This window comes from Nakamurella sp. UYEF19 (assembly GCF_040546275.1).
In the GTDB taxonomy this organism is placed as follows: Bacteria; Actinomycetota; Actinomycetes; order Mycobacteriales; family Nakamurellaceae; genus Nakamurella.
This window is the reverse complement of record NZ_JBEPNO010000004.1, coordinates 57,672-285,944: the sequence shown is the minus strand read 5'-3', so window position 1 is coordinate 285,944 and position 228,273 is coordinate 57,672. Positions and strand designations below refer to the sequence as shown.

Genomic DNA, 228,273 nt, shown 5'->3' with positions numbered 1-228,273 from the left:
TGCAGGATGCCGGTCCGGAAGAACACATGGAAGTTGGTGATCACGAAATGCTCTGTGCGCCAACGGATGACTGGGACAACGGTGAAGAGGACCAGGCCGAGGACGGCCACCACCGCGATCACGATCCAGGCGATGGTGTGGTACTGCCAGTTGCGCAGGATCGCCGCCAGCGCGAATCCGCCACCGATGAACAGGATGAAGCAGACGATCGGAAGGACGAGCACCTTCCAGTGCGGGTGCTTGTGCAGCACCACGCGCTCGCCACGGGAGAGCAGGTTGTCGGGGTAGGCCACCGGATGCCCCTCACATATTTCTACTTTGACGGTCTTGGTCGGCACGGTCTTGGTCGGCACGGTCTTGGTCGGCGCTGTCTTGGTCGGCGCAGTTTTGGGCGGTACAGGTGATCGGTACTGCAGTTGGGCGTTTACGCTACCGCGCCGCTTCGGGCTGCGGTGGTCCGTTCGGTGCACGTCGGCCGAAGACGGCAGAACCCAGCCGCACCATGGTGGAGCCCTCGGCGATGGCTGCGGCGAAATCACCGCTCATGCCCATCGACAGCTCGGTCGCCTGTTCCGCCCCGGCAAGCCCCTTCGAGCGGGCGCCGTCCCGGAAGTCGGCGAGTGAGCGGTAGCCGGCCCGCACGGCCGCCAGGTCGGGCGAGTTCAGCCCGATCGTCATGTAGCCACGGACCCGCAGGCGGTCGAACCCGGCCAGGGTCGCCAGCAGTTCAGGGGCCTGCGCGAGAGCGATCCCGGACTTGGAGTCCTCCCCCGACACGTTCACCTGCACCATCACGTCCAGGGTGCGGTCGAGCAGCTCGGCGCGGCTGTGCAGCCGGCGCCCCAGCTCGGCCGAGTCCACCGTCTGGACGCAGCTGACGTGCGGCAGCACCTGGTTGATCTTGTTCGCCTGCAGGTGACCGATGAAGTGGCACTCGTGCTCGGACGGTGCGAGCGCGTCAGCCTTGGCCACCACCTCCTGCGCGCGGTTCTCGCCGATCAGCCGGTGCCCCGCCCCCAGCACGCGCAGGATCCGGTCGGGGTCGATCGTCTTCGTGGCCAGCAGCAACCGGACGTCCGCCGGTGACCGTCCAGCCGCCACCGCGGCCGCGGCCACCTGCTCGATGACGTCCGCGAGCCGTCGGAGGTCCGGGTCGCCCGGCGGGGCGGCGGCCGCCTCGCCGGCAACAGGCACAGGACTCGCATCACACACAGGGCAAAGGCTATCCGGCCGGTGCCTACGCGGCCGGTCGCAGGTGCACGACGTCACCGGCCGAGTAACGGGACCGGCTGCCGTCCAGGGCTTCCACGACGATCGCACCGTCCGCATCGACGTCGACCGCCGTGCCGGTGACCATCGTGTCGCCCGGGAGTTCGAGCCTGACAGCGGATCCCAGCGTCGAGCAGGCCCGCAGGTATGCGACCCGCAGGCCGCTGGCCCCGACATCACCGCCGGCCCGGCGCCAGTCGGCCAGCAGTTCACCGAAATGGTCGAGAACGGTTGCGAGCAGGAGATTCCGGTTGACTTCGACGACGCCGGCCAGCACCAGGGATGTCGCGTCGGCGCGCGGTAGTTCGTGCTCCTGGAGCGAGATGTTGAGGCCGGCACCGACCACCACCGATTCGCCGATCGCCTCGGCCAGGATCCCGCCGCACTTGCGCCCGCCGACGAGGACGTCGTTGGGCCACTTCAACGTCGCGGTGGGCCCGGCGACCTCGAGAATCCTCGAGAACCCGTGCAGGACGGCCAGACCGAGCGCCACACCGATCCAGGCTCGCCGCTGCGGTGGGATGCCGCCCATCGCGACCTTCGCCGAGAACATCAGGCCGGCCCCGGGCGGACAGCTCCAGTCCCGCCCCGATCGACCACGACCGGCGGTCTGCTCCTCGGTGACCAACACCATCCCGTCGACCGGTTGCGGTGACTCCGGCGTCCCCCGAGCCAGATCGTCGTTGGTCGAACGCGTCTGCTGGACGTGCCGGACCTGCCAGTCGTTCGGCGACCGCAGGGCCGCCTGCACCGCCGCGGCGCTCATCGGTTCCCGATTCACGAAAGGTGCCCGATTCACGACGGTGCCCGATTCACGACGGTGCCCGATTCACGACGGTGCCCGATTCACGACGGTGCCCGATTCACGACGGTGCCCGATTCACGACGGTGTCGCACTCACCGGGCGGACTCACGATCCTCCGCGGCCGGCCGGGCGCTGAGGTCCTCCGTCGGCATCCGATTGCGCCCCAGCAGCCCCGGCGCCGCGGCCGCGACACAGATCACGGCCGCGATCGCGCCGACGGTGAAGGCGGTGCCGGTGGATCTCGCGTCGATGAGCAGGCCGGCCACCGCGGAGGCCGCGGCGGCACCGGAGTTGACGGCGGTGTTGATCCAGCTGGACGCCTCGGTCCGGACGGCAGGCGAGGTCAGGTGATCCGCGAGCAGGTAGCCGGTGACCAGCGAAGGCGCCAGGAAGAACCCGACGACGGCAAGGCCGAACCCGAGGGCCGGGAGCCCGGGGGCGAGCACCAGGGTCCCGCTGAGCACGGCCATCATCGAACCGAATACCAGCAGCCGGGTCGACGGGGACGTCGTCCACTCCCGGTGGCCGAGCACCAGCCCGCCGAGGGCGCTCCCGGCAGCGAAGGCGGCCAGCAGCAGACCGGACATCGCCGGGGCGCCCTCGCGTTGCGCGAACGCCGGTGCGGCCACCTCCACGATGCCGATGACGATGCCGGCGCCCGCGATCGCGACGAGGACGGAGAGGAAACCGGGCTGACGGATCGGCCGATCCGCCCTGGTCGCGACCTGTGGATGGACCACCTGGGCCCGTGACTGGGATCCGCTGGTCAGTCCGAACGTCCCGATCAGGGCGATGACGCCGGTGACCACCAGCGCCGCCGACGGAGACCCGAGCGTGACGATCCCCGCGGCGATCAGCGGGCCGAGGGTGTACAGGATCTCCTCGGCGACCGCGTCCAGGCTGTAGGCGCGGGTGCGGAGCGCCGGGGTCGACAGCATCGATCCCCAGAGCACCCGCATCGCGGCACTCAGCGGAGGAGGGAACACACCGATGACGGTCGCGACCACCAGCAGCGACCACACCGGGGCGGCGAGGCCGGTCAGCAGCGCCATCAGACAGAGCGAGAGGGCATAGGCGGACGCCAGCAGGTTGAGGGTGAGGCGTTGCCCGCGGCGGTCGACCCAGCGGGCGCGGTAGGGCGAGGCCAGCACGTTCGCGATACCGAACAGCCCGGTCGCGATACCGGCGTAGGCATAGGACCCGGTGTCACGGGCGATGCCGAGCAGCACCACCAGCCCGACCATCCCGAAGGACAGCCGGCCAAGGAGTGCCGGAAGGAAGACCCGGAGGGCATGCGGCGTCCGCAGGACACCCCAGTACGCCGCCATCGCTGTCAAGAGCCGGCCCGCAGAGCGTCGCCGGATCGGCCTTCGATGATCATCACCCTCACGATGCGTGACCCCGCCCTCACTGTCAATTGCCCGGCCGGGGGAACCTGATGCTCCCGCCAGCGAATACCGATCCAAAGCGGACATCACGTGCATTGCTATGGTGCGAAGTGGTTTCACCACGCGCATCGACGAGCATCCCGAGGGGGAGTCACACCTGTGGACGACGCAGCCGCCGATCTGCACACCACCGCCGGCAAGCTCGCAGACCTCGAACGGCGACTCGTTGCCGCGCACGAACCCGGCGGTGCTGCTGCGGTCGATCGTCACCGGGGCAAGGGCAAGAACACCGCCCGGGAGCGGATCGAACTGCTCCTCGACGAGGGATCGTTCGTCGAGTTCGACGCGCTGGCCGTTCATCGGTCGACCAACTTCCAGATGGCCGACCGCCGGCCGCCGGGCGATGGGGTGGTCACCGGCTTCGGGACGGTGGACGGCCGTCAGGTCTGCGTCTTCTCGCAGGACGTGACCATCTTCGGCGGCTCGCTGGGTGAGGTCTACGGCGAGAAGATCGTCAAGATCATGGATTTCGCCCTCACCACCGGACGCCCGCTGGTCGGCATCAACGAGGGCGGTGGCGCGCGGATCCAGGAAGGCGTTGTCTCCCTCGGCCTCTACGCCGAGATCTTCAAGCGCAACGTGCACGCCTCGGGGGTGATCCCGCAGATCTCCGTGATCATGGGGGCGGCGGCCGGTGGCCACGTCTACTCCCCCGCCCTCACCGATTTCGTCGTGATGGTCGACAAGACGTCCCAGATGTTCATCACCGGCCCGGATGTCGTGAAGTCGGTGACCGGGGAGGACGTCACGCTCGAGGATCTCGGCGGGGCGCGGACCCACAACGAACGCTCGGGCAATGCCCACCACCTGGCCGCCGACGAGGCCGACGCCATCCTCTACGTCCGCGACCTGCTGTCGTTCCTGCCGTCCAACAACATGTCCACCGCCCCTTCTGCGCCGGACGATTGGGACGAGGAAGGACCCACCGCCGAGGATCTGGCGCTCGACGCGCTGATCCCGGACTCGCCCAACCAGCCCTACGACATGATGTCGGTGATCTCCGCCGTGCTGGACGACGAGCACTTCCTGCCCGTCCAGGACCTGTACGCGCCCAACATCATCACCGGGTTCGGCCGGGTCGGGGGCACCAGCGTCGGCATCGTCGCCAACCAACCGCAGCATCTGGCCGGCACCCTGGACATCAAGGCCTCCGAAAAGGCGGCCAGATTCGTCCGCACCTGCGATGCGTTCAACGTCCCCGTGCTGACCTTGGTGGACGTGCCCGGGTTCCTGCCCGGTACCGACCAGGAGTGGAACGGCATCATCCGGCGCGGCGCGAAGCTGATCTACGCCTACGCCGAGGCGACCGTCCCGTTGATCACGGTGATCACCCGCAAGGCCTACGGCGGCGCCTACGACGTGATGGGGTCCAAGCATCTCGGGGCCGACGTCAACCTGGCCTGGCCGACCGCGCAGATCGCGGTGGTCGGAGCAGCCGGCGCGGTGAACATCCTGTACCGCAAGGACCTTGCCGCTGCCGGCGAGCGCGGCGAGGACGTGGCGGCGCGGCGGGCGCAACTGCAGGAGGAGTACGAGAACGCGTTGGTCAATCCGTACATGGCGGCCGAGCGCGGCTACGTGGACGCCGTGATCGCGCCCCGCAACACCCGCTCCGCCATCACCAGCGCGCTGAAGATGTTGCGCGACAAGCGACGGGTCCTCCCGCCGCGCAAGCACGGGAACATTCCCCTGTGAGCGGCTCCGGGCCGGCGAACCGGGACGAGGATGTCGCGGCGGTGCTGGCCGTCGTGGTGGCCCTGGCTGCCTCGCACACCCGGTCGGTACCGTCGGCTCCCTCCCACCGTTCGGTGTGGGGGCAGGTCCAGACCGGCTGGCCGGTCGGCGAGAACGCCTGGTGGGCCTCGGGACTGGACAGATGAGCACGCCCGGCGCATCCGAGTCGACGTTCCTGACGACGGTGCTCGCCTCGGCATCGCCGGCCCGACTGTCCGTTCTCCGGGCGGCCGGCATCGACCCGGTCGTGCATGTCTCGGGCGTCGACGAGCCCGCGGTCGAGGCCGCGAATACCCATCTCGGACCGGCCGTCACCGTCACCGCACTCGCCGCCGCGAAGGCCGAGGCTGTCCTGCCCCTCGTCGCACGTGAGCACCCGAACGCCGTCGTCATCGGGTGCGACTCGATGCTGCTGATGAACGGAACGCTGCGGGGCAAGCCCGCGGATGCCGCCCAGGCCCGGCGCGAGTGGTCCGAGATGTCCGGTGCCACCGGCGATCTGCTGACCGGTCACGCGGTCGTGCTGTTGCGCGGTGGCGAGGTGGTCGCCCGATCGTCCGGCCACCAACGGACCGGCATCCGCTTCGGCCGCCCGTCCGAGGAGGAGATCACCGCATACCTCGCCACCGGCGAACCGCTCCAGGTGGCCGGCGGGCTGACCATCGACGGATACGGCGGGTGGTTCGTCGAAGGCGTCGACGGCGACCACTCGAGCGTCATCGGCATCTCGCTCCCGCTCACCCGCTCGCTGCTCGCCGACGTCAACATCTCGGTGGTCGACCTCTGGCGCCGGCAACCATGATCGAAGAAAGGTCCAGCTGACATGCACAAGGTCCTGATCGCCAACCGCGGCGAGATCGCGGTCCGCGTAGCGCGGGCCTGCAGCGACGCCGGCCTGACTTCGGTTGCGGTGTATGCGGACCCGGACGCCGACGCGCTGCACGTCCGACTGGCCGACGAGGCCTTCGCGCTGGACGGCGCCACCTCCGCCCAGACCTACCTCGACATCTCGAAGCTGATCGACGTCGCCAAGCGGTCCGGCGCGGACGCCGTGCACCCCGGCTATGGATTCCTCTCCGAGAACGCCGATTTCGCGCAGGCCGTCCTGGACGCCGGGCTGATCTGGATCGGTCCGAGCCCGAGAGCGATCCGGGAACTCGGCGACAAGGTGACGGCACGGCACATCGCCGTCGCGGCCGGGGCCCCGCTGGTGCCGGGCACCTCCGACCCGGTCGCCGGCCCGGACGAGGTGATCACCTTCGCGGAGGAGTTCGGCCTACCGGTGGCGATCAAGGCGGCCTTCGGCGGCGGCGGGCGAGGCCTCAAGGTGGCTCGCACCATGGCCGAGATCCCCGAACTGTTCGAATCCGCGGTGCGCGAGGCGATCTCCGCCTTCGGTCGCGGTGAGTGCTTCGTCGAGAAATACCTCGACAAACCGCGCCACGTCGAGGCGCAGGTGCTGGCCGACCAGCACGGCACCGTCATCGTGGTCGGTACCCGCGACTGCTCGTTGCAGCGCCGATTCCAGAAACTGGTGGAGGAGGCGCCCGCGCCGTTCCTGACGGACGACCAGCGGGCCACCATCCACCAGGCGGCCAAGGCCATCTGCCGCCAGGCGGACTACAGCGGCGCCGGCACGGTGGAGTTCCTGGTCGGCGCGGACGGCGACATCTCCTTCCTCGAGGTGAACACCAGGCTGCAGGTCGAACATCCCGTCTCGGAGGAGACCAGCGGATTGGACCTGGTACGGGAGCAGTTCCGCATCGCCGACGGCGAGAAACTGCGGTGGGACACCGATCCGGAGCCGAGAGGACACAGCTTCGAGTTCCGGATGAACGGCGAGGACCCGGGACGCGGATTCCTACCGGCCCCCGGCAGCATCACCAGATTTCTGGCGCCCACCGGGCCGGGGGTCCGGCTGGACTCGGGAGTGGAGTCGGGGTCGGTGGTCTCGGGCAACTTCGACTCGCTGCTGGCGAAGCTGATCGTCACGGGTGCCGATCGGACCGAGGCGCTGGAGCGGTCGCGGCGCGCCCTCGCCGAGATGCAGATCGACGGGATGGCGACCGCCCTGCCTTTCCACCGGGCCGTGGTGTCCGATCCGGCCTTCGTCGGGGCCGACGGCACCTTCACCGTGCACACCCGCTGGATCGAGACCGAGTTCGACAACACGATTCCGCCGTTCGCCGCCGCCGATCCCGACGCCGGGTCGCCCGACGAGGGCGGATCGGGTGAACGGCGCACCGTGGTGGCAGAGGTCAACGGCCGGCGGATCGAGGTCAAGTTGCCGGCCGACCTGTTCAGTGCAGCATCGGCCGGAGCGCCGGCCGGCCGTCAGCAACGTGTCCAGCGCACTCAGCGACGGACCCGCTCCGCCGCCGCGGAGGCCGGCTCCGGCAACGAGATCCGCGCGACCATGCAGGGCACCGTGGTGAAAGTCGCTGTGCAGGAAGGACAGTCGGTCGAAGCGGGTGAGGTGCTCGCCGTCATCGAGGCGATGAAGATGGAGAATCCGATCACCGCTGCGAGGGCCGGCGTCATCAAGTCGGTGCAGATCTCCGTCGGCGACGCCATCATCGCCGGCGCCGTCATCGCAGAACTGGAGCCAGAGGGCTGACGGTCGGACCCGATGACGTGCTGCGCGAGGACCACGCATTTCGTCCGAACCCTGGTCGATGTGGTGGGTTCGAAGATTGCCGCCACCCGGCACGGCTAAGGTCCTGAGATGACCATCAGCGAGCCACCGCGGCCGGTCGGGGATGAAAATGGCCCCGGCACCCCGGCCATCCGCATCGGCGACGCCGAGCGCAACGCCGCAGTCGAGGCTCTCGGTGAGCACATGACCACCGGGCGGCTGGATCTCGACGAGTACGGCACCCGGAGCGCGATCGCGAACACGGCGAAGACGGTGGGCGAACTGCAGGCCCTGTTCGCCGACCTGCCGGCCCCGCACCCGACGCTCCCGGGCGTCGCCGCCGGGCCGCTCGCACCGGTCGGTCAGCAGACCCCGGCGATGATCCGCGCGCAGAGCTCGGGCATGGCAGTCCAAGACGACCGCAACAAGGCGCAGAAGCTGGTCGGCGCGGCCGCTGCGGCGTCAAGCCTGATCGCGTTGGGCCTGTTCTTCGCCACCGGATTGTGGTGGTGGTTCCTGCTGATTCCGCTCATCTCCTCGATTGCCGGCAGCGTGTGGGGCGACAGCTGGAAACGCCCCGACCGCCGCTGATAGCGGCACAGCGTTTCCGGCCAGGCATCCTGGCAAGGTCCGCGTGAACCCGGCAAGGCCCGGGGACCGTGCCAGGACCCGGCAGGCCTTGCCAGGACGCCGATCCCGGTCGGATCCCGGTGCCGACGTGGCCGCCTCTCACCACCAGCCGAACAGCTGGCTCAGGATGAGCCCGAGCACCGTGGCCGACACGGCGCCGAAGTACCGGAGCCCCGTCGGCATCAGCGCCGCCCATTGCACATTGGAGCGCAGCGGAACGACCGCCGACAACGCTGCGAGCTGATGGACCAGCGGCAGCAGCACCACCAGAGCGATGAGCGAACCGTCCAGCTGGGGGTGTCCGAGGAAGACGCGCGCGGTCAGCGCGCCGACGAGCAGCACCGCGGACGCCGCTGATCCGGGCCGCATGAGCACCCATAGTCCCACGCCGACCATCAGGAACAACTGCATCCAGACCTGGGTCTCGATCTCCGGTTCCTTCCAGAGGACCACCATGGTGAGCGCGGTGGTCAGCGCGAGCATGATGCGCAGCCAGCTACCACCCCCGGGCAGGACAGCGCGGTTCACCGTTGGCGTCTCGAACTCTTCCAGGTGCGAGCCGGCCAGGTCGTAGGCACTGCGCTCACGGGGCTGCTGGTCCGCACTCATCGGCGGAGCCTCCGCATCTTCATCGAGGCGGACAGATCGGTGGCGAACTGACCGCCCTCCCACGTCAGCACGGCGATTCCCTTGGCCCGCAGCCGGTCCAGCCGGACGACGCGCTCGGCGAGCAGGAGCTGGACCTCCTTCTTCGCCTGCGGGTGTGGGTCCCTCACCGTCACATCCAGGAGCGCCCTGGCCGGCAACGTGTCCACCACGATCAACTGGTGCCCGCGGCCGGCGGCGTCCGTGGCCGCCTGCAGGGCGATGTCGTCGATCATCGGGGAGAGCATCACCACGACGGCGGAGGACGGCAGGCCCCAGAGCTCGGGCTTGGGCATCCAGCGCTGCCTCGACACCTGCACCTGCGCGAGCTGGTGCCGGATCCGTTGCAGGTGACGGGATCCGCTGCCCATCCGAATGTGCCGACGAATGGCCGACAGGTCGAGCACCCCCACCCGGTCCCCGGCCTTCAGCTGGGTGGCGGTGATCGCGGTGGCGGCGGCCACCGTCAGATCGATGCTGGAGCGGGGTACCTCCGGGTCCGGCCCGTCGGTCGGCGCAGCCACCCGGACGAGACCGGAGAAAAATCGTCGTAGGCGGCCGACCGTGCGGCTGGTGGTACTGCGATATCGCTGCCAGTCTGTGAGCGGATCCCTGGTCTTGGGCAGGATCTCGTAGCGGGTGTCCAGGCACAGCACGAACTCGGTGTCGGCGTCGCTCTGCGTCCGGCGCACGAACAGCTTCTGATGACGGGCGTAGGCACGCCAGTGGATGCTCCGCAGCCGGTCGCCGGGAGCGAACTCCCGCAGGTCGATCAGATCGCCGCCGGTGCCGGGGCGGCGACTGCGATGCTCTCCCGCCCAACCGCCGAGGATGGGCGGCAGATCGAAGCCGTTCACCTTCTCCACCGATGGCGGAACGATGACGCGGAGTTCCTCGCTGAGCAGCGGACCGGCCATGAAGAGCCCGTCGGAGCTTGCGGCCAGCAGATCCGGACGCGCCAGAAGCATCGACCCCCACGCAGCGGCCTTGGTGACGACGTCCACCGTGCCGTCGCGACCGCCGGTCATGGTGGTCCAGCCCTGGGCCGGATCACCACTGGCCTCGGGCGTCCGGAGCGACACCAGCTGGACGCCCTCGAGCCCGCTGACGTCGTTCGCGACGACGGCCGGCCGGTCACCGAAGACGGCGCCGTCCGGTCGGGCCGAGGCCACCGGGAGTTGCTCGCCGGGCTGGCGGACCGATAGGGCCAGGATCAGTCCCAGCGCGAATGGGATGCCCAGGACGGCGATATCCGCACGCCCGAAGGCGATCCCGAGTCCAAGCCCGAGGGTGGCGAACGCGACCCCGCGGTAGAGGGCGGCGGTCGGACGCCAGCCCCGTCCGGGGGTCCGGGCTCGCGGCACGGCGAAGACAGGCGGTGGCGGGATCATCGAACCGCCGTCATGACGGAAGTCAACGCGTGACTGCGCGCAGGGTCGGCGGTGTCGGGACGGTCGCCAACAACTGCCGCACCACGTCCTCCCCCGAGACCGATTCGGCATTGGCCTGCAACGTCAGGACCAGGCGGTGGCCCAACCCGGCGACGGCCACCGCCTTGACGTCCTCGGGCAACACGAATCCGCGACCGTCCAGCACGGCCCAGGCCCGGGCCAGCAGCAGCAGCGCCTGGGTCCCGCGCGGCGAGACGCCGGCCTCGACCGAACTGTGGCGGCGGCTGGCGGTCGCCAGATCCACGCAGTAGCCGATGATGTCGGCGTCGGCATCGACCCGCTCGACCCCCGCCTGCAGGCGGAGCAGGCTGGCCGGGTCGGTGACCTGGGCAACCGGCTGGTCACCCTTGGCCCTGGCAATCCGGCGCCGCAGCATCTCGGCCTCGGCCTGCGGCGGCGGGTATCCGAGGCGGGTGCGGATCAGGAAACGGTCCAACTGCGCCTCGGGCAGCGCGTAGGTCCCCTCGTACTCGATCTGGTTGGCGGTGGCGATCACGTGGAACGGACGCGGCAGCATGTGGGTGTTGCCCTCGACGCTGACCTGGCCCTCCTGCATTGCTTCCAGCAGCGCCGACTGCGTCTTGGGTGGAGTCCGGTTGATCTCGTCGGCGAGCAGCAGACCGGCGAACACCGGTCCTGCCTGGAACCGGAACTCCGCCTTGCCGGGGTGGTAGAGGTAGGACCCGGTGATGTCGGACGGGAGCAGATCAGGAGTGAACTGGAGGCGCCGGAATTCCAGGCCGAGCGCGCCGGCCAGGCTGCGGGCCAGCAGAGTCTTGCCGAGGCCCGGGTTGTCCTCGAACAGCACGTGCCCACCGGCCAGGATCGCGGCAAGTGCCAGCCGCAACGGATAGCCGTTGCCCACCACCGCCGTTCCGACGGACTCGGCGAGACGACCTGCGGTATGGGCGATCTCGGCGGGTGAGGCGACCGATTCGGTCCCTGCCTTGGTGGTGTCGACCGTGGTCGGGGGCGTCGTCATCTCTTTCCTTTCGTCGGTGCGCTGAGTTCCAGCAGCCGGTCCGTCATGGTGGCCAGTTCGTCGTAGGTGAATTCGTCGGCGGGTACCCGCCCGCTCTCGCGATCGGAGGCGGTGAGCAGTTCGGGATAGAGGATGTCGTGGGAGCGCATGCCCAGCAGCGCGATGGCGTCCGATGATCCCGGCACCAGTTCACGCCGGGTCAGGATGGCAGTGGCAAGGACCTGCAATCGCTGACGCAGGTGCGGGCTGAGCCCGGGGGTCTTGTCGACCATCGAGTCGAACCCGTTGAGGCGCCACCGTTGGGTGGCGGCGGTCCGCCGCGCGTATCCCGACGGCGGCGCCGGCCACTCGACCTGGCCCACCTCCATCGCCCGGAGCAGGACGAACGCGGCCGCGGCCAGGACCGCGCCGATGGCGGCATCCCGCAACACGGGGACGCGCCCCACGTAGAGAGCAAGGGCAACGATCCCGCCCATCGCCAGGGACAGCCACAGGTGGACCGAAGCGGGGGTCCGGGGTGGCGTGGGTGGCCCGTAGTCCAGGCCGCCGGGCCCGGTCATGGCGCAATCCCGATCTCGGCAACCCTGCTATCGGCAACCCCGCTGACGGCAACCCCGCTGACGGCAACCCAGCTCACGGCGCCACCCACGCGGGGACGAGCGCCGTCATCAGGACGTCGACGCAGGCCCTGGCCCGGATCGCGGTGTCAGAGAGGAGCCGCACGTGATCGAACCGGGCACGCTGGTAGAGCCCCAGAAGCTCGGCCGTGGCTCGATTCTCGAGCTGGTAGACAGCCTGCAAGGCCTCGATGAATTCGGTGGGAGTCTGTTCCGGGCGGCGGGGAGTGCCACGCGCCGCGGCACGTTGCTCCAGTTCCTCCCAGCAGGCGATGACGTAGTCGGCGGCCTCGCGGGCGTCGAACGGGCGGTCCGGATCGGGCAGGGGCGCGCTGGGCAGCACCGGGTCCGGCACTTCCTTGCGACGGCGACGGGTCGACCCGCCGTTACCGCGGTTGCGCAGCATCGCGGCGGCGATCAGCAGCAGGGCAGCGACCAGCACGGCCAGGAGCACCCACAACACCACCGTCGGGTCGAACGAGGACCCACCGGACTTCGGGGCCGAGATCGGCGGGATCGTCGGCAGCGTTGGCAGGGTCGGGAGGTCGGTGATCCGCGGCAACGTGGGTGGTGCGGATGTGTCCTCCGGGCGCTTCACCCACGGGCCCACCGAGCCGGCCCACAGCGCGGCGCCGGTCAGCAGGACGCCGGCTGCGACCAGCAGTCCGACCCGCACCGGCGGCGGTGGCGTCGGCCACTTCGTTCTCACACCCACAGCGTCAGCCCCCTCATGCCTGCTGGCTCTTCGCGCAAGCGCTCACCCATCGTCTCCAGTCGATCATGTCCCATCCGGCCCGATCTCGGGCTCCGTTCACACAGTTGCACGTGGCTCGGTCACACCGTTGCTCTGTCACAGTTGCCCGGTGGGGCGGTCACCCAGTTGCCCGGCGGGCCGGTCACACGGTGGCCCGGTGCCCCCAGGCATCGGCGAGCGAGACGGCATGACGCCAGGACGCGAGCTCCGCGTCGCGTCGAGCCGGGTCGATGGTGGGTCGCCACTCGGCCGCTCGCTGCCAGTTGCGACGAAGCACCTGCCGGTCCGGCCAGTAACCGACGGCCAGTCCGGCCGCGTAGGCGGCGCCCAACGCCACCGTCTCGGCCATCATCGGGCGGACCACCGGGATGTCAAGCACGTCGGCGATCATCTGCATGAGCAGATTGTCGGTCGTCATTCCGCCGTCGACGGCCAGGCTGACCGCCGGGATCCCGGCGTCGGCGTTCATCGCGTCCATCACATCCCTGGTCTGCCACGCGGACGCCTCCAGCACGGCCCTGGCAATGTGGGCCTTGGTGACGAACGCCGTCAGCCCGACCAGGATGCCCTGTGCCGAAGGGTTCCAGTACGGCGCGAACAGACCCGAGAAGGCAGGCACCACATAACATCCGCCGTTGTCCGGGACCGTTGCAGCGAGCGTCTCGATCTCGGCCGACGTACGGATCAGACCGAGGCTGTCCCGGCACCACTGCACCAGCCCGCCGGCCACGGCCACCGCCCCCTCCAGGGCGTAGACGGCGGGCTCGTCGCCGATCTTGTGGGCGAGGGTGGTGATCAGCCCGTGGCTCGAGCGGACGATCTCCGGGCCGGTGTTCAGCAGCAGGAAACTACCGGTACCGAACGTGCACTTCGCCTCGCCCGCGTCAAAAGCGGTCTGACCGAACAGCGAGGACTGTTGATCGCCGATGATCGCCCCGATCCGGATGCCGGCCACCGGGCCAACCGTCCGACCGACAACCCCAATGGTGGAGCGGATCTCCGGCAGCATCGAGGCCGGCACCCGAAATACCCTCAGCAGCAACGGATCCCAGTCGAGGGTCTCCAGATTCATCAGCATCGTGCGGCTCGCGTTGGTGACGTCGGTGACGTGGATGCCGCCGTCGACCCCGCCGGTCAGGTTCCAGGTGATCCAGGAGTCCATGGTGCCGAACAGGAGCTCTCCACGCTCGGCCCTGGCTCTGACATCCGGGTCACGGTCCAGGATCCAGCGCAGCTTCGGGCCCGAGAAGTAGCCAGTGAGCGGCAGTCCCGTCCGACGGCGAAGTTGCTCCGGGTCGATGTCCCCGGCCACCTCCACCAGCAGGTCGGTGGTCCGGGTGTCCTGCCAGACGATCGCGCGCCCGACCGGGCGACCAGTGGTGCGGTCCCACACCACCGTCGTCTCCCGCTGGTTGGTGATGCCGAGCGCAACGATCTGGGCAGGGTCGGCACCCGCGTCCGACAGGGCCTGCGGGAGTACCTGACGGACGATCGCCCAGATCTCGGCGGCGTCGTGTTCCACCCAGCCGGGCTTCGGGTAGTGCTGGTGGTGTTCGCGTTGGGACAGCGCGACCATGGTCCCCTGGTGGTCGAACACCATGCACCTGGTCGATGTCGTGCCCTGGTCGAGCGCTGCGACGTACTTCGCGGTCACGAATCGCGCCCGTGGCCGAGTTCACGGGAGATCGACCGTCCGGCCCGGATCACCTGCGAGATCAGGCCCGGCCGGGGGCGTGACCTCTCGTCGCACACCTGGTCGAGGTCACCTTCGATGCCGACCGTGGCCACCACGTAGCCGCCGCCGTCGCGAATGGGTGCCGCGATCGCGGCAACCCCGGCCGCCGACTCCTCGACCGAGGTGGCCCAGCCCTGATCGCGAATGGTGGCCAGATCACGTTGCAGCGCAACCCGGTCGGTGATCGTCCGGAAGGTGTAGCTGGGCAGTTGCTGGCCCACGATGCTCCGCGCCGCACCGGGATCGAAAGCCAGGAGGACCTTGCCGAGGGCGCTGGCGTGCAGAGGAACAGCGGTGCCGGTGAGCAGGACCTGGTCGGAGCGGCCCGCCCGGAAGACATGGTGTGCGACCACCGCCTGTCCGCCGAGGAACGAGGCCACCCTCGCCGACTCGCCGGTTCTCGCCGCGAGGGCGTCGGTCCAGTTCAGCGCCTTCGAGCGCAACTCGTTCGGGTCGAGTCGGGCCCATCCGAGCCGGAAGATCTCCGGGGTGACGCGGTAGGGGCCGGTGGGGTAGGTCTGTTCGATGAAGCCGACATCCTGCAGCGTGCGCAGCAGACCGTGCGCCGTCCCTTTGGCAAGCCCCAGCGCAGAGGCGATCTGAGCCAGCCCGACGGGCTCGTTCTCGTCGGCGAGGAGGCGCAGCATCGCCGCTGCCCGCTCCACCGACTGCACCGTTGCCGACACGGGTGACAGCGTACGCGCCCGACCTCACAGCGTTCGGCGATGCCGAACTGACCACCGTTCGGCATTGTCGAACGGCCGATGTTGTCGGTCCGGCGACAGCGGGTCTACCGTCCCGGGTAGGGCATTCTCCGGGCGGCCCGGATCGCTGCTGCAGCGATCGACTACACCAGCGAGGATCATCGATGACCCTGAACTGCAAGATGGCGATCGTCTCGACCCCGAGCGCGCCATCGGCAGAGCTCGCGGCCTCCTGGTGACCACCCTTTCCCTTCGCCATCGGTTTGTGCCTACCGAACGTCCGGGGTCCCCGAGGCGCGACACGTACGCAGCACCAACAGTTCTGCACAACGAGGAGTAGAAGATGAGTTTCCTGTCCACCGCGCTGAGCCCCGAGAACCGCCAGGACGCCTTGAACCAGATGGCGAACACCCAGTTCGACGTCCTGGTGATCGGCGGCGGCGTGGTGGGTGCGGGAGCTGCGCTCGATGCTGCCAGTCGTGGCCTCAAGGTCGCCCTGGTGGAGGCGCGCGATCTGGCCTCCGGTACGTCCAGCCGATCCTCCAAGTTGGTGCACGGCGGGCTGCGTTATCTCAAGCAGCTCAACTTCTCCCTGGTCTTCGAGGCCCTCCGGGAGCGCAAGCTCATCCTCGAGACGCTCTGCCCGCACCTGGCCCACCCGGTCAAGTTCATCTACCCGCTCGAGCGTTTTGCCTGGGACCGCGCCTATGTCGGAACCGGCGTCGGTGTCTACGACATCCTCGGCGCCGGCCGCGGGGTGCCCAGTCACCTCAAGCACCTGTCCAAGAAGAAGACGCTGCAGTCGTTCCGTGGGGGCAAGATCGGCGGGATCAAGGGCGGCATCATGTTCTACGAAGGTCAGCTCGACGACGCCCGCCACACCATGATGATCTCCCGCACCGCCGCGTCCTACGACGCCCTGGTGGCGACCAGCGCCCGGGTCACGTCTTTCCTGCGGGACGGGCAGCGGGTGATCGGCGCCATCGTCCGCGATCTGGAGTCCGGCCGCGAGATCGAGGTCAAGGCAACGACAACTGTCAACGCGGCCGGCGTCTGGACGGACGACATCCAGCAGATGGTCGGCGGCAAGGGCCAGTTCAAGGTAACCGCCTCCAAGGGCGTGCACGTGATCATCCCGAGAGACCGGATCGACTCCGACACCGGTCTCATCACCGAGACCGAGAAGAGCCTGCTGTTCATCATCCCGTGCCCGTGGAGCGATGACTTCTGGGTGATCGGGACCACCGACACGCCCTGGAACCTCGATCTCGCCCACCCGGCTGCGAGCCGCAGCGACATCGACTACATCCTGGCGCAGGCCAATCGACTGCTCGAGAAGCCGCTCACCCGTGACGATGTCGTCGGTGTCTACGCCGGGCTGCGTCCGCTGCTGGCCGGCGAGGAGGACCAGACCAGCAAGTTGTCCCGCGAGCACGCCGTGGTTTCTCCGGTGCCCGGCCTGGTGATCGTGGCCGGCGGCAAGTACACGACCTACCGGGTGATGGCCGAGGACGCCGTCGACGCCGCGGTCGAGCAGCTGCCCGGCAAGATCGGGAAGTCCATCACCGACAAGGTCCCGTTGATCGGCGCGGACGGATACCAGGCCTTGGCCAACAACCAGGACAAGCTGGCCGTCGAGGTCGGTCTCGACGAGCCGCGGGTCAAGCACCTGCTCGGCCGCTACGGCAGCCTGATCCGCGAGGTGGTGGCGCTGATCGCCGCCACACCCTCCCTCGGCGATCCGCTGGACAGCGCACCGAAGTACCTGAAAGTTGAAGCTGTGTACGCCGTCTCGCACGAGGGTGCGCTACACCTGGACGACATCCTGGCCCGCCGGACTCGCATCTCGGTTGACACCTGGGACCGGGGCGACGCCGCCGCGCAGGAGGTCGCCGAACTGGTGGCCCCACTCCTGGGCTGGGACGACGCGGCCGTGGCCAACGAGGTCGAGCACTACCGCGCCAGGGTCAAGGCCGAGATCGAGTCGCAGCGGATGCCGGACGACCAGACGGCCGACGCCGCCCGAATGGGGGCACCGGAGGTCCGTGTCGGAGCCGAAACTCCTGGCGAGCGCGGAGCAGTGCCGGCCGCGGGGGTGGGCGAGGGCAAGAAAGCCCAGGGCCTCTAGTGCTCATCAGTCGTGTGGTGAGCACCAAGCTCCTGGTCTCGAGCGTGCTCCGGGGGTCGAGCGTGCTCCTGACGTCGAGCGTGCTCCTGACGTCGACCGTGCTCCTCGCGGCCGGCGCCCGGGGCCGTGTCATCGAACCGGACGCCGATCGGGGGCAGCCGCTGGCGGGTCCCGTCTGACAGACCGACCCCATGGCTGAGTCGGCCCAATCGGCTTCACGGGCAACTGGGGCGCCAACTGCACGGTTCGTGGTGTCGGAGAGTATTTCTGCGCCCGAAGGTTCAGCGTCGAATTTTCATTCGGCCCTTGCACTCCGTCGATACCTCTATCGACGGAGAAATCAACCCTACCGGCAATGACGCCGGCACAAGTCCAATGGAGGACTCTCGTTGAGCACCGTCAGCCTGGGACACATCTTTCTGTACGAGACGCTCGGCACCGCCGTGCTTCTCCTTCTCGGTTGTGGCGTGGTCGCCACTGCCATCCTCAAAGGCAGCAAAGGCGAGAACGGAGGATGGCTTCTCATCTGCTTTGGTTGGGGACTCGGCGTTTTCGCCGGCGTGTATGTTGCTTTCCCGACCGGCGCCCATCTCAATCCCGCTGTCACGATCAGTTTGTGGATCACCGGCGGTATTTCCGCCCAACAGGCGTTCGTCTACTTCGCGGCCGAACTTCTCGGCGCTTTCCTGGGTGCTGTCCTCTGCTGGCTCGCCTTCAAGGAGCACTTCGATGCCGAGCCCGATCCCGGCAAGAAACTCGGGGTCTTCTCGACCGGGCCCGCCATGCGCAACTACGGGTGGAACCTCGTCACGGAGATCATCGCCACCTTCGTCCTCATCTTCTGGGTGTTGATTTCCGGCGGAACGCCCGCATCGATCGGTGCCCTCGGTGTGGCCCTGGTCGTCGTCGGGATCGGCGCCTCACTGGGCGGTCCGACCGGTTACGCCATCAACCCGGCGCGGGATCTCGGTCCGCGCATCGCTCATGCCATTCTCCCCATCAAGGGCAAGGGCTCCTCGGATTGGAGCTACGCCTGGGTTCCCATCGTCGGACCGATCGTCGGTGCGGTCCTGGCCGCCCTGATCTTCAAGGCCACCGACGCCGCTGATCTGATCAAGTCCGTCAAGGCCGGCTGATCCTCCGGCCGCACCTGCACCACCGTTCATTCCACTGTCGTAGTGACCGAAGCCATTCCTCGTAGTGACGAAAGGGACCACCTCCATGAGCGAGCAGTTCGTAGCAGCGATCGATCAGGGCACCACCTCCACCAGGTGCATGATCTTCAACCACGACGGCCGGGTCGTGGCCGTCGATCAGAAGGAGCACGAGCAGATCTTCCCGAAAGCCGGTTGGGTGGAGCACAATCCGATCGAGATCTGGGAGAACACCAGGGCCGTCACGGCCGGTGCATTGGCCAAGGCCGATCTGAAGGCCTCCGACATCGCCGCCGTCGGGATCACCAACCAGCGCGAGACCGCGATGGTCTGGGACAAGAACACCGGGGTGCCGGTCTACAACGCCATCGTCTGGCAGGACACCCGCACCGACGCCATCTGCCAGCAGCTGGGTGCACTCGGTGGCGGGGCGGAGCGCTACAAGGACAAGGTCGGACTGCCGCTGGCCACCTACTTCTCCGGGCCCAAGGTGCGCTGGATCCTCGACAACGTCGAAGGCGCAAGAGAAAAGGCGGAGGCCGGCGACCTGGTCTTCGGCAACATGGACACGTGGACGATCTGGAACATGACCGGCGGTGTGGACGGCGGCCTGCACATCACCGAGCCCACGAATGCATCGCGCACCCTGCTGATGGATCTGGACACGCTGACCTGGGATGCGTCCATCGCGGAGGACATGAAGATCCCGCTGTCGATGCTTCCGGAGATCAAGTCGTCATCCGAGGTCTACGGCGAGGTTAGGCCGCGCGGCGTGCTGGCCGGTGTGCCGATCGCCGGCATGCTGGGCGACCAGCAGGCGGCCACCTTCGGCCAGGCCTGCCTGTCGGTCGGTGAGGCCAAGAACACCTATGGCACCGGCAATTTCATGCTGATCAACACCGGTACCGAGAAGGTCCCGTCGAAGAACGGCCTGCTGACCACGGTCTGCTACAAGATCGGGGACCAGCCGACCATCTACGCCCTCGAAGGTTCCATTGCCGTCTCGGGTTCGCTGGTGCAGTGGGTCCGGGACAACCTCGGACTGATCACCAACGCGCCGGAGATCGAGGATCTGGCGAAGACGGTGGACGACAACGGCGGCTGCTACTTCGTTCCCGCCTTCTCGGGTCTGTTCGCGCCCTACTGGCGCAGCGACGCACGTGGGGCGATCGTCGGACTGACCCGCTACGTCAACAAGGGGCACATCGCCCGCGCCGTGCTGGAGGCCACCGCCTTCCAGTCGAAGGAGGTGCTGGACGCCATGAACGCCGACTCCGGCGTCGATCTCACCGCACTGAAGGTGGACGGCGGCATGGTCGTCAACGAAACACTGATGCAGTTCCAGGCCGACATCCTCGGCGTCCCGGTGATCCGTCCGGTGGTGGCCGAGACCACTGCCCTCGGCGCCGCCTACGCTGCCGGCCTCGCCGTCGGTTTCTGGGCCTCGGAGGAGGACATCCGCACCAACTGGGCCGAGGACAAGCGCTGGGAGCCGAACATGGAGGAAGGCGCCCGCGCCAAGGCCTATGCCTCCTGGAAGAAGGCCGTCACCAAGACCTTCGACTGGGTCGAGAACGAGGACTGACCCCTGCGCCGCCGGTCCGCTGACTCCTCGGCCCGGCCGCGTCTCGGACTCTGCGCACGCAGTTCGTCCCGGCGCACCTCGGGCTCTGCGCACGCAGTTCGTTCCGGCGCGTCTCGGGCTCTGCGCAGACCTTTCGTCCCGGAGCGTCTCGGGCTCTGCGCATACAGTTCTACCCGGCGCGTCTCGGGCTCTGCGCATACAGTTCTACCCGGCGCATAGGAAAATGCCCGTTCAGCGCGAAATCAGGCGCTGAACGGGCATTTCCATGTGTGCACGACGATTCGGTATGCGCCCCGACACGCTGGAGCGGTGATCCCAGGCAGTCCGTGACACGCGGGACTGAATTGGATCGCCGTTCCGACCGATCCGACGGGCAGATCAGAACGCGGCAGTACCGCGCGGTGTGCCGAGGCCGGTCGGTCCGTCCCATCCGGTGCGAGAGGTGCACCAGATCGTCGTCGGGCAGGAGCCGTTGGTCCCGGACGTGACGTCGTTGAGAGACGAGGTGTGGGCCCACGTGTAGGAGGCCGGGTAGCCGGAAGTGTTGCCGGACAGCGCATACACCGAGGCGATGATCGGCGATGACGCACTTGTCCCACCGAACACCAACCAGCCCTTCGAGCCCTGGTAGGCGGTGGAGTCGTAGACCGCGACGCCGGTGTTCGGGTCCGCGACGGCGGAGACATCAGCATTGGCCTTGCCCGAGCACTGCGTCACGGACGTCTGCCAGCTGGGCTTCGCGTTGAGCGTCGAGCAACCGCTGCCTGCACCACTCCAGGCGGCCTCGGTCCAGCCCCTGCTGTTGGAGGACTTCGTCAGGCTGGTACCACCGACGGCGATGACGGTCCCGTAGGAAGCGGGCGATTCGATGCCGTAGCCACCGTCACCGGTGGATGCGGTGATCGCGATCCCGGGGTGGTCATATGCCGAGCTGGCCGAGGAGTCGGACCCGCCGTAGGAGTTGCTGATTGCTGAAACACCTTGCGTCGCCGCGTAGTTCACCGCGGCAGCAAGATTTGCGAACGATGCACTCTTGGCCTCCACCAACAGGATCTTGCAGTCGGGGCAGGTTGCCGCCACCATGTCCAGGTCCAGTGAGATCTCCTGTGCCCAGCTGGCATTCGTCGTCGGAACGGCCCCACCGGTCTGCCCGACCTTGCGGAAACAGCCGTTCGCGGTGGTGCAGGCCGACAGTCCGTACTGCGACCGGTAGACCCCGAGGTCCGCTTCAGCGGTCGGATCGTTGTAGGCGTCGACGATCGCGACGGTCCGCCCGCCGCTGGAGGACGAGGCAAGCGCATAGGCGGACCGGATGTCCGCCGGACCGTAGCCGCCGGGAGTGGCGGTGGCCAGGGGCTTTCCGTTGGCATCCTCCTGCACGAGGGCCTCGCACGACGCGGTCCCGGCAGTGGCTCTGGTACAGACGCGACCCGCATGATGCCCGCGGGCAGCGGGCGCCGACGAGGCTGCGGCCAGACCTACCGGACCGATCAGCAGGGATGCGGCCACAGCGGCGACCACAACGAAGACACTTCTTCTCATCGATACTCCTGGGTGATTCGTGAGAACTCCGGACGCCGGTAGTTTGCACGAATAACGATCAGATGTGAAGACCCTGTGAACAACAAGACTTGTTGCGAAAGGGTGATCCTGGGTCACTCTCAGTGGGACAACGCTGTCTTCTGCAGCAAATCCTGCTGATTCCCATGATGCAGGGACCGGCCCCACACCGACTGCGGACACCGACCACCGCGGACACGGACACAGACCACGGCCACCGGCACCCGCGCATGCACACTTGGGCTGCGCATATAGAAATGCCGTTTTCCGGGCAAATCAGGTGAAAACAGATGCTTTTGTATGCGCCGGGCACTTCTGTATGCGCCGAGGGCGGTCACCCGAGGTCCGAGGCGTGCGTGCGGTGTGGCCGGCCGGCGTCAGCCGAGATCGCCGTCGTAGTGCATCAAACGGCGGCCGATCTCGGTGATCGAGCCGGACAGGGACGGGTAGACACTGAGCGTGTAGGCCAGATCTTTGGCGGTCAGGCCGTTCTGGACGGCCAGGGCGATCGGCAGGATGAGCTCGGAGGCTTCGGGGGCGACCACCACCCCGCCGATGACGATCCCGGTCGCCGGTCGGATCATGAGCTTGATGAAGCCGTTCTTCATCCCGGTCATCTTCGCGCGTGGGTTGGTGGACAGCGGCATCATCAGCGTCCGCGCCGGCACCGTACCGGCGTCGACCTCGGCCTGCGAGATGCCCACGGTCGCGATCTCCGGGTGCGTGAACACATTGGCCGCCACCGTCCGCAGCCGCAGCGGCGGCACACCTTCGCCGAGCGCGTGCCACATCGCGATCCGTCCCTGCATGGCAGCGACCGAGGCGAGCATCAGCACCCCCGTGCAGTCCCCCGCGGCGTAGATACCGGCCACCGAGGTCCGGGACACCCGATCAACGGGGATGAAACCACTTGCCGGCACCTCGATCCCGACCTTGTCGAGACCGATGTCGGAAGTGTGGGGCACCGAGCCTACGGTCATCAGGCAGTGCGAACCCCGCACCTCCCGGCCGTCGGTCAACGTGACGATCACCTCGTCGCCGTCCCGGACGACCAACTCCGCCCTGGCCTGCTTCGCCAATACCGACCCGCGCTCGGTGAAGACTTCCTCGATCACCGCGGCGGCGTCGGCGTCCTCGCTCGGCAGCACCCGGTCGCGACTCGACACAAGGGTGACCTTGCAACCCATCTCGGTGTAGGCCGAGGCGAATTCGGCGCCGGTCACTCCCGACCCGACCACGATGAGGTGCTCGGGCATCTCGTCGAGGTAGTAGACCTGACGCCAGGTGAGGATCCGCTCCCCGTCCGGTACCGCGCTGGTCAGGATGCGCGGACTGGCGCCGGTGGCGATCAGCACCACATCGGCCTCCAGATCGGTGACGGTCCCGTCCGGAGCGGTGACCTCGATGCGGTGTGCCGCAAGGCCGGGGGCGGCATCGGCCAGCCGGGCATGACCGAAGACCATCTGCACGCCCTCCGCGATCAGCTTGGATCCGATGTCCGCCGACTGCTTGAGCGCGAGCGAGAGGACCCGGCTGTTGACGGCCCGGAGGTCGACCTCGACCTTGTCGGAGGGGATCCTGATGCCCAACCCCCCGGCGTCCCGCACCGCGGTCCTGGCGCCGGCCGAGGCGATGAACGTCTTCGACGGCACGCAGTCGTACAGCACGCAGGCACCACCGGCCCCATCGGTTTCCACGAGGGTCACCTGGGCGCCGTACTGGGCAGCCACCAGCGCCGCCTCGTACCCGGCCGGGCCACCACCCATGATCACGATCCTGGTCATCGGTCTTCACCTCTCGTGCGCCCGCCGTCCACGCGACCACCGTATCGGTCGGGACCGGAATCACGGCTACCGACGGTAAGGTCCCTGCCCACGACGCTTCTCGCGGCTTACGAGGACGACGAATACAGCCCGGAATACGGGACGTTCCTGGTTCGGGACAGCTATGACAACTTCACCGGAGAGACGAACGACGACCTCCCTCTTCTCGACGAGTACGGGACCGACGCCCAACCCTGCGGGACCATCGGGCGTGGCGGGTCCGGATGGCTGGACGGTCCGGCATGCGGGTCCTACGAGCCCGTGCGTCTGGAGTCCCACGACAGCGCACCGGCCCGTGACGACGCGAGGTGGGACACCGTGGTCGAGACGCCCTTTCGGAGCGTGACCGGCGTCGTCGGCCTGAGCCAGGTCACCAGCGGATTCGCCGAGTCCGCTCAACTCGTGCTGGCCCGACCAGGCGACCTCCGGGCCCGGATCTGCTGCCGCCTGAACACGGACGAGGACGAACACGTCTGGCTGGTGCAGTTCTGGCCGGCGCCGGTCGTCCCGCCGAGCTGGTTGAAGCGACGCGAGTCACCGGTCGCTGCTGTCACCGGAACGCCGTGGACCGAGGTGGTTCCCGGGTTCGATGTCTTGCTGCACGGCATCGAGATGGCTGCGTCACCGGAGGTCTCACTCGACGAACTCGACCTTGCCGTGCCTCTCCTGGTGGCCGCCGGGGTGCTCGAGTCGGCCGGTCCCGATCGCATCCGATTGGCGAACGACCCGCCGCGCCCGCAGGACGTCGTCGAACTCGATCCTGACCTTGCGATGTCACTTGCCCGGTACGAGGAGGTCACCCGGTACTCCAGCTTTGCCTCCGATATCGCTTTTCTGGTGTTGTGGAGCGGGCCCGCCAGTTTTGCCGTCGAACAGTTGGCCGAACAGTTGTTGGCAACGACCGACGATGTTCGCGAGACAATAGAACAAGTCCAGCTGGTGCACTCGGCTGTATCGAGCAACTCGACCCGGTCACCGGCACCACCGTCCGCCGCGATCGGTCCGGTCGTTATCTGTTGCGTCAGGACGGAACACGACGGCCGCATTACGCGGAAGCAGCGACCTTGTTGAAGCCAGGAGGTGAACTGGTCTACACCTTCCTCTTCACCGGTGAAGGCGAGCGACCGCAGTTGGCGATCTTCGATCCGGAAATGGAGGCCAGCCGCCCCCGGATCTTGGTTCTGCCCCAGGATGCCGAGACGAGTGAACACGGACAAGGACCACCGGTCTGGGAGGACCACGACCATCTGTTGTTCAGCTGCTCAGGGCTCAACAGCCGCATGACCGGTCCCGACATGGTCCGGCTCGATGTCCGGACGGGCGATCTGGAGCAGGTCGGCTCGACCTCAGCCCGGCCCGGGCCCGCCCTTTTCGTCGAGCCACTCCTGGGGTGAGAGAGGCGACGGCGGAACAGCGCCCGATAAGCTGCGCGACATGGCTCTCTATGCGGCGTACGGGTCCAACATGGACCCCGCGCAGATGTTGCAGCGCTGTCCGTCCTCCCCGGTGGCCGGGACCGGTTGGATGCCCAACTGGCGCCTCACCTTCGGCGGCGAGGACCTCGGCTGGGAGGGCGCACTGGCCACCGTGGTCGAGGAGCCCGGCTCGAACGTCTTCGTCGTCCTCTACGACATGGCCGACTCCGACGAGCGCACCCTGGACTCCTGGGAGGGCGCCGATCTCGGCCTCTACTCGAAGATCCGCGTGATGGTCCAGACGCTCGAGGGAGCCAAGCTCGCCTGGCTCTACGCCCTCCAGGCCTTCGAGGGCGGCATTCCCTCGGCCCGCTACCTCGGCGTCATCGCCGACGGCGCCGAGGCGGCCGACGCGCCGACGGAGTACGTCCGCGACCTCCGCCATCGCCCCTGCCGCTCGACCGGGAGCTGACAGGCCCCCGGGAAAAGCCCGGCCGGCTCGATCAGCGCGGGACGTCGAAAGATTCCATCGCGGTGAGGGCCAGCAGCCGGACGGCAACCGGAAGAGCCCGCTCGTCGGCGCAGAAGCCGGGCGAGTGCAGGTCCACCTGGGGCCCGACACCGTCCCAGACGCCTACCCGGGCCAGTGCCCCCGGCACGTGGTCAAGATAGGTCGCAAAATCCTCGGCACCGGTCGACTGTTCGGCCAGCGCAATGCTTTCCGAGCCAATGGCCGTAGTGGCCGCCGCCCGCAGGATCTCGGTGCTCACGGCATCGTTCTCGACCGGAGGCACCCCGCGCTGGTAGTCGAGGGTGAATCCGCAACCCGTCGGCGCCAGAATCGCTCCAACGATTTCCCGCACGAGCGGTTCGGCGAGATCCCAGCCACCGCGGTCCATCAGCCGCAGGGTGCCGCGCAACGTCCCGGACTCCGGGATGGCGTTCGCGGCCACGCCCGACGCCACGTTGCCCCACACCATCACCGGGACGGACCTCGGATTCATCCGGCGGGTGAGCAGGCTGGGCAGGCCGGTGATCACCATCCCCATCGCATGGATCAGATCAGCCGTCAGGTGAGGGCGTGCGGTGTGTCCGCCGGGACCGGCAAGTCGTAGATCGATGACGTCGCTGGTGGAGGTGATGGGCCCGACCCGCAGCCCGACGCGGCCGACCTCCAGCCGCGGGTCGCAGTGGATGGTGAAGATGCGTTCGACACCTGCGAGAGCACCGGAGGCGATCACTTCCTCGGAACCGCCGGGCATCATCTCTTCGGCCGGCTGCCAGATCAGCCGGACGCTGCCGGGCAGGTCACCGGCGGACGCCAACGCCTGGGCCGCGCCGATCAGCGCGGTGGTGTGGATGTCGTGACCGCAGGCGTGGGCCACCCCGGGCACCGTCGAGGCGAACGGCAGTCCGGTGACCTCCCGCAGCGGCAGCGCGTCGATGTCCGCGCGCAGCGCGACAAGCCGCTCACCAGAACCGATCTCGGCCACCACACCGGTGCCGCTGGGCAACAGGGTGCCGGTGATCCCGACGTCACGCAACGAACGCAGGATCACCGCGGAGGTCGCCGACTCGGCGTGCCCGAGCTCCGGGTGCGCGTGGATGTCGCGGCGGGTCGCCACCAGTGCCGGCAGTCGATCGAGCAGGTACCGGTCGAGCCACTCCGGTCCGCGACCGGACCCGGGGTCTGCGCCGGGCACGGTCGGCACCGGTGCCTTCCGGGCAGAGTTCACGGCATCGGAGATGGGTTCGGATCTCATCTGTACTTCTCGTCTCCGTCTTTCGATCGTGGTCCGGCGCGGGCCACGTTACCCGTGTGATTGGCTATGTCCGCGCGAAGTCCACACGAACCCGCAGTGCCCGGCAGAGGAAGCACCCGCTTCATCGGCAGGCCCAGACCAGCACCCGCTGCGAGAGAGAAACGCTGAGGTACCACGATGGGCGACGACATCTCCGGTGGCTCCTTCACCCGCGAACAGCGACAGCGGTACCGGGAGAAGGTGCGACGCTGCCTCGACGTCTTCGAGAAGATGCTGGCCGAGCACATCTTCGACTTCGACAAGCCGCTGACCGGGCTGGAGATCGAGCTGAACCTGGTCGACCAGGACTGGCAGCCGGACATGGCCAACGCCCGCGTGCTCGCGGCCATCGCGGACCCCGCCTACCAGACCGAACTCGGCCAGTACAACATCGAACTGAACGTCCCACCGGGGCCGCTGGTCGGTGATTCGTTGCTGGATCTGGAGACCATGCTGCGGGGTTCGCTGGACCACGCGGAGTCGAAGGCGAACAAATCCGGTTCCGAGATCATCATGATCGGCATCCTGCCGACGTTGCGGCCGGAGCACTTCCACGACGACTGGATGAGCGCCAATCCGCGGTACGCGGCGCTGAGCGAGGCCATCTTCGCCCATCGTCGGGAGGATCTGGAACTGGACATCACCGGCCAGGAGAGCCTCAAGATGTTCGCCGACACCATCGCCCCGGAATCGGCGTGCACCTCGGTGCAGCTGCACCTGCAGGTCTCGCCGGCCGACTTCGCCCCCACCTGGAACGCGGCCCAGACACTGGCCGGCCCACAACTGGCTCTGGGAGCCAACTCTCCGTACCTGTTCGGCAAGCACCTGTGGGCCGAGACGCGGACCGAGCTCTTCCTGCAGGCCACCGACACCCGCTCGCCGGAGCTGAGGAACCAGGGCGTCCGGCCGCCGGTGTTCTTCGGCGAGCGGTGGATCACCTCGATCTTCGACCTGTTCGAGGAGAACGTCCGCTACTTCCCCGCTCTGCTGCCCGAAACCAGCGACGAGGAACCGGAAGTCGTGCTCGCCTCCGGGAAAGCTCCACGGCTGCAGGAACTCCGGCTCCACAACGGCACCGTCTACCGTTGGAACCGCCCCGTCTACGACGTCGTCGACGGTGTTCCGCACCTGCGGGTGGAGAACCGGGTGCTGCCGGCCGGCCCGACGGTCGTCGACGTGCTGGCCAACGCCGCCTTCTACTACGGTGCCCTGAAGATGCTCTCCAGCGACGATCGGCCGGTCTGGACGAAGATGTCCTTCGACGCCGCCGAGGCCAACTTCGACTCCGGCGCCCGGCACGGGGCAGACGCGATCTTCTACTGGCCCGGATTCGGAGAGGTCAGCTGGGACGAGCTCATCCTCCGGCACCTGCTGCCGCTCGCCCACGAGGGTCTGGCCCGCTGGGGTGTCTCGGCGGCGACCAGTGATCGGTATCTCTCGGTGGTGGAGGATCGCTGCAAGCTGCGACGCAACGGCGCCTGGTGGCAGATCGAGGCCGTCCGGCGACTCGAGGCCAAGGGCCTGGATCGCGACCGGGCGCTGACCGAGATGCTGCACCTGTATTCGCAGGGCATGCACTCCAACGAGCCTGTCCACACCTGGGAACTTCCGTAGCCCGACCAACAGGACCGGAGCCCAGCGGGACCCCACATCGACGCGCCTCCTACTATCGGTAGATGGTTCGACCCGATGACGAAGCGCGCCTGCTGCTGAGCGGTACGGCGCCGGTGGGCCGGCCCGACTGGCTGCGGGTCGCCGCGGCCGTCGTCCGCAGGTCCGGGCGCATGGATCAGCACGATCCCGACGACCGGGTCCTCGAGGTACTCGGCCGGACTGATTTCGAGGGCTTGCCGATCCCCGCGATCGGCGACACTGCCGCGACGTCCGGCCTGACGGAGGCGACCGCGCCAGGACAGGCACCGTTCCTGCGCGGAGGCGCGGCCTCCACCGGGGCCGGTTGGGACGTCCGCTCCTACATCGCGGATCCCGACCCGAAGGCGGCCGCGGCGACCGCGCTGGAGGATCTGGACGGCGGAGTCAGCTCGCTGTGGCTGCGTGTCGGTGGCAACGGCACCAAACCGGGCCATCTGGACAAGGTCCTGCGGAAGGTCTACCTCGATCTGGCACCGGTCATGTGCTATCCGGCGGGCGACACCACCGATATCGAGGTCACGTCCGCTCTGCGCGGGATCGTGACGCGCAGGGAACTGACTCTGCATCCGGACTCGAACATCGGCGCGGACCCGGCCGGTCGGCTGGTGCGGCTCTCGCAGCAGACCCCGCAGCCGGTGGATCTCGAGAAGCCGCTCTGGCGCATCTCGCACGCTGCAAGAGATCTTGGCATCAGGGGCTTCGTGGTCGACGGGACCGTGGCCCACGAGCGTGGCGCTGGCCCCGCGGCCGAGCTCGGTTGGTCACTGGCGGTCGGCGCCACCTACCTGCGTGTGCTCAGCGAGATCCCCGGGGGCATCGACTACGCACTGCGGCTGATCGAGTTCCGCTACGCCGCCACCGACGACCAGTTCGCCACCATTGCGAAGTTCCGTGCGGCGCGGCTGTTGTGGGATCGGGTTGCACATCTGTCCGGCGCCTCCGCCGATCGGACGGGCCAGATGCAGCAGGCCGTCACCTCCCGTCCGATGATGACGAAGTACGACCCCTGGACGAACCTGCTGCGCACCACCATCGCAGCGTTCGCTGCCGGGGTCGGCGGGGCCCGATCAATCACCGTCATGCCGTTCGACAGCACCCTCGGGGTTCCGGATCCTCTCGGAAGACGCCTGGCGCGCAACATCTCCCACCTGTTGATCGGCGAGTCCCACGTGACCGCGGCGGCCGATCCGGCCGGTGGGTCCTACGCCGTCGAAGCCCTCACCGCGCAACTCGCAGATGCCGCCTGGGCCGAGTTCCAGCGGATCGAGGCGTCCGGGTCGGTTCTTCAGGCCCTGTACGACGGTTCGCTGGTCCGTCGGTGGGCCGAGGGCGCCGCACACCGCGAGGACCTGGTCGCCACCCGCCGGCAGCCGATCACCGGCCTGAGCGAGTTCCCGCTGGCCCACGAGAGACTGCCGTCACGCAAGAAAGTCGAGCTCGACATCGACGGCGACCAGTTCTACTCACCCTGGGCCCAGGCCTTCGAATCGATGCGGGACCTGCCGGTGCCCGGCTCGGTCTTCCTCGCCACCGTCGGGCCGGTGGCAGCGCACAGCGGGCGAGCAGCGTTCGTCACCAACGCTTTTGCCGCCGGGGGTATCGACGCGGTCGGGGGCGATGTCACCGGTTCGGTGAAGGAGGTGCTGACCGGCTACCGCTCCGCCGGTACACCCGAGGTGGTCTGCCTGGCCGGCTCCGACCGTGGCTACGCCGAGTCCGGCAAGGATCTGATCTACGCCCTGCGTGCGGTCGGCGCCGAGCGGATCCTGTTGGCCGGGAAACCTTCCACCGAGTTGGCGGGCCTGGTCGACGACCACCTCGCCGTCGGTGAGGACGTGGTGGAGTTCCTGCTGCGGACCCGTCACGCCATGGGATTTCCCGACAAGCCCACCAATGACGGGGAGCCCTCATGACGGTCCCGAAATCGTTCGCCGATCTGCCACTGCGCGATCCGGGTTCGGATGCGGCCATTCCGGATCCCGACGCGCCAGGTAGCACACGGGGTGAGCCATGGTTGTCGCCGGAAGGCATTGCGGTGCAAAACTTCTACACGTCCGCGGACGTCGCCGGGCTGGACGCGCTCGACACCTATCCCGGCCTGCCTCCGTTCCTGCGCGGGCCCTACCCGACCATGTACACGACGCAGCCGTGGACGGTGCGGCAGTACGCCGGCTTCTCCACCGCCGCGCAGTCGAATGCCTTCTACCGCCGGAATCTCGCCGCCGGGCAGAAGGGGTTGTCGGTCGCCTTCGATCTGGCGACCCACCGCGGGTACGACTCCGACCACCCCCGCGTCACCGGTGACGTCGGGATGGCCGGTGTGGCCATCGATTCCATCCTGGACATGCGGCAGTTGTTCGACGGCATCCCCCTCGATCAGATCAGCGTGTCGATGACGATGAACGGGGCCGTCCTCCCGGTGCTGGCGCTCTACATCGTGGCGGCCGAGGAGCAGGGTGTTGCGCCGGAACAACTCTCGGGCACGATCCAGAACGACATCCTCAAAGAGTTCATGGTGCGCAACACCTACATCTATCCGCCCGAGCCGTCCATGCGCATCATCTCCGACATCTTCACCTACACCGCCGCAAAAATGCCCAAGTTCAACTCGATCTCGATTTCCGGATACCACATCCAGGAGGCCGGGGCGACCGCGGATCTCGAGTTGGCGTACACGCTGGCCGACGGTCTGGAGTACCTGCGGACCGGGAAGGCGGCCGGTCTCGACATCGACGCGTTCGCCCCGCGCCTGAGCTTCTTCTTCGGCATCGGCATGAACTTCTTCATGGAGGTCGCGAAACTCCGTGCGGCACGGGCGTTGTGGTGCAAGCTAGTCACCGAACTCGGGGCGAAGAATCCCAAATCGACCTCGCTGCGGACCCACTGCCAGACGTCCGGCTGGTCGCTGACCGCGCAGGATCCGTTCAACAACGTGGCGCGCACCTGCATCGAGGCGATGGCGGCCACGCAGGGTGGCACGCAGTCGTTGCACACCAACGCTCTCGACGAGGCCATCGCGCTGCCGACGGACTTCTCGGCGCGGATCGCGCGCAACACGCAGTTGCTGCTGCAGCAGGAATCAGGCACGACGGCCATCATCGATCCGTGGGGCGGTTCCTACTACGTCGAACGACTCACCCACGATCTGGCCGAACGGGCCTGGGCCCGGATCCAGGAGGTCGAGGCGGCCGGCGGGATGGCCAAGGCGATCGAGGCCGGACTGCCGAAGATGCGGATCGAGGAGGCCGCGGCCCGCACCCAGGCCCGGATCGACACCGGCGCGCAGGACGTCATCGGGGTCAACCTCTATACGCCCACCACCGACGAACCACTCAACGTGCTCAAGGTCGACAACAAGGCCGTCCGGGGCGAGCAGATCGCCCGGCTGGCCACCCTCCGCGCCGACCGTGACCCCGAGCAGGTTCGGGAAGCGTTGGCCGCCTTGACAGATGCCGCCGGCCGGCCATCCGGCAGCGGCGCCGACCTCACGGTCAACCTGCTCGAACTCTCGGTCCGGGCGGCCAGGGCGAAGGCCACGGTGGGCGAGATCTCGGACGCTCTCGAGCAGGTCTACGGCCGACACTCCGCCGTCATCCGTACCATTTCGGGGGTGTATCGAGCCGAAGCATCCTCGACCGGAGCCGGTCACGCCAGCATGGACGCGGTGATCGCGGCGAGCGCCCGGTTCGAGGCCGAGCAGGGCCGCCGTCCCCGCATCCTGGTGGCGAAGATGGGACAGGACGGCCACGACCGCGGGCAGAAGGTGATCGTCACCGCGTTTGCCGACATGGGCTTCGACGTCGATGTCGGGCCGTTGTTCTCCACCCCGGAAGAGGTTGCGGCGCAAGCGGTCGACGCCGACGTGCACGTCGTCGGGGTGTCGTCGCTGGCCGGCGGCCACCTGACCCTGGTCCCCGAACTCCGGTCCGCGCTGGCTGCGGCGGGCCGTCCCGACATCGTGGTGGTGGTCGGTGGTGTGGTGCCGCCGGCCGACATCCCCGATCTGCTGGCCGCCGGGGCCGTCGCCGTCTTCGGCCCCGGGACGGTGATCGCCGACTCCGCCATCGACCTGTTGGGGCGGATCAGCTCCGGCCTGCCCTCCGCACCGTGACGGTGGCTGCGGCAGGCGAGATCACCGCAGCGGCAAGGGTTGTGTGATCGTGGCGACCACCGCTCGCTGGTCCGATCCGGTCGCGTTGGCGGAGGCCATCGTCGAGAGCCGTGGCACCCAGATCGGCCGGACGGCGATGTCCCGGGCCATCACGCTGATGGAGTCGACCCGCACCGACCACCGGGCCGAGGCCCGTGAGCTCTACTCGCTGCTCGCGCCGCATGCCGGCGGGTCGACCCGGCTGGGCATCTCCGGAGCGCCGGGCGCCGGGAAATCGACCCTGATCGAGGCCTTGGGCAGCTCGATGACAGCAAGCGGACACCGGGTCGGCGTCCTGGCGGTCGACCCGTCGAGCGCCCGCACGGGCGGGTCCGTCCTTGGCGACAAGACGAGAATGCCGCAGCTGTCGGCGAATCCGGACGCCTACATCCGGCCCTCCCCCAACGCCGGGACGCTGGGCGGAGTGGCCAGAGCGACGGCGGCGGCCATCACCGTGCTGGAGGCAGCCGGTTTCGACGTGGTGATCGTGGAGACCGTCGGCGTCGGGCAGTCGGAGACCACCGTCGCCGCGATGGTCGACACCTTCCTGCTGCTCACCCTCAGCCGGACCGGAGATTCGTTGCAGGGCATCAAGAAGGGCGTCATCGAGCTGGCCGACGTGGTCGCCGTGAACAAGTCCGACGGTGATCACCTGACGGAAGCCAAGGCCACCGCGCTGGAGCTCACGGGCGCTGTTCGATTGGTGCGGGGCAAGGAGAGCTGGGTGCCTCCGGTGCTGACCTGCTCCGGCCAGACCGGCGCCGGCCTCGACCACCTGTGGGCAACGGTGCAGCGTCATCGCGAACACCTCGGTGCCGACGGGCTGGCCCGGAAGCGGTCGACCCAGCAGGTCGAACTCACCTGGGCGCTGGTGCGCGACGAACTGGACCAGCGGCTGCGTCATTCGCCGGGAATCGAAGACATCCGGAAGTCCGTCACGGAAGCGGTTGCCGCCGGCCAACTCTCGGCCGCAGCCGCCGCCGATCAACTGATTGCCGCCTACGACGGGACCTGATCAGTCCTGCTCGTCCTGACGCTTCTTCAGGTAGGAGGCCCGCTGCTGGTCGGCGCGTTCCCGGCACTGGCGCAGGAACTCCAGATCGGCTTCGCTGTCGCCGGCGGTCGATCGGCCCAGACGCTCGTACTCCGGGAATCCCTGCGGTTTGGCCCCTTCGTAGAAGCCGGTGGCAGCCACCTGACCGGCCCGCGGCCGGCCGCACAGGAACCAGAGCAGGCAGCCGACCCAGGACAGGAAGATGACCAGGACCAACCACAGCAGCTTGGGCAGGTTCCTGGTGGCGTCGGCGGGAGTGCCGATGACGTCGACCAGGCAGAACACCCAGAGGGCCAGCAGCGCAAGCCCGATGACTCCGTCCAGATACAGCATTGATTCGTCCCCGATTCCCCGAGCTCGCCCGGTGGATCCACCAGCCGTGACTTCCAGCGAGGCCATCATGGCAGATCAACCGCCCGTTGTCTGTGGGCTGTGTTGGCTGGATCTTTGACCTGTCAGTCACGCGGACTCTAACCTTCAGGCCACGGAGCCGGTCGGCTGCGGCGATCAGAGTTGGTGGACAGAGCGGGAGGCGGTGTGGTGATCGATCTGCTGCCCGTCTGGCCGACCGGTCGCGTTCGGGACCTCTCGCTGATCACCCTGCCGGACGGCTCGCGGCTGGTGATCGCCTGCGATTCGGTGGGTGGGATCGGCCCGCATCCCGGCGACTCGGTGGCCGCGACGGCGCACACCACCGGCCACTTCGCCGCCCGTGTGCCGCTGATCGAACTGGTGGCGGCCGGCGCCACCCCCCGCCTGATCGTGAACACCCTCTGTTTCGCCGGTGGCACCGAGGCCGACCAGATGGTCGCCGCGGTCAACGAACTGGCGGCCGAGGTCGGACTGGGGCCGGAAGCGGTGACGGGTAGCACCGAGGAGAACGCCGCGACGAGCACCACCGGTATCGGCGTCACGGTGATCGGATCCGCCGGACCGGACGGCCTGCGGGTCGGCCGGAGCCGCGCCGGAGATCTGGTCGTCTGCCTGGGACTCCCCCGGTCGGCACCCGCGCACGAGCTGCACCCGACCGACCCCGAGATGCCCTCGATCGCCGAAGTGGTTGCTGCGCTGGCCATCCCGGGGGTGCACGAGGCCCTTCCCGTCGGCTCACGCGGGGTCCGGCACGAGATCGCCCAGCTGGCCGCGACGGCGGGGCTGCGACATCAGTGGACGGATCGGATTGCCGGTCGCGGTCAGCGCCAGGGTGATCGACATCAGCGGCAGGACGCGGGGTTCGATGTCTCGGCATCGGGCGGCCCGGCGTCCTGCGTCCTGGTGTCACTCGATCCCGCGGCTCTGCCCGCCCTGCGATCGATCCGCGCTGATCTCCCCGTCGTCGTCGTCGGGGAGCTGTCCGATTTTCCTGCGCCGTCAGGCTGACTTGCCGCTCTGCTGGAGGGCCCCGACATGACCACCACTGCACCGCCCGATCGTCAACCCGACCACCCGGAGTCGGTTGTCGTCCCGACCGTCGAACAGAACGGCATCAACGTCATCGCACCGGTGGAGCGTCGCGGGCGGGCCTCGGACCTCTTCTGGCCGTGGTGCGGCGCGAACATCGGCGTGCTCGGCATGGGGTACGCCGTCTACCTGCTGTTTGCGAACGTCTCGTTCTGGCAGGCGCTGATCGCCGGCGTCATCGGCATCGTGCTGTCCTACCTCCTGGTCGGTTTCACCTCGCTGGCCGGCAAGCGAGGGTCTGCCCCGACGATGGTGTTGTCCCGCGCGGCTTTCGGATTCCGCGGCAACAAAGTCCCCACGCTGGTGAGCTACCTGCTGCTGGTGGGATTCGAGACGGTGACCGTGGTGCTGTGCATCTTCGCGGTCGACACCGTCTTCCTGCGATTGGGGTGGAGCGACGGCACCCTGACCAGGGTGATCGCATTCGTCGTCGTCGCAGCGGTGATCGCCGCCGCCGGCTTCCTCGGGTTCGACACCGTCATGAAATTCCAGAAATACATCACCATCGTGATGGTGGTGCTGACCGTCGGCTACATGGTGCTGACGGTCAAGCACATCAACCTGGCGCAACTGCAAACCCTGCCCTCCGGCAGCTTTTCGGCCTTCATCGGTGCATTGATCATCGGCTTCACCCTGTTCGGCCTGAGCTGGACCAACACCGGCGCCGACTACAGCCGCTACCTGCCCAAGAACGTCCGTGGTTCCAAGGTGGTCGGGTGGACGACTCTCGGCGGCGCCATCGGACCGGTCTTCCTCATCCTGTTCGGATTGCTGATCACCGGTTCGAGCCCCGCACTGGCCAGCGCCGTCGCCGACAGCCAGATCGGTGGCCTCGGCACCATTCTCCCGACCTGGTACCTGATCCCGTTCATCCTCGTCGCGCTGCTGGGCCAGATGGGCGGCGCAGTGCTGGACATCTACTCCTCCGGTCTCGCGCTGTTGAGCCTGGGCCTCAAGATCCCGCGCTACTCGGCCGTCCTGATCGACGCGGTGATCATGGTCCTCGGCACCATCTACCTGGTCTGGATCGCCCCCGGCGACTTCTTCGGCTCCCTTTTCGGCTTCCTGGTCACGCTCGGCGTACCCATCGCCTCCTGGACGGGCATCTTCCTCGCGGACATGTTGTTGCGCCGCAAGGACTACGTCGAACCAGATCTCTACACGAGTCAAGGCCGGTACGGAGTCGTCAACTACGCGGCGGTGGCACTGATGGCCGTGGGTTCGTTCATCGGCTTCGGCCTGGTGGTCAGCACGGTCAGCTGGCTCGAGTGGCAGGGATACCTCCTGGAGGTCTTCGGTCTCGGCGGCCGTACGGGCAGCTGGGCCGCCGCCAACCTCGGTGTGGTCGCCTCGTTGCTGATCGGTTTCGTCGGCTACCTGGTGCTCTGCCGCGGTCGGGTCGCCGCTCAGGAACGGTTGTAGAGCTTGCCCTGTTTTTAGTGCAGCATGGCGGGCATCAGCCTTCTACCCGACAAGTGGGATCCACCCCGACAGGAACGGACGAGAACATGACCAAGGCTCTGCTGATCGTCGACATCCAGAACGACTACTTCCCCGGCGGGGCCAACCCGCTGGTGGAACCGGAGACGGCTGCGGCAGCCGCACACCAGGTGCTGCAACACTTCCGCACGGCGGATCTGCCCGTCATCCACGTGCGGCACGAGTGGGACGACCCGGAGGCCACGTTCATGCGGCCCGGGACCGCCGGCATCGATATCCATCCCAGCGTGACGCCTGACGAGGGCGAGACGGTGATCGTCAAGGCCTACCCGAACTCCTTTCGCGAGACCGGCCTGGAGCAGGAACTACGCAGCCGCAGCATCGACGAGTTGGTCGTGGTGGGCATGATGACGAGCATGTGCATCGACGCGACCGTCAGGGCCGCAGCCGATCTCGGGTTCCAGGTCACCGTGGTGGCCGACGCCTGCGCGGCACCCGACCTGACGTTCGGCGACCGCCACATCGCCGGCGCCGACGTCCACGCCAGCTTCCTCGCGGCGCTGTCCGGAAACTACGCGGAAGTGACCACGGCGGCCGAACTCTCGGGGTGAGTTGGAACGGGTACGACACCGCGTTGCCGGCCGTGCTGACCCGATGGCGTCAGCCGGTGCGGTAGCCCTGCACACCGGCGTTGGTCGTCACCACGTGGACGTGACCGGTGACCGCCCCGGCCCAACTCGGCCACCTCCCCGTCAACGCCGAGGCGGTGCCGTTCGGCCGACACGAGAACACCGCGTTGCCAGTGATGTATGAGTTGGAGGACTTGCCCTCTATCCGATGGTTGCCGCCCACGATGGCTGTGATGATCTGGCGGGTGCAGGTGGCCTGGGTGCCGGCCTTCACCGTTGTGGTTGCCCCACTATCGGTGTCGATCAGCACGGGTCCGGAGGGTCCGTTCGCGACGAGCGAGTCCTCGCCGACGACTTCGAACGATTGCGTCCAGTCCTGGTAGGACGTGCCACTTGGATTCTTCAGCGCGACCGACCAGGTGGTCCGGCCCGTCGCGGGGTCGAAACCCTCGAGGGAGACGGTGGCGTTCTCGATCGTGGTCGTCGAGCCGTTCAGCACCACCTTCGATGACGCAGCCCATCGGCATCGCACTGCTTCGAGCGAACTCGGCCCGGTGAAGACGTCGGGCGCCAGGCAGAAGTAGTCGACGCCACCGGTTTGCAGCCAGAGTCGGGCTCCGGTGGTGACGTTGATCCCGGCCATCTCGGAGCCGACCCCGAGTGGCACTGCTCCCTTGGCGCGTTCCACCGACTGGTCGGCACCGACGGTGCCGACCAGCACCTTCTGCTGATCGAAAGCGTGGAACTCCCAACCGAAGTTCGTGGAGTAGCCGGCGCCGAAGATCGCCGAAAGCGGAGTGGTCCACGCGATCTTGGTCCCGACCTGCCGCGCGAGCTGTTCCGGTTTTCCGTCCTCCTGGATGGACAGCAGTCCTTCGGGGCCGATCGTCCGCGCGGCCAGGGCCAGCCTGGCCGGGTCGGGCGTCAGCTTGCCGGTGTGCACGTCCATCCTCACGCCATGGACACCGCTGACCCCCACGACGGTGAAACAGGCGAGATTTCCACAGTCCTCCGGCCGCTCCCCGACCTCGAGCACCACAGGGGTGACCGCGATGTCCTTGCCGGTCGCCGGATCGGCCGCCACCACCCGAACATCGTCAAGCGACGACGTCGAGGCCGGCCGGAGATAGACAACAGTGCCGCCGATGACGGTCGGATCGAGGTTGACCCCGGGGGCCGCGTCACCCGGCGAGGCGGGCCGGGACCAGACCACCCGTCCGGTGCCGGCATCCAGCACCTCGATCGAGAGAACCCCTGCCTTCAGCCCGTAGACCACCACCCGCGGGCCAACTGCGACGGGCTGCCCGAGCGGTGTGAAGTCGGCCTGGGTCCACATCAGCGCCTTGCCCTTGTCCGCCGGGCCGAGGGTCGGTGGGGCAGCTGTGGTGGCGCCGGGCGGTAGTGCCTGGACCGACGAGTCGTCGCCTTGACCGCTGGAAGTGCCGAGCGGGGGTGACGTCGTGGTGGGCGTGCCCGATGTAGGCGTTGTCGATCTGCTGGTTGTCGACGTACTGGCTGTCGAGGTCCTGGCTGTCGACGGGATGTTCGATGCCGATAGGTCGGTCTGCGCCGTGGTGGATTGGGCGGGGCCGGTCGGGCCCGGGAGCACGGGTCGACCACCCACCGACGTGCAGGCCGCGAGTACCAGCGCCAACCCAGCAAGAGACAGCCGCCGCACCATTCGATCCCCCATCGAGCCCTCTGATCGGGTGGTCCCACCCCAGATGCTGCGACAGTACGCGCGCACGGTCCAGTTGCCGTCCTGGCTGCAGGTTCGCATAGATGCGGCCTGATCGCAGGTCAACGTCGCGGCTGAAGTTGGAGCAGATCCGGGGGGTCTCAGAGGTGGGGAATCGTCTCGACTGGGAACTTCCCCTGCGGTCGCGCTGATCAACTTCCCCCGCTGTCGCGCTGATCAACTTCGTCCGCGCTGATCAACTCCGACGAAATAGATGAACTTGCCGATTTTGGGAATGATGGGACAGAAGTAAACGAGTTCATCCGCGCAGTCCGGTTTGATCAACCCCTTCCGGTGGCAATTCCGCCGCTGACTCTTCGTCGGCCGCCACCGGATTCCCGGCGAAAAGGGGGACTGTCGGTGCCCGGGTATAGCGTCGTATTCATGGAGGACAACGCATTCCCCGACACCCAGCAGACCCACGACCTGCTGGACATCGCGCTGCGCGTGGTCGGACAATTGCGGGAAACGCAGTGGTGGCGGATCCAACACGCCGACCTGCTCACCCTCGGGGCGCAGCTGCAACAACTGGCCAACGAGGTCTACACCGCCAACGTCAACCTCACCGGCGAACTGGACTCCGAAAACATCGCCGCCAAGTACGCATGCACCTCCACCGCGGCGTTACTGCGGCAAAAGTTCAACATCTCCCCCGCCGAAGCCTACGGCCGGGTCAACGCCGCCCGGCAGGTCCTGCCCCGCGAGAGCGACAGCGGCACCATCCTGCCGCCGGTGCTACCCGCGTTGGCGGCAGCGATGGCCGCCGGCACCGTCAACTCCGAACACATCAAACTGGTCATCGCCACCATGAGCAAACTCCCCGCCCTGCTGCCCGTCCAGGACCTGCAATTCTGGGAATCGTTCCTCGTCGACCACGCGACCGGTCTGGACCCCAACCCGTTCGAAAAGGTCTGCCGCAGCGTCCTGGACAAGGCCGACCCCGACGGCGACCTCGACGAGGAAACCGCCGCCGCCAAGATGGAGTTCAGCTTCGGACGCCGCAACCTGCGGACCGGGTTGACCCCGATCAAGGGGCAACTGGATGACTACAGCGTCGAAGTGGTCAAAAAGGCCATCGACGGCCTGTCCGCACCCCACCCCAGCACCCCGACCAGCAGCGGCAGCGGAAGCGGCAGTGGCGAGGGCCCCGGCGCCGGCTCCGATTCGGGCAGCGAGACCAGCTCTGCTACAGCTACTTCCACCGACGCAGCCGATGCCGATGCCGAAGCCGATGCCGATGCCGATGCCGACGTCGAGTCCGACGGGGACAGTGCCGATGGTTCCGACGACGACCTGGACAGCGACAGCGACCTCGTCGATGGTTCCGACAACGCCAACGACAACGACGTCGACGTCGACGGTGCCCTCAGCGATGCGGACACCAGCACCGAAAACATCAGCACCGAGGACACCAGCACCGACGAGGATTCACTCGCCGAGGCTTCCGGGTCCAGCGACGCCCAAGGGAGCAACACCGCCACCGGCGGCGGCACCCATTGCGGGACGAGGGTGCGGGATCCGCGGTCCCCGGCGAACCGCCGCGCCCACGCCCTCATCGCTGCGCTCCGCGGGTTCCTGGACGCCGGGACCGGACCGACCCAAGGCGGTGAACGGCCGCACATCACCATGGTGATGCACTGGGACGTCATCAAAGGCGCCCTGACCTCCGCCGGGTATGACTCCGGCGGGGCGATCACCGCCGCTCAGGCCCGAAAATTCCTGTGCGACGCGCAAATCATCCCGGCCATCCTGGACAGCAACAGTGAAGTGCTGGACATCGGGCGGGAACGCCGAACCTTCCCGCTCGCCATTCGCCGCGCCATCACCCTGCGGGACGGCGGATGCATTTGGCCTGGATGTGATAGACCCCCCGGTTGGTGCGACTGTCACCATGTCGAATGGTGGCACCGAGACGGCGGCGACACCTGTTACAAGGGTGGTGTCCTTTTCTGTCCCTGCCACCACACCGAAATTCATAAAGGTGAGTGGGTGGTGCAGATGGGCGCAGATGGAATACCGGAGTTGATCCCGCCGAAATGGATCGACTCCGAGCAGAAACCCCTACGGAACAACATGCACCGACCCATGGGGCTTGAGCGATGATCTGTCTGTGTCGATGTGGCTTATCGGCAGCGCTGAACGGCCAACGCCTTCGCGGGTGCCCCTCGTCGCGGCTACCGCAGCGGGCGAGCATCCCCGAAGTCGGCCAACGCTCGCTGGTAGCGGCCGCCGGACTGGAGATGGGTAATGTCAGCCAACCTCCAGACCCGAGGGCGGGGCCTCCACTGCCCGTTCAACCCGATGTCCAGAAGGCGGACCTTCTTGCGACCCACCCGCACCACGTGACCGATGTAGATCTCGTCGGGAGCGATTCCTTCGCGATGGATCCCCACCATTGGGCTTGCGACGTGGACCGACTCGAGGATGGAGCGGATCGTGTTCAGTGCAAGACCTGCCAACGCCACGGCCGTGTCCGGCGGGATGGGCCACTGCCCCACTGCCTGCAACCCGCGCGACAGGTATCGGAGCGGGCCGGTCGAGACCTCCCTGACCTGGGTCACGTCGGACAATCGCACGATCTCGAAGCCGTCGAGATGGGGCCCGTCATCCAGGACGGCCGACAGCAGCCAGTCGTACGACATGCGAATAGGCAGACCATCCAAGAAGTCAGCCTTCTTCAGGGCGCGACGGCAAAGCTCGCCCGGCCGGGTCTTCAGCTTTGGAAGCGGTAACCCACACCAGGTTCGGTGATGAGGTAGCGGGGCTTGGAGGGGTCGGGCTCGAGCTTGCGGCGGAGCTGCGCCATGTAGACGCGGAGGTAGTGGGTCTCCGTCTCGTAGGCCGGTCCCCAGACCTCGACCAGCAACTGCTTGCCGGACACCAGCTTTCCGGAATGACGGACCAGGATCTCGAGCATGGACCACTCGGTCGGGGTCAGCCGCACCGGCTCCCCCGCACGCAGCACCCGGTGCGCATCGAGGTCGACGGTGAAGTCCGCCGTCACGACGGGTTCGGCGACCTCGCCGGTGCCGGGGGCGCCGCGACGGACCGCCGCGCGCACCCGGGCGAGGAGCTCGGCCATGCCGAACGGCTTGGTGACGTAGTCGTCGGCACCGGCGTCAAGGGCCTCGACCTTCTCTGCGGAGGTGGACCTGGCCGACAGCACGATCACCGGGATGGTCGACCAGCCGCGGATGCCGGCGAGCACCTCGACCCCGTCGATGTCCGGGAGCCCCAGGTCCAGGATGACCACGTTGGGATGCACGTGGGCGACGCGGTCGAGGGCAGCCTTGCCGTCGTGCACGACCGTCACCTCGTAGCCGTGGGCCCGGAGGTTGATGCCGAGCGCACGGGCCAGGGCGAGGTCGTCGTCAACCACGAGGACGCGACTCATGCGGCACCGCCGGCGGATCCGGCCACGCCTCGGCGCGCCGACCCGATCGCGGAATCGGTGGAGCCCGCCGCGGCACGGCCGGCGGATTCGGTCGAAGCCGGATTGGAGTCGGTCGCGGCGCGTTCGGCGATGGGCACGGTGATGATCATCGTCAGGCCTCCGCCGGGGGTGTCATCGACCTCGATCGACGCGTCGACAGCCTGTGCGAGGCCGCGGGCGACCGCCAGCCCGAGCCCGATGCCGGACCCGGCCGGGGCATCGCCGAGCCGCTGGAACGGCGCGAACATCGCCTCCCGATCCGACTCCGCGACACCGGGACCGTGGTCCACCACCCGGATCTGCATCAACCGGGACTTCGCGCCCGGCACCTGGCCGGCGAAGATCCGGACCGGGGGGCCGGGCGGCGTGTGGCCGATCGCGTTCGACACGATGTTGGCGACGACCCGCTCCAGCAGCCCCCGGTCGGTGTCGATCAACGGCAGGTCGTCGGGGATATCGATCTCCACGCGGTCCCGCGGCAACCCGATCAGGGCGCGGTACACCACCTCGTCGAGCGACACCGCGCGGCGAACCGGCACCAGCACACCGGTCTGCAGGCGGCTCAGGTCGAGAAGGTTCGCGAGCAACCCGTCGAGTTGGTCGGCAGCCTCGTCGGTGGCGGTGAGCAGTTCCGTCCGGTCCTGGTCCGACCACGTCACGGTTTCGTCCCGCAGGCTCGACATGGAGGCCTTGATGGTCGCGAGCGGCGTCCGCAGATCATGCGAGACCGCCGCCAGAATCGCGGTTCTCACGACGTCGGACTGCCGGAGTCGGTCCGCCTGTGCGGCCTCCACCTCCAGCTCGTTGCGTTCCAGGGCGAGCACGGCCTGCGCCGCCACCACCTCGACCAGTTGCTGGTCGGCGGCATCGAGCGGATGGCCGAAGAGGGTGAGCATCAGCTCGTCCTCGTCCCCGGCGGTCACCACGACGTCTGCGCCGGAGACCGGATCCACACCATCGGCCAGCGGATCACCCACCGCGGCGACCACGTGCCGGTCCTCCGGTCTCGCTCCGGTCGTGCTGCCGGTACTCCCCGCAGTGGTCCGGATCAGCACCGCACTGTTCATCCCGAACCCGATCCTGGCCTGCTCGAGCACCGCGTTGAGCGGATCACCGGGCTGGGCAAGGGTATTGGCGACCGCCGCCAGTAGTTGCGCCTCGGCCTGACCACGGGCGGCCTGCCCGGCTGCCGTCCGACTGCGATCGACGATGGAGGCGACCGTCACGCCGACGACGATGAAAACCAGGAGGGCGAAGGCGTTCTGGGGTTCGGCGATGGTCAGCGAGCCGTACGGCGGGGTGAACAGGAGGTTGGCGATCACACTGGCGATCACCGCCGTGACCGCCGCCGGTAGCACGCCGCCGATCAACGCGGTGGCCTGCACGCCGAGCAGGAAGATGAGCAGCACGGTCGGGAGGTTGAGCCCACCGCGGACCAGGAGCATCAGCCCGGCCAGCACGATCGGCACCCCGACGGCAGCCGCCCAGGCCCACCGGTTCAACGACCGGATCGCGCGACGGCCGGCGAGACGTCGTCGGGAGACCGGCTTGTGGGTGACCACGTGGACGTCGATGTCGCCGGAGTCGCGCACGATGCCCATGGAGGTGCTGGGCCGCACCAGCTGGGTGAAGCGACCGTGCCGGGAGACGCCGACGATGATCTGCGTTCCGTTGATCCCCCGAGCGAAATCCAGGACCGCAGCGGCGATGTCGTCCCCGACGATCAGCTGGAAGCTGCCGCCCATGCTCTCGACCAGCAGCCGCTGGCTCTCGATCTCCGCCGATGGCGCACCCATCGAGCCGTCCGACCGGACGATGTGCACGGCGACCAGGTCACGACCGCTGACCCGGCCGGCAATCCGGGCACCACGTCGCAGCAGCAACGGACCTTCGGGACCGCCGGTCAGGGCCACCACGATTCGCTCGCGGGCGGCCCAGGTCCCGGTGATGCCATGTTCACGCCGATAGCGCTCCAGACCTTCGTCGACCCGGTCGGCCACCCAGAGCAGGGCGAGTTCGCGTAGCGCGGTGAGGTTGCCCTCGCGGAAGTAGTTGCCGAGGGCGGTATCGATGGCACCCGCCGGGTAGATGTGGCCGTGGGCCATCCGGCGCCGCAGCGCCTGCGGGCTCATGTCGACGAGCTCGATCTGGTCGGCGGCCCGCACCACGTCGTCGGGGACGGTCTCGGCCTGCACGACCCCGGTGATACCGGCCACCACGTCGTTCAACGATTCCAGGTGCTGGATGTTGACCGTGGTGACCACGTTGATGCCGGCGTCGAGGAGGACCTGGACGTCCTGCCAGCGCTTGGCGTTCCGGGAACCCGGCGCGTTGGTGTGGGCGAGTTCGTCGACCAGCACCACCGCGGGCTTCCGCGCCAGGATCGCGTCGACGTCCATCTCGGACAGGGTGATGCCGCGGTGCTCGGAGGTTCGCCGCGGGATCACCGGCAGCCCCTCGACGCACTCCTTGGTGTGAGCGCGCCCGTGGTCCTCCACGACACCGATCACCACGTCGGTACCTCGCTCGGCACGACGTCGGGCCTCGCCGAGCATGGCGACCGTCTTGCCGACGCCGGGTGCGGCTCCGAGATAGACCCGGAGCCGCCCGGTGGCCGGCTTCTTGCCGACGCCGGAGGAGGACACCTTGGCGGTGCTGCTCACGTCCGTCATCGTCCAATCCTGCCCTCTGGCTCCCGAAACTTCCTCAACGTCCTGCACATCGATCGCTATAGCGATCGATGTGCAGGACGCTGTCGGCAGTGCCCCCGACGTCACTGCAAATTCTGCACCGCGATGTTCAACTGCAGGACGTTGACCATCCGGTTCCCGATGAAACCGAGCGCCGGCTTCGATACGAACGATTCCACCAGATCGTGGACCTTCGTGGCATCAAGGCCACGCGCCTTGGCGACCCGATCGACCTGGATGAGCGCGTAGGCCTCACTGATGTTGGGGTCCAGCCCCGAGCCAGAGGCGGTCACCGCGTCCGGCGGGACCGCAGACTCGGGCACACCGTCGGCCTTGGCGATCGCGGCCTTCCGCTCGTTGACCGCCTTCAGCAGGACCTCGCTGTCGGCGGACAGGTTGGTTCCACCCGAGGAGGTCGGGTCGTAGCCGTCCGTGCCGGCGGCCGATGGGCGGCCCTGGAACCACTTGTCGCCGTCGAAGTTCTGACCGATCAGGCTGGAGCCCACCACCTTTCCGTCGACCGAGACCAGCGATCCATTTGCGTTCGACGGAGCGATCACCTTGCCGAGGCCCAGGACCAGCAGCGGATAGGCGATGCCGAGGATCACCGTCATGGCGATCAGGAACCGCAGGGCGACCCACAGCTGACGGCCGACGATCGACAGTACGGCGCCAGCCGACGGCGGCTGGAGATTGGCGGCCGAGGCAGCGGTGTCAGGTGAAGTTGTCGTATCAGTGGTCATGATCAGCCGATTCCGGGGATGAGCGAGATGAGGAGATCGATCAGTTTGATGCCGAGGAACGGGACGATCAGCCCGCCGAGGCCGTAGATCCAGAGGTTGCGGGACAACAGCTTCGCTGCCGATGACGGGGTGTACCGGACGCCGCGCATGGCCAGCGGGATCAATGCCACGATGATCAGGGCGTTGAAGATGACCGCGGACAGCACGGCCGACGACGGCGTCGCGAGCTTCATGATGTTGAGCGCGCTCAGGCCGGGGAATACCCCGACGAACATGGCCGGGAGGATGGCGAAGTACTTCGCCACGTCGTTGGCCAGCGAGAACGTGGTCAGCGCGCCGCGGGTGATCAGCAACTGCTTGCCGATCTCGACGATGTCGATCAGCTTGGTGGGGCTGGAGTCCAGGTCCACCATGTTGCCAGCCTCCTTGGCCGCGGTGGTGCCCGAGTTCATCGCCACACCGACGTCGGCCTGGGCCAGCGCCGGAGCGTCGTTGGTGCCGTCACCGGTCATCGCGACGATCCGGCCGCCGGTCTGCTCCTGGCGGATGTAGGCCAGCTTGTCCTCGGGGGTGGCCTCGGCGAGGTAGTCGTCGACGCCGGCCTCGGCCGCGATGGACTTGGCGGTGAGCTCGCTGTCGCCGGTGATCATCACCGTGCGGATGCCCATCTTGCGCAGCTCGGAGAAGCGTTCGGCGATACCGGGTTTGACGACGTCCTTGAGGTGGACGACACCCAATACCCGGGCTGCCGCAGCGGTTCTGCCCGAGGTCGACTCGAACACCTCGGCCACCAGCAGCGGAGTGCCGCCGGAGGAGGAGATCTCGCCGACCGCGGCGTTCACCTCGCCGCTGACCTGACCTCCGCGCTCGACGACCCAGGCGGACACGGCGCTGGCCGCACCCTTGCGGATCCGCTGGATCCCGGTGGGCATCGTCAGGTCGACGCCGCTCATCCTGGTTCGCGCGGAGAACTCGATGAACTCGGCCCGCGCATCGGCCGGAGCCTTTGCGCCGTAACGCTCCTCGCACAACTCGACGAGCGAGCGCCCTTCCGGGGTCTCGTCGGCCATGGAGGACCGCAGCGCGGCGGACGCCAGGTCGTCGATGTCGACGCCGGGGGCGGTGACCAGTGCCGAGGCCTGCCGGTTGCCGAAGGTGATCGTCCCGGTCTTGTCCAGCAGCAGGGTGGAGACATCGCCGGCCGCCTCGACGGCGCGGCCGCTCATGGCCAACACGTTGCGCTGCACCAGCCGGTCCATACCGGCCACGCCGATCGCCGAGACGAGCGCGCCGATGGTGGTCGGGATCAGGCAGACCAGCAGCGAGACGAGCACGACGATCGACTGGGTGGAACCGGAGAAGGTCGCCATCGGCTGCAGCACCATGATCACCAGCAGGAAGACGATGGTGAGGCTGGCCAGCAGGATGTTGAGTGCGATCTCGTTCGGCGTCTTGGACCGGACACTGCCCTCGACGAGGGCGATCATCCTGTCCACGAAAGACTTCCCGGGATCAGCGGTGATCTTGATGACGATCCGGTCCGACAGGACGCGGGTACCGCCGGTCACCGACGACCGGTCGCCGCCCGACTCGCGCACCACCGGAGCGGACTCGCCGGTGATGGCGGCCTCGTCGACACTTGCGACGCCCTCGACGATCTCGCCGTCACCCGGAATGGTATCGCCGGCCTCGCAGACGACGAGGTCGCCCTTGCGGAGCTCGGCGGCCGGGACCATGGTCTCCACGCCGGCGGGAGTGACCTTGCGGGCCACCGCGGTGTCGCGGCCGGCCCGCAGCGAGGCGGCCTGGGCCTTTCCGCGGCCCTCGGCGACCGAGTCGGCGAGGTTCGCGAAGATCACCGTCAGCCAGAGCCAAACCGCGATCAGCAGGCTGAAGAAGCTGTAGTCGGTGAAGACGAGAACGGTGGTCAGCAGGGCGCCGACCTCGACGACGAACATCACCGGGTTATGCCACATCACCCGCGGGTCAAGGGCTTTCAGGGCGTTCGGTAGTGCCGCGACCAGACTGGCCGGACGGAAGACGCCGGCACCGATGCGGTGCGGCTCCCCCGACTCGACCATCCCGGGCTTGTTCAGGGTTGGGGTGGTCATGACAATCCCTCAGCAATCGGACCCAGCGCGAGCGCCGGAAGGTAGGTCAGGGCGGCGACCAGCACGACGACCCCGAGCAGGATCGTGACGAACTGGGCCTTGTGGGTGGGCAGCGTTCCGGAGTCGTCGGGTCGGAAGCCCTGTCTCCCCAGCGATCCGGCCAGGGCCAGCACCAGGGCGATGGGAACGAACCTGCCCAGGAACATGACCACGCCGAGCGCGATGTTGTAGAAGTTGTTGTTGGCGCCCAGACCCGCGAAGGCGGACCCGTTGTTGTTGCCCGCCGAGGCGAAGGCGTAGGTGATCTCGGTGAGTGAATGGGGTCCGCTGTTGAGCACGGCGGCCTTGGCCGACGGCACCAGCAGCGCGACCCCGGTCCCGATCAGCACCAGTGCAGGTGTGGCCAGGATGTAGGCGGCCACGAACTTCATCTGCTCACCGCCGATTCGCTTGCCCAGGTAGGTCGGGGTGCGTCCGACCATCAGGCCGGCGATGAACACCGCGACCATGGCAAGGATCAACATGCCGTAGAGGCCCGAACCTGTTCCACCGGGGGCGATTTCGCCGAGCAAGATGTTGAGGAGCAGTGTTCCGCCACCGATTCCGGTGAACGAGGAGTGCGTCGAGTCGACGGCACCGGTGGACGTCAGCGTCGTGGAGATCTCGAACAGTGACGACATCGGTATGCCGAACCGGACCTCCTTGCCCTCCATTGCGGCGCCCGCGGCCTGCAGAGCCGCACCAGGGTGGGCGTTCTCGAAGCCGAGCGCGGTGGCCAGCGAGCCGGCCCACAGGATCACCATGGTGATCAGGATCGCGACGCCCTGCTTCAGGCTGCCGACCATCCGGCCGAACGTGCGCGGCAGGGAGAACGGGATGGCCAGCATGAGGACGATGGCCAGCATGTTGGTGGCCATCGTCGGGTTCTCGAACGGGTGCCCGGAGTTGGCGTTGAAGTAGCCACCGCCGTTGGTGCCCAGCTGCTTGATGACCTCCTGCGAGGCGACGAGACCACCGGGGAGGGTCTGCGACCCACCGGCCAGGGTGGTGACGTCGAGCGGGGCGTTCAGGTTCTGGATGACGCCGGCCGCGACCATCACCAGTGCGATGACGATGGAGATCGGCAGCATCAGCCGGATGGTGGTCCTCGTCAGGTCGACCCAGAAGTTGCCCAGCCGGTCGGTGTGACGGCGGACGAGACCACGGATCAGGGCGGCCACGACCACCATGCCCACAGCGCCGGACAGGAAGTTCTGAACGGTGAGCCCAACGGCCTGCACGGTGTAACCGAGCGCGGTCTCACCGGAGTAGGACTGCCAGTTCGTGTTGGTGACGAAGCTGACCGCGGTGTTGAAGCTCTGCGCCTTGGGCATGCCGGGCCGACCGAAATCGAAGGGCAGGTGCGCCTGGGCGGCGAGCAGACCCCAGAGCAGCGCGATGGAGATGACGCTGAACGTCATCACCGAGATCAGGTAGGTGTACCAGCGCTGGTCGGCCTTGGCGTCGATGCGAAGGACACGGTAGAAACCCTTCTCGAGCTTCCAATCCTTCTGGGAGGTGTAGATCTTGGCGATGTAATCGCCAAGGGGTACGTGGATCGCGGCCAGGACGGCGATCACCAGGGCGATCTCGAGGGCGGCGATGATGGCCGGGCTCATCAGAACTTCTCCGGTTTCACCACGGCCACGACCAGGTAGCCGAGCAGGAGCACCGCCAGGATGGCGGCGACGATGGTCACCACTGCTCCGCAGGGGCAATGGGAATCAACATGAACAAGCACCTGTCCTTCACAACTGCAGGCCCGATCTGGGTCCACCAGGACGAAATCTAGGTTTGCCGAAAGACGTTCGGTGCTTTCCTGACGCGGCGTTGACCACGACGGACGGATCTTGACGAAACCTTGATGCCCGGTGTTGTGCGCGGCACATCGGCGGCCATCTGCGAAGACGACACCACGGCCGGCCTCGCCGCCGGCACCGACCTCTCGGCCCCGCCACGCCATGACGAACTGCGGCGTGACGGCCGGGCTGGGACACTGACCGGGTGAGCATTCCGTCGGGCGGTCCGCAGCGGCGTGGGCCGCTGCCCGGAGCCGACGACGAGAGCACCCAGCGGGTGCTGGGCGGCCGTTACCGCCTGCAACGGGTCGTCGGCAAGGGGGCGATGGGCCGGGTCTGGGCCGCGCACGACGAGGTCCTCAACCGCCCGGTCGCGATCAAGGAGGTCGACTTCCCCCGCGGGATGCCGGCGTCGGAGGTCGACCAGATCGCCCAGCGGACGATGCGCGAGGCCAGAGCCGTCGCCTCGGTGTCGGACCCGCATGTGGTGACCATCTTCGACATGCTCAGCCTCCCGAACGGGCCGGCCATCGTGATGGAACTGCTCTCGGCGAGATCGCTCGCCGAGATCATCAACGCCGGTGGCCCCATGGACGACGCTCGCACGGCCGCGATCGGCCTCTCCGTCGCGTCCGGATTGCTGGCCGCCCACTCGGCCGGCATCACCCATCGCGACGTCAAACCCGGGAACGTGTTGATCTGCGACGACGGCCGCATCAAGCTGACCGACTTCGGCATCGCCCGCAGCGCCGGCGAGCAGACCATCACGGCGACCGGTCTGCTGCTCGGGTCACCCGCCTACATCTCGCCGGAGGTGGCTTCCGGACGGCCGGCGAACGCCCAGTCCGACGCCTGGGGCCTTGGCGCCATGCTGTTCGCGTGCGTCCAGGGTGTTCCGCCGTACGACCGGGGAACGCCGTTGGCAACCCTGACGGCGGTGGTGCAGGATCCGGTCCCGCCCCACCCGGATTCGGGACGGCTGGGCGGCGTCATCCGAGGACTGCTCGTGAAGGACCCCGCCACCCGGATGTCGGTGGGGACGGCCCACCAGGCGATGCTGCGGATCGCCACCGATTCCGGCCATCTCGTCACCCACGCCTGGCGGCCGCCGCCGTCCCAACACGCGCAGCCGCAGCACGCGCCGTACCAGCCCGCGCCGTCCCAGCAGTCGCCGTCCCAACAGTCGCCGCACCAGCAGTCGCCGCACCATGCGCCGCCGGGTGTGCAGCACATGGTCCCCACCGGGAAGCAGTCCGGGCCGCAGGGGATCTCGCCGACCGGCGCGCAGCTCGGGGGGCCGACGAGCGGGCCGTACCGGTCAGCCGCGGCGTCTCGGCCGGCTGCTCCGCCCTGGACCGGTCCGGCCGCGAATCTCCCACCGCCACCGTGGGCGCAGACCAGCGCAGCCTCGCTGCGCGCCCTACCGGTGATCGCGCCGGTTCGCAGCACCCGGAGTCGCGCCGCAGTCGCCGTCCTGACGCTGTTCGTGGCGCTGGCCGCGGCGGCTGCCGGGTACCTCGGGGTCCGGGCCATCGCCCACCTGGAGAACGGCACGCCGATCCTCAGCAGTGCAGCGAGCGCTGCCGGGCAGTCCGTTGATGACGGATCGACCGGCAGCAACGAAGGACAGAGCGGCCTGCAAGGGCAACGCCTATCGCTCTAGCTCATCCCAGACCTGTTGCGGCACAGTGGCATTGATGCGCTCGGCGGTCGAACGGACCTGTGCGGCGGTACGCATCCCGGTGACGACGCTCGTGGTGGCCGGGTGCTGCAGTGGAAACTGCATGGCCAGAGCCGGCAGTGTCCATCCGAGGGCCTGCGCCGTCCGGGCCAGATCCCTTGCCCGGCCGAGGATCTCCGGCGAAGCCGGACCGTAGTCGAAGTAGGCCCCATCTTCGGGCCAGTCCTGGGCCAGCAGCCCGGAGTTGTACGGTGCGGCCGCCAGCACTCCGACCGTCCGGCGGACGCATTCGTCCATCAGCTGTGATGCGGTCCGGTCGACCAGCGTCCAGCGGCCGGCCGGCATCACCACGTCGAGGTCGCTCTCGCGAACGATTCGCAGCGGCGCCTGCCACTGGTTCATCCCGACACCGACCGCGCCGATGACGCCCTCCTCGCGCAACCGCACGAGTGCGGGAATCGTCTCGCCGACGACCAGATCGACGACGTCGTCCGGATCGTGCACCAGCGCGATGTCGATCCGGTCCAACCCCAGGCGCACCAGGCTCGCCTCGATGCTGCGCAGGACACCATCGCGCGTGTAGTCGCGCCGGCGGGTGAGCAGGTCCGGGACGTCGAACAGGTTTGTCTGGAGGTCGGAGCCGGTCGGGTGGGGGTTGTCCACCAGTAGGCGGCCGACCTTGGTGGACAGCACGTACTCCGATCTGGGCCGGGCGGCCAACGCCGCCCCGAGGCGCCGCTCCGACAGACCGAGGCCGTAGTGCGGCGCGGTGTCGAAATAGCGGATGCCGACATCCCACGCGGCATCCACTGCGGCAGCGGCGCTCTCGTCCGAGATCTCGCGATAGAGATTACCGATCGGTGCCGCACCGAAGCCCAGCTCGGACAACTGCAGTTTCGTCCGGCCGAGCGCACGCATCTTCAGCATGGACGTCGATCCCGCACCGTCGGTTTCACCACCCGATCCAACACCCCGGACCTTCAGGCGCGAGGACCGACCGCCTTTTCGGCGTGAACGAGCCCGATGGCCGGCCCGTCGGCCGCGAGCCATTTCGCCGATACTTCGCGGTGCTCGATCCGCACCTCCGATGAGAACACCCGTGGCGCCTCCCGCAGTGGGCCCAGACCCCGCAGGAAGCTCCGATAACGCTCTGCCCGAGGAGCTCTCGGCCGACGGCAGATCACCGCGCAGCTGGCCGCACCGGCGCCCGACGCCCCGCACAGCCGACGATCTGCGCCACCGATCTGCGATCCACGACCCCGACCGTCCCTGAAATCGGGGTGGCGCCGCGCCGTTACGCTGCTGGGCATGTCCACCGACGCCACGACCGACAACCGACCCTCGGCGCAGGAAGCGGCGGCCGCTCTCGCGGACGCCACCGGCATCGCGCACCACGACGTCGCCCTGGTGATGGGGTCGGGTTGGGCGCCGGCGGCCGACGCCCTCGGCGTCGCCACCGCAGAGGTCGCCATGGCCGAACTGCCCGGGTTCCGGCCACCGGTCGTCGAGGGGCACGGCGGCACGATCCGATCGATGCAGATCGGCGACAAGCGAGCGCTGGTCTTCCTCGGTCGCACCCACCTCTACGAAGGCAAAGGGGTGGCGGCGCTCGCGCACGGCGTGCGGACCGCCGTAGCGGCCGGGGCAAAGCTCATCGTCCTGACCAATGCGGCCGGCGGGTTGCGGCAGGGCATGTATCCCGGGCAGCCGGTGCTGATCTCCGACCACCTCAACCTGACGGCCACGTCCCCCATCTCCGGCGCAACGTTCGTCGATCTCACCGACCTCTACTCGCCGCGGCTGCGCGCCCTTGCCACCGAGATCGACCCGAGCCTGGAGGAAGGCGTCTACGCCCAACTGCCGGGACCACACTTCGAGACCCCCGCCGAGATCCGCATGCTGCGGACCATGGGCGCCGATCTGGTCGGCATGTCAACGGTTCTGGAGGCGATTGCCGCCCGCGAGGCCGGAGCCGAGGTCTTCGGGCTCTCCCTCGTCACCAATCTCGCCGCCGGGATGACCGGCGAGCCGCTCGACCACCTCGAGGTGCTGGCCGAGGGCCGCGCCGCCGCCGGACGGATGGGAGCCCTGCTCGCCGACGTCGTCGCGCGGGCATGACGACCCCCGGGGTGCCAGCCGGCGGCCGCCTGCCCCCCGCACTCCGCGATGCAGCTGCGAGATGGATCGCCGACGATCCTTCCCCTGCCGACCGGGCCGAACTGCAGCAGGTGCTGGCGGGCGCGATGGCCGGCGCGCCGACCGACATCGCCGACCTGACGGAGCGGATGAGCGCCCCCCTGACCTTCGGGACCGCCGGCCTCCGCGGACCGCTGCGCGCCGGACCGGCCGGCATGAATCTCGCCGTCGTCCGGCGGGCCGCAGCAGGCATCGCCGCGTACCTGGGCGAGCGCGTCAGCGGCGGGCGGGTGATCGTCGGCCACGATGCGCGGCACCGGTCGGCCGAGTTTGCCCGGGACGCAGCGAACGTCCTGGCCGCAGCGGGATTCGAAGTGCTGCTGGCGCCGGCCGCCCTGCCCACTCCGATCACCGCCTACGCCGTCCGCCGACTCGACGCGATCGCCGGACTGCAGGTGACCGCCTCGCACAATCCGCCCCGGGACAACGGTCTCAAGGTCTACCTGGCGGGCGGCAGCCAGCTGGTGGGACCGTCGGACGTCCAGATCGAGGCGGCCATCGCGGCCGTCCGGCCGGCGGTGTCCATCGACGCATCGGGACATCCGTTGCCGTGGCCCGACGATCTGGTACCGGACTACACGGCGGCCGCAGCGGCCGTCGCAACCGGTGCAGCCCATGCCATTCGGGTCGCAGCGACACCCCTGCACGGAGTCGGCGGCGAGACCCTTGTGAAAGCAATGCATCTCGCTGGATTCACGGACGTCCACGTGGTCAGCTCACAGGCGGCACCGGATCCCGACTTCCCGACGGTGTCCTTCCCCAACCCGGAGGAGCCGGGCGCCTGTGATGCGCTGCTCGCACTTGCGGCCGAGGTCGGGGCGGACCTTGCCATTGCCAACGACCCGGATGCCGATCGGTGCAGCATCGGCGTGCCTGGTCCGGACGGGACCTGGCGGATGCTCACCGGGGACGAAACCGGTGCCTTGCTCGGCGATGCCGTGCTGGCACGGCTCGACCGGACGCAGCATCCGGATCCGCTGGTGGCCACCACCATCGTCTCCTCGCAGCTGCTCGGCCGGATCGCGGCCGCCCGCGGGTCCCGGTACGACGAAACCCTCACCGGCTTCAAGTGGATCGTCCGGGCCGGGGACGGACTCGGCACGGGACTGGTCTTCGGCTACGAGGAAGCACTCGGTCTTGCCGTCGATCCCGACGTGGTCCGCGACAAGGACGGGATCTCCGCCGCGGTGCTCGCCTGCGACGTGGTCGCGGGACTGCTCGCCGCCGGGCGTACGGTCGGCGACGCGCTCGATGACCTGGCCAGAGCACACGGCCTGCACACCACGGGGGCGATTTCGCTACGGGTGCAGGATGTCTCGCAGATCGCCGACTGGATGTCCAAGCTGCGCGCCGACCTCCCGGATCAGCTACTCGGCGAAACCGTCACCAGTGCCACCGATCTGCTCCCCCTGACCGACGGAGTGCGGATCACCACCGACAGCACCCGGGTGGTGATCCGGCCGTCCGGCACCGAGCCCAAGCTCAAGTGCTACCTGGAGATCGTCACGCCCGTTCCCTCTGCTTCTGCCGTCGGCACCGACCTCGTCGACCTCCGCGCGAGAGCGGGCGAACGGATGGTCGCCCTGCGCGTCGAGGTGGCCCGTTTGATCCAGCAGGACACGCCCTCCTGACGACGGTCGGCGACGAGCGCACCGACCGAATGGGGGACCGGGCCTGTGACGGAGCGAACAGCCCCACCCGGCGGGCATACCATCCCTTTCATGAACATCGGCGAGAACTGGGACGGCCCGCGGCCGGCGTCGGGACGCGCGGCATCCTGCCGGCCACATCCGGAGCCTCCCCCGACGATCATCTGACCACCGAGACCGCCCGCGCTGAAGAGTTTGCCCGGAGGAACCATGACGCTCAACGATGTCGTCACGCCGATCGAGATCGTGACCTACAGCGCCGAAGAAGGCACGGTCAACGGCCACACCGTGACGAGGGGGGCCTATGCCACCATCCATGACGCGTGCATCGCGCTGACCGTCCCGTATGCGCAGCAGGTCGGCGGTCCGATCCTGACCCACGCGGTCGACACCATCGGCGCTCCGGCCGAGTACTGGCTGCACGTGCATCCTGACGGGCAGGCGACGCCGGTCCCGCGCCACATCGGACCCGCGTCGGCGCCGCTGCAGGCCGTCCCTTCGCAGGTGGGCGGGGATTGGTTGCCGCAGCCGACCGTCAGCGGGCACCACACCGGTGGCCATCGGCCAGCCGGTGGCGAGCAGGCCGCCCACGGCCATCGGCCACCTGGCGACGACCAGGCTGCCACTCCGACTCCTTCCCTACCGCGGTTGACCCTGCCGGAGTTCTCGGTACCCGCCTTCCACGCTCCCGAGTACCCGTCGTTCGACGAAGAAGACCGTGTCCGACCGGACCACGGCACGCCGGATCGACCGCAGCCGGCCGGCGCCGAGATCCTGAGTCCCGAGTCCGACACCACCCAGCAGGTCACCGTGGCCGACATCGCCGCACTCGATCCCCGGGGTGCCGGTCCGATCGCGGCGCCGGAAGCCCGCCCGGAACCGGACAGCGCCGGCGACGTCCAACCCGACGCAGCGCCGGTCGCGGGCGACGTCCAGCCCGACGCAGCGCCGGTCGCGGGCGACGTCCAACCCGAGGCAGCGCCGGTCGCCGGCGACGTCCAACCCGAGGCAGCGCCGGATGCGGTCGAGGCAGCGCTGGTCGAGGCGGCCGTCGCAGCGCCGGTCGAGGCGATCGTCGAGGCAGCCCCGGCACCCCTGGCCGAGATCGACGTGGAACCCGAGCCGACTGCCTCTGCCAATCTGCCCGGGGGGCCGGCAACGGCCGAACCGTTCCGCTCGGACCCGGCGCTGCTCGAGGAGGCGTGGCCCCTGGCCCCGGAACCGACGATCGCCCTCGCACCGGTGCCCTCCCCTCGACCGGACATCTTCCGCGCACCGCCGGCCGCACAGAACGGGGTCGGACCTGGCCCGTCCAGGTCGGCGCGCCGCCATGCGGCCGGCGAACCCGGTCCGGCTCATTCGACGGATACGGCGGATTCGGCGGATCTGACGGATCTGACGGATTCGGCGAGTACGGCGAATAGGGCGAATTCAGCCGATACGGCCAAAACGGCGCTCCCGCCGCTGCCGACGTTCGACCACCGGCCGATCGTGGTGCCGGCACCACGATTCAGCGATGCCCCACTGAGCACTGCCCCACCATTCAGCGTTCCCCCAGCCGCGCCGGCACCGCCCGTCAGATCAGCGCCTCCGTCGGCGCTGATCGTGCCGGAAACACCGATCGTCGTCCCGACCCTGGACGACCTGCTGGCCACCCGACCGCCATTGCCGACCGGTCCGGCGCAACTGGGCTGGCGGGCCACCGTCCGTCATCTGACCGGCGGCCTGATCGCACTTCGCCCCAACCAGGCCGAGATCGCCCAGCGTCAGGCCGTCGCAGCCGTCCAGCGCAGCCTGGCCGGCCCCAAGACGGTGGTGGTGATCAACCCGAAGGGTGGGGCCAACAAGACCACCGCGACGCTGTTGATCGCGGCCACCTTCGGCATCCACCGTGGCGGATACACGTTGGCGTGGGACAACAATGAAACCCGCGGCACGATGGGCTGGCGGGCCCGGCAGGGCCGTCACACCAACACGGCCGTCGACCTCCTCCGCGAGCTGGACCGTTTCGACGACGCCCGCTCGGCCCGGGTCGGCGACCTCGACAACTTCGTCCGCAGCCAGGGGAACGCCCAGTTCGACGTGCTGGCCAGCGACGAGGACGCAACCTCGGCCGCGTCGATCGACGCCGACGCGTTCAATGCGCTGCACCACAGCCTGAGCCGGTTCTACCGGATCATCGTCGTGGACACCGGGAACAACATGCGGGCCAGCAACTGGGACGCCGCGCTCTCTGCTGCCGACCAGATCGTCATCGTCTCGACGATCCGCGAGGACACCGCGCAGTCGGCCGCCTGGGTGGCCGATGCGCTCAACGAGAAGGGTTACCGCGACAAGGTTGCGAGCGCCGTCACCGTGCTCGCCTCACCAGGGGTGAAGCCTGATCCGGCCCTGACCTCACGGCTGCGCGACCACTTCGGGCGGCTGACCAGGGCAGTCGTCCAGGTGCCGTTCGACCCGGCCCTGGTGGCCGGCGGTCCGATCGACATCGAGGGGCTGTCCTCGGCGTCGCGGGATGCGTGGCTGCAGGCGACCGCGCACGTCGCCGACGGTCTGTAGATCGCTGGGGCGATCCCTGCGCCCCGCGCACGACCATGGACGGGTGTCCCGGCGGGAGACTTCACCACGACTGCCGCGGGGAAGCTCGACCGCGCCTACGATGGGTTGATCGTCGTCGATCGGAAGGACACGTCGTGGGTGATATCGGAGCAGACCCGAAGCGGGTGGAGATCCTGCCGTCCCGTCCGGTCCTACCGGCCACTCCCGCACCGGCCCAGCCGGAACGCGCCCCCCGAGAAGAACCCGCTCCCTCGCGGTGACCGACCTGCAGTTCGACGTCCACGGCCTCCGGACCTTCCGGGTCAGCGACGACGGGCACCTCCTCCCGGTGACGGCCGTCGACGACTCCTGGCGTGACGGCATCTGCATCGCACGCTGTCGGCATCGGGCCTCGCACCGCGCTCCGGTGGAGAACTGCCGTTGCGGCATCTACACCTTCCGCACCCTGTCCGTCCTGCGCTCCCAGTACGCCCAGGCAGATCTGATCGTCGCGGTGGTGGCCCTCGAGGGTCAGACGCTGGCCGGCGTCAGGGGTTGGCGTTCGCAGGCCGGCCGGGTGGTGGCGCTCTGGGTCGCCGAGGGCGCGCTGGCCGACGATCTGCTCCTGTCCCTGGCCGACCACCTGCCCGACGTGAAGATCTTCCAGGACGTCGACGAGATGCTGGCGCAGTACCCGGATCTGACGGGAAAAACCGACCCGGTACCGACGCCCATCCACCGGTCCCGGCGGGCAGCGCGACTCCCTCTGCGCCGCAACGCCGTCCGGATCGAACGTCTCCCGATCTACCTGGTACTGACCGGGTTTCTGGTGTGGGCGATCGCCGGCGCCGAACGACAACGGAACCCGGGTGGCCTGTCCATCCTGCTGGCCGATGTCGGCCGCTTCGCTGCCGCCCACAACCAGACGCTGGGGATCGCCGCGCTACTCCTCGGCCTCAGCATCTACGTCCGCGCGACGGGATCCCTGCTGGCCGGCTGGCTCTCGGGTGTGGTGCGCCTCGGGATCCCACTGATCACAGCCTCGGTAATCGCCGCCGTCATCACCGACAACTACGTCGAGACGACCCCGCTGATCCTGACGATCCTGCTACTGCTCTGGAGCCATTCGCGCGTCCTGCTGGCCGACGTCTGCCACACCGACGGTGCCGGCTCGGTGCTGGCCCGCAGGATCCTGCAGGCCAGATCGGTACGCAACCAGTCACTCTCGCCAGGGCGACGTGGGCCGGGCGTGGCCTACCCGGCACACCCTGATCATTCGCCCCGGACCTACCCGCTGATCCTGCCGGTGCACTTCGAGCCCAAGACCACTTGAGTCGGCCGTCGCGTCGTCGTCGGGGCGCGGCCGTTCCGTTGCCTCGTACGAAGACGAGCGTTCAGACGGCGCCGAGCGTTCAGACGGCGCCGAACTGGCGGTCGCCGGCGTCACCGAGACCCGGGACGATGTAACCGGAGTCGTTCAGCCGCTCATCGACCGACGCGGTGACGACGCGCACGCCGAGCCCGGACTCGGCCAGCATCAGCAGGCCCTCGGGCGCAGCCAGCGCGCAGATGGCGGTGACGTCGGTTGCGCCCCTGGCCTTGAGCAGTTGGATGGTGTGGACCATCGAACCGCCAGTGGCCAGCATCGGGTCGAGGACGTAGACCGGGCGTCCGGCGAGCGACTCCGGGAGGGACTCCATGTAAGGCGTCGGCAGCAGCGTCTTCTCGTCGCGGGCCAACCCGACGAATCCCATCTGCGACTCGGGGATCAACGCGTGCGCCTGGTCGGCCATGCCGAGTCCGGCGCGGAGCACCGGTACCAGGAGGGGCGGATTCGCCAGCCGGACGGCGGAGGTGCGCGCCACCGGGGTGTGGATCGGCACCCGCTCGGTGGCCAGCGTGCGACTGGCCTCGTAGATCAGCATCAACGTCAGCTCCCGAAGGGCCGCCCGGAACGTCGCGTTGTCGGTGCGTGCATCACGCATGGTCGACAGTCGGGCCGCGGCCAGCGGGTGGTCGACCACCGTCACGTCGAGGCCGGCCGGGATCTCGTGCGGAGCTGGCATCGTGGATCTCCTCTCGATTCGCGTGCGGTCGTCCGGCCGGGGCTGGGCGGACCCGCTCGGGCTCGGGCGGGACCCGCTCGGGCTCGGGCGGACCGTCAGGCTGGTCGCGACCGTCAGGCTGGACGCGGGCGGATCCTCCGGCCGGGGGCTCGGGCGGATCCGGTGCCCGAACCGTAGCCGGTCGACCGGGCGCGGCCATCGCCGACTGGGCCGGGCGCCCGGCCCGCGCATAGGATCCCTGCAATGAGCGTCTCCCCGACCCTGCCCGCGCACCTGCGGCCGGCACTACTGGCCGATGCGGCGGCGGACGAGTCCTCCCTGCGCCGCTTCCTGCAGGGACTGCCCGGTGTCGACCCGGTCGGAGTCGAATCCCGGGCCGCCGCCCTGGCCACCCGGTCGATCAAGTCGACCGCGAAGCTCCGGGCCATCGACCTGGCCATCTCGATGGTCGACCTGACGACGCTCGAGGGCTCTGACACTCCGGGCAAGGTGCGGACGCTGGCCGCCAAGGCCCGCCGGCCCGACCCCGGGTTCCCGGACACCCCGACCGTGGCCGCGGTCTGCGTCTACCCGGACATGGTGGCGGTGGCCGCCGCGGAACTGGCCGGCACGGGCGTCGGCATCGCCTCGGTCGCCACCGCTTTCCCCTCCGGCCGGTCCTCGCTGGAGGTCAAACTGGCCGACACCGCGCTGGCCATCGAGGCCGGGGCGACCGAGATCGACATGGTCATCGACCGTGGCGCGTTCCTCGCCGGCAACTACGGCAAGGTGTTCGACGAGATCAGGGCGATCAAGGCCGCTTGCGGCTCGACCCGGCTGAAGGTCATCCTGGAAACCGGCGAACTGGCCACCTACGACAACGTCCGGCGCGCTTCGTTTCTCGCCATGCTGGCCGGCGGCGACTTCATCAAGACCTCCACGGGCAAGATCGCGCCGGCCGCCACGCTGCCCGTCATCCACGTGATGCTGCAGGCGGTCCACGACTGGTACGCGCTGACCGGCGACCGGGTCGCGGTGAAACCGGCGGGCGGCATCCGCAACACCAAGGACGCGCTGCGATACCTGGTCGCCGTGCGGGAGGTGGCCGGACCGGAGTGGTTGGACCCCTTTCTCTTCCGCTTCGGCGCCTCGTCCCTGCTCAATGATCTGCTGATGCAACGGCGCACCCAGACCGACGGCCACTACTCCGGCCCCAATTACGTGACGGTGGACTAAGTGACCCTCGATCCGCACTCGCCCGGCGTCCGCGCCGCGACCGATTGGGACTACGCCCCGGCGCCGGAATCGGCTGCCATCGGCCGCGTCCGCGACCGGTACCAGATGTTCGTGGGCGGGTCCTTCGTCGACGGAGGCGGTGACGATCTGGAAACCCTGAACCCGGCCACCGCGCAGCCCCTCTCGACGGTCTCCACCGCCTCCGTCGCGGACGTCGACGTTGCGGTCGGTCATGCGCGAAAAGCGTTCGAGGGCAGCTGGTCCCGGCTGTCCGGCGCCGAGCGCGGCAAGTACCTGTTCCGGATCGCCCGCAGCATCGCCGAGCGGGCAAGAGAGCTGGCCGTGGTCGAGACGCTCGATAACGGCAAGCCCATCAAGGAATCCCGCGACGTCGACATCCCCACGGCTGCAGCGCATTTCTTCTACCACGCCGGCTGGGCCGACAAGCTGCAGCACGCCGGGTTCGGCCCGTCACCGCAGCCGCTCGGTGTGGTCGGGCAGGTGATCCCGTGGAACTTCCCGCTGTTGATGGCCGCCTGGAAGATCGCTCCGGCGCTGGCCGCCGGCAATACGGTGGTGATCAAACCCGCTGAGACCACACCACTCTCGATCCTGGTGCTGGCCGAGATCCTCGCCGACGCCGACCTCCCGCCCGGTGTGGTGAACATCCTGCCCGGGGCCGGCGACATCGGAAAGGCCCTCGTCCAACACCCCGGCATCGACAAGGTGGCCTTCACCGGATCCACCCAGGTCGGCAAGCAAATCCAGCGCGCACTGGCCGGCACCGGACGGAGGTTGACCCTCGAACTGGGCGGCAAGGCCGCGAACATCGTCTTCGACGACGCGCCGATCGACCAGGCGGTCGAGGGCATCGTCAACGGGATCTTCTTCAACCAGGGTCACGTCTGCTGCGCGGGATCCCGCCTGCTGGTGCAGGAGTCGGTGGCCGACGAGGTGGTCGCCAAGCTGCAGGAGCGGATCTCGACCCTGCGCCTGGGTGACCCGATGGACAAGAACACCGACATCGGCGCGATCAACTCGGCCGAGCAGCTGTCCAGGGTCACTGCGCTGGCGGCCACCGGGGAGGACGAGGGCGCGGTGCGCTGGACCTCCCCGTGTCCCGTGCCGGACCGCGGATTCTTCTTCCCGCCAACGGTGTTCACAAACGTCTCGCAGTCCATGCGGATCGCACGCGAGGAAATCTTCGGGCCGGTGCTGTCGGTCCTGACGTTCCGCACCCCGGACGAGGCGGTCGCGAAGGCGAACAACACGCCCTACGGGTTGTCGGCCGGCGTCTGGACCGAGAAGGGTTCCCGCATCCTGGGAGTGGCCTCGGCGCTCCGGGCCGGCGTGGTCTGGGCCAACACCTTCAACCGGTTCGACCCGACCGCAGCCTTCGGCGGCTACAAGGAATCCGGGTTCGGCCGCGAAGGTGGCCGCTCCGGTCTCGCCGCGTACCTCAACACCGACGACGAGGGGATCTGATGTCCGACGACTCCGAGTTCGCGGAATCCGGCGACCGGCTAGCGGTCGCCAAGACCTACAAGCTGTTCATCGGCGGGGCGTTCCCGCGGTCGGAGTCCGGCCGGACCTATCAGGTGACGGACGCGGACGGACACTTCCTGGCCAACGTCGCCCGTGGTTCCCGCAAGGACGGACGGGACGCGGTGTCGGCCGCCCGCAAGGCTTTCGGCGGATGGTCCGGCGCGACCGCCTACAACCGCGGTCAGGTGATCTACCGGATCGCGGAGATGCTGGAGGGACGCCGGGCCCAGTTCGTCGACCTGCTCCGCGACGGCGGCGAGGGCCAGCCCGGCCCCGTGGTGGACGCGGCGATCGACCGCATCGTCCACTATGCAGGCTGGACGGACAAGCTGGCGGCGGTGTTCGGCGGAGCCAACCCGGTGGCCGGCCCATTCTTCTCCTTCTCCGCCCCGGAGCCGACCGGCGTCGTGGTAGCCGTTGCCCCGCAACAGGATTCGCTGCTCGGCCTGGTCAGTGTGATCGCACCGATCATCACGTCGGGCAACACCGTCGTGGTGCTGGCCTCGCAGACCCGCCCGCTGGCGGCCGTCGCGCTGGCCGAAGTGCTGGCCACATCGGACCTCCCGGGCGGCGTCGTCAACATCCTCACCGGAGATCCGGCCGAGATCGCACCACATCTGGCGGCCCACGGCGACGTCGACGCCCTCGATCTGACCGGCGCCGAGGGTGATCTCCGCACGTCCCTCGAGCGGTCGGCCGCGGGGACCGTCAAACGGGTCTACGCCCCCCCGATCAGCGACTTCGGCCGGGTACCGGGGACCGTTCGCCTGCGGGCGTTCCTTGAGACCAAAACCGTGTGGCACCCGACCGGGGCACTCTCCCTCGGCGGGGGCGGCGGCTACTGACCACCCGGGCGGCCGACCTGCGAGATTCCTCACCTTGGAGATCAGGGCACGGGAAGGGAGCCGTAACCTGGAGGGGTTGCCCGTCCTGAGGAGAACTGCTGTGAGCCTGCCCGTGTCGTTGCCGTTGCGTGTCGCCGTCGTCGGCGCCGGCCCTGCCGGAATCTACGCTGCCGACATCCTGACGAAGCAGGACCCGGACGTCACGGTGGACATCTTCGACCGCCTGCCGACACCGTACGGCCTCATCCGCTACGGCGTCGCACCGGACCACCCGCGCATCAAGCAGATCATCGTCGCGCTGCACCGGGTGATGGAGTCGGACCGCATCTCGTTCATCGGCAACGTGCACGTGGGCGTCGATCTGAAGGTAGACGAGCTGCGTGAGTTCTACGACGCGATCATCTTCGCCACCGGCGCCGAGCGCGACCGCCCGATGGCCCTGCCCGGCATCGACCTCGACCGCTCCTACGGCGCCGCCGACTTCGTCGCCTTCTACGACTCCCACCCGGACCGCGAGAAGACCTGGAACCTGACGGGTGCGCACTCGGTCGCCGTGCTCGGCGTCGGCAACGTCGGGCTGGACGTGGCCCGCATCCTCGCCCGTACCGGCGACGAACTGCTCTTCACCGACATCCCGGAGCACGTGCACGCGGCGTTGCGGAACTCGGCCGTCACCGATGTTCACATGTTCGCCCGCCGCGGGCCGGCGCAGGCCAAGTTCACTCCCGTGGAGTTGCGCGAGCTGGACCACTCCCCCAACCTTCAGGTGCTCGTCCAGCCCGAGGGCATGGAGTTCGACGCCGGCTCGCAGGAGGCGCTGAGCAAGTCCAAGTCGCTCCGCATGGTGGTCGACGTGTTGTCGGAGTGGGCCATTCGAGATGCCGATCCGAACTTCAACCGCCGCATCCACATCCACTTCCTGGAGAACCCGCTCGAGATCATCGGCGAGGACGGCAAGGTGGTCGGCCTGCGGACCGAGCACCAGGAGCTGACCGGCGACGGCAACGTACGCGGGACCGGTGAATTCACCACCTGGAACGTGCAGGCGGTCTACCGTGCCGTCGGCTACCGGTCGGAGGCCATCGAGGACCTGCCGTTCGACACCAACAACTTCGTCCTGCCGAACAAGGGCGGTCGGGTGCTCGATCTGGACGGCGGCCAGCTCCCTGGGATCTACGCGACCGGGTGGGTCAAGCGTGGCCCGGTCGGCCTGATCGGCCACACCAAGTCCGATGCGGCCGAGACCGTCGCCAACCTCCTGGCCGACCGTGAGGCCCTCACTCCTGCTCCGGTTCGCGATCGGCGGGCCGTTCACACCTTGCTCGCCTCGAAGTCCATCCCGGTCACCGATTTCGAGGGCTGGGACCGCCTGGACGCCCACGAGCGTTCGCTCGGCGAGCCGGTCGAGCGCGAGCGGATCAAGTTGCACGCCCGTGACGAGATGACGCGGGTCGCCGGAACCCGCTGATCGACCGCGCCCCCTCCTGCGCATACAGGAGTGTCCGGCGCATACGGAACGGCCTGTTTCGGGCTCGAAATGCCCGCATTCGGGCATTCCTGAATGCGCCGCGGCTGGTGCGCCGCAGCCCGTGCGCGCCGCAGCCCGTGCGCGCCGCAGCCGGCGTGCGCCGAAGCGGCTCGGCTTGGATACCCTGCCAACAGGCACCCCACGCACCAGCGGAGGCGGGCCGAACGCCACCGGCGCGCGCTCGACGCGGGCCCGAATCAGCAGGAGGAACTGGCAATGGTGCAGAAGGTCCAGGGCGTCATTTCGCGGGCGAAGGACGCTCCGGTCGAGTTGGTCACCGTTCTGGTACCCGACCCAGGACCCGGCGAGGCGATCGTCAAGATCCAGGCCTGCGGCGTGTGCCACACCGACCTGCACTACAAGAGCGGCGGCATCGGCGACGAGTACCCCTACCTGCTCGGACACGAGGCCGCCGGCATCGTCGAGGCCATCGGCGAGGGCGTGACCGAGGTCGTCCCCGGTGACTTCGTCATCCTCAATTGGCGTGCGGTCTGCGGCCAGTGCCGGGCCTGTCTGCGCGGCCGGCCCTGGTACTGCTTCAACACCCACAACGCCAAGCAGAAGATGACCCTCGAGGACGGAACAGAGCTGTCGCCGGCCCTGGGCATCGGTGCCTTCATCGAGAAGACGCTGGTCGCCGCCGGGCAGTGCACCAAGGTCGACCCGGCTGCGCCGGCCACCGTCGCCGGGCTGCTGGGCTGCGGCGTGATGGCCGGACTGGGTGCCGCCATCAACACCGGCGCCGTCACGCGCGGCGACAGCGTCGCGGTCATCGGGTGCGGCGGAGTCGGAGACGCGGCCATTGCGGGTGCACGGCTGGCGGGGGCGCGAAAGATCATCGCCATCGACATGGATCAGCGGAAGCTGGACTGGGCCAAGGAGTTCGGCGCCACCGACACCATTCTCGCCTCGGACGGCGACGTCGTAGAAGCGATCCAGGCCCTGACCGACGGCTTCGGCGCAGACGTCGTCATCGACGCGGTAGGACGTCCGGAAACCTGGAAGCAGGCGTTCTACGGACGCGATCTGGCGGGCACCGTCGTGTTGGTCGGTGTCCCGAACCCGACCTTGCAGCTGGAGATCCCGCTCATCGACATCTTTGGCCGGGGCGGGTCGCTCAAGTCGTCCTGGTACGGCGACTGCCTGCCGTCCCGCGACTTCCCGATGCTGACCGACCTGTACCTCCAGGGTCGCCTGCCGCTGGAGAAGTTCGTCTCCGAGGAGATCGCCCTGACCGACATCGAGTCGGCCTTCGAGAAGATGCACCACGGCGACGTGCTCCGCAGTGTGGTCGTGCTCTGAATCCCGTACTCAGGTGCTTGCGCTCACGATCGTGCCGCTTTTGGGACCGGTGGGACAGAAATCGACCCGATCATGAGCGCCGTCGAAGTTGATAAGCGCGGCGGCGGGGCGCGGCGGGGCGCGGCGCGGAGCGTGAACACGGCGGGGTCGGCGGCCGTAGACACTCGGTGATGAGCGAACTGGGAGGGTTGATGCGCCGACGCGGTACGCTGCGCCGCGCGGACGAGCGCCCGCGGTTGACGGAGGAATCCGACCTCCGCGCGGCCTACGACGCCCACGGCAGCGAGCTCTACCGGTTCGCACTCCGCCAGCTCGGGGACGAGGGCACCGCCCAGGACGTGGTCCAGGACGTGTTCCTGCGGGCCTGGCGATCCTCCGCCTCCTTCGATCCGGAGGTGGCCAGCCTGCGCGTGTGGCTGTTCGCGATCGCCCGCAACGTGGTGATCGACGAGGCCCGACGACGCAAGGTGCGGCCGTGGCAGGCCACATCGGCCGGCGACCCGGACCCGGACCTCGACCGGGCCTCCACCCTGCGGATCGACGACCAGGTACTCGACCGGTGGATCGTCGAGGAAGCCCTCCGGCGGATCAGCGTCGAGCACCGGATCGCGATCGTGGAGATCCACCTGCGAGGCCGGCCACCGGCCGAGGTGGCCGCCGAGCAGGGTGTGGCTCCGGGGACGATCCGGAGCCGGGTGTTCTACGGCCTCAAGGCCTTGAGACTGACGATGGAAGAGATGGGGGTCGAGCCGTGAACGATCTCTCGCACCGTGAACTACGCGAAATGCTCGGCTACTACGTGACCGGCAAACTGGACGAGCCGGAACGTCTGAGCCTGCAGGCCCACCTGGACGGTTGCGCCGCCTGCCGCGCCGAGGTGGCCGAGTTGCGCGGCACTGTCCGCAAACTCGACCTCGTCGACGTCGCCCGGATCGACTCCGAACCTTCCCCCCCGCCGGGACTCGGCGAGGATGTCATCCGCCATGTGCGTGCTGCCCAGTCGGTCCGTCGCCCCCGGCGCAGCACGCCGCTGTTGATCGCCGCGGCGATCGCAGCGTTGGCAATTGGGTTGGGTGCGGGCTGGTGGCTCAAGCCGACGCCCGCCACGGTAGCGCTCCCGCCCACCGAAACCGTTGCGGTCCAGGTGGACCGGGCTCCTGTTGACGCCAGCGCGAAGCTGATCAACCACACCTGGGGGGTGGAGATCCAGCTGACCGCAAGCGGTTTCGAGACCGGGCATGCGTATCAGGTGGAGATGATCAACACCAGGGGTGAGCGGTCGAGCGCCGGTGAGTTCGTCGGGACCGGCACCAGGCAGATGAGGTGCAACCTGAACTCCGCCGTCCTCAGAGCCGACGCGGCCGGCTTCGAGGTACTGGATCACGGTGCCGTGCTGGTCAGTTCCACCTTCTGACCGAAAAAGTCAACGAAACTTGCTCCTGCACTGAACATCCGCCGGGTGGCGCGCGTAGACACCTACGACAACCGTTGCTCACCAGGAGGATTCACATGCAGCTCAAGCGAACTTCGGCGACACTGGCCTCGGCCGCCATGCTGGCCATCGGAGCGATGATGTTCGGCCCGGCCGGCAGCGCGTCGGCCGAGAGCCAGATGGGCGAGCCGGCCTCGTTCACGTCGGCCTTCACCGCCATGGCCACACCGGACATGGTCGTCAACGCCCAGAACGTCCTGACGCCGGGCACCGCCGGCGCATCGGGCACGTTCAACTACCGGATCAACAGCGACCTCGAGGTCATCTGCTACGACATCAGCGTCACGGGCATCACTGCCCCGTTCATGAGCCCGGCCAAGACCGCCACCCACATCCACCAGGGCGCCCCGGCGAAGGCCGGTCCGCCGCGCATCGCGTTCCCGAACCCGGTGCAGCAGGCGGACGGCGTGTTCGTCAGCTCCGGCTGCCTCCAGGGGCCGTTCACCACCGGCATCAAGAACGCCGACACCGGGGTCGATACCGGCGAGGGTTTCACCCTCGACCAGATCGAGGCCGACCCGGCGGCGTTCTTCACCGACACCCACACCAAGGCCAACCCGGCCGGTGCGGTGCGCGGTCAGCTCACGGCCGTCCCGGTCGGCGGCATCAAGACCGGTGGCGGCGCAATGGCGGCTTCGCTGTCCGGCACCGGGAGCGACGACGGCCTGAACGTGCTGCCGTTCGCGGCCGCCGGCGTCGTGCTGCTGGCCGGCGCGGGCGTCGTCCTCCGTCGACGAGCCACGAACTGATCGTGTCCCTGATCCGCATCGGGCGGCGCGTCGGCTCCGGCCGGCGCGCCGCTGCGCCGATCGCCGTGTTGACGGTCGCGATGTTCGTCGCGACCGCATGCGGGGCGCGCTCCGGCCCGGTCGACGCCGCCGCCGTTCCCAGTGCCACCGTTCCCAGTGCCGCCGTTGCAAGTGCCACGTTGTCGTCCGACGACCGGACGACCGGCGTCCTGACGACGACGGCGCCCATCAGCACCCGCCCGACGAGTAGCCAAGGGCCGGCGCCCACCTCGCCGATCACAGCCCGGGCAAGCCCCACACCGACGACGACCAGCCCGCAGCCCACCATCCCGGCACCGACGGCATCGTCGACGACCGACCGGTCGGCCCCGGCCACACCACCACGAACCGGGCCGGCACCGGTCTCCATCAGGCTCCCGTCCATCGGCATCGACGAGCAGCTGATCGATCTCGGGATCGCGGCGGACGGGTCGGCAGAGGTGCCGCAGGACTACGACCGCGCGGGCTGGTTCTCCGCGGGCGGCCGCCCGGGAGCCGTCGGACCCACCGTGATCCTCGGGCACGTCGATTCGCTGGACGGACCGGCGGTGTTCTACCGCCTTCGCGATCTTGCGGTCGGCGATACCGCCGACATCGGGCTGGCCGACGGCACCGTCGCCACCTATCGCGTGACGAAGATCGACCAGTACGGAAAGAATGACTTCCCGACCTTCGCCGTCTACGGCGCGACCCTCCACGACGTGGTCCGGTTCGTCACCTGCGGCGGGCCGTTCGACCGGGAGGCGCTCAGCTACACGGAGAACGTCGTCGTCACCGCCCAGCGCACCTGACAGCTGGACGGTCGGCTCTCAGGCGATCGCGCTCATGATCGTGCCGCTTTGGGGACCGGTGGGACAGAAATCGACCCGATCATGAGCGCCGTCGAAGTTGATAAGCGCGGACGATCGGCTGCGATGCATACCCGGCGATGGCCCTACCCCTCGTCGGCGGTCGTGTTCGGACCCTGCCGGCAGCGTCATCACCGGTGTTCACACCCGGTCGCCACCCGCGTGCCGTTGCTGGTCCAGGCGCTGCAGCGGCACCAGATCGCGGCCAACTTCAGCCCGGACAGCACGCGGATCGCCGGCGCCAGCATCAACAACCGGGTCTCGCTCTGGGCTTCCACGACGGACAGTGCGACGCAGCAGATCTGCGGCGAGGTGGGTACACCGATCACGCCAGTCCAGTGGAAGATCTACCTGCCCGACCAGGCCTACGCGCCGCCCTGCGCGGCCGGTCCCTGACCCGCCAGGCCCACCCCGTGACCGGCATCATGCGCATTGGATCAGGGGCGTTAGATCAGGCACTGCCCGACTTGCGCCGGAACGTCCTGGTCGCCTTGTGACTGGAGGTGGCGCCACCCACGCCGCTGTGACCATCGAGGTGCGCACTGCGTGCCTGACCGGCCTGCTTCTTGCGTTCGAGGGCAGCCTGGAACGCGGACTTGATGTCGGCCGTGACCGGGACGTGCTCCTCGGCGGGCACCGCGGTCTCAGGGGTCCCAGTGGCCGATGCCACCTCGTCCGTGACCTCGACCTCGTCCGTGACCTCGACCTCCGGCTTGGCTGACGTCTTCCTGTCTTTCGCTGCCTCTGCCATGGCTGGCTCCTTGTCTGTCATACCCGGGGTCTGTCATACCCGGGCTGGTGATGTCCGGCGTCGATCACGCGGGTACTCACATCCTGACCCACATCATGACGGTATCGGCCGGTGGGCGGAAATCCCTTTTCCGGCGACCTCCCGCCGGCCCGTTCCCCCGCCCCCACTGGCACGCGGGTGGCCCGACAGGGAATGCTGGAGTGGTCATCGCCGCGCGGTCGTCCCGAACACCCCTCGCGTGGCCCGAGAGAGGGAGATCATGAGCTCTGACCTGCGCGTGCTGCGCAACTTCATCAACGGCGAGTTCACCGACGCCGCGGACGGCGCCACCAGCGACGTGATCAACCCGTCGACCGGTCAGGCCTACGCCACCGCGCCGGTGTCCGGCGACGCAGATCTGGACAAGGCGTACTCGGCGGCCTCGACGGCGTTCGAGACCTGGGGCCGCAGCACCCCGTCGGAGCGGCAGCTCGCACTGCTCAAGATCGCCGATGCGCTGGAAGCCCGCGCCGACGAGTTCGTCGGGGTGGAGAGCGAGAACACCGGAAAGCCGTTGAGCCTCACCGCTTCCGAGGAGCTTCCGCCGGCGGTCGACCAGCTCCGCTTCTTCGCCGGCGCCGCCCGGATCCTCGAAGGCCGCTCGGCCGGCGAGTACCTGGCCGGCCACACCTCGTTCATCCGGCGCGAGCCGATCGGCGTCGTCGGCCAGGTCACCCCGTGGAACTACCCGCTGATGATGGCCATCTGGAAGATCGGCCCAGCGCTGGCCGCCGGCAACACCATCGTCCTGAAACCGTCTGACACCACACCGGTCTCGACGCTGCTGCTCGCCGAGCTGGCCGCCGAGTTCCTGCCGCCCGGCGTGCTGAACGTAGTCACCGGCGACCGCAACACGGGGTCGGCTCTGGTCTCCCACCCGACCCCGGCAATGGTGGCCATCACCGGCAGCATCCGCGCCGGCATCCAGGTCGCCACCTCCGCGGCCGCCGACGTGAAGCGGGTCCACCTCGAACTCGGCGGCAAGGCCCCCGTCATCGTGTTCGACGACGCCGACATCTCGGCTGCCGCCGAGGCGATCGCGGTGGCCGGGTACTTCAACGGCGGTCAGGACTGCACTGCGGCCACCAGGGTGATGGTCGCTCCCGGCGCCTACGACGATTTCGTCGCGGCATTGGCCGAGCAGGCCCGCGGCACCGTCACCGGACCACCGTCGGACACCGACGCACTGTTCGGGCCGGTCAACAACGCCAACCAGCTGGCCCACGTGGGCGGTTTCATCGACCGACTGCCCGACCACGCCTCGCTGGACGTCGGCGGCGCGAAGCTGACCGGGGGCCAGTACGGCGAGGGCTTCTTCTACCAGCCGACCGTCGTCTCCGGACTGCAGCAGCAGGACGAGGCCGTCCAGAACGAGATCTTCGGACCCGTCATCACCGTGCAGAAGTTCACCGACGAACGGGAAGCCCTTGCCTACGCCAACGGCACGAAATATGGTCTGGCGTCATCGGTCTGGACGGCCGACCACGGCCGGGCGATGCGGATGTCGGCCGCCCTCAACTTCGGCTGCGTCTGGATCAACACCCACATCCCGCTGGTCGCCGAGATGCCGCACGGTGGTTTCGGCCACTCCGGATACGGCAAAGATCTCTCGATGTACGGGCTCGAGGACTACACCCGCATCAAGCACGTCATGTCCGCCATCGGTTCGGCAGAGTAGAAGGTTCCGCAGATGACCACAGTGAGCGCAGTACCAGGAGAAATGACTGCCTCGGCGTTCCGCACCGACATCGTCCAGGAACGCCGACTCCGAACGGCCATTCCCGGCCCGAAATCCGTTGCGATGCATCAGCGTCGGCAGGTGGCGGTGGCCGCGGGGGTCGCCTCGACGCTGCCGGTCTACACCGCCGATGCCGGCGGCGGGGTGATCGTCGACATCGACGGCAACTCGCTCATCGACCTGGGCTCCGGGATCGCCGTCACCACGGTCGGCAACGCCGCCCCCCGGGTGGTCGAGGCGGTCCGCAACGCCGTCGAACACTTCACCCACACCTGCTTCATGGTGACGCCCTACGAGGACTACGTCGCGGTGGCCGAGAAGCTCAACCAGCTGACGCCCGGTCGTCACGCGAAGCGCACCGCCTTGTTCAACTCCGGTTCCGAGGCGGTGGAGAACGCCGTCAAGATCGCCAGGGTGGCCACCAAGCGAACGGCCGTGGTGGCGTTCGACCACGCCTACCACGGCCGGACCAACCTGACCATGGCCCTGACCGCGAAGGCGATGCCCTACAAGAAGGGCTTCGGCCCCTTCGCCGGTGAGGTCTACCGGATGCCGATGTCCTACCCCTTCCGGGATGTCGAGGGTATGACCGGCAAAGATGCTGCAGCCCGCGCGATCTCGATGATCGAGAAGCAGATCGGCGCCGACGACGTGGCCGCCGTGCTGATTGAACCGGTGCAGGGCGAAGGCGGCTTCATCGTCCCGGCCGACGGGTTCCTGCCCGCCCTGTCGGAATGGTGCACGGCCAACGGCGTGGTGTTCATCGCCGACGAGATCCAGTCCGGGTTCTGCCGCACCGGATCCTGGTTCGCCTGCGACCACGAGGGTGTGGTGCCGGACCTGGTCACCACCGCCAAGGGCATCGCCGGCGGGCTGCCGCTGGCCGCCGTGACCGGCCGCGCCGAGATCATGGACGCCGTGCACCCCGGCGGCCTCGGCGGGACCTACGGCGGCAACCCGATCGCCTGCGCTGCCGCACTGGCGTCGATCGAGACGATGGAGGAGCTGGATCTCAACGCCGCCGCCCGCCGGATCGAGGCCCAGATCATGCCGCGGATGAAGGCACTGGCCGCCGCGACCGGCCGGATCGGCGAGGTGCGGGGACGCGGCGGGATGATCGCACTGGAGTTCACCGTGGCCGGCTCGCTGGAGCCGGACGCGGCCGCCGCCTCGGCCGTCGCCAAGGCCTGCCATGCACAGGGTGTCGTCATCCTGACCTGTGGCACCTACGGCAACGTCATCCGGCTGCTCCCGCCCCTGGTGATCGGGGAAGACCTGCTCTCCGAAGGCCTCGACGTCCTGGAAGCCGCCGTCCGCGCACTCTGAACGGCCGTCGTTGCGGACCGGGGGCCGACACCGCGGCACCGTGCCGACATTCGATCCACACCGGGGACGGATAGTCTCCTCCCGGCGGTTCGTCCCAGGTTCCGCGGCTCACCCCGTTTTGAGAGGACTTCACAGTGGCAGCGGAAATCATCCCCATCCAGCTCGGTCTGACGGCCGGCAACGGACTGACGCTGTGGGCTCCCCGCTGGCGCGAGGAGGGCGAGGAATGGGAGGCCTTCCTCGGCCACGGTGATGACCTCTACGTCTTCCCGACGCCCGCTCACCTGGCCGCATTCATCCGCAGCAGCGACGAGCACGACCTGATCGACCACCCGGAGTGGGAGGCCGCCTCCGAGGCGATGACCGACGAACTGATGCCCGACGACGATCACCGCTTCGACATCATCGGCGTCCCCGAGCTGGTCGCCGAGACGCCGGACATCTGGACGCTGGCCGAGCTGTCAGACACCGTCGCGATCCTCCACTCGCTCGCCGAGGTGTGCGACCTGCCGGCCATCGAAGAGGTGCTCGGAGCGGCCGACGGCTTCAGCCTGCTGTCCGCCGGCGAGCAGGCCTTCACCGGCCGTCAGGGCGAGAAGCTCTGGAACGGCATCGGAGCCGTGGTGTCCGAGCGCTGGGACGAGGTGATCGAAGCCCTCGACAAGTTGGTGAAGACCCCTGAGGTCGACGCCACCGTCCTGGAAGCGGCCGAGGCCGAGGCGATCGCCGTCAACGCGGTGGTCGTGGAGGACGAGGAGGAAGAGGTCGCCGTCGCCGAACTCGAGGAGGGCGAGCGCGACCCGGAACTGGAGTTCTGGGACGAGATCGGCATCGACTGCATCGAGATCACCGTCGGTGGACAGTCAGGCTGGACGCTGCGCTGCTACCTGGAGGACGAGCCGGTCTTCCTGTCCAAGGCCAACCGGATCCAGATCTTCTCCTCCGACGAGAAGCTCGAGAACTACCTCACCGACGCCGGCGCCGACCACAAGCTCGCGGCTCTCGCAGTCTGGCCGGAGGTGCGCGAGGCCATCGACGGCGGAGACGCAGTGGTCGTTGCCGGCCCCGAGAACACCTACGTGCTCGACGGTCTCGGCGACGATCTGCTGGCCGGACCGAAAGAGGTCGACCGCAGGCAGCTCGAGCTGGCGGTCGAGCTGCTCACCGACGCGGCGGCGGCCCGCAAGGACGACGAAGCGGCCGACGCCTTGTCCAGCGCCACCCCGCTGTCCAGCCTGATCAGCTCCATCACCAAGCCCGACGCCGAGCGCATGGCCCCCGCGCCGCCGTTCGACGACGAGGTCGCCGCCTGGTCGATCCTCGTCGACACCTTCGCCTCGACCCTCGAGTGGGACCCGAAGGCCGACTGACCAGGGGATCAGGTTTTCAGCTGGGCGATGGCCAGCTCCCAGGCCGGGTCCAGGAAGTAGCCGCTGTGCGCGAGAATCGGCTTGCGCACTTCGTTCTCGCCGTCGCTCGGGGCCGGATCGAGCAGTCGCCACTCGTTTCCGCACTTGCGCACACCGCTCGCGGTCACGACATCGGGGACCGCCTTGGTCATGATCGGGATCTTGCCGGTTGCAGTGAATCTCGACGATGTCGGGACCTCGCAGTCCCAGGTGCGGTGGGTGGTGAAGACCTGGCCGCCGATCGGGTCCGTCTCGCGGAGCAGGCTGATCCACCGTGACCGATCGGGATCTGCGATGTCGAAGATCCGGCCCAGGCTGCCGAGGAGATCCACGTTCACGTATCGCGGGAAGGCCCGGGCGTAGGCGAACTGCAACTGCGAACCGAAGGTGAGCACAGCGATCTCGTCCGGCCGGATGGCGCGGCGTCTGTCGTCCGACGGCACCGCGGGCGGAGTCGCATCGGGATCGAGACGCAGGCCGGCCAGGGCCGCGACGACCAGCAGACTGCCCTGGCTGTGCGCGGCCAGCACCACGCGGCGGATCGGCTCGGGCGCGACGGCGCAGGTGCAGGTGGCACTGGTGATGTGCAGATCCGGTGCTGCACACAGGCCGAGGAAGTAGTAGATGCGACGGCGAAGTTGGTCGACGGCCTTCGCCGTGTAGGGCGGCGGGACCAGCGGATGGGCCGCCCGCGGCCAGAAGGCGATGACGTCCCAGACCACGTTCACACTCCGCCGAAGGCTGCTGTCGGCCAGGGAGCGGCGGCCCAGATAGACCAACCCGGCGCCGAGACCCAGTAGCAGCAGCGACCCGGCGGCCACGAAAACCGGCCCGGCGTAGGAATTGCAGCTGACCAGCGCGCCGACGATCCGCCAGTGGTCCGGTCCGCGCGAACCCTCGCAGCGGTAGCCCTGCTGATCGATCTGATCGATCCACAGTGCGGCGACGGTGAACCCGGTGAGCACCGTTCCGAGCGCCGCGAAACCCAGGAAGATCCACTGGATGTGGAACTTGACCCTGGCCGTGAACCAGGCGTCCGCCACCCTTCCGATCATGCTCTCGGTGAGGTCGCGCCGACGCCGCAGGCCCTTGCTGGTCGGGGTGGAGGCGGAGGGGTTGGCCGGCGCCGGTTGGACGTTGTGCGCGATCCGGACCGCATCGACCAGGGTGGGCCTCCTGGCCATCCGCCAGACGGCCAGGACCGCCGCCACGATCAGCAGCCCCACCAGCGTGATCCCCCAGGCGTGGGCGATCCGGGTGTAGACGGACGGAAGATCGAGGTGGTGGCCGATCGCCACCTTGGCCGACACCAGTTGCCTTCCGCCGTAGGCAGCGGCCGCGCCGAACCCGACTCCGAGAAAGCCACCGATCGAGGCCAGGACCGGCCCGGTCAGGCCGGCCAGATACCGGCGGAACGGGTCGAACGTGTAGACGTCCCGGGTGACGAAGGCCAGGATCGCCGCCGCCGCGCTGATCAGCACCAGGACGATCGCCGCGGTCACCATCAACCAGACCGACACCCCGGCCGTCCCCGGTAGGAATCCCCGACCCACCGAACCTGCCGGCGTGGTGGGCGACGTCGCGTGAGCTCCCGGGTCCAGGTGCTCGGTGAGGGCCACCGCCACGGCGCCGCAGACCAGCAGGCCGAGTGAGATGCACAGCACCACCACCCCGATCACCCGGATGGTCTTCCGCCGGGTCACGCCGTCCTGCCGGTGCGGGTCACCGATGAAGGTCGTCAGCAGGAGGGCGGCGAAGCCGGCGGCCGCGCAGCAGACGATCCCGGCGCGGGACCAGCCGTGTGCTGTGCCCGTCGGGCCCGGGGTACTGCCGAGGACGGAGAATCCCAGCACCCCCAGCACGGCCCAACAGCCGGCCAGATGCAGGTTGCGAAGGGTCGGGATATCGGGATCGCCGACATCGAAAGCCCTGTCCGTCAGGTGCGTGTGCTCGCTGAAGTAGCTGCCGGGCAGGCCTTTCGACGGGTGGGCGGCGACCGGGGCCACGGGTTCACCGGCGGCCGGCGCGCGCCGCCCGGCGAACATCAGGATCGCCACCGGGATCAACGCCGTCACCGCCAGGCCGCCGATGAGCCATCCCCTCGGATCGGGAAAGCGTGCCTCGGTCCCCGAACCCGGCAGCCCGGTCCACTGCCAGGCCACCAGATCGATCAGCGCCTCCCCTGCCGTGACCGTCAAGGTGACCGTCATGATCAGCCCGAAACCGCGGAGCGCACCCTCCGCCACCGCGCGCCAGGCCGTCTCGGACCTGGTCGACTTGGGCCCGGGTGAGCCGGGGAGCATGAAGTGGGCGGCGTTGACCATCCCGAACGGCACCAGCAGCAGCCAGAGCGACTTGATCCAGGTTCCCGACGTCAGCTGGCCCCAGTTGTAGGCCTCCAGCACATCTCCGGGCTCGACGGTGGAAGCCGGCTCGGTCCGGCGGAAGAAGCCGGTCTGGCCGTCCCCTGCGACCTGGACGATGTCGGCGTCGGTGAGTGGTTCATCCAGCTCGGTCTGCAACATCTCCTTGGCCGGCGTCCCACTCACACCGTGGATTCTCAGCTCGACGATGCGCACTTCGTTGCCTCCCGGGTTCTCACCAGAACAGACGCAGTGTGCAGGGCTCCTGATACATGCGCGAGCGCCATTCGGTGCAGCAAACGGGCGGTTGCCCAGGAGGCAGGTCCTGGGGTCCTACCTCATGCTGTCAGCAGTGCGGCATAGCCGGGCTTGATGACGTTCTCGATGACCGCGAGGCGTTCGTCGAACGGCAGGAAGGCTGACTTCATGGCGTTGATGGTGAACCACCGCAGATCCGCCCAGTCGTAGCCGAAGGCCTCGACCAGGCCTGCCATCTCGCTGGTCATCGTGCAGCCGCTCATCAGCCGGTTGTCGGTGTTGACCGTCACCCGGAACCCGAGATCCTTGAGCAGACCAATCGGATGCTTGGCGATGGATTCGGCCGCCCCGGTCTGGACATTCGACGTCGGCGCCATTTCCAGCGGAATTCGCTTGTCACGCACGTACGCCGCCAGCAGACCTAATTCTGCGGTGCCGTCGAAAGCGAGCGAGATGTCGTCGATGATGCGTACTCCGTGCCCGAGACGGTCTGCGCCGCACCACTGCAGCGCCTCCCAGATGGAGGGCAGCCCGAATGCCTCGCCGGCGTGAATGGTGAAATGCGCATTCTCCCGACGCAGGTATTCGAAGGCGTCCAGATGACGGGTGGGCGGGAATCCGGCCTCGGCGCCGGCGATGTCGAATCCGGCCACCTCCTGATCCCGGTACTTGACCGCCAGATCCGCGATCTCACGGGACCGGGCGGCATGCCGCATCGCGGTCAGCAGGGCTCGGACGCGGATCCCGTGGCCGCCCTCCTTAGCCGCGACCATCCCGGCGGCGAACCCGTCGAGCACCGACTGCACGACCTCGTCCAGGTCCAGCCCCTTCTCGGTGTGCAACTCCGGCGCGAACCGGACTTCTGCGTACACGACGCCGTCCGCGGCCAGATCCTGCACGCACTCGGAGGCGACCCGGATCAGCGCCTCCCGCGTCTGCATCACGCCCACGGTGTGCGAAAAAGTCTCCAGGTAGCGCTCGAGCGAACCGGAGTAGGCGGACTCGGAGAACCAGCGGGCCAGATCGGCCGGATCGGTGCTGGGCAGGTCCTGGTAGCCGGTCTGCTCGGCCAGTTCGATCAGCGTGATCGGCCGGACACCGCCGTCCAGGTGGTCGTGCAGGAGGACCTTGGGTGCGGTGCGGATCGTCTCGACGTCGAGTGGTGCGGTTGTCTCGTTGGGCATCCGCAGACGTTACCCGGGCGCCAGGTCGTGGTGGCAAACGTCGGGCGAACGCTGCCCGCCCGGACCCGGAACACACACTCGCGGGGTCACTGTCGGTCTCTCCGTGCAGCCGCCGTCGTGCTTCGATTCGGAGCCACCCTCACCCAGCAACGCCCCCATCGACAGATCCAGCGAGCCTCCGGCCCGCATCACTGTCGGTCTCTCCGTGCAGCCGCCGTCGTGCTTCGATTCGCAGCCACCCTCACCCAGCACTGTCGGTGCTGTCCTTTAAGGTCCCTTGATATGGCGGATCTCATCGTTGTCGAAGGTTTGATCAAGCAGTTCGGCGAGACCACGGCTCTGGCCGGGGTCGACCTGACGGTGCCGGAAGGCACGGTCCTGGGGCTGCTGGGCCCCAACGGAGCGGGCAAGACGACGGTGGTGCGAATCCTCGCCACGCTGCTGCACCGGGACGCCGGCCGCGCAGAGGTGGCCGGTCTCGACGTCGAGAGACAGGCGGACGAGGTGCGGGCCATCATCGGCCTGACGGGCCAGTACGCCGCAGTCGACGAGTACCTCACCGGGCTCGAGAACCTGGAGATGGTGGGTCGGCTCTACCATCTCGGCAAGAAGGAATCCCGGATCAGGGCAGCGGATCTGCTCGAACGCTTCGACCTGACGGATGCCGCCAAGCGGCCCGCGAAGACCTATTCCGGCGGTATGAGGCGCAGGCTGGACATCGCGGCGTCCCTGATCGCCCGGCCGCGGGTGCTCTTCCTGGACGAGCCGACCACCGGTCTCGATCCACGCAGCCGCCAGGGCATGTGGGAGTTCATCGCGAACCTGGTGAGCGATGGCACCACCATCCTGCTGACCACCCAGTACCTGGAGGAGGCCGACCGTCTCGCCGATCAGCTGGTGGTGATCGATCACGGCCAGGTCATCGCCCGCGGCACCGGCGACGAACTGAAGGCCCAGGTCGGCGGGCAGCGGCTGGAGTTCACCGCGGCGAACTCCGCCGACCTGCCCGCTCTCGCCCGGTTGCTGACGCCGCTGGGGACCGACACCCCGCAGGTCGACGAACAGTCCCGCACGGTGAGCCTGCCGGTCGCGCGCGGCGCCGACGATCTGGCTGCCGCCCTCGAATCCTGGCGGGGCACCGGCATCGAACTGATGGACGTCGGCCTCCGGCGCCCCGATCTGGACGATGTCTTCCTGACCCTGACCGGACACAGTTCCGCACAGGACGACAGGCCGCAGGACGGTTCCGACAAGAGCAATTCCGGAAAGGGCAGTTCTGAACCGGCCGGCGCAGCGTCGGCCGACCTGCAGAAGGAGAAGACCAGATGACGACTCTCGCCCACGGTGTCTCGGATGCCGTCACCATCACCAAACGAAATCTGATCCGGCTCAAACGCGTGCCCGATCTCATCGTGTTCGCGACGCTGTCGCCGATCATGTTCGTGCTGCTCTTCCGCTACGTCTTCGGCAGCGCCATCTCCACCGGCGGAATCAGCTATGCCGAGTTCCTCCTACCGGGCATCTTCGCGCAGACGGTCTTCTTCGGCAGTACCACTACCGGATCCTCGCTGGCCGAGGATCTGAAGAAGGGGCTGATCGACCGCTTCCGGTCACTACCGATGGCCCGGTCCGCGGTGCTCGTCGGCCGCACGGTGGCCGACATCGGGTTGAACCTGGTGTCCGTCTTCGTCATGGCCGTCACGGGTCTGATCGTCGGCTGGCGGATCCACACCTCGTTCTTCCATGCGCTCGGGGCGTTCCTCCTGCTGCTGGTCTTCGCCTTCTCGATCTCGTGGTTGATGGCTTTGCTCGGCTTGCTCGTCCGTACCCCCGAGGTGTTCAACAACGCCAGCTTCATCGTCATCTTCCCGCTGACCTTCATCGCGAACACCTTTGTGCCGACCAACGGTTTTCCGGCCGTTCTGCGGGTGTTCGCCGAGTGGAACCCGGTATCGACCATCACCCAGGCCATCCGCAATCTGTTCGGCAATACGTCGCCGACGTTGAAGATATCCGACGCCTGGCCGATCCAGCACCCGATCACCTACACGTTGATCTGGATCGTCATCCTGCTGGGCACCTTCATCCCGCTCGCCGTGCGTCAGTACGGGCGCAGCGCTCTTCGGTAGGGCTGTCCGGTTGCACCTGGTGGGGCGCTCAGCGACGGATGACGTCGATGACGAGATCGCGCTGGGCGAATGCTGTTCCGGGTGGAGCAAGTTCCAGCGCGCCCGACAGGTCTTCCAGAGCGGGTGCGAAACGGTCCGGAGTGTCGGTGTGCAGTTCGAACAACGGTTGCCCGAAGACGACACTGTCACCGGGCTTGGCCAGGCAGAGGATGCCGGCCGCCGCCTGCACCGGATCCTCCTTGCGAGCCCGGCCGGCGCCGAGCCGCCAGGACGCCACGCCCACCGCAAAAGCGTCCAGATGAGTGACCACACCGGTGGTCTCGGCGGTGACGACGTGCCTCTCCTTCGGCTCCGGCAGGACGAAGTCGGGGTCACCACCCTGGATTGCCACCATCGCGCGCCAGGAGTCCATCGCGGCACCGGAGGCCAGGACGTCGGCCGGGTCGACGTCAAGACCAGCGAGGTCGACCATCTCCCGGGCCAGGGCGAGCGTCAGCCCGACGACATCGGCCGGGCCGCCACCGGCCAGCACCTCCACCGCCTCGGCCACCTCCATCGCATTGCCGACCGCAGTACCGAGCGGGACCGACATGTCGGTGAGCATCGCGGTGGTCCGGACACCATGCGCTGCACCAAGTTCGACCATCGCCCGGGCGAGTTCGGCAGCCCGGTCGGTGGATTTCATGAAGGCGCCGGATCCCACCTTGACGTCGAGCACCAGTGCATCGGTGCCCTCCGCAATCTTCTTGCTCATGATCGAGGCAGCGATCATCGGGATCGACTCGACCGTCGCGGTGACGTCCCGCAGTGCGTACAGCTTGCGGTCGGCCGGCGCCAGATCGTCCGACGCAGCGCAGATGACGGCGCCGACCTGCGACAGCGCGGTAATCATCCGGGCCGGCGACAACATCGCATTCCAGCCGGAAATCGACTCCATCTTGTCCAACGTGCCGCCGGTGTGCCCGAGGCCCCGTCCGGACAACTGCGGAACGGCAGCGCCGCAGGCCGCCACCAACGGCGCCAGCGGCAACGAGATCTTGTCCCCCACACCACCTGTCGAATGCTTGTCGACCGTCGGTCGACCGACACCGGACAGGTCGAGCCGGATGCCGGTGCCAATCATCGCCGCGGTCCACCGGGCGATCTCCGCCGAGGTCATCCCGTTGAGCAGAATGGCCATGAGCAGCGCCGACATCTGCTCCTCCGCGAGCTCGCCGGCGGTGTAGGCACCGATCGTCCAATCGATCTGGTCGTCGGTGAGCACGTGCCGATCCCTCTTGGCGGCGATCACATCGACAGCGGCAAACGTGGACATGCAGAGCTCCTCGGTCGTCGGCCCGACCGCGCGATCCGGATCGGGCTTCCAGTATCGGGCCGGCGGCTCAGCCGGGACCGGTCCGGGTGAAACCGAGGCTGCGGAGGAGCCGTTCGGACGGCTCGTTGCCGTCGGTGACCTCGGCCTGCACCTCCGTCGCACCGGCCGCGCGCACCAGGGCCAGTGCCTGCGCTGCCGCCGCCCTGCCGATTCCGCGCCCTTTCGCCACCGGGTCGGTGTAGACGTAGCCGACCCACCAGTTGCCACTCGGCGCACGCGCGATCAGGCAGGCGGACACGTAGCCACCGTCCTGCAGGGCCACGATGCTGCATTCCGGGACCGCGCCGCTCGAGCGCCAATCTTCGATCTCGACGAGGCCATCGTTGTTGTCGCCGAGATCCTCGTCGACCGTTCCGGCGTAGGCGCGCTCCATCAGGCCGCCGAGTTCGGCATCGTCGTCGTCCTCCACCGTCCGGAAGGCGACGCCGCCCGGACCTGGACGGAGTTCGGGCAGGTCGGCGACCACCAGCCGAAAGTTGCTGCGCGCCGGGTCGTCCATCTCGGTCCTTCCACGGTGCGGTGATCGATGCGGATCCTCAGACCTCGACGGCGTCGATGCCGCTCGGCATGATCCTCCCGCGCCCGGGCCCGACCCGCGAGCGATAGGAATCCACCGACGAGCCGCTGACCACAGCCGCACCCGCGCCGCATAGCCTGTCACCATGGCCACGCCGCACATCGACGCCGAACCGGGCGATTTTGCACCGGCTGTTCTGATGCCTGGAGATCCGCGCCGCGCGAAGTTGATCGCCGAGAAACTCTTCGACTCACCGAAACTGGTGAACGAGGTGCGCGGCATCCTGGGCTATACCGGAACGGTTGATGGACAACCGATCTCGGTGATGGCGTCAGGCATGGGATGCCCGTCCATCACCATCTACGCGACCGAGCTGTACCGGTTCTTCGGGGTACGCAGGATCATCCGGGTCGGCACTGCCGGCGGCATGCAGGAGTTTCTGCAGCTCGGTGATGTGGTCGCAGCGTCGGCGGCGCACACCGACTCGGCGATGGCGTCCGCGCGGATCCCCGGAGTCTCGATGAGCCACGCGCCGTCGTTCGATCTCCTGACGGCCGCCGTCGGTGCCGCCCGGGCGGTAGATCTCCCGATGCGGGTCGGGCCGATCTTCTCCTCCGACCATTTCTACGTCACCCGCGACGAGACGATGGCCGCGCTGGTCGCGCACGGGACATTGGCCGTGGAGATGGAGTCCGCCGCCCTCTACGCGGCGGCGGCCGCCGAACACACGGAGGCGCTGACCCTCTTGACCGTCACCGACCACCTCGGGCGGCTCGAGCACATGAGCGCCCGCGAGCGCGAGGAGTGCTTCGAGAACATGTCGCGGGTCGCCATCGCCGCCGCTCTCAGCTGACCGCCTCGACGCCGCAGGCGAGCACCGGATGTTGACTTGGACCTTGGTCCAGGTGCGAAGGTCGTGGCATGGATCTGACAACAACCTCTTCAACGACGCATCACGTGGGCGCCCTTGCCGTGTCGGCCTTGGCGGTGGGCACCATGCATTTCGGGACGGCGGTCGACGCGCAGACCGCCATGTCGTGTCTGGACGTCGCCGCCGAAGTGGGCGCGACATTCTGGGACACGGCCAACAACTACGCGTTCTGGTCCGGAGTAGGCGACGAATCAGAGACCGTCATCGGCGATTGGTTCACCTCTCGCGGTCCGGCCGCCCGCGACCGGATCACGGTGGCGTCCAAGGTCGGCGCCCGACCTCGGCCCGGCCATTCCGACCTCGACCACGTCCAAGGGCTGTCGGCGCGCGCAGTACGCGATCAGGTCACCGGCAGCCTGCAGCGACTGCGCACCGATCACCTCGACGTGCTCTACGCCCACATCGACGACCCGACCGTGGCGCTGGCGGAGACCCTCGGTGTGTTCGGTGAGCTCGTCGAGGAAGGACTGGTGCGTGAAATCGGCGCCAGCAACCTGACCGCCGCCCGCCTGCAGGAAGCTCTCCGCGTGCCGACGAACCATCGGTACCGGGTCCTGCAACAACGGTTTTCCTATCTTCCGATCAAGCCCGGTGCAGACACCGCACCGCAAGTAGTGCTGGACCTCGAGACCGAGAGAATTGCCTCCTCCGCCGGGGTCACCCTGGTCGGATACTCACCCCTGCTATCGGGCGCCTACACCCGCACCGACCGCCCGGTGCCGGCCGACTACAGCACCCAGCACTGCGGCCAGCGGCTGGATGCACTGCGATCAGTTGCCGACGAGGTCGGCCTTGATGCCGGTCAAGTCGTGCTGGCCTGGATGAATCAGCGCCCGACGCCGGTGCTGCCCATCGTCGGGGTCTCCGGCCCCGACCAGGTCCGCTCGGCGTGGCACGCCGTCACGCAGGTCCTCCCGGACCACCTCATCGCCCGCCTCGACGCAGCGCGAGCATGACCAACGCCGACGAGCAGGACCAGGCGGCCGGTATCAGCGAGGTCGCAGAACGGGTCGGCCTCAACCCCGACACCATCCGGTACTACGAACGCCACGGCGTACTCCCACCACCGCACAGGGACGCCGGGGGGCGCCGAAGCTATGACTCCGGCGCGGTGCACCTCATCGAGGTGCTGCTTCATCTGCGTGATACCGGCATGCCGCTGGCCCGCATCACCGAATTCACCCACCTCGTCGCACGCGACCCAGCCGGGGTGGACGAACGACTCGCATTGCTGAAGGACCACCGGGCCGAGGTCGCCAAGCGCATCCGCACCTGGACGAAATCACTGCACGTCATCGACCAGAAGATCACCGACTACCAGGCCCGAGCTGACAACGACGAGTAAGAGCGGCAGCCCGATCAATTCTGCCGCGAAGGGCTACGCGGGCGGGTCCATCGCCGTGATGATCAACTCCGGCAGGACATAGCGGCCGGCACGCCGCCCATTCTCGTCCAGCGTCGCGCGGATGTGATGCAGGTGCGCGACGGTCAGCTCGAGCGGGTGCTCGTCAGGGTGGAAGCTGAAACCCATCGGATAGTCCTGGCCGGCAGACGTCGACATCTCGATGTGGCAACCGATGACGTGGCTGATCGGGCGCTCGGCGCAGAAATCGATCAACCGATCGATCGTCCGGTCGAAGGCGTCCCAGTCGAACACGTACAGCCGGCCGGGGTAGACGGTGTCGCCCGTGAACAGGATGCCGGTCGCCGTGTCGTAGAACGTGATCGCGGCCTTGTGGTGCCCAGGATTCGCCAGGGCCTCCAGCACGCGGCCGCCGAGATCCAGTGGGATCACCGCGTCGGGTGCCTCGTCGAAGCCGAAGTAGGGGAACGCGTTCTCGAGAAGCGCGTTCACCACCCTGGTGTCGGCCCGATCGGCGAACTGCGCGTCACCGGCGGTGTGATCGCCATGGGAGTGCGTGTGCAGTACCAGCAACGGATACCGCTCGACGGAGGGGTGCTCGGCCAGCCATTCGTCGACCAGTCCGTCCACGGTGCGGCGCAGCGGGAAGTACTGCGCCGATTCGGTGGCGCCGGTGTCGAGGAGGACGGCCCGAGACTCCCCGAAGAGCAGGAACATGAACGGCGCCTCGAAACTGACCGCGACGTTCTGCCGGAGGATGACGGTATTTTCGTCGAAGAGGTAGACCTGGATGTCAGGATCGTCGTTGTACTTGGGTTCCGGCGAGCCGTGGATCCAGTTGACGTCCAGTGGGCGCGCGGCCGGGGTCGAGCGGTATGGATCCGGGTCGGACGGTGCGTACATGACGGCTCCCGCGTGCGTCGTCTTGATCGGTCGGGTATAGCGCACATCTTGTCCGAGGCCGGCCAGGTTCGGCCGTCCACGCGAAATTATCATCCGCTCGGAGGTCCCCTCCCGACCTTGCCCCCCATGTGAGGGCCCAGATCGGAGGGTGGACGGGACCGCAGCTACCGTGTGCCAGGTGACGGAATTCGACTCGCTACGACAGACCCGACAGGACTACGACGATGTAGCGCAGGCCTACAACGACCTCGTCCGGCACGACGACAGCTCCACCCACACGTTGTCGACGGCAATGATCACTGCTTTTGCGAGCTTGGTCCACGCCGGCGGATCTGGGTCGGAGGTCCTGGACGCGGGTTGTGGTCCCGGACAATGGACCGAACTGCTCGTCGAACTCGGGGTGCGCACCTATGGCATGGACCTCTCACCGGTGATGGTCACCATCGCGTCCAGCCACCGTCCGGACCTGCGGTACGAGGTCGGGTCGATGCTTGACCTGGACGTCCCGGACCAATCGATCGCTGGAATCCTCGCCCACTTCTCCCTCATCCACCTACCGCCGCATCTGTTGCCGACAGTCCTGGCCAAGTTCGCTCGGGCAGTGGAAATCAATGGCCCGCTGCTCATCGGCGTGCAGATCGCTGATGGCGCAGGCGATGAGGGGTGGGTGCGCTACGACCACAAGGCTTCACCGGCCTACCGCTGGACCCTCGATGCCTTCGCCGCACACCTTCGTGAGCACGGGTTCGCCGAACTTGCCCGCCTTCGTATCGAGCCACTTTCGCCGAGCAAGCCACCCGCGGGGTACCTACTGGCACGACGCACATCAGGTGGGCCGTGAGCGGATCCCGCTACGGCGAGTGCAGGCCATGCGCGATCGTCTCGCCGACCTCACGCGAACAGGGCTTGCCGTCATCCACGACTGACCCAGCGCCTCAACAGCAACCGGGACGCCAGTGGGCCGACTCGCTGGATTCCGTGCCCCATGGCGACGCGACAGCAGATATGTCGTCAACCAACCATTGGAGGATGGCCCCATGGCTCACGTACGACGTTTCGACCACATTGGCATCACCGTCGCAGATCTCGACTCGGTGACGGCGTTCTTCGTCGGACTGGGACTCGAGGTCGAGGGTACCGGATCGGTCGAGGGCGAGTTCGTGGAGACCGTCTGCGGCATTCCGGACGCACACTGCCGGATTGTGATGCTGAGGCCGCCGGACGGAGGGTCCCGGCTGGAGCTTTCGAGCTTCGTGGCTCCCGCCCACGTGCCCGGGTCACCCGGAGCGATGGCCAACGAGCTCGGCCTGCGTAACGTGTCCTTCGAAGTCGGCAACCTCGATGCGGCCCTCGACGCGGTGGCTGCCGACGGATACGGGCTCGTCGGAGGCATCGGTGAGTACGAGAACAGCGTGCGGATGGCCTACGTGCGTGGGCCCGAAGGGATCATCGTGTCCCTCTTCGAGCAGATCCGCTGATGCGACGACACACACGGTGCCGATCCACTGCCCGGTCGAACCCGACTCAAGAGGCCAGGCTGACGACAAGGTATCGGTCGTCGGTGATCGCCCGGCCCCAATAGATCGGGTCCGTCAGCCGGGTCAGCTCCGCCGCTCGCGATGTCGCCTGGATGAAGGCGACAACTTGTTCGGCAGACAGCCCAACGTCGTTGCTCCATCGCCCCTCCACCAGGAGAAGGACGCCGTCTGCAGTGAGGAGTTGCGTCCAGTTCCTGAGCGCGGTTCCGGGATCGGGCATGGCCCAGAGCAGGTGGCGGCAAAGTACGACGTCGTAGGCATCGTGTTCGACCGGCGGGTCAAAGGCATCGGCGACCAGCAGAGTGACCCCGACAAGGCCGGCCGTTTTGGTCTCGGCCAGCCGGATCATCTCGGGAGAGCAATCGACCCCGTCGACGCGGTATCCCTCATCGGCAAGAAGGGCGGTGAGTGTTCCGGTACCGCAGCCGAGGTCCAGGATCCGCCCGGGCGGAGCCGGTAGGTGATGCAGAAGAAGCGCACGCCAGGCGGCCCGTACCTCGGGGTCCAAGAGCCCGTGGTCTGCCGCTTCGTCGAAAGTTTCGGCCTCCGCATCCCAACGTGTGGCCGCTGACTCCGCGCTCATGAAGTCGTCGATTTCTGTCCCACCTGTCACATTTGTGCCACGTTCATGAGCGCGGGCGAAGTTGATAAGCGCGGGGTCAGAAGCCGTAGTCCTGGATGGACTTCCCGTGGCTGATGTCGGTGAGCTGGGCCAGGCGGGGCGCGAGCGCGGACATCGTCGACGGCAGGTCGACCGTCAGCAGCCGGCGGTCCTGCATCAGCACCCGGCCGGCGACGATGGTGGTCGAGATGTCCGCCGAGCGTGCGCTGTAGACGAGGGTGGCCGCGAGGTCGTGGATCGGCTGGGTGTGCGGACCGGAGAGATCCACCAGGATGATGTCCGCCTGGTGGCCGGGAGCAAGCGAGCCGACCACCCCGGCCAGCCCGACGGCCGCCGCACTGCCGGTGGTGGCAATGCCCAGCACCTGCCGGGCCGTCATCCACAGCTCGTCCTGCTCGACGAATTTCTGCACCAGCGACGTCATCGTCATGCTCTCCCAGACGTCCAGCGTGTTGTTGGACGCGGCACCGTCGGTGGCGAGCCCGACGGCCACTCCGGCCGACAGCAGCGCGCGGATCGGGGTCGTCTCCTCCCCCACCTTCAGGTAACCCTTCGGCGCGCTCCCGACGCCCACCCGGCCCTTGGCCGCCGCCAGCAGCGGGAGATCCTCTGGCACCACACCCTTGCCGTGCGCGATCAGCGTCCGGCCGGCCAGGATCCCGGTCGAGTCGAGCACCTGGATCGGGCTGATCCCCCGCAGTGCCCTCGTCTGCCGGGTCTGGATCCGACTTTCCGCCGCATGGATGTGAACCAGCAGGTCGTGCTCCAGTCCGGCGGCTGCGGTGCGCCGCAGGTCGTCGTCGTTGACGGTGTAGTCGCCGTGGGGCGCAAGCGAGGTGGTGATCCGACCAGAGGCAGAAGCATTGCGCTCCAATGCGAAGGACAACCCGCGATCGAACCCGGCGGCACCCTCCGACGAGAAGTAGGTCCACCCGAGGTTCGCGCGCATCCCTGTCTCGTCGACCACATCGGCGATGCGATCCATCATGAAATAGTGGTCGGCGAAGGTCGTGGTGCCGCCGGCGATCATCTCGGCGCAGGCGAGCCGGGTCGCCAGGGTGACATCGGATTCGGTGAGATTGACCTCCATCGGCCAGATCTTCTTGTTGAACCAGTCCGACGAACTGACGTTTTCGGCCGCGCCGCGGAACATCACCATCGGCGAGTGCGTGTGGCAGTTGATCAGGCCGGGCATCGCCACCTGGCCGCGGCCGTCGATGGTCACGGTCGCCAGCGCAACATCACGAGCGACATCACGGGCGGCAACACCATCGGACGGAGCAACATCAGGCCCGGCAGTGACGGAGAGGATCTTGCCGTCCTTGACGAGAATGGTGGCATCGTCGAGGAACTCGATCGATCCGCCGTCCCCGTGCACCAGCGCGGTCACGTTGGTGATGGCCAGATCCGCCGTCGGATCCAGATTCGGAGTCGGACAAGGTGGGGTGTCGGGCATCTGGCATCCTCGAGTTCGGGTCGCGACGTGGCTCGTCCGGCAGCAGCTGCTGCCGGTACCAGTTTCGCAGTCGGCCCGGCGCCCCCGGCACGACCCACGCCCGACACCCGACACCCGACACCCGACACCCGACACCCGACACCCGACCAGAGGATCTACATGGTGGTGCAGGACATTCCCGACCCGGACGCTCTCGACTGGGCCGAGAAGAGTCTGGTGGCTGCCTCGAAGGGCGATCATGATGAGGCGGGCGAGCTGGCCGACCGTGCCTCGGATGCGGGATCGCTGCTGGGCATTGCCTTGTCGACCTACCTGCGCACCTCCCACCACCAGGACGTCTACGACCAGCCCACCGCCTTCGAGGCGTTCATCGCCGGGGGCGGAAACGTCGATCTCTACCAGCGGACCAGCGCCACCCTGGCCACCGGTTACCCGGGAATCGGGTCGCTGCTCGACATCGGTTGCGGCAACGGACTTGCGCTCGTGCCTGCCCTGCAGCAGTCGGTGGCCGCACCGGGCGGCACCGCACCGAGCATGATCGATCTGGTCGAGCCCGGCGCCGACCTGCTGCAGCACGCGCTCGCCGCGATCGCCGGCACCGGATTGCCCGTCACGACCACCGCCTGGCAGGTCGGGCTCACCGATTTCCTGCGTTCGGCGCCGCCCGGTCAGCGGTGGCAGCTGGCCCAGTCGACCTTTGCACTGCAGTCCATCGAGCCGCAGGAGCGGCTGGCAGCGCTCACGGTGTTGAGCACGAGAGTGGACCGACTGCTCATCGTCGACTTCGACGTGGCCGACGAGAAGCCCAGGAGCCGCGCGCACATCAGCGGGCTCGCCACCCGCTACGAACGCGGGCTCGCCGAATACGACGACGACGTCCGGGTGCTGGTGGCCCAGGGCTTCCTGATGCCGGTGCTGCTGGGCCAACTGGACCCGGACGGGGTGCGCACCAATTGGGAGCACACCGCCGACCAGTGGCGGGAGCAGGCGCAGGAGGCCGGGTTCCGCGACGTCCAGGTGCTGCCGCTGGCCGACTACTGGTCGGCCCCGGCGTTCGTGCTCGGCGCCTCAGGCCGGTAGCGCTCCGGAGACCACCCGCCCGCGGCAGACAACCGCGACGATGTTGTCGGCGGACAGGAGCGAGACGTCCTCCCAGGGGCGGCCTTTCATGACGACGAAGTCAGCCCCGAACCCTTCCGCGATCCGACCGACCGACGAGCCGAGTCCGACTGCCGCGGCCGCGTCGGAGGTGGCCGCCTGCAAGGCCCGGCCGGGTGAGTAGCCGAGCACCTCGATCATCCGGCGCAGCTCCTGCCACTGGTCGCCGAACTCCAGGAAGTAGCCGTTGGCATCGGTCCCGAGCACGAACCGGACGCCGACGTCAGCCGCTGCCCGGAGCAACTCGTCGCGCGCCGAGACCAACTCTGCCGCAATGGATTGCGCCTCGGTACTGACCGGCACCTCGGCCCGTGCGATCATGTCGTTGATCAACAACGTCGGCGCCACCGTGATCCCGCGCTCGGCGATCACCACCGCCTGCTCCGGCGTCATGCCGGTGCCGTGCTCGATGGAATCCATACCCTCGTCCAGGGCGATCTGGATGCCCTCCGCGGAATGCGTGTGGCAGGACACCAACATGCCCAGTGCGTGCGCCTCGTCGACGGTCGCGGCGATCTCGGCACGAGTGTGATTACGCCAGGACACCTTGTCGCCCATCGAGAGCACACCACCGCTGGTGTACGTCTTGATGCCGGTCAGACCGGCCCGCGCCCAGCGCCGCACCAACGCACGGCATTCGTCCGGAGAGTCTGCGGTCGGCGGACGGTCGACCACCGCACGCGGCGTGAACAGATCGAGATGTCCCGCGGTCATGCCCACCGGACCCGAGGCCAGCAACCGCGGCCCGGGCAGGATGCCCGCGTCGAACACCCTGGCCATCGCCGCCTGGGACTCGTCGGCCCCGAGATCCCGCAGCGTCGTCACGCCCATCCGCATCGCCAGCTGGGCGTTGGCGGTCGCGTGGAGCGTCTGCTCCTCGCGCAGGGTCACCAGCGGCCAGGTGAACGTGTCGAAACCCCTGACGTTGGAACGGCCACCGGCGTACCCGAGCAGGTGCACATGGGTGTCGACCAGACCCGGGATGACGCTGTAGGCAGCGGTTCCCGTCGGTTCGCCAACACCTGAAATCGTGTCGCCGGACCAGGACAAGCATCGCGTCCCGAGGTCGGCAAGACCGTCCCACACCGCAACGCTGGTCAGCGAACGAGACGTCATGCCGGGAGGTGCTCTGGCCCGAACGCATCCGGGAGAACCCAGGTCATCGGCTGGATACCGGACGGCGTGTCGACGAGCAGGTCCGGACCGCCGAACTCGTAGATCACCTGACGGCACCGCCCGCAGGGCATGAGCAGGTCACCGGTTCCGGAGCGGCAGGCGAGCGCCACCAGGCGTCCGCCGCCGGACAGCCGCAGCTGCCCGACCAGTGCGCACTCGGCACACAGACCCAGCCCGTACGAGGCGTTCTCGACATTGCAGCCGGTGATGATCCGGCCGTCGTCGACCACGGCCGCCACTCCGACCTGCAGGCCCGAGTACGGGCAGTAGGCCAGGTGGGCCGCCTCGATCGCCAGGCCTCGCAACGCTTCCCAGTCGTACTCCGCCACGATCAGTGACCGCCCTTCCGATATGTCATGCCGGCCAACCAAATTCGGCGGATGCCCATCAGTGACCGCCCTTGCGGTAGGTCATTCCGGCCAACCAGATTCGGCGGATGCCCATCAGTGACCGCCCTTGCGGTAGGTCATTCCGTCCGCTTTCGGCGGCCGCAACCGCTGGGACGCAAGACCCATCACGAGCAGGGTGATGGCGTAGGGCGCGGCGGTGACGAGCTGACCCGGCAGCGAGGTGGTGAGGAGGAACCAGAGCAGGGCCAGCGCGGCGATCAGCAGGGCGACTGCACCGACGGCGAGCTGTCCACGCCGGATCTGCAGCACCGCAACGAGAACGAGAGCCACGGTGACGAGCAGCAGGAACGCGCGCATGGCCGTTCCGTCGGTGTCGAAGAGCCGCACCCCGTCGGTGTACCCGAACAGCAGCGCACCGGCCGCCATGCCGCCCGGCCGCCAGTTGCCGAAGATCAGCGAGGCCAGGCCGATGAAGCCACGTCCTGCCGTCTGGCCGTTGATGTAGTTCTGCCCGACGACGAGGAATGCACCGGCGAACCCGGACATCGCACCGGAGATGATGACGCCGTAGTACTTGTAGCGGACCACGTTGACGCCCAACGATTCCGCGGCGTACGGGGCCTCGCCGACCGACCGCAGCCGCAGGCCGAACCTGGTCCGCCACAGCACGTATCCGGAGGCCGCGATGAGGATGACCGCCAGCACGGTGAGGACGGAGAGCCCGGTGACGGACCCGCCGACCAGGCCGGCCAGGTCGGAGATCAGGAAGATCCCTCTGCCCTGCAACGTGGTCAGCCAGTCGGACAACCCTGGGATGGTGATCTGGTAGACGCCCTTGACCGGAGGCGACTGCTGGTCACCGCCACCGGGAGCGTTGGCGAACAACAGCTGGGACAGGAACAGCGTGAGACCTGGTGCCACGATGGAGATCGCAACACCGGCGATGATGTGATCGACGCCGAAGGTGATCGCGGCGAGGCCCAGCAGCAGACCGCCGAGCACCCCGCAGATCATGCCGAAGGCGACGCCGGCCCACGGCCCCCACTGATAACCGGCCCAGCCGGCCCCGAAGGTGCCGAGGATCATCATGCCCTCGAGCCCGATGTTCACCACGCCGGCCCGCTCCGACCAGAGGCCCGAAAGACCCGCCATGGCAATGGGAACCGCCGCGATGATGGCCGACTGGATCGCGCCGACCGAGTCGAGATTGGCCGCGCCAGTGATCACCCGCACCAGTGAGATCACCAGGAGGCCCGCGAAGACCAGGCCGACCCACACCGCCGGGGTCAGCTTCCGTCCTTTGGGCGCGGCCACCGGCCGCGTGATCGGAACCTCTTCCACAGTGCTCACGCCGCCACCGCCTGCTTCTGCGTCGCGGCCAGGGCCCTGGCCACTTCGCGTTGTTCCAGACCCACGCCGTACCGGCGGACGATCTCGTAGGCGATGACGACGGCCAGCAGGATGGTGCCCTGCATGATCGTCACCAACTGGTTGGGCACACCGACGCCCTGCAGCGAGTTGGACGAACTGTCCAGCGCCGACCACAGCAGCGCCGCGAAGATGATGCCGACCGGGTGGTTCCGGCCCAGCAGCGCGATGGCGATGCCGGTGAAACCGAGACCGGCCGGGAAGTTGATCGAGTACTGAGCCGCCGGCCCGTTGAGCAGCTCGGGCATGCCGACCAGCCCGGCGACCGCACCGGAGATCAGCATCGCCGAAACGGCCATCTTCTTCGCGCTGATGCCGCTCGCGACCGCGGCGGCCGGATTCATCCCGGTGGCCTTGATCGAGAAGCCGAAGATGGTGCGGTTCAACAGGAATGCGTAGATCACACCGACCACGACGGCCAGCAGGGCCAGGGTGTAGATCGGCGTGATCGAGCCCCCGACCGCGATGGTCGGCACCAGGCCGGCGTCGGGGATCACTGCGGTGCCGAGGTTGTTGCCCGACTGCACGGCCAGCCGACCGGGGCTGAGCAGGTAGGCCACCACGGCGGTGGCGATGGCGTTCAGCATGATCGTGCTGATCACCTCGCTGACCCCGCGACTCACCTTGAGCCACACCGCGATCCCGGCCCAGAACGCACCGACGACCATGGCGACCACCAGCGTCAGGCCGACCCGGACAAAGCTCGGGAGACCGTCCATCAGGCTCGAGCCGGCCAGCGACGCGGCGAGCATCGCGGCGAGGCGGTACTGGCCGTCGACGCCGATGTTGAGCAGGTTCATCTTGAACCCGATGGCCACCGCGACCGCGGCCAGATAGTACGACGCCGCCTGATTCAGCGTGCCGATGAGCACTCGCGACTTGGAGAAGGCACCGCCCATGGCGCCGAACGCCTCGAACGGATTGTGCTTGGTGACCAACAGGATCGCCGCCGAGATGATGGCGGCCACCACCAGCGCACCCAGCGGGCCGGCGGCGCCGAGCGCGACTTTGCGGCCGGACAGCGCCATCTCAGAGCCCCTTCGTGAGAGTGGCAGAGGGCCCGTTCACCGAGGCAATCGACCCGGCAGCACCGTCGGTGTCCGCGCCGGCGTCGTGTCCACCGGTCATCGCAACGCCGAGGATCTCCGGAGTGACGGCGCCCGGGTCGAAACGGCCCACCAGACGGCCGCGCAGGATCACGGTCAGGGTGTCCGACATACCGATGAGTTCCTCCAGGTCAGCGGAGATGAGAAGGACGGCCAGGCCAGCGGCCCTGGCCCTGCGCAGGTGGTCCCAGATGGCGGCCTGGGCGCCGACGTCGACCCCGCGGGTAGGGTGAGAAGCGATCAGCAGCACCGGGTTGCCGCTCATCTCCCGCCCGACGATGAGCTTCTGCTGGTTACCACCGGACAGTGCGGCCGCGAGCACATCGATGCCGGGGGTCCGCACGTCGAACTGTTCGACGAGGCGCCGGGTGTCGGCCTTCGTCGCGGCCCGGTCGAACAGGATGCCCTTCTTCACCGGGGCCCTGGTCTGGAAGCCGAGCGCACGGTTCTCCCAGAGCGAGGCCTCGAGCGTCAGCCCCTGGCGGTGCCGGTCCTCGGAGATGAACCCGATGCCGGCCTCGCGCCGCTTGAGCGTCGACAGCGAGCTGATGTCGGTGCCGTCCAGCCAGATCTTGCCGTCGGCGATCGGTCCGATGCCCATGACGGCGTCGACGAGTTCGGCCTGGCCGTTGCCCTCGACCCCGGCGATGCCGAGTACCTCGCCGGCGTGGATGGTCAGGTTGATGTCGCTGAGCACGTCGCGACCCTCGGCCCCGGTCACCCGGACGCCGGTGAGCGTCAGCATGTCCTGGTCGGTCACCGTCGAATCCCGCAGCTCGGGAACGGGCAGCGCCGACCCGACCATGAGCTCGGCCAGTTGCCGGTTGGTCACCGACTTCGGATCGGCCGTGCCGACGGTGGTGCCGCGACGGATCACGGTGATCTCGTCGGCGATGGCCCGCACCTCGTCCAGCTTGTGCGAGATGAAGATGATGGTGAGGCCCTCGGCCTTCAGATCGTTGAGGTTGCCGAACAGCTCGTCGACCTCCTGCGGGACCAGCACGGCGGTCGGCTCGTCCAGGATCAGGATCTTCGCGCCGCGGTAGAGGACCTTGATGATCTCGACCCGCTGGCGGGCACCGACTCCCAGCTCCTCGACCAGTGCCTTGGGATCGACCGTCAGGCCGTAACGGCGGCCGATCTCGACGATGTCGGCACGAGCCTTGGCGCCGTTCAACCGGCCACCGGAGACCGGTTCGGCACCGAGCACCACGTTCTCCCAGACCGTCAGGTTGTCGGCCAGCATGAAGTGCTGGTGGACCATCCCGATGCCCGCAGCGATCGCGTCGGCCGGTGAGTGGAAGGTCAAGGTGTTGCCGTCCACCTCGATCGTGCCCTCGTCCGGCTGGTGCAGACCGAAGAGCGTCTTCATCAAGGTGGACTTACCGGCCCCGTTCTCCCCGACCAGCGCATGCACGCTCGCGCGCCGCACCCTCAGATTGATGTCGGAATTGGCCACGACACCCGGGTACCGCTTGGTGATCCCGGTCAGCCGGACGGCCAGTGGGGACGCCGATTTCGCCTGGTCTGGGGCTGTGCTCACACGTACTCCTGCTCGTCCGCGGGAAGAAAATCAGGGCTCGGCGACGTCGCATCATCTCGCGACATCGCCGAACCCTGACGATGAACTACCGGTTTCTCAGATCAGCTGAGCGTCGTCGGCACCTTGATGGTGCCGGCGATGATCTTGGCCTGGTAGTCGTCGATCTTGGTCTTGAACTCGTCGATCGCCCCACCGGAGTAGGAGATCCCGACGCCACCGTTCTTCAGGTCGTAGGTCTGCACGCCCGTCAACGGCTTGCCCGCGGCGACGGACGCGATCATGTTGTAGACCGCGACGTCGACGTTCTTGACGGCCGAGGAGATGATGACGCTCTTCACGGAGGCCAGGGTCGGCAGCTTGTACTGGTCGGAGTCGACACCGATGGCGAACTTGCTTGCCGTCTGCGCCGCCTTGAAGACGCCGTTGCCCGAGCCGCCCGCGGCGGAGTAGACCACGTCGGCCCCGCCGTCGTACATGCCCTTGGCGATGGTCTGGCCCTTGTCAGGGGCGTTGAAGCCACTGAAGTCCGGCGGCTCGGTGATGTTCTTGTTGTCGATCTTGATCGACGCGTTCGCCGCCTTCGCTCCGGCGTCGAAACCGGCCTGGAAGGTGTTGATCAGCGGGGTGTTGACGCCACCGATGAAACCGACGTGAGCGGTCTTGGACTTCAGGGCGGCGGCGACACCGACGAGGTAGGAGCTCTGCTCGGCGGCGAACGTCAGGGACGCGACGTTCTTGAGCGCACCACCCTTGCGGGTCGGGTCGGACAGCGAGGCGTCGTCGACGATCGCGAAGTGGACGTTGGGGTTCGCGGCGGCGACGGTGCCCATGGCGGTCGCGTAGTCGAAGCCGACGGCGATGATGGTGTTGGCACCCTGGTCGACCAGCTGGCTCAGCCGATCCACCTTCTTCTGGTCGGGCTCGCCGACGGTGGCGGCCAGCTCGGCAACGAGCTTGACGCCCTTGCCGGTGGCTGCGGTGACGCCGCGGGCGGCTGAGTCGGTGAACGACTGATCGCCCTTCGGACCGTCGTAGGCCATGCCGAGCTTGACCGTCGACGGGTCACCCGTGATGGCGCCGAAAGGATCCGCCGCGCCGGAGGTGGCCGGGCTGGACGAGGCGGGCGCCGAGGCGGCGACCGATGCGCTGGAGCTGGTCGAGGACGAGGTGGGGGCGGTAGCGGTGGTGCTGCTGGATCCGCATGCGGTGAGCACCAGAGCAGCTGTGGCCACCCCGGCAATCAGTGACAGGTTACGAGCGCGAAGCACGTGTTCTCCTTTTCCTCTCCTGCACGCCTCGGTCGAGGACGCGCTGCATCGATGCGTCAGCTCCGACGGTGTATCCGGTCGGACGGTACCGGTGAGCCTGCTGACCCGCGAGCCCCCGAGGGGCTCCGTGATCGAATCGTGCTCCAAACGGGTTCGCAGCAGAAAATCCTGTTGCGCACCGGCGCCTGGGCCCGAGACTGTGCGGCAAGATCATCTTCAAGGTCGCCGAAAGGCCTGTTCGAACGGGTCTTGTCGGAATTCAAACCCCCCGAACCCGCCCAACGATGAACATCGTGTGTCAACAGGGTCACATCGCGACCAGTCGCTGGCCGCGTGAAGCCGGGGTTAGCATCGCTCTAGCCGCTATGTTCGAAATTCCACCCTGCTCGACCGATCCTCGACCCTGCTCGACCCAGCCTTGACCCGACACTGCCGTCGACGGCGAGACCCGGCGGCGGAGCGACACCCTTGGAGGTCACCCACCACATGTCCTCATCCACCGTCCTCCGGCCAGGGGGAGGCATTCCCAAGCCGCGCCGAGGCTCCGTCTACAAGGGCGCCGAAGGCATGTGGTCCTGGGTCGCGCACCGCATCACCGGCGTGCTCACCTTCTTCTTCCTCTTCGCGCACGTGCTGGACACCGCGCTGGTGCGGGTCAGCCCCGACTCGTACAACAAGGTCATCGCGACCTACAAGAACCCGCTCGTCAACCTCCTCGAGGTCGGCCTCGTCGGAGCGGTGCTCTACCACTCGCTCAATGGCATCCGCATCATGCTGGTCGACTTCTGGGCCAAGGGCCCCCGCCACCAGCGGAAGATGCTCTGGATCGTCGTGGCCACCTGGATCGTCATCATGGTCCCGGCCGTCTACTTCATGCTGGAGTTCACCATCCGCAAGACGTTCGGGAACGCCTCGTGACCGCCGCCTACGATCCGCCGGCCACCCGCGGCATCGAGGCGCCGCGCGCCCCGAAGAAGCGGGTCGCCGGCCGTCGCTCCAACTTCGAGATGTACTCCTGGCTGTTCATGCGGATGTCCGGCATCGTGCTGGTCGTCCTGGTGCTCGGTCACCTGCTGATCATGAATGTGCTCGACGGCGGGGTGCACAAGATCAACTGGGGCTTCGTCGCCGGCCGCTGGGCCTCACCGTTCTGGCAGATCTGGGACCTCACCATGCTGTGGCTGGCCGAGCTCCACGGCGCCAACGGACTTCGCACCATCATCAACGACTACTCCCGCAAGGAAGGCACCCGATTCTGGCTGACCGTCCTGTTGGCTGCGTCCGTCCTCCTGACGCTGGGCGTAGGAACGTTCGTCATCTTCACCTTCGACCCGACCATGACCGGCTGATAGGGAGCATTCCATGCAGTTCCATCGCTATGACGTGGTCATCGTCGGGGCCGGTGGCGCCGGGATGCGGGCCGCCATCGAGTCCACCCAGCACGCCAGGACCGCCGTCCTGACCAAGCTCTACCCCACCCGGTCGCACACCGGCGCCGCCCAGGGCGGCATGTGCGCCGCCCTGGCGAACGTCGAGGACGACAACTGGGAGTGGCACACCTTCGACACCGTCAAGGGCGGTGACTACCTGGTCGACCAGGACGCCGCCGAGATCATGTGCAAGGAAGCCATCGACGCGGTCCTCGACCTCGAGAAGATGGGCCTGCCGTTCAACCGCACCCCCGAGGGTCGCATCGACCAGCGGCGCTTCGGCGGTCACACCCGGAACCACGGCGAGGCCGCCGTCCGCCGCGCCTGCTATGCGGCCGACCGCACCGGGCACATGATCCTGCAGACGCTCTACCAGAACTGCGTCAAGCAGGGTGTCGAGTTCTTCAACGAGTTCTACGTGCTCGACGTGATGATGACCGAGACGGAGGACGGCCCGGTCTGCACCGGAGCGGTCGCGTACGAACTGGCCACCGGCGAGATCCACGTCTTCCACGCCAAAGCCGTCGTGTTCGCGACCGGCGGCGCCGGCAAGGTTTTCAAGACGACGTCCAACGCACACACCCTCACCGGTGACGGCATGGGTGTCGTGCTGCGCAAGGGCCTCCCGCTGGAGGACATGGAGTTCTACCAGTTCCACCCGACAGGCCTTGCGGGCCTTGGCATCCTGCTCACCGAGGGTGCCCGAGGCGAAGGCGCGATCCTGCGCAACGCGTCCGGCGAGCGGTTCATGGAGCGCTACGCGCCCACCATCAAGGATCTCGCTCCCCGCGACATCGTGGCCAGATCGATGGTGCTGGAGGTGCTCGAAGGTCGCGGCGCCGGGCCGGCCAAGGACTACGTGCTCCTGGACTGCACCCACCTCGGCGCCGAGGTGCTGGAGACCAAGCTGCCGGACATCACCGAGTTCGCGCGCACCTACCTGGGAGTCGATCCGGTGACCGAGCCGGTTCCGGTGTTTCCGACCGCGCACTATGCGATGGGCGGGATCCCGACCAACGTCCACGGAGAGGTGTTGCGCGACAACACCCACGTCGTGCCCGGTATGTACGCCGCGGGCGAGTGCGCCTGCGTCTCGGTGCACGGCTCGAACCGGCTGGGGACCAACTCCCTTCTGGACATCAACGTGTTCGGCAAGCGCGCCGGCATCGCCGCGGCCGCCTACGCGAACTCGACCGAATTCGTCCACGACATCACCGAGGAGGGCACCTCGCCCTCGCTCTACGTCGAGAACATGGTCTCCACCCTCATGAACTCGACCGGCTTCGAGCGGGTTGCCGACATCCGCACCGCTCTGCAGCTGACGATGGACGTCAACGCGGCGGTCTACCGCACCGAGGAGACCCTGAAGACGGCGCTCAACGACGTCCAGGGACTCAAGGAGCGCTACCAGCAGGTGTCGGTCCACGACAAGGGAAAGCGGTACAACACCGACCTCCTCGAAGCCGTCGAACTGGGCTTCCTGCTCGACCTCGCCGAGGTGATGGTGGTCGGTGCGCTGAACCGCAAGGAGTCTCGCGGCGGGCACGCACGCGAGGACTACCCGACCCGGGACGACACCAACTGGATGAAGCACACGATGGCGTACAAGACGTCGTCCTTGGACGAGGGTCTCTCAGGCACCGACATCCGGCTCGACTACAAGCCTGTCGTGCAGACCCGATACCAGCCCATGGAGCGCAAGTACTGATGACCGTCACTCTCGAGAACAACACCGCGGGCTCGGGGCAGGGTCCTGCCCCACTGCCTCCGGTGCCGGACGGCGCCATCATGGTGACGGTGCACATCCAGCGGTACAACCCCGAGGTCGACGACGTCCCGCACAAGGAGTCCTACCGGGTTCCGGCGTTGCCGACCGACCGAATTCTGAACCTGCTGCAGTACATCAAGGGCTACATCGACGGTTCGTTGTCGTTCCGCCGGTCGTGCGCGCACGGCGTCTGCGGATCCGATGCAGTCCGGATCAACGGTCGTAACCGCTTGGCGTGCAAGGTGTTGGTCAAGGACATCATGGACGCCAAGAACACCGAGGTCACCGTCGAGCCAATCAAGGGTCTTCCGCTCGAGAAGGACCTGATCGTCGACATGGAGCCGTTCTTCGAGGCGTTCCGTGCGGTCAAGCCCTACCTGATCACCTACGGCAACGAGCCGAGCCGCGAGTGGATCCAGTCGCAGGCCGACCGCGACCGATTCGACGACACCACCAAGTGCATCCTGTGCGCCTGCTGCACGACGTCCTGCCCGGTCTACTGGTCCGAGGACGCCTATGTTGGCCCGGCCGCCATCGTCGCGGCCCACCGGTTCATCTTCGATTCCCGTGACCAGGGGTCGCAGGAGCGACTGGAGATCCTGTCCGACTCCGAGGGGGTGTGGCGCTGCCGCACCACCTTCAACTGCACCGATGCCTGCCCCCGTGGTATCCAGGTGACCAAGGCGATCCAGGAAGTCAAGCGCGCCTTGATGTTCCGCCGGATCTGATGCTCGCTCCGAGTTCGGCCGGTGCGGTGCTGACGTCCGCTGCCGCATCGTCCGACTCGGGCAGCGCATCCGGTGCGATCTCGATCCTGGTCGGGGTGGCGATCATCATCGCTGCCTTCCGATGGGCCTACGTCTCCCGTCGGGCCAGCAGGTCGACGACCGAGGACACGCCTGCTCCCCCGGTCCGGCGCCTCGGCGCCGACGTCGACTGGTGGCGCGAGAACGCCGGTACCGGCGCACCTTCCGCTGCAGATGATGACGGACCTGGGACGGTGATCGCGCCGACGACGCCGGTGCCCGCCGATGCGAGGCCCGATCCCACGTCGCCCGGGGCCACGGTGCCCGAGCCGGGTCAGTCCAGCACCAACTGACCCCTCGGTGTCTCCAGTACGGCGCGCAGGCCGACGGCACCCTGACGCAGTGCGACCCTGACGTCCAGCGCGTCGAGAACTGCTTGCACCGCAGCCGTTTCCGGATGGGTAAGGGCGAATTCGAGCAGGCCGAGCTGTGGAATTCCCGCGTCCGACGCGGGGTGCCGGGTGGTGCCCCAGTCGATCAGGAACGGGACGACACCGTCGAGCGGGAGCGGCACCGTGCTGGCCAGCCGCCAGGTCAGGAGGTCGCCGGCGGGCGTCCTGCGGCTCATCGGGCGAGCTCGCCCGAAATCGGCCCCGGCTTTCTTCGAGGCCTCCGCCGCCACCTCGATGTCGTCCGGCCGCACGGCCCAGGTCACCAGAGCCGGGGCGACCAGCTGCCGGATTCCGAACGGGATCCCCACCTCGGGAGCGACGGGGTTCTCCAGGTCGGGACCGATGATCTCCAGGTATCGACGTGGACCCAGCCCGACGAGGTAGTTTCGCGTCCCTCGCCCCAGGTGCCGACCGCCGGCCGCCGGCGAGACGCCGGTGTCCTCCTGGAAAAGGGCCACCGTGGACGCGAGATCCGGTGTGGCGTAGACGAGATGATCCAACCTTGGTTCGATTTCAGGCATGGATGAAGACTATCGATCCTGCTCAGCCCTCGACCGGCCCGGTCCAACGCCAGTCGCCCTCGGCCCCGAGGAATTCGACCCGCTGGATGTCCTCGTCCAGTTCCTCGGTGTCCCTGGCCCACTCCAGCGCAGTGGCGTGGTCGGCGAAGTCGCGCTCGCCGACCACGTCGCCCATCGGGTCGAGAAACCGGTAGGACGTCATGTCTGGAAGCTAACTCCCAGTGCCGCGGCGGCGCCACCCGAGTCCATCCTGTATCGCACGAGGGTCAGCGGCGCCGGCTGGACCAGGGTCAGCGGCGCCGGCGGGACCAGCCGAAGCCGAGCAGCGCGCCGACCCCGAGCATCCCGGCCAGCTGGGGCTTGGACACCACCTCGCGAACCACGACGGCGGGTACCGGCACCTCTTCGGGCTCCGGCTCGGTTGCAGCGGCCATGCTGTCGCTGGTGGCGATCCAGGCGGCGATGAACAGCACCAGGGTTGCGGCCAGGTTGAAGAACGCGAGCAGGCCGATGATCGGGCCGAACACAGCGGCCGATGCGCCGCCGGACACCAGACTCGCCAAGACGTTCGTCAGCAGGAACTTCAGCACCTCGAACAGGACCGCAGCCGCGACCGCTCCCCTCAGCAGAGCGGATCGCGGGGCCTTCAGGTCCTTCGGCGGCAGGACCGAGTAGACCCAGAGGAAGATCAGGACGTCGGCAGCGATCGCCAGTACCAGGGACACCACGACGACCAGCGGGTGCAGCCATCCCACGTCGCTCAGACCCAGGGCATCCAGGATCACGCCGGCCAGGCTGTTGCCGATGGAGGACAGCGCGATCGACAGCACCAGGGCCAGGCCGAGACCGACCAGCATGCCGAGGTTGCGCAGCAGGTTCTTGATCAGACTCTCGCCGGCGATCTCCTGGTCGTCGTCGAAGTCCCGCCGCCACTGGGCCTGCACCGCAGCGCGGACATTGCCCATCCAGCTGATGCCCGAGTACAGCGCGATCACGAGTCCGATGATGCCGACGCTGAATCGCGCCTTGACCGCGGAGTCCAACGATGTCGAGATGCTGCTGGCTAGTCCGCCGGGAATCTGCTTCGTCACCTGCTCCTGCAACTGCTGGAGCAGATCAGGGTTGGAGTTGAGGACGAAGCCGGCCACCGAGAACGACACCATCAGGATCGGCACGAGGGCCAGGAAGGAGAAGTAGGTGATCGCTCCGGCGAACTGCGGACCGAGGCGCGCAAGGAAGCGCTGCCCGGCCCGCCCCAGATGCTTGACACCCTTCCGGCGCAGCAGGACCTTGACCCGCAGCACCACCTTCTGGACGGTCGAGAGGGTGCCCTTCGGCGCGTCCCTGGTTCCGGCTCCGTTCTTGGTCTGTTTGCCGGGGTCCCTTTTGTCCATGTCTACAGCGGTCGCCAAGAGTGCCTCCCAGATCGACGGTTACCTCGCTGCAGCAGTGCCCTCGGAACAGCCCGATCAACCAGCGTCAGGACAGGAACCCGACCTTCTCGTAGACGTCGGCCACCGTCGCGGCCGCCACTTCCGACGCCCGGCGCGCGCCGTCGGCCAGGATCTTGTCCAGGGCGGCTGGATCTTTCAGGTACTCCGCCACCGATACCTGGAGCGGCGTGACGAAGTCGGCCCAGACGTTCGCCAGATCGCCCTTCAGATCGCCGTAACCCTTGCCCTGGTAGGACAGTTCCAGAGCCGGGATGGGCGTCCCGGTGAACACCGACAGCAGGGAGAGCAGGTTGGAGACACCCGGCTTCGCCTCCTCGTCGTACCGGATCTCGCGTTCGGTGTCGGTGACCGCCGACTTGATCTTCTTGACGGACGCCTTGACGTCGGCGAGGAGGTCGAGCGAGCCGCCCGGCGACGACTTGCTCATCTTGGCGCTGGGATCCGTCAGGTCGTAGATCTTCGCTGTGGCCTCGAGGATGTAGGGCTCGGGCACGGTGAGCGTCTCGCCGAAGCGGGAGTTGAAGCGCTGGGCCAGGTTCCGGGTGAGCTCGAGGTGCTGACGCTGGTCCTCGCCGACCGGGACCGCGTCCGCGCGGTAGGCCAGGATGTCGGCGGCCTGCAGGATCGGGTAGGTGAACAGGCCGACGCTGGTCCGGTCGACCCCGCCCTTGCCCGACTTGTCCTTGAACTGCGTCATCCGGCCGGCCTCGCCGAACCCGGTCAGGCACTCGAGCACCCACGACAGCTGGGTGTGGGCCGGCACCTTCGACTGGACGAACAGGGTCGAGCGCTCTGGATCGATGCCGAGGGCCAGCAGCTGCGCGGCGGCGATCCTGGTGCGGGCCCGAAGCAGGGCGGGATCGTGCTCGACGGTGATGGCGTGCAGGTCGACGATCGAGTAGAAGGTCTCGTGCGTGGCCTGCAGGTCGACCCACTGCTTCAGCGCGCCGAGGTAGTTACCAACATGGAACGAGTCGGCGGTGGGCTGGATCCCGGACAGCACCCGCGGCCGCGGCCCGCCGGCGGGCTGGACGACCGAGGTGGGGAGCGACGCCGTCGGGTTCTCGGTCGGGCTGGCAGGAGCGGTAGGAATCTGTGCAACCATGCCCCTGATCCTTCCATCTCGCCTCGGCGTGGTCGCTCACACCGGCAGGTCGGCGCCCGACTCCTCGGCGGGCTGCGTCCGGGCGGCGGAGCCGACGACGATCCGGGCGATGCGCCGCGAATCCATCGAGGCCACCGTCAGGGTGCGCCCGTGCACCGTCACGGCGTCGGTCTCGACGGGCAGCCGCCCGAGCCTGGACATCATGAATCCGGCGGCCGTGTTGTAGGGACCGGCCGGGAGTTGCAGGCCGGTGGCGTCGAAGAAGTCGTCCAGGTTGAGCATTCCGTCGACCTCACCCGCCTTGGCCGCCGGGAGTGCGGGGCCGGAGGAACGGCGCTCGTTGGTCGTCATCTCGCCGACGATCTCCTCGACCAGGTCCTCGAGGGTGACGATGCCGTCCGTCCCGCCGTACTCGTCGACGACCACGGCGAGATGCTGTCCGGCGCTGCGCATTTCGTGGAGTGCATCCAACACGCCCTTGGTGCCTGGGACGACGGAGACCGGGGTCGCGATGTCGGCGACGGTGGCCGCCCGGCCGAGCGGATGGGACGGCACGAGCAGTTCGCGGATGTGCACCACCCCGATCACCTCGTCGGCGTCCCGGCCGATCACCGGGAACCGGGAATGCGGATGGGCCAGTGCGAGCCGGGCGGCCCTGGAGATGGTCAGCGAGGCAGACAGGAAGTCAACCTCGGGCCGCGGCACCATGACGGCCCGCACATGCGTGTCCTCGGCGTCGAACACGTCGGCGATCATCCTGCGTTCCACCGAGGTCAGCGATTCGTGGGCCGCCACCAGGGACTGGAGCTCCTCGGCGCTGATCTCGTCGCCGGACGCTCCCGGATCGCCGCCGAGCAGCCGGACCATCACGTCGGTCGAGCGACCGAGCAGCCACACGGCCGGCCGGAACAGCCTGGCCAGCACGGACAACGGCGCCGCCGCGAACAGGGCGATCGACTCCCGGCGTTGCAGAGCAAGGCGTTTCGGAGTCAGCTCGCCCAGGACCAGCGAGAAGAAGGAGATGATCAAAGTCACGCCGATGAGTGCGATCGGCCCGGCCGCGCCGTCCGAGGCACCGAGGCCGCGCAGCCAGTTCGCCACCCGCTCGGAGACGGTCGCGGCACCGAAGGCGGACGAGAGCATGGTCGCTACCGTGACACCGATCTGGACCGCGGCGAGGAACCGGTTGGGATCGGCGACCAGCCGTTCCAACCGGCGTCCGCGGGCCCCGTGGGTAGCGGCCAGCTGCCGGACCTGGCTCTCGCGCAGGGAGATCATGGAGATCTCGGCGGCGTTGAAGCAGCCGCCGATGAGGATGAAGACGGCCACCAGGCCTATCTCCTCGAGAAGTACACCCATTGCCCGCCGGCCTCGATCAGTCGGCTCGACCGGCTGAACCGGCAAGCGGCAGCCCGGACGCGCCGGGCGGAAGTAGTCCCACCTATCAGATTCTAGTCGCCCGAACCTGGTCGCTCACCGACTTGCGGGCGCCTTACCCCGCCAGCCGACGTGACGTACGGTTTCAGCAGGTCTCCTCCGGGCGGAAACCACGGCGTCGGGGGGCCGACCGGTGGCGATCAGATGAGCAGCCGCGAACAGACGCAGGCGTGCCAACGGGGAACGGGGCGACTTCTTTGACCGGCTGGCGCAGGTGGATCGCAGGGATCGGGCTGCTGACGTCCGTGGCGTTGTTCGCCACCGCCTGTCAGGTCGATGGCACGGCGCAACCCAATGCGGAGGCGGTGGCTTCGGTCCAGGCCTCCTCCCTGGCGGAGAACTCGAACACCTCGTCGACGGACGAATCGACCGGTTCGTCCGGACCGTCGACGACGAGCACCATCGAGGACCACTCGACGAGTCCTGGACGGCCGACCACGTCGCCGGAGACGTCCCTCACCCCGAGGTCCCCGACATCGCCGACCCCGTCACCCTCGCGGACGATTCCGACCACCGCGAACGGCCCGACCGTGACGATCGCCGACGACGGATTCGCGGTCAGCATCATGGTGACGACCCTCTGGGCACGGGCGCTGGTGAGCAAGGGGGTCAAGGTCGGGATCCGCACCATCGACGACACCGCCGGACAGGTCGCTGCGCTGAAGGCCGGACAGGTCGACATCGTCCAGGCGTACAACAGCGGCCTGCTCAACTATCTCGACGACAACGCCAATGCCGTCAGGCAATCGGACGTCGACGCGGCGATCGCCGCGAAGCTGCCCGCCGGACTGACCGTGCTGCAATCGACGCCCGCAAGGGACGACGTCCAGCTGGTCGTCAGCGCCGCCACCGCCGCGAAGTACAAGCTGCACTCCATCACCGACCTGGCCGGCCATCTGTCCGAGCTCACCTTGCTGCTGACGGACGACAAATCGGCCAAGGCCTTCACCAACGGGCTGTCGAACTACTACGGCCTCACGTTTCCCACCACGAAGACCACCGATTTCGCCGGGCCGAAGATGATTGCGGCGATCAAGGCGGGTCCATCGGTGGGTCTGATGGTGGCCAGTCAGTATCAGATCGACGACAACAGGTTCGTGGTGCTCACCGATCCGCAGCACCTGTTCCTGACGGAGAACTTCATCCCGTTGATCGGGGGCAAGAAGATCACCCCGGCGATGAGGGCCACCCTGAACGCGGTGTCCGCCAAGCTGACTGTCGCCGCGCTGCGCGGCCTGCGGAAGAAGGTGGCGAACGGCGAGGGGACCTTCACCGAGGTCGCCGACGCCTGGCTGGCCTCCGTCGGGCTGCGCTGAGGTCCGGGTCCACCGCGGTCCGTCCGGGTCCACCGCGGTCCGTCCAGGGCCGATGTAGGTCCGTCGAGGGCCGATGTGAGGTCCGTCGAGGGCCGACGTGGGTCCTGGAGCTGATCAGACCATGTCGTCGAGCGGGCGCAGTTCGTCCGCGTAGGACACGGACTTTCGTCGTAGCATGCCTCCGGACACCGAGTACTGACCCATCCGCACGGCCGACGGCTCGGACCTCGACAGGATCGCGACGCCGGCCCGGCCGGGTTGGTCACCCTCGTGGTAGGCGAGGTGATATCCGGCGAACGCCTCCGGCGGGATCTTCTCGAGCGGGGCCCGAACCTCCTGGAGGCACACCACATCGGCGTTGCTCGCCGCCAACCACGAGTCGAAGCCCCGGCGGACCGCGGCCCTGATGCCGTTGACGTTGAAAGCGGCCACTCGCAGCACTTCTGGATCCGATCCGGGTTGGTCGACAGCGCTCCGACGGTCGGTGGGCCGTGGCAGATCCTGCCATGCCGGAGGCGGGTGGCCCGGCGCCGCTGCCGCTCCACCGATCAAGATCGGTTCACGTATTGTGAGGGTGTGGAACGAGTCACAGCACCCGTTCGCAGCACCTGTTCACAGCACGCCCTGCACCACGCAGGACCCTCAGGTCAATGAAGCCCTTCGGAGGTCACCCATGAGTTTCGGCAGTCCCTACCCCGACGTCGACATCCCGGACGTCCTGCTCTTCGACTACCTCTTCGGTGACATCGACGACGCCGTGGCCGACGAGCCCGCGCTCATCGACGGTTCGACCGGAGCGATCACGACCTACCGCCAGCTGACCGGCCAGATCCTGGCGCTGGCCGGCGGATTGACCGCGAGAGGCCTTGGTGTCGGGGAGGTCTCCGGAATCCTCTGCCCCAACATCCCGGCGTTCGTCACCGTGTTCCACGGCATCATGCGGTCTGGCGGGACGGCCACCACGATCAACTCGCTGTACACAGCGCACGAGATCGAGGCCCAGCTCTCCGATTCCAGGGCCACCCACCTCTTCACCCTCTCGATGTTCCTGCCGCAGGCCGATGCCGCCGCCGCCGCGGTGGGGATGCCGGCCGAGAACGTCATCCTGATCGACGGTTCGGCCGAGGTGCTGCCCGACCGGACCAGCCTGCGCTCGTTGTTGATCACCGGCGCATCGCCCCCTGAGCTCGACCTCGACCCGGCCACCCACCTCGCGGTGCTGCCGTACTCGTCGGGCACCACCGGCAACGCGAAGGGCGTGATGCTGACGCACCGCAACCTGGTGGCCAACATCGCCCAGGGCGGTCCGGTGATCGGAGTGAGCCACCATGACCGCATTCTGGCCGTGCTGCCGTTCTTCCACATCTACGGGATGAACGTGCTGATGAACGGTGCGCTGCACCACAAAGCACCGATCATCACCATGCCGAAGTTCGATCTGCCCGAGTTCCTGCGGATCATCGCGGAGCTCAAGGCGACCTACCTGTACATCGCGCCGCCGATAGCGGTGGCCCTGGCCAAGCATCCGATCGTCGATCAGTACGACACCTCGTCGATCCGGATCATCTTCTCCGGTGCCGCGCCCCTGGACGAGTCACTCGGCAAGGCCGTCGCCGCTCGCCTCGGGTGCATCGTGCGGCAGGGCTACGGGATGAGCGAGATGTCGCCGGTCAGCCACACCATTCCCGAGGATCGGGACGACATCCCGCTGGGCACGGTCGGTGTGACGTTGCCGAACATGGAATGCAAGATCATGGACCCGGCCACCGGCGAGGAGATCGACGTCCCTGCCACCGGTGTGAGTGCGCCGGGCGAGCTGTGGTGCAAGGGCCCCAACGTCATGGTCGGGTACCTGGCCAACCCGGAGGCGACCGCGATCACGCTGGACTCGGACGGCTTCCTGCACACCGGTGACGTCGCGACGGTGACCTCCGAGGGCTTCGTCAGCATCGTCGACCGGGTCAAGGAACTGATCAAGTACAAGGGTTACCAGGTGCCGCCGGCCGAGCTGGAAGCCGTGCTGCTGACCCACCCGAAGATCGCCGACGCGGCCGTCATCGGGGTGAACGACGAGGACGGGGAGGAGATCCCCAAGGCGTTCATCGTCCTGCAGGCCGGTGCCGAGCTGTCCGCGGCCGACGTGATGGCCTACGTCGCCGAACACGTTGCGCCGCACAAGAAGGTGCGTCAGGTCGAATTCATCGCCGTCATCCCGAAGTCCTCGGCCGGCAAGATCCTGCGCCGCGAACTCCGCGCCCCTGCCGCCGTCAAGGCCTGACCCCCACCCCCGCGCTTATCAACTTCGCCGGCGCTCATGAAGTGGTCGATTTCTGTCCCACCAGCCCCAAATCCGCGACGTTGATAAGCGCCGACGAAGTTGATGAGCGCAACGCCCGGGCGCACACGATGCTCACGCGTCGCGCATACAGAACTGCCCGTCTCGGGGCCTTTTCGCCCCGAGACGGGCAGTTCCGTATGCGCCGGGCGATTCTGTATGCGCGGCCGGGGCGTCAGCAGATCAATCCGTCAGGAGGAGAGACGGGCCGAGAGGTTCTCGTCGAGGGCGGCGAGGAAGTCCTCGGTGGTCAGCCAGGGCTGCTCGCGGCTGATCAGGCCGGCGAGATCCTTGGTCATCTTGCCGCTCTCGACGGTTTTGATGATGACGTCCTCGAGGGTCTCGGCGAACTTCGTGACCTCGGGGGTGCCGTCCAGCTTGCCGCGGTGCTTGAGCCCGCCGGTCCAGGCGTAGATCGAGGCGATCGGGTTGGTCGACGTCGGCTTGCCGGCCTGGTGCTGGCGGTAGTGCCGGGTCACGGTGCCGTGGGCGGCCTCGGCCTCGACGACGTCGCCGTCCGGGGTGAACAGCACCGAGGTCATCAGACCGAGCGAGCCGAAGCCCTGCGCCACGGTGTCGGACTGCACGTCGCCGTCATAGTTCTTGCAGGCCCACACATATCCGCCTTCCCACTTCAGCGAGGCCGCGACCATGTCGTCGATCAGGCGGTGCTCGTAGGTGATACCGGCGGCCGCGAAGCGGTCGGAGAATTCGGCGTCGAACACCTCCTGGAAGATGTCCTTGAAGCGCCCGTCGTACACCTTCAGGATGGTGTTCTTCGTCGACAGGTAGACCGGGTAGTTGCGGGCCAGCCCGTAGTTCAGCGAGGCGCGGGCGAAGTCGCGGATCGAGTCGTCCAGGTTGTACATGGACAGCGAGATGCCGGCGCTGGGCGCCTGGAAGACCTCCCGCTCGATCACGGCGGACCCGTCGTCGGGGGTGAAGATGACCTTCAAGGTGCCGGCGCTGGGGAACCTGAAGTCGGTGGCGCGGTACTGGTCGCCGTAGGCGTGGCGGCCGACGATGATCGGCTTGGTCCAGCCCGGCACCAGCCGGGGGATGTTGGAGATGATGATCGGCTCGCGGAAGATGACACCGCCCAGGATGTTGCGGATGGTGCCGTTGGGCGAGCGCCACATCTGCTTCAGCCCGAACTCCTCGACCCGTGCCTCGTCCGGCGTGATGGTGGCGCACTTGACTCCGACGCCGTGCTCCTTGATCGCGTTCGCGGCGTCGACCGTGACCTGGTCGTCGGTGGCGTCACGGTTCTCGATCGAGAGGTCGTAGTACTCGAGGTCGACATCCAGGTACGGCAGGATCAGCTTGTCCTTGATGAACTGCCAGATGATCCGAGTCATCTCGTCGCCGTCCAGTTCGACGACCTTGCCGGTCACCTTGATCTTCGCCATTGAATTCTTCATCTCCTTGTGAAAATGCCAGGACGCCATCGCCCCGGCCTGTCGCTCTCGCTCCGCGCACCACGACCTCGGGTGCTGTGGTTTCTTCGCAGTACAAGCGTACTGCTATCGGCTCGCACCGCTGTCCATCTCGACAGCAGACGCTACCGGCACCACCAGTGAGGGGAAGCTGGCAGGGCCCCATGGACCAGCGACCGACCGACCGCAGTTGTCCACAGCCGCTCGTAGCAACCCGACACGATCCGTGACGCCAGTGGTACGAATGGCCACACAGCCAAGGAGGGCCGTTGACCGGACCACACAGGATCGACCCCGAGCGGATGGCGGCGTGGGTGGGATTTCTGCACGCCCACTCGCAGATCCTCAAGAAGCTCGGCGAGGATCTGGACGCCGCCGGCCAGGTGTCTCTCGACACCTACGACGTGCTCGTGCAGCTGTCCGAGGCCGGCGGCGCACTACGTCACCGGGACCTGCTCGACCGTCTCGTCATCTCGCAGCCTGGCCTGTCCCGCAAGGTGGAACGCCTGCAGGCCGCCGGACTCGTCGAACGGCGCCCCGATCCCCAGGACGGGCGCGGAGTGATCGTCAGGTTGACCAGGTCCGGGCGGGCCGCCCTGCGGTCGGCAGCGAAGGTACACATGGCCGGCATCGACCGCGAATTCGCCCAGCGACTCTCGGACGAGGAGGCAGCGATGCTTGCCAAGGCGATGCTCCGGCTCTCCGTACCGCCCTGTACTGACGACGGCGACAGGGTTTGAACAGCGAGAATACGAGATCTTCATGCACACGCATGGATTTCGAGGGGTAGCATCGATCTTGAACCCCAGGAGGATGCGATGCCCGCAACGACCGTGTTGGACCTGCTCACTCTGCCGCGGATCACCCCGCCGGACCCGTCGTCGTCCACCGCGCGTCCGGTGGTCTCGATCACCACCGCGCCGAAGGGGTTCGAGGGCGAGGGCTTCCCGGTCCGCCGAGCATTCGCCGGGGTCTCCGTCGAGCAACTGGACCCGTTCCTGCACATGGATCAGATGGGCGAGGTCGAGTACGCGCCGGGCGAGCCCAAGGGCACGCCGTGGCACCCGCACCGCGGTTTCGAGACGGTCACCTACATGATCGACGGCCAGATGCAGCACTCCGATTCCCTGGGCGGCGGCGGCCTGATCGGCGGCGGTGACACGCAGTGGATGACGGCCGGTGCCGGGATCCTGCACATCGAGACCCCACCGGCAGCGCTCGTCGCGTCCGGTGGGCTGTTCCACGGCTTCCAGCTCTGGGTCAACCTGCCGGCCGACTCCAAGTTCGCCAAGCCCAGCTACCAGGACATCTCCTCGAGCCGGGTCCGGCTGCTCACCAGCGCCGACGGCGGGGTGCTGGTCCGGTTGATCGCGGGCGCGATCGACGGTCACGAAGGACCGGGGTCCACCTACACGCCGATCGCCCTGATCCACGCCACCGTTCATCCCGGTGCCGCTGTGACGATGCCGTGGCCCGAGGACTACAACGCTCTCGTCTACAACCTCGGTGGTCACGCGACGGTCGGGCCGGACCACACCGCGCTTCGCGACGGCCAGCTGGCCGTACTCGGCGCAGGCGACAGCCTGACGTTCTCCGCCGACGCCCACCAGGACGCCCGTCATGCGAAAGGCGTCGAGCTGCTGATCCTGGGCGGCCGCCCGATCCGGGAACCGGTGGCGATGTACGGGCCGTTCGTCATGAACACCAGAGCCGAGCTACTCCAGGCCTTCGAGGACTACCAGTCAGGCCGGCTCGGCGTCATCCCGACCGCGCGACTGCCACACACCTCTCCCGGCGCCTGCGAGCGGAGATCCCTCAACTCTGAAAGAAGTCTCTTGCAATAGTTCTTTCGAGAGAGTACTTTCAGGTTATGGCCGAATCGAGTACATCCGGGACGAATCCGGATGACGCCACTGCGGATGACGCCACTGCGGATGACGCCACTGCGGATGACGCCACTGCGGGAGTCCCGAATGCCGGTGACTCTTCGACGGTCGCGCTGCCGCCCGGTACCCGGATCTGGGATCGCGCCGGCGTGCGCCTACGAGATGCGAAGGGGCTTCGGGCCTTCGCCCACCCCCTCCGCGTCGCGCTGATCACCGCCCTCCGGGTACACGGCCCCCTGACAGCCACCCGGGCAGCGGCCCTGGTGGACGACTCGCCGTCCAACTGCTCGTTCCACCTACGCACCCTGGCTTCGTTCGGACTCATCGAGGAAATTCCGGGAACCGATGCACGGCAACGTCTCTGGCAGGTGGTGCGCGGCGGGATCTCCTTCGACCCCGACGACAACGCCGAGTCCAGAGTGGCGGCCAAGTCCGCGGCCCAGGTCTTCCACGCCCACACCACGAAGAACCTGGAACAGTGGATCGACCGGGAGCCGGACGCGCCGAAAGCGTGGCAGGACGCCTGGTTCGACTCGACCTGGACCATCGCCGTGACCGCCCCGGAGCTGCTGGAGATGACCAGGGCCATCGACGAGATCATCCGTCCCTTCGTCGAACGCCGCCGGTCGCGCGCGGATCTCGACGACGAAGTTCCGGTCAGCGTCACGGCTTTCGCCTTCCCGCACGTCATGCCCGGTCATGCCGAGCCAACACCACCCACTCCGCCAACACCGTCCACCCCACCGGCACCGCCCACACGCTGACGCTCCGCGTCGGCCCCGAAGCATCGGAGACCACCATGTCCCAGCCTCTTGACCCCTGGACCCAACTGCGCCACCAGGCGGAGCAGACCGAACGCCTGCTGCGCCGCCGCGAAACCCGGCGCAGCTCCCGCATCACCGTACGGAACCGTGCGGCCGGTCCCCGCGACTGACCGCTGCCGTTCATCCATGATGGAGCTTCTACCCAACGCCGACGCCTCGTCGGAGTTCACCGCAGACGGCACCGGCGAGCACACGACGGAAGGACGACATGTCCGGTTCCGATCTGACGTACGCGGCCCAGTTCGAGGTGCTCCGCGTCTGGATCGGCACGCTGGACGACGACGACCTCCGGACCGCGAGCAACCTGCCCGGGTGGACGGTCGGTGACCTGATCGGGCATCTGGTCGGCACCGGGTCGAGCATCGCCGGCCTCACCACGGCTGAGTCGCCCGGCGGGTCGCCCGTCGGCGAGATCATCGATTCCGGGGAACCGGGACGCCAGGAACCGCCCCCCATGACGATCGCCGACTATGTGTCCGGGTACACCGGATCGGCGGATCAGATCGCGGAGATGGCAAAGGATCTGGCCCGGACGACGGTGTCGGATCTGCTCGATGCCCTCGACGCGTCCAACGCCGCTGCGCAGCTGAACCTGGATCGACTGGGCGGTTCCGACCTGGTGGTGACGAGCCGGCGCGGGCCGATCCTGCTCTCCCACTTCCTGGACACCCGGCTGATCGAGTTGGTCGTCCACTCGGGCGACCTGGCCGCCTCCCTGCCTGACCGCAGGGGACCGATGGTGCTGCCGATGGCCCAGCGCAGAGTGCTCTCAGTCCTCCGTGAACTGCTCACCCAGCGGAGCGAGCACCCGATCGACGCGTTGACGGCGGCCTCGGCGTTGCCGGCCGCAGACTTCATCCGCCTGGCCGCCGGCCGCGATGCCTCGACCCCGGCGCTCGATCCGGCCCTGATCGAGGCACTCCCCCTGCTCTGACACGTATCTCCATGAAGCCCCGCCCGGACCGGCGCGGTCAGAACCCGACGGTCGTGGCCACCGTCAGCAGGACCGTGAGGAGCGCCAGGAACACGACGTCGAACATCCGGCCGCGGACCCCGAGCGGCCCGATTGCGCGATCGGGCGTGACCAGCCGGATCGCGGCGGCGACACCCGCGGCTGCGGCCAGCACCGCCGCTCCCCGCCGCCAATGACCGGTGGCCACGAACACCAGGCCGACCGCAGCAACCACCAGCACCACCGTGATCGGCACCGCCCTGATCAGCCGAAGATCAGCCACCGCAACACCTGTCGCCGCAACACCTGTCGCCGCAGTACCTCGGACCGCGATGCCTGTCGCTGCGCTCCAGGATCACTCGCCGCCGGCCAGCCGTTCGGCGGCGGACACCACGTTCGCCAGCAGCATGGCCCTCGTCATCGGGCCCACCCCGCCGGGGTTTGGCGCCACGAACCCCGCCACCTGCGCGACGTCCGCAGCGACGTCGCCGGCGATCTTGCCGTCCACCCGGCTGACGCCGACGTCCAGCACTGCAGCCCCGGGCTTGACCATGTCGGCGGTGATCAGATTCGGCACGCCGGCCGCGGCCACCACGATGTCGGCCTGACGGACGTACTGAGCCAGATCACGGGTGCCGGTGTGGCAGAGGGTGACGGTCGCATTCTCGCTCCGCCTGGTCAGCAGCAGCCCCAGCGGACGGCCGACCGTCAGACCGCGGCCGACGACCACGGCGTGCGCGCCGGCAATCGGGACGTCGAACCGGCGCAGCAGTTCGATGGCGCCCATCGGCGTGCAGGGCAGCGGACCCGGCTGCCCGAGTACCAGCGAGCCGAGGTTGAAGGGGTGCAGACCGTCGACGTCCTTGCCGGGGTCGACCCGCGACAGGATGGCGAACTCGTCGAGGCCGGTCGGCTGCTGCACCAGGAAAGCGGTGCAGGCGGGATCCACGTTCAGCTCGTCGACGACGGCCAGGACGTCGGCCAGCGAACTGCCCGTCGGCAGCTCGCGGGCGATGCTGTTGATGCCGATCTCGGCGCAGTCCTTGTGCTTGGCGTTGACGTACCAGTGGCTGGCGGGATCGTCACCGACCAACACCGTTCCAAGACCCGGCACGACGCCCCTGGCCGCCAGTGCGGCAATGCGCACCTTGAGCTCGGCCTTCACTGCTGCGAGCGTGGCTTTGCCGTCGAGGATCGTCGCTGTCACGGTGATTGATACTGCCACGCGACCGACGGGGCCACGACCCAGCACCGGGGTCAGTCCCGGGCCGCATCAACCACGGTCTCGACGTCGTCCTGACGATGGGGAGATCAATCCTCGTCGCGACCCAACGTCAGGCCATGCGCCGCCGCGAAGAGCACCGCCTGGTCGACGTCGATCCGCGCGCCGGCGAGCTTGGCCGACACCCAGGTGCCGGCCTCGATGATCGCTCCGCGCAGGTCGGCCCCCTGCAGGTCGGCCCGGGCCGTGCGGGCGCCGGACAGATCCGCCCGCCGCAGGTCGCATCCGGAGAGATTGCTGCCGGTCAAGTTGATCTCGCGCATGCGGAGACCGGAAAGGTCGGCCCCGGCCAGCTTCTCGCCGGCGAACGTGGCCAGTGTGAGATCGCAGTCGACCAGGCGGATCCCCATCAGTCGACACGACGTGAAAGTGGTTCCGAACAGCCGGCAGTCGGTGAGCACTGCGTTCATCCACGACGTGTTCTCGAAGGTGCAGCCGATGAACGAGCTGCCCTGATGAGTGGTCGAGTACATCTCGGCCCCGACGAACCGGCAGCGGGTGAAACTCGTCCGCGCGGTCCTGCACCCGGACAGCACGGCTCCGGAGAAGTCGCAGTCGACGAACTCGATTCCGTCCAGCTCCTGGTCGGCGAGGTCGACCTCGACGAAATCCTCACCGATGTAGGAACTCTCGGTCAGCGTCAGGACCATCAGTGGAAGAAGTGCCGCGTACCGGTGAAGTACATCGTGACGCCGGCCTTCTCGGCCGCGGCGACGGTTTCGGGATCCCGCATGGAGCCGCCCGGCTGGACGATGGCCTTGACCCCGGCGTCGAAGAGGATCTGGGGTCCGTCCGCGAACGGGAAGTAGGCGTCGGAGGCGGCAACCGAACCGGCGGCGCGATCTCCGGCCCGTTCGACGGCGAGCCGACAGGAGTCGACCCGGTTGACCTGCCCCATCCCGATGCCGACGGACGCTCCGCCGGCGGCCAGCAGGATGGCGTTGGACTTGACCGCACGGCAGGAGCGCCAAGCGAAGTCGAGGTCCGCCAGAGTGGCGGCGTCCACCGCGGGCCCGGCCGCCAGCGTCCAGGTGCTCGGATCGTCGCCGGGCGCGTCGACCTCATCCCTGGTCTGGGCCAGGATGCCGCCGGAGATCCCGCGGAACTCGACGGGATCGATCTCGACCTCCGCCGGCATCACCAGCAGGCGGATGTTCTTCTTGCGGGTCAGCACCTCGAGCGCTGCCTCGTCGAACCCAGGCGCGAGCAGCACCTCGGTGAACACTTCGGCCACCTGCTCTGCCATCGTGAGGGTCACCCGACGGTTGACCGCGATGACGCCGCCGAACGCCGACACCGGATCACAGGCAAGGGCTTTGACGTGAGCCTCCGCGATCTGCTCGTCGGATCCACCGGACACCACGGCGATGCCACAGGGGTTGGCGTGCTTGATGATCGCCACCGCCGGGTCGGAGAAGTCTTTCGCCGCACGCCATGCCGCGTCCACGTCGACGTAGTTGTTGTAGCTCATCTCCTTACCGTGCAGCTGCTGCGCCCCGGCCAGGCCCTGCCGCCAGTGCCGGTAGAGAGCCGCCTTCTGGTGCGGGTTCTCGCCGTAGCGCAGCACCGACTGACGCTCCCAGGTCGAGCCGGTCCAGCGGGGCCAGCCGTCCTCGTCCGGCGCGACCACGGCATTCATCCAGGACGCGACCGCGACGTCGTAGGACGCGGTGTGGGCAAAAGCCTTGGCAGCAAAAGTCTGTCGATGCTTCAGGGTGAAGCCCCCATCCTGCAGCGCGGCGATCACGGCCGGGTAGTCGGCGGGTTCCACCACCGTGGTCACGCTGGGATGGTTCTTCGCGGACGCGCGGATCATCGCCGGTCCGCCGATGTCGATCTGCTCGATGCAGTCGTCGACGGGCGATCCTGCGGCGACAGTCCGCCTGAAGGGATAGAGATTCACGACGACCAGGTCGAAGGTCTCGATCCCGAGATCCTCCAACTGATCCAGATGGCTCTGCTTGCGGGTGTCGGCGAGCAGCCCGCCATGGATTTTCGGGTGCAGGGTCTTGACGCGCCCGTCCAGACACTCCGGGAAGCCGGTGACTTCCTCGACCCTGCTGACCGGGAGCCCGACATCGGCCAGCATCTTCGCCGATCCGCCCGTCGAGACCAGGGCGACACCGGCGTCTGCCAACGCGGTGGCCAGCTCGAGCAGGCCGTCCTTGTCCGACACGGACAGCAGTGCGCGGCCGATCCGGCGACGCCCGTCCGACGATGCGATTGCCTGCGGGGATGACTGACTCACTTCGTGGTGACCCTTCTGCCGGTGATGGTCCAGCCGTACTGGGCCATCAGTGCTACCTGTTCGACGAGCTGTGCCCGCTCGGCGTATTTGATGCGCTCGGTGAGCGAGTCCTCGGTGTCGTCGTCCAGCACCGGCACGGAGGTCTGGGCCAGGATCGGCCCGGTGTCCACACCGTCATCGACGACGAAGAGCGTGGCACCGGCGATCTTGACGCCGTACGCCAAGGCGTCGGCCGGCCCGTGCATACCGGGGAACGCGGGGAGCAGAGCGTTGTGGGTATTGATGTATCGACCGGGGAACCGGGCCAGGAAGCGCGGGCCCACCAGCTTGAGGAAACCCGCTGATACCACGAGATCCGGACGGAAGCCGGCGGTGGTGTCGGTCAGGACGCGGTCCCAGGAGTCACGATCGGGATGATCCGAGATCCGTTCGACGAACACCGGCACGTCCGCCTCACGCGCGTACTGCAGGCCGGCCGCACTGTGTCGATCGGCCCCGACCGCCACGATCTGCACGCCGTACCGGTCTGGCTGAGGTGCGGCCAGCAGAGCGGCCAGATTGGAGCCCCCGCCCGAGATGAGGACGACCACCCGGAGCCCCTCCGGATTCGCCTCGAATCGTTGGGACTTCTGCACTGCGGCGGTCTCGGATTGCACCTGAAATCTTTCTCGTCGTCGGCGGGGCGGCCACCGCAAGGGTAGATCTTACGGCGAAAGCCCTCGAGCGTCCTGCACAGCGATCGCTATAGCGATCGCTGTGCAGGACGCTACGGGCGGCGCGGCGTGGCGTCAGCCGATGCGGCGCGGTTGGGTCCGGCGGGTCAGCCCGGCCACCAGGGTGCCGTCGGGGTCGTCGCCAGCGGCCAACTCGTCGGCGAGGACGTCTTCATCGCGAGGACTGGGGATGGTCGACGCGACGCCAGCCTCCGCATTCTCGGTCGGTACCTCCTCCGGCGCGCTGTCCGGCGCTTCGTCCACGACCTCGTCGGCAGGTGTCACCACGTCGGCCCGGTCGGCCTCCACCAACCCGACAGCGGCGGATTCCTCCACGACTTCGTCGACCTCGGCCACGTCGTCGACCTCGACCACGTCGTCGACCTCGGCCACATCTTCGTCCGCAGCCTCTGATTCGTCACCAGCGGTCACCGCAACAGCATCGGCCTCTTCCGCCGCCACGTCCGCCACGTCCGTCTCGTCCGTCTCGTCCGTCTCGTCCGTCTCGTCCGTCTCGTCCGCCTCGTCCGTCTCGTCCGTCTCGCCCGTCACTCGGATGGGCTCGGCCTCAGCGACGGGCTCAACGTCGGCGACAGGCTCGGCTTCAGCGACGGCCTCAGCGACAGGCTCGGCCACCACAGCCGGTTCGGCAGTGTCGTCGCCGCCCTCCCGGTCGGACACAATCCCATGCTCGACCGGCCGGACCCGGGCCAAGCCGGCCACGCCGCCGCCGATGGCCCCCACCACCACGGCCACCACCGCCCCGAACAACAGCGGTGGCACGCCGGAGGACGACCATTCCCCGCCGACCACCCCACCGGAGGCCGCGGCGGCGATCATGGCCAGCACGAACCCGGCGAGCAGCGCGGCGCCGCCCACCGCCAAGAGCCGATCGATTCGGTTTTCGAGGCGCTGTACGGCGGCGCGGCCGACCAGCAGGGCGGCGAAGAGTGGGAAAAGTACGAGCAGCAGGGTCGGCTTGACGAATGCGTGACCGTCGGGCGCAGCGGTCAGCAGGGAGACCGCGGGTAGTTCCACCGGGGTCGAGCCGAACGGCGAGTAGCTCCCGTCGCCGATCGTGAACCCCACGCCGCTGGCGTACCCGGCACCGGCGACGACCGCGTTGGGGAGGTAGGCGATACCGAGCAGCGTCAGACCGAAGCCACCTGCAGCCCCGGGCGCGGCCAGCGACTGCACGGTCGACGCGTCGCTCATCGACCGGACGAGTCCGATGGTCAGCGTCACGGCGCCGCCGCCGAGCACTGCAGCCATGGCGACCGCTCCGAGGCGGACCGACACCGGCACCCAGCCCGGTAGGTGATCGAGCAGGTAGTCGCGCCAGCCTTCACCGCGCACCAGGACCGTGCAGCCGATGACCACGACGGCGAGGAGCGCCGGCCGCCACCACTGGTCGGCCCGCACCGCTCCCCTCGTTCCCAGAAGGACCGCCGTTCCGGTCACGACAAGACCGTAGACAGCAGCGGCCGCCAGGACGGAGACGATCTCCTGGGTGCGATCACGCGCAACGGAGCGGCCGCGGCCGCTCACCGCGGTCAACAGGGCGATGGCGACCAGCGTGAGCATCAGTGGCGGCAGGGTCAAGGATGCCCGCCCGATCGAAACCGTCATCCCGTTGGCGGCCGCGAAAGCCGAGACACCAGCCCGCAGCAATGGAAGTGGCCCGTCACCCGAGCTCGGTGTGACCGCCCAGATCAGGACGCCCAGCCCACAGGTCAGCAGCAATCCGGAGGCAGCGGCGAACAAGGCCTTCAGCCCAGCGCCGATCGCCACCGTCGGCGCGGAATCAGCCCGGCTGTCGTCCGAGTCCCGTTCCACACCGCTCCGGGGGGCGTCGGTGAGCACCATGGGTTCAACCCTCACACGTTAGGGAGGCCACCCGGGGTCTGCCACGCCGCTCCGATCACGGATCGTCCACGTCTTCCGTGATTGCGCGGACTTCCAGCACGGCATCCGGGTCGATCACTCTCATGACGGAGCGAATCCGAATACACCACAAGGCAGGGAGTACTGCTGCAAATGGCTCGCAGCCGTACTCCCTGCCCTGTCGAAACGGTGACCAGACCGTGACCGATGGACCAGACGATCTACTCGCGGGCCAGTGGACACATCAACCCAGCGTGTGGCCCCCGGAACGGTGACGGATCAGAAGCGGACCTGCTGGGTCACGTCCGGCGGCGGTCCGTCGTCGCGACCGTGCTGGCCGGTGCTCGGTCCCTGGCCGTAGGAACCGCCGTACAGAGGAGGATCCACCGCCGGGGTGGACCCGGTGGCGGGGGCGGCCGGCGACGGGTTCGGTTGACCGGACGTGGCCGGCTCCACCGATGACTGCCCGTACGGCTGGTAGCTGTCCGCCGGAGGCTGGTAGCCACCTGGCGGGTAGCCGCCGTAGGAACCCTGACCTGACGGGGCAGCCGGTGCCGATGGCACCGGAGCCGGCTGCGACGACTGACCCGGGTTGCCGTACGGGCTCGACGCCGGTCCGGACGAAGGCCGACCGGCGGACGGCGCCGCGGGCTTGAGGATGCCCGACTCGGTCAGCCAGCCGAAACCGGTGCTGGCGACCAGCAGTACGGCCACGATGAGCAGCAGGATCAGGCCGAAACCGGTGGACGTGGTTGCGCCGCTGCTGGCGAGGTCGTAGATGTTCGAGGTGGCCAGGGCGCCGATTGCACCCAACAGGCCGGCCACGGAGAGCAGCACGGTGACCAGCGTGAACTTCTTGCCGCCCGGGATCAGTGGCGCGACGGCCAGCAGTCCGACGACCAGCAGCAGGATCGGCAGGTATGACGGGCCGCCGCCGAAGACTGTCACCGAGACGGAGGTAGTGCCGTCACCGGCGGACAAGCTCGGCAGGAAACCTGCGATGAAGGCGATGACGCCCAGCACACCGGAGACCAGCGGAAGAATCCTGTTCAGGTCGGGTCCGGTGCCCGGGGGACGGGGCGCCTTGGGTGCCTTCGGCGTGGTAGCGGCCGGCGGCGGGCCGCCCCACTGGCCGGGACCGTCCGAACCCGCACCCATTCCGCCCTGTCCGGGTCCGCCCTGTCCGGGTCCGCCCTGCCCGGGTCCGCCCTGCCCGGGACCACCGCCACCGAACGCCGGGCCGGGCACGTAGCCCTGGCCGGCCGGTGTAGATCCTCCGGCGGGCTGGCCGTAGGACGGCGGGGCGCCGTAGGGACCGGCGCCCTGACCCGGTCCCCATGCGGGGCCCTGCCCCGGGTACGAACCCGACCCCTGCTGCCCACCGGCAGGAGGGCCATATGGATTGCTCATCGTCTCCACCTTCATTCGTCTCGATCGCCCGAGGCATCCTGCCGGGCGGATGCGTCCGCTTTTCGACCGCACCTTCTCGTTACTCGTCCGAACCTATCCCAGGACCGGAACCAATATCCCGGCGTTCCGCCAGACCCCGCCCCACCATTCGCCGAGCGAAGGATAAATGTCCGAATTGCTGTGATGAGCATTCCCAGACGTCGACAGGCCGGGAATCTCAGCTGAGTTCCCGGCCTGTCTGTGACCTACTCATGACCGAGCGGTCGAACTTTTCTTGTCCTGCGATCGCCGTTTACAACGGCTGCCCTTGCAGGTCAGGCGAGTACTTCGCGCAGCAGCCTGGCGGCCTCGGAGGGCGTCTTGCCGACCTTGACGCCGACGGCCTCGAGCGCTTCCTTCTTGGCCTGCGCCGTGCCCGCGGAACCGGAGACGATGGCGCCGGCATGACCCATGGTCTTGCCCTCCGGCGCGGTGAATCCAGCCACGTAACCGATGACCGGCTTGGTGACGTTGCCGGAGATGAAGGCCGCGGCACGCTCTTCGGCGTCGCCGCCGATCTCACCGATCATCACGATCGCCTTGGTCTCCGGGTCCGCCTCGAACGCCGCGAGGGCGTCGATGTGGGTGGTCCCGATGACCGGGTCGCCGCCGATGCCGATGGCGGTGGAGAACCCGAGATCCCTGAGCTCGTACATCATCTGGTAGGTCAGAGTGCCCGACTTCGACACCAGGCCGACCGGGCCCTTCTTGGTGATGTTGGCCGGCGTGATGCCGACCAGCGACTCACCGGGGGTGATGATGCCGGGGCAGTTCGGTCCGATGATGCGGGTCTTGCTGCCCTTGCTGATCGCGTAGGCCCAGAACTCGGCCGAATCCTGCACCGGGATGCCCTCGGTGATGACGACGAGCAGTTCGATCCCGGCGTCGATGGCCTCGATGACTGCGGTCTTCGCGTGGGGCGGCGGCACGAAGACAATCGACACCGTCGCGCCGGTCTTCTCGACGGCCTCGACGACGGTCCCGAAGACGGGGAGGGTGACATCGCCGTGGGTGACGGTGGTCCCGGCCTTGCGGGCATTGACGCCACCGACGACCTTGGTGCCGGCCCTCAGCATCAGAGCGGTGTGCTTGGTGCCCTCGCCACCGGTGATGCCCTGGACGATGACCTTGGAATCAGCATTCAGATAGATCGACATAGTATTTTCCTGCGTCCCTTACTTCTCGGTGCCGAGAGCCGCGAAAGCGAGTTCTGCTGCTTTGTCGGCCCCTTCGTCCATGGTGTCGGCCAAGGTGACCAACGGGTGGTTCCGCTCGGCCAGGATGCGACGGCCCTCTTCGACGTTGTTGCCGTCGAGACGGACGACAAGCGGCTTGTTGGCTTCTGCGCCAAGGATTTCCAATGCCTGGACGATCCCATTGGCCACGGCATCACAGGCGGTGATCCCACCGAAGACGTTGACGAACACAGCACGCACATCCGGGTCCCCCAGGATGATCTCGAGGCCGTTGGCCATCACCGAAGCGCTTGCCCCACCGCCGATGTCGAGGAAGTTGGCCGGCTTGACGCCGCCATGCTTCTCGCCTGCGTAGGCAACGACATCGAGCGTGGACATGACGAGCCCGGCACCGTTGCCGATGATGCCGACCTGCCCGTCCAGCTTGACGTAGTTGAGGTTCTTCTTCTTGGCCGCGACCTCGAGCGGGTTCTCCGCTGCGTTGTCGACGAAGGCCTCGTGATCCGGGTGACGGAAGGACGCGTTGTCATCGAGGGAGACCTTGCCGTCGAGCGCCAGCACCACGCCTTCCGGGGTCTTCACCAACGGATTGACCTCGACCAGCGTGGCGTCCTCCTTGACGAAGACGTCCCACAACTTGATCAGCACGCTCTCGACCTGGTCGATGACCTCGGCCGGAAAGCGCCCGGCCACAGCGATCTCGTGCGCCTTCGCGGCGTCGACGCCAACGATCGCGTCGACCGCGATGCGCGCCAACGCTTCCGGACGCTCGACCGCGAGTTCCTCGATCTCCATGCCGCCGTCCTTGCTGGCCATGGCCAGGTAGGTGCGGTTGGACCGATCGAGCAGGAAGGAGACGTAGTACTCCTCCGCGATGTCCGCGGCCTCGGTGACCAGGATGGTGCGGGTAATGTGACCCTTGATGTCCAGGCCCAGGATGGCCTCTGCGTTCTTCCGCGCCGCAGCGACGTCAGGCGAGAACTTGACACCGCCGGCCTTGCCTCGACCGCCCACCTTCACCTGCGATTTCACCATCACGGCCTTGCCGTACTTCTCGGCGATCGCCACGGCCTCTTCGACGGTGGTGGCGGTCTCTCCGAGCGTGCCCGGGACGCCGTGCTTCGCGAACAGTTCCTTCGCCTGGTACTCGTACAGATCCACGTGAGCTCCCGAAATCCTCGACTTGTCAAACCCACATCGTGCGGTCGTGGGCGATCGTTGCGCTGGGGGTCCGGGGCGTGGACCGGTGTCAACCCGGGCGCGCCATGGACCGTCACGTGACCCTACTGGCCTGGCCTTTGGCGGGTCACATCAACCCTGGTGAGCTTTCCCACGAGGTGATCTGGGCCGCACCCCGTGTCGGCGGTCGTTCGGGACGGGTCAGCGCTTCTTCGCGCCCGGCTTGGCCCGCGGCGCAGCACCGGACCGCTGGGCGACCGGTCGGGCAGGCTTCACCGCCGCCGTCCGGCCGACCTTCGGGTTCCCGGTGCGGGCCGCCGAGGTGAGCGCGGCCGCCGGGTCGGCCATCCGGATCCGGCCACTGGAGAGGCCGAGCAGGACGGCGCCGGCCAGATAGGCGACGAGCAGCACGTAGCCGGCGATCAGGCCGGGCTGGATGTCGAACCCGTCCTGGGCTCGTACGGACGCCGGGATCACCAGCCTGACGACGAGCACCGCGCCCGCGGCCAGCGGGAAGGCCACCGCCTGCGTGACCCATTTCGCCCTGGCTCCGGCCCAGGCCGCTCCGACCATGCCGCCGGCCAACGCCAGCACGCCCCAGGAGTCCACCTGGAAACCGACCAGCAGGGTCGCGGACGAGCCGGCCGTCGTGCGATAGACGGGCAGCGCCAGCACGATCACGGTCAGGACGGTCAGCGCCCAGGCAACGGCAGCACCCATCGACCGGGAGCCGTCCAGGCTGTCCTCCTCCGCGACCAGCGAGGAGGCGTCCGCAGCCCGACGACCCGACGCCATGGCCACCGCGAGGGAGGCGACACCGAGCAGCACCCCGGCCAGGCCCCACCACAGACCGGGCCCGGCCGACCAGGTCGGCGGCGCGAAGACTCCGTTGGGCACCGAGGCGCTGGCGACGACCTGCCCCAACACGTCCAGGGAACGGGTGAGTGCCACCAGCATCGCCAGCCAGGCCACCGACGCGATCGCCCGACCGGAGCGCGCCAACGGCGGGACCAGCCAGAGCACCCCGGCGACCAGGGGCACGAGCCCGGCGATCAGGAACGGCAGCGACAACGGCTCCGAGATCCGGTAGCCGTCGGCCAACCGCGGATCCGCGCCGCCGTTGTAGTGCAGCTGGGGCAGGCGCCACGCCGCGGCGCCCGCGGCCGCGACCAGCAGGGTCAGGACGGCGCCGACCAGGTTCAGGGTCCGCACGGAGGACGCCGAGGGCTCGTCGTCGTCCTCCTGCACCAGTCGGGCTCTGGCCAGCAGACCGGCAACGGCAATCACGACGGCGCCGGCCAGACCGACTCCGACCGTCGGATTGAGCGTGACCGGTGAGCCCACCGACCGCACCGCCACCGCCGTCAGGAAGGGCACTGCCGCGCCGATGCCCACTCCGCCGAGCACGGCGACGGCGATCTGTCGGGGCAGCACTGCGGCCGCCAGGACGCCGATCGTCGCGACGACCGCTCCGGCCAGCGCAGCGCCGATGCCCCACAGGTCCAGTTCGGGCGGAAGATAGCGCGCCGCAAGGTATCCGCCGCCGTACGGCAGGCCGAGCGACGCAGTCAGCACCGCGAGCACACCCAGGAATCCGACCAGGATCAAGGCGTTGTTGCGTTGCGACCGACCGGTCGGCGCGCTGTCGTCGCCGGGCGCGCCGTCCGGTCGGACGTCCGACAGGGAACCGGCCTCGGCAGACTCCAGTGCCTGCGCGAGCAGGCCGGGCCCGGATCCCAGGTCCGCCGACCGATCCGGCGCAGCGTCGAAGATCCGGTCCGGAGCAAACGACAGCCGACTGCTCAGCCGCCGCGCCGCGTACAGCCCGGCCAGCACCATCAACACGTCGCCGACGAGGACGACGGCCGCACCGCCCGCGACGGTGAACGGCTGTGCCCGGTCGGACACCTCGTAGAAGAACTCCGGACGGATCGCCGAGTTCGGCGCCGTCGTCAGGGAGAGGTCGGCGAAGATCCTGGTCACGGCGATCAGACCCGCACCGGCCGAGACGGCCAGCCCGAGCACCGGCCGCCAGGCGGACAGCACGAGAGCGACGATCGCGGGCAGCAGTATCGTCCACGCCGCGCCGGTGGCGACCCCGCGCGGCGAGCCGTCGTAGCTGTGCACCACCCCGACCAGGCCGCCGATCGCGACGATCACGCCGCCGACCACCAGCAGACCGGCCGATCCCAGTGCCGACCGGCTGGCCCGCGGCCGGACCACGACGGCGGCTGCGGACGTCACGCCGCCACCGCAGCGGAGCCCGGGGACGGATTGACCGGTTGTGGAACATTCACACCGACGACCGTAGCAACGGCCCGGGGTTCTGATCGGTTACCGTCGGTGGTTGCGCGTCGGGAACAGAACCCGCTGGACACATTGCTCGTGAGGGGGCCAGCCGTGATCGACGTTCTGGCCTACTGCCTGGTCGGCGCCGGACTGGCGTTGGGCGTCTGGTCCGGGATCCAGGCCTACCGCAGGCTGCCCACCAACGACGCCCTGATGATCGCGGCCATCGTGCTCGAGGTCGGACTGGTCGTGCAGTCGGGGATCGGCATCGCCAGGCTGCGGGCGGCGCACATCCTGGAACCGGTGACCTTCGTGGCCTACGCGGTCGGGATCCTGCTGCCTCTCGGTGTCGGCTTCTACCTCGCGCGCATCGAGCGGACCCGGTGGGGTTCGATCATCCTGGGTGCGATGGCGGTCGTCGTCGGCGTGATGACGCTGCGGTTGCTGCAGATCTGGCGGTCCGACGGTGTCTGAAGCCCCGTCGCCCGCCGCGGACCGATCCGACGAGCCGCCACCCACCGGTCCACGCCGCATCCTCATCGCGCTCTACCTGATCTTCGCCCTCGCTGCGACCGCGCGGGGGATCGTCCAGGTGGCGACGACCTTCCACACGGCGCCGCTGGCGTACGTCCTCTCCCTGTTCTCCGGCGTCGTCTACATCGGCGCAGCCGTCGGGCTGACGAGCGAACGCCCGTGGTCCCGACGTCTGGCCTGGGGCGCGTGCGGGACCGAACTGGTCGGCGTACTGGTGGTCGGTACCGCATCCCTGATCGATCGGGCGGCCTTCCCGCACGACACGGTCTGGTCGCGATTCGGCAGTGGCTACGGCTACTTCCCGCTGCTGCTACCGATTCTCGGCCTGATGTGGCTCTGGTACAGCCGGCCGGACGCCGACACATGAAGTCGCCCATAGGACGCACCGACCGCCGCACCGACTACCGGGTGACGTTCGTGGTGCTGTGCGCCGGTGTCGCCTCGTTCTCGTTGTTGCAATCCATGGTCAATCCGGTGCTGCCGACCATCGAGGCCGCGCTGCACACCGACCAGTCCACCGTCACCTGGGTGCTCACCGCCTACCTGCTGTCCGCCTCCGTCTTCACCCCGATCATCGGCCGGATCGGCGACAAGGTCGGCAAGGAGCGGATGTTGGTCGTGGCGCTGTTCGCGCTGGCGATCGGATCCCTGCTCGCCGCCGTCGCGCCGAGCATCGGCGTGCTCATCGCCGCGCGGGCGATCCAGGGCATCGGCGGCGGTGTCCTCCCGCTGACCTTCGGGATCATCCGTGACGAGTTCCCCCGGGACAAGGTCGCCGGCGCGGTCGGCGCGTCGGCCGCCCTGCTCGCCGTCGGCGGCGGCATCGGGCTGGTGCTGGCCGGCCCGACGTCACCGCCCTCGGCTACCACTGGCTGTTCTGGCTGCCGATGATCCTGACGCTGCTCGCCGCGTTGGCGGCCGCGCTGTTCGTCCCCGAGTCCCCAGAGCGATCGCCCGGGCGCATCAACATCACCAGTGCGCTGCTGCTGTCCACCTGGCTGGTCACGTTGCTGCTCGCCGTCAGCCAGGGGCACAGCTGGGGCTGGACCTCACCGATCACGATCGGTCTGTTCGTCGCCACCGCCGTGGCGCTGCCGGTGTGGATCGTGGCCGAGATGCGTAGCGACAGCCCGTTGATCGACATGAGGATGATGCGCATCCCCACCGTCTGGACCGTCAACCTGGTGGCCCTGCTCTTCGGCATGGGGATGTACGCGATGTTCGCCTTCGTGCCGCAATTCCTCCAGACTCCTGACGGCATCACGGGTTACGGCTTCGGGGCATCCGTCACCGAGTCGGGGTTGCTACTGCTTCCGCAGACCGTCGCCACCTTCCTCGCCGGGCTGTGCTCGGGTCGCCTCGCCGCGCGTTTCGGTTCCAAGGTCGTCCTCGTGGTGGGCGCCGGGTTCACCTCGCTGGGCACGCTGGGGATGGTGCTCGCGCACGAGCACGTGTGGCAGGTGCTCGTCGAGACCACCGTGCTGGGACTGGCTTTCGGTCTTGCCTTCGCGGCGCTGTCGAACCTCATCGTGGACGCCGTCCCGCAATCGCAGACCGGCGTGGCCAGCGGTATGAACGCCAACATCCGCACGGTCGGCGGCGCGCTGGGCAGCGCCGTCTTCGCGGGCGTCGTCACCCTGCACGCCCGCCCGGACGGTCTGCCCGTCGAGGCCGGCTACACCAACGGGTTCACCATCCTGGTCGTCACCTCCGCCCTCGCCGCTCTGGTCGCTGTGTTCGTACCGGTGATCAAGGCCGGGATCCACGTGGTGGCAGGGGAGCAGGCCGAGTACGAGACCGCCCACCCGGCACGGAAGCTCGACGGCGTCCAGGTCCCACCGGTGGTCGCCGACGTCGAGGTGGAGACCCCCGCGCGGTGACGTGATCCACCAGACACAGTTTCTCCCCCCGGCCCTCTGGACAACGTGCGGCGTCGGCGTACGTTCATCAACAGGCCAAGCGCCTTTTGTTCGACAGAGGAGAATCGCCGCAGGTGAGTGGGGGATCCGGCAATACGCCGTCCGGCGATCTCCACAGTCCCGTCGGGAAGATCGGCAGAGTGACAGTGCCGATACCCGTACGAGGACTGGGCGAAATCCTGGTGTCCGTGCGTGGAGGCTCCGAAGCCTTTGCCGCACTCTCCGATCGGCCGATCGAGAAGAACACCCAGGTTCTCGTCGTCGACATGGCCTCGGCCAGAACGGCGATAGTCGTCGCCGTCAACCCCTGAATCCCTCAAATCCTCGAAAGGATTTAGCCTCGATCAGTGGACCTGCTTGGATGATGATCTTGCTCCGGGGTGGGGCGGTGGTTTGAGTGCCGGGTTTTGTGTCGGGCGCGCTTGATGGGCTGGTCTGCTCCAGCATGTCCATTGCGGTTCCTGTGGCGGCGTTCTCGGCCGGGTGGGGTGGTTTCAGGCTGCGGTCAATTGTTGGTGCGGCGGGTTGAACACGTTGTCCCATAGCTGTTTCCACTGATGTTGGTGGGGGTGGTGGGTGGGTAGGTGGAGGATGCGGCGGCCTTGGGGTCGGGCGATCCGGGCGGGGACGTTGACCACCCGGCGGCGTAGGGTCGCGCCGCGGGCGACGGCGTGGGCGGGGTCGATGATGGTGCCGGCGGCGCGGAGCAGGTTGTGGGCGAGGGCGCCCAGGATGGTCCAGGCGCAGTTTGCTGGAAAGTGGCCGGAGGGCTGGTGGGCCCAGGGGCCGTCGATCAAATCGGCGAACACCGATTCGATGATGGCGTGTTGGCGGTGGGTGATGTCGGCGGCGGTCACCGTTTCGGTGCTGTTGGTGAAGAAGGGGTGGTAGCGCCAGACGGGGAACAGTTCGTCCAGGTGGTTGCGGTCTTTGACGCGGCGGACGATCAGTCGGGCGGTGATGGCCTTGCCGGTGCCGGCCAGCATGGTGTAGTTGATTTCGGCGACTTCGGCGTCTGAGATCCACTGCCCGGTGTCGGGGTCGATGACGGCGCCGGGATACCGGACCGGCGTCCACGCGTCGGCTGGGATGGCGCCGATGGCCCGGTTGACTGCTCGGTTTTTGGTGAGCACGAACGAGAATTTGGCGCCGGCCCGTAGGACGGCGGCGATGACATCGCTGTAGCCGTAGGCCGAATCACCGCGGATCAGCAGGTTGGCGGTGGTGGCGCCGGCGGCGACGGCCAGGTTGATCGCTTCGGTGACCATGGAGGCGGCGCCGCGCCCGGATCCGGCTTTCCCGGCCCGCAACCTGACTCCGGCGATCACCGGCGCGGCGATCGCGGTGGAGATGGTGGTGACCAGCGGTGAGAGTCCTTTGCGCAGCACCTGCCGGTTGGCGATCTTGGTGTGCCCGAAGCTGGCGCCCTGTTTGGCGTGTCCGTAGACCGGTCGTAGCAGCGAGTCGATGTCGATGAACGCCTGCACCTCGATGCCGGCCAGCACCCCGGTCCGCCGGGTCAGGGCCAGCAGGTGCCGGGCCAGGACCGCGGCGAGTTGCCGGGTGTGTCCGTGGGTGAATTCCCGCAGGAACATCCCCAAGGTCGAGGGTGCGTAGACCGCGCCGAACATTTTTTGCGAGCCGCCGGAGCGGATGATCTGCAGATCGGCGATGGAGTCGGCGCCGGTCAGCATCCCGGCAATGATCGACATGATCTTCCCGACGGGGTTCGCCGCGGCCGAGGCGATCCGTTCGGAGTCGAACCGGACCTGCGCATCAACCAGGTCCGGCAGCTGGGTCTGTTCGGCCAGCGCCAGCACCGGGACGAGTCCCGCGGCCGACACCAGATTCTCGTCGTCGAACGTCGCTGCATCTGGTTTCCAGGCGTGCAACAATCTCACTGAAAGTGTCCTTCCGATCCGCGCCAATCTGGTCCTCAGCAAACCGATTATCGCAGCTCAAGGGCACTTTCTTCAGTTTCCACGCCGGTCAGGAACCTGTCGGGTCCACTGATCGAGGTTTAGTCATGTTCTTCTGGCATGTTCCTGCCCCCAATGAGGCGCTGCTGATCTCCGGATCGAAACGTCAGACGCAGGACACGCAGTTTCGGATCGTCACCGGTCACGGTAGTTTCGTGATTCCCGTCAAGCAGAAGGCTCGCATTCTCTCGCTCGCGCTCCTGGAGGCGGAGATCGTCGAGGACTGCGTGACCAATCAGGGCATCCGCCTGAACATCCAGGCCGTCGCGGTCTTCAAGGTGGGTGACGATTTCGCCTCCATCGCCAATGCCGCCCGCCGATTCCTGTCCGAACAGAATCGCATGGAGGAATTGATCGGCCGCATTTTCGCCGGCCACCTGCGGTCGATCGTCGGCGCCCTGACGGTGGAGGAATTGATCCGTGAGCGCGATCGGGTCGCACAGGAGGTGAAGGACGGCAGTCACGCGGAAATGGAGAAACTCGGAATCGTCGTCGACGCAGTGCAGATCCAGGAAATCTCCGACGCCACCGGATACATCCAGAATCTGGCCGCGCCGCACGCCGCGGCCGTCGCCAGCCAGGCCCGGATCGCCGCGGCCCGCGCGGATCAGGAGGCCGCCGAGCGTGAGCAGCAGGCGTTCGCGCTGAAGGCGGAGTACGAACGCGACACCGAGATCAAACGCGCAGGTTTCATCGCCGAGACCGACCGGGCCAAGGCCCACGCAGCGCAGGCGGGTCCGCTCGCGCAGGCCCAGGCGGCGCAGCACGTCATCGAGCAGCAGACGGAGCTGGCGCAGCGACAGGCCAACCTGACCACCCGCCGGCTCGAGGCCGACGTACGCCGCCCGGCCGACGCCGAGGCCTACCGCCGTACCACCCTGGCCACTGCCGACGCCGCGGCTGTCCGCGCCCAGGCGGACGGGGCCGCCTACGCGGCAAAGGTTCTCGCACAGGCGCAGGCTGACGCCAATACGGCTCGGGCGGACTCGCTCCGCGGCGGCAACCAGGAACTCATCGCCGCGGACCACCTGGTCGAGGTGCTGCCCGCGATGGTCGAGGCGGCTGCGCGCGGCATCGCCGACTCCAACCTGACGATCATCAACGGCACCGAGGGGGTGTCCGAGATGGTGACAGGGCTTGTCGGACAGGGTCTTTCCATCCTCGACGCGCTCAGGCCGCGAGTGCACGCCGGCCCGGCCCTGACCGCCGTCCCGGTCGGCTGAGTCTCGTCGCCCGGGATGGCCTTTCCGGAGGCAGGATGAGTTCATGACGCGCACCGAGACCCTCGAGGTGGCACGGCGGTACCTGCGGGCCGTCGAACAGGGCGATGTCGCAGAACTGCGAGCGCACCTGACGACCGACTTCGTGCAGCGCGAGTGGCCAAACCCGATGTCGCCACAGGGCGCCAGCCGGAACCTGCCCGAGGTACTGCAGGCGGCAGCGAGGGGCCGGGAGGTGGTCGACGAGCAGGTCTTCCAGATCGCCACCGAGGCCGTCGACGGGGACCGGGTGATCCTGGAGGTCAACTGGAGCGCCGTGCTGCTGGTCGACTTCCCGACCCAGCCCGCCGGCACCCGGATCCGCGCGCGGATCGCGGTCTTCCTGCGGATCCGGGACGGCCGGGTCTGCGCCCAGGACAACTACGACGCCTACGTGCCGGACTGACCGGCCGTCACTGTTGACCGTCTCGGCAGGGTCAGCCGGGTCCTGGCATTGGCCGCGGACCTTGCCAGGTGTGGACAAGCCCTGCCAGGACGGCGCCGCCGCGGCTGCTGTCGGTGCGCGATGCGAGCATGGCGGGCATGACAGCAGAGTTCCAGATCACCATCGACTGCCTCGAGCCCGGCGTCCTCGTGCCGTTCTGGGTCGAAGCCCTCCAGTACGTCGTGGAGCCAACGCCCAGCGGGCTCCCGACGTGGAACGAGCACTGGCGCAGCATCGGCGTTCCGGAGGACGAACTGCCCACCGACCGGGATGCGGCGGATTCGATCGTCGATCCCACCGCCCGCGGACCCCGCATCTGGTTCCAGCAGGTGCCGGAGCCCAAGGACGTCAAGAACCGGATCCACCTGGACATCAAGGTGGGCGGCGGGCGAGCGGTGCCGCTGGCAGAGCGCCGGGACCGGGTGTTCAGAGAGGCCGATCGTCTCGTTGCGCTTGGAGCGACTCGCCTGCGGGTGATGGACGACGAGGGCATCGACCACGTCGGCGTCGTCCTGCAGGATCCCGCCGGCAACGAGTTCTGCATCGCCTGACGGATGCTCGAACTGATCAGCGCAGGCCGGCGGCGATGAGTTCGATGTCGCCGATGCTGTAGCCGTCGGGAATCGTCGGTTCGAATTCGTTCATCGCGCGGGTGGCGAGTACTCCGATGTACACGTCGGCGTTGGCGCTCGTCCAGATCAGCAGGGTGCGGTCGGCGTTCCAGCGCCAGGTGCGATCGCCCAGGTGCAGCCCCGCACCGGTCGGGATCGAGGATGGTCCCTGCCCGTCTATGGACTGATAGTTGAGCGATGGCGCCGTCACCATGACGAGATATCCGCCGTTGACCACCTTGGGGTCTTCGCTTGCCGCGGAAATATAGATGCTGAACCCGTTGGCGACACCGTTCACGGACGACACGTTGTCGGCGGGCGTGCGGACGACGAAGCCGGCTGGAACCTTGGTGTAGGCCGAGGCTTTGGCGTACGGCGCCAACGGGCCGGTGATCCCGGGGTCCCCGACCGGCGGGTAGGTGCTCGATTCCTGCGTTCTGGTCGTGCTAGCCGTCGATGCCGCCGGAGTCGATGTGGAGGATGGATCACGCGCCACCGGCCGGGGCGAAGTCGTGGTCGCCCGTGGCGACCAGGTCGTCAGCGGTGCGGAGGGCGCCGTCGGGGGCTTCATCGAACGTGATCCCGACGGCGGTGCGCTCGACGCGGCGGCGATCACCGGTCGACCGCCGGCAGAGACGGTGCCGACGGAACTCGATCCGCCGGCGGTGATGGCGACGGTGGTGACCGCGACGGCGGCAACGGCGGCGGCCACACCGGCCGGCAACAACCACCGCGTGCAGCGGACGAACGCATCCGGGACCGGTGGCAGCGTTCTGACGAACTCGCGCATGCGCTCGACAGCGTCGTCTTCGCTGGCGGCGAACGTCTGGCGGTAGGCGGGGCCGAACTCGGGATCGGTCATGGGTCGGGGCTCCTAGACGGTGAGGGCGGCGCCGAAGCCGGCGCGCAGGGTGGCGAGGGCGCGGGAGAGGTAGCCGCGAACGGTGCCGGCAGTACAACCCATGGCCTCGGCGATCTCGGGGTCGGACAGTTCTCCGTAGTACCTCAGGCCGATGGCAACTGCCTGCCGCGGCGGTAGGAGGGTGATGCGCTCGAGTAGGTCCGAACGGGTGTCGCGGGCGGCCATCGTGTCCGGTGCGGTCCGTTCGGTGCCCACCTCGGCAAGCGGGACCACGCGGCGGCGATGCCTGGTGTGGTCCAGGAACTCGTTGACCAACATTCGCCTGATGTAGGCGTCGCGACGCTCCATCGCACCGATCCGCGGCCACGCCCGGCACACTCTTTCCAGAACAGCTTGCAGGACATCATCGGCGAGTTCGGCATCGCCGGTCACTGCGCGGGCAGAGCGCACCAGAACTGGCATCTGCGCACTGGCGTAGCTGGCGAACTGTGGTGGTCCTGACACTGATGGCTTCTCCCTCGGCCGAGGTGCGCGTTGGTCTCACTCATCACAACGGAGCACCGTGGCCCGTTGTTGTGACGGGAGTTCAAGTAGACCCCGAGGCGGCCTCGAGGCACTCCATCAATCACCCTGTACGTCTGTTCGAAGGCGGCTACCATGGGCTGGTGTCCCGCGCCTACCAACCCTCGATGTTCGACGTCGACCAGCAGCCGGAACTGACCGCCCTGACGGGTCGGGTCGAACGGACCGTGCTGAGCGAGGGTGCGTGGGTCGATCGACTCCCGGGCTGGTTGCTCGGCTCGGACGGCGTCCTGGACACCCTCCTGACAGGAGTGCCCTGGCGGGCCGAACGACGCCGGATGTACGAGCGGGATGTCGCCGTCCCGCGCCTGCTCTGCTGGTACGGCGCGGACGAAGACCTTCCCCACCCGGTGCTGAAGACGGCCAGGCAGCAACTGTGCGACTACTACGCCCCCGAACTCGGCGAGCCGTTCCTGACGGCGGGCCTGTGCCTCTACCGGGACGGACGCGACAGCGTCGCCTGGCACGGCGACACCATCGGGCGCGGGTCGCACTCGGACACCATGGTGGCCATCCTGTCGGTCGGGTCTGACCGCCCGTTGCTGCTGCGACCACGCTCGGGTGGCGCGAGCGTCCGGGTGCCCGTGGGACACGGCGATCTCGTGGTGATGGGCGGTAGTTGCCAGCGCACCTGGGAACACTCGATCCCCAAGACGACCGCGCACGTCGGGCCGCGGGTCAGCATCCAGTTCCGTCCGGCGGGCGTGGCCTGACGGAACTGCGAAGGCACGGTCAGAGCTTCGTCATCGGCACGCCGCCGATGAGCATCAGCCGGATGGTGCCGGCCGTCCCGAAGTCGATGGTGGCGGTGGCCGTCGGCCCCGCCCCGGACATCACGGTGACCTTCCCGAGGCCGTACTTGTCATGGTTGACCCGGTCCCCGACGGCCAGCTGGAGCGGCGGTCTGGCCGTCCTCGATCCACCGACCTGTCCGAACCTCGACGCGGAGACCGGCGCCGACCGGCTGCTCCGGGAGTCGTAGCCGCTGTAGTTGCTGGATCCGCCGGAACCCCAGTTGGACGACCGGTAGTCGGCCGAGCCGGACACGTACGGTTCGCGTGCCGGCGCGAGGCGGCGCCAGTCGACGAGCTCCTCCGGGATGTCGTCGAGGAACCGCGAGGCCGGATACGAGTTCGCCTGCCCCCAGGCGGATCTCGTCACCGCCCGCGACAGGTACAGCCGTTCCCGGGCTCGGGTGATGCCGACGTAGGCCAGCCGGCGTTCCTCCGCCAGCTCCCGCTCGTCGGAGAAGGCCCGCTGGTGCGGGAAGATCCCGTCTTCCATGCCCGTCAGGAAGACGACCGGGAATTCCAGACCCTTGGCGGTGTGCAACGTCATCAGGGTGACGACGCCGTCCTCCGAATCGGGGATCGAGTCGGCGTCGGCAACCAGCGAGATCTGTTCCAGCACAGCGGCAAGCAACTCGTTGCCGGGTGCGGGCGGATCGACGGCCGGTGCATCAGGATCACCGGCGGTCACCGCGCCACCGCCGCCCAGCAACAGCTCGGCGTTCTCGCGAAGCACCGTGACCAGCTGGTCCAGGTTCTCCAGACGGGAGAAATCCTGCGGGTCGTCGGAGCCCTCGAGTTCGGCGCGGTACCCGGTCTGGTCCAGCACCGCCGTCAGTACCTCGGCCGGTTCGGCGCCGCCGGCGACCAGACCCCGGAAACCGGCGAGCATCTCGTTGAACGCGGTGACGGCCTTGGCCGATCTGGTGGCGATCATCGGCATGTCGTCCACCCGCACCAGCGCGTCGGCGAAGGCGATGCGCTCGCGCTCGGCAAACACCACCACCGCAGCCTCGGCGCGGTCGCCGATGCCACGCTTGGGGGTGTTCAGGATGCGCCGCAGGGACACCTCGTCATCGGGGTTGGCGATCGCCCGCAGGTACGCCAGCGCGTCACGGACCTCGCGCCGCTCGTAGAACCGGACACCGCCGACGATCCGGTACGGCATCCCGGTGCGGACGAACACGTCCTCGATCGCTCGTGACGCCGAGTTGGTCCGGTAGAAGATGGCGACATCGCCGAACCTGACCTGCGACTCGTCGACGAGGGCGTCGATCTCCTTGCCGATGAACTGCGCTTCCTCGTACTCGTTGTCGCCGACGTAACCGACGATCAGCTGGCCGTCACCCTGCGCCGTCCACAGGTTCTTGGCGCGCCGTTCGGTGTTCCGGGAGATCACCCGATTCGCGGCGGACAGGATCGTCTGGGTGGAGCGGTAGTTCTGCTCGAGCAGAATCGTGCGGGCATTGGGGTAGTCGCGCTCGAACTCGGTGATGTTGCGGATCGAGGCACCGCGGAAGGCATAGATGGACTGGTCCGCGTCGCCGACCACCACCAGCTCCGCCGGCGGGATGACAGACCGACCGTCGTGGACGAGAACGCCGTCGTCGGTCCACTTCTCGCCCTCGCCGTCCGACCCGCCGACCAGTTCGCGGACGAGCATGTACTGGGCGTGGTTGGTGTCCTGGTACTCGTCGACGAGGACGTGACGGAAGCGGCGACGGTAGTGCTCGGCCACCGCCGGGAACGCCTGCAGCAGCGAGACCGTTTCCATGATCAGGTCGTCGAAGTCGAAGGCGGACGCAGCACGCAACCGGGTCTGGTAGCCGGTGTAGACCTGCGCCACCATCTTGTCCAGATCGGACTCCGCCTTGTCGGTCGCCGATGCCGGGTCGACCAACTCGTTCTTCAGGTTGGAGATGGCGCCGGCCAACGAACGGGCCGAGACCTTCTTGGTGTCGATGTTCAGGTCCGAGGCGACCATCTGCACCAGCCGTTGCGAATCAGCCGAGTCGTAGATGGTGAAGCTCGAGCGGATCCCGAGATGGGTGGCCTCGGCCCGCAGGATCCGCACGCACATCGAGTGGAAGGTGGACACCCACATGGCGCGCGAGCGGGCGCCGATCATCTCCGCGACGCGGTTGCGCATCTCGGCCGCGGCCTTGTTGGTGAAGGTGATCGCCAGGATCTCGCCCGGGTGCGCACCGCCGGCGGCCAGCAGGTAGGCGATCCTTCTGGTCAGCACCCTGGTCTTGCCCGAACCCGCGCCGGCCACCACCAGCAGTGGGGCACCTCGGTGCTCGACGGCCGACCGCTGCGGCGGGTTCAGGCCTTCGAGCAGCTCCTCCGCAGCGTCCTGCCGGGCCTTTGCGGCCTTCGCCCTCGATTCGGCCGCCTGCCGCTGCGCCTGCGCGACCATGCGCTGCTGCGCGGTTTCCTTGGGCAGGGTCGGTGCAGCCTGACCGGTTTCCCCCGAGCCGGATTTCCCGGTGCTTTCCCCAGGGCCCGGCGAGGCGGGGGGCAGATCGAACAGACTCGTCATATCGTCTTGAAACTACCGGTTCGCACTGACAGTCGACACGCCCCGACCCACCTGGCAAGGCCTGTCGCTACCCGGCAGGGCCCATGGCCGGTGCCGGGACCATGCCGACCTTGCCAGGACTGCGAGGGGGGTCTTCTTCACGCTGTGTGAGCACACTACGCAAACGTGACCAAGCCGGTGGTTTCTGGCACTCCCCTCCCCTTGTGTGCCAGCGCCCTTTGCCTGCAACATGATCTTCACTACCTCGATCCGGATCGGAGGTTGGCCATGAACGAATCATCGTCACGCTCGGTGCAGGTGTCCGCCTTCGAATCGGCCGGTGCGCTCAGCGGCTTCGTGGTGTCGGGCCGTTGGCCGGTCAGCACGCTCGAATGGGTCAAGTTCCTGGTCATCGCTGTCCGGGTGGCGAGCGTCCCGGGCCTGCTGCCGGTCACCACCGTGTTCCGGGTGCGGGAGGAGTTGCCCGACGAGCCGCAGCCCGGCACGGTCGGACTGGTCCTGGCCGAAGGCACGCTGATCGGGGAGCACGCCCTGACGCCCGGGCAGTTCGCGGAGCCGCAACCCACCGGCCTGCTCGTCCTGCATCCTCCGTCGGAGACGAAACCGTCTTTGCCGGAGTACGACGGCGTCGCCTCCGGGTGCGTCCTCCTGCCGGGCCTGCCGCATCTGGGCCTCGATCACCGCGCCGGTTGGGCCGAGGCCGACCACACCGGAGCCGTCACGAGCATGCGCGGTCTGGCCGGGATCGACCCGATGGACGACGCCGACACTGCGGTGCTGGCCATGCTTCTCGCTGCCTGACCCTTTCCTTCTTGGCCAGGTGCTCAGTCGAGTACCAGCATCCCTGCACAGAACGCCGCGTAGAGCCCGAAGCCGATCAGCAGCGAGCCCGACGTCAGCTTCCGGTCGTGGCCGAGGACGATCATCACGACGATCGAGACCATCGTGACTACCGCGGCCAGCACCAGCGTCGGGCTGAAATGCCAAGGAGTGAAACCGATCCCGGCGGCGACCAGCACTGATGTTCTCAGGGCAGCCTTCGACCGGACGCACGTGTCCGCGCGCGATCGCTCGCCCGCGGTGTCCTGGTCGAAGGTGTCGTCCGACTCCCCCGACCTGCTGAAGTCATGCTGGCCGGTCGCGGGTTGGTGTGATGTACTTCCCCCATGACATGCCGCGAGTTTTTCTACGGGTACCGGATCCCGGTGCCCGTCAGCGGCTGACTCCACCCGCCACGACGCGCCCCGAGGTCCACCAGGACTCGGGGCTTTTTCGTTGCCGGGTCCGGGGCAGAATGAGGAAGATCATGACCAGTACCCCTGCGGCCGCCCCGGCCGGCGCCACTGTCGAGGCCGTCGCCACTGTCGAGGCCGTGGCCGCCCAGACCGAGGCCGAGGCTGTTCCGGTGCCCGCCGACCAGGCGGGGATCGATACGCTCCGGCTCGAGATCGACGCCATCGACGCCGAACTCGTGCGGCTGATCCAGCGCCGGACCGCCATCTCCCACGCGATCGGGACCGCCCGCAAGTCGCTCGGCGGCCCGCGGATCGTCTACAGCCGCGAGATGGCCATCCTCGAGCGCTTCCGCTCGCTCGGCCCGTCCGGCACCGACCTCGGCATGATGCTGCTGTCCATGGGCCGCGGGCGCCTCGGCCGGAAGTAGGGCCTCAGCGCCGTCGCGCTTATGATCGGGTCGATTCCCATCACTCTGGCCCCAAAACCGCGACGTTCATGAGCGCCGTCGAAGTTGATAAGCGCGGCGGGGCGGGCGGGCGTCAGACGAGGCGGCGGTCGGAGGCCCAGCGGCTGAGCTCGTAGCGGTTGGACTTCTGCGTCTTGCGCAGCACCGAGGAGACATGGGTCTCCACCGTCTTCACCGAGATGAAGAGCTGCGACGCGATCTCCTTGTAGGCGTAGCCGCGGGCCAGCAGCTTGAGCACTTCACGCTCGCGCGGCGACAGCATGTCCAGCTCGGGGTCGGAGACGGGCGCCGCGCCCGGACGGTCGGAGAACGCGTCCAGCACGAACCCGGCCAGGCGTGGCGAGAACACCGCATCGCCACCGGCCACCCGCACCACGGCGTCGGCCAGCTCGAGGCCGGAGATGGTCTTCGTGACGTAACCGCGGGCGCCCGCTCTGATGACGTTGATGACGTCCTCGGCCGCATCGGACACCGACAGCGCGAGGAATACCACCTGTGGGAGATCGCGGTGGATCTGCTCGAGCACGGCACGCCCACCTCCGTCGGGCATGTGGACGTCCAGCAGCACGACGTCCGGCGGGTCGGAGGTGATCCGGACGACCGCCTCTGCCACCGAACCGGCCTCCCCGACGACCTCGATCCGCTCGTCCTGCAGGCCGGCCAGCTCGGCCTTGACCCCGGTCCGGAACATGGCGTGGTCGTCGACGAGGAAGACGGTGACCGGCGTCATGCCGAGCCCTCCGCTGCGGCCGAAATCGTGATGGGGATCTGCAACTCCACCTCGGTGCCCTCCCCTGGTGTCGAGCGGACGACGGCCTTTCCGCCGTGCCGTTCCATCCTCCCCCGGATCGACTCCGCCAGCCCCCTCCGGTCGGGATCGACGGCCGACACATCGAATCCGGTCCCCCGGTCCCTGACGAACACCGAGGCCGTTCCGTCCTCGATCTCGGCGTAGACGCTGACCTCCAGCACCCCGGAATGCTTGGCCGCGTTGACCATCGCCTCCCGGGCGGCGGCCACGAGCGCGGCCAGGTGTGGATCCATCGCGGTGTCACCGACGACCACCGGAGCCACCTCGATCGCGTAGATGTCCTCGACGTCGCCGGCCGCCTCGGCCAGGGCGGCGGCGAAAGTGAGATCGGACGTTGCCGCACTCCCATCAGCGGCGGCGTAGCCGGCGGGTCCGTAGAGCCAGGTCCGCAACTCCCGCTCCTGACGACGGGCCAGCCGGAGCACCTCCCGCGGTTGGTCGGACTTGTTCTTGATCAGGGTGAGCGTCTGCAGCACGGAGTCGTGCAGATGGGCGGCGATCTCGGCGCGTTCACGCTCGCGCATCCGGCCCTGCCGCTCGTTACCGAGGTCGCGCACCAACCGGACCCACCAGGGCACGGTGATGACGGCGACGCCGACCAGGGTGAGCAGGACCGCGATCAGGGCCGACCGGACGGCCGTGAAGTCCAGTTGCCCGATGGCGAAGACCGAGAGGCCACCGACCACCAGGGCAACGCCGCCGCCGACCCGCCAGGCGGTGCCGCGACTCGGACCGACGATCCCGGCGGCGGTCTTGCGCCACCGCGCCCGGCGGACGTCATCCGCCTCCCGCCAGATGAAGGCCCCGCCCAGCGCGGCCAGCCCCAGTGGACCGAGCACCCAGCCGAGCACCTGGCCGACGCCGAGCGCGGTGGCGGCGATCATCACGGCCAGCCCGAGCGCGGCGATGCCGACCGCCTGACGCCGCTCCGCCGCGGTGCCGGACTTCGTCGGCCCATCGGCCGAGCCGGTGCGGCCCGTCGAGCCGGTGCGGTCTGTCAGTCCGGTACGGCCCGGCGGGACGAAGATCCAGAGCAGCGCGTAGGCCAGGACTCCGGCGCCGGCGATGACGGCCATCAGGGCAAAGGCGACCCGCACGGCCAGCACCGGTACCCGCAGGTGATCGGCGATCCCGGCGGCCACCCCGCCGACGATCGAGACGTCCCGACGACGCACGAGCCGCGGAACGCCGTCAGGCGTCAGGTCGTGGTCGTCGTAGCCGTTCAAGGGTCCGGTCGCCGTTTCGACCCGGGGGGCACCGTTCGGAACTTCCTGGCGCACGCCATCCGGGGACCAAGCGGGTCCGGTCGCTGCGGGTCGGGTCGGCGCGGGTCCGGTCGCCGCGGGTCCGGTTGCCGCGGGCGGGGTCGGCGCGGGTCCGGTCGCGGCGGGTCCGGTCGCCGCCGGTGGGGGCAGCGGGATGCGATCGGCGGGGTTCGGGGCTGCGGCCTCCGATCCAGTCTGGGCGGAGGAGGCAGGGCTGTCGAAACTCACTCGACCAGAGTCACATGTGACGAACCCGGCTGCATCGGGGATGACCCTGAGCCGCGGAAACCAGGGTGATCCCCGATGGATTCGGCCGCTGTTGCCGCGCACAGTTGTCCCATGACCGATCAGTGGAACAACTCCTCCGGAGTGCAGGATCACCCGACTCCGCACGAGGACTCGAACAGCAGATGGATTCGGCGTCCGCGCCGATCGACCGGCGACCGCAAGATCGCCGGAGTTGCCGGTGGCCTGGGCCGGGCCTTCGGGATCGACCCGGTCCTGATCAGGGTGGCGTTCGTCGTCCTCACCGTTTTCGGCGGCTTCGGTGGACTGCTCTACGTCCTGGGCTGGCTGCTTCTCCCGGCTGATGGCGACGAGGTGTCCGCCGCCGAGGCGCTGCTCGGCCGCGGTCGGTCCTCCGTCCCGCCGTCACTGGCGGTCGGCCTCGGCGTCGTCGCCGTCGTCGCCGCGTTCTCGATGTTCTCCTGGGGCTTGCCGTTCCTCCCGCTGGCGATCGGCGGCGTGATCGTGCTGTCGATCATGCACAAGCGCGGGCGGTTGGGGCACCGCGAGTGGAAACAGCCCCACCACTGGCATGGTGACTGGTCGACTCCGGGCGACGACCGCCGGCAGGACTGGATGACGCGGACCGACGAGCAGGTCACCCGCATCACCGAGCAGGCCCAGCAGTGGGCCGAGCGGGCCCGATACGCCGGCGAACAGGCCAGGAATGCCGGCCGCTCCGCGCGGTGCGGCTCCACGGCCTGGGGCTCGCACAGTCGGGGAGGTGATGGCGGTGGGGGACAACCGGGTGCGCCGGCCGGTGGCAGTTCGCCGTTCGAACAGCCGGCCTTCTGGGACCGGCCGGAATCAGCCATCAGGGTCGACCGCCCGGCTCCGCGGAATGCGGACGGCGTCGACCTGACGAAGACGACATCCCCGTCCAACGCCGGCCCGTCGAACGCGGGACCGTCGGACGAACTGCCGGCGGATCCGGCCCCGCGCACCACGCCGCCGGCCTGGGATCCGTTGGGGGTGGCCCCGTTCGCCTGGGACCTGCCCGAGCCGACGCCACTGGCTTCGCCCGTGGTGAGTGGCGACCGTGGCGGTCAGGTGATCGCCCGGGCAACCATGGGCGCCACCCTGCTCGTCGGTGGTCTGGTCGCAGCCGGGGTGTTCGCCGGCTGGTGGACGCTGGCCTGGTCGCAGGTGGCCGGGATCGCTCTCGGTGTCCTGGGTCTCGGGCTGCTGTTCTCCGCACTCCGCGGTCGTGGGTACTCCTTGATCGGACCGGGCGTGTTCCTGTCGCTGGTCACCCTGGCGCTGGCCGTCACCGGAATCAGCGGGACCAGCGGCTACGGCCAGACCGAGATCAAGCCGGCGAACTACTCGGCGGTGCTCGGCGAATACACGTCCAACGCCGGTGACCTCACGCTCGACCTCTCGTCCGTCACCATTCCGTCCGGTCAGGTGAAGAACGTGAACGTCGAACTGAAGGGGGGCTACGCCAAGGTCGTCATCCCCGCGAGCATGAAGGTCGATGCGACGTGCGACGCCCAACTCGGCCGGGCGGACTGTCTCGGTCAGATCGCCGACGGGATCGGCAGGCAGTCGACCGCCTCGACCACCGGGACGAGCGGTAGCGGGACCCTGAAGCTGACGGTCAAGGTCAACGCCGGCTACGCGGAGGTGAAAACCGTTGCCTGAGACCAGGAATGCGGATGTCGCCGGCACCGGGACCCGAGGACCAGCCCGTCGGATCAACGTCATCGGAGTGGTGATGTCGCTGGTCTTCCTGACGGTGGCCTCGGTCGGGTTGACCGGTAACCCGTGGTGGCTGGTCGACTCCGCAGCGAAGTGGATCATCGCCGGCGCGATCGCGATCGTCGGGCTCGGTTTGCTCGCCACCGCGCTACCGGGCCGACGGCGGACGTAAGTGGGGTCGGCGTCGGGCCGGACCGGCGGGACCTGACCAGGGAATTCCGAGGTCCTTCCGCCTGTTAAACTCATGTGCCGGCCCTGGATGCGTAGGTGGTCTCCATCGGCAGACGGCACCCTCGTGGTGCGGCAGTCGAGCACGGGCGATGCGAAGGGTTCGATTCCTTTCGACGGCACAACGAGCAAATGGTCCGGACACGACAGTGTCCGGACCATTGTGTTCTCCGCCAACGGATCTTCAGGGTCATACCAACCGTGCACCGTCATACCAACCGTGCACCGTCATACCAACCGTGCACCGTCATACCAACCGTGCAGCGTCAGACGACCGGGCACCGTCAGACGAGCCGCGCAGGGTCACGCGGAGGCGACGGACCGGACGGCCCCGGGACCTGTTGCACGACCGGCCATCCACAACCCGCCGACGGCGATCGTTGCGGCCCGAGAGCGGTGAAGGCGAGGGCGTGGCCGCCGGTCTTGTCGCCGAATCCCACCAGCCTGGCCGTGACGGCACCGCACGCATACTGGAACGCGCCGAGCAACGCCGAGGCCGAGCCAGCCACACTGCGGTGCAGATCCATGGCCAGCACAGAGGAATGGGGCAGCGCGAACCCGACCGAGGAGACCATCACGAACAGTGCGACCAACAGCATCGGCAGCCCGAACCGACCCAGCAGGGTCATCGCCAGCAGCGCAGCACCGACGGCGCACTGCCAGACCCCCCATCGCAGCAGCGGTACGGAGGTGGTGCGCGCCAGCAGATATCGACTCAGCGTGCTCATCAGAACGATGCCGAAAGCGTTGGCCGCGAAGCAGAACGAGAAGACCTGGGGCGACAGACCGAATCCGTCCTGCAGCAGGAACGGCGAGGCCGAGATGTACCCGAACAACGCCGCACTGACGGTTCCGCCGGCCAGCGCGTACCCGACGAAGACCCGGTCCTTCAGCAGCGTGCTGAACGCTTGGAGGCTGCCGAAAACTCCTGCTGTCGAACGTCTCCCGGCTGGCAGGGACTCCCCCACGAACACCACCGTGAGCACCAGCAGGGCGAGCCCGACACCGGTGAGCACCCAGAACACGGTCCGCCAGGTCCCGATCCGCAGGACCTGCGCGCCGAGGATGGGCGCGGGGATCGGAGCGAGTCCGTTGATCGCCGCTATCGTCGAGAAGTACGCCGCCGCAGCCTTTCCGGTGAAGCGATCCGCGACGATCGCGCGGCAGAGGACGATCCCGGCCGCGCCGGCGGTGCCCTGCAGCAGCCGCAGCACGATCAGCACCGTCATCGACGTGGTGACGGCGCACAACGCCGACGTCAGCACGAACAGGAGCAGTCCGACGAGCAACGGCCTGCGCCGGCCCAACCGATCCGAGAACGGCCCGACCACCAGCTGCCCGAGCCCGAGCCCGATGATGCAGGCGGACAACGACAGCTGCGCGGCGCTCGCGGTCGAGGACAGCGAGATCGCCAGCCCGGGCAGCGCCGGCAGATACATGTCCATGCACAGCGGACCGAACGCCGACAGCGCCCCGAGCGTCACCAGCAGCGCGGTGCTCCCCCGGCCGCCCGAGGCACCGACTCCCCCGACGAGATCAACCGGACCGACCGGACCGACGCGACCCACCGAATCGACGCGACCCACCGAATCGACCGGATCGGTGGGACCTACTCCCACTCGATGGTCCCCGGCGGCTTGCTCGTCACGTCGAGCACCACACGATTGACCTCCGGCACCTCACCGGTGATCCGACCGGAGATCCTGGCCAGCAGGTCGTAGGGCAGACGGGACCAGTCCGCCGTCATGGCGTCCTCGCTGGACACCGGTCGCAGCACGATCGGGTGGCCGTACGTGCGTCCGTCGCCCTGCACCCCGACGCTGCGGACATCCGCCAACAGCACCACCGGGCACTGCCAGATCTCGGCGTCGACGCCGGCCGCCGTCATCTCCTCACGGACGATCGCATCCGCGGCCCGCAGGATCTCCAGGCGCTCGAAGTTGACCTCCCCGATGATCCGGATCCCGAGGCCGGGGCCGGGGAACGGGTGCCGACCGACGATCGCGGCAGGCAGACCCAGTTCGTGGCCGAGCAGCCGCACCTCGTCCTTGAAGAGCGTGCGCAACGGTTCGACCAGCGAGAACGTCAGGTCGTCGGGCAGCCCGCCGACGTTGTGGTGGGACTTGATGGTGGCCGTCCCGGTGCCACCGCCGGATTCGACGACATCCGGGTAGAGCGTGCCCTGGACGAGGTACTTGACGCCGCCCTCCTCCTCCGAGACCTGCGCGGCGGCCTGCTCGAAGACCCGGATGAACTCGCGGCCGATGATCTTCCGCTTGGTCTCCGGATCGGTGACACCGGCCAGCGCACCGAGGAAGCGGTCGGCCGCGTCGATCGTGATCAGCTTGATGCCGGTGGCCGCGACGTAGTCCTTCTCGACCTGCTCGCGCTCGCCCTTGCGCAGCAGCCCGTGGTCGACGAAGACACAGGTCAGCTGGTCGCCGACCGCCTTGTGAACCAGTGCGGCGGCGACGGCGGAGTCGACCCCGCCCGACAGGCCGCAGATGACCTTGTCGCTGCCGACCTCGGCCCTGATCAGTTCGACCTGCTCGGTGAGGATCTCGGTGGCGGTCCATTCCGGTGAGATGCCGGCAACCTGATGCAGGAAACGGCGCAGCACCTCCTGGCCCTGCTCGGAGTGCAGCACCTCGGGGTGGTACTGGACCCCGGCCAGCCGACGGTCGATGTTCTCGAAGGCGGCGATCGGGGTGTCGGCGGTGGAGGCGGTGACGGCGAAGCCGGGCGGCGCCTCGGCGACCGAGTCACCGTGGCTCATCCAGACCCCGAGCGATTCCGGAAGTCCCTGCAGCAGTGAGGATCCCGGATCGGTGACCGTCAGCCGGGTGGCTCCGTACTCCCGGCGGCCGGTGCGGTCGACGCGACCGCCGAGGGCCGTTGCCATGACCTGGAAGCCGTAGCAGATGCCGAAGATCGGGACATCGGCTTCAAAAACGTCCGGGTCGAGTTGGGGGGCGTTCTCCGCGTAGACGCTGGACGGGCCGCCGGACAGGATGATCGCGGCCGGCGACTTGGCCAGCATGTCCTTCGCCGACATCGACGACGGGACGATCTCGGAGTAGACCGCCGCCTCGCGGACGCGGCGGGCGATCAGCTGGGCGTACTGCGCCCCGAAGTCCACCACCAGGACGGGGTGGGCCTCGAGGTCGTTGCGCTGGGTGCGAGCCTGATCGGAATCGGCCTTCGGTGAATCGGCCTTCGGGGAGTCAGCTCGCGGAAATTCGACCTGCGGATCGCTCGGTTCTGCTGGGTCCGGTGGTGTCACGGTGCTGCCTTTCGGGTGGGGCCGGTATCGGCACACGGATGGTGCAGGGCGTGTGCGAACCGGTCCCTCCCTGGGCTTTTGTCCCGGAGGTGTGACTCCTGCGGCAACTTCACCGCGGTGCTTGTGGCGCTCGGACCAGCCTCTGACCCTCCAGAGCGGAACCCTAGCCACCGTCGTCGGTCAGCTCTTGGAAACTCTATCGGATCGTCAGGGACGGGAGCGGGTGCGGTGCCAGCCGTCCATCGCGAGATCGAGTTGTTCCCCGGTCAGCGGCGGAACGGCGACCCTCTGCCGGGGGACACCCTCGGCCAGCACCCCGTCCAGGAAGAAGTCGAGGTAGCGACGCCACAGACCAGGCTCCAGGGACCCGGCGTAGTCGCTGACGCCGCCGATCGTCACGAGCATCATCGGGATGTCGGCGGCGGTGAACTCCGGTCGCAGCAGACCCGCGTCCTTCGCCCGCTCGACGATCCGGTTGGCGATCGGTTCCAGCCGCTCCCGGAAGGCCGCCGCCGCCGGTAGTCCGTGATTGGCGTGAACCACCTCCCGCATCCCCCGGTCGTTCGCCTGCATCTCGCAGGCCTGGGAGAGAAACGTCTCGAAGGCCTGACGGGGGTCCGGCAGCGACTCGGCTCGCAGCATGCGCTCCGTCACCTGGTCGATCCGGTTCTCGAACAGGGCCTGCAGCAGCACCTGCTTGCTGTCGAAGTGACGGTAGGCGGTCGCCACTCCGACACCGGCCTCCCTGGCCACCTCGTCCAACGTGATGTCGACACCGCGAGCGGCGAAGACTTCGTCAGCGGCGGCCAGCAGGAGCGCCCGGTTGCGCGCGACGTCCTTGCGCACCGGCCTGGCCGGCACCGCCTGATCGGCGGTGGCACTGCCGGCGCTGCTGCTGTTCATCTTTGCTTCTCCTGCATCTCAAACACTCTCGAGGCTTCCTTGCCTGCAACTACTCCCGTCCGATCCTGTTGATCGGACCGGCCACGACGGTCGGACCTGCCACACGTCCGACGGGCCGCCCCGTCAGACGTGCGCCCCGTCAGACGTGCGGACCCTCAGGCGTGCGGACCGTCAGACGTGCGGATCGTCAGAGGTGCGGACCGTCAGACGTGCACGATCTCGACGTCGGGGTCCATCACCGGGACCTCTGGTCGCAGGATGAGGCCGCAGAGAACGCCGCCGACCGCGAAGATACCCGCGGCCCACCAGAACGCGGTGGTGTAGCCGTTCACGGAGGCCATCGCGGCGGCTCCCTTGCCCTCGGCGGCGTGTCCGACGAGGTAGCTGGTGACGGCGCTCGCGGCCAGCGTGTTCAGCAGAGCCGTTCCGATGGAGCCGCCGATCTGCTGGCTGGTGTTCACCATCGCCGAGGCCACGCCGGCGTCCTCCGAGCTGACCCCCGCGGTGGCCAGGCTCATGGCGGAGGAGAAGACCAGCCCGATACCGATCCCCATCACGACGGTGCCCGGGAGCACGTGCAGGGCGAAGCTGGACGTCAGGCCGATGCCGGTGAGCAGGGCCATACCGACGGCGGCGATCAGCATGCCGGACCCGATGATCCACCGCGGCCCGACCCTGGTGGCCAGGAACGAACTGCCGATGGTCGAGGACAGCATGATGCCGGCCGTCATCGGCAGGAACGAGACCCCGGTCAGCACCGCGCTGTAGCCGAGCGTGGCCTGGAGGTAGTAGGTCAGGAAGAGGAAGATGCCGAACATCCCGATGCCGACCACGAAGATGGCCAGGTACGAGCCGCCGCGATTGCGGTCGGTCAGGATGCGTAGCGGGAGAAGCGGGTTGGCGCTGCGGGTCTGGACTACCAGGAAGGCACCGAGCAGGACAACACCGGCGATCAGGAAACCAACCGTGGTGGCGCTGGCCCAGCCGCCCGTCTCGGCGTGGGAGAAGCCGTAGACCAGGGCGAACAGGCCCGCCGAGACGGTGACGATACCGGGGATGTCGAGCTTCGGGCGGTGCTCGGCGCGCTGGTTCCGCAGCCAGGCCAGGCCGCCGACGAAGGCGGCCGCCGCGAAGATCAGGTTGATGTACATGCACCAGCGCCAGGACAGGTACTCGGTGAGCACTCCGCCGAGCAGCAGGCCGATGGCCGCACCACCACCGGCGATCGCGCCGTAGACGCCGAAGGCCTTGGCGCGTTCCTTGGGATGCGTGAAGGTGGTCGTCAGCAGCGACAGGGCGGCCGGTGCGAGCATCGCGCCGAAGGCGCCCTGGACGGCCCTGGCTGCGACGAGCATGCCGAATCCGTCGGCCGCACCGCCGACCGCTGATGCGATCGCGAAGCCGACGAGACCGATCAGGAACATGCGCTTGCGGCCGAGCAGATCGGCCAGCCGCCCGCCGAGGAGCAGGAGACTGCCGAAGGCCAGGGAGTAGGCGGTGACGATCCACTGGCGGTTGCCGTCGGAGAACGCGAGAGCGTGTTGGGCCGACGGCAGCGCGATGTTCACCACCGTTCCGTCCAGCACCACCATCAGCTGGGCGATGCCGAGGACGGTCAGGATCAGCCACCGTCGATCGTGGTGCGGGTTGTCGATCGCCTTCGTCGATTGCGGGCGATCGATCTCGGTACTGGTCATCAGGTTCTCCTCGCGACAAAAGGGAGTCTTACGCTCCGTTTCAGATCGAAGACTATCCGACGAAACGGAGGTTATTGATCCGTTTCTGTGTCTCGCTGGTCACACGCCACAATCGGGGAATGACGGTGCTGATCGATCCACCACGCTGGCCCGCGCACGGCCGGGTCTGGTCCCACCTCGTCAGCGATCTCTCCTATGCCGAACTGCACACGTTTGCGCTGGCCCAGGGCATTCCCGAGCGGGGATTCGACCACGACCACTACGACGTCCCCGGTGATCGCTACGAACTGCTCATCGAGGCCGGCGCCGTCCCGGTCGATTCACGCGAACTCGTGCGCCGCCTCTCCACCGCCGGTCTCCGCCGCCCCAAGCGTGACCGCCGCTGACCCCGCCTATCGCGCTGATCAACTTCGACGGCGCTCATGATCGTCGCGGTTCTGGGACGGATGGGACGGAAATCGACCCGATCATGAGCGCGGTGCCGGGTGCGGACGGCTGGAGCGGGGTCAGCGGTTCAACGGTCGGAACCAGTTTCCGTCCACCATGACGCCCCGGACGCCCAGGTCCGCATCGGTGACGACCAGGTCAGCGGCACGTCCGGCCCGGATCGAGCCGAACCGGTCGGCGACCCCCAGCAGCGTGGCGGGCACGAGCGACGCAGCATTCACCGCTTCGACCAGCGACATCCCGACGACCTGCACCGCACGTCGGACGGCGACCCCCATGGTCAGCGTCGACCCGGCGATGGTGCCGTCCGAGACGAGACGCGCCTCGCCGCCGGTGACCTGCACGTCGAACGCGCCGAGTCGGTAGAGCCCATCGGAGGCGCAGGTGGCCCCCATCGCATCGGTGATCAGCGCGACCCGCCCGGGCGCGACGGCCCGCAGCAGGCGCACGGTGGCCTCGTGCAGGTGCACGCCGTCGTTGATGACCTCGAGCACGACGCCCGCGTCCATGGCCGCGCCGATGATCGCCGGATCGCGGTGGTGCAGCGGCCGCATGCCGTTGAACGCATGGGTGACGAGGTCAGCACCGACCCGGAACGCCTGCAGCGCAACGTCATAGCCGGCATCGGAGTGCCCGACGGCAGCGTGGGCACCGGCGGCCACGATCTGCCGCACCAGGTCCAGCCCACCCGGCAGTTCCGGCGCGACCGTGACCACGGCGACGAGGCCGCGCCCAGCCGTCAGGAATCGTTGCAGCAGCACGGGATCCGGGTCGAGCAGCGAGGCCGGGTCGTGGACCCCGCGGCGGTGGACCGAGAGGAACGGGCCCTCCAGATGAAGCCCGAGCACACTCGGATCGGTGGCCGCGTAGTCGGCGGCCGCGGCGATGCTCGCCTCCATCTGCGTCGGTGGACCGGTGACCAGCGAGATCAGACTGCGGGTCGTCCCGTTAGCCCGATGGGTGGCCAGCCCGGTCCGGATCGAGTCGACACCCTCGTCGAAGGTCGCACCCCCGCCGCCGTGCACGTGCAGGTCGATGAACCCCGGGAGGACGAAACAGCCTGACAGATCGATGCTCTCGGACCCATCGCCCGCGGTCCCCACAGGTGCCACCTCGGCGATGACGCCGTCGACCACCCTGACGTTCCCGTCGACGACGCCGTCCGGCGTCACCACTTCGCCGCCGGTCAGCCAGATCGTCGTCATCGGGAGTCGTGCCGATCCGAGGTGAGCCGGTGATCGGACGCACGCCGCTCCGGGGAATCGAGGTGGTCCCACGCCCGCAAGGCTGCCCCCATCACCCCGGCCCGGTCGCCCAGCACCGTGAGCGAGACAGGCGGAGCAGGGCGGAACGTCAGTCGCGCGGCCAGGGCGATCTCGAGTGGATCGGTCAGAGTGTCGCCCGCCAGCGACAGACCACCTCCGATGACGAATCGGCCCGGGTCCATCAGGATGGTCGCGGCCGCGAGGGCGTCGGCGAGCGCATCCACCGCCTCACCCCAGATCGTCTGGGCTGCAAGCTCTCCGGCCCGCACGAGGGAAGCGATCTCTTCTGCGGACACGTCTGCGCGCCCGGTCAGCGCCGCGTAGCGGGTGGAGATCCGCGACGCGGAGGCGATGGCCTCGAGGCATCCGTGATTGCCGCAGAAGCAGGCCGGACCACCCGGACGCACGACGAGATGCCCGATCTCACCGGACAGTCCGGTGTCACCGTCGTCCACCACGCCGAGCCGGGCCAATCCACCCGCGATACCGGTCCCGATCGCGATGAAGAACATCGACCCCTCACCGGCGCCGGCGCCCCACCGGGCCTCGGCGAGCACAGCGGTCCGGACGTCGTGGCCGAGCGCAACCGGCACCTTCGTCCGCTCGGCGATCAATTCCACCAACGGGACATCCCGCCAGCCGAGATTGGCTGCGTAGCGGGCGATACCGGCCTCGGAGTCGACGGTGCCCGGTACCCCGATCCCGACGCCCACCACCGAAGCCCCAGTGGTCTCGACGAGTTCGGCCGCCAATTCAACGATGCCGTCGACGACGGCGGCCGGACCGTTCGCCACTCCCGTCGCCCGGCGCGTCTGGTGCACCAGCCCGCCGCGGCGGTCGACGAGCGCAGCCTTGATCGACGTACCACCGACATCCAGAGCTGCCACCACCTGATCCACGTGGAGATGGTAGCGATCCCGGCAGAGTGTGCTTCGACATCGGTCACCGGGCCGCACGGGCGGCAGACCGCGACCGGCAGGCGGCGCGCGGCAGACCGCGACCGGCAGGCCGGCGGCCGGCCCGCGGCGTGCGGCGATTCGTCCTTGATCGGGATCGGGCAGCGATCCACCCGAAAGGTGTCTTTCGCCCGCAGGCGACAGCGGCCCGGCATGCCGCGATCGGAGCAGCCGTCGGGGAGAGCCAGCAGCAACACGGCAAGCCGACAAAGGTTAGAAACGGCAAGTACCTGGTGCTGGCCGAGTAAGAATGTCTTCATGACGGGACGCATCTGGACAGAGGGCAAGGTCATCAATCGGGACGCCGAACCGTCAGAGGTCGGCGATGCCCTCAGTGCTGACCACAACACCAGGGCCTGGTTCTTCCTGCCCCGTCACGAAACTGCTGCGCTCGGCCGGGCCGCGAAGAACCTGGGTATCGACGAGTTGGCGATCGAAGATCTGCTGGGTGAAGGCGAGCCGATCAAGTTGGACTGGATCGGGAGCAGCATGGTGGCCGTGCTCGCCGCGGTCGCGTTCGATGAAGAATCGGACGAATTGACCTCCACTCCGGTTTCGCTCCTCGCCGGACCGCGGGCGCTGATCGTTCTCGCCGGCGAGTCGATGCGCGGCGAACTGTGCCACCAGCTGGACAAGGCCGAACCCGCCCTGATGGCCGATGGTGTTCCGGCTGCCCTGCACACGGTCGTCGACCACATCGTCGACGGCTATCTTGCGGTCCTCCAGCAGATGGAGGACGAGGTCGACAAACTGTCCGAATCGCTGTTCGACGACAAGCCACTCAAACGCGAGGAACAGCTCCGCGCCTTCCGGTTGCGACGATCACTCGCCCAGTTGCGCCGAGCCGTCAACCCGTTGCGGGACATCGCCTCCGGCCTGGCCAACGCGGCCGGGCGGGCCGCCGCCAAGCACAACAGCGATGAGGTCAAGCCGACCGACGCCGCCGAAGGGCTGCTGGGCACGCGGAGCGTCCGGGAGTTCTCCGACGTGGCCGATCACGCCGAGCACGCCGCCCAGATGGCGGACGGGCTGCGCGACGTCATCTCGTCGATGTACGAGACCAACCTGGCCTTGGCCGATGTCCACCTCAACACGGTCATGAAGAAGCTGACCGGCTGGGCGGCAATCATCGCGGTGCCGACGCTGATCACCGGGTTCATGGGGATGAATGTCCCCTACCCCGGATTCCAGAGCGAGACCGGATTCATCATCGCGTTCATCGTGATGATCCTGGCCGTCAGCACACTTTTCATCACGCTCAGGCGCAAGGACTGGATCTAGCCCGCCGGACTGCCCCGCGGCCAACGCGCTCATGAACGTCGCGGTTTTGTGGCAGGAGTGACTGAAATCGACCCGATCATGAGCGCCGGCGAAGTTGATAAGCGCGACGGGGCGGCGCGGGGCGTCAGCCGCGGACGGTGAGGCCGACCTTCTGGAATTCCTTGAGGTCGGAGTAGCCGGCCTTGGCCATGGCACGACGCAGGGCTCCGAAGAGGTTGCTGGTGCCGTCAGCGCTGACGGCCGGGCCCATCAGCAACTGCTCCAAGGGCACATCGGCGAACCCGCAAGGCCCGGCGAACCCGCGTGGCAGCACCGGGTGGGCCGCCGTCGTCGGCCAGAACCAGCCCGCGGCCGGGGCCTCCTGCGCCTCGGTGAGTGGCTCGCCGAGCATCACGGCGTCGGCACCGCAGGCGATCGCCTTCGCGATGTCCGCGCTCGTGTGGAGATCGCCCGCCGCGATGACATGCACGTAGCGGCCACCGGTCTCGTCGAGGTACGACCTTCGTGCGGCTGCGGCGTCAGCGATCGCCGTCGCCATCGGCACGGCGATGCCCAGCACCTCGGCGGTGGTGGTGTGCGCCCCGCTCCCCGTCCCGACGATGACGCCGGCCGCGCCGGTGCGCATCAGGTGGGTGGTGGTCTGGTAATTGGTGGCCCCGCCGACGATGACCGGCACGTCGAGGTCGGCGATGAACGATTTGAGGTTGAGCGCCTCTCCCCCGACCTGCACGTGCTCGGCGGAGACGATGGTGCCCTGGATGATCAACATCTCGACGCCGGCGGCGATGGCCTTCGGCGCGAGCGCGGCAGCGTTCTGCGGCGAGAGCCGCACGGCCACCGTCGAACCGGCGCCGCGCAACGAACCGATCGCCTCGGCCAGCAGATCCTCCGACACCGGCACCGAGTACGCGGCCTGGAGCTTCTGCATCACCTCGGTGGGGTCGGCATCCGGACCGAGCGCGACGATGGAGTCGATGATTTTCTGCGGGTTCGCGTGACGGGCCCACAGCCCCTCACCGTCGATGACGCCCAGCCCGCCCAGCCGCCCGACCTGCGAGGCCACGGCCGGTGAGACGACCGCGTCACACGCGGCCGTGATCAGCGGGATCTCGAACCGGTAGGCATCGATCTGCCACGCCGTCGACACCTTCGACGAGGAGCGGGTGCGCCGGGACGGCACGATGTCGATGTCCTCCAGGCCAAAGGTCCGGCGGGCGCTCCGGCCCATGCCGATCTCGACGGTCTCGTTCAAGGTGTTCTCCCCCAGTTGTAGGCGAAGATGATTCTGTCAGGAAAGTCGGGACGCTCGCCCCGCTCGGCTGGGCCGGGCAGGCGACCCGCCTGACCTGCCCGTCTGACGATGGAGCGACTCGTCCGACGATGGAGCCACTCGTCTGACGCTCGAGCGTCAGACCGCAGGGCGGCCGTCGTACCAGCGCACGCACGACAGGCCACCGCACGGACCGGAGCGAGGTCAGCGGTCGAAGTAGTTGGGCGCCTCGGTGGTGATGGTGATGTCGTGGGGGTGGGACTCCTTGAGCCCGGCCGCGGTGATCCGCACCAACTTCGCCTCCTGGAGGCGGGAGATGGTGCGGGAACCGGTGTAGCCCATCGCTGCACGGAGACCACCGATCAGCTGGTGCGTGACGTCGGACAGCTTGCCGCGGTAGGGCACCCGGCCCTCGATGCCCTCCGGCACCAGCTTGTCGTCGGACAGCACGTCGTCCTGGCCGTACCGGGACTTCGAGTACGCCTTGGACTCCCCACGCGACTGCATCGCGCCGAGCGAGCCCATCCCGCGATACGTCTTGTACTGCTTGCCGTTCACGAAGATCAGCTCACCGGGCGACTCCGAGACGCCGGCCAGCAGCGACCCCAGCATGACGGTGTCGGCGCCGACGGCGATCGCCTTGGCGATGTCGCCGGAGAACTGCAGACCGCCGTCCCCGATCAGCGGGATGCCGGCCGGGCGGCAGGCCTTCGCCGCCTCGTGGATGGCCGTCACCTGCGGGACGCCGATCCCGGTGACGATGCGGGTGGTGCAGATCGAACCCGGCCCGACGCCGACCTTCACGGCGTCGGCCCCGGCATCGATCAGCGACTGGGCGCCGGCCCTGGTCGCGACGTTGCCGCCCACTATGTCGACCCGCGCCCCGACATCCTTCTGCAGACGCGCCACCATGTCGGCGACCGCCCGGGAGTGACCGTGGGCCGTGTCGACGATCAGCACGTCCACGCCGGCGTCGACCAGACCCATCGCCCGACCGTAGGCAGCGTCGCCGACGCTCACGGCGGCCGCCACCAGCAGGCGACCGTCACGATCCTTGGTGGCGTTGGGGTACTGCTCGGTCTTGGTGAAGTCCTTGACGGTGATCAGGCCGCGGAGCTTGCCGTCGCCGTCGACGAGCGGCAGCTTCTCGATCTTGTGCTTGCGGAGCAGCCCCAGCGCGACGTCGGCGGTGCATCCGACCGGGGCGGTGACCAGCGGCATCGGCGTCATGACTTCCCTGACGGGACGCGACATGTCGACCTCGAAACGCATGTCGCGATTGGTGATGATGCCGACCAGACGGCCGGCGGCATCCGTCACCGGAACCCCCGAGATCCGGAACATCGCGCACATGCCGTCGGCCTCGCCGATGGTGGCGTCGGGCGAGCAGGTGATCGGATCGGTCACCATGCCGGCCTCGGACCGCTTGACGATCTCGACCTGGGTGGCCTGGTTCTCCGGCTGCATGTTGTAGTGCAGCACCCCGATCCCCCCCTGACGGGCCATGGCGATCGCCATCCGCGACTCGGTCACCGTGTCCATCGCGCTGGAGACCAGCGGGATCTTCAGAGAGACATTGCGGGTCAACCTGGTGCGCGTATCGGCCTCGCTGGGCACCAGATCGGACGCGTCCGGGAGGAGGAGCACATCGTCGTACGTCAGGCCGATCAAGGAGAATTTGTCATCGAACGATCCGCCGTCGCCGGCGTCGAAAACTGAACCACTGGGCATCGGCCCAGTCTAGTGGGGGCCTGTCACTGACTGGCGTCGGTCACCTGCGCCGGAGCGGCCCCGTTCGCTGCCAGCGGATCCGACGAGCTGTCGACCGATGTCGGCGCGGGCATCTCGGAGGTCGTCGATACCTCCGTGGCGGCCGGCACGGTGTCCGACGTCACGGGATCCGTCGACGGCGGCGGCGGCGGCGGCGAGGTCATGACGGGATCGGACGACGGCGGGGCGGACGCCGATGTGGTCGGGGTAGTCACCGGCGCCGACTGCGGCGGGGTGATCACCGGTGCGGTCGTCGGCGCCGGCGGCGCGGAGCTCTGCTGCGGCGGGGTGGTCACCGGCTGGGTCGGCTGCTTCACCGGCGCGGACGGAGCGCCCGAGGTCGTCGGCTTCACCGGCGGAGCCACGATCACCACCGGCGCCGTCGAACTGCCCGGCCGGCTCGGCGTGGTGCTCACCCCCGTCGTGGACAGGGATGTCGCCGCGGACGGACTGCCCGACGTGGCTGGAGCCGAGGTCGCAGAGCGCGGGGCCGTATGGGTGCCGGTAGCTGCTCCCGCTGCAGCGATGATCGCCGGGGCGCCGCGGCCGGGTGTCCCACTGGACGAGGTAGACGATGTAGCGGCCTCGGTCTCGTTGTGGGCCTTGATCCACAGCGTGTCGTACTTCGTCTGGAGACGCTGTCGATCGGCGCCCAACTCGACACGCTCGAGATCGCCGGACGCCGATGTCAGTGCGACCAGCGCCTTGGGGGCGTCGCCGTCCTTCAGCAGGCTTCTGGCGGTCTCCATCGAGTTGTCGGCCTTGATCCCGGCCTCGACGGACTTGGCATGACTGGAGTACAGCACCTGGGTCAGCGCCCACAACGGGTCGCCGGGTTCCGCCGAACGCGCACCGACGGCGGTGGAGCCGAGGAGCAGGGCACAGATCGCCGCGGCCGCGGCGACCATCGGCCTGATCGCCCGTCGGGACGGTTTGTCCGCCGGCGCCCGCATCACGCGGACGAGGACGGGAGGGCAGGGAGTCGCCGGCAGCGGCGCTTCGGCGAGCTCGCAGCGCCAGGTGATCAGGAGTGGTTCGAGAACCCCGGTCGGGTGGTGCACCGGACGCGGGTACCCGGAGGCCATCGGCAGGGTGGCGAACACGTCGCCGAAGTCGGACCGGCCGGAAGCGATCAAATCCAGCATCTGGTCGTCGGCGGCGATCATGGACAGGTCGTCGACGATCGGGAACAGCACGCCGGGCACCTGTTGCTCGGAGCCGGGAGAGGCGCGCATCAGCCGCTCGGGACCGGGCCGGGTGCGGACCGACGGCATCCGGAGGATCGGCACCGTGCGGTCCTGGTCGTCCCGATCAGTCTCGGGAGCGCTGTGGCGGCCCATCAGATGACCTGTTCCAACAGGCCGGCATCCCGTTCGAGGATGCTGCGCAATTTCGAGAGCGCGCGGTGCTGTGCCACGCGTACTGCGCCGGCCGTCATCCCCAAGGCCGCTGCCGTGTCCTCGGCCGACAGGCCGACGGCAACTCGGAGGCGAAGGATCTCCTGCTGGTTGGCCGGGAGGGTGGCCAACAGCCCGGCCATCGTGCCGGCCACGCTGGTATCGATCGCATTCTGCTCGGGACCCATTGCCGTGCTTGTCGTCTCGGGAATCTCGGCGACCGGGACCGACTTGGAACGGCCGGCGGCACGATGCGCGTCCACCACCTTGTGGGCGGCGATCCCGTAGACGAACGCCAGGAAGGGACGACCGTCCCGACGATAGGTGGGCAGAGCCGTCACCACCGCCATGCACACCTCCTGGGCAACGTCGTCGGCGGTGGACAATGATCGGTGGCCGGACAGTCTCGAGCGGCAGTACCGCACCACCAACGGATGAATCCGGGCAAGGAGGAAACCTAGAGCTTGCCGGTCGCCACCGACAGCACCGTCCAGGACGGAATCGAATCCGTCGCTGTCGGTAGCGTCCTCTACTTGATCCATCGTTGTAACAGGCCTGTCCGTTACATGGCCCCCCGGAAATGCCGGCAGGAGAGCACGATCCTAACCGGGCCCGCCCCCGTGCGATAGACGCCGCTCCCCCATGCGATCGGTACGGAGACCGGCTTCCAGGTGTGCCGAATGCAAGGCCGACGAGGAGGGCGATACCGCTTGGGCGGGTGGGTGGGCGTTTGTGATGGCGACGAGGAGAACGCCGCAGGCGGCCCGCCTGGGAGCCGGTCTAGGCGACGAGGCCGCGGCGGAAGCCGACGGCAACGGCCTGGGCCCGATCTCGCGCGCCGAGCTTGCGGAACAGCCGCCGGGCATGGGTCTTGATGGTGTCCTCGGACAGGAAGAGCTCCTTGCCGATCTCGCCGTTCGACTGACCCTGGCTCATGCCCCGCAGGACCTGCAGCTCCCGCTCGGTGAGCTGGGCCTGACCGTCCACGGCATCACGCGGTGACGGAATGCGTGGGCTGGTGAGGGTATCGGCCAAGGCCGCGACGATCTCCGGCTGGGTGGCGTCCCAACGCAGGAACCCTCTTGCCCCGCAGGCGATGGCCGCGGCGATCGACGCGGTGTCGTCAGGAGAGCCGAACACGATCACCACCGCTGACGGATGGATCGCCAGCAGTCGCCTGGTGGCTTCGATCCCGCTGGTCAGCGCGCGCTGGGTGCCGATCAGCACGACATCGGCAGCCTCCCGCCCGTAGCGACCGAGCAGTTCGTCCCCCCCTCCGACGCAGTCGATCGCGGTCACCGAGGGAACGGAGGCCATGACGCGGTTCAGACCGTCACGGGCACTTCGGCGCTCATCGCATATCAGCACGCTTGTCACGTCAACCTACTTTCGGGGTTTTCTCCAGTCACGGGTGAACTGGCAGATCTGGGCCGGGCAGCACCGCTCGGCAGAACGGGTGTGCGATCTCGCCCTGCGACAGCAGTTTCCCCGTGCGGGTGGCACCCGTTCGAGGAAGCATGACCCTGGTAAACGAGCAGGACCGTACGTTCGATAGCGCAAAAGGAAACATCCCTGACGGACTGTAGCGGCAGGGTCGCTCAGAGTATGACGCTCTCCCAGAGTGTTGCTCAATCGTGACCACGTTCCGGTCACCGGGTCCCCACTTCGTGGAGAATTCCCACCCGTTCATCACTGCCCGTGGTCGAGCAAAAGAGGAGATCCGCCGTTCGCGCCGATCACCGCGAGCAACCGGCGAGGCGTCAGAGGCGTTCGCAAGGGGCATGAGCGCGCGGAGATGTGGATCTTCGAAGATCCGGGATCGGCCCTTGATGCACTTGCCGATCGGGCCTAGGGTCATGATCACAGCAGCGTCGATATCAATGCGGATGCGACCGGCCCGGGTGAGCAGTCCCGCCCAGGTGCCTGCCCTTTTCGCATACCTCGACGAAGGCGAGCGACGGAGGTGGGCAACACCATGGCCGATACCAGGCGCCTTCCAGGGCCGAATGCCGACGTGTGGGACTGGCAGTTGGGCGCGGCCTGCCGAGGGATGGCCAGCTCCTACTTCTTCCACCCCGAGGGAGAGCGCGGCCCGGCACGGGCCAGACGCGAGGCAACTGCGAAGTCCGTGTGCCACGACTGCCCCGCCCTGGTCGCCTGTCGAGCTCACGCCCTGGAGGTCCATGAGCCCTACGGCATCTGGGGCGGGCTTTCCGAGGGCGAACGCCAGCAGATCCTCGCCACCTCGGTGCAGGCCGGCTGACCCGAGTCCGGTCGATCTGGGGTGTCGACCGTCTGGCGGAGGTGTGGATACGGAGCGCATGCGCACTGTCATCCCCCGGGGCGGTTCCACCATCCACGTCTGTGGCATGCGCATGAGATTAGACGACCGCGCGCGCGCTGTCACCCCATCGCGCAGCGAGTCCTCACTCCATCAGACGGCTTTCGGCTTGCCGGACCACTTTCGGGCCAGCCGAATATACGCCACGTACGGAGCGTTCATGGGTGTCGTCCCCCGATCGTCCCGATCCCGGGCATTGGAGTGACCAAACCTCGCGAATCGTGCATCGACTACCAAAAGTTACGTCTGATGACGAACGGGCGACACCGAAGAAGTTCGGTGCCGCCCGTTGGTGCCGCCGTCGCTGGGACGCTGCTGGTGGATCCGTACTGGTGAACCGGTGGTACTCGATCAGTGCTGCTGGATCAGTGCCGCTGGATCAGTGCCGCCGGATCAGTGCCGCCGGATCAGTGCCGCCGGATCAGTGCCGCCGGATCAGTGCTGCCGGATCAGTGCTGGTGTCCGTGCCCACCGTGACCGTGACCGCCGTGAGCAGCGGTCTGGCCCTCCGGGATGTCCGTCACGGTGCTGGCCGTGGTCAGCACCATGCCGGCGATCGAGGCAGCGTTGGCCACGGCCGACCTGGTCACCTTGACCGGATCGATGATGCCGGCCGCGATGAGGTCGGTGAAGACATCAGCAGCAGCGTCGTAACCCTGGCCGACCGGCAGCTCGGCGATCCGGTTGACGATCACCGAACCCTCCTGCCCGGCGTTCGCGGCGATCCAGAAGGCCGGAGCGCGAAGGGCGCGGCGAACGATGGCGACACCGGTCCCCTCGTCCCCACCCAGCTCGGCCTCGAGCTCGTCGAGCTCCAGCGAGGCGTGGACCAGCGCGGAACCGCCGCCGGCGATGATGCCCTCCTCGACAGCAGCCTTCGTCGCGGCAACGGCATCTTCGATGCGGTGCTTGCGCTCCTTGGCCTCGGTCTCGGTGGCAGCGCCGACCTTGATGACCGCGACACCGCCGGCCAGCTTGGCCAGGCGCTCCTGCAGCTTCTCGCGGTCCCAGTCCGAATCGGTGGCCTCGATCTCGGCCTTGATCTGCGCCGAGCGGTCGGCGATGGCTTCCTTCGATCCGCCACCGTCGACGATCGTGGTGTCGTCCTTGGTGACGGTGACACGACGAACGGTGCCGAGCACCTCGAGGCCGACGTCCTTGAGCTTCAGCCCGACCTCCGGGGAGACGACCTCCGCACCGGTGACGATGGCCAGGTCCTGCATGAAGTTCTTGCGACGGTCACCGAAGTACGGGGACTTCACCGCGACGACCTTGAAGGTCTTGCGGATCGCGTTGACGACGAGGGTCGAGAGAGCCTCGCCCTCGACGTCCTCGGCGACGATCAGCAGCGGCCGCGACTCGGCCAGCACCTTCTCCAGCAACGGGAGCAGGTCGGAGAGCGCCGAGATCTTGTCGCGTACCAGCAGCACGCCGGCGTTCTCGAGAACGGCTTCGGCCGCCTCGGGATCCGTCGCGAAATGCGGTGAGATGTAACCCTTGTCGAACTGCACACCGTCGGTGTACTCGAGCTCGATGGTCTGGCCGCCGTGCTCCTCGACCGTGACGACGCCGTCGGCGCCGACCTTGTCGATGGCCTCGCCGAGCAGGTCGCCGATGTGGCTGTCACGTGAGGCGATGGTGCCGACCTGGGCGATGGCCGCACGGTCGCCGGCCACCGAGGTGGCCCGGGACTCGAGGATCGAGATGACCTTGTCTGCGGCCTTGGAGATCCCCGACCGCAGGGCCAGCGGATCGGCTCCGGCGGCAACGTTGCGCAGACCCTCGCTGACCAGCGCCTGGGCCAGCACGGTGGCTGTGGTGGTGCCGTCACCGGCAACGTCATTGGTCTTGGTGGCCGCGGTCTTGGCCAGCTGGGCGCCAAGGTTCTCGCCTGCATCGTCCAGGTCGATCTCGCGCGCGATGGTGACGCCGTCGTTGGTGACCGTTGGGCCACCGAACTTCTTGTCCAGCACAACATATCGGCCACGCGGGCCGAGGGTGATCTTGACCGCGTCGGCCAGCTTGTCGACTCCGCGCTGCAGCGCCGACCGGGCCTCGGAGTCGAAGCTGATCTGCTTCGCCATGGTTTTGCCAGTCCTTCGTCAGATGTTGATGGATCAGAGCACTACGAATTCAGCAAGGTGCGAATTCAAATCGGTGAGACGCCGACGCCCCGACCCCGCGCTAGGTGCGGAAGATCGGGGCGACGGCACTGCTGGACTGCGAGTTACTTGGTGACCTTGGCGAGCACGTCACGTGCCGACAGGATCAGGTATTCCTGGCCCGAGTACTTGACCTCGGTCCCGCCGTACTTGGAGTAGATGACGACGTCGCCTTCGGCGACATCGACCGGAACCCGGTTGCCGTTGTCGTCGATACGGCCCGGTCCGACAGCGAGGACGGTGCCCTCCTGCGGCTTCTCCTTGGCGGTGTCGGGGATGACGATGCCGGAGGCGGTCGTCGTCTCGGCCTCGTTGGCCTGGACGAGGATCTTGTCCTCGAGCGGCTGGATCTTCACGCTCACGGTGTGATCTCCCTCTTCTGGGGTCTGAAAAGTATCTGCGGATGTTCGACAGTGGTGAGGACTGCAGACCGACACGAGTGTCGGCCGACGGAGCAACAGCGGGCCCGTCGTCGCGGGAGCCGGGCCGTCGTTGCACCGTTCAACTAGCACTCTAACCACGAGAGTGCCAGGTCTCAACCCGGGGGGTGCGATTGTTGCCAACGGCCCCGGCGAGCCGCGCGGATCAACGACGGCTGCGCGGATCAACTGTGCCCGAATGGGACTCGTGGGACTGGAGTCGCCGAGTTCATCCGCGCTGCGGGACGGCCGGCAGCCGCACCTATTCCGGCGAGGCCGAATCAGCGAGAAGGTCGCGCAGGGCCTTGACCGTCGAGCGGGCGCGTCGACCGTCTTCGGAGTCCGCCCAGAGATCGGCCCACCCATTGTCCTGGGCCAGCAGGATCCGGCTGGTGGTCGCGTCGGCGATCTGCCGACGGGACGGCGTCAACTCGACCTCCAGGTCGACGAACCAGGCCTGCACCGCGGTGGGATCCGTGGCGCCGGTGAGGACGTCGCCATCGAACTCGGCGAGCAACAGGGCCAGCGCAGCCAGCGCGGACTGCACGTCTGCGGCCGTCAGCGGCTTCTCGGCCTGGGCGACGGCGCGCAGCGCTGCCGAGACCAGATCACCGACAGCGGTCGGCGGGGCGGACTGCAGCTTCGTCAAGAAGTCCTGCGCCGCATCATTTTCGAAGATCCCAGGACCGGTTGTGGTCATGTTCGCGCCTCCACCTGTCGCCATCGGCAAGCAGTATGCGCGTCGGGGCTCGGCCGTTCCTCGACAGCCCCGACCACCCGCGCCCGGCTCAGGCCATCATCGAGCACTCCGATGCGCGGCGATCGGGCGAACGCCGGCCGGCGCGAGAAGGTTCAGCCGGCCAGGACCTCGGAGACGAGCATCGCCGGGTTGCCCGTCAGGAACGGGCTGGACGGCCTGGCCCCGGCTGCGACGACGTGGGCGCCGACGGCGGCGATCATCGCCCCGTTGTCGGTGCACAGTCCCGGGCGCGGGACGCGTAGCTGGATCCCGGCCGCGGCGCATCGCTCCTGCGCCAGCGAGCGCAGTCGGCCGTTGGCCGCGACACCTCCGGCGATCACCACCGTACCAACACCGAGATCCGTTGCAGCCCTGACCGTCTTGGCCGTCAGGACATCCGCGACCGCTTCCTGGAAGGAGGCGCAGACGTCCTCGACCGGCACCACGCCGCCGGACCGTTCGATGCCCTCGACGAACCGGGCGACCGCCGTCTTGAGACCGGAGAAGGAGAAGTCGTGACGGGAGTCCTGCGGCCCGGTGAGGCCACGGGGGAATCTGATCGCCGTCGGATCGCCTGCCGCAGCGAGCTCGTCGATGATGGGCCCGCCCGGGTAGCCGAGGCCGAGCAGCCTGGCCACCTTGTCGTACGCCTCGCCGGCGGCATCGTCGACGGTGGTGCCGATCTCGGTGATCCCCGGTCCGCCGGCGGCGGTCCGACCGGCCAGGTCGTCGATGCGCAGCAGCTGGGTATGACCGCCGGAGACCAGCAGGGCCAGGGTCGGCGACGGCAGCAGACCGTGCTCCAGGGTGTCGGCCGCGACGTGCCCGGCCAGGTGGTTGACGCCGAAGAGCGGTACCTCCCAGGCCGCGGCGTAGGCCTTGGCCGCGGCGACCCCGACCAGGAGCGCACCGGCCAGCCCGGGCCCGCTGGTCACCGCGATGGCGTCGATCTCGCCGCGGCGGACACCGGCTTTCGCGAATGCCGAGTGCACCGTCGCCGAAATGGATTCCAGATGGGCGCGCGAGGCGATCTCCGGGACGACACCGCCGAACCGGGCGTGCTGGTCCGAGCTGGATGCGATCTCGTGGCCGAGCAGTTCCGGGCCAGAGTCGGTCAGCCGGACCAGGCCGGCGCCGGTCTCGTCGCAGGACGACTCGATCCCCAGGATGACCGCGCCCGGACCGAGGGTGACCAGGTCGGCCGGGTCGTCCGGTACTGGCGCTGTCATTGCTGCCCTCCTCTCGCGGCATCCTCGTTCGGTGGTCGGTCCATCGTGTAGGCGTCGGCGCCGCTGGGCTGGTAGTACCGGCGACGCAGACCGATCCTGGTGAACCCGCAGGACTCGTAGAGTTTGATTGCAGGCAGGTTGTCGGTCCGGACGTCGAGCAGCACCCGGCGTGGTCCCGCGGCGGCCAGCAGATCCTCCAGCAACAACCGCCCGATGCCATGCCCCTGACGTTCGGGAGCGACGCCGATCGTCTGGACCTCCGCCTCGTCGTCCCCGGACGCGAGACCGGCGTAGCCGTGGACGACTCCGCCCGGTGCGCGCACCACGACGTAGTGGTGCCCGGCCGCGAGTTCGGACCAGAACATCGCCGACGTCCACGGCGAATCCGTCGGGAACAACCCGATCTCCAAGGCGGCCACCTGCTCGATGTCCCACCATTCCATCGGTTCGGTCTGCGGCGTCGGTCGGGTGGACAGCGGCTGAACGGGCATCGGCCGGGTGATCCCGGAGCCCATCGGCTCGGGGTGCCCGTGGCGCTGGGTCGCTTTCGTCATGGGCCGAGCACCGACTTGCGGGCGCCGGGTTCGGCGGCATCCGGACGTCGCAGGTAGAGCGGGGTCAGCGGTCCCGGCACCACGCCGGTGAGCAACGCCCGTGCGGCCGCCAGCACCAGACCGCTGCTGAGATCGCCCGTCAGGGATGGTCGTGCCATCGGCAGTTCGTCGGCCAGCAGACCGACGCCGGGCCCGATCATGCTGGTCGGCACGACACCGGCAGTACGCAGTTCCTCCGCGGCCGCGGCAGGCGCGACGGGTGCCGGACCGAACAGCCGGGCGCCGGCGGCAGAGTAGGCCGAGAGGTAGACCTCACGACGACGGGCGTCGGTGACGACGAGGAAGTCGCCGGTCGGCCTCTCCGACCTCAGATGGCTGCGGGCCAGTCCGTCATGCGAACCGACGCCGTGCACCGGTGCGCCGAGAGCATCCCCGAGCGCCTGCGCTGTCGCGACGCCGACCCGCAGACCGGTGAACGGACCCGGTCCCAGACCCACCACGACGGCCTCCAGATCCGGCAGTCCGTGCCCGGCGGCGGCCAGCGCCTCCCGGACCAACGGCATCAGCTTCTCTGCGTGGGCGAAGGCGTCGGTGACGGTCCGTTCGGCGAGCACGGTGATCGGCTCGGGGACGGTCGAGGTGTCGCCGACCGGTCTGCCGGTCATCAGTTCGTGGGGCCGGAGCAGGGACACCACACCGGCGGTGACGGTCGGTGTCGAGGTGTCGACGGTCAGCAGGAGCACAGATGGAATCCTAGGTCCCGCGGCGTCGGATTCCGTGCGTCCGCATTCCGGCCGTTGGGATCGATTCCCACGCTCTAAGGTCTGATCATGGCCGAACTGGTGACGCTCGCCGATGTCGCGCGAGCGGCAGGCGTCTCGCTGGCGACGGCCTCACGCGCACTGAGCGGGGCGGCCGGTCGGACCGTCGGCGCGGCCATGAAAGCAAAGGTGCTGGCCGCGGCAGCCGACCTGAACTACTCGCCCAACGCGAACGCCCAGGCCATGGTGCGTGGTACCACCACCACCGTCGGACTGATCGTGCACGACATCGCGGATCCGTTCGCCGCTGCCGTCGCCTCGGGAGTGATGGCGGTGGCCGCGGAACGCGACCTCATCGTCACCATCGCCTCCACGATGTGGGATCCGGAGACCGAGATCCGGCACGTCGAGGCGCTGCGTCGCCAGCGCGCGCGGGCGGTGATCCTAGCCGGCTCGCGATTCTCCACCGAGACGGTCCAGGACCGGCTGGAGGCCGAGATCGCCGGCATCACCGCGGCCGGTGGGCACGTCGCAGCGATCGGTCAGAAGGCTCTGCCGGTCAACACCCTTGTCCTCGAAAATGCTGGTGGTGCAAGGCGTCTCGCCCGTGTGCTGTGGAGTCTGGGCTACCGCTCCTTCGCCGTCCTGGCGGGCCCGGAGTACCTGCTGACCAGCGAGGAACGGCTGACCGGCTTTCGTGAGGGGCTGTCGGACTGCGGGCACGAACTGCCGGACGAGAACATCATCGCCACCCAGCTGACCCGCGACGGCGGCTACGTCGCGATGACGGAACTGCTCGACCGGGAGGTCGAGGTCCAGGCCGTGTTCGCGGTCAACGATGTGATGGCGGTCGGCGCGATGGCCGCGCTGCGCGAGCAGGGTTACCAGGTGCCGCAGGACATGGCGCTGGCCGGCTTCGACGACATCACCACCCTGCGCGATGTGCAGCCGCCGCTGACGACTGTGCGGCTCCCGCTCGTCGCGATCGGCCGGCGCGCTCTCGAGCTCGCCCTGGACCAGATGGATGGCCAGGAGCCCGTCGCGCTCACGGTGGCCGGCGAGGTCGTGGTGCGGGCCAGCACCCCGTCCCGCACCTGATCCTCGGTCGTCGTCCGCGAAATTTTCTTTCGTCGTTCGCGTGGCACGTCGGTGCGGTGAGCCCGGTCACCGTCAGACGGGCACGTTCACAGGAAGCGTCCAGGAACGGCAAAGCATCCACCTGGGTTCGGGCGACATGGTTGTCCCATGACCGCATACGAGGTAACCCAGGACCTGCTCGCAGCCTCCGCCATCGCCCCGCCGGCCGCGGCCGCCCGAAGCCGTCGCGTTGGGCGGCTCCGCGCCGTGCTGACGGCCGGTATGGCAGCGGGCGCGCTGGTGCTCGCCGTGCCGGCCGCGTCCGCCGCGCAGGCCGCCCCCGCACCGACGCACAGCGCCATCTCCGAGTCATCCATCAGCTCCACGCTGCCCTCGACCATCACCCTGACCACCCGCCGCACCGGCTCGGTGGTCCTGTAGCAACGCCGGCACGTCCGACGTCGCTGGATCATCGACGCGGTCGCCACGCAACACCTGACGTGGCGATGCAACCCCTCCCCGGTTCGTCACGAACAGGTGCTCGACCGCGACGGCAGATGCTCGGTGAGTCCGACAACTCCACCTCGCGGAATGCCGATCCGGCAGGGTTATCTTCGAAGGATGAGAAACCTGATGATCGGCGTCGGCGCAGTGGTCGCAGTGTTCGGGCTGCTGTTCCTGCTCCAGGGCAGCGGCGTCGTCGGCGGCAGCGCGATGAGCAACAACCACTTCTGGATCTACGCCGGCGCGGTGATCGCGATCGTCGGACTGGTCGTCCTGACGTTGGGTTTCCGCCGGGCCCGCACCTGAGGTCTCGGCCACCCGCCGATGTCCAGGCCGGCGTGTGGTATCCCGGCAGGGGTGTCGTATCCCTGCCGGCAAGCGGTATCCCGGCAGGGGTGTCGTCCCCTGGCGGCAAGCGGTATCCCGTCAGGGAAGAGCAGCCTCAGCCGGCGAGTAGCACCGGGAGCCGGCGCTCCCACTCGGATCCGGCTGCCTCGATCCTGGCCATTCGGCTGTCGTCGGGCAGGCGTTCCAATGCGATGGTCAGGCGCGTCTGCGACAACCGCTCGGCGACGCCCTCACCCCACTCGACGACGACGGCCGCCGCGGTCAGGTCGGTGTCCAGATCGAGGTCGTCCAGTTCCACCGATCCGGCGAGTCGGTAGGCGTCGACGTGGACGAGCGACACCCCACCGGCTCCGGCCGCATGCACCCTGGCCAGGACGAAGGTCGGCGAGGTGACCAATCCGGACACGCCCATGCCGACGGCGATTCCCTTGGTGAGTGCCGTCTTCCCGGCGCCGAGCGAACCCGACAGGATGACCAGATCCCCTGCAGTCAGCAGGCTTCCGAGTACCCGGCCGAAGCGGAGCGTGTCCGGCAGGGTCGACAGCGTCCGTGTGCTCGTCGCCACCGGCGTCATCCCGATTTCCGGGCAGGCGATCGGGAGAACATCAAAGCCCGATGAAACAGCCCACGCAGTGTCGAGTTCACGATCTCCGGGCTCTCCATGATGGCCATGTGACCGGCACCCTCGATGATCACGAGCTCTGCGTCCGGCAGGGCTGCCGCGATCGCGCGCGATCGGGAGAGCGGCGTCTGGCGATCGGCGTCGCCACAGATGATGACCACCGGTAACGAGCCGAGGACGGGCAGGGCCGCCACCTGGTCCAGGCCGACCAGCGCAGGAGCGAAGTCAGCGATGACGTCGACCGGGGTGGCCGAGATCATCTCGTCGAGATAGTCGACAAGTTCGCCGGGGACGTCCTTCTGGGCGAATCCCAGCGCCCTGGTCAGCAGCCAGATCGCGTCCCTGCCGCCCGCTCTCCCCCGCTCGAGGAGTGTCGGATACCGCGATGCGGTGGCACTCGCCAGCTTGATCAGCGCCCCGCCGCTCAGGATCAGACTCCGACTGAGCGACCGGGTCGAGGCCTCCCCGGCCGACGTCGACACCAGCGCGACGCCGACCACCCGGTCGGTGAACAGGTTGGGCCGGAGTCCGGCAAGCGTGATGAGGGCCATGCCGCCCATCGAGTGCCCGACGAGGACGACCGGACCGACGGGAGCAGCGGTGGCCATGACCGCAGCGAGGTCGCCGGCCAGGTCCTCCATCGTCACGTGATCGGAGCCGGCCCGGGACGACTTGCCGTGAGAACGCTGGTCGAAGAACACCAAGCGGGCCTCGTCGTTCGACTTGCCCAGCCCGAATCCCTTGCCGGCCACACCGATTCGCTGGTAGTGCCAGGACCCGGCCCGCAACGTCCAGCCGTGCCCGAAGATCACCGTCAGGGGTGCGTCATCCGGTCCGACCTCTTCGACGTGCAGGACGACGCCGTCGTCACCGAGGACGGAGTAGGTGCGATCAGCGGCCAGCATGTCGTAACCCTGGGGATCGGAACCCGAACTGGCCCGATAACGACGGACGGCCCGGCGCTGTGCAGTGACACCGCCCAGGGCGGCGGCGCCGAGGACGCCGGTGGTGATGCCGGCCGCGCCGATGATCCTGCCCCAGGTGCTCACGTCGAACCAACATACCGGCGCGGCACGCGTGAGGAGATCCTGGTGACGATCTCGTACCCGATGGTGCCGCACGCATCGGCCCAGTTCACCGCGGTCGGCTCGCCGTGTGCACCCGGTCCGAGGATCAGCACCTCGTCGCCGGGCGAGATGTCGTCGTCACCGCAGTCGACGACGAACTGGTCCATCGCGATCCGGCCGGCGATGGGCCGCAGACGCCCGGCGATCAGCACCCTGGCCTCAGGACCGGCCGTCCGTGGGATCCCGTCGGCGTAGCCGAGCGGGACGAGTGCCAGTGTCGTCTCCGTCGCGGTGCGATATCTCAAGCCGTAGGACACCCCGTGTCCAGCCGGTACCCGCTTGGTCAGAGCGACCCTGGCGCGCAGGGTCATCACCGGCCGGAGCCGGTCCGCCTTGTCGTGTGGAGCTTCGAACGGGCTGATGCCGTAGAGGCCGATACCGCACCTGACCAGGTCGAAGACCGAGCCCGGCCATTCGAGTACGCCGGGGGTGTTGGCCAGATGCCGCCACCGGACGGTCAGGCCGGCCTCGGCCGCGGTGCGGCACCCCGCTTCGAACACTGCGATCTGGACCGGGACCGACGCGGCGCCGGGTTCGTCGGCGCAGGCCAGATGACTCATGACGCCGACCACTTCGACCTGGCCGTTTCGGCTGTCGGGCTGCTGGGCCGCGGCGGCAGCCCGGGCGAGGACATCGAAGGCGGCCGGGACCGCGCCGCCGCGGCCGAGGCCGGTGTCGATCTTGAGGTGGATCAGCGCGACTCCACCGGGGGCCGACGCCGCCACAGCTGTCACGGCTTCCAGGTGGGCCGGCGAGTAGACCACGAGCTGCACGCCGGCGGCCACCGCCGGGGCGATGTCCTCGTCGGGTACCCACAGCCACGCGACGATCGGCCGGTCCGCGGTCGAGGAATGGCCGGCCGCGATCAGGGCCATGGCCTCGGTCGGGGTCGCCACGCCGAGAGCCGTCGCGCCGGCGCGGAGAGCCGCAGCGGCCACCTGTTCCGCCCCGTGCCCGTAACCGTCGGCCTTGACCACGGCCATCAACTCGGCCGCGGGGTTGACGGCTCTCGCCGCCGACAGCACCAGCCGCGTGTTGTGTTCGACCGCCCGGAGGTCGATGACCGCCTCAGCGCGAAGGTGGGCTGCGCTGTCCGCTGCGCCGTCCGCTGCGCCGTCCGATGCGCCGTCCGCTGCGCCGTCCGTTGCGTCCTGCAAAGTGCTCGCTATAGCGCGCACTTTGCAGGACGCAGACGCCGGCGGGGCGCTCGCAGGCGATGACGCCGGCGCAGGCGGGCCGCCGGGCGCGTCGGAGGTCACGGCTGGGGCTCCGGGTCGGGGGTTCGGATCCGGCTCAGCAGCGCATCGGCTCCCGGGACCCGGTCGCGCTGGGCCCGCTCACCGGCGCGGCCGTGCAGGTGCGCACCGGCGGCCGCCGCGTCCCACGGCGCCAGCCCGCCGGCCAGCAGTGAACCGATGATGCCGGAGAGCACGTCACCCGACCCGGCGGTGGCCAGCCAGGACGAGCCGGTGACGTTGACGGCCACCCGACCGGACGGGTCAGCGACGAGCGTCCGATGACCCTTGAGCAGAATGGTGGCACCGGTCCGGGCGGCGGCCGCGCGGACGGATCCGAGCCGGTCCGCAGGATCGAGATCGGGGAACAGGCGGGCAAACTCGCGGCCGTGCGGCGTCAGCAGGGTCTGCCGGCCACGTCGTTCCTCGAGCAGCGACATCCGGCCGGCCAGGATGGTGAGGCCGTCCGCATCGACCAGAACCGGGACGTCGGCGGCCATGACGGTCGCGAGAGCGGCGGCAGATGACGTATCGGTGCCCATGCCGGGTCCGGCCACCCACGCCTGCACCGTGCCGGCGGCTTCCGGCGATTCCGCGGCGACCACTTCTGGCCACCGGGTCACCACCGGCGCGGCCTGGGGTCCGGCGTAGCGCACCATGCCCGGTCGGGTGCGGACAGCGCCGCCGACCGAGAGGATGGCCGCGCCCGGGTATTTCGGCGATCCGGCCAGGATTCCCGGCACCCCGCCGGAGAACTTGTCCGCCGCCACGCCGGGATCCGGCAGCATCGATTGCACGTCCAGGTCCGTCAGGCAGAACATCTGTGCCCCTGCGGTTTCGAAATCCAGATCAGCGACGACCACCCGCCCGACGTGCGTACCGGCCACCAGCAGACCGGTTTTCAGACCGCCGAGGGTGACCGTGAGATCGGCGTCGAAGGCCGGGCCGTCGAGTCGGCCCGAATCCGGATCAACCCCGCTGGGCACGTCGATCGCCACCTTGAGACAGCTTGCAGAATTGGCCTTCTCGACGATATCGACCAGCGCCGGACGCAGCGGTGGCGTGACACCGATGCCGACCAGACCATCCAGGATGATGTCGGCCCGTTCGAACAGTACGGCGAGATCCGCCTGTGCTGCCGCGATGGTCCGACCACCCGCCCGCTCCAGGGCCGCCAGACCGCCCTGGTGGGCACGGGCGGGATCGAGCAGCACCGCAGTCACGGCCATCCCGCGGCGACGAAGCACCGTGCCGGCGAAAAGCGCGTCCCCACCGTTGTTTCCGGCACCGACCAGCAGGACGGCCTTGCTCCCGACCACCACATCCAGCTCGTCGAGCACGGCCGCCGCGACGGCGTGGGAGGCCCGGCGCATCAACGCGTCGTCGCGATCCCCACGCAGCGCCTGCCTCTCGGCAGCCCTGATCTGATCGACGGTGAAGGCCTCGATCATGACGAGACCCCCAGAGCGAGAACGACAGCCGCAGCGATACCGGCGTCATGCGAGAGCGAGAGGCGCCAATCGGTGACCCCGATCGACGACGCAGCACGCAGGACGGTCCCGGTCGTGACCAGCAACGGACGTCCGGATTCGTCCGAGATCACTGTGCAGTCATGCCATTCCATCCCTCGGGGGACGCCGAGCGCCTTGGCGACGGCCTCCTTCACTGCGAACCGGCCCGCCAGCGAGACCGCTCGCCGCAGCAAACCCGACGGGGTGACCAGCTCGGCGGGCGCGAAGAGTCGCGCAGCGAGACTTGGCGTGCGGGCGAGGGACTCGGAGAACCGTTCCACAGCAACCACATCGATACCGACCCCGAGAACGAGATGACCCTGCGGTATGGCGGGGAGCCCGGATAGCACCTCGACTCCTACTCGACCGTCACGGATTTGGCCAGGTTCCGTGGCTTGTCGATGTTGTAGCCTCTGGTCCGCGCGATCTCTGCGGCCAGGACCTGCAGCGGCACCGTCGCGACCAACGGCTGCAGCAGGGACGGCACCCTGGGGAGCTCGATCAAGACGTCCGCGAACGGCGCGATCGTGTCGTCGCCCTCCTCGCCGATCACGATGGTGCGCGCACCGCGGGCCTGGATCTCCCGGATGTTGGACAGCAGTTTCGAGTGCAGCAGCGGCATCGAACGCGGCGACGGGGTAACCACCACCACCGGCAGGCCCTCCTCGATCAATGCGATCGGCCCGTGTTTCAACTCGCCGGCGGCAAACCCCTCGGCGTGCATGTACGCGAGTTCCTTGAGTTTCAGCGCACCCTCGAGCGCCACCGGGAACCCGACGTGCCGGCCCAGGAAGAGCACCGCCTTGGACTGAGCGATCTCGCGACCGAGCTCCCGCACCGGATCCATCCGGGTGAGCGTGTCGGCGATCGCGGCCGGCATCTCCAGCAGGGTGGTGAACTCGCGGGCCACCTCGTCGGGGTACTTGGTCCCGCGGGCCTGCGCCAGCGCGAGCCCAACCAGGTAGTTTGCCGTCACCTGGGCCAGAAAGCATTTGGTGGAAGCAACTCCCACCTCCGGACCGGCGTGGGTGTACAGCACGGCGTCGGACTCCCGTGGGATCTGCGAGCCGTTGGTGTTGCAGACCGCGAGCACGCGGGCGCGCTGCCGCCGCGCGTGCCGGACCGCCTCCAGGGTGTCGGCGGTCTCGCCGGACTGACTGATCGCCACTACGAGGGTATCCCGGTCGAGAACCGGGTCACGGTAACGGAACTCGCTGGCCAGCTCGACCTCGACGGGGAGTCGGGTCCAGTGCTCGATCGCGTACTTGGCCACCAGACCGGAATGGAACGCGGTTCCGCAGGCCACCACGAAGACCTTGTCGATGGTCCGCAACTCGTCATCGCCGAGGCGTTGTTCGTCGAGAACGATGCGGGTGCCGTCGAAATGCCCGCGCAGGGTGTCCTCGACCGCCGCCGGCTGCTCCTGGATCTCCTTGTCCATGAAGAACTGGTGGCCGCCCTTCTCGGCGGCGGCGAGGTCCCAGTCGACGTGGAACGGACGGAAGTCGGTGGTGGCCGATGATCCGGCCAGGAAGGAGGTGACCTCGTAGGAATCAGGGGTGATCACCACCAGCTGGTCCTGACCCAGCTCGACGGCTTCCCGGGTGTGGGTGATGAAGGCGGCAACGTCGGAGGCCACGAACATCTCGCCCTCACCGACCCCGATGACGAGGGGCGAGTTGCGACGGGCGGCGACCAGCATGTCGGGCACATCCGCGTGGGTGGCCACGAGGGTGAAGGCGCCCTCCAGTCGGCGACAGGTGGCGGCCATCGACGCCGGCAGATCCCCGGCGGTCGGTCCGGTGGCGAAGGCGGCACCGAGAAGGTGTGCCACCACCTCGGTGTCGGTGTCACTGGCCAACTCGACGCCGGCCCGTTCGAGCTCGGCGCGGAGAACCGGGAAGTTCTCGATGATGCCGTTGTGGATGACGGCCGTGCGGCCGGTCGCGTCGGTGTGCGGATGGGCGTTGCGGTCGGTGGGGCCGCCGTGGGTAGCCCACCGCGTGTGCCCCATTCCAGTGGTGCCTTCCAGGGCCACCACCCCGGAATCGATGTACTTCTCCAGGTTGGCCAGCTCACCGGCCTTCTTGGCGGTGTGCAGCTCACCCGCACCGTCCAGCACGGCCACTCCTGACGAGTCGTAGCCGCGGTACTCCAGCCTGCGCAACCCCTCGAGGATCTGGGGAAGCGCCTGTCGAGGACCGGTGTAACCGACGATTCCGCACATAGCAGCCAGGCTAACCGCTGCACGGGGCACAACTGTCCGGTTGATCGATCGTTCGCCGTGTGTCGGGTGATGCGGGTCTGAGGTCGATAGCGAAGGCGGGGCGCTGGTATCAGAGCGTGATCGGAATCCGCCGGCGCAGGGCAGCGGGAGCGCTCGCGGCGTGCGCCCTGGCCACTGCCCGTAGGGCCTCGAGCACCGGGGCGATGTGCGGCTGGTCATGGGTGCCGGCCCGGAACTGTGCCGCGATGCGGCGCATGGGCGGCTCACCGCTGACCGGCAGGATGACGATCGGATCCGAGGTGAAAGGACCCTGGGCGAGCCGCGGCAGCAGGCACACACCCTGACCGGCCGCAACCAGCGCCACGGCTCCGGTGAAATCGTCGGCGTGGTGACGGGACCGGGGAACGAATCCGGCTCGGGCACAGGCCGCCCGCATGGCCGTCCAGCACGGAACCCCGGGCGCGTGGGTGATCCAGTCCTCGTCCACCATCTCGCGCAGGTCGATCTCTTCGAGGCCCGCCAGCCGATGATCCCGTGGAAGCGCCACATCCATGATGTCGTCGAGCAGGTACTCATCGGCCAGCCGGGGATCGTCGGCGCCGAGCAGTTCGGCCCCACCCGTCAGGGTGAGCGCGATGTCGACCTGACGTCCGAGCAGGGCATCGACCGCGTTCTCCGGTTGCACCTCGCTGATCCGCAGGTCGAGCCGGCTGTCGGCGAGCTGGGCGATGACCGGTACGGCGACGCCGCGGATCGCGGTGGGAAACGCCCCGAGCCGGACGGTGCCGGCGTCACCGCGGCGGAAGGCGGCGAGGTCGGACTCGGCGTGCTCGAGGTGGGTGAAGACCTCGTGGGCGTGGCGCAGGAGCAGTTCCGCGGCGGCCGTGAGCCGCACCCGCCGGCCGTCGGGTTCGAGCATGGGGGTGCCCGCCTCGCGGGACAGCGCAGCCAGTTGCTGCGAGACGGCGGACGGCGTCAGGTGCACGACGGCCGCGGTCGCGGCGATGGTGCCACACCGGTCGAGCTCACGCAGGATCTCGAGACGACGAAGATCAATCATGCAGCTGAGCTTACTCGAATCCGGTAGAAGTATTAGTTTGACTGTAGATACAGACGGGTCGACAGTGGAGGAATGGGAATCCTCGTACTTCTCGTCATCCTGGTTGCACTGGCGCTGGCCGCCCTGTCGTTCGCCGCGGATACCCGCGGCGGGCGGGAGTACTCGGTCGGGGCACTCCTGACCCCGGCCCGCGACGACAACACCCACTAGCCGACCCGGCCGTGCGCATGTAGAACGGCACTGCGCAGACAGAACGGCACTGCGCATACCGATTGGTCCGAATTCAGCAGATTTCGGGCCGAACTGGGCAGAACGGTATGCGCCGGGGTGTCCTGTATGCGCACTGGAGCGGCAGGGGACCGGGAGGCGCTCAGGCGTCGACGGGGCGACCGCCGCGGGACTTCACTGCGTCCGGATCCGGGGACAGCACAGCGGAGTCGGGGGTCGGGGTCGAGTAACCGGCACGGTCGGCAGGCGCCGAGGCGGCCACCGCCCGCACGTCGGCCCAGGCCCGCAGCGCATTGATCTGCTCGGCCTGGGTCACGGACAGCGGAACGGTGTTGACGATGGCCCGGGCCAGGTCCTCCGAGGTCAGCGCGCGGCGGCCGTCGAACGCGTCGAAGCAGGCCGAGATCACCGCCTGCTCGATCTCGGCGCCCGAGAACCCCTCGGTGATCTCGACGAGTGGGCCGAGCAGGTCGTCGTCGATCGGCATCTTCCCGAGCGCCGGGCCGGCCTTCAACCTGCCGGCGATGTGCAGCGAGAAGATCACCCGCCGTTCCACCCCGGTCGGCAGGTCGATGAAGAAGATCTCGTCGAAACGGCCCTTGCGGAGCAACTCCGGCGGCAACAGCGATATGTTGTTGGCGGTGGCCATGACGAAGACGGCCGAGGTCTTCTCCTGCATCCACGTCAGGAAGGTGCCGAACACCCGGGCCGACGTCCCCGAGTCCCCCGTGCCGGAAGCCCCTGCCGCGAAACCCTTCTCGATCTCGTCGATCCATAGCACGCACGGCGCGACCGCCTCGGCCGTCCGGAGCGCGGAGCGCATGTTCTGCTCGCTCTCCCCCACCAACCCGCCGAAGATCCGGCCGACGTCCATCCGGACCAGGGGCAGCGACCAGGCACTGGCCATCGCCTTGGCCGTCAACGACTTGCCGCAGCCCGGAACACCGGTCACCAGAACACCTTTGGGCGCCGGCAGTCCGTACAAGTGGGCCTCGTCGAGCCACGACCCGGCTCGTTTGGTCAGCCAGGTCTTCAGATTCCCCAGACCGCCAACGTCGCTGAGCTTCACGGTCGCGGTCACCACTTCCAGCACCCCGGACTTCCGGACGATCTGCCCCTTCTCCCGCTGGACGATGGTGACATCGCCGGCCGAGAGGTGTCCGTCGTCGACCATCGCGCGGGCGAAGGCGTTCTCGGCCTCGAAGGCCGTCAGGCCGAGGGCAGCCTTGGCCAGCCGTTCGAGCGCGTCGTCGGACGGGTCGACGGTCAGTGCCTTCGAATCGGTGTTGAGCTTGATCGCCTTGTCCAGGAGTTCGCGCATCTGCGGCTCGGTCGGCAGCGGGTAGTCAACCACCGTGACGAGCGCTTCGAGATCCGACGGGATCCGCGGCGTCGGCGACACCAGGATGAGGGTCCGAGGGACCGAGCCGACCCGGAACAGCTCGACCGTGTCCTTCAGCGCCCTGACCACCTGGGTATCGGGCAACTGGTTGTTGGTACCGAGCCACGGATGGAGGTCGAGCAGGATGACCACGCTCGGCATGGTCAGCGCGGCAGCGGCGGTCAGGGCGGCGAGCGGGGTCCTGGTCTCCGGATTGCCGGGCTGACCGAGAGCGGCGAACCCGCGCGAAGTGGACCAGAGGTGGACCTGACGCTGCGGCATCACCTGGCTGCGGTCACCCACCACGGACGCGATCTCGCCGAGCACCCGCGACTCCTCGGCCGTGCCGATCGACAGGAGCGGGAAACGCGCCTTGATCAACCGGCGCAGCGTGCCGGCGAAATCGGCCTCGTCGTCCTGTGGCATCGGCGCTCCCGGTCTCTGCGTCAGGTGTCCGGCGCTGTCGGTGTGTAGGTCGTGGTGTAGGTCGTGGTGTCACTGCCTGGTGCGATGGGCACTGCCCTGTGGTCCGACGATGTTGACCCGGTACTGCTCAGTCACACCCCGCGGCCAGCAATACTGTACGGATACGCCCCGGGCACCCCTGGTCGTGTGAGCGGTAGTCGCAATCCAAGGAAACCAAGCCGCGAAGTCCGCCTCGCGCGGAAGTCCAGGAGGACACCGATGCCCCTCTTCGGCAAGAAGACCCCGATCGGGATCGACCGACCGTCGATGGAGTACCTCGGCCACCGCGGCCCGCTTCGCGTGGCGGCCGGCAATCTCGCCGATGCGGGCATGCCCGGACTGATCTTCACGCCCGTCTCCGGACGTCGGCTCCCGGCCGTCGCCCTCTTGCACGGCTGGCTGCAGCCGGCGAGCCGATACGCGAACACCATGCGCTACCTGGCGTCCTGGGGCTTCGTGGTGGTGGCACCGGACACCGAGAAGGGCCCGATCCCCTCCCACGGCGCGATGGCCCGCGATCTGACGGCAGCCCTGCATCTGGTGGCGAATGGTCGTCTCGGCAACGGCCGGGTGCAGGTCGATCCGGACCGGCTCGGCGTCATCGGTCATTCGATCGGAGCCGGCGCCGCCGTCCTGGCCGCCGCCGCGGACTCCTCGATCGGAGCGGTCGTCACGGTCACCGCGGCCGCGACCCGCCCGTCCGCCGTCGAGGCCGCGACCCGCGTCCAGGTGCCGGGCCTTCATCTCGTCGGCGCCGACGACGACATGGCCGACGGCGACGGCGCGGCAATCGCGGCCGCCTGGGCCGGGCCCGCCTCGCTCCGCACCGTCAAGGGCGCCAGTCATCTCGGCCTGGCCGAAGGCTCGCACTGGACGTCGACCCTCAGCGGGTCCGGCAACGAGAAGCGGATCCAGCAGGTGGTCCGGCTGCTGTCCACCGCCTTCCTGCTACGCCACCTGACGGACGCCGACCAGCTCGCCGACGAGCTCGAAGGCAAGATCAAGGGCACTGTGCTCGAGGACCTGGACGAGGTCCGCGCCGAGTAGAGGCGCGCCCCGCGGAGCTGCATTCCACGCCTCATCCCGGATCGAGCGGGGATCAGAAATCCCGTATGTGTCTGATTTGCCGGAAATGAGCTCCCCGCAACTCTGGTGGGGGCGCAGGCAACTCTGGTGGGGCGCAGGCAACTCTGGTGGGGCGCAGGCAACTCTGGTGGGGGCGCAGGCAACGGCAGCGCGGGCGGAGTTGTCCACATACCCGTTCGCCATCCACATTCCGATCGCCGGGCTGGTCCGGTCCACCTGCAGCCACGATGCTGCAGGAGTGCCTCGACCACTCCCTCCCGTACTCGTCGCCCTGGCGATCGAGCAACGGGGCGCGCTGCTGGCGGTCCAGATCGCGGAAGTGTTGGGCGCCAAGCAGATCCGCCGACTGACCGGAGACGACACCGTCACGAAGCTGTGGCACAGCGCCTATGCGCTCCCCCACCATGCAGCCGCGGCGGCTTGTCGCGTGGAAGCGGCTGGACTGTCACTGGATCGGCCGGTGGTGGCGTGCCTGCAGACCGCAGCCGAGCTGTACGGGTTCGATCTGGAGACCGACCCGCGGACGCACATCCTCGCCGATCACGACTGGTCCAATGCCACTGCTGGGATCGTTCAGCACCGGTATCGCCCGGTCCGCGATCACCAACTGCTGGACGGGCAGAAGGTCGCCGACATCGCGGAGACGGCGGTGCGGATGGCCTGCCGCGAGTCGGATCCGGCCCGAGTCCTGGCGGTCCTGGACCGGTCACTGTTCCGGACCGTCCTCGACCAGGCAGATCTCGCCCGGGTCGCCGATGACCTACGGATCCGTGGGATCAGCCTGACTCGTGAACTGATCGGACTGGCGGACGGCCGCGCCGAGTCACCCGGCGAATCCTGGCTCCGGTGGGTCTGCCACGAGGCCGGCTTCCCGCCCGCCACGCCGCAGATCTGGATCACCGACGACTACGGCCGCCGCTGCCGGATCGATCTGGGCTGGGAGAAGTTGCGGGTCGGCTGCGAGTACGACGGCGTCGAGTTCCACACCGGCGGAGCTCTGACTCGGGATCGCTCGCGCTACAACACGCTCGGGCGACAGCAGTGGCTGATGCACGGCGTCACACATTCCATGATCTGGCACCAGCGCCGGTTCCTGGTCGCCGACATCCGCTCGCTGCTCGACCAACGCAGCGCCTGACGTCACCGCCTGACGGACGGGGCCCGTGACCACGCCGCACCTCACCCCGGCCGCACCTCACGATGCCGCACCTCACCGTGCCGCACCTCACCATGCCGCACCTCACCATGCCGCACCTCACCATGCCGGGAGCGATCGAGCAGCGGCCCGATGCGCCGGTCATCGGGCGTCGGCCGGCGATCGAGCGGAGAGCAGAAGTCCCACCAATGTCCGCTTTGCCGGACTTATGCTCCCCGCAACTCGGGGATCCAGGGCCGCAACTCGGGGATCCCGGGCCGCAACTCGGGGATCCCGGGCCGCAACTCGGGGATCCCGGGGGCGCAGCGCAACTCGGGGATCCCGGGGGGCAATTCGAGGGTCCCGGTCGGGCCGCGGGAAGCTCGGCCGAGCCAGGCGTCAGCCGGTGACGTGGGCGACGACGTCGGCCACGCGTTCGGCGACCGTGCGGGCCTTCTCGGCGGTGGCGGCCTCGACCATCACGCGGACGAGGGGTTCGGTGCCGGACGGGCGAAGCAGGATCCGACCGAGGGTGCCCAGCTCCTGCTCGGCCGCCAGGACGGACTCGGCGACCACATCGGAGCTCGCTACGGCGGACTTGTCGCGGACCTTGACGTTGATCAGGATCTGCGGGAATCTGAAGACGCGGGCTGCCAGCTCGGCGAGAGTCTTTCCGGTGAAGGCCATCTCGGCCATCAGATGCAGGGCAGTGAGCAGACCGTCACCGGTGGTGGCCTGCTCGGCGAGCACCAGGTGACCGGACTGCTCACCACCGAGGCTGAAGCCGCCGGACCGCATCTCCTCGAGGACGTAGCGATCGCCGACGCCCGTGGTGACCACCGTGATGCCGGCCTCCGCCATCGCCTGGTGGAACCCGATGTTCGCCATCACGGTGCTGACCACGGTGGAGTCGGCCAGCTTGCCGCGGCCGTTCAGCGCGACCGCCAGGATCGCCAGGATGGAATCGCCGTCCACCTCGTTGCCGGCGGCGTCGATGGCCAGGCAGCGGTCGGCATCACCGTCGTGGGCGATCCCGAGATCCGCACCGTGCTCGAGCACCGCAGCTCGTACGTGGTCGAGGTGGGTGGAACCGACACCGTCGTTGATGTTCAGGCCGTCCGGATGACCGGCGATGACGACCACCTCGGCACCGGCGCGGCGATAGGCCTGCGGGGCCGTATCGAAGGAGGCGCCGTTGGCGCAGTCGACGACGACCTTCAGGCCGGCCAGCGGGTGCGGAGTGCACGCCTGCAGATGATCGAGGTAGGCCTCGATCGACGCGGCGGCCGAGGTGATCCGACCGACGCCGGCACCGGTCGGCAGTTTCCACTCCGCTTCCATGTCGGACTCGATCGCGTCCTCGACGGCGTCATCGAGCTTGACCCCACCGGCGGCGAAGATCTTGATGCCGTTGTCCGGCATGGAGTTGTGCGACGCCGAGATGACGACGCCGAGGTCTGCGGACAGTTCCCCCGTCAGGTAGGCGACAGCTGGGGTCGGTACGACACCGAGCAGGAGGACGTCGACACCCGCCGAGGCCAGTCCGGCAGCCACCGCGGCTTCCAACATCTCGCCGCTCGCACGCGGGTCCCGCCCGACGACGGCGACCGGACGACGAACGAGGGCAGCAACCCCCGTCTCGCCGAACTTCTCTCCCGGAGACGACTCGGCCGCCCGGCCCCCTCCAGTGGCACTCTGCCGGAGCAGGGCCTGCTGGATGAGGACACGGGCGGCCGAGGTCGCCAGCGAGAGCGCAAGGGACGGTGTCAGGTCGGCATTCGCCAGACCTCGCACACCATCGGTTCCGAAGAGCCGGCCCATGCGCGGTGGATCAGCGCTTGGAGTACTGGGGGGCCTTGCGGGCCTTCTTGAGGCCGTACTTCTTGCGCTCGGTGGCGCGGGCGTCACGAGTCAGGAAGCCGGACTTCTTCATGGCCGGACGATCGGTCTCGTCGAGCTCGATCAGGGCGCGGGCGATGCCAAGACGCAGTGCGCCGGCCTGGCCGGACACCCCGCCGCCGTGCAGCTTCGCGTGGACGTCGTAGATGCCGTCCTTCTCGAGCTGGACCAACGGCTCCTTGATGAGCTGCTGGTGCACCTTGTTCGGGAAGTAGTTGTCCATCGTGCGACCGTTCAGGGTGAACACACCGGTACCCGGGGTCAGGCGGACGCGGACGACGGCTTCCTTGCGACGGCCGACGGTCTGCACCGGGCGATCGACGGCAACCTTGACGACGGCCGGGACGATGACGGGGGCGTCCTCGGACTCGGTCGTGTAGTCGCCCGACTCGTCGACGCCGGCTGCTTCGTCCAGCGCGACGTCGTCGTTCTCGACGATCTCAGGGGTTTCGCTCACTGACTCGCTCTTCTCACTGTCTTCGTACTGCAGGGGATGTCTGGAATAGAGGGTGCTGGATGACGCTGCGAGCCGGGGCCCGGACGACTCCGGACTACTGGGCGACCTGGACGATGTCGTACGGCGCCGGCTGCTGCGCGGTGTGCGGGTGGTTCGGACCCACGTACACCTTGAGCTTGCGGGCCATCGAGCGGCCCAGCGAGTTGTGCGGGAGCATGCCGATGATGGCCTTCTCGACCAGCAGGTCGGCGCGGGTGTCCAGCAGCTCGCCGACGCTCTGCTTGCGCAGGCCGCCCGGCTGACCGGAGTGGCGGTACAGGAACTTGCCGTCCCGCTTGTTGCCGGAGACGGCGACCTTCTCGGCATTGATGATGACGACGAAGTCGCCCGTGTCGACGTGCGGCGCGTAGATCGCCTTGTGCTTGCCGCGGAGCAGCTGCGCGGACTGGCTGGCCAGCCGGCCGAGCACGACGTCGGTCGCGTCGATCACGTGCCAGGCGTGGGTGACGTCGCCTGGCTTGGGGCTGTACGTGCGCACGGGTATGCCTCTGTCTCTCACATTGCGGAATCAAAAACCACGGACTCGAACTTGCGGACTCTCGGAAAATCTTGCCTAGGTGTCGCGGGCAGTGCACCCACGACAGGATGCCGCAGATGACGGCGACCTCGGCCTGCGCTGCGACGACCGTCGGGAACCCCCGCTGCGATGATCCGGCGGGTAGACCCGGGGATGTCCCCGGGGCGAACTCCGAAAGGTTCACGTTCGTGAGGCGACGCACAACACAACTGATGACCGCATGCGCAGGACACGATGCAGCGGCACACCGAAGATCGAGGTTACCGTGCCGTGGCGGTCAGGTCAAAATGCCCGGCGGGCCGCCTGACCTCCGGGCGTGTCCGGCGCTCAGAAGCCGGCCAGGAGCTGGTATTGGGCCGACATCGCCGCGTTCAGGTCGGACTCGCTCTTGGCGCTGATCTCGAAGGCGTAGCGACCCTGGGTGCCCACGCAGTAGTACACCGAATTCAGCGCCTGCTGAAGGCACTTCGCCGAAGGAACGGTCGCGGTCAAGGCGAAGGGCTGCATGCCGGTCTGCGTCTTCTGCACGTAGGCGACGAAGTCGTCGCGGACGAGGTCGGCACCCGTCGTGCTCGCTGCGCGGTAGACGGACGCACGCCCGTCCGCCACCAGGTCGACGCCGGCGGTGGCGAAGATCTGCTTCGTCCCGGCCGGATCGTTGTCGTAGTGCAACTGACCCGCCGCGCTGATGGAACCGTCGAAGACGGTGGCGTTGTCGCCGGTATTTGGCAGGGTGTGGGCGAGCAGACCGTCCGGGTCGACCGGGAGCGCCATGATGGCGGCCGGTGCCGTGGGAACGAATGTGCGCATCGACGCCGTCACGGCCGCAAACGCCTTCGCGGCCAGCGCCGCACCGATGGCCGCACCCGTGAACTTCTTGCCGCTCATGTAGGTGTAGATCACCATCCGGCCCTGGGCCAGGAAGCTCTGGAAGTACATGCCGCCGCCGGAGAGCGTGCCGTACCAGCCCGCCGAGGCCGGGTAGCCGGCCACGACGGCCTTGCCCTTGTCCGTGGTCTTGTCGGCCGAGGCCGCGGCGAACGCCGGGACAGCAGCCGTCGCCTGGGCGGCGGTGCCGAACTCGAACGCCGCGACCACCAGCCCGTTGTTCGCGGGGTCCGATCTCGCCGACGAGAAGCCGGTGATCATCCCGGACCGCTGGGCCACGGCCGGCATGGGCGCCGAGCCGAACAGCGTCGACATGGCCGACGGTCCGCCGTAGGGCAAGGTACTCAAGTCCCCGTTGCGGGTGTAGCTCGCGTCGATGAAGGTCGGCACCACCAGCGCACCGGCAATCCGGCGCGCCTCGAGCAGATTGGCGCCGCGCTGCGTGCTCGAGGTCTTGTTGTACTGGAGCGGAGTGGTCGGATACGTCGTCGGCGCCGACCCGCCGGAGCTCTGCGGGGCCGAGGATTCGGTGCTTGCGGTGCTCGCGGTGTCTTCCGTCGGGGTGGTGCCGGTGGTCTGGACCGGTGAGGACTCGCTGGTCGGCGACTCGCTCGGCGTGGTGATGCCTGGCGACGACGGGTCGGAGGTGCCCGGACCCGATGTCCCGGGCGACGAAGAATTCGCCGCGCTGACGGCGGCGGCATTGGGCTCTGCGGTTCCGCCGATGGTGCTCGCGCATCCGGCGATCAACACCGCGGCCACGGCGACGGCCATGATGGCCGACCTGCTCGATCTCATGACACTGTCCTTTCGTGGCGGTCCACCGCCGGCAGGCCGACGGCCTCTGCTGCCCCAAGGTAACCGGCCGGAAAGCCGCCCGGGGCGCGTCGCGTCCGACGCCACCCGGGTCCCTGCGGTTCCCGCGGCCCCTTCCGCAGGCGGACGGGGCCGTCTGCGCGTCCCGATCAGGCTCCCGGGAGAGCCCTGATCGAACGTGTTTCAACGGCTCGGGCGGCCAGTTCGGCATCAGCCGGGTAGTCGACTGCGACGAGAGTCAGACCGTGGGCGGGTGCGACGTGGACACCCGATGCCCGGGACGCGCCGGCCAGCAGCTCGGCGGGGCGGGTGATGGGCACCTGGTGCTCCCCGACCGCGATCAGCGCGCCGACCAATGACCTCACCATCGAGTGGCAGAAGGCGTCGGCCTGCACATCGATGAGGATCACCTGCTCGTCCGAGGTCACCGTCAACGCCTGCAGTTCCCGGATCGTCGTCGCCCCGTCGCGAGGCTTGCAGAACGCCGCGAAGTCGTGCAGGCCGATCAGGGCGTCGGCCGCGCGCTGCATGGCGCCGACGTCCAACGGCCGTCGTCTGGCGAAGACGTCCCGCCGCCGCACGGGTTCGACCCCCCACTCGGCAGCGCCGATCCGGTAGCGGTAGTGGCGGCGGAGCGCCGAGAACCGGGCGTCGAAACCAGGAGGTGCGGTAGTGACGGCCCGGACCCGGACATCGGTCGGCAGCAGACCGGCCAGCCGGCGCAGCAGCCCCCGCCTGCCCGCTGCGGTCGGGTCGTCGTCCTGTGCGGACAACGTCGAGGACACCGAACCCGACCGCGGCACTGATCCCGACGTGGACGCGGCGCGGGGAGCCATGGCGATCAGCGCCGGCTCCGGGACGTCGATGTGCGCCACCTGCCCCGAGGCGTGCACTCCGGCATCGGTCCGGCCGGCCACCACCAACGGGACGGATTGCCGGAAGAGCACCGCCAATGCGTCGGAGAGGCACCCGGCGACGGTCCGTCGGTCCGGCTGGGCCGCCCAGCCGGAGAAATTCGTGCCGTCGTAGGAGATGTCCAACCGGAGCCGGACGGTAGCCCCCTCCTGGGACCCTGCGGGGTTCGCCGCTTCGGTCATCTGGTGTCGTCCTCCTCGGCCGGTTCCGGCCATCGGGAGTCGATCCGGCCGCGCGCATTCCACCATGGGGGATGCGGTTCGATGCTGCCAGGTCCGCAGGACCAAACCCATGGGCACACCGAACAGGCAGTGCGAGAAGAAGGAGTTCGGTATGACGGGGCCGGAAGACGTTCCAGCCCAACGCGTCCGGGGTCGGTACTACCCCAGCCGGCCACGGTCCGCGGATGACGACTGGACGAATGCAACCACCAGTCGAAGGCGATCCACGACGAGGAGACCGGCGACTCCACCGACTGGTCCGGCGCGGTCGCCGGCCCGGTCACGAGCCGGGTCACGAGCCCGGTCACGAGCCCGGCGGCCGGCGTCCCCGTGCCGGCCGCCGTCGTCCCACCCGTCCCGAGATCCCGGTCGTCCACCCGCTGTTCGACGACGCCGGCCCTGGCGAGCTGCGCCGGGACCGCACGAATCATCTCCCCGGTGAGAGATGATCTGGTGGCTTCGATCTCGCGCCAGCGGGCCCAGCAGATCGAGTACGGCAGCGACCCGGCGTCTGCTCGTCCGATCGGACACGCCCAGCTGGCGCGCCGCCACCTCGTCCGTGACCCCTGATTTCAGGATGGCAAGAACGGGACCCGCATGATGTCCGGATGGACTGCCACCACCACGATCTGACGATCGACGATGATCGTCCGGTGGGTCACCCGTCGGGCCACCCTGACCTTCGCCCCGGCCGCCGCGACCTCCGTCAGGTAGCGCAGTACACCGGGTGCACGGGCGGCACCGGCCTCATAGATCACCGGGGTGGGCACCCCGGAACGCAGCAGTGCGATGTCCGACTGCCACGAGCTCATCAGCATGGACAGCGGGTAGGGACCTGCCAGGAGGGTGCTGCACACCTCGCGCCGGGTCCCGGCGATCAATTCCGTCAGGAGCGAGCGCATCGCCTGGCTGTCGTCGATCCGGTCGACACCGACCCCGACGCCGACACCGACGCCGGAGCGACTGGCCCGCTCGATGAGCTGGCGTTCGGACTCGGCGGGACCCCCGCCCGCAGGTGTCACCACAGCTGGGCCCTTTCCGAACTCGTCATCCTGTGCCGGACTCCGCGACACCCGGACGGATTCCCCCCGCAGCGACGCGAAGCGGAGCAGGGTGAATCCTGCGGGGGCGGGGACCGCCGAACTACGGTGAGACGCTCCCGACGGCGCGGAGGATCCTGTCCCCCATGGAGTTTCGAGTGAAGCCGATCCGGTGAAAATGACGAGAACCCGCCACCGGATGGTGGCGGGCTTCGACGTACTGCGGGGCAGGCTCAGGGCCTGCCGGTCCACTACTCGTTCTCGTCAGCGGCCTTCTGCTGCGACTTCGGGAGTTCGAAGCCGGCGGCTTCGGCAGCCCCGGCGGTGGCGAACCACACCTCGGCCACGGTGGCGTCGTAGAAGCGGGTGCCCGGCAGGTGGTACAGGTTCGAGTCGGCGTTGCCCTTGACCGGGAAACCCTCCGGCTCGGTGCCGTCCTCGAGCGGGGCGTGCGAGCCCTCACCGTAGGGGGCGTCGGAGACACCCTCGGCAGGAGCCTCGTCGACAGCCTGCTCGGCCTGCGTTGCCTCATCGGCCTCGTCGGTGTCGGCGACCAGCGGGGCTTCCACTGCAGCAGCAGCCGGCGCCTTGGTGGAGGCAGCACGACGGGCGACACGGTTGGCCGCGGACGACACGGTCTCCTCGGCCACCAGCTCGATGATCGCCATCGGAGCGTTGTCGCCCTTGCGCGGAGCGGTCTTGACGATGCGGGTGTACCCGCCCTCGCGGGTCGCGAACGACGGCCCGATCTCGGCGAACAGCTTGTGCACGACGTTCTTGTCGCGGATGACCTTGAGGGCCTCACGACGGGCCTGCAGATCGCCCTTCTTGGCGTGGGTGATCAGCTTTTCGGCGAAGGGACGAAGACGCTTGGCCTTGGCCTCGGTGGTGCTGATCCTGCCGTGCTCGAACAGCGACTGCGCGAGGTTGCGCAGGATCAGACGTTGGTGCTGCGGCGATCCGCCGAGGCGGGGTCCCTTGGTGGGCTTTGGCATGTCATGTCCTTGTGATCGTGTCCGTCATCCGGATGTGTCCGAATGAGCGGGTGAGGCGGTGGCCCGGGAGCGAACTCCCGGGCCCCGACGTTTTCCTATCCGTGTGTGGCGCTCCGCCCCTGTCCCCCTGAAGGGGTGTCCGGCCGGTGCACCGCCCGCCCGATTGCTCGGGTGGACCAAGTCGCTGCTGGTGGAGATCAGACCTGTTCGGTCTCGGCGTAATCCGTGTCGTCGTTGACCGTCTCGGCCGGGACACCGAAGTTGGTGCCCTCGTCGGGGATGACGGTCGCCGGCGCGAAGTCGTCGTCGGTGTCGCTCCAGTCGGCGTCGCCGTAGGCCTGGGCCGCGGCGGCGGGATCGAAGCCGGCCGGTGAGTCCTTGAGGGACAGGCCAAGGCCGTGCAGCTTGATCTTGACCTCGTCGATCGACTTCTGGCCGAAGTTGCGGATGTCGAGCAGGTCGGCCTCGGTCCGGGAGACGAGCTCGCCGACCGTGTGGATGCCTTCGCGCTTGAGGCAGTTGTAGGAGCGGACGGTGAGGTCCATCTCCTCGATCGGCAGAGCGAACGCCGCGATGTGATCGGCCTCGGCCGGCGACGGCCCGATCTCGATGCCCTCGGCGTCGACGTTCAGTTCGCGGGCCAGGCCGAACAGCTCCACCAGGGTCGTGCCGGCCGAGGCCAGCGCGTCACGCGGGGAGATGGAGGGCTTGGTCTCGACGTCCAGCACGAGACGGTCGAAGTCGGTGCGCTGCTCGACACGAGTCGCCTCGACGCGGTAGGTCACCTTGAGGACGGGCGAGTAGATCGAGTCGACCGGGATGCGGCCGATCTCGGCACCGACGACCTTGTTGGGCGAGGCCGGGACGTAGCCGCGGCCACGCTCGACGACGAGCTCGATCTCGAGCTTGCCCTTCTTGGTCAGGGTGGCCAGGTGCAGGTCCTGGTTGTGGACCTCCACGCCGGCCGGCGGTGCGATGTCGGCGGCGGTGACGTCACCGGGGCCCTGCTTGCGCAGGTACATGGTGACGGGCTCGTCGTCCTCGGAGGAGACGACCAGTTCCTTGAGGTTGAGGATCAGCTCGGTGATGTCTTCCTTCACACCGGGAACGGTGGTGAATTCGTGCAGCACACCGTCGACGCGGATGCTCGTGACGCTCGCGCCGGGGATGCTCGAGAGCAGGGTGCGACGCAGCGAGTTTCCGAGGGTGTAGCCGAAACCTGGTTCCAGGGGCTCGATCACGAACCGGCTGCGGTTGGCCGAGACCGGTTCTTCGGTGAGGGCCGGGCGCTGGGAAATCAGCATGGTGGGTCCTTTCGACTGCAAAAGGTGGCGACCGCTATTTGACGCCACACAGGGGTCCTGCTGGTGAAGCCGCCCGGTCGCGCCGGCCGAGCGTTGCTGCTGGTGAAGCTGCCCGGTCGCGCTTATCAACTTCCTCAGCGCTTGTGAAGTGATCGACTTCTGTCACTTGCGTCCCAAAACCGGAACGTTCGTAAGCGCCGTCGAAGTTGATAAGCGCGGCCGGGGGTGGGGCTGTGCGCGGGTGAGGCTACTTCGAGTAGTACTCGACGATCAGCTGTTCGGTGATCTGCGAGTCGATCTGCGCCCGGACCGGCAGCTGGTGGATGAGCACCTGGAGCGAGTTCGGGACGACCTGCAGCCAGGCCGGGGTCGGGCGGTCGCCGAAGGTCTGGCGGGCCAGCTCCATCGGGAACTTCTCCACGGACTGCTTGCGAACGGTGATGATGTCGTACTGCTCGACGCGGTAGGACGGGACGTCGACGCGCTTGCCGTTGACCAGGAAGTGACCGTGGGTCACCAGCTGGCGGGAGGCGCGACGGGTCCGGGCCAGGCCGGCACGGTAGACGACGTTGTCCAGGCGGGACTCGAGGATCTGCAGCAGGGTCTCACCGGTCTTGCCCGGACGGGACGATGCTTCCTTGTAGTAGCGCGAGAACTGCTTCTCCATGACGCCGTAGGTGAAGCGGGCCTTCTGCTTCTCCTGCAGCTGCGTCAGGTATTCCTTCTCCTTGGTGCGCGCACGACCGTGCTGCCCGGGAGGGAAGGGACGAGCCTCGAACGCCTTGTCCCCACCGACGAGGTCGGTCTTGAGACGGCGAGACTTCTTGGTCATAGGACCGGTATAGCGAGCCATGAGTTAGTTTCCTCTTCCCCGGGTCAGACCCGACGCCGCTTGGGCGGCCGGGTTCCGTTGTGGGCCTGGGGGGTGACGTCGGAGATCGCGCCGACCTCGAGGCCGGCTGCCTGCAGTGAACGGATGGCCGTCTCGCGACCCGAACCCGGGCCCTTGACGAACACATCGACCTTGCGCATGCCGTGCTCGATGGCCTTGCGGGCAGCGCTCTCGGCCGCCATCTGGGCGGCGAACGGGGTGGACTTGCGCGAGCCCTTGAAGCCGACGTGGCCGGCGGAGGCCCACGAGATCACAGCCCCGGTGGGATCGGTGATCGAGACGATCGTGTTGTTGAACGTGCTCTTGATGTGGGCGTGCCCATGCGAGACGTTCTTCTTCTCCTTGCGCCGGATCTTCTTGACGCCGGCGGCACCCTGACGGGTCTTCGGTGGCATGGCGTATTACCTGGCCTTCTTCTTGCCGGCGATGGTCTTCTTGGGGCCCTTGCGGGTCCGTGCGTTGGTCTTGGTGCGCTGACCACGCACCGGCAGGTGACGACGGTGACGAATGCCCTGGTACGAGCCGATCTCCATCTTGCGACGGATGTCGGCCTGGACCTCGCGGCGCAGGTCGCCTTCCACCTTGAAGCCGGCATCGATCTGCTCGCGCAGGGCAAGGACGTCTTCGTCGGTCAGGTCTTTCGAACGCAGGTCCGGGCTGATGCCGGTTGCGACCAACAGGGCGGCGGCACGGGTGCGGCCGATCCCGTAGATGTACGTCAGGGCGACTTCCATCCGCTTGTCGCGGGGAAGATCAACACCCATGAGTCGTGCCATACGGCGCGGTACTCCTTCGGTTGCTCCTTCAGGTGTCGGTCGCGTCCCGTCCCGGTTTCTTGCCGTGATCCCGTATCTCCCGATGGCGGGAGACCGATGGACCGCGACCCAGGCCCCGGCCTGAAGTCCGGGGGTGTACCGAACCGCCCTCGCGGGCGGTGCGGCTGGTGACGCGATGGTGGTGCCCGCGATCAGCGGGCGGTGGTACCTGCTCGTGAAACACAACAAGGCAACTGACAGCGCGCCGACATCAGCCCTGGCGCTGCTTGTGACGCACGTTGTCGCAGATGACCATGACGCGACCGTGCCGGCGGATCACCTTGCACTTGTCGCAGATCTTCTTGACGCTGGGCTGCACCTTCATCTGGCTCTACTTCTTTCTTGCGCCACCCTGGAGGTGGTGCTACTTCTCGCGGACCGGGCCCGAAGGCCCGGCTGCTCGCGGCGCCGACTGATTGCCGGGGCCACACACTGCTGATCGTGCTGTACCGCTGGGTATTGCTGACCTACCGCTTACTTGTAGCGGTAGACGATCCGACCGCGGGTGAGGTCATAGGGCGAGAGCTCCACGACCACGCGGTCCTCGGGAAGGATACGGATGTAGTGCTGCCGCATCTTCCCGCTGATGTGAGCGAGCACGCGGTGCCCGTTCTCCAACTCCACGCGGAACATGGCGTTGGGAAGCGGCTCGACCACGCGGCCCTCGACCTCGATGGCCCCGTCCTTCTTGCCCATATCCTCCGCAATCCACTGCTGTCGACTTGTCTGCTACCGACTGATCACTGCCGTTGGTGCCACGACCATCCCGAAGGACGGACCGATACCACTGCGGGCACAGCCTTGCCCCATCGACAGGATGTCGCTGGGGCGTGATGATCGATGTTGTCCCGGAACGACTCTCGGCACCCGGCGGACCCGGGCAACGCGGCAGTTCAGGACGAACGACACCATCAACGGGCGCAACCAACTAAGGTCCCGAGTGAATCGAGAAGTCGTAGACCAGTTCGCGGCCACAGCAAACCGACACGACACGTACGCCGAAACTCCACTGTACGCGCCCGGCCTGCACGAACCAATTCGCGCAGGCTCAGCGAAGTTCGCCGATCGAGGCCGGTCCGGTGGCAGGGCCACGGACCGGACGACTCAGTCCAGCGAGATCGGCTGGACGCCGAACGAGGCAAGGCCGGCGGCGCCGGCGTCAGGGGCGGTGAGCACGCTCAGACCGTCCTCGAGGATGGCCACCGAATGCTCGAAGTGCGCGGCCCTGGCGCCGTCCTTGGTGACGACGGTCCAGCCGTCGTCGAGTTCCTTGGTGGTCGGCTTGCCGAGGGTCAGCATCGGCTCGATGGCCAACGCCATGCCCGGTGCCAGGCGCATTCCCTTGCCCTTCTTGCCCTGATTCGGGATGAAGGGCTCCATGTGCATCGCCGTGCCGATCCCGTGCCCGCCGTAACCGGACACCGAACCGTAACGACGCCCGTCCTGCGCTCCGGACCGATCGCCGGAGGACTCGATGGCGGCGGAGACGTCGCCGAGGCGGCCGCTCGGGCTGACGGCCGCGATGCCGGCCCACATGGCCAACTCGGTGGCCAGGATCAGATCGACCTCGTCCATCGACGGCGGTTCGCCGACGTGCACCGTGACCGCGGAGTCCGAGTGCCAGCCGTCCAGGATGCACCCGGCATCGATGGACAGCAGGTCACCCTCCTGCAGGACTCTCTTGCCGGGGATGCCGTGCACGACCTCGTCGTTGACCGACGCGCAGATGGTGGCCGGGAAGCCCCCGACGCCGCCGTGCGAACCGTAGTTCAGGAAGTTGCTGACCGCGCCGGCCTCGGCGATGACGGCGGCCACGGCCGCGTCGACGTCACCTGTGGTGGCGCCGGGCACCACCGCTGCCCGGCCCGCGTCGATCGCCCGAGCCAGGATGAGCCCGGAGGCCCGCATCATCTGCAACTCGCCGCGCGACTTGTACTGGATCCCCCGCTGTGCCATCAGTGCGAGCGGACCGCATCCAGCACGCGCTGGTGCACTTCTTCGACGCCGCCGACCCCGTCGACGTGGACGACCCGGCCGTCGTAGTAGTCGATCAGCGGCGTGGTCTCGCGGTGGTAGATGTCCAGCCGACGCTGGATGGCCTCGACGGTGTCATCGGTGCGTCCGCGAGCCAGCATCCGGTCCAATAGGACCTGGTCGGGCGCCGTCAGCAACACGACGACCTGGACCGGCGCCGCCATCCCGTCCAGCAAACCCGTCAGCCAGTCGGCCTGCGGGATGTTGCGGGGGAAACCGTCGAGCAGGAAGCCGGGCGCCGCGTCGGGCTGCGAGACGCGGTCGGCAACCATCTCCTGGGTGACCTCGTCCGGCACGAGTTCTCCCGCGTCCATGTACTTCTTCGCCAGCTTGCCCAACTCGGTCTCCGCGGCCAGGTTGGCGCGGAACAGGTCTCCGGTGGAGACGTGAGGGATACCGAGCGACTCCGCGAGCAACGCTGCCTGGGTGCCTTTTCCGGCACCCTGCGGACCGACGATGAGCAGACGCATCAGCGGAGGAACCCTTCATAATTTCGCTGCATGAGCTGGGTCTCGATCTGCTTGACGGTGTCGAGTCCGACACCGACCATGATGAGCACCGAGGTGCCGCCGAACGGGAAGTTCTGGTTGTTGCCGTTGCCGGTGAGCGACAGGAACAGGTTGGGCAGGATCGCCACCACACCCAGGTACAGCGAGCCGGGCAGGGTGATCCGGGACAGCACGAACTGCAGGTACTCCGCGGTCGGTCGTCCCGGACGGATGCCGGGGATGAAGCCGCCGTACTTCTTGAGCTCGTCCGCACGTTCCGTCGGATTGAAGGTGATGCCCACGTAGAAGTATGTGAAGAAGATGATCAGCGCGAAGTAGAGGACGTTGTGGAACCAGTTGCCCTGGTCGACCACGTACACCGTCAGGAACTGCGCGAAGCCGGAGTACGAGACCACACCTGCGGCGTTGGTGCTACCGCCGACCAACTGCACGATCAGCGACGGGATGTACAGCAGCGAGGTCGCGAAGATGACCGGGATGACGCCGGCCTGGTTGACCTTGAGCGGCAGGTACGTCGAGGTACCGCCGTACATCTTGCGGCCGATCATGCGCTTGGCGTACTGCACCGGTAGGCGGCGCTGGCCCTGCTCGATGAAGACGACCGCGGCGATGATGGCCAGGCCGATCAGGATGACGACGCCGAAGATGAAACCGTTGCTCGAGGCCAGGATGTTCTGGCCCTCGGCCGGGATGCGCGCGGCGATCGAGGTGAAGATCAGGATGGACATGCCGTTGCCGATACCGCGATCGGTGATCAGTTCACCCATCCACATGATGGCGGCGGTGCCGGCCGTCATGGTCAGGACCAGCACGATGAGGGTGAACGCGCTCTTGTCCGGGATGACGTCCGTCGGGTTGGTACAGGTGGCCGACGCGGTCAGCAGACCGCCATTGATCGCCAGCGCCACGAACGCGGTGGCCTGCAGGATGCCGAGGCCGATCGTCAGGTACCGGGTGTACTGCGTCATCTTCGCCTGGCCGGGCTGGCCCTGCTTCTTCAACTGCTCGAACCGCGGGATGACGACGGTGAGCAGCTGGATGATGATCGACGCCGTGATGTACGGCATGATGCCCAGCGCGAAGATGCTCAGCTTGAGCAGCGCCCCACCGGAGAACAGGTTCAGCACGGTGTTCAGCGAACTGTCGCTGCCGGCGGCGCACTTGTTGACGACGGCGTAGTCGACGCCCGGCGAGGGCAAGGTAGCGCCGAGCCGGTACACCGCGACCATGGCGAGCGTGAAGAGAATCTTCTTCCGCAGGTCGGGTGTCTTCAGCGCCGAGACGAATGCGGCGAGCAATGGTCCTCCTGTCGACACCGGCCCAGCAGGGCAGGACGGCGGCGATATCTCAGCCCCAGCGACTGGTCGGCACTGGGTCTAGCCAGATAGAGCTGTGTCAGTTGCAGAACTACTTCGATTGCCGGGTGGATCGGTTGCTGGGTGGATCGCTGCCCGGACATTTGCACGGGGCAGGTAAGGCGGGCGTTCGTCGGCAACCGATCACGCCCGGCAGCAATGCCGCCGACCCGAACGGCCGCCAGGGCAGCACACTGCTCCCCGATGAAGAGACTGTAACGCACCGATCCCCCGGGCCCTGGCCTCGTCACGGACGAGGCACTTCCAGGAGCCCGGGGGATTCGGCAATACCGTTTGGTGCAGTACCGGCAGCAGGATCAGACGGCGACGATGGCGGTGCCGCCGGCGGCGCTGATCTTCTCCTTGGCCGCGCCGGAGAAGGCGTTGGCCGTGATGTCGAGCTTGACGCCGGCGATGTCGCCGTCGGCCAGCACCTTCACCAGCTGGTTGGCGCGGACTGCTCCGGCCTCGACCAGCTCGGTGATGCCGATCGCGCCGCCCTGCGGGAACAGGGTGACGATCTGACCGACGTTGACGACCTGGAACTCCACACGGAAGCGGTTCTTGAAGCCCTTGAGCTTCGGGAGACGCATGTGCAGGGGCAGGTTGCCACCTTCGAAGGCGGCCGGGACGTTCTTGCGAGCGCCGGTGCCCTTGGTACCGCGGCCGGCGGTCTTGCCCTTGGAGCCTTCACCACGGCCGACACGGGTCTTGGCCGTCTTCGCGCCGGGGGCCGGGCGGAGGTGGTGGACCTTGATAGTCATGCTTGCTCACCGTCTTTCACGAACTCGACCGTCAGCAGGTGACGGGCCGACTTGAGGTAGCCACGGTTCACCGGGTTGTCCGGAACCGTCACCACCTGGTGGATCTTCTTCAGACCCAGGGAACGCACCGACTCGCGAGCCTTCGGCTTGTTGCCGATGGTCGAGCGGACCTGGGTGATCTTCAGCTGCTGGGCCATGTCACACACCCTGTCCGGCGCGGGCGCGCAGCATCGCGGCCGGAGCCACGTCCTCGATGGGCAGACCGCGGCGGGCCGCGATCTCCTCGGGACGCATGAGTCCCTTGAGGGCTGCGATGGTCGCGTGGACGATGTTGATCGGGTTGTCCGAGCCGAGCGACTTGGACAGCACGTCGTGGATGCCGGCGCACTCGAGTACGGCACGCACCGGACCACCGGCGATGACGCCGGTACCCGGGCTGGCCGGACGCAGCAGGACGACGCCGGCAGCGGCCTCCCCCTGGATCGGGTGCGGGATGGTCGAGGCGATGCGCGGAACCTTGAACTGGTTCTTCTTCGCCTCTTCCACACCCTTGGCGATGGCGGCCGGGATCTCCTTGGCCTTGCCGTAGCCGACGCCGACGGTGCCGTCGCCGTCACCCACGACAACCAGTGCCGTGAAGGAGAACCGACGTCCACCCTTGACGACCTTGGCCACGCGGTTGGTGACGACGATCCGCTCCATCAGCGGGTTCTTCTCGACGGGCGCGTCGCGACGACCGCCGTCACGGCGATCACGGCCACCGCCGCGGCGGTCGCCGCCGCCCTGGCCGCCGTCGCGCTGGCCACCGGCCTGGCCGCCAAAACCGCCGCCGCCCTGCCTAGCTTGTCCGGGCATCAGATGTCCCTCTCGATAACAGATGTGCAGTTGGTCATGTCAGAACTCCAGCCCGGCGCCACGGGCGCCGTCGGCCAGAGCCGCGATGCGGCCGTGGTACTTGTCGCCGCCGCGATCGAACACGACGGACGACACGCCGGCAGCCTTGGCCCGCTCGGCGATCAGCTCGCCGACCTTCTTGGCCTTGGCGCTCTTGTCGCCCTCGACGGCACGCAGGTCCACCTCGAGGGTCGAGGCCGCCGCCACGGTCTGGCCGATGGTGTCGTCCACGACCTGCACGGCGATGTGCCGTGCGGACCTGGTGACCACCAGACGGGGCCGCGCGGCAGTACCGGTGACCTTCTTGCGCAGACGGAAGTGCCGCCTCGTACGCGCCTCGGCGCGCTTCTGTGAAACGTTGGCTGCCATCACTTACCCGTCTTTCCGACCTTGCGCCGCACGACCTCGCCGGCGTACCGCACGCCCTTGCCCTTGTACGGGTCAGGCTTGCGCAACTTGCGGATGTTGGCGGCGACCTCGCCGACCAACTGCTTGTCGATGCCCTCGACCTTGAACCTGATCGGGGATTCGACGGTGAAGGAGATTCCGTCCGGGGCCTTGACCGGCACCGGATGGGAGTATCCGAGTGCGAACACCAGGTCCCTGCCCTCCGCGGCGACGCGGTAGCCGACGCCGACGATCTCCATGGGCTTCGAGTAGCCGGCGGTCACGCCGACCACCATGTTGTTGACCAGGGTCCTGGTCAGGCCGTGGCGTGACTTGGAATCACGCAGGTCGTCCGGGCGGGTGACGGCGATGGTGCCGTCCTCCGCCTTGGCGACCAGGATTGGCTCGACGACCGAGTGGGACAGGGTGCCCTTGGGCCCCTTGACCGTCACGGTGCGACCGTCAATCGTCACGTCGACCCCAGCAGGAACTGGGATCGGCAGTCTTCCGATTCGCGACATGAGGTTTCGTCCCTTACCAGACGTAGGCGAGGACTTCCCCGCCCACCTTCTTCTTGGCGGCCTGACGATCGGTCAGCAGACCGGTCGAGGTCGAGATGATGGCGACGCCGAGGCCTCCGAGGACCTTTGGCAGCTCGGTGGAACGCGCGTAGATGCGCAGGCCGGGCTTGGAGATGCGGCGGACGCCGGCGATCGAACGCTCACGGTTCGGGCCGTACTTGAGCGTGACCACGAGCGACTTGCCGACGGTGGCGTCGGCGGTCGTCCAGGAGCCGATGTAGCCCTCCTTGACGAGGATGTCGGCGATGTTCCCCTTCAGCTTGGAGAAGGGCATCACCACCTCGTCGTGGTAGGCGGAGTTCGCGTTGCGGATCCGGGTCAGGAAATCCGCGACCGGGTCTGTCATGACCATGTCAGGTAGTGCCTCTCTCGACCGGTTCCACACCCGCTGCGAAAGCGGATCTGGCCTGTGACGATGTAGCGCGCCGCTGGGCGCGACCGGGGCGCGGACGGATGCGTCCGCGCCGTGGGTGCTGCCGGAGCCTTGTACGAACGGCTGCCGTGGTACGCACCAAAAGACCAGGAGCTTGCCGAGAGATCCTCGGTAGTTCTCCTGGTCTTGCTGGTGGTCATCTTAAGGCATCTCAGCTGGTGAGAACTACACCGGCTGCATGCCGACTACCAAGAAGACTTGGTGATGCCGGGCAGTTCGCCGGCGTGCGCCATCTCGCGGAGGCAGATACGGCACAGGCCGAACTTCTTGTAGACCGAATGCGGGCGACCGCAACGGTTGCAACGGGTGTAGCCGCGCACCGCGAACTTCGGCTTGCGCTTGGACTTCATGATCAGAGCGGTCTTCGCCATGGTCAGATCTCCTTGAACGGGAAGCCCAGGAGCTTCAGGAGCGCCCGGCCTTCGTCATCGGTGGTGGCCGTGGTGACGACAGTGATGTCCATACCGCGGGGGCGATCGATCCGGTCGATGTCGATCTCGTGGAACATCGACTGCTCGTTCAGACCGAAGGTGTAGTTGCCGTTGCCGTCGAACTGCTTCGGCGACAGACCGCGGAAGTCGCGGATACGGGGCAAAGCGATGGTCACCAGACGGTCCAGGAATTCCCACATGCGGTCGTTGCGGAGGGTGACCTTCGCGCCGATGGGCATGCCTTCGCGCAGCTTGAACTGGGCGATCGACTTGCGGGCCTTCTTGACCTCGGGCTTCTGCCCGGTGATCAGGGCCAGGTCGCGAACGGCACCTTCGATGAGCTTCGCGTCACGCGCGGCCTCACCGACACCCATGTTCACGACGACCTTGACGACGCCGGGGATCTGCATGACGTTCGGGTAGGCGAACTGCTCGTGCAGCGCCGACTTGATCTCGGCCGCGTAGCGGGTCTTCAGGCGCGGGTTGACCTTCGCGGTCGTTGCTGTCTCTTCTACGGTTGTCATCAGAGGTCCTTACCGCTTCGACGGCCGACGCGGACGTTGCGGCCCTCGTCGTCGACTCGCTTGCCGACCTTGGTCGGCTTGTTGTCGCCGTCCACGACCATCACGTTGGAGATGTGGATGGCAGCTTCCTGGGTCACGATGCCACCGGACTTCGCACCACGCTGGGTGGTGGAGACCTTGGTGTGCTTCTTGATCCGGTTGATGCCTTCGACCAGGACGCGGTCCCGCTCGGGGTAGGCCTGGATGACCTTGCCCTTGGCTCCCTTGTCCTTGCCCGCGATCACCAGCACGGTGTCGCCCTTCTTCACCTTCATGGCCATGACTACAGCACCTCCGGTGCCAGCGAGATGATCTTCATGTACTTCTTGTCGCGCAGCTCCCGGCCGACCGGCCCGAAGATGCGGGTGCCACGCGGATCGCCGTCGCCCTTGAGCAGCACGGCAGCGTTCTCGTCGAACTTGATGTAGGAACCGTCCGCACGACGGCGCTCCTTGACGGTGCGCACGATGACGGCTTTGACCACGTCACCCTTCTTCACACCGGCACCCGGAATAGCATCCTTGACCGTGGCGACGATGATGTCGCCGATCCCCGCGTACCGACGGCCGGAGCCACCGAGGACGCGGATGCACAGGATTTCCTTGGCGCCGGTGTTATCGGCGACGCGGAGCCTGGACTCCTGCTGAATCACGTCAATCCCAACCTTCGCACTGTGTGTCCTGCCGAACTTGTCGGCCGAACACTTCTAGGTCTTGCTGTTCGGAGCACCGATTTCCGACCGGGTCTCCTGGGAAAAGGGACGATGACGCCCCAGGTCCCATCTCCTGCTGGTGTTGCCTACTTGGCCTTCTCGACGACCGACACCAGACGCCAGCGCTTGGTGGCGGAGGTCGGCCGGGTCTCGGCCAGCAGGACGCGGTCGCCGATGCCGGCGACGCCGGTCTCGTCGTGCGCCTTGACCTTGGTGGTGCGACGGATGACCTTCGAGTATCGCGGGTGCTTCACCCGGTCCTCGAGCTCGACGACGATGGTCTTCTCCATCTTGTCCGAGACGACAAGGCCCTCCCGGGTCTTGCGGTCGCCGCGTGTGACGTCGGCAGCCTCGGTCGGTCCGGCTACTACGGTTTCCTGCTCGCTCATGCGGCACCCTCTTCTGTATCCGTCGAACCGTCAGGTCCGGTGGACAGACCCAGTTCGCGCTCGCGCATGACGGTGTAGATGCGAGCGATGTCGTGCCGAACGGTGCGCAGCCGACGGTTGTTGTCCATCTGGCCGGTGGCCATCTGGAACCGGAGGTTGAACAGCTCCTCCTTGGACTCGCGGAGACGGAGAATCAGTTCCTCCGCGCCGAGTTCACGCAGTTCGTTGGTGACAGACGTGGTCGTCGCCATCAGGAATCTCCTCCTTCACGGGTCACGATGCGGCACTTCATCGGCAATTTGTGGATCGCGCGGCGCAGGGCCTCGCGGGCGATGGCCTCGGTCGGGTAGCTCATCTCGAAGAGCACACGACCGGGCTTGACGTTGGCGACCCACCACTCGGGCGAACCCTTGCCGGAACCCATGCGAGTTTCGGCCGGCTTCTTGGTCAGCGGACGGTCGGGGTAGATGTTGATCCAGACCCGGCCACCACGCTTGATGTGGCGGTTGATGGCGATACGAGCGGACTCGATCTGCCGGTTGGTGACGTAGGCGGGCTCGAGAGCCTGGATGCCGTAGTCGCCGAAGGTGACGGCCGTGCCACCGGTAGCAAGCCCGGTCCGGTGCGGACGGTGCTGCTTGCGGTGCTTGACCCTGCGGGGGATGAGCATTGGTCAGCTCTCCTGAGTCGGCGCGGCCGAGGCCGCTTCGTCAGTGACCGCCGGCGCGTCGTCGGCAGCTGCGCGGCCGGCGTCCGTCGAGGTCGGGGTGGTGCCGCTGGCACCCGAGCGCCGGCGGGCCGGACGATCGGAGCGGTCGGCGGAGGCAGCCGGACGGCCACCGGCGCTGCGCTGGGCGTTGAGGGCTTCGGCCGCCTTCTGCTCGGCAAGGCTGCCGGTCTTGTCGCCCTTGTAGATCCAGACCTTCACGCCGATGCGACCGAACGTCGTCTTGGCCTCGAAGAAGCCGTAGTCGATGTCGGCGCGCAGGGTGTGCAGCGGAACGCGACCCTCGCGGTAGAACTCGGACCGGCTCATCTCGGCGCCGCCGAGGCGACCCGAGCACTGGATCCGGATCCCCTTGACCGCACCGGAACGCTGGGCCGACTGCATCGACTTGCGCATGGCGCGACGGAAGGACACGCGGTTCGAGAGCTGCTCGGCAACGCCCTGGGCGACGAGCTGCGCATCGGACTCGGGGTTGCGGACCTCGAGGATGTTCAGCTGCACCTGCTTGCCGGTCAGCTTCTCGAGCTGGCCGCGGATGCGATCGGCCTCGGCGCCACGGCGACCGATGACGATGCCCGGACGGGCGGTGTGGATGTCGACACGAACCCGATCACGGGTGCGCTCGATCTCGACCTTGGCGATACCTGCCCGCTCCATGCCCTTGGACATGAGCTTGCGGATGGCGACGTCCTCGGCCACGTACTCGGCGTATGCCTTGTCGGCGTACCAGCGCGAGGTCCAGTCGGTGGTGATACCGAGCCGGAATCCGTGCGGGTTGACTTTCTGTCCCACTAGCGGGTCCCTCCCTTCGCGCTCTGGCTGCCGCGAGCACCGCGACGAGCTTCGGTGGTGCCGGCCTTCGGGCTACCCGAGAGCGACACCAGTTCAATGGTGATGTGGCAGGTGCGCTTCCGGATGCGGAAGGCGCGGCCCTGGGCACGGGGCTGGAAACGCTTGAGCGTCGGGCCCTCGTCGACGTAGATGGTGTCGACGAAGAGCGAGTCGCGCTGCAGACCCTGGTTGTTCTCCGCGTTGGCGATGGCCGACGCCAGCAGCTTGGCGACCGGCTCGGCCGCTGCCTGCGGGGAGAACTGCAGGATCGACGCCGCGGCTGCGACATCGGTCCCACGGATCAGGTTGACGATGCGGCGAGCCTTCATCGGCGTCATCCGCAAGTGCTTGAGCTGTGCCCTCGTACGTGGGGCCGTAGCGGCTACGTCAGCTTTCTTGGCATTCATGAAATATCCCGCATCCCTATCTCAGCCGCGCCTGGCGCGACGGTCGTCCTTGATGTGGCCCTTGAAGGTCCGCGTCGGAGCGAACTCGCCGAGCTTGTGACCGACCATCGACTCGGTGACGAACACCGGGACGTGCTTGCGGCCGTCGTGCACGGCGATCGTGTGCCCGAGCATGTCGGGGATGATCGTCGAGCGGCGCGACCAGGTCTTGATGACGGCCTTGGAGCCCTTGTCGTTGGCGACGTCCACCTTCTTGAGCAGGTGGTCATCGATGAACGGGCCCTTTTTGAGACTGCGTGGCATCTCTTGTCCTCCTGCTCAGTTCTCGGTGTTCGTGGTCTGAATTTTGCTAGCGGTGCTCATCGCTTCTTGCCGCCCTTACGACGACGACGCACGATCAACTTGTCGCTGGCCTTGTTCGGGCGGCGGGTGCGGCCCTCGGGCTTGCCGCCCGGGTTGACCGGGTGACGTCCACCGGACGTCTTGCCCTCGCCACCACCGTGCGGGTGGTCGACCGGGTTCATGGCGACACCACGGACGGAGGGGCGCTTGCCCTTCCAACGCATGCGGCCGGCCTTGCCCCAGTTGATGTTCGCCTGCTCGGCGTTGCCCACCTCGCCGATGGACGCGCGGCAGCGCGCATCGACGTTGCGGATCTCGCCGGACGGCATGCGCAGCTGGGCGTAGGGACCGTCCTTCGCGACGAGCTGCACCTTCGTGCCGGCCGAGCGGGCGATCTTCGCGCCGCCACCGGGGCGGAGCTCGATGCCGTGGACAACGGTGCCGACCGGGATGTTGCGGAGCGGCAGGTTGTTGCCCGGCTTGATGTCGGCGCTGGGGCCGGTCTCGACGGTGTCGCCCTGCGCCAGCTTGTTCGGCGCCACGATGTAGCGCTTCTCGCCGTCGGCGTAGTGCAGCAGCGCGATGCGCGCGGTGCGGTTGGGGTCGTACTCGATGTGAGCGACCTTGGCCGGCACGCCGTCCTTGTCCTGCCGCTTGAAGTCGATCAGCCGGTAGGCACGCTTGTGCCCGCCGCCCTGGTGCCGGGTGGTGACCCGGCCGTGGACGTTCCGACCACCCTTGGAGTGGAGCGGAGCGATCAGCGACTTCTCCGGCGTCGTACGGGTGAGCTCGGCGAAATCGGCCACCGAGGCCCCACGACGACCGGGAGTGGTCGGCTTGTATTTACGGATACCCATTGTCCTCTAGTCCTCTTCGCCTCAGGCGCCGGTGAAGATCTCGATCGCCTTGCTGTCCGGAGACAACGTGACGATCGCGCGCTTGGTTGCTTTGCGCTGTCCGAAGCCGGCCCGGGTGCGCTTGCGCTTGCCCTGCCGGTTGAGCGTGTTCACCGAGGTCACCTTGACGTCGAAGATCTTCTCGATGGCAATCTTGACCTGGGTCTTGTTCGCATCCGGGTGCACCAGGAAGGTGTACCGGCCGGTCTCGAGCAAGCCGTAGCTCTTCTCGGAGACAACCGGCGCGAGGATGATGTCGCGCGGATCGGAGATCACTTGGACTCCTCCTCATCTACTTCGGTCTTGGCAGCCTTCGTTGCCGAGACCTTCTTCTTGGGCGCCTCTTCTTCTTCGACCACCGTTTCTACGACAGCGGCCTGCGCCCTGGCGAAGATCAGGAAGTCGTTCAGCGACTGCTCGGTGAAGACGACGTCGTCGCTCTTGAGCACGTCATAGGTGTTGAGCTGATCGCTGGCGATCAGGTGCACGTTGTCGGCGTTGCGAAGGCTCTTCCAGCCGGCCTCGTCCTCACGGGCGATGACGACCAGGATGTTCTTCGCGGTCGAGACCGCAGCAACGGCGCCGATGGCAACCTTTGTCGACGGCTTGACGCCTTCGACCAGTGCGGACAGCACGTGGATGTTCCCGCCGCGGGCCCGGTCGGAGAGGGCACCGCGCAGAGCGGCGGCCTTCATCTTCTTGGGGGTGCGCTGCAGGTACAGGTGCGGGACCGGTCCGTGGGAGGTACCGCCGCCGACGAACTGCGGCGAACGGGTCGAACCCTGACGGGCGCGGCCGGTGCCCTTCTGGCGGTACGGCTTCTTGCCACCACCGGAGACCTCGCCGCGGTTCTTCGACTTGTGCGTTCCCTGGCGTGCGGCAGCGAGCTGCGCGACGACGACCTGGTGCATCAGGGCGATGTTGGCCTGGACGTCGAAGATCGAGTCCGGAAGGACGATCGAGTCGCCCTTCTCGCCGGCCGGCGTGGTGATCTGAACTGTGGTCGTCACTTCGACGCCCCCTTCACAGCTGCGTTGCCGAGGTGCTTGACGGCGGACTTGACGAAGACGACGCCACCCTTGGGGCCGGGGACGGCACCCTTGATCAGGATGAGGCCCTTGTCCGCGTCGATCGCGTGGATGGTGAGGCTCTGGATGGTGACCTTCTCGTGGCCCATCCGACCCGCCATGCGCATGCCCTTGAAGACACGGCCGGGGGTGGAGCAGCCGCCGATGGAACCGGGTCCACGGTGCTTGCGGTGCACACCGTGCGAGCTGCTCAGGCCCTTGAAGCCGTGACGCTTCATGACGCCGGCGGTGCCCTTGCCCTTGGAGGTGGCCGTGACGTCGATCAGGTTGCCGGCCTCGAAGACCTGCTCGGCCGTCAGTTCCTGGCCCAGCTCGTAGCCGGAGACGTCCTCGGTGCGCAGCTCGGCGATGTGACGGCGAGGCGTGACACCTGCCTTGGCGAAGTGCCCGGTGACCGGCTTGGTCACCTTGCGGGGGTCGATCGCGCCGAAGGCCAGCTGCACACCCGAGTAGCCGTCGGCTTCGGGGGTACGGACCGCGGTCACGACGACCGGGCCGGCGGCGATGACGGTGACCGGGACAACCCGGTTCGTCTCGTCGAAGACCTGGGTCATCCCGAGCTTGTGGCCCAGAATTCCCTTGATCGTGTTAGCCATGATTTGAAATACCCATCTCCTCGAGATCTCTTCAGCCTCAAGGGGTCGGAGGAGATCCCTACTGGATGTTGACGTCGACCGACGCCGGGAGATCGATGCGCATGAGCGCGTCGACCGTCTTCGGGGTCGGATCGAGGATGTCGATCAGACGCTTGTGGGTGCGCATCTCGAAGTGCTCGCGCGAGTCCTTGTACTTGTGCGGCGAGCGGATGACGCAGTACACGTTCTTCTCCGTGGGGAGCGGCACCGGGCCGACGACGCGGGCTCCGGTACGGGTCACCGTCTCGACGATCTTGCGCGCTGAGGCGTCGATCGCTTCGTGGTCATAGGCCTTGAGCCTGATGCGGATCTTCTGTCCCGCCACGCTTGCCGTCCTTCTAGGTTGTCGCTGCATCGGGTCTGTCTTGTCTCGTACTGCTGCCGGCTCGTCCTGCTGGTGCCTCTGCCGGCCGGTACTGCTGGTCGTCACTCTCAACCGCTCGCACGGGCCCGAAGGCCGTGCTCGCGCCTCACCCCGGGGGGCGAGACTGGCGCATGGCTGCACCGGCACTCTCGTTGCGCGAGGGTTGAAGCTCGCCGCTGTTCATCTGTCCGGGACCACCGGTCCACGCGGTCGGGCGTGTCGCGCCGACTGCACATGCCTGTGGTGCTGACATGTCGGACCAGTTGCGCTCGTGAGGAGCACAGTCTGGAGTTCAAAGCTATTGGCCTTGCTGGTGGCTGCCTGTTTCGTAGTCCGGTGGACCTGCTGTCGGACCTGCGGTGCTCACCAGGAAAATCTGACCGCGAACAGCAGCCAACCCGGCGAGGGCAACCTGACGAGTATGCCTCACTTCACCGGTCGACTTCAAATCGAGTGGATCACAGGGCTGTGCCGGCACGCGTCCTGGCAAGGTCACGGAGCGATCAGCGGGTGTTGGTCGGATTGGCGTCACCGGCTGGTGAAGACGGGGCGGGTTCGACCCGGATGGGCCGACGCGCACGGAGCCGTCCGGAGGTCGCGCCTGCGTCACGCAAAGCCCTTCCCTGCAGGCGGGTCAGTTCGATTCGACGTTCCAGCATCAGGGGCCGGTTCAGCTCCGACCAGACGATCCGCATCACGCTGGTACCGACAGCCCGGATGGCATCCTCGCGTTCCTTCTCCCGTACGACGACGTCACTCGGGTCCTCGCCCGGCTGAAGCAGCCTGCCGTACTTCACCTTTCCATCGAACTCGATCAGGGCGGAATCTTCCACGTAGCCCAGATCTGTGCGGCCTACAGCATTCCCGAACCGGTCGGACACCTCTATCTGCAGCTGGGGTGCCGGCAGTCCGAGGCCGTGGATCAGGACCCTGGTCCGTGATTCGCCCGGGCTCTCCGACCGTCCGTCGGCAAAGGCGATGGCACGGCGGGCTGCAGCGTTGCCCGGACGGTGGCGGGCCCGGTCCAGGGCTGTCGCCAGGTCCAACGGACTGGCCAACCTGTGGTGCAGCACGTAGTCACATGCCATGACCGCCGGTTCGAAGGCGGACCCACGGCAGAGGTCGACCAGGGTCCGCGCCGGCGACGTCACGAGAATGCCGTTGACCATGACGATCTCGTCCGACTCGACCCTCGTGGCGTCGACCACCCGGCCCGGTGTCCTGGCGGACCCGCCGCCCGGTTCTCTCGTCAGGTGCACGACGGTCGGGTCCGCCAGCCACAGCGGCAGATCGTGGAGCACTGCTGCTGAGGTGTGGGACACCACCATGGAGGGAGAACGCGCAGCCACACCGATGATCCGCAGTACCTCGAGCGGGCGGCGGGCACCCGGAATCTGGAGGCCGAGGGCATAGACGCCGCGGTACAGACGGACGAGAGTGCCTGCCGCACGGGCGCTTCGGATCTCGTCCTCGGAGAAGCCCTCGGCCAGCAACTGCCGCCGGTCGAGCAGTCCGGTGGATGCGCCGGCGACGTGTTCGAAGATGCTCATCGGTCCAAGGTGACAACCTGACGGCCCTTCTTCCAGCCTCCCCGGCCGAATGTGGACAACCGGAGGCATGGGGACAACCGCGCAGTGCTCACCTGACGGGCCGGCTGGCTCATCTGACGAGTGCTGGTGGTCCACCTGGCAAGGTCTGCCCCTACCTGGCAAAGCCCGCGGGCGTTGCCGAGACCAGGCAAACCTTGCCAAGACGCCTGGACGCCTGGAGCAGACGACAGGCGCGCACCGTCAGGAAGGCTCGCGAGCGTAGAGGCTGAGCAGGCCGCATCCGCGGCAGCGGAACGCCTCGACGATCACGCGTTGCTTGCCCATGACCTTGGCCCCGCCGAAGATGCCGCGCTCGAGCGGGCCGGCGATCCAGCGGAGGTAGCCGGTGGAGCGTTCTCCCCTGTCTTCGAAGAATCCGGGCTCGAGGGCACTGGCACTCCCGCAGCTCGGACAGGTCGCAGTCGCTTCCGTCATGTCGATCACGGTATCGGCCTCGCCAGTACAGATCTCGCGAACGACGAAGATTATGCCGGCCGTGCACCGACCCGGCCGCGTTGGTCTCCGGAACCAGCACGACGCAGCTGGGCCCCGACGCGAATCGCGTCGGGGCCCAGCTGGTCAGAACAGGAACTGAATCACCGGCAAGCCGGAGCGGGAACTACTTGACGATCTTGACGACCGAGCCGGCACCAACGGTGCGGCCACCTTCGCGGATGGCGAAGCGGAGGCCTTCCTCGATGGCGATCGGCTGGATCAGCGAGACGGTCATCTCGGTGGTGTCGCCGGGCATGACCATTTCGGTGCCCTCGGGGAGGGTGACGACGCCGGTCACGTCGGTGGTGCGGAAGAAGAACTGCGGGCGGTAGTTGTTGAAGAACGGCGTGTGGCGGCCGCCTTCGTCCTTGCCCAGGATGTAGACCTGCGCCTCGAACTCCGTGTGAGGAGTGATCGAGCCCGGCTTGACGACGACCTGGCCGCGCTCGACATCTTCGCGCTTGGTGCCACGAAGCAGCAGACCGGCGTTGTCGCCGGCGGTCGCCGAGTCGAGCAGCTTGCGGAACATCTCGATGCCCGTGACGGTGGTCTGGAAGGACTTCGGCTTGATGCCGACGATTTCCACTGTGGCGTTGACGTTGATGACGCCACGCTCGACCTTGCCGGTGACGACGGTGCCACGACCGGTGATCGTGAAGACGTCCTCGATCGGCATCAGGAACGGCTTCTCGGTGTCGCGGACGGGCTCCGGGACGGACTCGTCGACCGCGTTCATCAGCTCGACGACGGTCTCGACCCACTTCGGGTCACCCTCGAGAGCCTTCAGACCGGAGGTCCGGATGACCGGGGCGTCCTCGTCGAAGTCCTGAGCGGCCAGCAGTTCACGGACCTCGAGCTCGACGAGCTCCAGGATCTCCTCGTCGTCGACCATGTCGGACTTGTTCAGCGCGACCAGGATGTAGGGAACGCCGACCTGGCGGGCCAGGAGCACGTGCTCCTTGGTCTGCGGCATCGGGCCGTCGGTGGCGGCGACGACCAGGATCGCGCCGTCCATCTGAGCCGCACCGGTGATCATGTTCTTGATGTAGTCGGCGTGACCGGGCGCATCGACGTGGGCGTAGTGACGCTTCTCGGTCTGGTACTCGACGTGCGCGATGTTGATGGTGATACCGCGCTGGCGCTCTTCCGGCGCCTTGTCGATCTGATCGAAGGCCGACGCCTGGTTCAGGGTCGGGTACTTGTCGGCCAGCACCTTGGTGATGGCCGCGGTCAGTGTGGTCTTGCCGTGGTCAACGTGGCCGATCGTGCCGATGTTGACGTGGGGCTTACTGCGGTCGAACTTCGCCTTCGCCACTGCAGGTCCTCCTCAGGACTGTTTGATGCGCCTCGCGGTCCTTTTCGAAGAACTGGCCGTCGAAGCGTTCGTTGGTGGATCTGGACCTGACCGATGTTCAATCAGGACCCTTGGTGGACCAGCGGACTCGCTGACCCACCGAGCTTGGGGATATCAGAGGTGATGAAACCTCTGGAAGGGTACGGACTGGCTCTCGCAAGAGCCAATCCGTACCTCAGCCGGTGGAAACTACTCGCCGTTCCGCTTCCGCAGACCTACTCGCCGTTCTGCTTCGCGATGATCGTTTTCGCCACGTTCGTCGGAACCTCGGCATACGTCGAGAACACCATCGAGTACGACGCGCGGCCTGCGGTCTTGGACCGGAGATCGCCGACGTAGCCGAACATCTCGGACAGCGGGACCAGAGCGGTCACGACGCGGGCGCCGGAGCGCTCGTCCATGCCCTGGATCTGGCCACGGCGGGAGTTCAGGTCGCCGATGACGTCGCCCATGTTCTCTTCCGGGGTGACGACCTCGACGCTCATCAGCGGCTCGAGCAACACCGGATTGGCCAGCCGGGCCGTCTCCTTCATCGCGATGGAGCCGGCGATCTTGAACGCCATTTCCGAGGAGTCGACGTCGTGGTAGGCACCGTCGACCAGGGTCAGCTTGACCCCGAGCATCGGGAAACCGGCCAGGATGCCGTACTGCAGAGCGTCCTGGGCACCGGCGTCGACGGACGGGATGTACTCGCGCGGGATGCGACCACCCGAGACGGCGTTGACGAACTCGTACGTCGCGCCTTCCGAAGCGGCCATGTCCAGGGGCTCGACCGTGATCTGGATCTTGGCGTACTGCCCGGATCCACCGGTCTGCTTCTTGTGGACGTACGTGTACTTCTCGACCGTGCCGCGGATGGTCTCGCGGTACGCGACCTGCGGCTTGCCGATGTTGGCCTCGACGTTGAACTCACGCCGCATCCGGTCGACCAGGATGTCGAGGTGGAGCTCGCCCATCCCGCCGATGACGGTCTGGCCGGTGTCGTCGTCCTGGTGGACCTTGAACGTCGGGTCCTCCTCGGCCAGCTTCTGGATGGCGACACCCAGCTTCTCCTGGTCGGCCTTGGTCTTCGGCTCGATGGCGACCTCGATGACCGGATCCGGGAACGTCATCGACTCGAGCACGATCGGGTGCGCGGGATCGGACAGCGTGTCGCCGGTGGTCGTCTGCTTCAGCCCCATGACGGCGACGATGTCGCCGGCCGCGGCCGAGGCCAGTTCCTCGCGCTTGTTGGCGTGCATCTGGTAGATCTTGCCGATCCGCTCCTTGCGATCCTTGGTCGCGTTGACGACCTGGGTGCCGGAGTTGAGCGTGCCGGAGTAGATCCGGACGAAGGTCAGCTTGCCGAGGTGCGGGTCGGTCGCGACCTTGAACGCCAGCCCGGAGAAGTCCGACTTGGGGTCGGGCTCGCGGGTGGCCTCGGTGACGCCGTCCTGCAGCAGGCCCATGGTGGCGCCGACGTCGAGCGGGGACGGCAGGTAGGCCACGACAGCGTCGAGCATGGGCTGGACGCCCTTGTTCTTGAACGCCGAGCCACAGGTGACCGGGTTGACCTTGCCGGCGATGGTCGCGCGCCGCAGCGCAGCGTTCAGCTGGTCGACGGACAGCTCCTCGCCGACGAGGAAGGCCTCCATGGCCTCGTCGTCGTTCTCGGAGATCATCTCGACGAGCTTCTCGCGGTACTCGATCGCCTGATCCATGAGGTCGGCCGGGATCTCCTCGACCGCATAGTCCTCACCCTTGACGGTCTCGCCGCGCCAGGTCAGGGCCCGCATGTTGAGCAGGTCGACGACACCGATGAAGTCGCCCTCGGCACCGATCGGCAACTGCAGCACGGCCGGCCTGGCGTTGAGGCGGGTCACCATCATGTCGACGCAGCGGAAGAAGTTCGCGCCGGTGCGATCGAGCTTGTTGACGAAGCACATCCGCGGCACGTGGTACTTCTCGGCCTGACGCCAGACCTGCTCGGTCTGGGGCTCGACACCGGCGACACCGTCGTACACCGCAACCGCGCCGTCAAGGACACGCAGCGACCGCTCGACCTCGACCGTGAAGTCGACGTGGCCGGGCGTGTCGATGATGTTGATCTTGTGACCCTTCCAGTGGGTCGTCGTCGCAGCGGAGGTGATGGTGATGCCACGCTCCTGCTCCTGCTCCATCCAGTCCATGACGGCACCGCCGTCGTGCACTTCACCGATCTTGTAGGTGATACCGGTGTAGAACAGGATGCGCTCGGTCGTGGTGGTCTTACCCGCGTCGATGTGCGCCATGATCCCGATGTTCCGGGTCTTGTCGAGGGCGTTGGGTGCCACGTGCGGTTCTTCCTCGTCTCTTTTCCTAAGCAGGCTGTGGGGCGGGACGTGATCCCGGTGCGCTCACAGCATGCTGGCGCGGCAGGGCGGGGTATCCGCCTCTGCCGCGCCGGGGGTGTAGTTCCACAGTACTCACTGCTGAATTCGATTACCTGCCGACTTCGTCGTCAGTCGCCCGGCCAGGAGCCAGGCGGCGATCCAGGCGGCGTCAACCGCCCGGTCACTACCAGCGGTAGTGCGCGAAGGCCTTGTTGGACTCGGCCATCTTGTGGGTGTCCTCGCGACGCTTGACAGCGGCACCGAGGCCATTGCTGGCGTCGAGCAGTTCGTTCATCAGGCGCTCGGTCATGGTCTTCTCACGACGGGCCTTGGAGTAGCCGACCAGCCAGCGCAGGGCCAGCGTGGTCTGGCGCGGGACGCGGACCTCGACCGGGACCTGATAGGTGGCGCCACCGACACGACGGCTGCGGACCTCGAGCGACGGGCGGACGTTGTCCAGCGCGCGCTTGAGAGTGACAACCGGGTCGGTGCCGCTCTTCTCGCGGCAACCTTCCAAGGCGCCGTACACGATGGCTTGCGCGATGGAGCGCTTGCCGTCCTGCAGGACCTTGTTGACGAGCTGGGTGACCAGCGGGGAGTTGTAGACCGGATCGGCAACGAGTGGCCGCTTCGGGGCGGGACCCTTGCGGGGCATTAGCTCTTCTCCTTCTTCGCGCCGTAACGGCTGCGAGCCTGCTTGCGACCCTTGACGCCCTGGGTGTCCAGCGAGCCACGGATGATCTTGTAACGGACACCGGGAAGATCCTTCACCCGGCCACCACGAACCAGCACGATGGAGTGCTCCTGCAGGTTGTGGCCCTCGCCCGGGATGTAGGCGGTGACCTCGACCTGGCTGGTCAGTCGGACGCGAGCGACCTTGCGAAGCGCCGAGTTCGGCTTCTTCGGGGTGGTCGTGTAGACGCGAGTGCAGACTCCGCGGCGCTGGGGGCTTCCCTTCAGCGCCGGCGTCTTCGTCTTGCTGCTCTTGTCCTGGCGGCCCTTCCGGACCAGCTGCTGGATAGTTGGCATGTGCAGGAGACTTCTTTCTGGGTCGATTGGTGCTGAACGCGAGTACTGCTGCGTGAACGGGTGCTGCACGAGGTCTGTAGGACGTGTCGAACCGCGGCGCTGGAACGTCGGGCACCTCGGGACACGACGATGACCCAGCTGGACCGGGCCAACCAAGAATGCTACCGCAGGAAATGCGGCGACAGAAATGGTCGAAGCCTGATCCGAAGCTGGGTGGATTCGCACGACCCCGGGGCGGGGGTTGTCGATGGCCACCGGCCCGGCTCCCTGGTCCGCTCCGACCGAGGTCGAGTTGGGGGCGAGCCGGACGTCAGCGCTGGGTTCGCTGTCGATGCTACCCCGCCGGCCGCGCTCTTCCGGACAGTGTGAACGGGCCGGACAGGCTGATCGGGACAGTGCGATCCGCACGGTGCGAGCGGGACGGTGCGAGCGGGACGGTGCGAGCGGGACGGTCCGAGCGGGACGGTCCGAGCGGGACGGTCCGAGCGGGACGGTCCGAGCGGGACGGTCCGAGCGGGACGGTGCGAGCGGGACGGTGCGAGCGACCACCCGAGGTGGTCCCGACTGACCGTTATCGGACCGTGATCGGGCCGTGATGTGCCCGCACGGGCGCCGTCGGGGCGCACCCGCCCACCGGGGCCGCCGCGATCGACACCCACCGAAGGACATTCACCCCGACCGACCCACCCTCGAATCAGGTCCGATGTGGAAAACAACAGGACCCGGGCATATCTGTTTCACACTTCAGGCACACTCGTTTCCCCGCTTACGGGGGATTCAGCGTGAGATCAGCCACCCAGCTGTCCGATCTTCCACACCAATCGGGCACGGAATGTGGTCGTTGTGACTGGACGCACAGCGAAGCGGCGGAGTACTCATAAGGGGCAGTCGATGTGGTCGAACCCACAAATCGACGAAGCGACCAATTGACCCGCAGATGAGCTCGATCCAGCAGTCGAGTAGCCGCAGAGCCGCCCGAACCCAAGTAACCGCAAGCGCCCCAATGACGAGGAGGTCGGGACCATGAACGCCAAGCAGGGCGAGGAACGTCGCCGGCTGATCCTGGCGCAGGCACGGGGTGCCGGGCACATAGCGGTCACCGAGATCGCCGACGAACTCGAGGTTGCCGCCGAGACCGTCCGCCGCGACCTGAAGGTGCTGGAGGACCACGGCCTGCTCCGGCGGACCCACGGCGGTGCGTATCCGGTCGAGGGCGCCGGCTTCGAATCCAACATGGCCCACCGGTCCGAATCCTGGGTCCCGGAGAAGCGGCGCATCGCCGCAGCGGCCGCGGATCAGCTCGGCCCGGCCGAGACCGTCTACCTGGACGAGGGTTTCACCCCGCAGCTGGTCGCCGAGGAACTGGTCAACATCGGCCGTCCGCTCACCGTCGTGACCTCGTCGCTGGCCACCGCGAGCATTCTCGCAGCCAGCGCCACCATCAACGTCATCCTGCTCGGCGGCCGGGTCCGCGGGCGCACGCTCGCCACCGTCGACCACTGGGCCACCGCGATGCTCTCCGACCTGGTCATCGACCTGGCCGTGATGGGCGCCAACGGCCTGACCCGTGACCGCGGCCTGACCGTCCCGGACAGCGCGGTCGCCGCAGTGAAGGCGAAAGCCATGGCGGTCTCGCGCCGCAAGGTCTTCGTCGGCATCCACACCAAGTTCGGGGTGACCAGCTTCTGCCGGTTCTCCGACGTGGGGGATTTCGAAACCCTCATCACCGACTCCACCCTCTCGGCGCACGAAGCGCACCGCTACAGCGCACTCGGACCCCAAGTGATCCGGGTCTGACCGCCGGGGCCGGCACCCCGGGGCCCGCCGGGTCCAGCAGTAGCCCACCAACCCCACACCCGTCGACACCGGTGAACACCCTCACCGGTGCTCGAGCTGCCCCCGTGATCAGCCCGATCACAGCAAACCCGCAGTACACAACCCCGAAAGGAACCACTCCAGATGCGTTGGACACACAAGGCGGCAGTTGCCGCCGGCTGCGCCGCGATGCTCGTCACCGCCTCCTGCAGCAGCAGTTCGACCGGAACGGCCGCGCCCACGACGTCGTCGTCCTCGGCCTCGGCTCCCGGCTCCGCTTCGGCTCCGTCGTCGGCCTCGGCGCCGTCGTCGGCCTCGGCGCCGTCGTCAGGCCCGAGCTCGTCGGCGGGCATTCCGTCGTCGGTCCCCGTCGCGAGCGGATCGGCACCGGTCGGCACCGCCGCGCCGCTGACCAAGGACCCGGCCACCGCCGGCAAGACCATCAACGTCCTGATGGTCAACAACCCGCAGATGATCGACCTGCAGAAGCTGACCGCCGCCAACTTCACCGCCCAGACCGGCATCAACGTCAACTACACCGTCCTGCCGGAGAACGACATGCGGGCCAAGGCCTCGCTGGAGTTCAAGAACCAGGCCGGTCAGTACGACGTGGCCACCCTGTCCAACTTCGAGATCCCGATCTACGCGGGCAACAACTGGATGGCGGACCTCACGCCGTACACGACCAAGGACACCGGCTTCAACCAGTCGGACATCTTCCCGGCCTTCACCAAGTCCCTCTCGGTCGACGGGAAGATCTACGGCGAGCCGTTCTACGGTGAGTCGTCGTTCCTGATGTACCGCAAGGACGTCTTCGCCGCCAAGGGCGTCACCCTGGCGGACAAGCCGACGTGGGACGAGGTGTCCGCGGCGGCGGCCAAGGTCGACGGCGCGCAGCCCGGCATGAAGGGCATCTGCCTCCGTGGCCTCCCCGGCTGGGGCCAGCTCGGCGCCCCGCTGACCACCGTCGTCAACACCTTCGGCGGCACCTGGTGGGACAAGGACTGGAACGCCAAGGTCACCGACCCGGCCTTCAAGGACGCGGTCAACTTCTACGTCAACCTGGTCAAGTCCCACGGCGAGGTCAGCCCGGACCAGGCCGGCTTCACCGAGTGCCTGAACAACATGCAGCAGAGCAAGGTGGCCATGTGGTACGACGCCACCTCCGCCGCGGGCTCGCTCGAGGCCAGTGACTCACCGGTCAAGGGCAAGGTCGGCTACGTCCAGGCCCCGGTCAAGAACACCAAGTCCTCCGGCTGGCTGTACGCCTGGTCCTGGGCCATGGAGAACGCGTCCAAGAACAAGGACGCCGCCTGGCAGTTCATCTCGTGGGCTTCGTCCTCGGCCTACGAGAACACCGTCGGCAAGCAGCTCGGCTGGGCCCGTGTCCCGGCCGGCAAGCGCACCTCGCTGTACGCGAACGCCGAGTACAACGCGGCCGCTTCGGCCTTCGCTCCGGCCACCCTGGCCGCGCTGAGTGCCGCTGACCCGACCAACCCGGGCACCCAGCCCCGGCCGACGGTCGGCATCCAGTTCGTCGACATCCCCGAGTTCACGTCATTCGGCGACAAGGTCACCGCGAGCCTGTCCCAGGTGCTCGCGGGCAACGGCACCGTCGACAGCTGGGCGACCGACGCCCAGGCGCAGGCCACCGACGTGGGCAACGCCCAGAAGTAGTTCCGCAGGCGGCGGGTCCGCGTGAACCTCGCGCGGGCCCGCCGCCCCCTTCGGGCCGACCAGTCTTGTTCGGACCGCTCGGACCCGATGGTCCGCCGAGGCCCGTTCGGGCCGCCCAGGTCATCCCTCACACGACACGTTTGCGAAGGAACCGTTCGAATGACCGCTCTCCAAGAAAAAAGCTCGGCGTCGGCCGGCCCATCCGCAGCTGTCGCCAACGAGGTCAACCGCAAGGCCAAGCGCGAGGCGTGGCTGCGTCGCGGCCCGCTGCTCCCCGCCCTGATCTTCACCGTCCTGGTGACCCAGCTGCCGTTCCTGGTCACCATCTACTTCTCGTTCCGTCGATACGACGCGGACCGGCCCAAGATCAGCGGCTGGACCCTCCGCAACTTCCAGCAGGTGTTCACCAACCAAACGATCCTCAAGGACATGTGGCACACGGTGCAGTTGGTCGTGGTCGTCGTCCTGGTCTCGCTCGCCTTCGGGCTGGGGATCGCGCTCCTGCTCAACCGCAGGTTCCCCGGCCGCGGAGCCGTCCGCACCATGATGATCACGCCGTTCCTCATCGTCCCGGTGGCCGCCGCGCTGTTCTTCCGCTACGGCATCTTCGACGCGCAGAACGGCCTGCTCAGCGGGATCGTGACGACGGTGAACCACTGGTTCAACCCGGGCGCACCCGCCTCGACCGTGACGCTCGTCAGCCAGCACCCGCTCCTGGCCGTCCAGATCGAGCTGATCTGGCAGTGGACCCCGTTCATGACGCTCATCCTGCTGGCCGGCCTGCAGTCCCGCCCCGGCGACGTCATCGAGGCGGCCTCGGTCGACGGTGCGAGCCCTTGGCAGATGTTCCGGTTCCTGACGATGCCGCACATGCGGCAGTACCTGGAGTTGGCCGGCCTGCTCGGCAGCATCTACATCATCCAGAACTTCGATGCCGTCTACCAGCTGACGCCGCTCAACCCGCAGACCGAGAACCTGCCCTACCTGATCTTCAACACGATCAACTCGGACAACGACTACGGTCTGGCCTCCGCCCAGGGTGTGATCATCGTGATCGCCACCATCGTCATCGCGACGTTCGCGCTTCGCACCGTGTCCAGCCTGTTCAAAGAGGAGAACTCGCGATGACGACCATTGCCCACGTCGAACCGGTCAGCAAGGGAACCACCGGTGCCTCCTTCAAGAAGAAGGGTGTCGGGTCCGCGCTGACCACCATCGCGACCTGGATCATCGGGCTGATCTTCATCGCGCCGGTCTTCTTCATGATCCTGACGAGCTTCCACCCCGAGGTGAAGGCCAGCCTGAACACGCCGCAGCTCTTCGCGCCGTTGACCCTGGACGGGTACAAGCAGTTCTTCGGCTCCAGTTCGGGCCAGAGCCCGTGGCCGTTCGTGCTGAACTCGGTGCTGTGCTCGGTGATCTCGACGCTGCTGGTGCTCTGCTTCGCGATCCCCGCGGCCTACGCGCTCTCGGTGAAGCCGGTCCGCAAGTGGACCGACGTGATGTTCTTCTTCCTGTCGACCAAGTTCCTGCCGGCCGCAGCCGGCCTGGTGCCGCTGTTCCTCATCGCCAAGGCCGTCGGTGGACTGAACCAGATCTGGTTCATGATCATCCTGTACACCGCCATGAACCTCCCGATCGCCGTCTGGATGATGCGGTCGTTCCTGGCCGACATCCCACCGGCCCTGTTCGAGGCGGCCTCGCTGGACGGCGCCGGCCTGATCAAGACCCTGCTCAAGGTCATCGCGCCGATCGCCGGACCTGGCATCGCCTCCACGTCGCTGATCTGCTTCATCTTCTCCTGGAACGAGTTGTTCCTGGTCAACGTGCTCACCAGCACCTCGGCAGCCCAGACGCTGCCCGCCTTCCTACCCAGCCTGGTCACCTCCCAGGCGCTGTTCCTCGGCAAGCTCTGCGCAGCTGCGACGGCCGTCTCCCTGCCGGTGCTCATCGCCGGTTTCGCGGCCCAGGACAAGCTCGTCCAGGGCCTCTCGTTGGGCGCCGTCAAGTAGTCGCCCGAGCTTCCGGCCGATCCGGTCAGGTGTGGCCCCGCCCACCTGACCGGGTCGGCGATACTACGAATTCCACTTCGGTGGGCAGCGTCTCCGCGACCCACCTCAGGCAGGCAAGACAAGGACACTTCGATGGCCCAGCTCAGTACGGCCACCCTTTCGAGCATCGGCGGGACGGTTCCCATTCCGACGTACGACCGGAGCAAGGTGACGACCGGGGTCGTCCATTTCGGCGTCGGCGGATTTCACCGGGCTCATCAGGCGATGTACCTCGACCGGCTGATGAACGAGGGCAAGGCGCTGGACTGGGGCATCTGCGGGGTCGGCGTGATGCCCTTCGACGCGAAGATGCAGCAGATCATGAATGCCCAGAACTGCCTCTACACCCTGGTCCTCAAAGATCCCGACGGCTCCTGGGAGCCCCGCGTCATCGGGTCGATCGTCGAGTATCTGTTCGCTCCTGACGATCCGGAGGCCGTCATCGAGAAGATGGCCGACCCGGCCACCCGCATCGTGTCGATGACGGTGACCGAAGGTGGCTACAACTTCCACCACGTCACCGGGAAGTTCGACGACACGAACCCTGCCGTCGTCGCCGATCTCGTCCCCGGTGCCATTCCCGGCACCACTTTCGGGCTGATCACCGAGGCGTTGGTCCGCCGGCGTTCGCGCGGTCTGGCGCCCTTCACGATCATGAGTTGCGACAACATCCAGGGCAACGGCCACGTCGCCCACGAGGTGTTCACCGCCTACGCCCGCCTGCGCGAGACTGCCTCGGGCGATGTCGGTCTCGGTGATTGGGTCGACACCCAGGTGCACTTCCCGAACTCGATGGTCGACCGGATCACACCCGTCACCACCGATGACGACCGCGCCGCGATCAGCAAGCGCTTCGGCATCGAGGACGGCTGGCCCGTCGTCTGCGAACCGTTCACCCAGTGGGTGCTCGAGGACAACTTCACCCTCGGCCGGCCGCCGCTGCACCAGGTCGGCGTCCAGGTGGTCGCCGATGTCGAACCCTACGAGCTGATGAAGCTCCGGCTCCTCAACGCGAGCCACCAGGCCCTGTGCTACTTCGGCTACCTGGCCGGCTACCGGTTGGTGCACGAGGTCGCCCAGGACCCACTGTTCGACCGATTCCTGTTGGGCTACATGGACTTCGAGGCCACTCCCACCCTGGAGCCGGTGCCGGGCATCGACCTCGACGACTACAAGCACCAGCTGATCGCCCGGTTCTCCAACAGCGGCGTCCGCGACACGGTGGCGCGGCTCTGCGCCGAGAGTTCCGACCGGATCCCGAAGTGGCTGCTCGCGGTGATCCGCTCGCAGCTGGCGTCGGGTGGTCCGGTTGCGCTGTCCACCGCGGTGGTCGCCAGCTGGGCGCGCTACGCCGAGGGCGTCGACGAGCAGGGCGAGCCGATCGAGGTGGTCGACCGGCTGGCAGACCGGCTCAAGGCCGCGGCCCTTCGGCAGCGGGACGAACCGCTGGCCTTCGTCTCCGACCGCGAGCTCTTCGGGGATCTCGTCGACAACCCGGTCTTCACCGAGGCCTACCTGGAAGCGCTGCAGTCGCTGCACGCCGTCGGCGCCCGCGCCACCCTCGAACGCCTCGTCAGCCTCATCCCCGCCTGACCCGCCCCCTCGTTTTCCGCGCATACAGGAGTGCCCGGCGCATACGGAAGTGCCTGAATTACGGTCATTTCGGTCGAATTCAGGCACTTCTATATGCGCAGCCCGCTCCTGCTTCGGGTCCCCCTTCCGCCGCCGGTCCCGCCTCCGCCGCCGGTCCTGCTTCCGCCGCCACAGGGTCCCCATGTCTGGACAGCCGGCGCAGTCCGAGCAGTCGCGTGCGGTCAGCTGTGGCGCGGGACGGCGCTGAGCACGGTCTTCCCGTTGGGCCACTGCACCTCGACGCGCGCGATCTGATCGAGGTTCAGCGAACTGGAGGCCCACACCGTGGTTCCGCCGCCGGCCACCGACTTCCAATCGCCGACCAGATGCGGCTTGCCCGACGCGTCGTAGACGACGACCTGGTACTTCTCTCCCGCACCGTGTTCGCCCCGGTACTCGCAGTTGACGACAATGCTTGTCCCCCACTGCTTGTCGACCAACTGCATCGACGCATTCATGGGTCCCTTGACGACCTGTTGCATCTCGATGGGGGGCGGCAGTGCGACCGCGGTCGTCGGGGTGGACGGCCGGACGATCAGGGTGATGACCAACGCCACCACGCAGGCCGCGGCGGCGGCCACCGTCCCGGTCCAGATCACGCGTCGTCGCTTGCGTTCGCAGGCCGCAGCGGTGAGCAGACGCGGGAGCAGCGTGTCGGGCACCGGAAGCGGCTCCCGCTCGAGTTCGATTGCTGACGTCAGGGCCAGCAGACCGGGCAGACCGGCCAGTTGGGAGATCGACGCCTGGCACCGCGGACAGGTCGCCAGGTGCAGTTCGAAGGCCTGCCGCTCCGCGGGCGAAAGGCTACCGATGACGTACGACGCGTCGTCCAGGCAGTGGGTCGAGGACACCGAGGCCGGGTTCTGCGGCTCGCGGCTGCTCATGTGACGACCCCCATCTCCTGTAGTGCCAGTCTCAGTGCATGCAACGCGTAATGCGTTCGTGATTTCACGGTACCCAGCGGAATGCCCAGATGGGAGGCAGCCTGACCTGCGGTGCAGCCCCGGAAGTAGCACTCGAGCAGGACCGCCCGGTGTTCCGGCGTCAGCCGCCCCAGTGCCTCGGACACCAGCATCGACTGGAGCGCGGCATCCGTGCGGTCCGGCTCCGATTGCTCCGGCACCGCGTCCATCAGCGCCTCAGGCCGCCGACCTCTGGCCCGCCACTGATCGACGACGATGTTGCGGGCCACGGTGAACAGCCAGCTGCGGGCCGACGAGTGTCCGCGTTCGTCCTGGCCGTGCTGCTCCAGGAGCTCCGGGCGGCGCCAGGCCCGCAGCAGGGTTTCCTGGACCACGTCTTCGGCGCGGCCGCGATCTCCGCTGGTCAGGCCGAGGACGAACGACCAGAGCGCGGCGGCATGCTCGTCATGCAGGGTGCGCATGAGGTCTGCACCGGACTCCACCGCCACCTCCGCTTCGCCATCCAACTGTCATGACCTGATTGCCACTACCCACGTCGGCCCGACCTACCGGACGAGAACCGACCGGGCCCGTCGAAGAGTCTCACGTCATCGGCGGTCAAAAGGTTCATCCGCGTTGATCCGGTGAACTGGTGGTGAACCATTCCACGACCCTCGTCGTGACGAAGGGCATGACGACTCAACTGAACCCCACCGCAGCAGCCGCCACCGACCTCGAGTCCCTGACCGAACCACGTCCTGACTCCTCACCGACCCGACGTCAGGTCCTGGTCGCCGCCGGACTGGGAGCCGGCGCTCTCACCCTCACTGCGTGTGGCAGCACCAGCACACCCGCAGCCGCTGCCCCGACGACATCGGCCAGCACCGCCGCTGCACCGGTCGTCAGTGCCCCGCCGGCGGCGGCGCCGTCCGCGGCTGCAGCACCGTCCGCAGCCGCGCCATCCGCGGCTGCACCGTCCGCCGCGGCGCCATCCGCGGCTGCACCGTCGGCCGCTGCGTCCGGTAACACGCTGGTCGCCTTGAGCAAGGTGCCGGTGGGCGGAGCGGTCGCGGCCAGCGACGCCAACGGCAAGCCGATCATCGTGGCGCAGCCGACCGCCGGGAAGGTGGTGGCCTTCAGCGCCATCTGCACCCACATGGGCTGCCAGGTCAAGGTAGCCGGCGCGGAACTGGACTGCCCGTGCCACGGGTCCAAGTACAACGCGCTCACCGGGGCCGTCCTCGGCGGCCCAGCGCCTGCGCCATTGCCACCCGTCACCGTTGCCGTCTCCGGCGGGAACGTCGTCGCCGGCTGACCAGACGGAGAGGCACGCCAGGGGGACCGCGTTCTGACGCGCCACCGAGGGCGTCGTCCTACCATCGGCGCGTAGACCCAGAAGATTCTGCAACCCGCTCCGCAACCCGGCCGGGGCTCCGGCGTCCACTGCAGCACAAGGGTTTGACCAGCGACAACGAGGCGTTTCGCACCCGATCGGGCCGATCGTCACACGGTCGAGATCGTTGTCAAGCGGGGGTATTTCTCCGGTACTTGCCGGTCTCCTTCAGCTCGATGACGCGAATGTCGTCACCAGAGTTCGACGAATCATCCCTTGTCGCAACCTGCAGCCCGACACCTCACGTCCCCGAACCCATGTCACGGAGCCCGCCATGAACCGCACCCTTCGCGCCGCCGCCGGAATCGCCGCCACTGCCCTGACCGTCCTCACTCTTGCCGCCTGCCAGTCCGGGATCGCCGGGCAGCAACTCGTGGCTGCGACGGCGAACTCGGCGGCTCAGAGCGCGGCGGTCAGCAGCGGCCCGGCGGCGATCGGAACTACAGCCGGTGCCCCACTTTCCAGTGCTCCGCAGTCCAGCGCTCCCGAGCAGAGCATCGCCGCGTCCGCCGACGCGGGAACCGCAGCGGATGGTCCAGCATCTGCACCTGCATCCTCGGCCGTCGTCAGCGACACCTCGGTGACCGACCCCGACACCACCACGGGAACCGGTTCCGGGTCCGGTAGCGGGAGCGGATCCAATGGTGGGAGCGGATCCAGCAGCGGGGGCGGATCGAACTCCGGCACTCAGAACAGCTCCGGCGGCGGTGCGAATTCCAACAGCGGATCCGGTGGAACGAACGCCAAGAGCGCACGCTTCGTCTCCGCGTCCGCCGAATGCGTGCTGGACAGCGGAGACGGCACGTACCACCTGATCGTCTCATGGGAATTGGCCAACGCCACCGGCCTGGCGCTGTCAGTGGACAACCCGGGCCTCGTCGGTTCCTACGGGACCTACAGCTGGCACGGTTCGCAGGATCTGTCCACGCTCGGCTGCTACGCCGACGACCGGGTCCAGGACATCGACCTGTACTCCGTCGGCGGCACCGGCCACCAGGCGAAGAAGAGCTTCCACGTCCACGAGAACCACACCCGGATCACCCCACCCCCGTTCGCCAGCGGCGGCATCTCGGCTGCGACGACAACGCCTTCGACAACGAGCGAAACGGATGCGGCCACCACCGAGCAGGCTCCCGCGACGACCTCCGCGCCCCCGACCACCGAAGCGCCGGTCACGACGACGAACTGACGCCTCACTCCGACACCGGGCCGGGCTGGAAGCTGGGCTGGGGTGATCGACAGAGGCGGTCGCGGATTGGCAACACGGGCGACTTGGCAAGGCTCGACTGGACCTGGCAACGTCCGCGGGCCTTGCCGAGTCCGGGCAGCCCTTGCCAAGACGCCGAAAACGCCGAGGGCCCGGTCACGCCGAACGGGCTGGCTCCCCAGTGGGGAGCCGGCCCGTTCGGCCGTGCAGGGCGGTGCTACCTAGGAGCTCAGCGGTAGTCGCGTCCCATGTCGTAGTCGTCCAGCGGCACCGAGGTACCGGCGGAGACACCGAAGGTGTCGGCGCCGTAGTAGGTGTCGTCGAACGAGGACATCGAGTACGCGGCGGACCGCGCCTCTTCGGTCGGCTGCACCGCGATGTCGCGGTAGCGGGCGATGCCCGTACCGGCCGGGATGAGCTTGCCGATGATGACGTTCTCCTTGAGACCCACCAGCTTGTCGGACTTGGCGTTGATCGCCGCGTCCGTCAGGACCCTGGTCGTCTCCTGGAAGGAGGCGGCCGAGAGCCATGAGTCGGTGGCCAGCGACGCCTTGGTGATGCCCATCAGGGCAGGACGACCGGCAGCAGCCTCGCCACCTTCGGCCAGGATCCGACGGTTCTGCAGCTCGAACTCCTTGCGCTCGATCACCGCACCCGGCAGGAACTCGGTCGAACCGGAGTCGATGATCGTCACGCGGCGCAGCATCTGCCGAACGATGACCTCGATGTGCTTGTCGTGGATCGACACACCCTGGCTGCGGTAGACCTCCTGGACCTCGCGGACCAGGTGCAGCTGCACCCGGCGCGGGCCCATCACGCGGAGCACCTCGTGCGGGTCGACGTTGCCCTCGAGCAGGTGCTGCCCGACCGCCACCGTGTCGCCGTCGATCAGCAGACGCTCGGAACCATCGACCATGATGGTGGCCAGGCGCTGCGTCTTCGGCAGCTTGTCGTACAGGACCTCTTCGCTGCCGTCGTCCGGAGTGATGATGATCTTGAAGAACTTGTCCGAGTCCTCGATCCGGATCCGTCCGGCGGCGTCCGCGATCGGCGCCTTGCCCTTGGGGATACGGGCTTCGAAGAGCTCCTGGACACGCGGCAGACCCTGGGTGATGTCCGAGGACCCCGAGGCGGCACCGGTGTGGAAGGTACGCATGGTCAGCTGGGTACCCGGCTCGCCGATGGACTGGGCGGCGACCACACCGACAGCCTCACCGACGTCGACGAGCAGCCCGGTGGCAAGCGACCGCCCGTAGCAGACGGCACAGGTGCCGATTGCTGCTTCACAGGTCAGCACCGACCGCATTTTCAGCGTCGTGATGCCGGCGGCAACCGCCGACGCCACGTGCCACTCGCGCATGTCGGTGCCGGCCGGCACCGCGACGGTCCCGTCCGTTCCGACTGCGTCCACCGCGAGAACCCGCGCCTGGATCGAGGTCTCGACGAACTCGTCCTGACGCAGCACGCCGTCCGGACCCATCGCGGCGATCGGCAGATCGACACCGCGCTCGGTCCCGCAGTCGGACTCACGCACGATGACGTCCTGCGACACGTCCACCAGACGACGGGTCAGGTAACCCGACTCGGCGGTACGCAGCGCGGTGTCGGCAAGACCCTTACGGGCCGAGTGCGTGTTGATAAAATATTCCAGCACCGACAGACCCTCGCGGAACGAGTTCCGGATCGGCCGCGGGATCTGGACGCCCTTGGAGTTGGCGACGACACCCTTCATCCCGGCGAGCGAGCGGACCTGGATCCAGTTACCGGCGGCACCGGCGGCAACCAGGGTGTAGACCGGGTTGTCCTTCGGGTAGGCCGGCGGGATGGCCGCCTCGATCTCCTTGGTGGCCGCCTCCCAGATCTTGACCAGGTCTTCGCGACGCTCTTCCGGCGAGAGGTTTCCTCGCTGGTAGGCCTTCTCCACGGTCTCGGCCTGGCCGTCGTACTTGGCCAGGATCGCGGGCTTGGACGCCGGGATGATGACGTCACCGATGGCGACCGTCATGCCCGAGCGGGTGGCCCAGTGGAAACCGGCTTCCTTGAGCTTGTCCAGGGTCTGTGCGACCAGGGACATCGGGTAGTGCTCGGCCAGATCGTTGACGATCGCGGCCTGCACCTTCTTCGGCAGCTCCTGGTTGACGAACGGGTAGCCCGCCGGCAGCAGCTCGTTGAAGAGCACGCGGCCCAGGGTGCTGCTGACCGTCCAGGCGTCGCCGGACTTCCAGTCCTCCGGCAGCTCGACCCCGGGGGTGGGGACGACGCCGTGCAGCCGGATGTTGATCGGCGTGCGGACCGAGATCTCGTGACGGTCCAGCGCCATCAGCGCCTCGGCCGACGAGGAGTAGGACCGCAGTTTGCCCTTCGCCTCTTCGAGCGTGCCGTCGTCGAGCACGTGGTGCGAACCGATCGCCTTGTCGTCGAGCCCGCACAGGTAGTACAGACCGGTGACGAGGTCGAGCGAGGGCATGGCCAACGGCTTGCCGGACGCCGGGGAGAGGATGTTGTTGCTCGAGAGCATCAACACGCGCGCCTCGGCCTGGGCCTCGGCGGACAGCGGCAGGTGGACTGCCATCTGGTCACCGTCGAAGTCGGCGTTGAACGCGGCGCAGACCAGCGGGTGCAGCTGGATGGCCTTGCCCTCGACGAGCATCGGCTCGAAGGCCTGGATGCCCAACCGGTGCAGGGTCGGTGCACGGTTCAGCAGCACGGGGTGCGAGTCGATGACCTCTTCGAGGACGTCCCACACCTGCGGGCGCTGACGCTCGACCATGCGCTTGGCGGACTTGATGTTCTGCGCGTGGTTCAGGTCGACCAGACGCTTCATCACGAACGGCTTGAACAGCTCGAGGGCCATCAACTTCGGCAGACCGCACTGGTGGAGCTGCAGCTGCGGGCCGACGACGATGACCGAACGGCCGGAGTAGTCGACGCGCTTGCCGAGCAGGTTCTGGCGGAACCGGCCCTGCTTGCCCTTGAGCAGATCCGACAGCGACTTGAGCGGGCGGTTGCCCGGTCCGGTCACCGGACGTCCACGACGACCGTTGTCGAACAGCGCGTCGACGGCCTCCTGGAGCATCCGCTTCTCGTTGTTGACGATGATCTCGGGAGCACCGAGGTCGATCAGTCGCTTCAACCGGTTGTTGCGGTTGATGACGCGGCGGTACAGGTCGTTGAGGTCGGAGGTCGCGAAACGGCCACCGTCCAGCTGCACCATCGGGCGGAGCTCCGGCGGGATGACCGGGACGCAGTCGAGGACCATGCCCAGTGGCGAGTTGTTCGTCGACTGGAACGCGGCGACGACCTTGAGACGCTTGATCGCGCGGATCTTGCGCTGGCCCTTTCCATTCTTGATCGTGTCGCGAAGCGAGGTCGCCTCGTTGTCGATGTCGAAGTCGGCGATGATCTTCTTGAGCGCCTCGGCGCCCATGCCGCCCTGGAAGTAGTCGCCGAAGCGATCCTGCAGTTCGCGGTAGAGGATCTCGTCGATGATCAGGTCGCGGACCTTGAGCTTCTTGAAGAGGTCGAGGACCTCGTCCAGCTTGTCGATCTCGCGCTGCGCGCGGTCGCGGATCTGGCGCTGCTCGCGCTCGCCACCCTCTCTGACTTTCCGCCGAACGTCCGATTTCGCACCCTCGGCCTCGAGCTCGGCCAGGTCGGCCTCGAGCTTCTTGGCGCGGGCGTCGATCGCGGCGTCGCGCTCGTTCTCCAGGTTCTTGCGCTCGACCGACATCTCGGCCTCGATGGTGGGCAGGTCGTTGTGACGCTGCTCGTCATCGACGGACGTGATCAGGTAGGCCGCGAAGTAGATGATCTTCTCGAGATCCTTCGGGGCCAGGTCGAGCAGGTAGCCCAGCCGGCTGGGGACACCCTTGAAGTACCAGATGTGGGTGACCGGAGCGGCCAGCTCGATGTGGCCCATCCGCTCGCGACGCACCTTGGCGCGGGTGACCTCGACGCCACAGCGCTCGCAGATGATGCCCTTGAAGCGGACACGCTTGTACTTGCCACAGGCACATTCCCAGTCCCGGGTCGGGCCGAAGATCTTCTCGCAGAAGAGTCCGTCCTTCTCGGGCTTGAGGGTGCGGTAGTTGATGGTCTCCGGCTTCTTGACCTCGCCGTGGGACCAGGTACGGATGTCGTCAGCGGCCGCCAGGCCGATACGGATCTCGTCGAAGAAATTGACGTCGAGCACTGATTGCACGTCCCTGTCTTGTCAAAAATGGTGGAGCGCCGCAGTCCCGCCCGCTCTGCGAGCGGGACTGCGATGCACCGGGGTGGAAGT

Annotated in this window: 222 protein-coding genes and 1 pseudogene (1 of these 223 cut by a window edge); 88 read left to right on the top strand and 135 right to left on the bottom strand. The window is 68.0% G+C overall.

What is annotated here, in order from left to right; all coding sequences use genetic code 11:
• The 4 genes from ABIB25_RS09740 to ABIB25_RS09725 all read right to left on the bottom strand — a co-directional run.
• Positions 1-353, bottom strand: the 5' portion of a protein-coding gene (locus ABIB25_RS09740) for a PH domain-containing protein (protein WP_354528230.1). The gene continues 319 nt to the left of window position 1, outside the view; the window shows 353 of its 672 coding nt (coding positions 1-353); its start codon is at positions 351-353; its stop codon lies off the left edge, out of view.
• A gap of 76 nt (positions 354-429) precedes the next feature.
• Positions 430-1,194 (bottom strand): YggS family pyridoxal phosphate-dependent enzyme, encoded by a 765-nt coding sequence (locus tag ABIB25_RS09735; RefSeq protein WP_354528229.1) that lies wholly within the window; start codon positions 1,192-1,194, stop codon positions 430-432.
• A 43-nt stretch (positions 1,195-1,237) separates the two neighbouring features.
• Positions 1,238-2,050, bottom strand: coding sequence for a biotin--[acetyl-CoA-carboxylase] ligase (locus ABIB25_RS09730; RefSeq protein WP_354528228.1), 813 nt, complete (start codon positions 2,048-2,050; stop codon positions 1,238-1,240).
• A 116-nt stretch (positions 2,051-2,166) separates the two neighbouring features.
• Positions 2,167-3,402: an MFS transporter gene (locus tag ABIB25_RS09725; protein ID WP_354528227.1), complete on the bottom strand. Its 1,236-nt coding sequence runs from the start codon at positions 3,400-3,402 to the stop codon at positions 2,167-2,169.
• Positions 3,403-3,621: 219 nt separating this feature from the next.
• Here ABIB25_RS09725 and ABIB25_RS09720 point away from each other — a divergent pair, with 219 nt between their 5' ends.
• From ABIB25_RS09720 to ABIB25_RS09700, 5 genes are all read left to right on the top strand, one after another.
• Positions 3,622-5,217 (top strand): acyl-CoA carboxylase subunit beta, encoded by a 1,596-nt coding sequence (locus ABIB25_RS09720; RefSeq protein ID WP_354528226.1) that lies wholly within the window; start codon positions 3,622-3,624, stop codon positions 5,215-5,217.
• Complete coding sequence (locus ABIB25_RS09715; protein WP_354528225.1) at positions 5,214-5,402, top strand: hypothetical protein; 189 nt, start codon at positions 5,214-5,216, stop codon at positions 5,400-5,402. The genes ABIB25_RS09720 and ABIB25_RS09715 overlap by 4 nt, the downstream gene beginning before the upstream one ends.
• A 29-nt stretch (positions 5,403-5,431) precedes the next feature.
• On the top strand, positions 5,432-6,058 hold the full coding sequence (locus ABIB25_RS09710) for a Maf family protein (RefSeq protein ID WP_354528260.1): 627 nt from the start codon (positions 5,432-5,434) through the stop codon (positions 6,056-6,058).
• A gap of 21 nt (positions 6,059-6,079) precedes the next feature.
• Complete coding sequence (locus ABIB25_RS09705) at positions 6,080-7,873, top strand: acetyl/propionyl/methylcrotonyl-CoA carboxylase subunit alpha (RefSeq protein WP_354528224.1); 1,794 nt, start codon at positions 6,080-6,082, stop codon at positions 7,871-7,873.
• Positions 7,874-7,981: 108 nt separating this feature from the next.
• Positions 7,982-8,482, top strand: a complete 501-nt coding sequence (locus ABIB25_RS09700; RefSeq protein ID WP_354528223.1) for a DUF1707 SHOCT-like domain-containing protein — start codon at positions 7,982-7,984, stop codon at positions 8,480-8,482.
• A 138-nt stretch (positions 8,483-8,620) separates the two neighbouring features.
• On the opposite strand, the gene ABIB25_RS09695 is transcribed toward ABIB25_RS09700, so the two are convergent.
• The 7 genes from ABIB25_RS09695 to ABIB25_RS09665 all read right to left on the bottom strand — a co-directional run bounded on the left by ABIB25_RS09695 (position 8,621) and on the right by ABIB25_RS09665 (position 15,391).
• Positions 8,621-9,130 carry a hypothetical protein gene (locus ABIB25_RS09695; protein ID WP_354528222.1) on the bottom strand — a complete coding sequence of 170 codons (510 nt, stop codon included), beginning with the start codon at positions 9,128-9,130 and terminating at the stop codon, positions 8,621-8,623.
• The gene (locus tag ABIB25_RS09690) at positions 9,127-10,557 is read right to left on the bottom strand and encodes a DUF58 domain-containing protein (RefSeq protein ID WP_354528221.1); all 1,431 of its coding nucleotides are present in this window, start codon (positions 10,555-10,557) and stop codon (positions 9,127-9,129) included. Before ABIB25_RS09690 ends, ABIB25_RS09695 begins: the two co-directional genes overlap by 4 nt.
• A 22-nt stretch (positions 10,558-10,579) precedes the next feature.
• A complete protein-coding gene (locus ABIB25_RS09685) occupies positions 10,580-11,599 on the bottom strand; it encodes an AAA family ATPase (RefSeq protein ID WP_354528220.1) in 1,020 nt (339 codons plus the stop codon).
• Positions 11,596-12,159 (bottom strand): hypothetical protein, encoded by a 564-nt coding sequence (locus ABIB25_RS09680; RefSeq protein WP_354528219.1) that lies wholly within the window; start codon positions 12,157-12,159, stop codon positions 11,596-11,598. Before ABIB25_RS09680 ends, ABIB25_RS09685 begins: the two co-directional genes overlap by 4 nt.
• 73 nt (positions 12,160-12,232) lie before the next feature.
• Positions 12,233-12,925, bottom strand: a complete 693-nt coding sequence (locus tag ABIB25_RS09675) for a DUF4129 domain-containing protein (RefSeq protein WP_354528218.1) — start codon at positions 12,923-12,925, stop codon at positions 12,233-12,235.
• Between the two features lie 187 nt (positions 12,926-13,112).
• A complete protein-coding gene (glpK, locus tag ABIB25_RS09670; protein WP_354528217.1) occupies positions 13,113-14,624 on the bottom strand; it encodes a glycerol kinase GlpK in 1,512 nt (503 codons plus the stop codon).
• Positions 14,621-15,391, bottom strand: a complete 771-nt coding sequence (locus ABIB25_RS09665) for an IclR family transcriptional regulator (protein WP_354528216.1) — start codon at positions 15,389-15,391, stop codon at positions 14,621-14,623. Before ABIB25_RS09665 ends, glpK (ABIB25_RS09670) begins: the two co-directional genes overlap by 4 nt.
• Positions 15,392-15,752: 361 nt before the next feature.
• On the opposite strand from ABIB25_RS09665, the gene ABIB25_RS09660 reads away from it, so the two are divergent.
• From ABIB25_RS09660 to glpK (ABIB25_RS09645), 4 genes are all read left to right on the top strand, one after another.
• Entirely contained in the window at positions 15,753-17,537 is a 1,785-nt protein-coding gene (locus tag ABIB25_RS09660; protein WP_354528215.1) for a glycerol-3-phosphate dehydrogenase/oxidase, read from the top strand.
• A gap of 17 nt (positions 17,538-17,554) precedes the next feature.
• Entirely contained in the window at positions 17,555-17,716 is a 162-nt protein-coding gene (locus ABIB25_RS09655) for a hypothetical protein (RefSeq protein WP_354528214.1), read from the top strand.
• Positions 17,717-17,926: 210 nt separating this feature from the next.
• Positions 17,927-18,673: an MIP/aquaporin family protein gene (locus ABIB25_RS09650; RefSeq protein WP_354528213.1), complete on the top strand. Its 747-nt coding sequence runs from the start codon at positions 17,927-17,929 to the stop codon at positions 18,671-18,673.
• Positions 18,674-18,758: 85 nt separating this feature from the next.
• Entirely contained in the window at positions 18,759-20,276 is a 1,518-nt protein-coding gene (glpK, locus tag ABIB25_RS09645) for a glycerol kinase GlpK (protein WP_354528212.1), read from the top strand.
• A gap of 378 nt (positions 20,277-20,654) precedes the next feature.
• On the opposite strand, the gene ABIB25_RS09640 is transcribed toward glpK (ABIB25_RS09645), so the two are convergent.
• Positions 20,655-21,818: a S53 family peptidase gene (locus ABIB25_RS09640; protein WP_354528211.1), complete on the bottom strand. Its 1,164-nt coding sequence runs from the start codon at positions 21,816-21,818 to the stop codon at positions 20,655-20,657.
• 395 nt (positions 21,819-22,213) lie between these two features.
• Positions 22,214-23,620, bottom strand: a complete 1,407-nt coding sequence (locus ABIB25_RS09635) for an NAD(P)H-quinone dehydrogenase (protein ID WP_354528210.1) — start codon at positions 23,618-23,620, stop codon at positions 22,214-22,216.
• Positions 23,621-23,635: 15 nt separating this feature from the next.
• Here ABIB25_RS09635 and ABIB25_RS09630 point away from each other — a divergent pair, with 15 nt between their 5' ends.
• Genes ABIB25_RS09630 through ABIB25_RS09620 form a run of 3 tightly spaced genes read left to right on the top strand, consistent with a single transcriptional unit; the run spans position 23,636 to position 25,546 of the window.
• On the top strand, positions 23,636-24,730 hold the full coding sequence (locus ABIB25_RS09630) for a hypothetical protein (RefSeq protein WP_354528209.1): 1,095 nt from the start codon (positions 23,636-23,638) through the stop codon (positions 24,728-24,730).
• Entirely contained in the window at positions 24,724-25,053 is a 330-nt protein-coding gene (locus tag ABIB25_RS09625; protein WP_354528208.1) for a hypothetical protein, read from the top strand. The genes ABIB25_RS09630 and ABIB25_RS09625 overlap by 7 nt, the downstream gene beginning before the upstream one ends.
• A gap of 40 nt (positions 25,054-25,093) precedes the next feature.
• On the top strand, positions 25,094-25,546 hold the full coding sequence (locus ABIB25_RS09620) for a gamma-glutamylcyclotransferase family protein (protein ID WP_354528207.1): 453 nt from the start codon (positions 25,094-25,096) through the stop codon (positions 25,544-25,546).
• Between the two features lie 31 nt (positions 25,547-25,577).
• Here ABIB25_RS09620 and ABIB25_RS09615 read toward each other — a convergent pair whose 3' ends face one another.
• Complete coding sequence (locus tag ABIB25_RS09615) at positions 25,578-26,837, bottom strand: amidohydrolase (protein WP_354528206.1); 1,260 nt, start codon at positions 26,835-26,837, stop codon at positions 25,578-25,580.
• A gap of 177 nt (positions 26,838-27,014) precedes the next feature.
• Between ABIB25_RS09615 and ABIB25_RS09610 the strand changes: the two genes are divergently transcribed.
• From ABIB25_RS09610 to meaB, 4 genes are all read left to right on the top strand, one after another.
• A complete protein-coding gene (locus ABIB25_RS09610; RefSeq protein ID WP_354528205.1) occupies positions 27,015-28,490 on the top strand; it encodes a glutamate-cysteine ligase family protein in 1,476 nt (491 codons plus the stop codon).
• 62 nt (positions 28,491-28,552) lie between these two features.
• Positions 28,553-30,442, top strand: a complete 1,890-nt coding sequence (locus ABIB25_RS09605; RefSeq protein ID WP_354528204.1) for a methylmalonyl-CoA mutase family protein — start codon at positions 28,553-28,555, stop codon at positions 30,440-30,442.
• Complete coding sequence (gene scpA, locus ABIB25_RS09600) at positions 30,439-32,640, top strand: methylmalonyl-CoA mutase (protein WP_354528203.1); 2,202 nt, start codon at positions 30,439-30,441, stop codon at positions 32,638-32,640. The genes ABIB25_RS09605 and scpA overlap by 4 nt, the downstream gene beginning before the upstream one ends.
• 49 nt (positions 32,641-32,689) lie before the next feature.
• The gene (meaB, locus tag ABIB25_RS09595) at positions 32,690-33,694 is read left to right on the top strand and encodes a methylmalonyl Co-A mutase-associated GTPase MeaB (RefSeq protein WP_502919776.1); all 1,005 of its coding nucleotides are present in this window, start codon (positions 32,690-32,692) and stop codon (positions 33,692-33,694) included.
• Here the strand turns inward: meaB and ABIB25_RS09590 are convergent, their stop codons facing one another.
• Complete coding sequence (locus tag ABIB25_RS09590) at positions 33,695-34,066, bottom strand: PLD nuclease N-terminal domain-containing protein (protein ID WP_354528202.1); 372 nt, start codon at positions 34,064-34,066, stop codon at positions 33,695-33,697.
• A gap of 207 nt (positions 34,067-34,273) precedes the next feature.
• Here ABIB25_RS09590 and ABIB25_RS09585 point away from each other — a divergent pair, with 207 nt between their 5' ends.
• The 3 genes from ABIB25_RS09585 (at position 34,274) to ABIB25_RS09575 (ending at position 37,245) form a co-directional block, all read left to right on the top strand.
• Complete coding sequence (locus tag ABIB25_RS09585) at positions 34,274-35,113, top strand: AIR synthase related protein (RefSeq protein WP_354528201.1); 840 nt, start codon at positions 34,274-34,276, stop codon at positions 35,111-35,113.
• Between the two features lie 27 nt (positions 35,114-35,140).
• Positions 35,141-36,616, top strand: coding sequence for a purine-cytosine permease family protein (locus ABIB25_RS09580; protein ID WP_354528200.1), 1,476 nt, complete (start codon positions 35,141-35,143; stop codon positions 36,614-36,616).
• Positions 36,617-36,702: 86 nt separating this feature from the next.
• On the top strand, positions 36,703-37,245 hold the full coding sequence (locus tag ABIB25_RS09575; protein WP_354528199.1) for a cysteine hydrolase family protein: 543 nt from the start codon (positions 36,703-36,705) through the stop codon (positions 37,243-37,245).
• Positions 37,246-37,294: 49 nt separating this feature from the next.
• Here ABIB25_RS09575 and ABIB25_RS09570 read toward each other — a convergent pair whose 3' ends face one another.
• Positions 37,295-38,917, bottom strand: a complete 1,623-nt coding sequence (locus ABIB25_RS09570; RefSeq protein ID WP_354528198.1) for an outer membrane protein assembly factor BamB family protein — start codon at positions 38,915-38,917, stop codon at positions 37,295-37,297.
• A 468-nt stretch (positions 38,918-39,385) separates the two neighbouring features.
• On the opposite strand from ABIB25_RS09570, the gene ABIB25_RS09565 reads away from it, so the two are divergent.
• Positions 39,386-41,104: an HNH endonuclease signature motif containing protein gene (locus ABIB25_RS09565; protein ID WP_354528197.1), complete on the top strand. Its 1,719-nt coding sequence runs from the start codon at positions 39,386-39,388 to the stop codon at positions 41,102-41,104.
• Between the two features lie 71 nt (positions 41,105-41,175).
• Here the strand turns inward: ABIB25_RS09565 and ABIB25_RS09560 are convergent, their stop codons facing one another.
• The 7 genes from ABIB25_RS09560 to kdpF form a co-directional block, all read right to left on the bottom strand.
• Positions 41,176-41,643: a hypothetical protein gene (locus tag ABIB25_RS09560; RefSeq protein ID WP_354528196.1), complete on the bottom strand. Its 468-nt coding sequence runs from the start codon at positions 41,641-41,643 to the stop codon at positions 41,176-41,178.
• Between the two features lie 71 nt (positions 41,644-41,714).
• Entirely contained in the window at positions 41,715-42,395 is a 681-nt protein-coding gene (locus ABIB25_RS09555; RefSeq protein ID WP_354528195.1) for a response regulator, read from the bottom strand.
• Positions 42,392-45,106 carry a DUF4118 domain-containing protein gene (locus ABIB25_RS09550; RefSeq protein ID WP_354528194.1) on the bottom strand — a complete coding sequence of 905 codons (2,715 nt, stop codon included), beginning with the start codon at positions 45,104-45,106 and terminating at the stop codon, positions 42,392-42,394. The genes ABIB25_RS09555 and ABIB25_RS09550 overlap by 4 nt, the downstream gene beginning before the upstream one ends.
• Positions 45,107-45,207: 101 nt before the next feature.
• A complete protein-coding gene (kdpC, locus tag ABIB25_RS09545) occupies positions 45,208-45,867 on the bottom strand; it encodes a potassium-transporting ATPase subunit KdpC (RefSeq protein ID WP_354528193.1) in 660 nt (219 codons plus the stop codon).
• Between the two features lie 2 nt (positions 45,868-45,869).
• The gene (gene kdpB, locus ABIB25_RS09540) at positions 45,870-47,978 is read right to left on the bottom strand and encodes a potassium-transporting ATPase subunit KdpB (protein WP_354528192.1); all 2,109 of its coding nucleotides are present in this window, start codon (positions 47,976-47,978) and stop codon (positions 45,870-45,872) included.
• A complete protein-coding gene (kdpA, locus tag ABIB25_RS09535; RefSeq protein WP_354528191.1) occupies positions 47,975-49,636 on the bottom strand; it encodes a potassium-transporting ATPase subunit KdpA in 1,662 nt (553 codons plus the stop codon). Before kdpA ends, kdpB begins: the two co-directional genes overlap by 4 nt.
• Positions 49,636-49,758, bottom strand: coding sequence for a K(+)-transporting ATPase subunit F (gene kdpF, locus ABIB25_RS09530; protein ID WP_354528190.1), 123 nt, complete (start codon positions 49,756-49,758; stop codon positions 49,636-49,638). The genes kdpA and kdpF overlap by 1 nt, the downstream gene beginning before the upstream one ends.
• A 123-nt stretch (positions 49,759-49,881) precedes the next feature.
• Here kdpF and ABIB25_RS09525 point away from each other — a divergent pair, with 123 nt between their 5' ends.
• Both ABIB25_RS09525 and ABIB25_RS09520 read left to right on the top strand, forming a co-directional pair.
• Positions 49,882-50,025: a hypothetical protein gene (locus tag ABIB25_RS09525; protein ID WP_354528189.1), complete on the top strand. Its 144-nt coding sequence runs from the start codon at positions 49,882-49,884 to the stop codon at positions 50,023-50,025.
• Complete coding sequence (locus tag ABIB25_RS09520; RefSeq protein ID WP_354528188.1) at positions 50,022-51,479, top strand: serine/threonine-protein kinase; 1,458 nt, start codon at positions 50,022-50,024, stop codon at positions 51,477-51,479. Before ABIB25_RS09525 ends, ABIB25_RS09520 begins: the two co-directional genes overlap by 4 nt.
• On the opposite strand, the gene ABIB25_RS09515 is transcribed toward ABIB25_RS09520, so the two are convergent.
• The gene (locus ABIB25_RS09515) at positions 51,468-52,424 is read right to left on the bottom strand and encodes an aldo/keto reductase (RefSeq protein ID WP_354528187.1); all 957 of its coding nucleotides are present in this window, start codon (positions 52,422-52,424) and stop codon (positions 51,468-51,470) included. The two genes, ABIB25_RS09520 and ABIB25_RS09515, sit on opposite strands and share 12 nt — an antisense overlap.
• A gap of 381 nt (positions 52,425-52,805) precedes the next feature.
• Between ABIB25_RS09515 and ABIB25_RS09510 the strand changes: the two genes are divergently transcribed.
• The 4 genes from ABIB25_RS09510 (at position 52,806) to ABIB25_RS09495 (ending at position 59,213) form a co-directional block, all read left to right on the top strand.
• Positions 52,806-53,615: a purine-nucleoside phosphorylase gene (locus tag ABIB25_RS09510; protein ID WP_354528186.1), complete on the top strand. Its 810-nt coding sequence runs from the start codon at positions 52,806-52,808 to the stop codon at positions 53,613-53,615.
• Positions 53,612-55,324 carry a phospho-sugar mutase gene (locus tag ABIB25_RS09505; RefSeq protein WP_354528185.1) on the top strand — a complete coding sequence of 571 codons (1,713 nt, stop codon included), beginning with the start codon at positions 53,612-53,614 and terminating at the stop codon, positions 55,322-55,324. The genes ABIB25_RS09510 and ABIB25_RS09505 overlap by 4 nt, the downstream gene beginning before the upstream one ends.
• A 228-nt stretch (positions 55,325-55,552) precedes the next feature.
• Entirely contained in the window at positions 55,553-57,901 is a 2,349-nt protein-coding gene (locus ABIB25_RS09500; RefSeq protein ID WP_354528184.1) for a hypothetical protein, read from the top strand.
• 256 nt (positions 57,902-58,157) lie between these two features.
• On the top strand, positions 58,158-59,213 hold the full coding sequence (locus ABIB25_RS09495) for a hypothetical protein (protein ID WP_354528183.1): 1,056 nt from the start codon (positions 58,158-58,160) through the stop codon (positions 59,211-59,213).
• Between the two features lie 79 nt (positions 59,214-59,292).
• Here ABIB25_RS09495 and upp read toward each other — a convergent pair whose 3' ends face one another.
• Entirely contained in the window at positions 59,293-59,946 is a 654-nt protein-coding gene (gene upp, locus ABIB25_RS09490) for a uracil phosphoribosyltransferase (RefSeq protein WP_354528182.1), read from the bottom strand.
• A 243-nt stretch (positions 59,947-60,189) separates the two neighbouring features.
• Between upp and deoC the strand changes: the two genes are divergently transcribed.
• The 10 genes from deoC (at position 60,190) to ABIB25_RS09440 (ending at position 69,905) form a co-directional block, all read left to right on the top strand.
• Positions 60,190-61,161, top strand: a complete 972-nt coding sequence (gene deoC / locus ABIB25_RS09485) for a deoxyribose-phosphate aldolase (protein WP_354528181.1) — start codon at positions 60,190-60,192, stop codon at positions 61,159-61,161.
• Entirely contained in the window at positions 61,162-62,646 is a 1,485-nt protein-coding gene (locus ABIB25_RS09480) for an aldehyde dehydrogenase family protein (protein WP_354528180.1), read from the top strand.
• On the top strand, positions 62,646-63,551 hold the full coding sequence (locus tag ABIB25_RS09475; RefSeq protein WP_354528179.1) for an aldehyde dehydrogenase family protein: 906 nt from the start codon (positions 62,646-62,648) through the stop codon (positions 63,549-63,551). The genes ABIB25_RS09480 and ABIB25_RS09475 overlap by 1 nt, the downstream gene beginning before the upstream one ends.
• A gap of 112 nt (positions 63,552-63,663) precedes the next feature.
• Positions 63,664-65,019: an FAD-dependent oxidoreductase gene (locus tag ABIB25_RS09470; RefSeq protein WP_354528258.1), complete on the top strand. Its 1,356-nt coding sequence runs from the start codon at positions 63,664-63,666 to the stop codon at positions 65,017-65,019.
• A 276-nt stretch (positions 65,020-65,295) separates the two neighbouring features.
• A complete protein-coding gene (locus tag ABIB25_RS09465; RefSeq protein ID WP_354528178.1) occupies positions 65,296-66,381 on the top strand; it encodes an S-(hydroxymethyl)mycothiol dehydrogenase in 1,086 nt (361 codons plus the stop codon).
• A 170-nt stretch (positions 66,382-66,551) separates the two neighbouring features.
• Entirely contained in the window at positions 66,552-67,136 is a 585-nt protein-coding gene (locus ABIB25_RS09460; RefSeq protein WP_502919775.1) for a sigma-70 family RNA polymerase sigma factor, read from the top strand.
• Positions 67,133-67,795 (top strand): anti-sigma factor family protein, encoded by a 663-nt coding sequence (locus tag ABIB25_RS09455; protein ID WP_354528177.1) that lies wholly within the window; start codon positions 67,133-67,135, stop codon positions 67,793-67,795. Before ABIB25_RS09460 ends, ABIB25_RS09455 begins: the two co-directional genes overlap by 4 nt.
• 95 nt (positions 67,796-67,890) lie before the next feature.
• Positions 67,891-68,622: a CHRD domain-containing protein gene (locus tag ABIB25_RS09450; protein ID WP_354528176.1), complete on the top strand. Its 732-nt coding sequence runs from the start codon at positions 67,891-67,893 to the stop codon at positions 68,620-68,622.
• Between the two features lie 2 nt (positions 68,623-68,624).
• The gene (locus tag ABIB25_RS09445; RefSeq protein WP_354528175.1) at positions 68,625-69,452 is read left to right on the top strand and encodes a class F sortase; all 828 of its coding nucleotides are present in this window, start codon (positions 68,625-68,627) and stop codon (positions 69,450-69,452) included.
• Between the two features lie 219 nt (positions 69,453-69,671).
• Complete coding sequence (locus tag ABIB25_RS09440; protein WP_354528174.1) at positions 69,672-69,905, top strand: hypothetical protein; 234 nt, start codon at positions 69,672-69,674, stop codon at positions 69,903-69,905.
• 55 nt (positions 69,906-69,960) lie between these two features.
• Here ABIB25_RS09440 and ABIB25_RS09435 read toward each other — a convergent pair whose 3' ends face one another.
• Positions 69,961-70,260 carry a DUF5302 domain-containing protein gene (locus ABIB25_RS09435; protein ID WP_354528173.1) on the bottom strand — a complete coding sequence of 100 codons (300 nt, stop codon included), beginning with the start codon at positions 70,258-70,260 and terminating at the stop codon, positions 69,961-69,963.
• 259 nt (positions 70,261-70,519) lie between these two features.
• Between ABIB25_RS09435 and ABIB25_RS09430 the strand changes: the two genes are divergently transcribed.
• The 3 genes from ABIB25_RS09430 to ABIB25_RS09420 all read left to right on the top strand — a co-directional run bounded on the left by ABIB25_RS09430 (position 70,520) and on the right by ABIB25_RS09420 (position 74,733).
• A complete protein-coding gene (locus ABIB25_RS09430; protein WP_354528172.1) occupies positions 70,520-71,977 on the top strand; it encodes a gamma-aminobutyraldehyde dehydrogenase in 1,458 nt (485 codons plus the stop codon).
• A 12-nt stretch (positions 71,978-71,989) separates the two neighbouring features.
• Positions 71,990-73,363: a 4-aminobutyrate--2-oxoglutarate transaminase gene (gene gabT, locus ABIB25_RS09425; protein ID WP_502919774.1), complete on the top strand. Its 1,374-nt coding sequence runs from the start codon at positions 71,990-71,992 to the stop codon at positions 73,361-73,363.
• A gap of 134 nt (positions 73,364-73,497) precedes the next feature.
• On the top strand, positions 73,498-74,733 hold the full coding sequence (locus ABIB25_RS09420; protein ID WP_354528171.1) for a SatS C-terminal domain-containing protein: 1,236 nt from the start codon (positions 73,498-73,500) through the stop codon (positions 74,731-74,733).
• A gap of 8 nt (positions 74,734-74,741) precedes the next feature.
• On the opposite strand, the gene ABIB25_RS09415 is transcribed toward ABIB25_RS09420, so the two are convergent.
• Entirely contained in the window at positions 74,742-77,321 is a 2,580-nt protein-coding gene (locus ABIB25_RS09415; RefSeq protein ID WP_354528170.1) for a hypothetical protein, read from the bottom strand.
• Between the two features lie 152 nt (positions 77,322-77,473).
• Positions 77,474-78,577 carry an adenosine deaminase gene (locus tag ABIB25_RS09410; RefSeq protein WP_354528169.1) on the bottom strand — a complete coding sequence of 368 codons (1,104 nt, stop codon included), beginning with the start codon at positions 78,575-78,577 and terminating at the stop codon, positions 77,474-77,476.
• 282 nt (positions 78,578-78,859) lie between these two features.
• On the opposite strand from ABIB25_RS09410, the gene ABIB25_RS09405 reads away from it, so the two are divergent.
• Together ABIB25_RS09405 and ABIB25_RS09400 are read left to right on the top strand one after the other, a co-directional pair.
• A complete protein-coding gene (locus ABIB25_RS09405; protein ID WP_354528168.1) occupies positions 78,860-79,906 on the top strand; it encodes an ATP-binding cassette domain-containing protein in 1,047 nt (348 codons plus the stop codon).
• Complete coding sequence (locus ABIB25_RS09400) at positions 79,903-80,706, top strand: ABC transporter permease (protein ID WP_354528167.1); 804 nt, start codon at positions 79,903-79,905, stop codon at positions 80,704-80,706. Before ABIB25_RS09405 ends, ABIB25_RS09400 begins: the two co-directional genes overlap by 4 nt.
• Before the next feature lie 28 nt (positions 80,707-80,734).
• On the opposite strand, the gene ABIB25_RS09395 is transcribed toward ABIB25_RS09400, so the two are convergent.
• Positions 80,735-82,021 (bottom strand): thymidine phosphorylase, encoded by a 1,287-nt coding sequence (locus tag ABIB25_RS09395; protein WP_354528166.1) that lies wholly within the window; start codon positions 82,019-82,021, stop codon positions 80,735-80,737.
• Positions 82,022-82,088: 67 nt separating this feature from the next.
• Complete coding sequence (locus tag ABIB25_RS09390) at positions 82,089-82,580, bottom strand: GNAT family N-acetyltransferase (RefSeq protein ID WP_354528165.1); 492 nt, start codon at positions 82,578-82,580, stop codon at positions 82,089-82,091.
• 163 nt (positions 82,581-82,743) lie between these two features.
• On the opposite strand from ABIB25_RS09390, the gene deoD reads away from it, so the two are divergent.
• The 3 genes from deoD to ABIB25_RS09375 all read left to right on the top strand — a co-directional run bounded on the left by deoD (position 82,744) and on the right by ABIB25_RS09375 (position 84,874).
• Positions 82,744-83,451, top strand: coding sequence for a purine-nucleoside phosphorylase (gene deoD, locus ABIB25_RS09385; RefSeq protein WP_354528164.1), 708 nt, complete (start codon positions 82,744-82,746; stop codon positions 83,449-83,451).
• Positions 83,452-83,519: 68 nt separating this feature from the next.
• Entirely contained in the window at positions 83,520-84,485 is a 966-nt protein-coding gene (locus ABIB25_RS09380) for an aldo/keto reductase (RefSeq protein WP_354528163.1), read from the top strand.
• A complete protein-coding gene (locus ABIB25_RS09375) occupies positions 84,482-84,874 on the top strand; it encodes a MerR family transcriptional regulator (protein WP_354528162.1) in 393 nt (130 codons plus the stop codon). Before ABIB25_RS09380 ends, ABIB25_RS09375 begins: the two co-directional genes overlap by 4 nt.
• Before the next feature lie 33 nt (positions 84,875-84,907).
• On the opposite strand, the gene ABIB25_RS09370 is transcribed toward ABIB25_RS09375, so the two are convergent.
• Positions 84,908-85,795 carry an MBL fold metallo-hydrolase gene (locus tag ABIB25_RS09370; RefSeq protein ID WP_354528161.1) on the bottom strand — a complete coding sequence of 296 codons (888 nt, stop codon included), beginning with the start codon at positions 85,793-85,795 and terminating at the stop codon, positions 84,908-84,910.
• A 178-nt stretch (positions 85,796-85,973) separates the two neighbouring features.
• Here ABIB25_RS09370 and ABIB25_RS09365 point away from each other — a divergent pair, with 178 nt between their 5' ends.
• Complete coding sequence (locus tag ABIB25_RS09365) at positions 85,974-86,636, top strand: class I SAM-dependent DNA methyltransferase (protein WP_354528160.1); 663 nt, start codon at positions 85,974-85,976, stop codon at positions 86,634-86,636.
• Positions 86,637-86,832: 196 nt separating this feature from the next.
• Entirely contained in the window at positions 86,833-87,273 is a 441-nt protein-coding gene (locus ABIB25_RS09360) for a VOC family protein (RefSeq protein WP_354528159.1), read from the top strand.
• A gap of 46 nt (positions 87,274-87,319) precedes the next feature.
• On the opposite strand, the gene ABIB25_RS09355 is transcribed toward ABIB25_RS09360, so the two are convergent.
• Complete coding sequence (locus ABIB25_RS09355) at positions 87,320-87,916, bottom strand: class I SAM-dependent methyltransferase (RefSeq protein WP_354528158.1); 597 nt, start codon at positions 87,914-87,916, stop codon at positions 87,320-87,322.
• 76 nt (positions 87,917-87,992) lie between these two features.
• Positions 87,993-89,411 carry an amidohydrolase gene (locus tag ABIB25_RS09350; protein ID WP_354528157.1) on the bottom strand — a complete coding sequence of 473 codons (1,419 nt, stop codon included), beginning with the start codon at positions 89,409-89,411 and terminating at the stop codon, positions 87,993-87,995.
• A gap of 159 nt (positions 89,412-89,570) precedes the next feature.
• Between ABIB25_RS09350 and ABIB25_RS09345 the strand changes: the two genes are divergently transcribed.
• Positions 89,571-90,491: a class I SAM-dependent methyltransferase gene (locus ABIB25_RS09345; protein ID WP_354528156.1), complete on the top strand. Its 921-nt coding sequence runs from the start codon at positions 89,571-89,573 to the stop codon at positions 90,489-90,491.
• On the opposite strand, the gene ABIB25_RS09340 is transcribed toward ABIB25_RS09345, so the two are convergent.
• From ABIB25_RS09340 to ABIB25_RS09315, 6 genes are all read right to left on the bottom strand, one after another.
• Positions 90,480-91,685, bottom strand: coding sequence for an amidohydrolase family protein (locus ABIB25_RS09340; RefSeq protein WP_354528155.1), 1,206 nt, complete (start codon positions 91,683-91,685; stop codon positions 90,480-90,482). The two genes, ABIB25_RS09345 and ABIB25_RS09340, sit on opposite strands and share 12 nt — an antisense overlap.
• A complete protein-coding gene (locus ABIB25_RS09335) occupies positions 91,682-92,074 on the bottom strand; it encodes a cytidine deaminase (RefSeq protein WP_354528154.1) in 393 nt (130 codons plus the stop codon). Before ABIB25_RS09335 ends, ABIB25_RS09340 begins: the two co-directional genes overlap by 4 nt.
• Before the next feature lie 114 nt (positions 92,075-92,188).
• Positions 92,189-93,445, bottom strand: coding sequence for an ABC transporter permease (locus ABIB25_RS09330; RefSeq protein ID WP_354528153.1), 1,257 nt, complete (start codon positions 93,443-93,445; stop codon positions 92,189-92,191).
• Positions 93,442-94,551, bottom strand: coding sequence for an ABC transporter permease (locus ABIB25_RS09325; protein WP_354528152.1), 1,110 nt, complete (start codon positions 94,549-94,551; stop codon positions 93,442-93,444). Before ABIB25_RS09325 ends, ABIB25_RS09330 begins: the two co-directional genes overlap by 4 nt.
• A gap of 1 nt (position 94,552) precedes the next feature.
• Positions 94,553-96,172, bottom strand: coding sequence for an ABC transporter ATP-binding protein (locus tag ABIB25_RS09320; protein ID WP_354528151.1), 1,620 nt, complete (start codon positions 96,170-96,172; stop codon positions 94,553-94,555).
• Positions 96,173-96,273: 101 nt separating this feature from the next.
• A complete protein-coding gene (locus tag ABIB25_RS09315; RefSeq protein WP_354528150.1) occupies positions 96,274-97,440 on the bottom strand; it encodes a BMP family lipoprotein in 1,167 nt (388 codons plus the stop codon).
• Between the two features lie 486 nt (positions 97,441-97,926).
• Between ABIB25_RS09315 and sdhC the strand changes: the two genes are divergently transcribed.
• The 5 genes from sdhC to ABIB25_RS09290 are packed head-to-tail and all read left to right on the top strand — an operon-like array spanning position 97,927 to position 101,737.
• A complete protein-coding gene (sdhC, locus tag ABIB25_RS09310) occupies positions 97,927-98,358 on the top strand; it encodes a succinate dehydrogenase, cytochrome b556 subunit (RefSeq protein WP_354528149.1) in 432 nt (143 codons plus the stop codon).
• Positions 98,355-98,789, top strand: coding sequence for a succinate dehydrogenase hydrophobic membrane anchor subunit (locus tag ABIB25_RS09305; RefSeq protein ID WP_502919773.1), 435 nt, complete (start codon positions 98,355-98,357; stop codon positions 98,787-98,789). The genes sdhC and ABIB25_RS09305 overlap by 4 nt, the downstream gene beginning before the upstream one ends.
• A 13-nt stretch (positions 98,790-98,802) precedes the next feature.
• The gene (gene sdhA, locus ABIB25_RS09300) at positions 98,803-100,578 is read left to right on the top strand and encodes a succinate dehydrogenase flavoprotein subunit (protein WP_354528148.1); all 1,776 of its coding nucleotides are present in this window, start codon (positions 98,803-98,805) and stop codon (positions 100,576-100,578) included.
• Positions 100,578-101,366 (top strand): succinate dehydrogenase iron-sulfur subunit, encoded by a 789-nt coding sequence (locus ABIB25_RS09295; protein WP_354528147.1) that lies wholly within the window; start codon positions 100,578-100,580, stop codon positions 101,364-101,366. Before sdhA ends, ABIB25_RS09295 begins: the two co-directional genes overlap by 1 nt.
• A complete protein-coding gene (locus tag ABIB25_RS09290) occupies positions 101,366-101,737 on the top strand; it encodes a hypothetical protein (RefSeq protein WP_354528146.1) in 372 nt (123 codons plus the stop codon). Before ABIB25_RS09295 ends, ABIB25_RS09290 begins: the two co-directional genes overlap by 1 nt.
• On the opposite strand, the gene ABIB25_RS09285 is transcribed toward ABIB25_RS09290, so the two are convergent.
• The 6 genes from ABIB25_RS09285 to ABIB25_RS09260 all read right to left on the bottom strand — a co-directional run bounded on the left by ABIB25_RS09285 (position 101,719) and on the right by ABIB25_RS09260 (position 106,921).
• A complete protein-coding gene (locus tag ABIB25_RS09285) occupies positions 101,719-102,357 on the bottom strand; it encodes a VOC family protein (RefSeq protein ID WP_354528145.1) in 639 nt (212 codons plus the stop codon). The genes ABIB25_RS09290 and ABIB25_RS09285 overlap by 19 nt on opposite strands.
• 22 nt (positions 102,358-102,379) lie before the next feature.
• Positions 102,380-102,559: a hypothetical protein gene (locus ABIB25_RS09280; RefSeq protein WP_354528144.1), complete on the bottom strand. Its 180-nt coding sequence runs from the start codon at positions 102,557-102,559 to the stop codon at positions 102,380-102,382.
• An 88-nt stretch (positions 102,560-102,647) separates the two neighbouring features.
• The gene (gene yhjD, locus ABIB25_RS09275) at positions 102,648-103,751 is read right to left on the bottom strand and encodes an inner membrane protein YhjD (RefSeq protein ID WP_354528143.1); all 1,104 of its coding nucleotides are present in this window, start codon (positions 103,749-103,751) and stop codon (positions 102,648-102,650) included.
• 85 nt (positions 103,752-103,836) lie between these two features.
• Positions 103,837-104,916, bottom strand: coding sequence for a tryptophan--tRNA ligase (trpS, locus tag ABIB25_RS09270; RefSeq protein WP_502919772.1), 1,080 nt, complete (start codon positions 104,914-104,916; stop codon positions 103,837-103,839).
• Positions 104,917-104,952: 36 nt separating this feature from the next.
• Positions 104,953-106,245 carry a hemolysin family protein gene (locus tag ABIB25_RS09265; RefSeq protein WP_354528142.1) on the bottom strand — a complete coding sequence of 431 codons (1,293 nt, stop codon included), beginning with the start codon at positions 106,243-106,245 and terminating at the stop codon, positions 104,953-104,955.
• Positions 106,246-106,621: 376 nt separating this feature from the next.
• Positions 106,622-106,921, bottom strand: a complete 300-nt coding sequence (locus ABIB25_RS09260; RefSeq protein ID WP_354528141.1) for a hypothetical protein — start codon at positions 106,919-106,921, stop codon at positions 106,622-106,624.
• On the opposite strand from ABIB25_RS09260, the gene ABIB25_RS09255 reads away from it, so the two are divergent.
• Positions 106,920-107,669, top strand: a complete 750-nt coding sequence (locus ABIB25_RS09255; protein ID WP_354528140.1) for a glycine betaine ABC transporter substrate-binding protein — start codon at positions 106,920-106,922, stop codon at positions 107,667-107,669. The two genes, ABIB25_RS09260 and ABIB25_RS09255, sit on opposite strands and share 2 nt — an antisense overlap.
• 114 nt (positions 107,670-107,783) lie before the next feature.
• On the opposite strand, the gene ABIB25_RS09250 is transcribed toward ABIB25_RS09255, so the two are convergent.
• Positions 107,784-108,101, bottom strand: coding sequence for an endonuclease/exonuclease/phosphatase family protein (locus ABIB25_RS09250; protein ID WP_354528139.1), 318 nt, complete (start codon positions 108,099-108,101; stop codon positions 107,784-107,786).
• 241 nt (positions 108,102-108,342) lie between these two features.
• On the opposite strand from ABIB25_RS09250, the gene ABIB25_RS09245 reads away from it, so the two are divergent.
• Entirely contained in the window at positions 108,343-109,947 is a 1,605-nt protein-coding gene (locus ABIB25_RS09245; protein ID WP_354528138.1) for an AMP-binding protein, read from the top strand.
• Between the two features lie 248 nt (positions 109,948-110,195).
• Here the strand turns inward: ABIB25_RS09245 and ABIB25_RS09240 are convergent, their stop codons facing one another.
• Entirely contained in the window at positions 110,196-111,413 is a 1,218-nt protein-coding gene (locus ABIB25_RS09240; RefSeq protein WP_354528253.1) for an NADP-dependent isocitrate dehydrogenase, read from the bottom strand.
• 296 nt (positions 111,414-111,709) lie between these two features.
• Between ABIB25_RS09240 and ABIB25_RS09235 the strand changes: the two genes are divergently transcribed.
• The 5 genes from ABIB25_RS09235 (at position 111,710) to ABIB25_RS09215 (ending at position 115,084) form a co-directional block, all read left to right on the top strand.
• Entirely contained in the window at positions 111,710-112,180 is a 471-nt protein-coding gene (locus tag ABIB25_RS09235) for a MarR family winged helix-turn-helix transcriptional regulator (protein WP_354528137.1), read from the top strand.
• A 78-nt stretch (positions 112,181-112,258) separates the two neighbouring features.
• Complete coding sequence (locus tag ABIB25_RS09230; RefSeq protein ID WP_354528136.1) at positions 112,259-113,284, top strand: pirin family protein; 1,026 nt, start codon at positions 112,259-112,261, stop codon at positions 113,282-113,284.
• Positions 113,285-113,310: 26 nt separating this feature from the next.
• Positions 113,311-114,090: a winged helix-turn-helix domain-containing protein gene (locus ABIB25_RS09225; RefSeq protein ID WP_354528135.1), complete on the top strand. Its 780-nt coding sequence runs from the start codon at positions 113,311-113,313 to the stop codon at positions 114,088-114,090.
• Between the two features lie 35 nt (positions 114,091-114,125).
• Positions 114,126-114,260: a hypothetical protein gene (locus ABIB25_RS09220; protein ID WP_354528134.1), complete on the top strand. Its 135-nt coding sequence runs from the start codon at positions 114,126-114,128 to the stop codon at positions 114,258-114,260.
• A gap of 98 nt (positions 114,261-114,358) precedes the next feature.
• The gene (locus tag ABIB25_RS09215; protein ID WP_354528133.1) at positions 114,359-115,084 is read left to right on the top strand and encodes a maleylpyruvate isomerase N-terminal domain-containing protein; all 726 of its coding nucleotides are present in this window, start codon (positions 114,359-114,361) and stop codon (positions 115,082-115,084) included.
• A 37-nt stretch (positions 115,085-115,121) separates the two neighbouring features.
• Here the strand turns inward: ABIB25_RS09215 and ABIB25_RS09210 are convergent, their stop codons facing one another.
• From ABIB25_RS09210 to ABIB25_RS09165, 10 genes are all read right to left on the bottom strand, one after another.
• A complete protein-coding gene (locus ABIB25_RS09210; RefSeq protein WP_354528132.1) occupies positions 115,122-115,385 on the bottom strand; it encodes a DUF3017 domain-containing protein in 264 nt (87 codons plus the stop codon).
• 72 nt (positions 115,386-115,457) lie between these two features.
• On the bottom strand, positions 115,458-116,309 hold the full coding sequence (locus ABIB25_RS09205; protein ID WP_354528131.1) for a bifunctional methylenetetrahydrofolate dehydrogenase/methenyltetrahydrofolate cyclohydrolase: 852 nt from the start codon (positions 116,307-116,309) through the stop codon (positions 115,458-115,460).
• Between the two features lie 104 nt (positions 116,310-116,413).
• The gene (locus tag ABIB25_RS09200) at positions 116,414-117,034 is read right to left on the bottom strand and encodes a pentapeptide repeat-containing protein (protein ID WP_354528130.1); all 621 of its coding nucleotides are present in this window, start codon (positions 117,032-117,034) and stop codon (positions 116,414-116,416) included.
• Positions 117,034-118,632 carry a bifunctional phosphoribosylaminoimidazolecarboxamide formyltransferase/IMP cyclohydrolase gene (purH, locus tag ABIB25_RS09195; protein ID WP_354528129.1) on the bottom strand — a complete coding sequence of 533 codons (1,599 nt, stop codon included), beginning with the start codon at positions 118,630-118,632 and terminating at the stop codon, positions 117,034-117,036. The genes ABIB25_RS09200 and purH overlap by 1 nt, the downstream gene beginning before the upstream one ends.
• The gene (purN, locus tag ABIB25_RS09190) at positions 118,629-119,267 is read right to left on the bottom strand and encodes a phosphoribosylglycinamide formyltransferase (protein ID WP_354528252.1); all 639 of its coding nucleotides are present in this window, start codon (positions 119,265-119,267) and stop codon (positions 118,629-118,631) included. Before purN ends, purH begins: the two co-directional genes overlap by 4 nt.
• A gap of 153 nt (positions 119,268-119,420) precedes the next feature.
• Positions 119,421-121,211 (bottom strand): cell division protein PerM, encoded by a 1,791-nt coding sequence (locus ABIB25_RS09185; RefSeq protein ID WP_354528128.1) that lies wholly within the window; start codon positions 121,209-121,211, stop codon positions 119,421-119,423.
• A gap of 297 nt (positions 121,212-121,508) precedes the next feature.
• Positions 121,509-122,639: a DUF5336 domain-containing protein gene (locus ABIB25_RS09180; RefSeq protein WP_354528127.1), complete on the bottom strand. Its 1,131-nt coding sequence runs from the start codon at positions 122,637-122,639 to the stop codon at positions 121,509-121,511.
• Between the two features lie 314 nt (positions 122,640-122,953).
• Positions 122,954-123,835 carry a succinate--CoA ligase subunit alpha gene (sucD, locus tag ABIB25_RS09175; protein ID WP_354528126.1) on the bottom strand — a complete coding sequence of 294 codons (882 nt, stop codon included), beginning with the start codon at positions 123,833-123,835 and terminating at the stop codon, positions 122,954-122,956.
• An 18-nt stretch (positions 123,836-123,853) separates the two neighbouring features.
• The gene (sucC, locus tag ABIB25_RS09170) at positions 123,854-125,035 is read right to left on the bottom strand and encodes an ADP-forming succinate--CoA ligase subunit beta (protein WP_354528125.1); all 1,182 of its coding nucleotides are present in this window, start codon (positions 125,033-125,035) and stop codon (positions 123,854-123,856) included.
• A 219-nt stretch (positions 125,036-125,254) separates the two neighbouring features.
• The gene (locus ABIB25_RS09165) at positions 125,255-127,297 is read right to left on the bottom strand and encodes a hypothetical protein (protein ID WP_354528124.1); all 2,043 of its coding nucleotides are present in this window, start codon (positions 127,295-127,297) and stop codon (positions 125,255-125,257) included.
• 156 nt (positions 127,298-127,453) lie between these two features.
• Between ABIB25_RS09165 and ABIB25_RS09160 the strand changes: the two genes are divergently transcribed.
• The 4 genes and pseudogenes from ABIB25_RS09160 to ABIB25_RS09145 all read left to right on the top strand — a co-directional run bounded on the left by ABIB25_RS09160 (position 127,454) and on the right by ABIB25_RS09145 (position 130,106).
• On the top strand, positions 127,454-127,816 hold the full coding sequence (locus ABIB25_RS09160) for a hypothetical protein (RefSeq protein ID WP_354528123.1): 363 nt from the start codon (positions 127,454-127,456) through the stop codon (positions 127,814-127,816).
• Complete coding sequence (locus ABIB25_RS09155) at positions 127,809-128,243, top strand: hypothetical protein (protein ID WP_354528122.1); 435 nt, start codon at positions 127,809-127,811, stop codon at positions 128,241-128,243. The genes ABIB25_RS09160 and ABIB25_RS09155 overlap by 8 nt, the downstream gene beginning before the upstream one ends.
• Positions 128,240-129,756, top strand: a pseudogene (locus ABIB25_RS09150) (MFS transporter). Before ABIB25_RS09155 ends, ABIB25_RS09150 begins: the two are co-directional and overlap by 4 nt.
• 179 nt (positions 129,757-129,935) lie before the next feature.
• A complete protein-coding gene (locus ABIB25_RS09145; protein WP_354528121.1) occupies positions 129,936-130,106 on the top strand; it encodes an NfeD C-terminal domain-containing protein in 171 nt (56 codons plus the stop codon).
• Positions 130,107-130,289: 183 nt separating this feature from the next.
• On the opposite strand, the gene ABIB25_RS09140 is transcribed toward ABIB25_RS09145, so the two are convergent.
• The gene (locus ABIB25_RS09140; protein ID WP_354528120.1) at positions 130,290-131,696 is read right to left on the bottom strand and encodes an IS1380 family transposase; all 1,407 of its coding nucleotides are present in this window, start codon (positions 131,694-131,696) and stop codon (positions 130,290-130,292) included.
• A gap of 125 nt (positions 131,697-131,821) precedes the next feature.
• Here ABIB25_RS09140 and ABIB25_RS09135 point away from each other — a divergent pair, with 125 nt between their 5' ends.
• From ABIB25_RS09135 to ABIB25_RS09125, 3 genes are all read left to right on the top strand, one after another.
• Positions 131,822-132,997 (top strand): SPFH domain-containing protein, encoded by a 1,176-nt coding sequence (locus ABIB25_RS09135; protein ID WP_354528119.1) that lies wholly within the window; start codon positions 131,822-131,824, stop codon positions 132,995-132,997.
• A 43-nt stretch (positions 132,998-133,040) separates the two neighbouring features.
• Positions 133,041-133,439, top strand: coding sequence for a nuclear transport factor 2 family protein (locus tag ABIB25_RS09130; RefSeq protein ID WP_354528118.1), 399 nt, complete (start codon positions 133,041-133,043; stop codon positions 133,437-133,439).
• Positions 133,440-133,576: 137 nt separating this feature from the next.
• Complete coding sequence (locus tag ABIB25_RS09125; RefSeq protein WP_354528117.1) at positions 133,577-134,029, top strand: VOC family protein; 453 nt, start codon at positions 133,577-133,579, stop codon at positions 134,027-134,029.
• Between the two features lie 16 nt (positions 134,030-134,045).
• Here ABIB25_RS09125 and ABIB25_RS09120 read toward each other — a convergent pair whose 3' ends face one another.
• Both ABIB25_RS09120 and ABIB25_RS09115 read right to left on the bottom strand, forming a co-directional pair.
• Positions 134,046-134,951, bottom strand: a complete 906-nt coding sequence (locus tag ABIB25_RS09120) for a hypothetical protein (RefSeq protein ID WP_354528116.1) — start codon at positions 134,949-134,951, stop codon at positions 134,046-134,048.
• A gap of 12 nt (positions 134,952-134,963) precedes the next feature.
• Positions 134,964-135,413, bottom strand: a complete 450-nt coding sequence (locus ABIB25_RS09115) for a sigma-70 family RNA polymerase sigma factor (protein WP_354528115.1) — start codon at positions 135,411-135,413, stop codon at positions 134,964-134,966.
• Between the two features lie 203 nt (positions 135,414-135,616).
• On the opposite strand from ABIB25_RS09115, the gene ABIB25_RS09110 reads away from it, so the two are divergent.
• A complete protein-coding gene (locus tag ABIB25_RS09110; RefSeq protein ID WP_354528114.1) occupies positions 135,617-136,246 on the top strand; it encodes an alpha-ketoglutarate-dependent dioxygenase AlkB in 630 nt (209 codons plus the stop codon).
• A gap of 19 nt (positions 136,247-136,265) precedes the next feature.
• On the opposite strand, the gene pcrA is transcribed toward ABIB25_RS09110, so the two are convergent.
• Positions 136,266-138,863: a DNA helicase PcrA gene (gene pcrA / locus ABIB25_RS09105; protein WP_354528113.1), complete on the bottom strand. Its 2,598-nt coding sequence runs from the start codon at positions 138,861-138,863 to the stop codon at positions 136,266-136,268.
• A 267-nt stretch (positions 138,864-139,130) separates the two neighbouring features.
• On the opposite strand from pcrA, the gene ABIB25_RS09100 reads away from it, so the two are divergent.
• Positions 139,131-139,664, top strand: coding sequence for a peptidase (locus tag ABIB25_RS09100; RefSeq protein ID WP_354528112.1), 534 nt, complete (start codon positions 139,131-139,133; stop codon positions 139,662-139,664).
• Positions 139,665-139,687: 23 nt separating this feature from the next.
• Here ABIB25_RS09100 and ABIB25_RS09095 read toward each other — a convergent pair whose 3' ends face one another.
• Complete coding sequence (locus tag ABIB25_RS09095; RefSeq protein WP_354528111.1) at positions 139,688-139,882, bottom strand: hypothetical protein; 195 nt, start codon at positions 139,880-139,882, stop codon at positions 139,688-139,690.
• Between the two features lie 287 nt (positions 139,883-140,169).
• Between ABIB25_RS09095 and ABIB25_RS09090 the strand changes: the two genes are divergently transcribed.
• Positions 140,170-140,526 (top strand): chorismate mutase, encoded by a 357-nt coding sequence (locus ABIB25_RS09090; protein ID WP_354528110.1) that lies wholly within the window; start codon positions 140,170-140,172, stop codon positions 140,524-140,526.
• A 112-nt stretch (positions 140,527-140,638) separates the two neighbouring features.
• Here ABIB25_RS09090 and ABIB25_RS09085 read toward each other — a convergent pair whose 3' ends face one another.
• Entirely contained in the window at positions 140,639-141,295 is a 657-nt protein-coding gene (locus ABIB25_RS09085; protein WP_354528109.1) for a response regulator, read from the bottom strand.
• Positions 141,292-142,869, bottom strand: coding sequence for an ATP-binding protein (locus ABIB25_RS09080; RefSeq protein WP_354528108.1), 1,578 nt, complete (start codon positions 142,867-142,869; stop codon positions 141,292-141,294). Before ABIB25_RS09080 ends, ABIB25_RS09085 begins: the two co-directional genes overlap by 4 nt.
• 111 nt (positions 142,870-142,980) lie before the next feature.
• Here ABIB25_RS09080 and ABIB25_RS09075 point away from each other — a divergent pair, with 111 nt between their 5' ends.
• A complete protein-coding gene (locus ABIB25_RS09075; RefSeq protein WP_354528107.1) occupies positions 142,981-144,570 on the top strand; it encodes a PspC domain-containing protein in 1,590 nt (529 codons plus the stop codon).
• The gene (locus ABIB25_RS09070) at positions 144,563-144,799 is read left to right on the top strand and encodes a hypothetical protein (protein WP_354528106.1); all 237 of its coding nucleotides are present in this window, start codon (positions 144,563-144,565) and stop codon (positions 144,797-144,799) included. The genes ABIB25_RS09075 and ABIB25_RS09070 overlap by 8 nt, the downstream gene beginning before the upstream one ends.
• 340 nt (positions 144,800-145,139) lie before the next feature.
• On the opposite strand, the gene ABIB25_RS09065 is transcribed toward ABIB25_RS09070, so the two are convergent.
• The 4 genes from ABIB25_RS09065 to ABIB25_RS09050 all read right to left on the bottom strand — a co-directional run bounded on the left by ABIB25_RS09065 (position 145,140) and on the right by ABIB25_RS09050 (position 150,738).
• Positions 145,140-146,441 carry a multidrug effflux MFS transporter gene (locus ABIB25_RS09065; protein ID WP_354528105.1) on the bottom strand — a complete coding sequence of 434 codons (1,302 nt, stop codon included), beginning with the start codon at positions 146,439-146,441 and terminating at the stop codon, positions 145,140-145,142.
• 23 nt (positions 146,442-146,464) lie between these two features.
• Positions 146,465-147,997, bottom strand: a complete 1,533-nt coding sequence (gene guaA / locus ABIB25_RS09060) for a glutamine-hydrolyzing GMP synthase (RefSeq protein ID WP_502919779.1) — start codon at positions 147,995-147,997, stop codon at positions 146,465-146,467.
• 348 nt (positions 147,998-148,345) lie between these two features.
• On the bottom strand, positions 148,346-149,041 hold the full coding sequence (locus tag ABIB25_RS09055; RefSeq protein ID WP_354528104.1) for a TetR/AcrR family transcriptional regulator: 696 nt from the start codon (positions 149,039-149,041) through the stop codon (positions 148,346-148,348).
• A gap of 203 nt (positions 149,042-149,244) precedes the next feature.
• Entirely contained in the window at positions 149,245-150,738 is a 1,494-nt protein-coding gene (locus ABIB25_RS09050; RefSeq protein WP_354528103.1) for an MFS transporter, read from the bottom strand.
• Positions 150,739-150,857: 119 nt separating this feature from the next.
• Between ABIB25_RS09050 and ABIB25_RS09045 the strand changes: the two genes are divergently transcribed.
• Entirely contained in the window at positions 150,858-151,124 is a 267-nt protein-coding gene (locus ABIB25_RS09045; RefSeq protein WP_354528102.1) for a DUF4031 domain-containing protein, read from the top strand.
• Positions 151,125-151,244: 120 nt separating this feature from the next.
• On the opposite strand, the gene nagA is transcribed toward ABIB25_RS09045, so the two are convergent.
• Both nagA and ABIB25_RS09035 read right to left on the bottom strand, forming a co-directional pair.
• Positions 151,245-152,390 (bottom strand): N-acetylglucosamine-6-phosphate deacetylase, encoded by a 1,146-nt coding sequence (gene nagA, locus ABIB25_RS09040; protein ID WP_354528101.1) that lies wholly within the window; start codon positions 152,388-152,390, stop codon positions 151,245-151,247.
• Complete coding sequence (locus ABIB25_RS09035) at positions 152,387-153,349, bottom strand: ROK family protein (RefSeq protein ID WP_354528100.1); 963 nt, start codon at positions 153,347-153,349, stop codon at positions 152,387-152,389. The genes nagA and ABIB25_RS09035 overlap by 4 nt, the downstream gene beginning before the upstream one ends.
• 315 nt (positions 153,350-153,664) lie before the next feature.
• On the opposite strand from ABIB25_RS09035, the gene ABIB25_RS09030 reads away from it, so the two are divergent.
• Positions 153,665-154,687, top strand: coding sequence for a magnesium transporter CorA family protein (locus tag ABIB25_RS09030; protein ID WP_354528099.1), 1,023 nt, complete (start codon positions 153,665-153,667; stop codon positions 154,685-154,687).
• A gap of 124 nt (positions 154,688-154,811) precedes the next feature.
• On the opposite strand, the gene ABIB25_RS09025 is transcribed toward ABIB25_RS09030, so the two are convergent.
• From ABIB25_RS09025 to ABIB25_RS09005, 5 genes are all read right to left on the bottom strand, one after another.
• Complete coding sequence (locus ABIB25_RS09025; RefSeq protein WP_354528098.1) at positions 154,812-155,939, bottom strand: GuaB3 family IMP dehydrogenase-related protein; 1,128 nt, start codon at positions 155,937-155,939, stop codon at positions 154,812-154,814.
• Positions 155,940-156,161: 222 nt separating this feature from the next.
• Entirely contained in the window at positions 156,162-157,688 is a 1,527-nt protein-coding gene (gene guaB, locus ABIB25_RS09020) for an IMP dehydrogenase (RefSeq protein WP_354528097.1), read from the bottom strand.
• Between the two features lie 23 nt (positions 157,689-157,711).
• A complete protein-coding gene (locus tag ABIB25_RS09015) occupies positions 157,712-159,067 on the bottom strand; it encodes a hypothetical protein (protein WP_354528096.1) in 1,356 nt (451 codons plus the stop codon).
• Positions 159,067-159,666 carry an RNA polymerase sigma factor ShbA gene (gene shbA, locus ABIB25_RS09010; protein ID WP_354528095.1) on the bottom strand — a complete coding sequence of 200 codons (600 nt, stop codon included), beginning with the start codon at positions 159,664-159,666 and terminating at the stop codon, positions 159,067-159,069. Before shbA ends, ABIB25_RS09015 begins: the two co-directional genes overlap by 1 nt.
• 238 nt (positions 159,667-159,904) lie before the next feature.
• Entirely contained in the window at positions 159,905-160,501 is a 597-nt protein-coding gene (locus tag ABIB25_RS09005; protein ID WP_354528094.1) for a LuxR C-terminal-related transcriptional regulator, read from the bottom strand.
• A gap of 598 nt (positions 160,502-161,099) precedes the next feature.
• Here ABIB25_RS09005 and ABIB25_RS09000 point away from each other — a divergent pair.
• Complete coding sequence (locus ABIB25_RS09000) at positions 161,100-161,387, top strand: WhiB family transcriptional regulator (protein WP_354528093.1); 288 nt, start codon at positions 161,100-161,102, stop codon at positions 161,385-161,387.
• Between the two features lie 527 nt (positions 161,388-161,914).
• Here ABIB25_RS09000 and groL read toward each other — a convergent pair.
• From groL to tsaB, 6 genes are all read right to left on the bottom strand, one after another.
• Entirely contained in the window at positions 161,915-163,549 is a 1,635-nt protein-coding gene (gene groL / locus ABIB25_RS08995; protein ID WP_354528092.1) for a chaperonin GroEL, read from the bottom strand.
• Positions 163,550-163,692: 143 nt separating this feature from the next.
• The gene (gene groES / locus ABIB25_RS08990; protein ID WP_187093993.1) at positions 163,693-163,989 is read right to left on the bottom strand and encodes a co-chaperone GroES; all 297 of its coding nucleotides are present in this window, start codon (positions 163,987-163,989) and stop codon (positions 163,693-163,695) included.
• 319 nt (positions 163,990-164,308) lie between these two features.
• The gene (locus ABIB25_RS08985) at positions 164,309-164,746 is read right to left on the bottom strand and encodes a DUF4259 domain-containing protein (RefSeq protein WP_354528091.1); all 438 of its coding nucleotides are present in this window, start codon (positions 164,744-164,746) and stop codon (positions 164,309-164,311) included.
• A gap of 152 nt (positions 164,747-164,898) precedes the next feature.
• Positions 164,899-166,014 carry a tRNA (adenosine(37)-N6)-threonylcarbamoyltransferase complex transferase subunit TsaD gene (gene tsaD / locus ABIB25_RS08980; RefSeq protein ID WP_354528090.1) on the bottom strand — a complete coding sequence of 372 codons (1,116 nt, stop codon included), beginning with the start codon at positions 166,012-166,014 and terminating at the stop codon, positions 164,899-164,901.
• Positions 166,011-166,457, bottom strand: coding sequence for a ribosomal protein S18-alanine N-acetyltransferase (rimI, locus tag ABIB25_RS08975; RefSeq protein WP_502919778.1), 447 nt, complete (start codon positions 166,455-166,457; stop codon positions 166,011-166,013). The genes tsaD and rimI overlap by 4 nt, the downstream gene beginning before the upstream one ends.
• Before the next feature lie 107 nt (positions 166,458-166,564).
• Positions 166,565-167,311 (bottom strand): tRNA (adenosine(37)-N6)-threonylcarbamoyltransferase complex dimerization subunit type 1 TsaB, encoded by a 747-nt coding sequence (gene tsaB / locus ABIB25_RS08970; protein WP_354528088.1) that lies wholly within the window; start codon positions 167,309-167,311, stop codon positions 166,565-166,567.
• 87 nt (positions 167,312-167,398) lie between these two features.
• On the opposite strand from tsaB, the gene ABIB25_RS08965 reads away from it, so the two are divergent.
• The 3 genes from ABIB25_RS08965 (at position 167,399) to ABIB25_RS08955 (ending at position 169,216) form a co-directional block, all read left to right on the top strand.
• Positions 167,399-168,427: a LacI family DNA-binding transcriptional regulator gene (locus ABIB25_RS08965; RefSeq protein WP_354528087.1), complete on the top strand. Its 1,029-nt coding sequence runs from the start codon at positions 167,399-167,401 to the stop codon at positions 168,425-168,427.
• Between the two features lie 147 nt (positions 168,428-168,574).
• A complete protein-coding gene (locus ABIB25_RS08960; RefSeq protein ID WP_354528086.1) occupies positions 168,575-168,847 on the top strand; it encodes a hypothetical protein in 273 nt (90 codons plus the stop codon).
• Positions 168,848-169,027: 180 nt separating this feature from the next.
• On the top strand, positions 169,028-169,216 hold the full coding sequence (locus ABIB25_RS08955; RefSeq protein WP_354528085.1) for a hypothetical protein: 189 nt from the start codon (positions 169,028-169,030) through the stop codon (positions 169,214-169,216).
• 136 nt (positions 169,217-169,352) lie between these two features.
• On the opposite strand, the gene tsaE is transcribed toward ABIB25_RS08955, so the two are convergent.
• The 7 genes from tsaE to ABIB25_RS08920 form a co-directional block, all read right to left on the bottom strand.
• Positions 169,353-169,832 carry a tRNA (adenosine(37)-N6)-threonylcarbamoyltransferase complex ATPase subunit type 1 TsaE gene (tsaE, locus tag ABIB25_RS08950; RefSeq protein WP_354528084.1) on the bottom strand — a complete coding sequence of 160 codons (480 nt, stop codon included), beginning with the start codon at positions 169,830-169,832 and terminating at the stop codon, positions 169,353-169,355.
• Positions 169,829-170,929 carry an alpha/beta fold hydrolase gene (locus tag ABIB25_RS08945; RefSeq protein WP_354528083.1) on the bottom strand — a complete coding sequence of 367 codons (1,101 nt, stop codon included), beginning with the start codon at positions 170,927-170,929 and terminating at the stop codon, positions 169,829-169,831. Before ABIB25_RS08945 ends, tsaE begins: the two co-directional genes overlap by 4 nt.
• Positions 170,926-172,164 (bottom strand): alanine racemase, encoded by a 1,239-nt coding sequence (gene alr, locus ABIB25_RS08940; protein ID WP_354528082.1) that lies wholly within the window; start codon positions 172,162-172,164, stop codon positions 170,926-170,928. The genes ABIB25_RS08945 and alr overlap by 4 nt, the downstream gene beginning before the upstream one ends.
• A gap of 98 nt (positions 172,165-172,262) precedes the next feature.
• Complete coding sequence (locus tag ABIB25_RS08935) at positions 172,263-173,693, bottom strand: NAD(P)H-hydrate dehydratase (RefSeq protein ID WP_354528081.1); 1,431 nt, start codon at positions 173,691-173,693, stop codon at positions 172,263-172,265.
• Positions 173,690-174,082: a holo-ACP synthase gene (locus ABIB25_RS08930; RefSeq protein ID WP_354528250.1), complete on the bottom strand. Its 393-nt coding sequence runs from the start codon at positions 174,080-174,082 to the stop codon at positions 173,690-173,692. The genes ABIB25_RS08935 and ABIB25_RS08930 overlap by 4 nt, the downstream gene beginning before the upstream one ends.
• A gap of 29 nt (positions 174,083-174,111) precedes the next feature.
• Positions 174,112-175,980: a glutamine--fructose-6-phosphate transaminase (isomerizing) gene (glmS, locus tag ABIB25_RS08925; RefSeq protein ID WP_354528080.1), complete on the bottom strand. Its 1,869-nt coding sequence runs from the start codon at positions 175,978-175,980 to the stop codon at positions 174,112-174,114.
• 109 nt (positions 175,981-176,089) lie between these two features.
• Entirely contained in the window at positions 176,090-177,040 is a 951-nt protein-coding gene (locus ABIB25_RS08920) for a LysR family transcriptional regulator (protein ID WP_354528079.1), read from the bottom strand.
• A gap of 72 nt (positions 177,041-177,112) precedes the next feature.
• On the opposite strand from ABIB25_RS08920, the gene ABIB25_RS08915 reads away from it, so the two are divergent.
• Positions 177,113-177,250, top strand: coding sequence for a hypothetical protein (locus tag ABIB25_RS08915; RefSeq protein ID WP_354528078.1), 138 nt, complete (start codon positions 177,113-177,115; stop codon positions 177,248-177,250).
• A 160-nt stretch (positions 177,251-177,410) separates the two neighbouring features.
• Here ABIB25_RS08915 and ABIB25_RS08910 read toward each other — a convergent pair whose 3' ends face one another.
• Positions 177,411-179,075, bottom strand: a complete 1,665-nt coding sequence (locus ABIB25_RS08910) for a Ycf46 family AAA ATPase (protein WP_354528077.1) — start codon at positions 179,073-179,075, stop codon at positions 177,411-177,413.
• A 258-nt stretch (positions 179,076-179,333) separates the two neighbouring features.
• On the opposite strand from ABIB25_RS08910, the gene ABIB25_RS08905 reads away from it, so the two are divergent.
• The gene (locus tag ABIB25_RS08905; RefSeq protein WP_354528076.1) at positions 179,334-180,161 is read left to right on the top strand and encodes a dienelactone hydrolase family protein; all 828 of its coding nucleotides are present in this window, start codon (positions 179,334-179,336) and stop codon (positions 180,159-180,161) included.
• Between the two features lie 85 nt (positions 180,162-180,246).
• A complete protein-coding gene (locus ABIB25_RS08900) occupies positions 180,247-181,338 on the top strand; it encodes a type IV toxin-antitoxin system AbiEi family antitoxin (RefSeq protein WP_354528075.1) in 1,092 nt (363 codons plus the stop codon).
• Positions 181,339-181,734: 396 nt separating this feature from the next.
• On the opposite strand, the gene glmM is transcribed toward ABIB25_RS08900, so the two are convergent.
• The 5 genes from glmM to truA all read right to left on the bottom strand — a co-directional run bounded on the left by glmM (position 181,735) and on the right by truA (position 187,069).
• Positions 181,735-183,156, bottom strand: coding sequence for a phosphoglucosamine mutase (glmM, locus tag ABIB25_RS08895; RefSeq protein ID WP_354528074.1), 1,422 nt, complete (start codon positions 183,154-183,156; stop codon positions 181,735-181,737).
• Positions 183,157-183,166: 10 nt separating this feature from the next.
• The gene (gene rpsI / locus ABIB25_RS08890; RefSeq protein ID WP_354528073.1) at positions 183,167-183,691 is read right to left on the bottom strand and encodes a 30S ribosomal protein S9; all 525 of its coding nucleotides are present in this window, start codon (positions 183,689-183,691) and stop codon (positions 183,167-183,169) included.
• A 94-nt stretch (positions 183,692-183,785) separates the two neighbouring features.
• Positions 183,786-184,229 (bottom strand): 50S ribosomal protein L13, encoded by a 444-nt coding sequence (gene rplM / locus ABIB25_RS08885; protein ID WP_354528072.1) that lies wholly within the window; start codon positions 184,227-184,229, stop codon positions 183,786-183,788.
• Between the two features lie 366 nt (positions 184,230-184,595).
• On the bottom strand, positions 184,596-185,954 hold the full coding sequence (locus ABIB25_RS08880) for a DUF7373 family lipoprotein (RefSeq protein WP_354528071.1): 1,359 nt from the start codon (positions 185,952-185,954) through the stop codon (positions 184,596-184,598).
• A gap of 167 nt (positions 185,955-186,121) precedes the next feature.
• A complete protein-coding gene (truA, locus tag ABIB25_RS08875; protein ID WP_354528070.1) occupies positions 186,122-187,069 on the bottom strand; it encodes a tRNA pseudouridine(38-40) synthase TruA in 948 nt (315 codons plus the stop codon).
• 477 nt (positions 187,070-187,546) lie between these two features.
• On the opposite strand from truA, the gene ABIB25_RS08870 reads away from it, so the two are divergent.
• Complete coding sequence (locus ABIB25_RS08870; RefSeq protein ID WP_354528069.1) at positions 187,547-187,678, top strand: hypothetical protein; 132 nt, start codon at positions 187,547-187,549, stop codon at positions 187,676-187,678.
• Positions 187,679-187,680: 2 nt separating this feature from the next.
• On the opposite strand, the gene ABIB25_RS08865 is transcribed toward ABIB25_RS08870, so the two are convergent.
• From ABIB25_RS08865 to rpsL, 38 genes are all read right to left on the bottom strand, one after another.
• Positions 187,681-188,133: a hypothetical protein gene (locus ABIB25_RS08865; RefSeq protein ID WP_354528068.1), complete on the bottom strand. Its 453-nt coding sequence runs from the start codon at positions 188,131-188,133 to the stop codon at positions 187,681-187,683.
• 266 nt (positions 188,134-188,399) lie between these two features.
• Positions 188,400-189,143 carry a 50S ribosomal protein L17, sunset domain variant gene (gene rplQ / locus ABIB25_RS08860; RefSeq protein ID WP_354528067.1) on the bottom strand — a complete coding sequence of 248 codons (744 nt, stop codon included), beginning with the start codon at positions 189,141-189,143 and terminating at the stop codon, positions 188,400-188,402.
• Between the two features lie 197 nt (positions 189,144-189,340).
• Positions 189,341-190,447 (bottom strand): DNA-directed RNA polymerase subunit alpha, encoded by a 1,107-nt coding sequence (locus ABIB25_RS08855; RefSeq protein ID WP_502919771.1) that lies wholly within the window; start codon positions 190,445-190,447, stop codon positions 189,341-189,343.
• A 247-nt stretch (positions 190,448-190,694) separates the two neighbouring features.
• Complete coding sequence (rpsD, locus tag ABIB25_RS08850) at positions 190,695-191,300, bottom strand: 30S ribosomal protein S4 (protein WP_354528066.1); 606 nt, start codon at positions 191,298-191,300, stop codon at positions 190,695-190,697.
• Between the two features lie 23 nt (positions 191,301-191,323).
• Positions 191,324-191,734: a 30S ribosomal protein S11 gene (gene rpsK / locus ABIB25_RS08845; RefSeq protein ID WP_090476393.1), complete on the bottom strand. Its 411-nt coding sequence runs from the start codon at positions 191,732-191,734 to the stop codon at positions 191,324-191,326.
• Between the two features lie 6 nt (positions 191,735-191,740).
• The gene (rpsM, locus tag ABIB25_RS08840) at positions 191,741-192,115 is read right to left on the bottom strand and encodes a 30S ribosomal protein S13 (protein WP_354528065.1); all 375 of its coding nucleotides are present in this window, start codon (positions 192,113-192,115) and stop codon (positions 191,741-191,743) included.
• Positions 192,116-192,365: 250 nt separating this feature from the next.
• Positions 192,366-192,479: a 50S ribosomal protein L36 gene (gene rpmJ / locus ABIB25_RS08835; RefSeq protein ID WP_073715456.1), complete on the bottom strand. Its 114-nt coding sequence runs from the start codon at positions 192,477-192,479 to the stop codon at positions 192,366-192,368.
• Between the two features lie 149 nt (positions 192,480-192,628).
• Entirely contained in the window at positions 192,629-192,850 is a 222-nt protein-coding gene (gene infA / locus ABIB25_RS08830; RefSeq protein ID WP_015746488.1) for a translation initiation factor IF-1, read from the bottom strand.
• Positions 192,851-193,258: 408 nt separating this feature from the next.
• On the bottom strand, positions 193,259-194,110 hold the full coding sequence (gene map / locus ABIB25_RS08825; RefSeq protein ID WP_354528064.1) for a type I methionyl aminopeptidase: 852 nt from the start codon (positions 194,108-194,110) through the stop codon (positions 193,259-193,261).
• A complete protein-coding gene (locus tag ABIB25_RS08820) occupies positions 194,110-194,658 on the bottom strand; it encodes an adenylate kinase (protein WP_354528063.1) in 549 nt (182 codons plus the stop codon). The genes map and ABIB25_RS08820 overlap by 1 nt, the downstream gene beginning before the upstream one ends.
• The gene (gene secY, locus ABIB25_RS08815; protein ID WP_354528062.1) at positions 194,658-195,995 is read right to left on the bottom strand and encodes a preprotein translocase subunit SecY; all 1,338 of its coding nucleotides are present in this window, start codon (positions 195,993-195,995) and stop codon (positions 194,658-194,660) included. The genes ABIB25_RS08820 and secY overlap by 1 nt, the downstream gene beginning before the upstream one ends.
• Positions 195,996-196,369: 374 nt before the next feature.
• Positions 196,370-196,816 (bottom strand): 50S ribosomal protein L15, encoded by a 447-nt coding sequence (rplO, locus tag ABIB25_RS08810; protein ID WP_354528061.1) that lies wholly within the window; start codon positions 196,814-196,816, stop codon positions 196,370-196,372.
• The gene (gene rpmD / locus ABIB25_RS08805) at positions 196,813-197,013 is read right to left on the bottom strand and encodes a 50S ribosomal protein L30 (RefSeq protein WP_354528060.1); all 201 of its coding nucleotides are present in this window, start codon (positions 197,011-197,013) and stop codon (positions 196,813-196,815) included. Before rpmD ends, rplO begins: the two co-directional genes overlap by 4 nt.
• 1 nt (position 197,014) lies before the next feature.
• Positions 197,015-197,671 carry a 30S ribosomal protein S5 gene (rpsE, locus tag ABIB25_RS08800; RefSeq protein WP_354528059.1) on the bottom strand — a complete coding sequence of 219 codons (657 nt, stop codon included), beginning with the start codon at positions 197,669-197,671 and terminating at the stop codon, positions 197,015-197,017.
• Positions 197,672-197,710: 39 nt separating this feature from the next.
• A complete protein-coding gene (gene rplR / locus ABIB25_RS08795) occupies positions 197,711-198,079 on the bottom strand; it encodes a 50S ribosomal protein L18 (protein WP_354528058.1) in 369 nt (122 codons plus the stop codon).
• A complete protein-coding gene (gene rplF / locus ABIB25_RS08790; protein ID WP_354528057.1) occupies positions 198,079-198,618 on the bottom strand; it encodes a 50S ribosomal protein L6 in 540 nt (179 codons plus the stop codon). Before rplF ends, rplR begins: the two co-directional genes overlap by 1 nt.
• A gap of 13 nt (positions 198,619-198,631) precedes the next feature.
• Positions 198,632-199,030 carry a 30S ribosomal protein S8 gene (rpsH, locus tag ABIB25_RS08785; RefSeq protein ID WP_187093967.1) on the bottom strand — a complete coding sequence of 133 codons (399 nt, stop codon included), beginning with the start codon at positions 199,028-199,030 and terminating at the stop codon, positions 198,632-198,634.
• 266 nt (positions 199,031-199,296) lie between these two features.
• The gene (locus ABIB25_RS08780) at positions 199,297-199,482 is read right to left on the bottom strand and encodes a type Z 30S ribosomal protein S14 (RefSeq protein ID WP_187093966.1); all 186 of its coding nucleotides are present in this window, start codon (positions 199,480-199,482) and stop codon (positions 199,297-199,299) included.
• 2 nt (positions 199,483-199,484) lie between these two features.
• Entirely contained in the window at positions 199,485-200,066 is a 582-nt protein-coding gene (gene rplE / locus ABIB25_RS08775; RefSeq protein ID WP_354528056.1) for a 50S ribosomal protein L5, read from the bottom strand.
• Positions 200,066-200,380 carry a 50S ribosomal protein L24 gene (rplX, locus tag ABIB25_RS08770; RefSeq protein ID WP_354528249.1) on the bottom strand — a complete coding sequence of 105 codons (315 nt, stop codon included), beginning with the start codon at positions 200,378-200,380 and terminating at the stop codon, positions 200,066-200,068. The genes rplE and rplX overlap by 1 nt, the downstream gene beginning before the upstream one ends.
• Before the next feature lie 8 nt (positions 200,381-200,388).
• Positions 200,389-200,757 (bottom strand): 50S ribosomal protein L14, encoded by a 369-nt coding sequence (gene rplN / locus ABIB25_RS08765; RefSeq protein ID WP_090476363.1) that lies wholly within the window; start codon positions 200,755-200,757, stop codon positions 200,389-200,391.
• Between the two features lie 146 nt (positions 200,758-200,903).
• A complete protein-coding gene (gene rpsQ, locus ABIB25_RS08760; protein WP_354528055.1) occupies positions 200,904-201,206 on the bottom strand; it encodes a 30S ribosomal protein S17 in 303 nt (100 codons plus the stop codon).
• Positions 201,203-201,457, bottom strand: a complete 255-nt coding sequence (gene rpmC, locus ABIB25_RS08755) for a 50S ribosomal protein L29 (protein WP_354528054.1) — start codon at positions 201,455-201,457, stop codon at positions 201,203-201,205. The genes rpsQ and rpmC overlap by 4 nt, the downstream gene beginning before the upstream one ends.
• On the bottom strand, positions 201,457-201,876 hold the full coding sequence (gene rplP / locus ABIB25_RS08750) for a 50S ribosomal protein L16 (RefSeq protein ID WP_354528053.1): 420 nt from the start codon (positions 201,874-201,876) through the stop codon (positions 201,457-201,459). The genes rpmC and rplP overlap by 1 nt, the downstream gene beginning before the upstream one ends.
• A gap of 3 nt (positions 201,877-201,879) precedes the next feature.
• Positions 201,880-202,725, bottom strand: coding sequence for a 30S ribosomal protein S3 (gene rpsC, locus ABIB25_RS08745; RefSeq protein WP_354528052.1), 846 nt, complete (start codon positions 202,723-202,725; stop codon positions 201,880-201,882).
• Positions 202,725-203,171 (bottom strand): 50S ribosomal protein L22, encoded by a 447-nt coding sequence (rplV, locus tag ABIB25_RS08740; RefSeq protein WP_354528051.1) that lies wholly within the window; start codon positions 203,169-203,171, stop codon positions 202,725-202,727. Before rplV ends, rpsC begins: the two co-directional genes overlap by 1 nt.
• 21 nt (positions 203,172-203,192) lie before the next feature.
• Positions 203,193-203,474, bottom strand: coding sequence for a 30S ribosomal protein S19 (gene rpsS, locus ABIB25_RS08735; RefSeq protein ID WP_090476347.1), 282 nt, complete (start codon positions 203,472-203,474; stop codon positions 203,193-203,195).
• A gap of 56 nt (positions 203,475-203,530) precedes the next feature.
• A complete protein-coding gene (gene rplB, locus ABIB25_RS08730; RefSeq protein WP_354528050.1) occupies positions 203,531-204,370 on the bottom strand; it encodes a 50S ribosomal protein L2 in 840 nt (279 codons plus the stop codon).
• A gap of 21 nt (positions 204,371-204,391) precedes the next feature.
• Positions 204,392-204,685 (bottom strand): 50S ribosomal protein L23, encoded by a 294-nt coding sequence (rplW, locus tag ABIB25_RS08725; protein WP_305080161.1) that lies wholly within the window; start codon positions 204,683-204,685, stop codon positions 204,392-204,394.
• Positions 204,682-205,419 (bottom strand): 50S ribosomal protein L4, encoded by a 738-nt coding sequence (gene rplD / locus ABIB25_RS08720; RefSeq protein ID WP_354528049.1) that lies wholly within the window; start codon positions 205,417-205,419, stop codon positions 204,682-204,684. Before rplD ends, rplW begins: the two co-directional genes overlap by 4 nt.
• Positions 205,416-206,093 (bottom strand): 50S ribosomal protein L3, encoded by a 678-nt coding sequence (gene rplC / locus ABIB25_RS08715; protein ID WP_354528048.1) that lies wholly within the window; start codon positions 206,091-206,093, stop codon positions 205,416-205,418. Before rplC ends, rplD begins: the two co-directional genes overlap by 4 nt.
• Positions 206,094-206,151: 58 nt before the next feature.
• Positions 206,152-206,457 carry a 30S ribosomal protein S10 gene (gene rpsJ / locus ABIB25_RS08710; RefSeq protein WP_003938093.1) on the bottom strand — a complete coding sequence of 102 codons (306 nt, stop codon included), beginning with the start codon at positions 206,455-206,457 and terminating at the stop codon, positions 206,152-206,154.
• A gap of 542 nt (positions 206,458-206,999) precedes the next feature.
• Positions 207,000-208,046, bottom strand: a complete 1,047-nt coding sequence (locus ABIB25_RS08705; RefSeq protein WP_354528047.1) for a type IV toxin-antitoxin system AbiEi family antitoxin domain-containing protein — start codon at positions 208,044-208,046, stop codon at positions 207,000-207,002.
• Between the two features lie 240 nt (positions 208,047-208,286).
• The gene (locus ABIB25_RS08700) at positions 208,287-208,520 is read right to left on the bottom strand and encodes a hypothetical protein (protein ID WP_354528046.1); all 234 of its coding nucleotides are present in this window, start codon (positions 208,518-208,520) and stop codon (positions 208,287-208,289) included.
• A gap of 184 nt (positions 208,521-208,704) precedes the next feature.
• The gene (gene tuf / locus ABIB25_RS08695; protein WP_354528045.1) at positions 208,705-209,895 is read right to left on the bottom strand and encodes an elongation factor Tu; all 1,191 of its coding nucleotides are present in this window, start codon (positions 209,893-209,895) and stop codon (positions 208,705-208,707) included.
• Between the two features lie 254 nt (positions 209,896-210,149).
• Complete coding sequence (fusA, locus tag ABIB25_RS08690; RefSeq protein WP_354528044.1) at positions 210,150-212,246, bottom strand: elongation factor G; 2,097 nt, start codon at positions 212,244-212,246, stop codon at positions 210,150-210,152.
• Positions 212,247-212,469: 223 nt separating this feature from the next.
• On the bottom strand, positions 212,470-212,940 hold the full coding sequence (gene rpsG, locus ABIB25_RS08685) for a 30S ribosomal protein S7 (protein WP_090476329.1): 471 nt from the start codon (positions 212,938-212,940) through the stop codon (positions 212,470-212,472).
• A complete protein-coding gene (gene rpsL / locus ABIB25_RS08680; protein ID WP_187093952.1) occupies positions 212,940-213,314 on the bottom strand; it encodes a 30S ribosomal protein S12 in 375 nt (124 codons plus the stop codon). The genes rpsG and rpsL overlap by 1 nt, the downstream gene beginning before the upstream one ends.
• Before the next feature lie 1,023 nt (positions 213,315-214,337).
• On the opposite strand from rpsL, the gene ABIB25_RS08675 reads away from it, so the two are divergent.
• The 5 genes from ABIB25_RS08675 to ABIB25_RS08655 all read left to right on the top strand — a co-directional run bounded on the left by ABIB25_RS08675 (position 214,338) and on the right by ABIB25_RS08655 (position 220,450).
• The gene (locus ABIB25_RS08675) at positions 214,338-215,111 is read left to right on the top strand and encodes a DeoR/GlpR family DNA-binding transcription regulator (protein WP_354528043.1); all 774 of its coding nucleotides are present in this window, start codon (positions 214,338-214,340) and stop codon (positions 215,109-215,111) included.
• Between the two features lie 471 nt (positions 215,112-215,582).
• The gene (locus tag ABIB25_RS08670; protein ID WP_354528248.1) at positions 215,583-216,806 is read left to right on the top strand and encodes an ABC transporter substrate-binding protein; all 1,224 of its coding nucleotides are present in this window, start codon (positions 215,583-215,585) and stop codon (positions 216,804-216,806) included.
• A 159-nt stretch (positions 216,807-216,965) separates the two neighbouring features.
• Complete coding sequence (locus ABIB25_RS08665; protein WP_354528042.1) at positions 216,966-217,934, top strand: carbohydrate ABC transporter permease; 969 nt, start codon at positions 216,966-216,968, stop codon at positions 217,932-217,934.
• Complete coding sequence (locus ABIB25_RS08660) at positions 217,931-218,818, top strand: carbohydrate ABC transporter permease (protein ID WP_354528041.1); 888 nt, start codon at positions 217,931-217,933, stop codon at positions 218,816-218,818. The genes ABIB25_RS08665 and ABIB25_RS08660 overlap by 4 nt, the downstream gene beginning before the upstream one ends.
• A 132-nt stretch (positions 218,819-218,950) precedes the next feature.
• Positions 218,951-220,450: a mannitol dehydrogenase family protein gene (locus ABIB25_RS08655; RefSeq protein WP_354528040.1), complete on the top strand. Its 1,500-nt coding sequence runs from the start codon at positions 218,951-218,953 to the stop codon at positions 220,448-220,450.
• A 221-nt stretch (positions 220,451-220,671) separates the two neighbouring features.
• Here the strand turns inward: ABIB25_RS08655 and ABIB25_RS08650 are convergent, their stop codons facing one another.
• The gene (locus tag ABIB25_RS08650) at positions 220,672-221,373 is read right to left on the bottom strand and encodes an anti-sigma factor family protein (protein WP_354528039.1); all 702 of its coding nucleotides are present in this window, start codon (positions 221,371-221,373) and stop codon (positions 220,672-220,674) included.
• A complete protein-coding gene (locus tag ABIB25_RS08645; RefSeq protein ID WP_354528038.1) occupies positions 221,370-221,918 on the bottom strand; it encodes a sigma-70 family RNA polymerase sigma factor in 549 nt (182 codons plus the stop codon). Before ABIB25_RS08645 ends, ABIB25_RS08650 begins: the two co-directional genes overlap by 4 nt.
• 128 nt (positions 221,919-222,046) lie before the next feature.
• On the opposite strand from ABIB25_RS08645, the gene ABIB25_RS08640 reads away from it, so the two are divergent.
• Together ABIB25_RS08640 and ABIB25_RS08635 are read left to right on the top strand one after the other, a co-directional pair.
• Entirely contained in the window at positions 222,047-222,706 is a 660-nt protein-coding gene (locus tag ABIB25_RS08640) for a Rieske (2Fe-2S) protein (protein ID WP_354528037.1), read from the top strand.
• Between the two features lie 352 nt (positions 222,707-223,058).
• Entirely contained in the window at positions 223,059-223,973 is a 915-nt protein-coding gene (locus tag ABIB25_RS08635; RefSeq protein ID WP_354528036.1) for a hypothetical protein, read from the top strand.
• A gap of 247 nt (positions 223,974-224,220) precedes the next feature.
• Here ABIB25_RS08635 and ABIB25_RS08630 read toward each other — a convergent pair whose 3' ends face one another.
• Positions 224,221-228,183 (bottom strand): DNA-directed RNA polymerase subunit beta', encoded by a 3,963-nt coding sequence (locus ABIB25_RS08630; protein ID WP_354528247.1) that lies wholly within the window; start codon positions 228,181-228,183, stop codon positions 224,221-224,223.
• Positions 228,184-228,273 lie beyond the last annotated feature (90 nt).

Excerpts from the sequence above, each read along its gene's own strand:
- ABIB25_RS09565 (WP_354528197.1), top strand. The coding sequence starts at position 39,386 with ATGGAGGACAACGCATTCCCCGACACCCAGCAGACCCACGACCTGCTG.
- ABIB25_RS09605 (WP_354528204.1), top strand. The coding sequence starts at position 28,553 with ATGGTTCGACCCGATGACGAAGCGCGCCTGCTGCTGAGCGGTACGGCG.
- map (WP_354528064.1), bottom strand. The coding sequence starts at position 194,110 with ATGGCACAGCGGGGGATCCAGTACAAGTCGCGCGGCGAGTTGCAGATG.
- ABIB25_RS09705 (WP_354528224.1), top strand. The coding sequence starts at position 6,080 with ATGCACAAGGTCCTGATCGCCAACCGCGGCGAGATCGCGGTCCGCGTA.
- ABIB25_RS09260 (WP_354528141.1), bottom strand. The coding sequence starts at position 106,921 with ATGATGCTGACCGCGAATCCGTCGTCGGCGATCGTCACGGTCGGGCCG.
- ABIB25_RS09575 (WP_354528199.1), top strand. The coding sequence starts at position 36,703 with ATGACCAAGGCTCTGCTGATCGTCGACATCCAGAACGACTACTTCCCC.
- kdpB (WP_354528192.1), bottom strand. The coding sequence starts at position 47,978 with ATGACCACCCCAACCCTGAACAAGCCCGGGATGGTCGAGTCGGGGGAG.
- trpS (WP_502919772.1), bottom strand. The coding sequence starts at position 104,916 with ATGGTTGCACAGATTCCTACCGCTCCTGCCAGCCCGACCGAGAACCCG.
- ABIB25_RS09255 (WP_354528140.1), top strand. The coding sequence starts at position 106,920 with ATGGTGACGACCCTCTGGGCACGGGCGCTGGTGAGCAAGGGGGTCAAG.
- ABIB25_RS08900 (WP_354528075.1), top strand. The coding sequence starts at position 180,247 with ATGAGCTCCCCGCAACTCTGGTGGGGGCGCAGGCAACTCTGGTGGGGC.
- ABIB25_RS09290 (WP_354528146.1), top strand. The coding sequence starts at position 101,366 with ATGCTCGCTCCGAGTTCGGCCGGTGCGGTGCTGACGTCCGCTGCCGCA.
- ABIB25_RS09510 (WP_354528186.1), top strand. The coding sequence starts at position 52,806 with ATGTCCACCGACGCCACGACCGACAACCGACCCTCGGCGCAGGAAGCG.
- ABIB25_RS09700 (WP_354528223.1), top strand. The coding sequence starts at position 7,982 with ATGACCATCAGCGAGCCACCGCGGCCGGTCGGGGATGAAAATGGCCCC.
- deoD (WP_354528164.1), top strand. The coding sequence starts at position 82,744 with ATGGCCACGCCGCACATCGACGCCGAACCGGGCGATTTTGCACCGGCT.
- upp (WP_354528182.1), bottom strand. The coding sequence starts at position 59,946 with ATGCCAGCTCCGCACGAGATCCCGGCCGGCCTCGACGTGACGGTGGTC.
- ABIB25_RS09395 (WP_354528166.1), bottom strand. The coding sequence starts at position 82,021 with ATGTCCACGTTTGCCGCTGTCGATGTGATCGCCGCCAAGAGGGATCGG.
- ABIB25_RS09115 (WP_354528115.1), bottom strand. The coding sequence starts at position 135,413 with ATGCCAGTTCTGGTGCGCTCTGCCCGCGCAGTGACCGGCGATGCCGAA.
- ABIB25_RS09045 (WP_354528102.1), top strand. The coding sequence starts at position 150,858 with ATGACGGTGCTGATCGATCCACCACGCTGGCCCGCGCACGGCCGGGTC.
- groL (WP_354528092.1), bottom strand. The coding sequence starts at position 163,549 with ATGGCGAAGCAGATCAGCTTCGACTCCGAGGCCCGGTCGGCGCTGCAG.
- pcrA (WP_354528113.1), bottom strand. The coding sequence starts at position 138,863 with ATGACGAGTCTGTTCGATCTGCCCCCCGCCTCGCCGGGCCCTGGGGAA.
- ABIB25_RS09280 (WP_354528144.1), bottom strand. The coding sequence starts at position 102,559 with ATGACGTCCTACCGGTTTCTCGACCCGATGGGCGACGTGGTCGGCGAG.
- ABIB25_RS09100 (WP_354528112.1), top strand. The coding sequence starts at position 139,131 with ATGAACGAATCATCGTCACGCTCGGTGCAGGTGTCCGCCTTCGAATCG.
- ABIB25_RS09400 (WP_354528167.1), top strand. The coding sequence starts at position 79,903 with ATGACGACTCTCGCCCACGGTGTCTCGGATGCCGTCACCATCACCAAA.
- ABIB25_RS09580 (WP_354528200.1), top strand. The coding sequence starts at position 35,141 with ATGACCACCACTGCACCGCCCGATCGTCAACCCGACCACCCGGAGTCG.
- ABIB25_RS09515 (WP_354528187.1), bottom strand. The coding sequence starts at position 52,424 with ATGCTGAAGATGCGTGCGCTCGGCCGGACGAAACTGCAGTTGTCCGAG.
- deoC (WP_354528181.1), top strand. The coding sequence starts at position 60,190 with ATGAGCGTCTCCCCGACCCTGCCCGCGCACCTGCGGCCGGCACTACTG.
- ABIB25_RS09055 (WP_354528104.1), bottom strand. The coding sequence starts at position 149,041 with ATGAACAGCAGCAGCGCCGGCAGTGCCACCGCCGATCAGGCGGTGCCG.
- ABIB25_RS09200 (WP_354528130.1), bottom strand. The coding sequence starts at position 117,034 with ATGGTCCTGACGCTGACCGAGAGTTCCTACATCGGTGAGGATTTCGTC.
- rplV (WP_354528051.1), bottom strand. The coding sequence starts at position 203,171 with ATGAATGCCAAGAAAGCTGACGTAGCCGCTACGGCCCCACGTACGAGG.
- ABIB25_RS09285 (WP_354528145.1), bottom strand. The coding sequence starts at position 102,357 with ATGCCTGAAATCGAACCAAGGTTGGATCATCTCGTCTACGCCACACCG.
- ABIB25_RS09725 (WP_354528227.1), bottom strand. The coding sequence starts at position 3,402 with ATGGCGGCGTACTGGGGTGTCCTGCGGACGCCGCATGCCCTCCGGGTC.
- ABIB25_RS09635 (WP_354528210.1), bottom strand. The coding sequence starts at position 23,620 with ATGACCAGGATCGTGATCATGGGTGGTGGCCCGGCCGGGTACGAGGCG.
- sdhC (WP_354528149.1), top strand. The coding sequence starts at position 97,927 with ATGTCCTCATCCACCGTCCTCCGGCCAGGGGGAGGCATTCCCAAGCCG.
- rpmD (WP_354528060.1), bottom strand. The coding sequence starts at position 197,013 with ATGGCCCAGCAGCTGAAGATCACCCAGGTCCGCTCGACCATCGGCAAC.
- ABIB25_RS09610 (WP_354528205.1), top strand. The coding sequence starts at position 27,015 with ATGGGCGACGACATCTCCGGTGGCTCCTTCACCCGCGAACAGCGACAG.
- rplE (WP_354528056.1), bottom strand. The coding sequence starts at position 200,066 with ATGACAACCGTAGAAGAGACAGCAACGACCGCGAAGGTCAACCCGCGC.
- ABIB25_RS08820 (WP_354528063.1), bottom strand. The coding sequence starts at position 194,658 with ATGCGTCTGCTCATCGTCGGTCCGCAGGGTGCCGGAAAAGGCACCCAG.
- kdpA (WP_354528191.1), bottom strand. The coding sequence starts at position 49,636 with ATGAGCCCGGCCATCATCGCCGCCCTCGAGATCGCCCTGGTGATCGCC.
- ABIB25_RS09075 (WP_354528107.1), top strand. The coding sequence starts at position 142,981 with ATGACCGATCAGTGGAACAACTCCTCCGGAGTGCAGGATCACCCGACT.
- ABIB25_RS08665 (WP_354528042.1), top strand. The coding sequence starts at position 216,966 with ATGACCGCTCTCCAAGAAAAAAGCTCGGCGTCGGCCGGCCCATCCGCA.
- ABIB25_RS09215 (WP_354528133.1), top strand. The coding sequence starts at position 114,359 with ATGTCCGGTTCCGATCTGACGTACGCGGCCCAGTTCGAGGTGCTCCGC.
- ABIB25_RS09240 (WP_354528253.1), bottom strand. The coding sequence starts at position 111,413 with ATGGCGAAGATCAAGGTGACCGGCAAGGTCGTCGAACTGGACGGCGAC.
- kdpC (WP_354528193.1), bottom strand. The coding sequence starts at position 45,867 with ATGACCACTGATACGACAACTTCACCTGACACCGCTGCCTCGGCCGCC.
- ABIB25_RS09430 (WP_354528172.1), top strand. The coding sequence starts at position 70,520 with ATGAGCTCTGACCTGCGCGTGCTGCGCAACTTCATCAACGGCGAGTTC.
- infA (WP_015746488.1), bottom strand. The coding sequence starts at position 192,850 with ATGGGCAAGAAGGACGGGGCCATCGAGGTCGAGGGCCGCGTGGTCGAG.
- ABIB25_RS09185 (WP_354528128.1), bottom strand. The coding sequence starts at position 121,211 with ATGGTGCTCACCGACGCCCCCCGGAGCGGTGTGGAACGGGACTCGGAC.
- ABIB25_RS09090 (WP_354528110.1), top strand. The coding sequence starts at position 140,170 with ATGACCAGTACCCCTGCGGCCGCCCCGGCCGGCGCCACTGTCGAGGCC.
- gabT (WP_502919774.1), top strand. The coding sequence starts at position 71,990 with ATGACCACAGTGAGCGCAGTACCAGGAGAAATGACTGCCTCGGCGTTC.
- rpmC (WP_354528054.1), bottom strand. The coding sequence starts at position 201,457 with ATGGCGACGACCACGTCTGTCACCAACGAACTGCGTGAACTCGGCGCG.
- rplF (WP_354528057.1), bottom strand. The coding sequence starts at position 198,618 with ATGTCGCGAATCGGAAGACTGCCGATCCCAGTTCCTGCTGGGGTCGAC.
- ABIB25_RS09690 (WP_354528221.1), bottom strand. The coding sequence starts at position 10,557 with ATGATCCCGCCACCGCCTGTCTTCGCCGTGCCGCGAGCCCGGACCCCC.
- guaB (WP_354528097.1), bottom strand. The coding sequence starts at position 157,688 with ATGCCCAGTGGTTCAGTTTTCGACGCCGGCGACGGCGGATCGTTCGAT.
- ABIB25_RS09505 (WP_354528185.1), top strand. The coding sequence starts at position 53,612 with ATGACGACCCCCGGGGTGCCAGCCGGCGGCCGCCTGCCCCCCGCACTC.
- ABIB25_RS09560 (WP_354528196.1), bottom strand. The coding sequence starts at position 41,643 with ATGTCGTACGACTGGCTGCTGTCGGCCGTCCTGGATGACGGGCCCCAT.
- rpsD (WP_354528066.1), bottom strand. The coding sequence starts at position 191,300 with ATGGCTCGCTATACCGGTCCTATGACCAAGAAGTCTCGCCGTCTCAAG.
- ABIB25_RS09085 (WP_354528109.1), bottom strand. The coding sequence starts at position 141,295 with ATGACGCCGGTCACCGTCTTCCTCGTCGACGACCACGCCATGTTCCGG.
- rplB (WP_354528050.1), bottom strand. The coding sequence starts at position 204,370 with ATGGGTATCCGTAAATACAAGCCGACCACTCCCGGTCGTCGTGGGGCC.
- yhjD (WP_354528143.1), bottom strand. The coding sequence starts at position 103,751 with ATGGACAAAAGGGACCCCGGCAAACAGACCAAGAACGGAGCCGGAACC.
- sdhA (WP_354528148.1), top strand. The coding sequence starts at position 98,803 with ATGCAGTTCCATCGCTATGACGTGGTCATCGTCGGGGCCGGTGGCGCC.
- nagA (WP_354528101.1), bottom strand. The coding sequence starts at position 152,390 with ATGACGACGATCTGGCTGACCGGCGGCGAAGTGGTGACGCCGGACGGC.
- ABIB25_RS09370 (WP_354528161.1), bottom strand. The coding sequence starts at position 85,795 with ATGTACGCACCGTCCGACCCGGATCCATACCGCTCGACCCCGGCCGCG.
- ABIB25_RS09615 (WP_354528206.1), bottom strand. The coding sequence starts at position 26,837 with ATGAGATCCGAACCCATCTCCGATGCCGTGAACTCTGCCCGGAAGGCA.
- ABIB25_RS09555 (WP_354528195.1), bottom strand. The coding sequence starts at position 42,395 with ATGAGTCGCGTCCTCGTGGTTGACGACGACCTCGCCCTGGCCCGTGCG.
- ABIB25_RS09220 (WP_354528134.1), top strand. The coding sequence starts at position 114,126 with ATGTCCCAGCCTCTTGACCCCTGGACCCAACTGCGCCACCAGGCGGAG.
- ABIB25_RS09050 (WP_354528103.1), bottom strand. The coding sequence starts at position 150,738 with ATGACCAGTACCGAGATCGATCGCCCGCAATCGACGAAGGCGATCGAC.
- ABIB25_RS09410 (WP_354528169.1), bottom strand. The coding sequence starts at position 78,577 with ATGCCCAACGAGACAACCGCACCACTCGACGTCGAGACGATCCGCACC.
- rpsQ (WP_354528055.1), bottom strand. The coding sequence starts at position 201,206 with ATGAGCGAGCAGGAAACCGTAGTAGCCGGACCGACCGAGGCTGCCGAC.
- ABIB25_RS09015 (WP_354528096.1), bottom strand. The coding sequence starts at position 159,067 with ATGGGCCGCCACAGCGCTCCCGAGACTGATCGGGACGACCAGGACCGC.
- shbA (WP_354528095.1), bottom strand. The coding sequence starts at position 159,666 with ATGGATCAAGTAGAGGACGCTACCGACAGCGACGGATTCGATTCCGTC.
- rpsL (WP_187093952.1), bottom strand. The coding sequence starts at position 213,314 with ATGCCAACTATCCAGCAGCTGGTCCGGAAGGGCCGCCAGGACAAGAGC.
- rplR (WP_354528058.1), bottom strand. The coding sequence starts at position 198,079 with ATGGCAGCCAACGTTTCACAGAAGCGCGCCGAGGCGCGTACGAGGCGG.
- glmS (WP_354528080.1), bottom strand. The coding sequence starts at position 175,980 with ATGTGCGGAATCGTCGGTTACACCGGTCCTCGACAGGCGCTTCCCCAG.
- ABIB25_RS08910 (WP_354528077.1), bottom strand. The coding sequence starts at position 179,075 with ATGCCACAGGACGACGAGGCCGATTTCGCCGGCACGCTGCGCCGGTTG.
- ABIB25_RS09405 (WP_354528168.1), top strand. The coding sequence starts at position 78,860 with ATGGCGGATCTCATCGTTGTCGAAGGTTTGATCAAGCAGTTCGGCGAG.
- sucD (WP_354528126.1), bottom strand. The coding sequence starts at position 123,835 with ATGTCGATCTATCTGAATGCTGATTCCAAGGTCATCGTCCAGGGCATC.
- ABIB25_RS09130 (WP_354528118.1), top strand. The coding sequence starts at position 133,041 with ATGACGCGCACCGAGACCCTCGAGGTGGCACGGCGGTACCTGCGGGCC.
- ABIB25_RS09355 (WP_354528158.1), bottom strand. The coding sequence starts at position 87,916 with ATGAGCGCGGAGTCAGCGGCCACACGTTGGGATGCGGAGGCCGAAACT.
- ABIB25_RS08935 (WP_354528081.1), bottom strand. The coding sequence starts at position 173,693 with ATGATCGAGGCCTTCACCGTCGATCAGATCAGGGCTGCCGAGAGGCAG.
- ABIB25_RS08675 (WP_354528043.1), top strand. The coding sequence starts at position 214,338 with ATGAACGCCAAGCAGGGCGAGGAACGTCGCCGGCTGATCCTGGCGCAG.
- ABIB25_RS08955 (WP_354528085.1), top strand. The coding sequence starts at position 169,028 with ATGAGAAACCTGATGATCGGCGTCGGCGCAGTGGTCGCAGTGTTCGGG.
- glmM (WP_354528074.1), bottom strand. The coding sequence starts at position 183,156 with ATGGGCCGGCTCTTCGGAACCGATGGTGTGCGAGGTCTGGCGAATGCC.
- ABIB25_RS09435 (WP_354528173.1), bottom strand. The coding sequence starts at position 70,260 with ATGGCAGAGGCAGCGAAAGACAGGAAGACGTCAGCCAAGCCGGAGGTC.
- ABIB25_RS08660 (WP_354528041.1), top strand. The coding sequence starts at position 217,931 with ATGACGACCATTGCCCACGTCGAACCGGTCAGCAAGGGAACCACCGGT.
- truA (WP_354528070.1), bottom strand. The coding sequence starts at position 187,069 with ATGACCGAAGCGGCGAACCCCGCAGGGTCCCAGGAGGGGGCTACCGTC.
- rplX (WP_354528249.1), bottom strand. The coding sequence starts at position 200,380 with ATGAAGGTGAAGAAGGGCGACACCGTGCTGGTGATCGCGGGCAAGGAC.
- ABIB25_RS09475 (WP_354528179.1), top strand. The coding sequence starts at position 62,646 with ATGTCCGACGACTCCGAGTTCGCGGAATCCGGCGACCGGCTAGCGGTC.
- ABIB25_RS09030 (WP_354528099.1), top strand. The coding sequence starts at position 153,665 with ATGACGGGACGCATCTGGACAGAGGGCAAGGTCATCAATCGGGACGCC.
- ABIB25_RS09325 (WP_354528152.1), bottom strand. The coding sequence starts at position 94,551 with ATGGCGCTGTCCGGCCGCAAAGTCGCGCTCGGCGCCGCCGGCCCGCTG.
- ABIB25_RS09695 (WP_354528222.1), bottom strand. The coding sequence starts at position 9,130 with ATGAGTGCGGACCAGCAGCCCCGTGAGCGCAGTGCCTACGACCTGGCC.
- ABIB25_RS09295 (WP_354528147.1), top strand. The coding sequence starts at position 100,578 with ATGACCGTCACTCTCGAGAACAACACCGCGGGCTCGGGGCAGGGTCCT.
- ABIB25_RS08655 (WP_354528040.1), top strand. The coding sequence starts at position 218,951 with ATGGCCCAGCTCAGTACGGCCACCCTTTCGAGCATCGGCGGGACGGTT.
- ABIB25_RS09465 (WP_354528178.1), top strand. The coding sequence starts at position 65,296 with ATGGTGCAGAAGGTCCAGGGCGTCATTTCGCGGGCGAAGGACGCTCCG.
- ABIB25_RS09230 (WP_354528136.1), top strand. The coding sequence starts at position 112,259 with ATGCCCGCAACGACCGTGTTGGACCTGCTCACTCTGCCGCGGATCACC.
- ABIB25_RS09450 (WP_354528176.1), top strand. The coding sequence starts at position 67,891 with ATGCAGCTCAAGCGAACTTCGGCGACACTGGCCTCGGCCGCCATGCTG.
- ABIB25_RS09680 (WP_354528219.1), bottom strand. The coding sequence starts at position 12,159 with ATGACCGGGCCCGGCGGCCTGGACTACGGGCCACCCACGCCACCCCGG.
- ABIB25_RS08705 (WP_354528047.1), bottom strand. The coding sequence starts at position 208,046 with ATGAGCATCTTCGAACACGTCGCCGGCGCATCCACCGGACTGCTCGAC.
- ABIB25_RS09360 (WP_354528159.1), top strand. The coding sequence starts at position 86,833 with ATGGCTCACGTACGACGTTTCGACCACATTGGCATCACCGTCGCAGAT.
- rpsG (WP_090476329.1), bottom strand. The coding sequence starts at position 212,940 with ATGCCCCGCAAGGGTCCCGCCCCGAAGCGGCCACTCGTTGCCGATCCG.
- rplQ (WP_354528067.1), bottom strand. The coding sequence starts at position 189,143 with ATGCCAAAGCCCACCAAGGGACCCCGCCTCGGCGGATCGCCGCAGCAC.
- ABIB25_RS09345 (WP_354528156.1), top strand. The coding sequence starts at position 89,571 with ATGGTGGTGCAGGACATTCCCGACCCGGACGCTCTCGACTGGGCCGAG.
- rplP (WP_354528053.1), bottom strand. The coding sequence starts at position 201,876 with ATGCTCATCCCCCGCAGGGTCAAGCACCGCAAGCAGCACCGTCCGCAC.
- ABIB25_RS09640 (WP_354528211.1), bottom strand. The coding sequence starts at position 21,818 with ATGAGAAGAAGTGTCTTCGTTGTGGTCGCCGCTGTGGCCGCATCCCTG.
- ABIB25_RS08965 (WP_354528087.1), top strand. The coding sequence starts at position 167,399 with ATGGCCGAACTGGTGACGCTCGCCGATGTCGCGCGAGCGGCAGGCGTC.
- ABIB25_RS08780 (WP_187093966.1), bottom strand. The coding sequence starts at position 199,482 with ATGGCGAAGACCGCTCTGATCATGAAGTCCAAGCGCAAGCCGAAGTTC.
- ABIB25_RS09685 (WP_354528220.1), bottom strand. The coding sequence starts at position 11,599 with ATGACGACGCCCCCGACCACGGTCGACACCACCAAGGCAGGGACCGAA.
- ABIB25_RS08700 (WP_354528046.1), bottom strand. The coding sequence starts at position 208,520 with ATGACGGAAGCGACTGCGACCTGTCCGAGCTGCGGGAGTGCCAGTGCC.
- rpsK (WP_090476393.1), bottom strand. The coding sequence starts at position 191,734 with ATGCCACCGAAGACCCGTCAGGGTGCCGCCGGCGTCAAGAAGATCCGG.
- ABIB25_RS09350 (WP_354528157.1), bottom strand. The coding sequence starts at position 89,411 with ATGCCCGACACCCCACCTTGTCCGACTCCGAATCTGGATCCGACGGCG.
- ABIB25_RS09120 (WP_354528116.1), bottom strand. The coding sequence starts at position 134,951 with ATGACCGATCCCGAGTTCGGCCCCGCCTACCGCCAGACGTTCGCCGCC.
- scpA (WP_354528203.1), top strand. The coding sequence starts at position 30,439 with ATGACGGTCCCGAAATCGTTCGCCGATCTGCCACTGCGCGATCCGGGT.
- ABIB25_RS09460 (WP_502919775.1), top strand. The coding sequence starts at position 66,552 with ATGAGCGAACTGGGAGGGTTGATGCGCCGACGCGGTACGCTGCGCCGC.
- ABIB25_RS08855 (WP_502919771.1), bottom strand. The coding sequence starts at position 190,447 with ATGCTGATTTCCCAGCGCCCGGCCCTCACCGAAGAACCGGTCTCGGCC.
- ABIB25_RS08905 (WP_354528076.1), top strand. The coding sequence starts at position 179,334 with ATGCCCCTCTTCGGCAAGAAGACCCCGATCGGGATCGACCGACCGTCG.
- rpsE (WP_354528059.1), bottom strand. The coding sequence starts at position 197,671 with ATGCCCGGACAAGCTAGGCAGGGCGGCGGCGGTTTTGGCGGCCAGGCC.
- ABIB25_RS08635 (WP_354528036.1), top strand. The coding sequence starts at position 223,059 with ATGAACCGCACCCTTCGCGCCGCCGCCGGAATCGCCGCCACTGCCCTG.
- ABIB25_RS08880 (WP_354528071.1), bottom strand. The coding sequence starts at position 185,954 with ATGAGATCGAGCAGGTCGGCCATCATGGCCGTCGCCGTGGCCGCGGTG.
- ABIB25_RS09245 (WP_354528138.1), top strand. The coding sequence starts at position 108,343 with ATGAGTTTCGGCAGTCCCTACCCCGACGTCGACATCCCGGACGTCCTG.
- ABIB25_RS09590 (WP_354528202.1), bottom strand. The coding sequence starts at position 34,066 with ATGCTGTATCTGGACGGAGTCATCGGGCTTGCGCTGCTGGCCCTCTGG.
- ABIB25_RS09135 (WP_354528119.1), top strand. The coding sequence starts at position 131,822 with ATGTTCTTCTGGCATGTTCCTGCCCCCAATGAGGCGCTGCTGATCTCC.
- ABIB25_RS09620 (WP_354528207.1), top strand. The coding sequence starts at position 25,094 with ATGGCTCTCTATGCGGCGTACGGGTCCAACATGGACCCCGCGCAGATG.
- ABIB25_RS09125 (WP_354528117.1), top strand. The coding sequence starts at position 133,577 with ATGACAGCAGAGTTCCAGATCACCATCGACTGCCTCGAGCCCGGCGTC.
- rplC (WP_354528048.1), bottom strand. The coding sequence starts at position 206,093 with ATGGCTAACACGATCAAGGGAATTCTGGGCCACAAGCTCGGGATGACC.
- ABIB25_RS09660 (WP_354528215.1), top strand. The coding sequence starts at position 15,753 with ATGAGTTTCCTGTCCACCGCGCTGAGCCCCGAGAACCGCCAGGACGCC.
- rpmJ (WP_073715456.1), bottom strand. The coding sequence starts at position 192,479 with ATGAAGGTGCAGCCCAGCGTCAAGAAGATCTGCGACAAGTGCAAGGTG.
- rimI (WP_502919778.1), bottom strand. The coding sequence starts at position 166,457 with ATGGAATGGTGGGACATCGAGCAGGTGGCCGCCTTGGAGATCGGGTTG.
- glpK (WP_354528212.1), top strand. The coding sequence starts at position 18,759 with ATGAGCGAGCAGTTCGTAGCAGCGATCGATCAGGGCACCACCTCCACC.
- ABIB25_RS09375 (WP_354528162.1), top strand. The coding sequence starts at position 84,482 with ATGACCAACGCCGACGAGCAGGACCAGGCGGCCGGTATCAGCGAGGTC.
- ABIB25_RS09525 (WP_354528189.1), top strand. The coding sequence starts at position 49,882 with ATGCCCGGTGTTGTGCGCGGCACATCGGCGGCCATCTGCGAAGACGAC.
- rpsM (WP_354528065.1), bottom strand. The coding sequence starts at position 192,115 with ATGGCACGACTCATGGGTGTTGATCTTCCCCGCGACAAGCGGATGGAA.
- ABIB25_RS08920 (WP_354528079.1), bottom strand. The coding sequence starts at position 177,040 with ATGATTGATCTTCGTCGTCTCGAGATCCTGCGTGAGCTCGACCGGTGT.
- ABIB25_RS08985 (WP_354528091.1), bottom strand. The coding sequence starts at position 164,746 with ATGACCACAACCGGTCCTGGGATCTTCGAAAATGATGCGGCGCAGGAC.
- ABIB25_RS08670 (WP_354528248.1), top strand. The coding sequence starts at position 215,583 with ATGGTCAACAACCCGCAGATGATCGACCTGCAGAAGCTGACCGCCGCC.
- tsaD (WP_354528090.1), bottom strand. The coding sequence starts at position 166,014 with ATGACAGCGCCAGTACCGGACGACCCGGCCGACCTGGTCACCCTCGGT.
- ABIB25_RS09340 (WP_354528155.1), bottom strand. The coding sequence starts at position 91,685 with ATGACGTCTCGTTCGCTGACCAGCGTTGCGGTGTGGGACGGTCTTGCC.
- tsaE (WP_354528084.1), bottom strand. The coding sequence starts at position 169,832 with ATGACGCCGGTGGCGACGAGCACACGGACGCTGTCGACCCTGCCGGAC.
- ABIB25_RS09225 (WP_354528135.1), top strand. The coding sequence starts at position 113,311 with ATGGCCGAATCGAGTACATCCGGGACGAATCCGGATGACGCCACTGCG.
- ABIB25_RS09380 (WP_354528163.1), top strand. The coding sequence starts at position 83,520 with ATGGATCTGACAACAACCTCTTCAACGACGCATCACGTGGGCGCCCTT.
- ABIB25_RS09390 (WP_354528165.1), bottom strand. The coding sequence starts at position 82,580 with ATGGACGACCCGGCGCGCAGCAACTTTCGGCTGGTGGTCGCCGACCTG.
- ABIB25_RS09500 (WP_354528184.1), top strand. The coding sequence starts at position 55,553 with ATGACGCTCAACGATGTCGTCACGCCGATCGAGATCGTGACCTACAGC.
- ABIB25_RS08960 (WP_354528086.1), top strand. The coding sequence starts at position 168,575 with ATGACCGCATACGAGGTAACCCAGGACCTGCTCGCAGCCTCCGCCATC.
- rplO (WP_354528061.1), bottom strand. The coding sequence starts at position 196,816 with ATGACTATCAAGGTCCACCACCTCCGCCCGGCCCCCGGCGCGAAGACG.
- ABIB25_RS08650 (WP_354528039.1), bottom strand. The coding sequence starts at position 221,373 with ATGAGCAGCCGCGAGCCGCAGAACCCGGCCTCGGTGTCCTCGACCCAC.
- rpsS (WP_090476347.1), bottom strand. The coding sequence starts at position 203,474 with ATGCCACGCAGTCTCAAAAAGGGCCCGTTCATCGATGACCACCTGCTC.
- ABIB25_RS08915 (WP_354528078.1), top strand. The coding sequence starts at position 177,113 with ATGGGAATCCTCGTACTTCTCGTCATCCTGGTTGCACTGGCGCTGGCC.
- rpsH (WP_187093967.1), bottom strand. The coding sequence starts at position 199,030 with ATGGTCATGACAGACCCGGTCGCGGATTTCCTGACCCGGATCCGCAAC.
- ABIB25_RS09550 (WP_354528194.1), bottom strand. The coding sequence starts at position 45,106 with ATGACGGACGTGAGCAGCACCGCCAAGGTGTCCTCCTCCGGCGTCGGC.
- ABIB25_RS09180 (WP_354528127.1), bottom strand. The coding sequence starts at position 122,639 with ATGAGCAATCCATATGGCCCTCCTGCCGGTGGGCAGCAGGGGTCGGGT.
- ABIB25_RS09000 (WP_354528093.1), top strand. The coding sequence starts at position 161,100 with ATGGCCGATACCAGGCGCCTTCCAGGGCCGAATGCCGACGTGTGGGAC.